Here is a 228,792-nt window from a genome sequence, read left to right on the forward strand (position 1 = left end):
CGCGCCCTGCTCGAGCGTGACCTTGATTCCCTCCGCCGGCCGGCCGAGCGAGATGTCGAGAACGTGGGTGCTGAGCGTGCTCACGCTGAGTCTCCTTGTTGTCCGAGCAGCTTCTCCAATCTCAATCGCGTGATCTTGCGCTGCTCGTCGGCCGCGACGGCAAGCTCCGTAGCCGGATCGTTGCGCAACCGCTCCGTCACCATCGCGAGCAGCTCCTCGGCGGTCTTGCCGGTGGCGCATACTACATAGATGTAACCGAACCGCTTCTCGTACTCCCGGTTCGCGTCCGCGAGCGAGCTCCGGATGTCGTCGCGCGCGTCGCCCACGCCGGACTGCTCTCCGGCCGCCCATGCGGCGCCGCGCTCGCTCTGCGTTTTGACGCTCCGCCGCTCCCCGATTCGCGGATGGTGCGAGAACGCCTCGCGCCAGTCGTCGGGTCCCAGCGATCGCCACGTCTCGTCGGCCGCCGCCAGCAGCCGCTCCATCGACCCGAACGGCCGGCGCGCGACCATCGCCGATATCCAGCGCGTGGATCCACAGCAATCGCCCAGGAGCTGCGACGCGCGCTCCGGCGGCAGGACGTCCAGCTCGGCGACCGTCGAGTTCACACCCACGCTCCCGCTATGTTGTCGCGCGGCCGAACAGCCGCAGACGCGCGACTCCGCCGTCCGGGTAGATGTTCAGCCGGGCGTGCGTCGCGGGCTTCGCCGGCAGGTCGTCCCAGCGGTGGCGCGCGTCGGCGTCGAGCGGCGTGTTCGGCAGGAGCTCCTCCCAACACGCCGTGTCCGCGTCGAACGAGTCGCCCGCGTCACAGCATTCCAGCATCGCGCCGGCGGGCGCGTTGCCCTTGAAGTGATCGGTGTCCAGCTCGATCCGCTCGATCACTCCGCGCCGCGCGAGGCGGATGATGGCCCAGTCGTGGCCCGTTCCGCGGCGCCGTCTCGTCTCCCAGCCGTCGCCCATGTGCGTGGAACTGCCCGGGATGATCAGGTTCTGCCGATTGCCGTAGTGCATGTCGCTGCAGGACACGACGAATCCGCCGTTGGCCATGGCGGAGAGATCCACCTCCGAGTCCTGCTCGAACAGCCGCTCGTCGGGCACGACTTCGCCGTGCACGCGAAGGCGCGCGACCCCGCCGTCGGGAAAGATGTTGAGCCTCACGTGCGTGACTCGCGCGTTGCCGTCGATCGGGAACGAGTCCACCGCGTCGCCCTTCAACGCGGACTTCGCGAGCAGCGGCCGCCAGGGAATGTCGTCCCGCGCGATCCGCTCGCCGGGCACCGGATCGTCCACGGCGCACGCGTCAATGCCGGCGTGCTCCGGATAGTTCCCGGTGAAATAACTCGTGTCGATCACGACGCCGCGCACGATTCCGGGGATGCCGAGCTGCACGATCGCCCAGTCGTGGCCGGGCTCGCGCCTGCGGCGCGTCTCCCACCCGTCCATCCATTTGCCGCGGTCGGTGTACTCGCCCTCGCGCCACTCCGGCTTGCCGGGCTTGATCAACGACTCCTTGGGGGCGAAGAAATCGTCGTTGGCGGCTACGACCTCGCCGCCAAGGCGCTCCGCCGCCAGATCGGGCAGATCGGTGAAGGAGGGCGCCGGAACGTGTCGCGCCGGTGAGTCTGCAGTCATCGGGCGTAATGTAACGGTACTTGTGGGCGGTGTTCGTCCCGAGGATCGATTGTGACTAGTGACTAGTGACTAGTGACTAGTGACTAGTGATTAGTGATTAGTGATTAGTGATTAGTGACGGCCATGCGATCGCCGAAGACCTGGCGGCCGCCGACGTAAGTGGCGTGCACCACGCCAAAAAGCTCGCGGCCCGCATAAGGTGTCACGGCGTGGCGATGGAAGAGTTCCGCTGGATCCACGACGAAGCTCGTGTGCGGGTCCCAGAGCACGATGTCGGCGTCGTACCCTGCGGCGATCGCTCCTTTTCTGTCGCCGAGCCCGGCGAGGCGCGCCGGTGCGGCGCTCATCCACTCCGCGATGCGCTCGGGAGGAACGTCACGAACTCTCGCTCCGGTCCAGACGGCGGGAAGCGACAGCTGCAGTGAGGCGATTCCGCCCCACGCCGAGAAGAAATCGCCGTGCGTGCGCTTCATGTTAGGCGGGCAGGGGGAATGATCGGATGCAACGAGATCGATGTCGCCGGCAATCAGCGCCTCCCAAAGCCCGTCCCGCTCGGCGCGGGACCGGATCGGCGGTGCGCACTTGTACTCGGTAGCTCCGTCGGGGATCTCCTCGGCCGCGAAGGTCAGGTAGTGCGGACACGTCTCCACCGTGAGCGGGAGCCCGCGCAGCTTCGCGGCGCGGATGATCTCCAGCGAAGTGGCCGAGGAGAGATGCACTATGTGCACGTGCGCGCGCGAGCGGTTCATGAGGCCGACGAGCAGCTCGATGGCCGAATGCTCCGCCTCCACGGGCCGGGAGGCGAGATAGTCCGCGTACGAGGAGGAGCTTCCGGCCGGGACGAGCCGCGCGGGATCTTCCGCGTGAACCATCAACGGCAATCCCAGTCGCGCGAGCACGGGGAAGGCCTTGGCGAGATCTCGCTCGGTGACGTGCGGGAACTCGTCCACGCCCGACGGCGAGAGAAAGCACTTGAACGCGCGCACGCCGGCGTCGCGCAGGCCCTCTAGCTCGCCGGTGTTTCCCGGCACGACGCCGCCGATGAGTTCCACGTTGACCGACATCTTGCCTTCGGCCGCCGCGCGCTTCACGGCGAGCGCCTGCACGGACGTCGTCGCGGGGATGGAGTTCAGCGGCATGTCGAGGATCGTCGTCACGCCACCCGCCGCCGCCGCGCGCGTCGCGGACTCGAAGCCTTCCCAGTTCGTTCTGCCGGGCTCGTTGACGTGCACGTGGGTGTCGACGAGCCCCGGCATTACGAGCAGCTCTCCGGCGTCTACGCACTGCTCCCCGCCGCCCACTTCATCCCACGCGGCGACACGCGCAATGCGCCCCGACTCGATGTGCACTGAAGCAGCGCGCACACCCTCGGGGGTCAGAACCCGCCGTCCGCGGATGACCGCGGGTACAGTCGTGTCGATCACTGTCTGCGTAGCCTCATCCTCCGAGACGCGGAAGTTGCAAAATAGAGGAGAATCGCCCTGCGAGGAGCCGCTGGCCCGCTGAGGCTTCGGTCGCTAAACTGGCTTCTCGCGCGTTTGCGCGCGTCGCCGATTCGGCCCACGCCGGGTAGTGTCATCCACATCGTGATTCGAGATGAGCCGTATTTTGTCTTTGCTTTCATGGTCGGCGGCCCTCGCCGGCTCGATTGTGTCGTGCGCCGACGGCCTCGTCGATCCCAAGCTTCCCCCCGGCGCGACGCAGTTTACGCCGCCGGCGGTGTACGCCACATGGTGGGAAATGACGAAGGCCTGTTCCGGCCGCTCGAGCTCGCTCGACGCCGTAACCTGGTACGAGGTTCCGGCCAACGTTCCGCTCGAATCCGATGGGAAGCCGGTGTCCGCGTACTGGTCGGCTGCCAGCAATCAGATCGTGGTGTCGGCGGCCGTGGCCAGGAATGGCCAGGTCATTCGTCACGAGATGCTGCACGCGCTGCTGCGCACGAAGGGGCATTCCCGCGCGGATTTTCTGGAGCGTTGCGCCGGCCGCGTGACCTGCAGCTCACGATGCATCGAGGACGCCGGACCTGCGCGCCGCGCCCGATTACTCCCTGTAGGTCAGATAGCCGCGGCTCGCTCCCGATTCTACGCGGTCTCCAGCCAGAATCGCCGCAGAAGGTTCTTCGCCACCTGAAGCCTGTACTCCGCGCTCGACCTGATATCATCGATCGGTTTGATCTCGTCGGCGAGCACCTTCACCCCCTGATCGATTCCCGCGCCGGACGCTAGTGCTCTCTCCGTCAGAGGAACTCGCACCACCGTCGGCGCGACGCTGCCGAACGCGATGCGCGGGGCGGAAGACCGCACGCCGGCCATGACGATCTTCGAGATCGCCTGCGCCGCGCGCGTCCCGACTTTACGGAACCACTGCTTTCCTTCTACCGGCGGTATCTCGATCGCGACGATCAGCTCGTCCGGACGCATCACCGTGGCGCGATAGCCCGTGTAATACTGCGCGAGCGGCACGCGCCGCTCGCCGTCGGCGCTCCGCAGCACCACCACCGCGTCAGCGGCGGCGAGCACCGGCAGCGAATCGCCGGCGGGTGAGCCGTTGGCGATGTTGCCACCCACCGTCCCGCGGTTCTGTATCTGCACGCCCCCGACCTGCCGCGCCGCTTCCACCAGCATCGGCAGCCGCTGCGTTACGAGCGGCGACCGGATCAACGAGGTATACGTCGCCAGCGCGCCGAGCACGAGCGTGTCGCCGCGCTCCGAGATCCCGCGCAGCTCGTCCACCGACCAGATATCGAGAAAGCGTGTCTGCTCCAGCGTCCCGAAATTCAGCGCCACGTACAGATCGGTCGCGCCGGCCACCGGAGTTCGCCGCTCGTCGCGCAGAATTCGCAGCGCGTCGTCGAGAGAAGCCGCGCTGCGCATGTCCAACCCCGAGACCGCCGCTCTCACGCCACCACCGCGTCGCCTGCGCCCTCATCGAGCGGCATCCCGCGCCACTTGAGCACGGCGCGATAGATGGCCGCGTAGCCGGTACAGCGGCAGAGATTCCCCGCGAGAGCGGTACGCACATCGTCGAGCGTCGGCGCCGGGCCGAGCGTGAGAGCCGCCATGATCATCCCCGGCGTGCAGATGCCGCACTGCGCGCCGACCTCGTCCATGAACAGCTTCTGCAACGGATGCTCGCCGTTCAGCCCCTCGATCGTGGTCACCTCGGCGCCCGCCACCTGCGAGACAGGAACGATGCAGGAGCACACGGGCTCTCCATTTATGAGCACGGTGCACGCGCCGCACTCGCCCTCGCCGCATCCTTCCTTGGTGCCGGTGAGCCCGCACTCCTCACGCAGCACGTCGATCAGACGCGTCGCGGGATTCACGCCGATTTCGCGTATCTCTCCGTTGAGCATGAGCTTCACGCGATGGGCCTGCAGCCGGCGATCAGCTCCGGAGTCGCCGGAATCTCCCGCACGTCGAGCCCCATGTGCCGCAGCGCGTTCACCACGGCGGGCGCCGGCCCGTCCATCGGCAGCTCGCCCAGTCCCTTGGCGCCGAACGGACCGCCGGGATACGGATTCTCCAGCATCACGACGTCGATCTCCGGCATGTCGAGCGTAGTGGGAATCGTGTAGTTGGTCAGCGTGGAGTTGGCCATCGCGCCGTTCCGCATCACGACCCGTTCGAGCAGCGCGTAGCCCAGCCCCTGCGCGGTGCCGCCCTCGATCTGTCCGCGCGCGAGCGCCGGATGAATCGGACGGCCGAACTCCTGCACCGCCGTCACCTTCACGGGGCGCGCTTCGTACGTGTCGGGGTCGACCTCCAGCTCCACGACGTCGCAACCCCAGCCGTAGGTGGCGTACGCGTCGCCCAAATACGTGCTGTCGTCCCACTGGATCCAGTCGGGCGGCTCGTACATCCGCTCGACCGTGAGCGGGCCGTTGCGCGCGTAGTACTCCGCCGGCGAGAGTCCGCTGAGCTTCTCCTTCAGCTCGTGCGCGCACTCCTCGAGGATCTTGCCCACCACCATGCAGGTGCGCGACGCGACCGTGGGCCCGCTGTCGGCGACCTTCGACGTGTCGGGCTGCGCGACCTCCACGTCCTCGTATGGAATGCCGAGCGCGTCGGTGACTATCTGCGCGTGTATCGTGCGCGTGCCCTGGCCGATCTCCGTGCTGCCGGTGGCGATGCGCACTCCGCTCGGCGTCAGCTCCAGCCGCGCCTTCGACTTGAGGTTGCGCTCCCCCGCTCCCGTAAATCCCGCGCCGTGGAAGAACAGCGACAGGCCTATGGCCCGATTCGTCCCCTTGTACTGCTCGCGCTTCCGCGCGAAATCCGTGCGCCTGACCGCTTCCTCCAGAACCATGTGCGCGCTGCAATCGTCGCGCAGCGTCTGTCCCGTCGCGGTCCTGTCGCCGGGTCGCAGCGCGTTGATCCACCGCAGCTCCACGGGATCGATGCCGAGCTGCTCGGCGATCCGGTCCATGTGCACCTCGACAGCGAACTCCGTCTGCGGCGCGCCGAAGCCGCGGAACGCGCCGTTGGGCGGAGTATTGGTGAACACCGCGCGCCCCTGGATGCGCGTGTCGTCGCAGCGGTACGGGCCGGAGGCATGAATGCAGCCGCGCGACAGCACGGTGGGACTCAGCGTGGCGTACGCGCCGCCGTCGAGCAGCACGTCGATGTCCATCGCGACCAGCCGTCCGTCGCGCATGAGACCCGTGCGGTGCCGCACGATCGCGGGATGCCGCTTGGTCGTCGCGATCATGTCTTCCACGCGATCGTAGATGATTTTCACCGGCCGCCCCGACTTGAGGGCCAGCAGCACCGCGTGCCCGGCGATCATCGACGGGTACTCCTCCTTCCCGCCGAACCCGCCGCCGGTCTCCGTCTGGATCACGCGCACATTCGGGTGGGCGGAGCCGAGCAGGCAGCGCAGCGCCTTGATCACGTAGAAGGGACACTGCATCGAGCCGTGAATCGTGACACCGCCGTCTTCCGGCACCGCGATCATACCGTTTGGCTCGATGTAGATGTGCTCCTGGTGCCCGGTGCGATACGTGCCCTCGACGATCACCTCGGCTCGCGCCAGCGCGGCAGCGACGTCGCCTTTCACGATGTCGATCGACTTGAAGACCCGGTCCGACTTCTCCGGATCGAACAGCGGCGTGGCTTCCTCGTATTCGATCTGCACGCGCGCGGCAGCGAGCTTCTCCCGGTCCTCGTGCGCCAGGAGCAGAATGGGCTCCGCCATGTGCCGTACTTCCCGCTCGACGAGAAAAGGCTGGTCCTGCGACATCAGGTCCACGGCGTTCATCGCGGGAACGTCGCGGTAATCGACGATGGTGAAGCCCGTCTGGTCGAAGTCGAGCTCGATCGAGCGGATCCTTCCGCGCGGGATCGTCGAGCGGATCGTGCGCCCGAACAACATTCCCGGAAAGGTGATGTCGTCGGCGTACTTCGCCCCGCCGGTGGCCTTGCCAATTCCGTCCTTCCTGGCGACGCTGCTTCCGACCGCTGCCATCCCGTTCGACCGCCTCGGTGACTGGTTGCTCGGGCGCGGTAGTGCCGCGAAACCCGAACGGGAAGATGCCCACCGTGCCCGTAGCCGACAAGCGCGCGGCGGCCGCTGGACGGATTCACGGCGCCCTCTCACATTGAGATCATGAGCAGTCACATCGCGATCGTGGAATCCCTCAGGCACGCCGCGGCCGCGGGAGAATCGGTCGTTCTAGCGACAGTGGTTCGCGTCGTCGGATCGAGCTACGGAGGCGTCGGCACGCGCATGGTGATCCGCGTGGACGGCTCCACCGTCGGTCTCGTGAGCGGGGGCTGCCTCGAGTCGGATCTGTGCGCGCACGCGGTCGAGGTCCACGCCACCGGACTCGCCCGGCTCGTCACCTACGACACGCGCGCCGACGACGATGCCGTGTGGGGACTCGGCCTCGGCTGCAACGGACTGATCGACGTGCTGCTCCAGCCGCTATCGCCGGAGCAGGCAATCGCGTCCGCGGATCTGCTCTCCGCCGCGTTGTCGGCGGACGAGCCGTCTGTGATAGCAACCGTGGTTCAGTCCGAGAAGATGAAGGGCTGGCCCACAGTCGGCGCGCAGGCGCTGTTAGGTGCCAGCGAGATGAGCAGCGGCGACTGGGGCGACGGGACCGCGCTATCGGCGGCGCGATCACAAGTGGCTCAGGCGCTGGCGGCCGGCAGGGGCGGCGTCGTCTGGCAGAGCGGCTCGGCGCAAATCACGCTCGAAGTCGTGACTCCCGCGGTTCGGCTCGTCATCTGCGGCAGCGGACCGGACGCCGGGCCGGTCTGCCGTCTCGCGCGCGGCCTCGGCTGGGACGTGTCGCTCATCGAGCATCGCGCGATCGCCGAAGCTCATGCGCGGCGCTTTCCCGGCGTCGACGTCATAGAGTGTCCCGACGCGGACGCACTCCCGGCCGTCGTCCCGCTGCGCGCCCGGACGGCGGCGGTCGTCATGTCGCACCACTTCGGCCGCGACACCGATTATGTCCGCGCACTGCTCGCGGCGAACATCGCGTACGTCGGCGTGCTCGGTCCCCGCGCGCGGACGGAGCGGATGCTGGCGGAGCTGGCGACGCGCGGTGACGTGCCGCCCGACAGCGGGGCGCTGTTCGGCCCGGTGGGACTCGATCTCGGCGGCGACGGACCCGAGGCCATCGCGCTCGCGATCATCGCCGAGGTTTCCGCGGTAATGCACAAGCGCGACGCGGCGCACCTGCGCGATCGCGCGGCCGGATTGCACGCCGCCGCGCCGGAGAGCTGACCACGACCAGTGCGCCCCGCGTCGCGGCCGTCGTGCTCGCGGCCGGCGGCTCCGCGAGGATGGGTCATCCGAAGCAGCTAATCCTGCATGACGGCAAGGCACTGGTCACTCACGCGGCGGAGACGGCGCTCGCCGCCGGCGCGGCCCCCGTCATAGTCGTGCTGGGCGCCCACGCCGAGGAGATCCGTCCCGCGTTGTCGCATCTCGCGGGCGTCACAGTGGTGATCAACGCCGACTGGGAGAGCGGGCTCGCATCATCGCTCACGACGGGTCTTCGCGCGGCCCTGCGGGACACGACGTGGGACGGCGTGCTCGCGATGCTGGCGGACCAGCCGCTCGTGGACGGGCCGATGCTCCGCCGAATCATCGCGGAGTTCGCGGCCGGGGCCCGGATCGTGGCCACCGGGTACGAGGGCGTGCCTGGAGTGCCCGCTCTGTTCGGCCGGGAACATGTGCCCGAGCTGCTGAGTCTAAGCGGGGATACCGGCGCGGGTCCGTGGCTGCGGAGCCGCGCGCGGGAAGTGGCGATAGTCCCGCTCGCCGGTGCCGTGCTCGACGTGGACACCCCGGCCGACGTCCAGCGACTGGCCGACCGACAAGGCTCCCGTTAGCGTGAATGATGTGACCAGGCTCGTCCTCGTTTCGATCGCGATCGCCGGCATCTCATCCCGGCTCGCGGCGCAGCAGCCGCCGGAAGCGGCTACCGTCGCGTGTTGTCAGCGTGTCGAGATAATCGCGAATCGGAGCGCGGGCTTCGACCGCGTGCCGGAGTACCTGAGCGTCTGGATCGAGCCCGCCTCCCGCCACTGGGCGTTCGAGCCCGCGTTCGTGGACGAGGCGCGGGCGGCGTTCGGCGAATGGTCCGATGCCGGCGTGCCGGTCATCTTCGACTTCACGGCCGACTCGACGCGCGCCATGATCCGCATCTACTGGCGAAACCGGTTCAGCGACCGCACAACCGGACGCTCCACCTGGTGGAAGGCGGACGGCCGGCTGGGCCGAGTCGACGTGGAAGTCGCGCTCGCGGCCCATCCGGGCGTGGACGCGCCGATCGTCCGCGCCGTGGTGATGCACGAGGTCGGACACCTGCTGGGCTTCAGCCACGTGAACGAGTCCGACAGCATCATGTCGTATTACATCAGTCGCCCCGTGCTCTCGGCGAGAGACATCGCCAGAATGAGAGCGAGGTTCGCGCTGAAGACGGAACGGCCCTGATCGAATCCTCGCGCGCCGCGACGACGGCGGGGGCAGCAACTTGCAGGGAGCCATCCCATGACGAACGCCACGACCCGTCCCGACGCCGATGGCAATTACGACGTCGCCATCGTCGGCGGCGGACCCGCCGGGCTCAGCGCGGCGGTCTGGCTGGCGCGGTTTGAGCGATCAGTCGTAGTCGTCGACTCCGGTGATCCGAGAAACTGGGAGACGCGCGGAATCAACGGGTTCCTGGGCCTGCCGAAGATCAAGCCGCCGACTCTGCGCGCATCCGGGCGGGACGAATGCCGCAGATACGGTGTGCAGCTCATCGACCAGGAAGTCTGCATCGTCAAGCGGAACGGCGACGGGATATTCGCGCTCGAGCTGTCCGATGGCCGCGCGCTCTCGAGCAGGCGTCTGCTGCTGGCGATCGGAATCAAGGACGTTTGGCCGGAGATTCCGGGGTTGGCGGCCTGCTACGGCGAGAGCATCCACGTCTGTCCCGACTGCGACGGCTACGAAGCCAAGGGGAAAAAGACGGTCGTCATCGGGACCGGCAACCGCGCTGTCGGCATGGCTTTCGCCCTCGCCAACTGGACCGACGAGATCATCATCTGCACCAACTGCGAGGCGCAGGACCTGAGCGAGGATATGCTGGCGCAGCTGCAGAAGCTGAACATCCCCGTGCTATGCGAGCGGGTGCGGAGCGTGTCCTCGATGGACAGCAACGTCAGCTGCATCCGGCTCGAGGGCGGCATGCAGCTGGACTGCGAGCGGATCTTCTTCTCGCTCGGGCAGCATCCCGCGGACGATCTCGGCAAGCAGCTCAGGTGCGAGCGCGACGAAGCGGGACTGATCGTGGTAGACAAGGCGCAGCAGACTTCGGTGGAGCACGTGTATGCCGCCGGCGACATCACGCCCGGGCCGCAGCTCGCGATCTCAGCCGCCGCCGAGGGCTCGGTGGCGGCGATCGCGATTCACAAGTCGTTGTTGCCGGAGGAGCTGAGGATGCCGGAGAATGGTGATTAGTGATTAGTGATTAGTGACTGCAACTGCCGGTTTTTCCGTGACTTTCCGCAGTTAACCAATCACTAATCACCAATCACCAACGCAAAGTCACGCGCTGTCCCTTCCCCTTCCGCACGACATCCAGCTGCAGCGTCTTCGCGGGGCCGGCTTGCATCATCGCCATGTACAGCCCTCTCGGATCGACGATCTCCGCGGTCGCGGCGCGCACCACCACATCGCCCGCGCGGAGGCCGGATCGCTCGGCCGCAGTCGCGGCGGGAACGTTTACGATCAGAACGCCTTTCCGAACGCCGAGCACGTCACCGAGCCCGGCATTCACCGGCACCATCTCCGCGCCGGTGAGCAGCAGGGCCCCTGACGGCGTGCTAAACGCGATCAATGGCGCGACGGACGGATTCATCACGACCTCGCGCTCGAGAGCGCGCACCGTTTGCCGGGCGAGATTCTCGGCGAAAATTCTCGTCTGCGGAGGGAGCTGCTCGCTGGCTTGCCGCAGCGCCTCCGCGGCAAGCTCCATCTCCGCGATGGGCGCTCTCGGCGCTGCCCGCACGGTCACCGTCGCGCCCGGCGGTAGCGGCCTCCGCAGGCTGAAGCCGAACGCTCCCGCCGGTCGCTCTCCGACCGTGACGCGCACTGTGCGGGTCCCGCCTCTCCTGAGACGAATCGACAGCCGCTCGCCCGGCCGCAGCAGGCTCGCCATCGGCACTCCGCGCCGAACGAAATCGTAACCGTTGAACGCGATCAGCGTATCGCCCACCTGAAGCCCCGAACGCTCCGCGGGCGAGCCGGGCTCGATCGCCTCGATCACCGGATACGAGTTGTAGGAGATCCGTAGCCCCTCGCCGGTCTGGTCGATCTTGGCTTCAGCGGAGTAGTGGATGCCGAGCCAGCCGGCCGGCTTGGACAGGACTGCTGAGCGGGTCCCTCCCGTCGCCTGCGCACCGGCGAGCGCGGGAATCGCGGCGCCCGCGAGAGCGCCAAGGACAAACAGTGAAGCGACGCCGAAGCGTCCGTGCGGCTTGATCATCAGAAGCTGTCGATCCTCGATCCCGGCGGGAGGGAGGTTTGGAGTTGGCGCAGAGTGGACTCGCGGGCGCCGGCGGCGGCGATGTAATACCGGTTGATCACCGGATCCGCCGGCGCGTCCTCGAGCGCGGTCATGGAGGCCTGCATGACGTTGTCCAGCGCGGCGAGGCGCGCGCGGTACACGTCGGGCTTGGTGTCGTCGCCGACCGGATTGTTGGTCATCAGAAACGTGGCCGCGCGCTCGTACTCCCGCTGCGCGCGGTACAGCGCGGCCAGCGCTTCGGCGTTGGACGTGTAGCTCACGGAGAAGTTGGACGCGAGCCCGACCGGAGCATCGGTAGCCGACGCCGGGGCCGACGCGGTGGAAGGTGCTTCGGCCATGCTCGTGACCGGGAATGCGGCCCCTCCGGTCGATCTGCCGATGACGATCCCGCCGGCGAGGAGAAAGACCGCGGCCGCGGCGCGCAAAGCCCACCCGCCCGCCTGGAATCGCCGGCGCGGCCGCGCCACGACGGGCGTGCCCGGGGGAGTCAGAATGAGAATCGGAGCGGCAGCGCGAGTGAGCAGTCCTTCGTCTCTCAGCGCCGCGCTCAGCGAGTCCCACGCCGTCAGCGGCGCGGTGGCACGGTCGCCTTCGGCGGCCGCGAGCGCGCGCAGCGCGCGGTACGCCTGGCGCTCGCGCTCGCACTCGGAGCACGCGCCCAGGTGCGCCAGCTCGGTATTGGTCGGCTCGGTTTCGCCGAGCTCTATCAGTCGATCAGCAGGCAGATGCAGCATGACTCCCATTCCTCGCCGGCCAGGTATCGTCGATCACGTGCGCGAGAAGCCGGCGAAGTTTCGCGCGCGCCTTGAACAGTTGCGACTTGGAGCCGCCGGACGTGATCCCGAGCCGGCTCGCTATCTCCTCGTGCGTGTATCCCTCCACGTCGTGCAGCACGAACACCGTGCGCGCACCCGGCGACAGCTGTTGCATCGCGTCGTCGATCGATTCCGCCAGGAATCCACGCTCCGAATCCATCTCGGTAGCGGCGGAGTCGTCGCTGATGTCGACCTCCCATTTCTCGATGCGCCGGACCTTGCGTAGCGCGTTCAGCGTGCGGTTGACCGCGATCCGATGCGCCCACGTCCCGAACTGGGCTTCGCCGCGGTAGCCCGGAAGCGCGCGGAAGATCTGGATCCAGACCTCCTGCGCGATGTCGGCAGCAAGCTCCGCGTCCCCGCACAGCCGGCGCACTACGGCGTCGATATGCGGGGAGTGCTGGCTCCAGAGGGTGCGCAAGGCTTCCTCGTCGCCAGCACGAGCCCGTTTCAAAATCAGCTGGTCAGCCGTCATTGAGTGCTGTACTATGTGTCACCCCGGACTCCGGGAGAGTTTCCCCGGAACCCCGAGGCGCGTCTAAAGGTAGGATATAGAGGCACTGCGGACTGGCGACCGTTCCACCCGGGTCAGCCGGCACGGAGTGCGCGGCTCTTTTTTCGGAGTTTCCTTGCTCAGGATCGTCGTAACCGTGCTCGGGCTGGCGTCAGCTAGTGACGGGTTGCCCGCGAAAAAGCCATCGGCCGTGGGAATGTCGGCCGGAAGGCTCGAATCCGTCGAGCGGATAGTCACGCGCGGAATCGACGCCGGCGGCTACCCGGGCGCGTCGGTCGTGGTCGGCCGGAGGGGCGCCGTGGTCCTTCAGCGCGGCTTCGGTCGCCTCAGCTGGGGCCAGGAGAGCAACTCTGTGAGCCCGGACACGAGCATCTACGACGTCGCCTCGCTCACCAAGGTCGTCGGCACGACCGCGGCCATCATGGCGCTGTACGACGACGGCAAGATCAACCTCGACGCCCCCGTTACGCGCTATCTGCCGCAGTTCACGGGCGGGCTCAACGACATGGTCACCGTAGGTGATTTGCTGACGCACCGCTCCGGGCTCCCCGCGGCTCGCGATCTGTGGCGCGTATCCAGCACGCCGGAACAGGCGCGCGCCATGGTGCTGTCCACGCGCGTGCGCGACATCCCCGGCAGGAAGTACCTGTACTCCGACCTGGGCGCGGACGTGCTCGGCTTCATCGCCGAGAAAGTCTCGCAGCAGCCGCTCGACGTGTTCCTACACAACCGCGTGTACGGGCCGCTCCGGATGCACAACACCTTCTTCCGTCCGGCTGATTCGCTCCGGTACCGCGTAGCGCCGACCGAGCTGATATCGCCGCGCGGCTATCCGATCCACGGGCAGGTGCACGACGAGAACGCGCACGCCCTGGGCGGCGTCGCGGGACACGCGGGCCTGTTCAGCACCGCCTCCGATCTCGCGGTCTTCGCGCAGATGATGCTGAACGGCGGCGCGTACGACGGAGTGCGCGTATTCGCGGACACGACGGTGGCGCTGTTCACGCGCCGCACCGCGGGGCACCGCGCGCTCGGCTGGGACACGGCCGACGGCGATGGGGGCGCAGGCAGATATCTCACGCCGCGCGCGTACGGCCATACCGGATTCACCGGCACGTCCATGTGGATCGATCCGGACCGGCAGATTTTCGTCATCCTGCTCACGAACCGGGTGCACGCCGCGAAGGCGCGCTATCCCGGCCGGGTCATCTCCGACGTGCGGGCCGACCTGTCGGACGCCGCGGTGCTTGCCGTGATCGACGGACCGCGCGGCGCGATGAAGATGCCGACAGCGTTCCGTGCGGATCGTCGCGACGGATGGAACGGCGACACCCAGCGAGTCAGAGCCGCCAAGGCCGCGGCTGCGCGAAAGCGCGCCGCTGCGCAGAGGCGCGCGCGAGCCCGCGCGACTTCGGCAGCGAAGCGTCGCGCGCCCGCGGCGAGCACGCGAACGAAGACGTCCAGGAGAACCGGGTGAGCGACGAGCCGGTGCTGGCCGAGGGCACGGAGCCCGAAGCGACCGGCGGCGGCGTGAGCGAGGAGCAGGTCAAGCTCGCGCTTCGCCGCGTGAAGGATCCCGACCTCCACCTCAACATCGTGGATCTGGGACTGTTGTACGGGATTCGCGTGGACGGCTCCACGGTGAACGTGGACATGACGCTCACCTCGCCAGCATGTCCTTCCGGCCCCGAGATCGTCGGCAGCGTGGAGCGCGAAGTGGGAGCGATCGAAGGCGTCGAGGACGTAAAGACCAACATCGTGTGGACGCCCTTCTGGACGCCCGACAGGATCGAGCCGCGGGTGCGCGCCTATCTAGGGTTGTAGCGCTCGCAGAAAGTCCGGGCCCAGCTCCCTCGCCTGCCACTTTCTCAGCTCCCGAACTTCGGCGAGCTCCTCCATGCTGGCGGGGTTCCGGCGGGCCACCGCCTCCAGCCGCTCACGCGAGCACAGCACGCCGGGATCCAGCTGCAGGCGCTTGGCGGCGGTGTCCCGCGCTCCCTTGATGAGCGTCGCGCGCCGGTCGAAGTCAGGGTCCTTCTGCCAGCGCGGGGCCTTGGGGTACCTGGGCAGCTTGTCCTCGGAGAGCGCCATTCCTCTCGATACCGCGGCGAGAATCTCGCGCGAGGCCCGCTGCGCCAGCGAACGCGGCATCCCCTTGATGCCCAGCAGCTGGTCCTCCCGCGTCGGCGCGGTTCTGGCCAGCTCCAGCAGCACTTCGTTGGCCATCACCCGGAATACCGCCCGGTCCAGCGCGGCTGCCGTCGCATTCCGCCAGTGCGCCAGCTCGCCCAGCACCGCCAGCTCGCGCCGCGTGAGGTCACGTGCTCCCTTTATGCGCATGAATGCGAGCGATTCATCCTCCGCGGCCCAGCGCGTTCCCTCCAGCAGCTCGAACTCCTCGCGCGCCCATTCCATTCTTCCCAGACGCTCGAGATCGGACCCGATCAGATCGCGGAGCTCCAGCAGATACCGCGTGTCCTCCTGCGCGTACTCGAGCATGTCCTGCGGCAGCGGCCGCATGGACCAATCGGCGCGCTGGTGCTTCTTCTCGAGCTTGATCCCTAGATACCTCTCGACCAGCGCGCCCAGGCCGAACGCGGGGATTCCCAGGAGCTGCGCGGCGATACGCGTGTCGAAGATGTTGGTTGGATGCCAGCCGTAGTCCTGGTGCAGCAGCCGGAGGTCGTAATCCGCGTCGTGCAGCACGACCTCGACGGACCGGTCCGCGAGGACGGTGCCGAACGCGGGAAGATCGCCGGCGGTGAGCGGATCCATCACCGCGGTGACGTCGCGCGTCGATATCTGGATCAGGTAGATCCGGTCGACGAACCGGTGAAAGCTGGCGCCCTCGGTGTCGATGGCGACCCGGTCGACGCGTCCGATCGACGTCATGAGCCGCTCGGCCGCGGCGGGAGTGTCGACGTACTGCGCGTCGTGGCGGACGCGTGCCGGAGCCGCGGGCGCGGTCTTGGGATCGTTGTGCACGGTCATTTGACTGTGAGAGGAATCTAGTGATGGCCCCGATTGGGCCGGACATTGCCCTCTATCGCAGATTCCCCGCGCTGCGAGCCGTTCCCCGCGTCCACCTCTGCGCGCTCCCGTCTCCCGTCATGAGCGCGGACGCGGTGCACCCGCGTCTGTGGCTCAAGCGCGACGATCTCAACGCCGACGTGTTCGGCGGGAACAAGGCGCGGTCACTCGAGTTTCTGCTGGGTGACGTGCGCGCGGGCGACACCGTGCTCACGATCGGTGGGAAGGGATCCACGCACGTGCTCGCCACCGCCACGCATGCCCGCGCAATCGGCGCGAGCACCATCGCGATGCGCTGGAAGCACGACATGAACCCGGGCGCGGAGCGAGTGGCGGAGCTGATCGCGCGCGGCGCGGCTGGCCCGGTCTCCGCCAACGCGGTGTTCGCGATCGTGCGCGCTACGGCGCACCGGCTGCGGCACCGCGTGCATTACGTGCCGCTCGGAGGCAGCACTCCGCTCGGGGTTCTGGCGCAGGTGAACGCCGGTCTGGAGCTGGCGGAGCAGATCGCGGCCGGCGCGCTGCCCGCGCCGGCGCGCGTGGTGCTCCCGCTCGGCAGCGGCGGCACCGCCGCCGGCCTCGCGCTCGGCTTCGCCATAGCCGGCCTCGACATCGAGGTGGTCGGCGCGCGGGTCGCGCCCCGGATCGCGGCGAACAAGCGGCGCGTGGCCGCGCTCGTGCGGGGCGCGCGAAAGCTGATCATGCGCGTCACCGGCGAGCAGGTAGCGCGCGTGCCGCGCGGACTGGTCCGCGTCGTGCACGACGTGTACGGTGGAGCGTACGGCCGGCCGCTTCCCGGCGCGGACGACACGGCCGGCTTGTTGCACGAATCGTACGGCATCCGGTTGGACTCGACGTACAGCGCGAAGGCATTCGTCGCCGCGCTCGCGTGCGCGCGCGGGCAGGACGGCCCCACCCTTTTCTGGTTGACATTCGATGGCCGATGTCTCGACTCTCCCTAACGGCCTCACCGTAGCGTACGACGAGGTCGGCGCGGGTCTCCCGTTCGTCCTGCTGCACGGCTTTCCGCACAACCGCTCGCTCTGGGCGCCGCAGACCAGCGCGCTCATCGAGCACGGGCGCTGCATCGCGCCGGATCTGCGCGGCTTCGGAGAGTCGGGTCGCGACGGACCGTACTCGATGGAGCAGTACGCGGAAGACGTCGTCGAGCTGCTGGAGAATCTCGGAATCGAGCGCGCGGTCGTGGGCGGGTTGTCGATGGGCGGCTACGTGACGTTCGCCATCTGGCGCGCGAAGCCGCAGCTGGTGCGCGCGCTCGTGCTCGCGGACACGCGTTCCGGCGCGGATTCGCCCGAGACGCGGCGCAAGCGGCTGGAGCTCATCGCTCTGGCGCGGGAAGGCGGGCCTGGCGCCGTGGCGAACGCGCAGATCAGCGGAATGGTGGGAGCGACCACGCGCGCGCAAAACCCGGCGCTCGTGGACGGACTGCATCAGATGCTGGCCAGCGCGCCGGTCGAAGGGATAATCGGCGCACTCCAGGCGATGATGGACCGCCCGGATTCAACCGATCTTCTACCGACGATCGACGTGCCGACGCTGATCATCGTCGGCGAAGAGGACGCGCTGACTCCGGTCAAGGAATCGCGCGCGATGCACGCCGCGATCGCGGGCAGCAGGCTGGAGGTGATCCCCGGCGCCGGCCACTGCAGCAATCTCGAGAAGCCCGCGGCGTTCAACCACGTGCTCGGGGAATTTCTCAGCGCGCTGAACTACGCCTGATCTGCACGTGGGTCTGCGCGTGACGGCAACTTCCTGATGCCGGCGGGAGCGTGCGCGGCGGGGTGTCCTCCACAGCGCCGTCTTAGCGAGCGCGGTTTGCGAGCGTAGGCGCAGTGGAGGACCACCCCGTCAGCACGCTCCCCGCGCGCCGCAGTCGCCAATACGGACTGACAGCGCGCTAGCGCTCCGGGCGGCCGGGCGGGGTGTCGCTCTTGAAGACGTCGCGATTGATCTGGATGTACTCCTTCATGTTCGCGGGCACGTCTTCTTCAGGGAAGATCGCGGTCACGGGGCACTCCGGCTCGCAGGCGCCGCAATCGATGCATTCGTCAGGATGGATGTACAGCTGCTCCGGACCTTCGTAAATGCAGTCGACGGGACAGACGTCGACGCACGCTCTGTCCTTGGTGTCCTTGCAGGCTTCGGTTATTACGTAGGGCATTCGTGGGTTGACGCGTGGAGACCGCCGTAGGACGAATAATAGGCCCCGCGCCGACGGGGCTCAACGCTCGACCGCGGCAACGGCGGAAGAATCACTCGTGCAGCTCCGGGTTGAACCTGTACAGCGTGAGCGTGCGGCCTATCACCTGCACGACTTCCGAGCGCGTCCGCTTGGAGAGCACCTCGGCGGCTTCCCTGGCCTTGAGGTCGGTGCCCTTGCCGATCTTCACCTTCACCAGCTCGCGGGTCCGCAAGACGTCCTGCAGCGATGCGATCAGCGCGTCGTTGACCCCCTGCCCTCCGATGTGAACCGCGGGATCCAGATGGTGTGCCTCCGCGCGGAGTGTCGCCCGATCCTTGCCTTTCATCGTGCTAGGCTCCCGGTGCGTCCGCCGAATGATACTCGCGCGCTCACAGTGCGCGCTCCCGGCCCGTGATCTGAAAATGGGAGCGGATGTCGACCGGCGATCCATTCCACCAGTCGCGTCGGCGCGGGTCGACGCGCAATGCCTGAAAGTGAAGATGCGGAAAGTCGCGCGGAGCGTTGCCGCTCGTTCCGACGAATCCGACGATCTGTCCCTGGCGGACCTCGACGCCCTGAAAGATCCGGTCGGCGTACCGGTCGAGGTGCGCGTAGTAGTACACGAATCTCCGATCCGCATCCACGAGGTACAGCGTCGTTCCGCCGAGCGTGTTCTGCCGCATGCCGAGGATGGTGCCGTCGACCGCGGCGAGGACCGGCGTCCCGCGGCGGGCCGGTATGTCGAGGGCCCGGTGCGTGCGTCCGCCCGATCGAGCCGAGTTGTGCGAGTCCCGCAGCGCCGACGGCGCGACGCCCGCCACGGGCACCATCAGCGGCTTCTCGTCGAAGTAGGCGGCGTCGGCCCGCGCGGCCGCCGCTGCCACCGCGGGCGTCATGGCCGACACTGGAGCCGTCTCGGGATCGCGGATGTCCACCGAGGCCGGTACGGGCCCGCGGGGCGTGAGCGGCTGGAGCGTCGGCCCGCACGCGGCGAGCGCGAGGATGCACGCCGCCGTGCGCGCGATCCGAAGCGAAAGCCTGGAGGCCAGGGCAAGCACAGCATGCCCTGACCGCGCAGCGATCCAGCCGATCACGCCTCTGCGGTCACCAACGCCTGCTCGCGCGCGAGCGCCGCGAGTCCCTCCTCGATGGTCTTGGAGTGATGCATCGAGCAGAACTTCGGCCCGCACATAGCGCAGAACTCCGCGCTCTTGAAGTACTCCGCGGGGAGCGCTTCGTCGTGGTACTCGCGCGCCCGCTCCGGATCGAGGCTCAGCCTGAACTGCTCGCTCCAGTCGAACTCGTACCGCGCGCGCGACAGCGCGTCGTCCCGGTCGCGCGCGCCCTTGCGCCCGCGCGCGATGTCCGCGGCGTGTGCCGCGATCTTGTATGCGATCACGCCGTTGCGCACGTCCTCCGCGTTCGGCAGCCCGAGATGCTCCTTCGGCGTGACGTAGCACAGCATGTCTGCGCCGTACCAGCCGATCATGGCCGCGCCGATGGCGCTGGTGATGTGGTCGTATCCCGGCGCGATGTCCGTGACCAGCGGGCCCAGCGTGTAGAACGGCGCCTCCTGACAGATCTCCTTCTGCTTGCGCACGTTCATCTCGATCTGGTGCATCGGGATGTGGCCGGGACCCTCAACCATCACCTGCACGTCGCGCTCCCACGCGCGCCGGGTCAGCTCGCCCAGCGTCTCGAGCTCGGCGAACTGCGCGCGATCGCTCGCGTCGGCGATCGATCCTGGCCGCAGCGAATCGCCGAGCGAGATCGTCACGTCGTACTGCCGAAGGATGTCGAGGATGTCGTCGTACCGCTCGTACAGCGGATTCTGCTTCCGGTGCGCCATCATCCAGACCGCGTGCAGCGACCCGCCGCGGCTCACGATCCCGGTGACGCGCCCGTGCACCAGCGCGAGATGCTCGAGCAGGATACCGGCGTGAATCGTCATGTAGTCCACGCCCTGCCGCGCCTGGTGCTCGATCATCTCCAGGAAATCATCTGCGGTAAGCTCTTCGAGCTCCTTCTCCTGCTGCACCGCCTGATAGATCGGCACCGTCCCGATCGGCACCGGCGACGCGGCGATGATCGCCTGCCTGATGGCGTCGATGTTGCCGCCGGTCGATAGGTCCATGACCGTGTCGGCGCCGTACTTGATCGCCGTGCGGAGCTTCTCCAGCTCACCGCCGACGTCGGAGCTGACCGCGGAGTTGCCGATGTTGGCGTTGATCTTCACGCCGGAGACCTTGCCGATGCACATCGGCTCCAGAGTACCGGCCAGGTGGTGGACGTTCGCCGGAATGATCAACCGCCCCCGCGCGACCTCCGCGCGAACCAGCTCGGCTTCCAGGTCTTCACGCTCCGCGACGAATCGCATCGCGTCGGTGGTCTCGCCCTGCCGCGCGTAATGCATCTGGGTCCGGGCGGCGCCGGTCCCGTTCGATCCTGCGATCATGTTGACTCCCTACGCCGGTACTAGCCGGATCAGGTTATAAGGGACTCTCTCAGCCAGTGAAGGCACCCCTGTCTCATTCGAATATACCGACTTTCGAAGAGAGATCAGGGAATTTCCACGCGGGATGCAAGCGATGAGTCTAGAGTTACGAGCGACGAGTCGGGAGTTTGAACCAGCTACTCCGGACTTACCCACTTCAGACTCACTACTTGCATCCCCCCGCAACATTCCGGGTACCGGCTCCACAAAAAAAACGCGGCCACGAGGGCCGCGTTTTCATTGCTGCTGTTCCGTCTATTGGAAATCGCCGTTCGCCGCGGTCCGCCCTTCGCGGACGTTGCTGCTGGTCCCCGATGTGCCGCCGCTGGGCATCGGCCTGATCCTGGATGAAGGCGACGAGGTCGGCCGGGTAGCCACGTCCCGCGGCCGCGAGGGTGCGCTGCGCATTACCGGGCGACCGCCCATGCGACCGCTTCCGCTGCCCATCGTCACCCGGCCCGTGCCGCGCGTTCTGGGCGGGAAGCGCTCGTTGATAGCGATCGGCGTCCGACCGCGGCCGGCGCCCGGCGGAATGCAGCGGTCCTCCCCGACGTCACCGCCGCGGAGCACGACGGTCCCCGCGATTCCGATGATCGTTCCCCAATCGGTGCCGCGGCTGCCGGTGCCGCCCACTGCGGGCTCGATCGCCCGCGGCCGGGTGGACGCCGCGATCTCCACGGGCGCTTCCACGACGGGCTCGGGATAAGGCATCGGCTCCTCGACCGCGGCCACCTCCGACTCTTCGACGAACTCGGTCTCCGGCTGCACGTCGGCTACGATCTGAGGCGCCGGCGAGCGGCGCGGCCGCGGAGCGCGAGTCGACTTCGCTACCGCCCTGGCCGGCAGCGTGGTCCGCTCGACCGGCCCGACGATGCGCGTCTGATCCGTCGCCCGCGACGCGAGCTGCAGATCCGCATCCGCGGAGGCGAGCGCGAGATCCTTCTGGAGCTCGGCGGTCATGCGCGAGCTGTCGCCGCAACCGGCCACGAGCACAGCTCCGCACGACACGATGACTTTCAATGCGCGATACATATTGTCTCCTGCGCGAACCGGTACGGCATGTACGGCACTCGCGCTGCAATGCGATCGCGCCAGGTGCAACTGGCACACCCCTGGTTCACCCTCTCACGGCAGCCATAACCGTCTATGTTGTCCAACAGCGGAGACAACCCGTGTCGCGAGGCAAGGACACCCGAATGACCAGAATCGCGTTCCTGCGGCAGATCGTCCTGCCCGGCATGGCGGCGGGGATGGTGCTCGCCTGCGACCCGGGCGCCGATACCGGCTTGACCGCCGAGGAGCGCCGGACGATCGCCACGACGATCGAGCAGCGCGTGAAGGGGGCCTACGACCTGGGAGCCAGCGACGTGCTCGCGGGGATGCTGAGCCTGTACCCGCGCGAGGGCCCGGTCTATTCGGCGTCCGGGGGCGCGGTCACCACCACGCGGGACTCACTGGAGGCCGCGATCCGGCAGTTCTGGAATTACGTCGGCCGCAACATGCGGAACCCGAAATGGGAGTGGACCACGATGCGCGTGGACGTGCTGTCGCCCACCTCGGCGGTAATGACTACGACCTACCGCGTGCCGCACCTGACTCCCGGGGGCCAGCCGCACGTGATCGGCGGAGCGTGGACGGCGGTCTTTGCCAAGAGAAACGGGGAGTGGGTGATAGTGCACGAGCACCTCTCCGACTCCCCGTCCCCTTAGGAGCGGTGACTAGTGACTAGTCACTGGTCACTTCCTAGAACTGCGGATTCGTCGCGTCGGCGCTGACGTTGAGATCCTCGTTCAGCGACGCGTCGCCACTGATGATGCTCCGCCAGCTCAGCTCCTGCCCCTTCCGAAATCCCTTCTGCGTGACTTTGACGCCCTCCGGGGAGATCGCGACCATGTAGGCCTTGCCGTCGAGCTCCAGCTCCCGCTTGATGGTCTTGTCGAGCTTGGTTGCCATGTAACACGCCTCCGAATCGGGTGATTTGCCGGGTCCAGTTTTCTTTGTCGAGCAAGAGCTGTCGACTCTGTAACATGCAGCTTATCGCCTCGCAGGCGCTGCACAAGGCGTTCCGGGCCCATTTTCAGCGCTTGGCGGCCCGGCCTCCGGCGAATGTACGCCGGTGACCACGCATCGCAATATGCGAACTGAGGCGATTCTTGCGGTCCGTGAAACGCACGTAACGGCCGGTCGTCATTCCAGCGGAGGTCCGACCGAACATGCCCGAGCGTTATCTGGTCCACCACTTCGAGCGGCGTGCTTATCCGCTGCGCAAGCCCATGTTCACGGTTGGGCGCGATGCGGAAAGCGACATAGTACTGCGGGAGCCGACTGTCTCACGCACCCACGCGCGAGTGATGCTCGAGGGCGACGACGCGATACTCGAGAGCCTCGGCCCGACCGGTACCCGCGTGAACGGCGAGGAGGTCGTCAACCCGCGGAAGCTCGAGCCCGGCGATCAGATCACGATCGGAACCGCGAAGCTCACGTTCACTTCGTCCCCTGTGCCCACCGGCTTCACCGTCGTGAGCAACGGCAGGCGTCCGGAAGCGGACCCCGACAGCAAACGGTCCACGATTCGGACTCCTCTGCTGAAGACCGGCGAGTACACGGCCGCCCGGCAGTCCTTTCCCATAACGTGGATTCTGGTGGCGGCGCTCGCTCTGGCGGTCGCGTTCGTCGTGTTCACGCGAGGCTGAACGCCGCCGCCGGTAGCGGCGGCCGGCGCTACTCGCTCGTGAGCTGCAGCTCCTCTCCGCGAACGCGCGCGAACACCGCGGCTTCCAGCGCGTCCCGGACCTGCTTCACCTGAATCGTCTCGAGCACGTCCGCCGCGAAAGCGTAGATCAGCAGCGTGCGCGCCTGCTCCGCGTCGAGCCCGCGGCTCTTCATGTAAAACAGGGCGACTTCGTCCAGCCGGCCCACCGTGGCGCCGTGCGTGCACTTCACGTCGTCGGCGAATATCTCGAGCTGGGGCTTGGTGTCGACGCGCGCGTGATCCGACAGCAGGAGGTTGTTGTTGCTCTGCTTGCCGTCCGTCTTCTGCGCTTCCGGCCGGACGTATACCTTGCCGTTGAACACGCCGTGCGAGCGGCCGTCGAGAATGCCCTTGTAGATCTCGCGGCTGGTGGTGTTCGGCTGCGCGTGCTCGATCCGCGTCTGGTGATCCACGTGCTGCACGCCCGACACCATGTACATCCCGTTCAGCGTGCAGGACGATCCAGGCCCATCGAGCACGGTGTACACGTTCGTGCGGGAGAGCTCCGCGCCCGCGGCGTACGAAAAGGAGTGCAGCTCGCTGTCGCGCTCCTGCACCGCCTGGATGGTGCCGACGTGAAAGGCGCCCGCGCTCTCGTTCTGCACCTTGACGTGCTCCAGCCGCGCGCCTTCACCGAGTGATATCTCCGTGACCGGAACGGTCAGGTAGCTCTCGTCCCGCAGACCGACGTAGCTCTCGATCACGCTCGCCCGCGCGCCGCGCTCGAGCACGACCAGATTTCTCGGGAACGACGCGGTCAACGGAACCGGTTGCGCGGACACGAACACGAGATGGATGGGCGTCTCCAGCTCCACGTTCGCGCCGATCCGGATCACCGCGCCATCCTGCATCAGCGCCGTGTTGAGGGCGGTGAAGCCGGCCCCTTCGTGATCCGCGATCGTGCCGAGCGGCGCCACGTCGTCCGCCCCGTCGCCGAGGGCCTGGCGAAGGCTCGAGACGTCCAGGCCGGCTCGCTCCGGAATGTTCGACAGCTCGCGGACGAGCCACCCGTCCACGAACACCAGCCTCGGCCACTCGGCGGAGTCGAACAGGAAGGGATCGAGGTCGGTGGCGGGGACGGCGCTGGGAAAGGACGTTCTGTCGAACGAGCGCGTCGCGATCGGGGCGACGCTGGTGTAGTGCCAGTCCTCGTTCTTCATCGTCGGAAAGCCGAGCGCGACGAACCGGTCCATGCCGGCCCGCCGCAGCTCGCGAATGCGGTCCGCTTCGCCGCCGTCGATGCCGTCGATGCCGTCGAAGGCTTCCAGGTAGTGCGCTACCGCGGTCTCCGGCTGGGTCACGCCCGGCTTCCCGCTCCCGCCGTCTCCGGCGCGTGCGACTGAATCCAGTCGTAGCCGTGCTCCTCCAGCTCCACCGCCAGCTCCTTGCCGCCCGACCGCACGATCCGCCCGCCCGCGAGCACGTGGACGTAGTCGGGGACGATGTAGTTCAGCAGCCGCTGATAGTGCGTCACCACGATGGCCGACTTCTCGGGGCCGCGCAGCTTGTTGACGCCGTCCGCGACGATCCGCAGCGCGTCGATGTCGAGACCGCTGTCCGTCTCGTCGAGGATCGCGAGCCGCGGATTCAGCACGGCAAGCTGCACGATCTCGTTCCGCTTCTTCTCGCCGCCGGAGAATCCGGCGTTGACCGAGCGGTTGAGCATCGCCGGGTCCATGTCGACGAGCTGCATCTTCTCTTCCATCACCTCGAGAAACTCGAGCGGATCCACTTCTTCCTCGCCGCGCGCCTTGCGGATCGCGTTGTACGCCGAGCGGAGGAAGTAGGCGTTGGTGACTCCGGGAATCTCCACCGGATACTGGAACGCGAGGAAGATGCCCGCCTGCGCGCGCTCCTCGGGCTCCATCTCCAGCAGGTCCTGCCCGTCGTACGTCACGGAGCCGGCGGTGACCTCGTACGCGGGGTGCCCCGCGATCACCTGCGCGAGCGTGCTCTTGCCCGACCCGTTGGGGCCCATAACCGCGTGCACCTCGCCTTTCTTCACGGTGAGGTTGATGCCCTTCAGAATCTCGTTCTCGCCGATGCTGGCGCGCAGTCCCTTTATCTCAAGCACGACTTCATTCCGTTGTTGGTTGTTCCGCTCGTGCGGAGCTCCGCGGAGAGCGGAGCCGGCCTGTTGCTATCCGACCGATCCCTCGAGCGAGATGCCGAGGAGCTGCTGCGCCTCCACGGCGAATTCCATCGGCAGATTCTGAAAGACTTCCTTGCAGAATCCGCTCACGATGATCGAGATCGCGTGCTCCGCGTTGAGCCCGCGCTGCTTGCAGTAGAAGATCTGGTCCTCGCCGATCTTCGACGTGGATGCCTCGTGCTCCACGATCGCCGAGTCGTTCTGCACCTCGATGTACGGAAAGGTGTGCGCGCCGCACTCGTTGCCGATGAGCATGGAGTCGCATTGCGTGTAGTTGCGCGCGCCGGTCGCGCGCGGCATCACCTTTACCTGCCCGCGGTAGCTGTTGTTCCCCCGGCCCGCCGAGATTCCCTTCGAGATGATCGTGCTCTTCGTGTTCTTTCCGATGTGAATCATCTTCGTGCCGGTGTCCGCCTGCTGCCGGTTGTTCACCACCGCTACCGAATAGAACTCGCCCGTCGAGTTGTCGCCCTGCAGGATCACGCTCGGATACTTCCACGTGATCGCCGAGCCGGTTTCCACCTGCGTCCACGAGATCTTCGAGTTCACACCCACGCACTTCCCGCGCTTGGTCACGAAGTTGTAGATCCCGCCCACGCCTTCCGCGTCGCCCGCGTACCAGTTCTGCACGGTGCTGTACTTGATGGACGCGTTGTCCAGCGCGACGAGCTCCACGACCGCGGCGTGCAGCTGATTGCCCGACCGCTTCGGCGCCGTGCAGCCCTCGAGGTAGCTGACCGACGCGCCCTCGTCGGCGATGATCAGGGTGCGCTCGAACTGGCCGGTGTCGGCGGCGTTGATGCGGAAGTACGTCGACAGCTCCATCGGACACTTCACGCCCTTGGGCACGTAGCAGAACGAGCCGTCGCTGAACACCGCGGCGTTGAGCGCCGCGAAGAAGTTGTCGCTGTGCGGCACCACCGTGCCGAGATACTTCCGCACGATGTCGGGGTGGTTCTGGATCGCTTCGCCGAACGAGCAGAAGATGATTCCCTGCTTGCCGAGCTCCTCCTTGAACGTCGTGCCGACGGAAACGCTGTCGAAGATCGCGTCCACGGCAACGCCGGCGAGCATCTTCTGCTCGGTGAGCGAGATGCCGAGCTTCTCGTACGTCCGCAGCAGCTCGGGATCGACTTCGTCGAGCGACGCCAGCGGCTTCACGCTCTTCGGCGCCGAGTAGTAGATCATGTCCTGGTAGTCGATCGGGCGGTACGTGACGGTGGACCAGTGCGGCTCCGTCATCGTCAGCCAGCGGCGGTACGCCTTGAGGCGCCACTCGACCATCCATTCGGGCTCGTCCTTCTTCGCCGCGATCGCGCGTACTATGTCTTCGTTGAGCCCGCGCGGAATTGTGTCAGCCTCGACTTCGGTGACGAAGCCGTACTGATATTCCCGGTTGACCAGCGATTCTATGGCGGTGCTCATAGCGGCAGCTCTTGGCTATTGGCTGTTGGCTATCGGTAATTGCGGTAGCCCAACAGCTGCGATTCACGTGGACCCGGCGCCGTCCAAGAGGGTTTCCGGCTTGGACTTAACTGCATCTGGAGGCTTTGCCGAGACTTGAATTATGAGTAAATTTGTCGGGATAGTCAAGCTCACGCATGACCCGTCCGAGGCGGCACAAAACGTTGTGACTCAAACATTTACGGCTCAGGGGTTCGAGCAGGTGGCCCGGCTCGACGACCTGCCGGAGAACGTTCCGGTGGCCGTGACGCGCTCCAACGGGCAGCAGATCTGCCTGATTCGCACCGAAAGCGGCGAGGTGGCCGCGGTCGGCAACCTGTGCACTCACCAGGAGTTCGAGATGGCGTTGGGCGATACGCCGGGCAACGGCACCATCGAGTGCGCCTGGCACGGTGCGCGGTTCGACATCACGACCGGCGCGGCGCTCCAGGGCCCCGCGACGGATCCGCTGCCCGTGTACGACGTGCTGCTGCGCGATGGCGCGGTGCTGGTCGGTCCGAGGAAGGCGCCGTGAACTCGCTCGCGCCGCGCTCCGATTTTCCCCTCCTCGCCGCCAACCCCGGGCTGCACTACCTGGACTCGGCGGCCACGAGCCAGAAGCCGCGATCCGTGATCGACGCGATCGTGCGCTTCTACGAGACGACCAACGCCAATCCTCACCGCGGCGCGTACACGCTCTCGGTTCAGGCCACCGAGGCTTACCACAACGCGCGCGTGCGGATTGCGCGTTTTTTCGGCGTGGCTGATCCGGCGACGCTCATTTTCACCCGCGGAACGACCGACTCGATCAACCTGGTGGCGGGGTCGTATGGGCGCTCCACTGTCCGCGCGGGCGACGAGATCGTAATCACCGCGATGGAGCATCACGCCAACTTCGTTCCATGGCAGCAGCTCGCGCTGGAAAAAAAAGCGCGGCTTCGGATCGTGGAGCTGGAAGCGGACGGCACGCTCGATCTCGACCGGTTCCGGGAAACATTGTCCGGCAGTACGCGGCTCGTGGCCTTCAACCACGTCTCCAACGCGCTCGGCACCGTCAACGCCGTCCGTGAGATAGCCGCGCTCGCGCGGGCGGCCGGGGCGGTGAGCGTGTGCGACGGCGCGCAGAGCGCACCCCACATGCGCGTGGATTTCCCGGCGCTGGGCGTGGACTTCTACGCCTTCAGCGGCCACAAGATGTGCGGGCCCATGGGGAGCGGCGGACTGATCGGCAGGCGCGATCTGCTGGAGGCGATGCCGCCGTACCAGACCGGCGGGGACATGATCGAGTTCGTGCGCGACAGCGACACGACGTGGAACGTGCTGCCGCACAAGTTCGAGGCAGGCACTCCCAGCGCGGCCGACGCCGTGGGACTCGCGGCCGCGTGCGATTACCTCGACGCGTTGGGAATGGACGCCGTGGCCGCGCACGAGAAAACGTTGCTGCGCCTGGCGTACGAGCGGCTCGCGGCCATGGATGATGTCACCATCTACGGTCCGGTTCCCGAAAAGAGGAGCGGGGCGTTGAGCTTCACGATGACCGACGTGCACCCGCACGATCTGGCGACGATTCTCGACGGTGAGGGCGTCTGCATTCGCGCGGGGCACCACTGCGCGCAGCCGCTCATGCGCCGGCTCGGCGTGCCCGCCACGGCGCGCGCGTCGTTCTATCTGTACAACGATGAGGCTGACATCGAAGCCATGGTCCGTGGAATGGAGAAGGCGCGTAAGCTGTTCGCCGGGGCGCCGGCGCCGAGCGTCGGCGAGATAGCCGGCGCGAGCGCTTCGTAGCCGTGGACCTCGATCTCTCGCCCAACATCCAGGCGATGTTCCAGGAGCTCATCCTGGACCACTATCGCCGGCCGCGCAACAAGGGCGAGCTCGAGGGCGAGCACAAAACGATCGCCATGAAGAACCCGCTCTGCGGCGACGAGGTGTACCTCCACCTCGCGCTCGAGGACGAGCGGGTGAGCGACATCAGCTTCACGGGGCGCGGCTGCTCGATCTCCCAGGCCGCGGCGTCAATGATCACGCAGGCTGTCAAGGGCAAAACCGCCGGCGAAGCCGAAACGCTGGGCGAGCGCTACCGCGAGATGATCATGGGCGACGCCGAGGCGGCGAAGGATAAATCGCTCGGCCAGCTCCGCGCGCTGTCGGGGGTGTCGAAGTTCCCGGCGCGCGTCAAATGCGCGCTGCTCGCGTGGAACGCGCTCGAGGAAGGACTGAAATAGTCTCTACTCCTTGCGCGCCGAAGAAAGTTGAAGGGTCCTTTTCTGGAGCTACGGCCTTCGGCCTAACACGCTCCTGAAAAGGACCCTTCAACTTTCCTCTGTCTATTTCGGCCCGGTGGACCAGACTTTCCCGAACGCGTACCACGCGAGGGTTCCGAGCAAGAGACCGAGGACATAACCGTACGGGGCGAGCACCGCGAGCAACGCCACGCCGATCGTAACCGCCAGCTCGCGGCGCACGGGAACAACGTCGCGCGCGAGCCACATGAGCGCCCACCCCTCGAACAGCAGCAGCACGCCGAGAACCGGCAGCGGGAAGACCTGCACCACCTGCGTGAACGCGCCCGCGAAGAACAGGCCCATTGCCAGGAAGAGCGAACCGTAGATCAGCAGCGATCCGCCGGTGCGCGCGCCGAAGGTGTAATGGCCCATCAGGCCGCCCGACCCATGGCACGTGGGAATTCCGCCGAGCCACGGATTCACGAGGTTCATCAGCGAGTACGTGTAGCCGAGCTGCCGGATGGTGACCTGCTTTTCGGGAAATAGGTCGTGCGCCGTCTGGCGGGTGGCGAGCAGCGAGTTGCCGAGCGAGAGCGGTATCTGCGGCAGCGCGAGGATCACCAGCCCCGTCCACACGTCGGCCGGGGCCGGTATCCGCGGCAGCGGCAGCGTGAAGCCGAGGCCGCCGGCGAGGTCGAGCGCGTCGAGATCGAAGACGAAGGCGTACACGATTCCGAGCGCGATGATCGGCAACGCCGGCGGAAGGCGGCGGTTGCCGTACAGCGCGATCGCCATGGCGAACGCGATCAGCGCGAGACCGTAGCCGGTGACGCCGGCCGATCGCACGTAGTCCCCAAGTGCGAGCAGCGCGAGCTGCAGGCCCAGCCCCAGCTGGAGTCCGCGCACCACGCTCTTCGGCACCACGCGCGCGAGCCAGGCAAGCGCTCCGCTCGCCGTCAGCAGCAGCATCACGACGCCGATGGCCAGGCCGGCGCCGAACAGCACCGGCCCCGCGATCTTCTGCGTGATGACGATGACGGCCATCGCCTTGAGCGGCTGCACGGCCATCGGGATGCCGTACCGGATCGCCGTCGCGTACTGCATCAGCCCGAACATCACCAACACGCTCGCCGCGTCGAGCCCGGCCGCCATGACCATACCAACGATGAGCGGCAGGTCCGTGCCGATGTCGCCGAACGCGCCCGCAAGCTCGTTGCGGTCGAAACGGAAGCGCGGGTTCACCACCTCAACGGCCGTACGTGTCACGCCTATATTCTACGCCGAGCGCGCACTTCAGGTTGTTCGCTCTTACTAGTCACTAGTCACTAGTCACCTCGCAGAGATGACCGAACCAGCGGTACACATCCAGAACGTTTTCAAGCGCTTCGCAGGCCACACGGCTGTACGCGATCTGTCGCTCGTGATTCCCCGTGGCACGGTGTACGGGCTGCTGGGGCCGAACGGCGCCGGCAAGACGACCACCATCCGGATGATTCTGAACGTGATCGCGCCCGACTCCGGCACGATCACCATTCTCGGCCAGGACTCCACCAGGGACTCGATCCTCGACCGCGTGGGATATCTGCCGGAAGAGCGCGGCCTCTATCGCAAGATGAAGGTCCGCTCGATTCTGCGGTTTCTCGCCGAGCTGAAAGGCATGTCGCGCAGGCAGGCGGATCCCTTGATCGACGAGTGGCTGGAGCGGCTGTCGCTCAAGACGCCGGACAAGGACTGGGGCGCGGCGAAGGTGGACGAGCTCTCCCGCGGCATGCAGCAGAAGGTGCAGTTCATCGCCGCGCTGCTGCACGATCCCGAGCTGGTGATCCTGGACGAGCCGTTCAGCGGGCTCGACCCGGTCAACTCCCAGGCGCTCAAGGACACGATCGTGGAGCTCCGGCGCCGCGGCAAGACCGTGATCTTCAGCACGCATCTGATGGACAACGCCGAGCGCATGTGCGACGCGGTCTGCATCATCGCCAACGGCGACAAGGTGCTCGACGGCACGCTCGCCGACGTCAAGGCCGAGAACGCCGGCCGGACCGTGGCCGTCGCGCTCGACGGCGCGCCGAGCGGCGAGATCGACCGAATCTTCGCCGACAGGTCGCTGGTCGAGCGCGTTGACGACTCCAACAGGTTCTTCGAGGTGGAGCTCCAGCCGGGCGCGGACGCGCAGCAGCTCCTGCGCGCGATCGTCGGCAGCGGGGCCCGCGTGAAGCGATTCGAGCTGGTCCAGCCCTCGCTGCATCAGATCTTTCTCGAGCGGGTCGGCGCCAAAGGCGTAGAGCCGGGGGTGTCGGGTCATGGCTAAGCTCTGGGCGGTCATCAAGCGCGAGTACATCGAGCGCGTTCGCACCAAGTGGTTCATCATCGCGACGGTCTTCGGCCCGCTGCTGTTCGCGGCGCTGATGATCGTCCCGGCGTGGCTCACCATCAAGACGAAGAGCGCCGCCGATCTGAGCTCGACGGTCATCCTCGACGCGACAAACACCGGGCTGGGGGCGAAGGTGTCGGAATCCCTGCGCGGCTTCGGGAGCGGGCCGGAGCGCGCGCCCGACGTGCGCGTGATCGCGCCTTCCGAGCTCACTGAGGCCGAGAGCCTCGCGACCGCCGAGGTGATGCGCGAGCAGCGGTCGGGATACCTCGTGCTCGATCAGCAGACGGTGGCCGGCGAGAGCGCGAGATACGCCGGACGCCATGCCAGCTCGCTGACCGCGATGGAAGCGGTGGAGGACGCGGTGGAGAAGACCGTGCTGGCGTACCGCTTCGAGGCGGAGGGAATCTCGGCGGAGAAAGCCCGTGAGCTCACCGCCGGCAGGCTGCGGTTCCGCACCGAGCGGATAACCGACGAGGGCCGCGGCGGATCCGGGGCGATCAGCGCGTTCTTCGGCCTTGGCATCGCCTTCCTGCTGTACATGTCCATCATCCTGTACGGCCAGAACATCCTGCGCGGAGTGATCGAGGAAAAAACCACCCGCGTCGCTGAAGTCGTCGTATCGAGCGTGCGGCCCGAGACTCTGCTCGCCGGCAAGGTGCTCGGCGTCGGCGCGGTCGGATTGACGCAGCAGCTGGTGTGGGTCGCCACGGTCGTGGCGTTCCTCACCTACAGGGTGCAGATCTTCAACGTCTTCGGGATTCCGGCGCCGCCGTTCGTCATGCCCGGGGTGTCGGCCGGCGACGGCCTGCTCCTCCTGCTGTTCTTCGTGCTCGGCTTCGTCTTCTACGCCGCGCTGTTCGCGGCGGTGGGAGCCATGGTGAACAGCGACCAGGAAGCGCAGCAGGCGGCGCAGCCCGTGATGCTGCTGCTCATCGCCGCCGCGATCTTCATCCAACCCGTCACGTTCAATCCGACGGGCGGGCTCGCGACGACGATGTCGTGGCTGCCCTTCTCCTCGCCGATCATCATGCCGCTGCGGCTCACGATCATCAACGTGCCGATCACCGAGCTGATCGGCTCGCTGATCGTGCTGCTGCTGTCGTGTCTGCTGGTAGTATGGCTGGCCGCGCGGATCTACCGGGTGGGGCTACTCATGTACGGCAAGCGCCCGACTCTGCGCGAGCTCGGGCACTGGATCCGCTACACCTAGCCCGTGCGAATCGACTGAGAGCGCAAGGGCCCGGGCACCGTCCTCGGCGTGTTCCGGAACCAGGTTGAGCGGCGTGAGGTGAGGGGTTCTCACAGGCCGCGTCTTAGCGCGCGCAGTTTGCGCGCGTAGCGGCCGACGAGGATCCCTCACCTCACGCCGCCCGGACAGCTCCGCAAAATCGATCAAATGCGCCCGTGAGGTCCTCTGCGATCTCCTCGACCGTGCGTCCCTCGATCTGATGCCGCTCGAGCATGTACACGAGCTTGCCGTCCTTGAGCAGCGCGATCTGCGGCGATGAGGGCGGGTAGCCGGCGAAATAAGAGCGCACCTGGCGCACGGCGTCCACGTCCTGGCCGGCGAATACCGTCGTCAGCGCATCGGGCTTCACCTCGTGCCGCAGCGCGCGGGCGACCGCCGGCCTGGCGTTTCGCGCGGCGCAGCCGCAGACGGAGTTGACCACCACGAGCGTCGTGCCGGCGGAGTCGCGCAGCTTCGCGTCCACCGCCTCCGCCGTCTTCAATTCCTCCACGCCCAGGCGCGTGAGGTCTTCGCGCATCGGCGCGACCAGTCTTTCGTCGTACATCGTCTAATCCTCCACGTGCGGCTCGCGCACGAGTGCGAGAATGGCTGTCTGCGGCACGACGAGGAAGCGGTCGCCGTCGAAGGTGATCTCCACCGCAGCTTTTCTGAAGAACAGCGCGTAGTCACCCGTCCTGGCCTGCATCGGGACGAACCGCGTCTCGCGCATGGCCACGCGCCACGGCTCCTCGTTGTTGTCCGCGAGGTCGGGCATCGGCAGGCCGGGGCCGGTCGCGATGATCGTCCCGCCCTGCACGGCCTGGCTGTCGATCGCCGTCGGAGGGAGGTACAGGCCGACTTTCGTCCGGCCTTCTCCGTCCTCGATTTTCACCAGCACGCGGTCACCGACGACGATCAGCCGCTTATTCTTGTCGCCCATCATCGAATTATAACGACCGGGCCCCGGGACTCGTGCCTGTAGCCTATAGGCGGTGAGCCTTCCTCAGAGCGTGCGTGCGCGTCCATTGCACGATCACCGCGAGCGCGAGCGCGTACGCGGAAATCGCCGCGAGCCGCAGGAGCAGCACGTCCGCCGCCATTCCCGGCCAGTCCGCGAAGGTCGCGCGCGCCGTGCCGAGCGGCTCCCTCCCGAGGGCCATCAGCGCGGCACTGACTACCATCTCCGTGGCGGCGACCAGAATCGCGAAGAGCGGTGCGCGCCATACCCAGTGCCGCAGCGGGAAGTTCCCGAGATGGAGCGTCACCATCGCGAACAGGAATACCGCGCCGATCAGAAATCCGATTCCGAGCAGAGCGGGCTGGTCGTTGCCCGCGTTGGTCAGCAGAAAGGCGCGGAACACCCGGATGAGCAGCCCGGTGACAACCGCCATCTCCAGCGTCGAGAAGGCCAGCTTCCGGAACGAGCTGGGACCGTGGCCTTCCCATTCCTCGTCCGAGATCCGCCGCTGATACGGCTCCGTTTGCTTGGGGAAATAGACCATGCTATGAGGACGATGTGGGCGCCTTGCCGGGCACGCGCGGCGCGGATTCCCTGCTCTCCGGCGCGCGTGCGGAGGCGCCCGCCTCCGACTGCCACCGCGCCGCCGGCAGCTCGACGACAAATTTGGTGTGGCCCGGCGATCCGTCCACCAGGCGAACCAGGCCGCCGTGCGCCGGCGATCCACCGGAACGGTCCCGCTGCTGCGCCGACAGCTCGCTGAAAGCCGCCAGGAACGCCCCGATGCCGGCCAGGAAGCAGAGCGACAGCAGCACGCCGCCAAGCACGACCCCCTCGTAGCCGTTCGCGCCGGCGACGACCAGAATCGCTATGGCGACGAGGCAGATCGACTGCGCCGCGCGCGGCATCTGATCGCTCCTGCGCATTCCCTGAATGGCCATCGGCGCGTCAGCCATGCTGCGCCCCCGCGGGTTCTACCGGATCCAGTGAACCAGCCTGCTCCACCGGATGTCGGTGATGAAAGGCAGCGGACGGTCACTGTCGTCCGCGTTGTACGAGTAGTACACGAACATGGGCCTGCCGCGCACGTTCTCCCGCGGCACGAAGCCCCAGTAGCGGCTGTCCTTGGAGTTGTAGCGATTGTCGCCCATCATGAACAGGTGTCCGGGCGGCACGACGAGCGGCCCCCACTCGTCGTGCGAGGGCTGCGCGGGCGCCGCGCCGAACCGCGACGCTTTCAGCCCCAGAGGCTTCTGCCAGTCGAACAGCTCACTCACGGAATCGAACGCGTCCGCGGAGACTCCGTAGCCCTGCCGCTGCGCGACGCCATTCACGTACAGCACGCCGCGCCGCATGTAGATCGTGTCGCCCCCTACGGCGATGGCCCGCTTGACCAGCGTCGGCGTAAGGTCCTGCGGCTGATCCACCTGCGGCGGGGAGACGAACACCACGACGTCTCCCCGGCGGGGCTCGGCGTATCCCGGCAGCCGGTTGTCGGTGAAGGGCACGTGCGGCCCGTACCGCAGCTTGTTGACGAACAGCCAGTCGCCGACGAGCAGGGATGGAATCATGCTCCCCGAGGGGATGCGGTACGCCTCGAGGAGAAAAGTCCGGATCAGCAGAAACAGCGCGAGCGGAAGCGCGATCGCGCGGACGTTGCGCCAAAGCGCTCCGCTTCTCCATCCAGGCTTAGTCGAGCCCGACTGTGACAAGGGGCGCGCCTTGGCGGCGCGCCCCTTCTTGAGTGCGGCTGGCAACGATCAGCTAGATCAGCTGAGATGCTTGTTCACGAGCTTCGTCATCTCGAACATCGAAACCTGACGCTTCCCGCCGAACACCGGGCGCAGTGAATCGTCGGCGTTGATCATCCGGCGATTCTTGCTGTCCTGCAGGCCCTTGCGCTTGATGTACGCCCAGAGACGCTTGGTGATCTCGGTGCGCGGCAGCGGGTTGCTGCCAACGACGGCGCTGAGCGAAGCGCTCGGCCGCATCGGCTTCATGAACGCGGCATTCGGCGTGCGCTTCGTCTTCGACCTCGTCTTGGCGCGCGACTTCCTCGCCGACTTCTTCCTGGCCGTTCCGCGCTTGGCGGTCGATCTCTTTTTCGACGAGGACGACTTTTTCCTAGCCGAGCGTTTCTTCTTTGTTGCCATCGCTTCTCCTGAGTGGGATGACAGTACGGACCTGCTAACGATCAACATCCTGCCGCGGAGCAAAGTAAATCGCAGGAGCGTGGGCGCAATAGGGAAACTCTATAGGGAAGACAGCAGTTTCATCATTCGCACGTCGTAGGGATCGGGTGAATCGTCGTCATCGGCCACGTCGTAGTTCTGCTGCGGCGTCTCCAGCACCAGCGGTATTCCAGCCGATCGGGCGTCCGCCAGGAGCCACTTGAACGGGTCCTTCCCGATCTCGCCTTCCCCTATGAGAACGTGCCTGTCGCGGTTCGATCCGAGCGCGCCCGCGCTGTCGTTGAGATGGAAGAAAGAAGGCGGCTCCCCCGTCGCTTCCTCGAACTCGTCGAGGATGGCGGTGAAGGCCGCCCGCGACCTGCGAATGTCGTATCCGGAGCAAAACAGGTGGCACGTATCCAGCCCGTATCCGGTGCGCGCGCGCAGCGATTTCGGGACGTGCGACAGGATTTCTCCCACCTCCGCGGCGGTGCGGCCCATGGTGCGTCCGGCGCCCGCGGTGTTCTCCACGAGCACTCGCGCGTCCGATTTCACGGCGCGCAGCGCGGCGGTGATGGCCGCCGCGATCCGCTTCGCCGCGTTCGCCGGCGTGTCGTCGCCGGCGGAGCCCGGATGGAAGCAGACCGAGCCGGCGCCGAGATCGCTGGAGCGTTCCAACTCCTTCGTGAGCCCCGCGCTCGCCCGCGCCCATTTCTCCGGGTCGGGTGTCGCCACGCTCAGAACGTACGGCGCGTGCACGAGAATCATCCTCGGATCGATCTTCGACGCCGCGACCTCCTTCCTGAACCGCTGCGCGCGCTCGGGGCGCACCGACATCTTGTCGTTGTAATACTTGGGCACGGCGGTGAAGACCTGCACCGCACTCATCCCGCCGCGCGCGGCGCGGCGGACGGCCATGTGCACGCCGCCGTTATTGATCGTGTGCGCCCCTATGAACCGCTTGCGGCGCGCCGCCGGGCTCAAGGCAGCTTCCCCGCGCGCGCGGCCACTCGCGGCGCGCCGCCGGGAGTCGTCTCCACCCAGTGGACGCGGACGGAGTCGCCCGTGAGCGACACCCGCGGCGACGACGCGGCCGACCCCGCCGGCGACACCGCGCCGTACGTGGAGAACACGTGCCCCGCGCCGGTAGAGAGCGCGAGGAGTATGCGCGGTTTCGCGCTGTTGGGATCCTCGAACGCGACGACCACCGTGTCGCCGCGGCCGGCGACGCTGCTGCGGACCGGGCGGTCGCCGTGTGTGACGGGGACAGCCATGTGCAGCACTCCCATCCCGGTCGTGCCCAGCGCGGACGCTTGCATCGAGTGCGTGAAGTACACGCCCGGGCTGCCGGCAGGCGAGATGTGATAGGTCAGATGCAGGTACCCGGAAGTCTCGTCGGCAAAGAGGGACGGCGGTGGACGCGAGCAGCGCAGACCGCCCGCGTCGCGACCATCCGCCACCAGCGGCGTTTCCCAGTGGGTGCCGCCATCCGGCGACCGCGCGAGCAGCAGCACGGAGCCGCCGTCGGGTCTGGCCTCCCACCACGCGGCGTACCTCTCGTCGCCGCGCGCCACCACGACGACATCCGCACATCCCGCGCCTCCGCGCGGCGGGAGCGCCGCGACCGCCGCGCTCACCGGCGAGGCGCTCCCGCCATAGGTGACCGGACCCCACGCGATACCCCCGTCCGCGCAAGCGCTCAGGGCGAAAAACCACGGCAGCGCGATTCTCATGGAAGCACGCGATAAGTATCTTGCGATCATGTCAGCTATAGGGTTCCCCAGAGACACGCGTGAGCCTGACGGCGACCCACAAGTTCGCCGCGAGCCTGCCGCGGGAGAAGCGGTGGACGGCGATTCGGCTTCTTACTCCTGGTCTTTCACCAGCAAATGGCGCGTCCCGCCGCAGGAGAACGAGCCCGTCCTCTCCTACGCGCCGGGCACCGCCGAACGCTCGGCGCTGAAGACGCGCCTACGCGAGATGGCGGACGAGCGCGTCGAGATACCGCTGGTCATCGGGGGCCGGAGGATGCTCTCAGGCGAAGTAGCGCACGCGGTGATGCCGCACGCGCACCGGCACGTCCTGGCCGACTGGTACAAGGCCACGCCGGACAACGTGCAACAGGCCGTGCGGGCCGCGCGCAACGCGCAGCGCGACTGGGCGGCGCGGTCGTGGGAAGACCGGGCCTCCGTCTTTCTCAAGGCGGCCGAGCTGCTCTCCACCACCTGGCGCGCCACGCTGAACGCCGCGACGATGCTCGGCCAGTCCAAGACGGCGTACCAGGCGGAGATCGATTCCGCCTGCGAGCTGATCGACTTCTGGAGGATGAACGCGGCCTTCGCGCAGGGGATATACGACACCCAGCCGATCAGCACCGACGACGCGTGGAACCAGCTCGACTACCGCCCGCTGGAAGGGTTCGTGTACGCGATCACTCCGTTCAACTTCACGGCGATCGCGGGGAACCTTCCGACGGCGCCCGCGCTCATGGGGAACACCGTCGTGTGGAAGCCCGCGTCGAGCGCCATGCTCAGCGCGCACTATATCATGGCGCTGCTCGAGGAGGCTGGACTCCCGCCGGGCGTGATCAATCTCGTCGCCGGCGACGCGCGGATGATCTCGGACATGCTGCTCGCCGACGAGAATCTCGCCGGCGTGCACTTCACCGGCAGCACCGAAGTGTTCAACGGGATGTGGAAGACCATCGGCGCCAGCATGGGCAGATACCGCTCCTACCCGCGGATCGTCGGCGAGACAGGCGGCAAGGATTTCATCGTCGCCCACCCGTCGGCCGATCCGGTCGCCGTCGCGGCGGCGATCGTGCGCGGCGGATTCGAGTACCAGGGGCAGAAGTGCTCCGCGGTGAGCCGCGTGTACATCCCGGAATCGCTGTGGCAGGAGGTTCGGGACAGAACCGTCGGCATGATCGAGGAGATCCGGATGGGCGACGTGACGGACTTCCGGAACTTCATGGGGGCCGTGATCGATCAGCGCGCGTTCGAGAAGATCAGCTCGTATCTGGAGCGCACGCCGGATCACGACGTGCTCGCCGGCGGGAACGCCCGCGGCGAGGAAGGCTGGTTCATCGAGCCCACTCTGATCCAGGCGCACAACCCCGACAGCCGCCTGTTGTGCGAGGAGATCTTCGGTCCCGTCGTCACGGCGTACGTCTATCCGGATTCAAAGTGGTCCGAGACGCTTGATCTGGTGGACGGCACCTCGCCGTACGCGCTCACGGGCGCAGTGTTCGCGCGCGACCGCGCGGCGGTGCACGAGGCGAGTATGCGGCTGCGAAACGCGGCCGGGAACTTCTACGTCAATGACAAGCCGACCGGCGCGGTAGTGGGACAGCAGCCTTTCGGCGGCGCGCGCGGATCCGGCACGAACGACAAGGCGGGCTCGATGCTCAACCTCGTGCGCTGGGTGAGCGCGCGCGCGGTGAAGGAGACATTTTCGCCTCCGCACGAGTTCGGGTATCCGTCTATGGAACAGAAGTGACTAGTGACTAGTGACTAGTGACTAGTAACCGCCATCGCAGTTCACTAATCACCAATCACCAATCACTAATCACTAATCACTACTAGAACCGCGCCTCGAGATACAGGTACCCTCGCACGCCGCGATCCGGGCGGATGCCTTTCGCAATGTCGAAGCGCACGAGGCCATCGAGGAAAGACGCTCCCACTCCCGTGCCGCTGATCGGCGTTCCCGGGGAGCTGAAGTCGGCGCGATCTCCCGCCCAGCCGAAATCGGCGAAGACCACAGGCCGCGCCAGCACGAACGACGATCCGAGCTCCGCGCGCGCGAGCCAGTAGGAGTTTCCCGCACGCGTAGCGGGTGACTGCCCGCGGACCGTGTGCGCCCCGCCGAGGAACCACCAGCGCTGCATCGGCGGCGCGCCGCCCGACGTGCCGCCCCCGAACGTGAGCGCTCCGTCAGCTCGCGAGCCCAGTCCGTGCGAGACCGTGAAGTCGGCCGCGACGCGCGAGTAGTCGAACGAGCCCGCGGCGCCCTCCACGCGAATGTCGGACAGCAGCCGCCAGCCGTGCGGATCGAGCCCGCGCGAGCCGACGCGCCGCAGCGACAGCCCTCCAATAGTGCCGTTGGTGGCGTCGATGTTGTCGCCGAACTTGCGCCCGTTGATCGCCCGCGCGAGCGATACCGACGTCTCGGTTACCGCGTCGGAATGGTGCTCGGCGAACAGTCGCGAAACGATGCCGCGGGATCCCTCGGCGGGACCGCGCGTCAGCTCCGCGCCCCAGGCGCGATAGTAGAATCCTTCGTCGCGGCCCTCCAGGAGCGCGGCCAACGAGCTCCCGAACCCGAGCGGGTCGCCCCAGTCATTCGCCGCGGCCAACCGCCGGTACGCACCGACGCCTACGTCCGTGCGGCCATTGCTGCGCAGCAGCGACAGCTCCGCGTTAGGCTCCAGATCCGCCAGGCCCAGCCGCACGGACGCGTGCGCGGTGTACCCGCCGCCCAGCGACTGCCTCGCTGCGAGTCCGGTCGACAGTCCCTCGATGCGGTTGTAGCGCGACATCCCGATCCCGTACCGCAGCTCAACCGGGCCGCGAACGTACCCGGCCTGCGCCGCCATGCCGAGCGCGCGGTTGGTCAGCTCGTCGAGCTCCGCCGAGGAAAAGATCTCCTCGCCGGGATCGTACGGCGACTCCGGCAGCTCGGGTGACCGCGCCAGCGCCACCGAGTCGCACGGCACGCTGACGGAGACCGCCAGAGTGTTCTCGAACCGTGAAACGACTCGCTCGCGGCTCTCACCGGGCGCGCACGGCGCGCGCCTCGCCGCCCGCCGCGCGGCCACAGCCGCTGTGTCGGTCCGCGAAGTGTCGGCCGGCGTGACGACGACCGGCGCGAAATCGCTGGTGCCATTCACCTCGTCGTACGTGAAGCTTTGCTCCAGCTTGAACGGCACGCGCATTATCCCGACGTGGGCCGAGCCCTCGAGGGTCTGCAGCCGCGGCAGCCAGAACCGACCCTCGTGCAGTCCATACTCGACCGCCACGACCGATACGTTAGCGGTCATTGGCTTGAGCGCCGAGCAGACGACTCGCGGCTCACAGCCTTCACCCTCCTCCTCCTGCTCGACCTTCCAGATGTCCATCGGCTCGGACATGCGGTACACGGCGCGCACCAGCCGCCCCGTCGCGTCGTCGAACCAGAGTGAGGCGACACTGACGCGCCAATCCGGCTTGCGCGGCCGGACGCGCAGCTCGCGCACGCTGATCCGGGTCTCGCCGCCGATGCGGAACGACAGCGAGTCGCCGGTCTCGTACGTGTAGTACGCCTCGGCGCCGCGCGCGAGCGGGTTCACGATGTCGCTGTCCACCACGTCCAATCGCGCGAGCGACGCTCCCCACAGCGGCTCGCGGCCCGGGAAGTACGGAATCACCGGGACGCTGCTCAGCTCGGCGTCGATCTCTCCGCTCTTCCCCAGCATCGGCGCGGTTGTGCGCTCGCCCAACACCTGCACGCGGGCGCCGCGATCGCGGCGCCATTGCACGCGGGTGACGCGCTCGTACCGCGCCAGCAGGCGCTCGCGACCGAATCGCGTGAGCGACATCCCGATGCTCGCCCGCTCCCGGGTCTTCGAATCGTAGCCGAGCAGCGCCGAATCGTCGGCCACACGCGCCGTCCGCGCCCGCTCGAGCGTGGCACGCGCGAGCGGATCGGAAAACGCGGTGCGGATGTGCTCCGCGGTCACCGGGATGATCCTCGCGCGCCGCCGCGTGTCACGGATCGAGTCCCGCGCGGCGCGGCCGGCCTCTCTCGCCGCGGCCGCGCTGTCGGCTTTCTGCCGCGCGCGCTCGGCGGCCGCTGAATCCTGCTTCGAGCGGCCGCCGATGCTGACGGTTACGCCCTGGCCCAGCGCCAGGACTGCCGCGAAGGCCACCGCCGAAACGATCATCTGCGCCGCGACGGAATGCCGACCGACACGCCGAGCTGCCAGATCACGAAATCGGTCTTGGTGCGCGCGGGAAACAACGTCACGGATCCATCGTCGTTGTCCTGGATCCCGCCTTCGGGCAGATACGTCGCCTCGCCGCCGTAGTAATACTTGCCGCCCAGCGTCAGCATCGCGGTGGACGCGCGGCCGCCGATCGGGACGTACACACCGCCGCCGAACACGACCGCCGACGAGAAGTCGCTCGCGTTCTCGGTAGTAGCGAACGTCTCGGAGGTCTGCCGGTCCTCGATCGCGGAAGTCGTGCGGAAGTTCGTGATCGCGAACGCGGCGTTGGCGTACGGACGGATTGGGCCGGCCGGGAACGTGAACTGCGGGCCGATGCCGAGCCAGCCGATCATGTTGGTGGTCACGACGTCGGCCGTCACGCGGCCGCTGAAGCTGAACGCGATCGGCATGCTCTCCCGTCCGTACTGCAGCCCACCGAGCTCGGCCCGGACGCCGAACATTCCCGCCGGGTCGAGTCTAAGCATGCCGCCCGCGTTGAAGCCGTAGCCTTGGTCCACGTAGTTGGCGAACTCGCCCTTGGGCTTGGAGACGACGACGTCGCCGAAGACGACGAACCGTGGAACGGCGGCGCCCCGTATCGGCCGGCCGGTTTGGGCTTCCGGCGCGGACGCGGCTACGGCCAGAAACGCGAATGGCGCGAACAAGAAAATCCGTTTCATGTGTCTCCTCCCTACGGCTGTGAGCGCTCCAGGATTCAACGCGGCCGCCGTGCGCCGCGCCTTCGACAGGCCACCAAGGCAGGGTCGATGCCGACGGTCGCGCCAGGCCCATCACCTTAGGCACCAATGAGATGGCAAAAGTTCCGGCTCCGGCGCCGTACGCGAAGTGACACCCTGTCGCTACAATTAGCGTCCCCTACTGGCGACAGGAACAGATGACGGGCGGTGTACCGCGACTCAAGCTTTTATCGGCGTTTGCCGCCGTGTATCTCATCTGGGGCTCGAGCTACCTCGCGATCATCTGGGGACTCGAGACGATGCCGCCATTTCTGCTCGGAGCCGCCCGGTTCATTGCGGCCGGCTCCATCCTCTACGCGATCGCGGCGGCCCGCGGCAGCGCCGGATTCTCCCGCCGGCAACTGCTCAACGCTTGCGTCGTCGGCGCTTTGCTGCCGTTCCTCGGAAACGGGTCGCTGATATGGGCCCAGCAAAAGATCCCGTCCGGGATCGCGGCGTTGATCGTCGCGACGGTGCCGCTGTGGATGGTCGTCATCCAGACGGTCGTCGAGCACGTGCGGCCGGGTCTTCAGATCTGGACGGGGGTCGGCCTCGGAATCGTCGGTCTGGCGATCCTGGTTGGGACGGGCGGCGAAGCCCCGGGCGCCATTCACGTTCCGTCCGCTCTGATTCTGTGCGGCGGATCCATCGCGTGGGCGGCCGGGTCCATCTACTCGCGCAACGCCGATCTCCCCGATTCGGGACTCGCTTCGGCCGCGCTGACGATGCTCGCGGCCGGCGTGTTCTTCTCCGTGGCATCGTTTGCCGCGGGAGACCATCGCACGGTCGATCTCGCAGCGGTCTCGCTGCGATCGATTGCCGGGTTGGCATACCTGGCGATCCTCGGATCGGTCATCGCCTACAGCGCGTACATCTGGCTGCTCCAGGTGAGCAGCCCCGCGCGCGTCGCGACGTATGCCTACGTGAATCCCGTGATCGCGGTGTTCCTGGGTTGGGCGTTCGCGGGTGAGCCGTTCACGGTCCGGACGATGATCGCCGCCGGGGTGATCCTGGCGGCCGTAATCCTGATAACGACGGCGCCGCAGCCCGCTCGACGCGCCTACTCGGACGGCACCTGAGGCTTTCAACCTTCGGCCGGTATCCCCTGTCAAAACTTTAGCGGCGAGGCTGCGTAGGTAGGCTGTACCCAACAACTCCGGAGACACCATGCATTCCACACTTCTGACCGCCACGCTCCTGCTTGGCGCGGCTCAGAGCGCGCTGGCCCAGAGCTCCGACCAGTGCCGCCACGAGGCTCACCGCACGGCCAACGTCGATGCGGCGGGAGCCCGCCTCCTGACGGTCAAGGCCGGCGCCGGCTCGCTCCGGATCGAAGGCAAGGCCGGCCTGGACCGCGTGGTCATCCGCGGGCGCGCCTGCGCCTCCGACGCCCGCCTGCTGGAGGAGATCGAGCTTCGCGCGAACCGGCGGGGCTCCGACGTAGTCGTCGAGGCCACGGCGCGCGTCGAGGGCTGGAGCTTCACCGGAATGCGGTATGCGAGTCTGGACCTCGTCATCGAAGTCCCCGCCCGGATGGCGGCCGAGATCGCGGACGGCAGCGGGAGCATCGACATCTCCAACCTCGGCGCGGTCGGCATCACGGACGGCTCCGGCGAGATCACCGGCAGCGATCTCCACGGGGACGTGCGAATCCAGGACGGTTCCGGCGGCATCAAGCTGACCAACCTTGCCGGTGCCGTGAACATTCACGACGGATCCGGCTCGATCGAGCTGCGCAACATCGGCGGGCTGATCGACATCACCGACGGCTCCGGTGAGATCGACGTGCGGACCGCGAGGAACAGCGTTCGAATCAGCGACGGGTCCGGCGGCATCGAAGTGGCCGACGTCGATGGCGACTTCACCGTCACCCGCGGCGGCTCGGGCGGGATCGGCTACAGCAACGTGAAGGGAAGAGTGGACATCCCCAGCCGGCGCGGCCGGCGCGGCCGGCGCAGCGAAGCGCTCTAGGCTTCGCTCCCGAGCCGCTCGATGATCGCTGCGGCTTCGGCGAGCAGCGCCAGATCCGACCGGTCGAGCGCCGCGAGATCCGCCGCCAGGGTCGCCACGCGGCGGCCGCGAGCGGCATGGAGGATCCGCGCGCCCTTCGCGGTCGCGCGGATCCAAGCCACTCGGCCGTCATCCCGGTCGGGTTCCCTTGCCACGAGACCGTCGCGCTCCATGGCGGCCACGAGCCGGGTCATCGTGGGCGCGGTGACCTGCTCCGCGAGCGCGAGCTGGCCCATGGTCACCGGTCCAGCGAACACGACCACCGACAGCGCCGACAGCCGGGCCGCGGTGATTCCGCTCCGGTCGTCCTGTTTTCGCAGCCGCCGGAGAAGATGGATCGCCGCGGAATGCAGCCGGTCGGCGACCGCGGCCTGATCTCTCGACGAAGGGGTCTTGCGGCCCAATAGTTAGCTCGGCTAAGATTATTGTTAGCTGAGCTAAGTATATCCCGAAGCCAATGGAGCCGCAATGCCGCACGCGAGCGATCTGGCCGATGCCACCGTGGGACAGCTGCTGATTCCGGTCGAGGACCTGGACCGCGCGATCCCGTACTACCGCGACACGCTGGGGCTGAAGTATCTGTTCTCCGCCCCGCCGCAGATGAGCTTCTTCCAGGCGGGGGGTGTCAGGCTGCTCGTCGGAGTGCCCGAGGCCGGGCAACCGCGCGGGCGGGGATCAGCGGTCTACTTCAAGGTCTCCGACATCCACGCCGTGTACGCCACGCTCAAGCAGCGCGGCGTCGAGTTCCCGTCCGAGCCGAAGCTCATCCATAAGACTCCGGCTTCAGAGCTGTGGCTGGTGGAATTCCGGGATCCGGATGGAAATCAGCTGGCCTTGATGAGCGAAATCGCGCCATGAGCCACTCGCGCCACTCGTCCAGGATCTCGTAGAAAGTCGGGATCACCAGCAGCGTCAGGAAAGTCGAGGTGATCACGCCGCCAATCACCGCGCGGCCCAGCGGCGCGCGGAACTGCGCGCCCTCACCGCTGCCGATCGCGATCGGCAGCATGCCGGCTACGAGCGCGAGCGTCGTCATGATGATTGGCCGCAGCCGGATCGCGCCGGCTTGGATCAGCGCGTCGCGCAGTGACAATCCTTCGCGCTCGCGCGCCCATTTCGCGAAATCGATCAGCAGGATCGCGTTCTTCGCCACCAGTCCGGCCAGCAGCATCACGCCGATCAGGCTCATGAGGTTGATCGTGCCGCCCGTCAACAGGAGCGCCAGCATCACGCCGATCAGGGACAGCGGCAGCGACACCATGATCGCGAGCGGGTCCACGAACGACCCGAACTGCATCACCAGGATCAGGTACATCAGCAGGATCGCCACGCCCAGCGCAGCGAAGATTCCGCCGAACACCTCCGCCTGGTCCTCGGTCTCTCCGCCCTGCGTGATGGTCACGCCGGGAGGGAGCGGGACATCGTCTATGCGCTGCTCTATGTCCTTCATGACTGCGTTCACCGGCTTGCCGCTAGTGTTCGCTTCGACCGTCACGACCACGTCGCCGTCGAGGTGATCGATCTGCGCGGGCCCGATGGATTGCTCCACCCGCGCGAGCTGGCCGAGCGGCACGATCGCGGGCGGCCCTCCGGTAGAGGCTCCCGACAGCACGATCGGGAGCTGCCGGAGATCGTCGACCCGCTGTCGCGCCTGCGGCACCAGCCGCACGGTCACCTCCCGCGTCTCACCGGAAGGATCGACCCAGTCCCCCGTCTTGATGCCGGCGAAGGCCGGGCGCAGCGACTGCGCAATCTCACCGACCGTCACGCCCATCGCTCCGGCCAGACTCCGGTCGATCTTGATGCTGACCTCCGGCTTCTGCCCCTTGGTCGAGAGCTCCACGTCCACGGCGCCCGCGGCTTTTCTCACCTGGGTTGCGATCGCCTCCGCTGTGGCGGTAAGCGTAGTCGCGTCGGCGCCGCGGACCTGCAGCTGAATCTGCTTCTCGCCTCCGCCCCAGTCCGTGGTCGTCACCGCTGATGTCATGCCCGCGATCTGCTTGACCTCCGTGCGCAGCGCGCGCGCCAGCTCCTCGGCGCTCGTCTCACGCTCGCCGCGAGGCGACAGCTTCCCGTAGACTATTGCCTCGTCCACCGCGCCGGTGGCCGCGCCGAGCGTCGTGTACGAGTACAGGACTTCCGGGTGCGCCCGCACGAGCCGCGCCGCCTCCTCCGCCTTCACGCGCGTGTAATCGAGGTTCGACCCGGGTGGTGTCTTTACCTCCACGAAGATCTCGGACGTGTCGTCCTCCGGCCAAAAGGCCCCGCCGATGATGCCGGTGGCCGGGAGAGCCAGAGCTACGACGAACGATCCAACGGCGATGCCGACCATTGCCGCGCGGTGATCCAGCGCCCAGCCGATGACCTTCTTGTAGCGAACCGCCAGCGAATTGAACCAGGTGTTGAATCGGTCCAGCACGCGCGAGATCGGGTTGCGCCGCTCGTGCGCCTCCAGCTGCGGATCGGCCCAGTACGCCGACAGCATCGGGTCGAGCGAGAAGGAGACGAACAGCGAGACGAGCACGGACGACGCTATGGTGAGCGCGAACGGCTTGAACCATTGTCCGGCGAGGCCGTAGATGAACCCGATCGGCACGAACACCGCGACGATGGAGAAGGTCGTCGCGGCTACGGCGAGCCCGATCTCGTCGGTGCCTTCCTTCGCCGCCCGCATGTGATCCTTTCCCATCTCGATATGCCGCACGATGTTCTCGCGCACCACGATCGCGTCGTCGATCAGGATTCCGATCGCGAGTGAGAGACCCAGCAGCGACATCGTATTGAGCGTGAAGCCAAACGCCCACACCGCGATGAACGCCGCCAGCACCGAGACCGGAAGCGCCAGACCCGTGATGATCGTGGAGCGCCACGAGTTGAGGAAGACGAATACGACGAGCACGGTCAGCATCGCGCCCTCGAGCAGCGCCATCTCTACGTCACCCACCGAGTTCTCCACGCGCACGCCTGCGTCGCGCACGACCGTAAAGTCAACCCCGGGGGGGAGCGTCTGCTGCAGCTGGGCCAGCTTCGCCTTGATCCGGTCGCTGACGTCGGTCGTGCTGTAGCCTTGCGCCTTCGTGAGCGCGAGACCGACGGCCTCACTCCCGTTGTACATCGCGAGCGACCGCGCCTCCTCGCTACCATCCCGCACGTTGGCCACTTCGCCGAGCCGGATCACGCGGCCGCCGCGCTCGGCGACGACGAGCTGAAGGAAATCCTCCGGGCGCTCGAGCCGCCCTTGCAGCCGGATCGTCCGCTCGTCCAGCGTTCCCGTCAGCCGCCCGACGGGGACGGCGAGGTTCTGGGACCGCAGCGCGCCGACCACCTGCGTCACGCTCACTCCCACGGCGCGAAGCGCTTCGGGCCTGAGCTCGACGGTCAGCTCGCGCTGCACGTCCCCGAACATCTGCACCCCGGCCACGCCGCTCACTCCGCGGAGCTGGCTCACGATGTCGGGGTCCACGATCCGCGTCAGCTGCGCGGGCGTGTACGCCGGTGACACGAGCGCCACCTGCACGATCGGAAACTCAGTGGGATCGAACCGCTGCAGAAGCGGCTCCTCCATCTCGAGCGGCAGATCGATCCGGATCGCCGAGATCGCGTCGCGGATGTCCTGCGTGCCCTCCTGCAGGTTCTTCTCGAAGACGTACTCAACGAGGACCTGCGCGAAGCCGTCGAACGCGCTCCCGTTGATCTCCTTCACCCCGGAGATCCCCTTGATCGCGTCCTCGACCGGGTTCAGGACTTCCCGCTCGACCGTAGTCGGCGATGCTCCCGGATACGGGATGCCGACGAACACGAACGGCGGATTGACCTCCGGGAACTCGTCGGTCTTGAGCTGGGCGAGCGCGAACAAGCCGAACACGACCAGCGCGACCGTCGTCACCACCGTTATGAGCGGGCGCTTGATCGCGAAGTCGGAGATCATCATGGCTGATTCGCTCCGCCGGCGGGCGCGGCAGGCGCCGGCGGCGCGGGCCGCAGCGCCGTGTCACCGATGGCCGCGACGATTCGCACGGGAGTGCCCGGCGTGATCCCCCGCGCCGCGCCGATGAGCAGCGTGTCGCCGGCGAGCAGTCCCGCCGTGATCTCCACCAGCTCGCCTGCCTCGTCCCTCGCCCCCAGCGCCACGCTCACGCGCTCCACTATTCCTCGCTTCACGCGCAGCGCGGCGGGCGCCGAGCCGCGCTCGTCTATTGCCGCGTCGGGCGCCACCAGCCCGTTGCGCGTGCTGGTCGACAGCCTGCCCGTCGCCTGCAGTCCGCCGACCAGCGCGCGGCCCGCGTTCGGGATCGACGCGACGATCTGCACCTGCCGTGTCACCGGATCCACGACCGGGCTCACGCGCGTGACGCGGCCGAGAAACTCGCGAGTGCCGTAGCCGCTGACGGTGAACTTCACCGGCAGCCCTACGCGCACGTCGGTCAGCTGCTCCACGGGAATCGCGGCCTCGAGGCGCATGCTCCCCGGATCCACCACCGTGTACAGCAGCGTCCCCGGCTGCACGACGTCGCCGGCGGAGACGCTCTTCTGGCCGATGACTCCCGCGAACGGCGCGCGTACGGTCGTGTTGCCGAGCTGCTTGGCCGCCGACGCCATGCGCGCCCGCGCATCGGCCAGCATCGCGCGCGAGTTGGTCACGGCAGCTCGCGCCATCTCCAGCTCGCGCTCCGCGATTGCGCCCGCCTCGTGCAGCCGCCGGGCTCTTTCCAGCTCGCGATTAGCTATTGAATACGAGTTCTCCGCCGCCGTCACGGCCGAGCGCGCCGACAGATAAGCATCGTCGCTACCGCCCGCCTCGATCCGCGCCAGCACGGTCCCGGCGGCCACGGACTGTCCCTGGTCGACGTACGTCTGCAGGACGCTGCCGGCCATCTGCGACCGGACGCTCGCCTCCCGCTCGTGCCGCAGCGTGCCCGAGAAGGCGGGGCCGGAAGTCAGCGGCTGCGCTCTCACGACGACGAGATTCTCCTGCCCTACGCTCACGGGCTGGGTGGCCGTCGCTGCCGCGGCGTCGTCCGCGTCACCCCCGCAGGCGGAAAGAGCTACCGCGGCCAGAGCGAGCAATACGACCCGGCGAAAGGTGTATGCGATCATGGAATCGTGGTTCCCGGTATCTGTTGTTGCGCCGCCTGCTGTGCCTGCGGCTGCGTGGTGTTGCTGCGCGGCGGCTCGGGCGGCGGCGCCTGCTGCACCGGCAGCTGGATTCCCGCCGACTGCAGCTGCAGCGGCAGATCCTGCAGCAACGCCACGCGCACGATCGCCAGCTGGAGATTGCGCGCGGCGGTAGCGCGATTCACCTGCGCCTGCTCGAGCAGCAGCCTGGAGTCGTCCAGCTCGAGCTGCGTCGAGATTCCCTCGCGGTACCGCACCTGCGCGATGCTGTATGCGCGCTCCGCCTGCTCGGCGGTGCCCGCGCTCGCTTCCCACGCCCCGCGCGCCTGGGCCAGCGCGGTCTCCTGCACGCGCAAGTCGAGCGCGGCGAGATCGCGCGTCTGTTCGAGCCTCGCGCGCGATTCTTCCAGCGACGCGCGCGCGGCCATCTCTTCACCGCGCTGCCGCCCGCCGGTGAACAGCGGAACCTGCGCGCCCACTCCCACGGTCCAGTTCTCCCGGAACTCGTTGTTGCCTGGGAAGCCGCTCGTGGGAAACGCCACGCGGCCGTAGTTGGACGTCAGCGACACGGACGGGAGCCGCTGCGCGCGGATCGCCCGCAGCGACGCCTGCCCCGCGTCCACTCCCGCCCGCGCCGCCCGCACCGGAGCGCGCGAATCGACGTCGTCGGCAGCCGTGGACAGCGTGATGGGCTCGATGGCGGCGTATACCGCCGTGGTGTCGTCCACCGGAGTCACCAGCTGCACCGGCGCGTCGAGCGGAAGGTCCAGCAGCTGCCGCAGGCGCAGGAGCGCGATCTCCCGCTCGCTCTGCCGCTGCACGAGCACCGGCCGCTGATTGTCGCGCGCCACTCGCGCTCGCAACAGCTCGAACTCGGAAGTCCTTCCGACGTCGCGCGCGAGCTGGACCTGCGATACGACGGCGTCCGACTGGCGGAGCGACAGCTCCGCGATGGCCGCGAGCCGGGCCGACAGCGCCGCGTCGAAGTACGCCTGCGCCACCGTCAATGCCGCCTGCGCGCGCTCGGAGGCGAGCGTGACTTCCGCGGCGCGGCGGCCCGCGCGCGCCGCCGCGATCTGCGAGCGGACGCGCCCCCCGCTGAAGATGTTCTGCGACAGCGACAGGCCGAGGTTGTACTGGTTGGCCGCGCCGAAGCCGAGGTCGCCGAGCCCGCCGAATGGGTTCGTCCCGAGCGCGCAGCGCTGCGCGTCCTCGAGCCCGGCGAGACGCTCGGCCGTAGTCGCGGCCGGATCTCGCAGGTACTGCTCGCACGGGCCCGGCGGCCCCGTGGAAGTCGACGTGTCCGGGCTGGAGAGAGCGGAGAACTGCGAGCGCAAAGTCCTGGTGTAGCCGGCCGAGCCGAACAGCTGCGGGAGCAGCTGGCTGGTGGCCTGCAGCTCCTGACCGCGGGCGCGGGTAACGCCCGCGCGCGCAATCCGCACGTCGTGGCTCTTCCGCTCGGCAAGTCGCACCGCTTCCGTGAGCGAGAGACTGATCGTTCCGGCGCTGTCGGTGCGTGCCGGACGGACGGGATCCTGCGCGGCCGCCGTGGAAGCTACCGTCGCCGCCAGCAGCACCGCGACGGCTTGTCGGAGAAGAGCCGAGTCGCGCGTCATCCTCTGGGCGCTCCGGTCGCGTCCGCGGACGCGGAGCGTGTGTTGTCGTCGGCTCCTATCGCGCGCAGAACCAGCTCCGCATACTGCCGCGCGGCAACCTCGGCCGACGGATAAATCTCAGGCATCATCTCTCGTCCCATCGCGTCGGAGAATAGCGCGCCCATCAATGTGATGGCCGCTACGCGCTCGTCGAAATCCGTGAACGACATCCCGGCTTCCCGCACGCGCCGCAGGTATTCGCACAGCTGGACGAACGCAGCCTGCGGTCCGGCCGCCGCGCACTCCGTCAGCTCGGGGCGCTCCTCGAGCTCGCCCATGCACGTGCGAATCATGGAGCGATTGTCGCGGAGGTGGGCCAGCTGGCGTTCGCTCCACTCGCTGAGCTCCGCCGCCGGATCGCACGGATCAGCTGGAAGCGGTGCAATCTGCTCAGCGGCGTGGAGGGTGCGCAGCGCTTCGCCGAGCAACGCCTCCTTGGAGCCGAAGTGACGGAAGATCGTCACCTCGTTGACGCCGGCGGCCTCGGCGATCCGGCGGGTCGTGGCGCCGCGGAATCCGTGCTTCGAGTACGCCGCCAACGCAGCGCTTAGAATCGCCTCACGCGTGGCCGATTGCGTTCCACCGAGAGGGATGTCGAGGTCTTGGTCAGGCACGGACGGGAAAATACACGCCCCTAACCAAAATGCAAGTAGTTACTTGCTTGCATCTATTTGCGCGAAGGTTATGACCATCAGGAGGCCATTAACTACTGCAAGTACTTGATCAGGAATGCCACGCTGCGAGTCCAGGCCCGTCCGCCGCGCCACGATCGTGGACCTCGGGCCTCGTGTCGTTGAAGAACGCGTGATCCGCGTCGTAGAAATGGGCACTGACGTCGGCAGCGGAGCCGGAGAGCTTCTCGATGAGCTCCTTCGCCGTTGCTTCCGGGACGGACGTGTCGCGCTTGCCGAAATGGAGCATTACCGGAACCTCGACCTTCGCCGGATCGATCGGGACGTTCGGATGCACTCCGTAAAAGTCGACCACAGCGCCGATCTCGCCCGGATATTCCTGACCGGCATATAGTGCCAGCTGTCCGCCCATGCAGAAGCCGACCACTCCCACCTTTTTCGGCGACACGTCGGGCCGCGCGATGAGATGGCGGGCGGCGCCGCGAATGTCCTTGGCCGCCTCTCCAATGCGCAGTGCCATGAACATCTTCGCTGCCTGATCGGGGCTCTTCGTCTGCTGGCCGTCGTACAGGTCGGGGGCCAGCACCACGAATCCCGCGGCCGCGAATCGATCGGCTACGTCCTTGATGTGATCGACCAGTCCCCACCATTCCTGCACCAGGATCAACCCGGGGCCGCCCTTCCCGGATTCGGGCGCGACTAGGTATCCCGGGGCCGTGCCGCCGTTCGCTTCGAACCTGATCATGTCACCACGCATCGCCTTCCTCCTGGTCCTGAAGAGGCTCATCACCGCCGTTGGTGAAAAAACCGACCTCTTCATCGCAACCAACGTGCGCGCGGCTCGCCAGATCCGTGGGTCTAACCCCTCGAAAACCGGGCGGCGCTACATCAACTGCTTCTGCAGCGCCTGCACGGCGTCGAGGTGGCGCTCGATCGCGGGTGCCGTGAGCTGAATGAACTGCTTGAGCTCGGTGTCCCGCGCCATGGCCATCGCGTCGGTGGCGACCTCCAGCATATCGAGGTGGGCCTCGATCTCGCGACCGACGTAGGCCTTGTCGAAGTCCCGCCCCTGTGGTGTCGCGGTCAGCCGCTGCAGCGACTGGCCGTACTCCGCGGTGAACGTCTCACCCTGGGGAAGGTCCGGCGTGACTCCCATTCGCTTCGCCAGCCGCTCGATGCTCACGCGCATCGCGTGGTGGTCGGCGGCCATTTTTTTTGCCAGATCACGCACCGCCGCGCTTCCTTTGGTCGCGGCCAACGCCGCCACGCTGCTGTCGGTGATGCTGGAGGCGTCGAACAGCGCGATGATGTTGGCATCGCTGAGCGAGGGTCCCCCGAGCGCGGTATCGGGCTCCTCGGAGTTGAGCATCGCCGAGACCGTGTCGCCTTCGCCGGCGGCGCCGTCGGCGCCGCGATCACACGCCAGTAGCACCGCGGCAACAAGGACGAGCGTGCAGCTGCGAAAGGAAGGACGCATGACTTTCTCCGCGCCTGGTGATGTTCCGGGGTAAGTGTACCGCCCACCGGAAAGGGAGCAAGTGACACTTCTAACCGGTCACATAGGCAAATCGCACACCCCCGTTGCAGACTTCCCGGTGTGAAGCTCACTCCTTTTCCTTTCTTTCTCGCCCTGCTTGCCTCCGGCGGATGCGACGGCGCCCTGCCGGGTCGCGTGGCCGTTCAGGCGGACACTGCGGCCGGCGAGGTTCCGCTGCGCGTCGCGGGGCGGGGCGGCGCGGTCCTGCTAGTCGCCGTCCACATCAACGGCTCGGGGCCGTACAACCTCGTGCTCGACACGGGCGCGACCCTCACGTGCATCGACGAGGGGCTGGCGAGGGAGCTTCGCCTCCCCCGAAAAACCGGCGCGGTCGGTCTGGGGGCCGGAGTCGGCGGATCCGGACGCGTCGCGCTGGTCCAGGTCGACTCCGTCCGGGCGGGCTCGTCGACCGTGCGCAATCTCACGGCGTGCGTTCTGGACCTCCGCCATCTCCGCGACCTCGGCGCCGGCGGCGTCAATGGACTGCTCGGCCTGAACTTCCTGTCCGGCTTCCACGTAACGCTCGACTTCGAGCAGCGGCTGATGACGCTGGCGCCGAAGTAGCGCCACCTCCCGGGCGCCAGCCAGCAGCTAGTCTAGCAGCTGCTAGCTGCTACTAGCTGTCTCGTCGATCCGGCAATATCGCGCCAAGATGCATGCGAATACTTGCCGGGCCGCGCGGAGGGAGTGAGAATACCGGGCCGTGAACATGCCTTTCCCCGCCGTTGCCGTCGCCGCCCTCGCAGCGTTCGCCACATCGTGCGCTCGCGGCACTGCCGTTCCGCCGACGGTTGGATCGTCGTTCACCATAGCCGCGCCGAACGACAATCGGGTGCCGGCCGGCAGCCTGCGCAATGGCGTCTTGCGCCTCGACCTCGATGCGGTCCGGGCGGGCTGGCGGCCCGACGCGAACGTGGACACCGCGGCGACGGTCCAGGCCTTCGCGGAGCGCGGCAAGCTGCCGACGATACCGGGGCCACTCGTGCGCATCCCCGATGGGACCGAGGTCAGGCTGACGGTCAGGAATCTCATTCCCGATTCCACGCTGATCGTTCACGGCCTGCGCGCCGGCGCCGTCGCTGATGACAGCTTCAGCGTCCCGCCGGGGGCGACGAGAGAGATCGTGTTCACCGCCGCGAACGCCGGCACGTTCCACTACTGGGGTACGACTTCGCATTCAGCCTTGAATCGACGAGTGGGGCGGGACGCGCTGCTCTCGGGTGCGATCGTCGTCGATCCCGTGGGAACGGTTCCCGACCCGCGAGAGAGAGTGTTCGTCATCACGTTGATCGACTACATGTCGGATACCGCCCTTCCGCCTCCGCGCGAAGAGATTTGGGAGATCGCCGTGAACGGCAGGTCGTGGCCGCACACGGAAAGGCTCTCATACGCGATGGGGGACACCGCGCGGTGGCGCTTCATCAACGCGACCGACCGCCCCCACCCCATGCACCTGCATGGATTCCACTTTCTCGTTACGTCGAAGGGCGACGGCAAAGCGGATACGACTTACTCTCCGGATACGCGTCGTCACGCAGTCACCGAGTTCATGGTGCCCGGGAGCACTTTCAGCCTCGAGTGGGTTCTTACGCGTCCCGGAAACTGGCTGGTGCATTGTCACATGATCCCGCACATCACGCCATACCCAATGAGACCGGACAGCACCCGGCAGCATGACGTACATGCGGTCGATCAGCATCCCACCGTGTCGATGGCGGGTCTCGTTCTGGGAGTCAGCGTTACCGATCCGCGGGGGAGATACGCGGCGCCCGTCGCGCCACCGGTCGCGACGCACCGGCTCTTCCTTCAGGAATCCCGACCTCAGCCGGGCATCGTCCCGAGGAAGGGATTCGTCCTCCAGCGTGAGGCAGAGCCGGCTCCGGATTCGGTCGAGGTGCCCGGCTCACCGTTAGTGGTTGTGCGAGGACAGCGGAACAGCATCACGATCGTGAACCGCCTGCGAACGCCAAGCAGCGTTCACTGGCACGGGATGGAGCTCGAGAGCGTATTCGACGGGGTGCCGGGGTTCAGCGGCGTCGGAGCCACGCGAGCTCCGTTGCTCGCGCCAGGCGACTCTTTCACGGCCTGGTTCACTCCGCCGCGCGCCGGCACGTACATCTACCACAGCCACATGGACGAGGAGGATCAGCTCTTCTCCGGCATGTACGCGCCGCTGCTGGTGCTGGAGCCCGGCGAGCGGCACGACCCGTCGACCGACCTAACGATGGTGGTAGGAATGGTGCCCGCGATCGGGGGCGGATTTGCCTACGCGCTCAACGGCACCGTTTCGCCGAACCCGATCAGAGTGCAGGCCGGGAAGACATATCGGCTGCGTCTGATCAACATCCTGTTCGCGCCGGCGATCACGGTCGAGCTCAGCGCGGCGGATTCCGCGGTCCAGCGGTGGCGGCTGATATCGAAGGATGGAGCGACGGTTCCGGAGGCGTTGACCGCTGTTCGCCCAGCTCGTATGCGGATCGGCGTCGGTGAGACATACGACCTGCGGTGGGTGGCACCGGCCGGCGAGTCCCTTCTCAAGATTCAGCCGGGCGCTCCGCCCGGAGTGGCTCCCCTTCCGCCGCTGCTGCAAAAGCTTATCAGCCGGCCGTAGGGAGCTGCGGCAATTGCCGCGGCCGGCGCGCGCGGCTGACCGGGGCAGGGATCGGCAAGTGTATAATCCCCATAGCCGCGACCGCGTGATGTTGCAGCGACTTCAGCCGCCGTCGCCAATAGCCAATAGCCAACAGCCAATAGCGTCTTTGAGTACTCCCGACCTCGCCGCGGCGATCAGCCGCCGGCGCACTTTCGCCATCATCAGCCATCCCGACGCGGGCAAGACGACGCTCACGGAGAAGCTGCTGCTGTACGGCGGCGCCATCCACCTCGCGGGCTCCGTGAAGGCGCGCCGCGCGCAACGGCACGCGACGTCCGACTGGATGAAGCTGGAGCAGGAGCGCGGCATCTCCGTCACGTCGAGCGTCATGAACTTCGAGTACGACGGGTATCAGGTGAACCTGCTCGACACCCCCGGACACGAGGACTTCTCCGAGGACACGTACCGCACCCTGGTCGCGGCCGACAGCGCGGTGATGCTGCTCGACAACCGCCGCGGCGTGGAGGAAAGAACACGGCAGCTCTTCGAGGTGTGCAAGCTCCGGCGCACTCCGATCTTCACGTTCGTGAACAAGTGCGACCGCGTCGGCGAGGACCCGCTCAAGCTCATCAGCGACGTCGAGGCCGACCTCGGCATCATGTGTCATCCCGTCACGTGGCCGATCAACCGCGACAACGCGTTCATCGGGATCTATGATCGCTGGTCTGAGACGATCCACCTGTTCGACCGGAGCGAGGATCATGGCGCGACGCGGGCCGCGGTGCGTGCCTCTACTCTCGACAGCCCGGAGCTGCGCGACCTGCTCGGCGCGGAGACGCACGAACGGCTGACGCACGACATCTCGCTCCTGGACGAAGCGGGGCATCCGTTCTCGCGCGATGCGCTGCTATCGGGCGAGCTGTCGCCCGTGTTCTTCGGCAGCGCTCTCACCAACTTCGGCGTCGAGGCCTTTCTGCATCACTTCCTCGAGTTCGCGTCGCCCCCGCTACCGCGCGAGTCGTCGGCGGGGCTGGTGCAGCCGACCGACGAGGACTTCACCGGCTTCGTGTTCAAGATCCAGGCGAACATGGACCCGCGGCACCGCGACCGCGTCGCGTTCGTTCGGATCTGCTCCGGAAAGTTCGAGGCCGGGATGGACGTCACGCACGTGCGCACGAAGAAGACGATGCGGCTCGCCGCGCCCCAGCAGTTTCTCGCGCGCGAGCGATCCGCCGTGGAGGAAGCGTGGCCCGGCGACGTGATCGGCGTGATGGACCGCGGAACGCTCCGCATCGGCGATACTCTGTCCACGCGCCCCGGCGTCGAGTTCACCGGCATCCCGCGGTTCGCGCCGGAGCATTTCGCGCGCGTCATCCTCACGGATCCGATGCGCCGCAAGCAACTCGATACCGGGCTGCGCCAACTCACCGAGGAGGGCGCGGCGCAGGCGTTCTACACCTCCGCCAGCGACATCGCGAGCCCCACGCCGATCATCGGCGCGGTCGGACTTCTCCAGTTCGACGTGATGCTCCACCGCCTCGATCACGAGTACGGCGTGCGCTGCCGCCTGGAGATGATCGGCGGCCGCTATCCGCGCTGGGTGACGGGAGCGAAGGACGACATCGAGCGGTTCGCCGGCGAGCGGGGCCGGATGCTGCTGTACGACTCGAAGGGTAATCCGCTGGTTCTCTTCGAGGATCAGTGGGGACTCAAGTGGGCGCTGGACCGCGAGACGAAGATCCAGTTTCACGAGGTCGCGCCGTAGCGCGACAGCTTACGGCGATCGCTGTAAGAGCCTCCGCTCGAAGAACTCCGCCACCGCCGCGTTCACCCGCAGGTTGTTCGAATAGCGCATCCAGTGGTGGGTGTCGTCCGGAATGACGATCTGCTCGTACTGCACTCCCACCGCGTCGAGCCTGCGCGCGAGATCCACGGTCTCGCTGAAGCGCACGTTGCGGTCGTCGTCGCCGTGGATGAACAGCACCGGCGACTTCCACGTGCTCACGTCGGCGACGGGCGATGAGCGCCACGCGATCGCCGCGGCGCTGTCGCGATCGGTGGGCTCGAACTGCCACTGCGCCATGCCGAGCCGGCGGCCGCCCTCGGAGGTGTAGTTGTGCACTCCGTGGATGTCTACGCCCGCGGCGAACAGGTCGGAGTCGCGCGCCAGCGCCAGCGCGGTGAGATACCCGCCGTACGATCCGCCGTAGATGCCGATGTGCCGGCCGTCCACCTGGGGCAGTGCGCGCAGGTACTCGCCCGCGGCGCGGATGTCCTGATACTCGCTGGCTCCGCGACTGCCGCCTCCGACGGGATTCTGAAAGTCGAAGCCGTAGCCGATGCCGAGCCGGTAGTTCACCGCGAGCACGACGAATCCGCGGCTCGCCAGGTACTGATTCACGGCGTACGCGTTCGAGTAGTAGTCGGAGTAGTGCCAGCCGAGCAGCATCTGACGGGAAGGCCCGCCGTGCACGTAAACGATGGCGGGTTTCTTCGCCGCGCCTCCGGCGGGCTCGAACAGCTGTCCGTGAACTTGCAATCCGTCGGGCGCACGGAACGTGACTTTCTTCGGCGTGACGAGTCGCGCCTCGGGAAAATCACCGGGCATCGGATTGCCGGACACCGCCCGGCTCTCCGTCCCCTGAGTCGACATTACCATCGGACGTGGCGGGCTCTGTGCGCTCGCGCCGACGAACGCTATGCTGCGGCCGTTATCCGTAACCACCGGCGCCCACTCGTTGCCGACTCCGGGCGTCAGCACCTCGATCGCGGCGCGCTCCACCGGCGTTCGAACTAGATGCCTCCGGTCGATGTCGTCCCGATCGGGCCCCGTGTTGGCCGAGAAATAGACGAACCGCTTGTCCGGACTCAGCCTGGGAAATTCGACCATGTAGTCGCCGGGCGTGAGCAACACCGGCTCGCCGCCGCGCGAATCGATGGAGTACATATGCGGCCAGCCGTCCATGTAGCTGAGGAAGACGATCCGGTCCCCCGCTACCCATTGCAGGTTCGACCCGCCGCTGGAGCCGGGCAGAGTCTCCGGTGCTCTCCAAAGCTGCCGTGCGCTACCCGACGCGGCGTCAGCCACCCACACCGCCCACGGGTTCGGACGGCGCTCGAGAATCGGCGCGGGCGCGCCTCCCGACGCGGCACGGCGAACGAACGCGATTCGGCTGCCGTCCGCGGACCAGCGCGGCGACCCGTCGCGCGCGAGCGCTGGGGCAATCCACAGGATGGGCGTGCTGTCGTTGGTGAAGACGCCGACGAACGAGTGGTCGCCGCGGCTGGAGACGAACGCGAGCCGCGAGCCGTCCGGCGACCATTGGATGCCACCGTTGTCGCCGCGCGCGGACAGCAATCGCTTCGCCGCAACCGATCCGTCGATCGGCACCGTCCATATCTGGCGATCTCGCTCGAACGCCACGGTTTGCGAATTCGGCGAGATCGCGGGGTAGTCACCGCCTTCCGTGAGAACACGCGGCTCCCCATCCGCGAAAGGCACCGCCAGCAGCTGCAGCTTTGCCGACGTCGGCAGCGACGACGGATTGACCGGAACGAGATCATCCCAGTTCGAGCCGTGCTCGCCACCGCGCACGAACACCACCCACTGGCCGTCGGCGGACAGCGTGACGCTCGTGAGCTCCTGTCCGTCGTCGCGGTCGTAGCTGGTGAGCTTCCGTGCGGCGTAGTCCGGACCTTCCGCAACGTAGACGTTGCGCCGGCCCTGCTCGTTGATCGTCCACGCGACGCGCGAACCGGTTGCGGCGGCGGTCAGGTTCTGCGGAAAAGCGTACGACCGAATGCTCTCGGTCGTCAGCGCGGCCTGGGCCTCGGCAACGAAGGGAGTTAGCGCAATGGCGAAGAGTATTCGTCTGTTCGTCATCAGTAGGATGATGGTTGGCCGGTCGGGTCTATCGAACCGTCACGGCAGTATCCAGGACGGCCTTCAGTGGCCATCCCGTATTCTCGTACCGGTAAAGCACTCGCACGCGATAGCTCCCTGCGACGAGATCGCGCATGACAGCGCGGTACGGAAACACCCCGATCACCTGGGCGCATGCCACGTCCTTACTCCTGGCGATCGCGGTGATGGTCAGCTCGCCGGCGACGTTGGTGAGCTCCCCTCGGAGATCCTGACAGGGATCAGGCGTGCTGATGTAACCTTCCACGACGACCGCTCCATCGACCGAAGAGGCGAGAGCGCGGTCGCCGGTCGCGCCGAATTCCGCCTTGCCGACGCTGAACTCCATGCCTCGTCCGGGAGCCGTAAGGTGTGCGCAGGCTGGCAGGCCGGCGGCAAGGACTGCGGTGACTGCGAGCGACAAATGAAGGCGCATGTAACCTCCGCGTGAGCGGCTGCTTCCAGAATCCGTGAAGAACGGCCTGCACGAAGACTGCCAGACTCGGCAGGTGATACCCCGGTTGTGCGGTCGGCTAGAGACTGTTCCAGTACTCGGAGAAGAATCGCGCGGACCGTAACGCTGGAGATCTTCGGAGGCGACCCACCAGCGACGAAGCCGAGGCCTTCAGCTCGTCGACGCTGCTCGTCGGCTCCTGTACCCAGTCGCCCGGCTGACGAACATCGTAAACCAGATTCCCGCTCACGGCGAATCGCGCGGGGACCTTGATGCGCGCAATCGGCCTTTGGGGGCAGTATGGCTCACCGGAGTCGTACCGCTGGGCCTGTGTCGTCCGCACGAAGACGTTGCGCGACAAGCGTCCCGGCGCGACCCCGGTATCGGGCGCGTTCCGCTCGATCATCGCGCCGCACGCTCCGGTGAGGTACACAATGTTCTCCTCGATCGTCGCGGCGGGTCCGCCCGTTTCGGCTCCCCAATACGCGAACCCCCAGGTCAGTACGTCTTCGACCACGTTGTGCCGAATGAGAGCGCGCGCGTCGCCGAACACGCCGATCCCTTTCCAGTACCGCGTTACCAGATTGCGCTCGACGATCGCGGCGGCGTCCCACGTGAGTCCGATGCCGACACCGCGCCCGCCGCCGACGCGACCGCCGGCTGCCTTGTCCACGCCGTCTATCACGTTGTCGCGGATCTCCGCGCGAGCGCCCCGGTACAGCGCGATTCCATCCCACGAGTTCCGGCGGATCGAGCAGTTACTGATGCGGATGTCGGACTGCTCGCGTCCCGCCACGCCGGCGATTCCCACGATGACCTTCGCGACCGTCGCCGAGTCGCCGATGTTATCGCGGATCGAGCAGCGATCGAGCGATACCTGCCCGCGCCGCACCACTACGGCAGCGCTGGTCGCGCGGCCATCGGCGTCACGCGTGCCGCCGGTAATCGTGACGCCCCGAAGCGAGCAGCTGTCGCAGCCGTCGAACAAGATCCCGTAGCCGGCATTCGTGTGAATGATCACGCTGTCGGCCGACGCTCCGACCAGCTCGACGTGGCGGCCGCTGAGCAGCAGGCCGTAGGTCGCCGGCACCGAAGTGCCCGCGCTCTCGCAGTTGCCGCAGGTCGAATCGGTGAACGCTGTGGGTGCGAGATAGTAGTGGCCCGCGGCCAAGACGAATCGCGTCGGACCGGACGAGGTTGCTACGGCTCGCTGAAGGTTGCCGCGCAGAGTCCGCGGTAGGACCTCGCTTCCGAACGGCGCGTCGGGGGAAATCCGCACCGGCGCACTCGTCAGATGCGGCACGGTCAGCGCGCAAGCTGTCACTCCGCAAAGGACAAAGCACCGCAAAACAGACTTCATTACATCTGTCATTTGAGCTCTCACACGAGCGTTTTGTCCGTGACTTGACTGTAGAAGTTACTTGCGGTAGGCTACCCTGGAGAGTACGCGGCGATGGAGTTCGCCTGAACCACCGATCATGCGATCGATAATCTGATCGCGCGACGGTTGATGACTCCTGCATGGCCCCAGTGCCGGGCAGGAGCTTTGTATTCCTAGCGAATGCAGTGCCTGGCAGCAGTACGATGTCACCTTTGCCGCCAGGAGGTCGCTTGGAGTCCAACATCTGGCTTTCCGCGAGTCTGTGGATGGCGCTCGCACTGGCCGCCAGTGTCATCTCCATCCGAGTTGGTATCTCGGTAGCCCTAATCGAGATCCTCGTCGGGGTCATCGCCGGGAATCTGTTTGGGACACAGACGGCGCCATGGATTGACTTTCTTGCCGCTTTCGGGGCCATGCTCCTGACCTTTCTCGCCGGCGCTGAGATCGACCCGGACTCGCTCAAGCGGCATCTCAAGCCTGCACTCGTCATCGGCGCTGTCGGGTTCATCGCGCCATTTCTTGCCGCTGGTGCCTTCGCCTACTGGGTGGCCGGCTGGGAGCCTCACGCCGCGTACATCGCCGGCATCGCGCTTTCCACCACCTCGGTGGCCGTCGTCTATGCCGTAATGGTCGAGACGGGACTGAACCGTACGGAGTTGGGAAAGCTCATACTCGCCGCCTGCTTCGTGAACGACCTTGGGACCGTGCTCGCGCTCGGGGTGATCTTCGCCGACTTCAATCGCTGGCTTGTCCTTTTCGTCGCCGTGACGGCCGTCGTGCTATGGTACCTGCCACGCGTCACCCGCTTCCTCATCCGGAGTCTGGGTCATCGCGTGAGCGAGCCAGAAATCAAGTTCCTCATTCTGGTGCTCTTCCTGCTTGGCGGTTTGGCCAAGGTTGCGCAGAGCGAGGCCGTTCTTCCGGCCTATCTTGCGGGTCTGGTCATCGCAGGTGTGTTCGTGCGCGACCGCGTGCTCATGGATCGGATGCGGTCGATCGCTTTCTCCATCCTCACGCCGTTTTACTTCATCAAGGCAGGCCTCTACGTTTCCCTCCCAGCCATCGCGACGGGAGCGCTCCTCATCACCGGCTTCCTGTTCGCCAAGATGTTCGCGAAAATCGCCGGCATCTGGCCTCTCACCCGAATCTTCCGGTTCGATCGGCGCGAGGGTGCCTACACGACCCTGCTGATGTCGACGGGTCTCACGTTCGGCACCATCTCGGCGCTGTTCGGACTGACTACCCACATCATCACGCAGCAGCAGTATACGATTTTGGTGACGACGGTTATCGGAAGCGCAGTAGTTCCAACATTGATCGCGCAACGTTTCTTCCAGGTCGCGGCGCCCGCCGTCGAGACGGAGGAAGACGTCGAGGAGATCCCGGAGCCGGCATGATCGACGCGCCGGACAAGGCGCGCTGCGACCTGCGCAGCTTAGATCGCCGGAGCGTCCGGGCCCGGCGCGCGACCGGACACACCGGCGGAGCTACCACGCGAATGCGGCTGGCGTATTTCCCATGTGCCGGTCACGTCGATAGACCAGTCGTCGGGCTCCTCTTCCTCGGGCTCGTGCGGCCGGTACATGATGACCCTGGCGCGCTCGAGAGTGATCAGCCCGCCGCCAATCATGCCGTCGAGCTCGGGAAGTATCGCCTTGATCCTCTCCTCGGTCTCGACACATTCGACCACGATCGGCATGTCTAGCGAAAGTACCTCGATCCAGGCCGAGTGCGGCTTACTGCTTGCCCCGAACCCCATGACCCCGCGGAACACCGTGGCACCGGCGTAATGCCGCTTACGCAAGAGCTCCACGATCTCCCTATGCAGCGACCGCCCATTGTACTGGTCGCGCTCGCCGATGTGGATGCGCATGAGTACGCGCTCACCCTTGAAACCGTGCATATAGACCTCCCTTATCGAGACTTTGCCTGGCCTGCATCAAGTCTGGAGGCAATTGAGATTAATAGCTCGCGCAACTCGTGCAGCATCGGTTCCACCTTCCGCACTACTCGGCGATCGACGGTTCCGTAGCGCCGAAGCGTGTCCGCGGTACTGTCGTCGAGACGCACTATTTCGGAAATGAGGAGGGCGCGTACCAATCGCTCCCTGGACAATCTGCGCGGCTGCAGCTGGAGATAGGAAGCGAGAAGTGTGACTCGCTCTCGTGCGACAGCCAATGCGGAGCTGATCTCTGCGGCAAAGCCGGGAGGCAGGTCGCGTTCATAGGACGTGAGATTCCCGAGGCCGCGGAAGGACGGCGCCGCCAACTGCTCGATCTTCGCCAAGGTGTCCTCGAGCATCGCGAGCTGTACCTCGAAATGCCGGCGCTGATGCTCGTTGAGGATGAAATGTCCCGGATCCGGTGCCAGAAGACCTCCTGCGAAGGATGATCCTGCGATCCGTGCTCAGCCCAGGTCGATTGTCTAAGCGCGCACCAGCTTCCGGTACGCGACGCGGTGCGGCTGATCCGCATCCACGCCCTTCCGCCGCTTGAAATCCTCGCGGTACGCCTGGTAGTTCCCCTCGAACCACACGGCCTCGCTGTTACCCTCGAATGCGAGAATGTGCGTCGCGATCCTGTCGAGAAACCAGCGGTCGTGCGAGATCACCACGGCGCAGCCGGCGAAGTCCACCAGCGCGTCCTCGAGCGCGCGCAGCGTATCCACGTCCAGATCGTTGGTCGGCTCGTCCAACAGCAGCAGGTTGCCACCGCTCTTCAGCAGCTTCGCCAGGTGCAGCCGGTTGCGCTCCCCGCCGGACAGCTTCTCGACTTTTTTCTGCTGGTCCGTCCCGCGGAAGCCGAACGACGCCAGATAGGCGCGGGCGTTGATCTCCCGCTTGCCGACGACGATGATGTCGTTGCCGTCGCTCACTTCGTCGTACACTGTTTTCTTCGCGCCGAGCTCGCGCGACTGATCGACGTACGCAGTGACGACCGTTTCGCCGATGGTGAGCGATCCGCCGTCGGGCTTCTCCTGCCCGACGATGATGCGGAACAGCGTCGTCTTGCCGGCGCCGTTCGGGCCGATCACGCCGACGATGCCGCCCCGCGGCAGCGAGAACGTCAGCCCGTCGAACAGCAGCTTGTCCCCGTACGCCTTTCTCAGATCGTCCGCGATCACGACGTCGTTGCCGAGCCGCGGCGGAGGCGGGATCACGATCTCGTGCTGGTACAGCTTCTCCCCCTGCGACTCCTTCTCCAGCTCCTCGTACTTCTGCACGCGCGCCTTGTTCTTGGCCTGGCGCGCGCGCGGCGCCATCCGCACCCACTCCAGCTCGCGCTCCAACGTTCGCTGCCGCGCCGACGCCTGCTTCTCTTCGGTCGCGAGACGCGTGCGCTTCTGGTCCAGCCAGCTGGTGTAGTTCCCCTCGTACGGAATGCCGGCTCCACGGTCGAGCTCCAGGATCCACTTCGCGACGTTGTCCAGGAAATACCGGTCGTGCGTCACCGCGACGATCGTACCGGGAAACTCGGCGAGATGCCGCTCGAGCCACGCGACGGATTCCGCGTCCAGGTGATTCGTCGGCTCGTCCAGCAGCAGTAAGTCGGGCTGCTCCAGCAGCACGCGGCACAGGGCCACGCGCCGCTTCTCGCCGCCCGACAGCTGCTTCACGTCCGCGTCGGCGGGTGGAAGTCGCAGCGCGTCCATCGCGATCTCGATCTTCCGGTCCATCTCCCACGCGCCCTTCGCCTCGATCGCGTCTTGCACGCGCGACTGCTCGTCCAGCAGCTTCTGCATCTGGTCGTCGTCCATCGGCTCGGCAAAGCGCGCTGAGATCTCCTCGAACCGCTTGAGCAGGTCGCGCACTTCCGCGACTCCGTCCTCTACGTTCTCCTTCACGTTCTTCGATTCGTCGAGCCGCGGCTCCTGAGAGAGGAACCCGACGCGCATGCCGTCGGCGATCCACGCCTCGCCCTGATAATCGTGGTCCTCGCCCGCCATGATCCGCAGCAGCGACGACTTGCCCGCGCCGTTGGCGCCGAGCACGCCGATCTTCGCGCCGTGATAGAACGAGAGCCAGATCCCGCGCAGGATCTCCCGCGACGGCGGGACGACCTTGCGCAGGTCCTTCATGACGTAGATGAATTGTGGAGGAGCCATGGAACTGAAGTTACTGGTGACTAGTGACTAGTGACTAGTAACTGCAACAAGCGCTGTGCTACGGCTGGATCGACAGCCTGATGAAGCCCGTCGACAAGCAGAGGTACCGGCAGCTGTTCACGCCGCGCAAGCCGAGGAGCAGGTGGTCGAAGCCGCCGCCGGCGTACGAACCATCCAGGCGTTCAGGGCACCCGTTCCAGCTCGCTCAGTCGCTTCGACAGCGCCTCGAGCTCCGCGACAGTCAGCGGGCCTGAGAGCGTGTAGGTCATTCCGCGCTCCGGGCTGGACCAGCGATAGGAATTGATCACCGTAGCGGCCATCTGGGCGGCCGCTCTCTGCTGCACTTGTGGCGCGGCGCTCCGCCGCGTGGCCGCCGACTCCTCCGCGAAGCTCGTTCGCAGTAGCTCTTCCGTGAGCGTGAGAACCGTTCCGTCCTTGGTGCGGTACCGCGATACGTTTGCGCCCAGCATCGGCGCGCTCGTGACGACGACTTCCTCGAACCTCATTGCGGGCCTCACCGGCGGAGGCGGAGCAGGAGGCGCGACCGGGAGTGCGGTAGGCTGCGCCACCGTTGGTGCTGCATCCTTTCTTGCAAGCGCAGCCGCCGGCGCTGCCGGCGGAGGCTTGGTTGCCATGCCACCGGCGACACCACGCTGCTCGACAAGCCCAGCCCGGGCAGACTCGGGTGGCGGAGCGCTGCGCTCCACCACGCGCGCGCGTCTTGCGCCGTCGGTTTCCCTTCCCGCGACGACACGCGGTGGCGCGACAGCATCCCGCGCGGCGTTGCCGGTTGTTCCACCGCCCGCTTCCGTCGACAGATCTGCCGCGGCGGCGGGAGCGCTCGCAGGCATTGCAGCCGTCGGGGATTCCGCTGTTGGCTCTGCAACGATTTCGCTCGCCGTCGCGGCGTCCGCCATCAATGATTCAGCTTGCGAGCTTCTTCCCCGCGCGAACGTCCCCGTGCGATCGAGCACGACCGCCGTGCCGCCCACGAGCAACAGCAGCGCGGCCGCGCGCGCATACGGCAGGCGGAAGATCAGTGGCCGCACCACCCGGCGGGCCGGAGCGGATGGCTGCACGATCACCGGCGCCGCGGGCGCTACCGCCGACGATGGCGCGGCATCGAGCGTGGTTATCACGCGTGACGCGGCCGCGACGAATCCGCGCGCTTCCGCGAGCGCTGCCGCGCACCGGGCGCATTGCCCGACGTGCAGCTCGAGCGTCGCGGCCTCACCCGGAGACAGCTCGCCATCTATGTACGCGTGCAGCGTGCCTTCTTCAGGATGCTGCGTCATTTCTCTCTCCTTTTCCTTCGATCTCTTCATATGCTTCCACGAGTCGCCGCCGCGCGCGCGCCAGCGTGGTTCCCACCGAGCCGGGCGAGAGATCGAGCGCTTCCGCGATCTCCGGGTAGCTCAGCCCTTCCTCTTTCATCAGCAGCGCCGACCTGTCCCTGTCACCCAGCGCGCCGAGCGCTCGCCGCGCGGCCGCGCTCTGCCGCAACCGCTCGACCGACAGCTCGGCCTCCGCATCCGTATCCTCCGAGCTCACCCGTGTCTCCGCGGCGAGCAGCGTCAGATGCTTCCGCTCCCGCTCCTGCCGCCGGGCCGCGTCCCGCAGAAGATTCGTGGCCACCGCGAACAGCCACGCGCGCTCGTTCGTGATCTCGTCCTGCCGCATCGCCCGCACGAACGTCTCCTGCGCCACCTCCTCCGCGAGGTCGCTGTCGCCCAGCCGGCGGGTCAGGTAGCGCACGAGCTGCGCGTTGTACGTTCGAAACAGGCGATCTACGTCAGTCATGCATTACCAGTCGCGTACGATTGCCTCGACCTCGGGTTCGGCGAGCCGCGTCGCGCCGTCGGGGTGCAGCTCGATCCGGACGCGCTTGCCGTGAACGAGAACCCTTTCTCCCAGGGCGAGTATCTCACGCAGCTCCGGGATCTCCTTCATGAGCGTGAAGTAAAGCTCGGAGAACGGCTGCACGCGAACCAGCCGCGAGCCCGTCCCCGCGTCGGCCACGTCTGTCCATACGCCGGCGCGCAGCACGAAGGTCCGTCCCGCCGCGTTCCGCACGTTCGCTGACGCGTCCGCGGCCGCCTCGAGCGTGCTCGCGGCGCGCTGTGACGCCGACCTGCGGGCGGACTCGAACGCCTGCGCTCCAGTCGTAGCCGGCGCCCTCGCCGGTGGCGGCGGCGAAACCGCCTTGCCGGCCAGATCTCTTTCCGGTCTCGCGGCCATGCCTCCGGCAGCGCCCGTCACCGTCACTTCTTGCAGACGCATAGTCCGGTCCCTGAATCGCTCCATCCCGGGCTCGAGCACCAGGTACGACGTCAGCTCGGTCGGAATGCCGAAGCGCTGACCGAGAGAGCGGATCTCGTCGTCCACTTCCGCTGACGCGCCCGACCGCCTCCGCTCGGCCGTCAGATAACCGATCCGGCGGATCGCCCACAGCCGCGCGACGAACGCGTTGTCCCGCTCACGCGCCGGAAAGCTCGCCGAGACCGGAATCCGCACCGATCCCTGCGGAGACGTTCCCGTAAGCTCGATCGTCCCGCGCCCTTCGCCCTCGTAGCGCGCGAGGATCACGAGGTCCTGGCCGGCGAACACGTCGGCGGGCAGCCGGGGATAGACCTGCCGCAGCCGCACTCCGTTGGCTTCGAGCCTGAGGTCGGTGATCACGGGAGCGCCGAGCCGCTGGGCAACGAGTGAAACGATGCGCTCGATGGACTCCGACGGCCTGACGAACTGCGCCGTGCCGCGTCCTTCGATGGACAGCTCCTCGAGCAGCGCCACGTTCACGTCCGCGCCGAGCCCGAAGGTGAACACCCGCGCGCGGCCGCGACGGTCCGCCGCGATCTGCGCCAGCCGGGCATGCCCACGCTCGCCGACAGTCGGCAATCCGTCCGTGAGAAAGAGCACGATCGGGATGCCCCGTGCCTCGTGATCCAGCGCTTCCTCCAGCGCGGCCTGAATGTTGGTGGATCCCTCCGCGCGCAGCGCGCGCAGGTAGCGCACGGCTTCCGCCACGTTCGCAGCGGTCGCCGGCACGGACCGCGACCGGAAGCTCTCGACCTCCGTGCTGAACGGAATGATCCTGAAGTAGTCGCCCGGTCTCAGCGTGCGCAGCAGTGCTTCGCCCGCCCGTACGGCCTGGCGCATCTTCTCGCCGCGCATCGAGCCGGAAACGTCGAGCACGAACGCGACGTCGCGAATCGCGGGCACCGTGCGTGTAGCTCCGGGCGACAGCGAGATCATCACGTACCGGTCGTCCGACCCGGTCGCATGTGTGAGCAGAGTGACCGCCGGACGGGTGCCGCTCGCGCGCGGGACCAGCACAGTGATCGCCGCGCCGCCGCCTGACGACTCGAACGTTCTCCACGACCCTTCGCGGCTCTCGTGCAGCGAGTGCGTCGGAGAATACGCGCGCCCCAGCGCCGCCCCGACGGGATACCGCAGCCGGAAAGTCGAAACGGTGCGCTGGCTCGAGACCGTTCCATCGTCGCCGTTGCCGCGAGCCGGTATCGGCCTGCCTTGCTGCTGCCGCGGCTCGGTCCCGCGGAAGTAATCGATGCGCAGAGCGTCGCCCTGCCGCTCCGCGACGACGTCGAAGCGCACGACTACCTGCTTTCGCTCTCCCGGCGCGATCGGAAAGATTCGCGCGCGGAGCAGCCCGTGATCGAACCATTCGACGAGCGCGGGATCGCGTTGGCTCCGGACGATCTCCTCGTAAATGGCCCGCGCGCGGTCGGCGGTCATCGTCTCGCCCGACACCAGCTCGCCGTTGATCATGAGCCGCAGGTCGCGGAAGGCGGCGTTGCGCGGAAGCGGAAAGATGTAGTCGGCCTCACCGAGCGCTCCGCCGTTGTTCACGAAAGTCTCGCTGACTTCGTAGCGAAGCACGCCGGAAGCCAGCTCGACCCGGACGTCGCTGCGGACCCGCGCGACGCCCCCCTGCGTCGTGCATGGCCGGCGGATCTCCGCGCACCTGGGCACCAGCAGCCCCTGGGCGAAGGCGGTTTGAATGGGTGCGGCGGCAAGGGAAAGAAGTGCGAAAACGAGGCGGCGCATCGGGACCTGTGGTGTGAGAGTCACCCGGGAGACGCTGTCCGCGCTGCGACTTGCACATCCGGCTTTGGGTTAAGCCCCGTCCGAAGCCCCCAACACATCCGGTTTCTCACATTTATGATCTTAGGAAGAGTTAACCTAACCCTAATGATAACAATAGGTTAACCCCATGGATAAGGGGCTCCCGACCCTTGAAATCGAGGCCTAAACAGATTATACTGAGACGTGCAAAACATTTGGATTCCAGGGGTGTAGTCACCTCTTGGGTCCAATTTCCCATGGACGTATTCCGCCCTTGGGCAGAGTCCGCGTGGCCTTCTGGTCACGCAGAGCAAAGGAGACTGGCATGAACCGATTTGAGTCTTTCATGAACAACAGAGCGGCTCGCGTTGGCGCGGCCGTCGGCACGGTCGTGGTCGCGGCCGTCGTCGCGGTGCAGCTCGGCTCCGGATCGGGGACGTCCAGTGGAACCGCGTTCATCGATCACGCCCTCGCCACGGTGGCCGAGCGGCCGGTCCGGAGCGAGTCGGGCTGGGACATCGCCAACCTCGACAACCAGCGCGTGGACATGTGGATCGAGATCTTCACGACTCGTCCGAAGCTGCGCGACCGGTTCGCCGTGTGGCTCGAGCGCAAGCCGAAGTTCGAGCCGATGATCTCGGCGAAGCTCGCCGACCGCGACATGCCGCAAGACCTGATCTACCTGGCGATGATCGAGTCGGGCTTCAATCCGAAGGCATATTCCCACGCCCACGCGGGCGGACTCTGGCAGTTCATCGCGGAGACGGGGCAGCGTTACGGCCTGACGGTGAACAAGCGCGTGGACGAGCGCAACCATCCGGACAAGGCGACCGATGCTGCGCTGGCGTACCTGACGGACCTGCACGACCGCTTCGGTTCGTGGTATCTCGCGGCCGCGGCATACAACACGGGCGAGAATCGCGTCGGACGGCTCATGCGCGAGGTCACGGGCAAGGAGCGTGGTACGGATGCGGATTACTACCGTATTTCGAGCCGGCTGCCGCGGGAAACGCGGGACTACGTGCCGATGATGATCGCTGCGGCGCGTATCTCCAAGGACCCGGCGAAGTACGGCTTCGGTCCGGAGACCGAGTACCGCCGGACGGCGGCAGCGGAAGTCGCGCAGGAGCCGAGGGTAGCGGAGTAGGACAGCGTGACGGGGTGCATGCAGATCGCCGCCTTCTTCCTGGCGAGGTGACGACGCATCTGCCACGGCCGGCTGGGCGTGGGGACCGCATCATGTGAGATTCCAGCTGTACGCGGGCTCGGCACTCTGCGAGCCCGCCGGGAATCTCCCGGGGACCATGCATCCGACAGTCGAACGTCCGCAGTCGCGAGGCGAGGAAATCGCCAACAGTGTGAGTCACGGAATCGGGTTGCTGGCCGCGCTGGCCGGCACGCCGGTCCTCCTCGTGGCCTCGGCTCGACATGGTACAGCCGGAAATGTCGTAGCCGCTGCCATCTTCGCAGCCACCACCGTGCTGCTGTACCTCGCCTCCACGATCTATCACGCCGTCCCGCACAACCGGGCCAAGCATGTGCTCCGCATGATTGATCATGGTGCCATCTTCCTCCTCATAGCCGGCACCTACACGCCGTTCACGCTCGGCGTCCTCCGCGGAGCCTGGGGATGGTCGCTGTTCGGCGTGGTCTGGGGCCTCGCCATCATTGGTGTAGCGCTCAAGGCGCTCGACACCTTGTGGCACCCGGTGCTGTCGACCGCCCTATATGTCACGATGGGATGGCTTGCCGTCGTGGCGGTCCGGCCTTTCTGGCTTCGCCTACCTGTAGAGGGATCGATGTTGCTGCTGGCCGGCGGAATCGCGTACACGGGTGGCGTCGCTTTTTATGCGTCGAAGCGCATTCGCTACGGCCACTTTCTGTGGCACCTCTGCGTTCTCGCCGGAACGGTGTGCCACTACCTCGCCGTGCTATGGTACGCCTCGTAGGTCAGACGGGAATCGATCCCTCGGGACGGATCTGCGCCGGTTAGAACCAACGGTAGAGCCAGTTTTTCTCGAACAAGACTTTCGCCGCATGCCAATGCCACGCCGGGGGGTGAAGCTTTATCGTCGGCACCGGCTCGCCATAGAAATTTCCCTTGCCGAATCCGGCTTTCCCATCCCCAGCCTCCAGGAAGCACTCGCCGGCTCCGGCGAACGTTGCGGCGCTTCCTTGTCCCGTCACGGCGCGGGCGATGTTGTGCGCGACCACTTCCGCCTCGCCGTGCGCGAAGACACCCGCCTTCGGTAGCGGCTTGCCCATGGTCAGCGGGATGGATACGACGTCACCGATCGCGTACACGCCCGGGTGTTTCGTTTCCAACGTGTGCCGGTCCACCTGAATCCACCCCGTGTCGCCCACCAGGTCCGTCTCGCGCACTACTCGCGGTGGCGCGTGCGGCGGAACGAAAGCGAGCAAGTCGAAGTTCGCCTCGAATCCGTTGGTGAACTTGAGCAGTCGGTCCGCGACGTCCACTTCCTTGATCTGGTGCTCCGGGTGATAGGTGACGCCCTTGCTTTCCACCATTTGCCGGACCGCCGCGGATACCTCTGGCCCCGCGACTCCCATGGGCCCTGGCTCCGCCGCGTACAGGTCGATCTGCGTGCGGTCCCGAAGCTTCCGCTTTCGAACGGCGTACTCGAGCAGCATCGCGGCTTCATACGGTGCGGCCGGACACTTGTAGGCCGGTGCCGCGGTGAGGATGGCGATCTTCCCGCCCGAAAAATCAGCCAGGGCTTCGCGCAGAGATTCGGCCCCGCCGAGCGTGTAGAAGTTGTGGCCCGCGTCGGCGAGGCTGGGAATGGCCTCCGGCACGAGCTCCGCTCCGAGCGCGATCACGAGATGATCGGCGTCGATGGTACGTCCGTCGACGACCGCCGATCGCTTGCCGGGATCTATCCGCTCGACTTCGCCACGCACCACCTCGATGCCGCGCTTCCGCAGCCTGGCCAGCGGGCGGGAGATCTGATCCGGCGTCCTCCCGCCCGTCATCAGCCAGAGAAACGATGGCGCGAATACGAAGGAGCTTCCGCGCTCGACCAGAACCACACGGTGCTCTTTCGGGAGCAGCTTGCGGAGGGCGTTCGCCGCTACCAACCCGCCAACCCCTCCGCCGAGCACGAGTACAGTCTGTGATTTTGCCATGGCGTGTTAAAAGATGAGGACCTTGTCGGCTTCGATAGTCCAGGACGTCCACTCGCCCAGTGTGCTCCGGCGCGCGCCTTCCACCAGCTCGGCCTCGGTAATCCCGCGCGCATCCATGCAGGTTCCGCAGACCCCTATCCCGCCGCCATGCCGGGTTACCGCTGCGAGCATGGCTTGGACGTTGTAGTAGCCCTGCGGGACCTTCTGTCCGCTCTTGGCGCATGCGGCAGCGTCGCCGGCGAGAAAGACCTTCACTACGACATTGTCGCGCTGCGCCAGTGAGCCCGCCAGGCGTAGCCCGTTGTAGCATCGCTCCGTGCCATAGGGAGGATCGTTCAGAACCAGCAGGACGTTCATGCCGCCCCCTCGTGCGCGGCAGTTTCGACGGGCAGCCCCGCGGCGCGCCATTCCGGGAACCCATCCATCAGGCGCCTGGCCCGATGTCCGCGGAGTCGAAGGATCTCGACTGCGCGAAAAACGAGAACGCAGTACGGCCCCCGGCAGTACGCGACGACGTCCTTGTCCGCGGGAATTTCGCTGACGCGGCGCTCCAGCTCCGCGAGCGGGATGGAGACCGCTCCGGGAATGTGACCGGCGAGGTATTCCTCCTCGGGCCGGACGTCGACGACCAGCACCGTTCCCGCTCGAGCCCGGTCGAGCAGCCCTTCCCGTGTCACCGGCTCGAGCTCGTCCCGCGCGGTGAGGTAGCTGGCCACCAGATCATTGAGCTCCGAAAGACGCCGCTCGCCAATCTCGCGCATGAGTCGGAGCAACTCGTACACACCCGGGTCCGCGAGCCGGTAGTGGACGTACAGCCCTTCCTTGCGCGCGTCCACCAGCCCCGCGTCCCGCAGCGACTGCAGATGGTGGGATGTGTTCGCGACCGAGAGCGTCGTCTCCTTCGCGAGCTTCTCCACCGTCCGCTCACCCTGGGCGAGAATCTCGAGCAGTTCCATGCGCCGGCCGCTCGCTACGGCTTTACCGATTCGCGCGAGCTGCTCGTATATCCGCTCCTTTCCTCGCCGACGTCCCATCCGCCCGCCTCACCTTGAGTATTCAAATACTTACTTGAATAGAGTTTCCGGGTCAAGGGGGTGCTACGAAGCTCTGCGAACTCCGGGCTCGAGCTCGGCACGGCACGGCGCTGTAGCGGTCCCTTTTGGGTCGGCGCCCGGACCGTAGCACTGGCCCGAACGGGCGCCGTGCCGCGAGCTTTGGCGGCATGTGGTTGCTGCCGTTGTTTTCCCGGGTCGCCGCGTTCGCTACCAGAACGTTTTACCGGACCACGATCACCGGCGGAGAGATCCCGCGTGACGGTCCGCTGCTGCTCGCAGGGAACCACCCGAACTCGCTGCTCGATCCGCTGTTCCTTGCGGCCGCCGCGCGCAGGCCCGTGCGGTTCCTGGCGAAGGCGCCGCTCTTCTCCAACCCGTGGACGGCGTGGGCGGTCGCGGCGGTCGGCGCGATCCCCGTGTATCGACCGCGCGACAACCCGGCGCTCGTGGGCCGGAACGAGAGCATGTTCCGCGCGGCGCACGATGCGCTGCTCGGCGGCGCGGCCGTCGGGATCTTTCCCGAAGGAATGAGTCACGACGCGCCTTCCATCGCGCCGCTCCGCACTGGAGCCGCCCGCATCGCCCTGGGAGCGAGACCCCGCCTCGGACACCCGCTCCCGATCATTCCGGTAGGACTGGTTCTTCGCAAGAAAGAGGAATTCCGCTCGGACGCGCACGTTCTCATCGGCGAGCCTGTCCGGTGGGACGACATCGATGGCGCGGAAAACAGTTCCGACGCCGTCAAGGAATTGACCGCGCGCATCGACCACTCCTTGCGCCGCGTGACGCTCAACCTCGAGCAGTGGGAGGACGCCCCGCTCATCGCCGCCGCCGAGGCGATCTACGTCGCCGAGCTCGGCACGGCGCCCGAGTCGGGCACGCTCGTCGACCGATGGCGCGAAGCGGCGCGAATCCTCTCCGCCACGCGCCGCGACGGCGACGCCGAAGCAACCGCGCTCGCCCGCGAGATCCGGCGGCACGCTCGCGGCCTCGATCTGTTCGGGCTCGAGCCCGCGGACCTCAAAGCCGCCACGGATCTGCGTGGCGCCGCGCGCTGGTCCGCGCGCAGGGCGGCGCTGCCGGCGCAGATCGCGGTCGCGTGGATTGGTGCGGTGCTGTTCTGGGTGCCGTATCGCCTCACGGCGGTCCTCGTCGATCGATCCTCCGCCGACGGCGCGAGCCGCGCGTCGATCAAGCTCGTGGGCGGCGCCGCGCTCTTCATCCTGTGGACCGCGTTGCTCGCCGCGGTCGCCTGGATCGCCGCCGGATGGACGGCTGCGGTGGCGGCGCTCGCGCTGCTGCCGCTGCTGGCTCTCACTACACTGCTGCTGCTCGAGGAGGCGAACGACGCGTGGAGCGACGCTCGCCGCTTCTTCCTCCTGCGTTCGCGGGTGCGGCCGCTCGAGGAGTTACGATCCCGTCAGCCCGAGCTGGCTCAAAGGCTCCGCGAGTTGCGCGACCGGGCGACCGGCGAGCGCGGCTGAGCCCAAACTCGTTCTAGCTCGCGGGCCCTGACAAGGTCAGCTCCAGCAGCTTGCGCGCGGGCTGAGGATCCCGCGTGTGATAGCACTGCAGCGTATCGATCAAACAGCTTCCTTCGATCTGGACCGACAGCAGCTCGCGCACGGCGTCGGCGGCAAGCTGCGGGTACAGGCTCAAAGTCACGTGCGGAGTGAAGGAGAACCGTGCGCGCGCGAACGGCAGGCCGCTCGTGGCGATTCGATCGTGCAGCTCCCGAAGCTTACCGTGCGGGTTCAGCGGCAGAACCACGATGTCGGTCTGCATGAATCGCACGGGATGGCCGAAGCCCAGATCCAGCGGCGCCGTCGCTTCCGCCACCGGCCGCAGCTTTCGCTCCAGCTCTTCCACGGTAACCGACGGCCGCATCGGCCCGACCCCGGAGGAGCCTGCGATCGTTACATGCGGCGGCTTGGCCGCAGCGAGCTTCCTGTCGAAGCGCGCATTTATCGCGGCGATCTGCTCCGCGGCTTCGCCGTGCAGCTCGGCGAGAATGAAGATCCCGTTCAGCACAGGCCGGAATTTACGGCGGAGTCCGGCCAGTTCGCTCCCGCTCGCGCTCTTGCAGTTGTACGGTCTTCGTAGTTGACTAGTCACCAGCCACTAGTCACTAGTCACTGGTTTTCAATGCTCTCCATCGACCTCACCGACCGTCGCGCGCTAGTCGCCGGAGTCGCCGACGACGCAGGCTACGGCTTTGCCATTGCGAAAGCCCTGGCCGAAGCGGGCGCCAGCGTGTGCGTCGCGACCTGGCCTCCCGCGCTCAGCATCTTCACCGCGCTGCTCGATCGCGGGAGGCTGGACGAGTCCCGCGCGCTGGCGCGCGGAGGAATGCTCGAGTTCGAGAAGATCTATCCGCTCGACGCCGCGTACGATACGCTCGCCGACGCGCCCGAGGACATCCTCGCCAGCAAGCGCTACAAGGATGCGGGAGATTTTTCGATCGACGGGCTCGCGACGCAGCTGCGCGCCGATTTCGGAGACCGGCCGCTGGACATCGTGATTCATTCGCTCGCCAACGGTCCGGAGGTGAAGAAGCCGCTGCTCGAGACCAGCCGCGCGGGCTACCTCGCGGCGGTCAGCGTGAGCGCTTACTCGCTCGCGGCGATGGTCGCGAGACTCGGCCCGATGATGCGTCCCGACGGATCGTTTCTCTCGCTCACCTATCTGGCGAGCGAGCGGGTCGTTCCCGGGTACGGCGGCGGAATGTCGTCGGCCAAAGCGGCGCTCGAGAGCGACACGCGCACGCTCGCCTTCGAAGCCGGCCGCAAGTTCGGGCTGCGGGTGAACACGATCTCGGCCGGACCGCTCGCGTCGAGAGCCGCCAGCGCGATCGGCATAATCGAAAGGATGGTCGACTACTGCGCCAAGAATTCGCCGCTGGTCGAGCCAGTCACCGCGGCCGAGGTGGCGGCCGCGGCGGCGTTCCTCTCAAGTCCGCTCGCCAGCGGAATCACCGGCACCACGGTCTACGTCGACAAGGGCTACCACGCGATGGGGATGGCGGTCACCAAGCTCTGACGACGAGTTGTTAGCTGCTAGCTGCTAGCTGCTAGCTGTAGTTACAATGCCGCCTTCCGCCGCTCGGCCCGCTTTCGATCCAGCACCTTCACCGAGATCAGCCGCTGGTCCGCGCGATCGACCGTGTCGGCCAGGCGCTCGCCGTCCTGCCTCGAGCACCAACCCATCGAGAACGGTACCACGTCGGCCGACGCGGCCGACGCCTGCAGCCGCTGCACGACTTGCAGCACGTGCTGCTCGAGGGCGCCGTGCAGGATCGCCACGAACTCGTCGCCCCCCACGCGGACCACCACGTCGTTTCCGCGCAGCTGCCGGAGCAGAAACCGGCTCAGATCAACGAGCGCCGCATCGCCGGCGGCGTGGCCGTGCTTGTCGTTGTACCCCTTGAAGTCGTCTATGTCGAGGTAGATGCACCCCCATGGCACAGACGGGTCCGACTCCAGCTTGTCCTCGAGCACGGTGAAATACCGCCTGTTGTAGCACCCCGTGAGCGGATCGCGCACGCTCAATTCGATCAATTGATCTTCCAGCGCCTTCTGCGCGCTGATGTCCACCAGAATGCCGTGATAAAAGAGCTCGCCGGTCTCCTCGTCGCGCACTACGTAGCTGGTGTCGCGCACGTACCGGGTTCCCCCGTCGGGACGCTTCAGCTCGAACTCGAAGCTCTGGACGGCGCCCCGGCTCTCGTACAGCGCCGCTTCCTCCGACCGGCGCGCCGGGTCCATCAGGTCGTGCGTCTTGACCGCCTTCAGCTCTTCGAGAGAGCCCACGCCGACGATGTCGATGAACGCGCGATTCGCGTCGAGGATGTCGCCGCTCGGCGTCGATATGTAGATGCCCTCGCCGAGCTGCGACGCGAACTGCCTCAGCGTCGCGGGATCGGATAAGCTGCGGTTCCTGCCGGACTCCTTGCCCTGCTCTCTCGACATAGCGCTCGGCATGTGTGTTGCCACCAGTCAGGGCAACACTAATTGAGGGCCTAACATGGCGCCTGATAAGCGAAGTGAACAGGCTCCGTCCAAAACGGACGAAGAGCGGACAGAGGACCAGGGCCAGCGCTCGGGCCGTCCCAACCAGGGGAACCCGGCGGAAGACCGCGAGCGGGAGCACAAGCCGAGTTACGGCGGCGAGGGCGGAGAGCCGCGCACCAGCTCCGACGAGAGGGAACCGGCGAAGCCGGAATGACGTTCGCGACCGTCGGAATTCACCACGTAACGGCGATCACGGGCGATCAGCAGCGCAACCTCGATTTCTACGCGGGCGTGCTGGGGCTGCGTCTCGTCAAGCGTACCGTCAACTTCGACGATCCCACCACGTACCATTTCTATTTCGGCGACGAGTCGGGAAGCCCCGGCTCGCTCATCACCTTCTTCGCCTGGCCGGACGCGAAGCGCGGGCGACCCGGAGCGGGGCAGGTCGCCGTGACCTCCTTCGCGATTCACCCGCGCTCGCTGGGATACTGGATCGAGCGCCTCATCCGGTATCACGTGCAGTACGAGCAGCCGAAGACGCGCTTCGACGACGAGCGCGTCATCGCCCTCAAGGACCCCGACGGTCTGCTGCTCGAGCTCGTTGCCCACCCCTCGGCCGAGGGCCGCAATCCGTGGAGCGGCGGGCAGGTCGAGCCCGAGCACTCGATTCGCGGGATCCACGCAGTAACCCTGTGGGAGGAAGGGCACGAGCTGACTAGCCGCCTCCTCATCGACTCCCTGGGCTTCCGCCTGACGCGCGAGCAGGGGAGCATCTACCGCTTCGTGGCGCGGGGCGATGGCCCGGCGACGATAGTGGATGTGCGCGTGGTGCCCGGTCTCTGGAGCGGAGTGATGGGCGCCGGCGCGGTGCACCACGTGGCGTTCCGCGCGCGCGACGACGCCGAGCAGATCGCCCTTCGCGGGACACTCGCCGCGCTCGGCTCGAACGTCACGCCGCAGCTCGACCGGCAGTACTTCCGCTCGGTGTATTTTCGCGAGCCCGGGGGGGTGCTGTTCGAGATCGCCACCGACGGCCCGGGCTTCACGCTCGATGAGCCGCTGGAGACTTTGGGTCTCGCGCTCAAACTGCCGCCGTGGCTCGAGGATCGCCGCTTCGAGATCGAGGCGCTGCTCCCGGACGTGCGGCTGCCGCTCAAGCTCCCGGGGCCCGCGGGGTGAGCGAGCGCTGCGGATTCACCCACCGGTTCGTCCCGTCCCCGTCCGGGTCGCGCGATACCGTGCTGCTGTTGCTCCACGGCACCGGCGGCAACGAAGACGACCTGCTAGACCTGGGATACGAGCTGTCGCCCGACTCCGCCCTGCTGAGCCCGCGCGGCAAGGTTCTCGAGAACGGCGCGCCCCGGTTTTTCCGCCGCCTCGCGGAGGGCGTCTTCGATCTGGATGACGTCCGGCTTCGCGCGGGCGAGCTCGCGACTTTCATCGAGTGCGCCCGCGCGGAATACGGCTTCGAGGACGCCAGGATCGTCGCCGTCGGCTACTCCAACGGCGCCAACATCGCGGCCGTCACGATGCTCCTCCATCCGGGGCGGATCCACGCCGCCGCCCTGCTCCGTGCCATGGTGGTTCTGGAGCCCGCGCCGCCGCCGGACCTCTCGGGCACCGCGGTGCTCGTGTCCGCTGGGGTCATGGATCCAATCGTGCCGGCCGCGCATGCGGCGCGGCTGGCCGGGATCTTCCGCGACGCGGGCGCGGCGGTGGAGCTGAAGCGGCAACAGGCATCGCACGGGCTCGTCCGATCAGACATCTTTGACTGCAGAGATTGGCTCGCTCGAATCGTCCAGCGTTAGCCGCTTCATTCGAAGTCCATTCCCACGATGACAGATATCGCTCCGGCACACCCATCCACGTCCGCCGAGCTCGAGCAGCTGGCGATCAACGCCGTTCGCGTGCTCTCCATGGACGCGGTGCAGAAGGCCGACTCGGGACATCCCGGAACACCGATGGCGCTGGCGCCGCTGGCGTACACGTTGTGGACCCGGCACATGCGCTACGATCCCCGCGACCCGCTCTGGCCCGATCGCGACCGGTTCGTGTTGTCGGCCGGGCACGCATCGATGCTGCTGTACAGCGTCCTGTACCTCACCGGCTACGACGTCTCGCTCGACGACATCAAGCAGTTCCGCCAATGGGAGAGCGCGACACCCGGCCATCCCGAGCTGGGCTACACGCCGGGCGTGGAGACGACTACCGGTCCGCTGGGACAGGGGTTCGGCAACGCCGTCGGGATGGCCATCGCCGAAGCGCATCTGGCGGCGACGTTCAATCGGGACGAGCACGGCATCATCGATCACTACACCTGGTTCATCGCGAGCGACGGCGATCTCATGGAGGGCATCTCCCATGAGGCTGCGTCGTACTCCGGCCATCTGCGGCTCGGCAAGCTGATCGGCTTCTACGACGACAATCACATCACGATCGAAGGCGCTACCGATCTCACTTACAGCGACGACGCGTTTCAGCGCTTCGATGCGTACGGCTGGCACGTGCAGCGCGTCGCGGATGTCAACGATCTGGACGAGCTGGACAACGCGATCGAGGAAGCGAAGGCGGAGACGCAACGACCGTCGCTCATCATCTGCCGCACGCACATCGGGTACGGCAGCCCGAACAAGCACGATACCGCGGAGGCGCACGGGGCGCCGCTGGGGGAGAAGGAGATCGAGCTCACCAAGCGCAATCTCGGCTACCCGTCGCTCGAGCCGTTCCACGTGGATCCGGATGCCCTCGCGCACTGGCGCAGAGCGGGCGAGCGCGCCACCGCGATGCGCAGGGGATGGGATCACCGGCGGATGGGCTTCGCCAGGGCGCATCCGGCAGAATCAGCGGAGCTCGACCGCCGGCTCGCGGGTGAGCTGCCGGACGGCTGGGAAGAAGCGATTCCCGTATTCACCGCCAAGGACGGCAACGTCGCGAGCCGCGCGGCGTCGGGCGTCGTGCTCAACGCCATCGCGGCAAGGATTCCGGAGCTGATCGGCGGCTCCGCCGATCTCGCCAGCTCCACCAACACGATCATCAAGCAGGAGAGCAGCATCTCCGCGACGAACCCGGGCGGACGCAACTTCCACTTCGGGATTCGCGAGCACGGCATGGGCGCGGTGATGAACGGGATGGCGCTGCATGGCGGAGTGCGCCCGTACGGGGCGACGTTCCTGATTTTCTCCGATTACATGCGGCCCGCGCTGCGGCTCGCGGCGATGATGCGGCAGCCGACGATCTACGTCTTCACGCACGATTCCATCGGGCTCGGCGAGGACGGCCCGACGCATCAACCGGTCGAGCAGCTCTCGACCCTGCGCGCGATTCCGTATTTCACCCTGATCCGTCCCGCGGACGCGAGCGAGACCGCGGAAGCCTGGCGCGCGGCGATCAAGCACACGGCCGGCCCCGTCGCGCTGGTTCTCACCAGGCAGAAGCTCGGGTTCATCGACCGCGACAAGTACGCCGACGCGCGGCTGCTCTCTCACGGAGCGTACGTCCTGAGGGACGCGCCCGGCGGCGAGCCGCAAGTCGTGCTGGTGGCCAGCGGATCCGAGGTCGCGCTGGTGATCGAAGCGCAAGCGCGGCTGGAGTCGGAGGGAGTTCGGGCGCGGGCGGTCAGCATGCCGAGCCACGAGCTGTTCGCGGCGGAGGACGCGGGCTATCGCGCCCGCGTCTTTCCCGAGGGCGTGCCGCGGATCGCCGTCGAGGCGGCGCATCCGATGTCGTGGTACCGCTGGGTGGGCGACACCGGGGTGATACTCGGCCTCGAGCGCTTCGGCGCGTCGGCGCCGTACGCGAAGCTGTACGAGGAGCTCGGCTTCACGGTGGACAAGATCGTGGCCGCCGCCAGGGATCTCGCCGCAACCGGCGCGTGACACGGGAGCCGCGCCTTTACGACATAAGCGTCACCGTAAATCGCGACACGCCGGAATGGCCCGGCGACAGCGCTTTCGCGTCCGAGTGGAGCACGACGATCTCCGGCGGCGACAGCGTCAACGTGTCGGTGATGCGGTCGAGCCCCCACGTGGGCACCCACGCGGACGCCCCGCTGCACGTGCGCGACGGCTGGCCGGGCTCGCACGAGCTGCCGCTCGACGCTTTTTGCGGCCGCGCGATCGTGGTCGACGTCACCCGGTCCGACGGCCCGATCACGCTCGCTCTGCTCGCCGCGAGCATGCCGGGAGACCTCGCCGAGCGGATCGGCCGCTCGCCGCGCGTGCTGCTCAAGACCGAACGCACGATCGCGACCGGGCATTTCCCGGAGGAGTGGCCGACGCTGTCGGAAGAATGCGCTCGCGCGCTGCTCGGCCACGGCGCGCGCCTCGTAGGAGTGGATTGCCCTTCAGTCGACGAGAGAGAGAGCAAATCGCTTCCCGTCCATCACATGCTCTTCTCCGGGAACGCCTGTCTCCTCGAGAACCTCGACCTTCGACGGGTGCGTGCCGGCGATTACGAGCTCCTCGCTTTTCCGCTCAAGGTCATGGGAATGGACGCCGCGCCCGTCCGGGCGGTGCTGCGCGAGATCTAGCCACCGCGTCTGGCACGTCCAATGCCATTAGGGGCGGTGATTAGTGCTTAGTGATTGGTGGTTAGTCACCAGTCACCAGTCACCAGTCACCAGTCACCAGTCACTAGTCACCAATCACTTATGAAGTCCTCCGGCTCCACCGTCTCCGTCTGGATGGATACCGCGGACGTGCCGCAGTTTCCGCCGCTCGCTTCCGACGCGCGCGCGTCGGTTTGCGTGGTCGGCGCGGGAATGGCCGGCATGATGACCGCGTACATGCTCACGCGCGCGGGCAGAAGCGTCATCGTCATTGACGACGGGCCGATCGGCGGCGGCGAGACCGGACGCACCACGGCGCACATAACCGCCGCGCTGGACGATCACTATCACGTGATCGAGAAGGTGCACGGAGCTGATGGCGCGCGATACGCGGCGGAAAGCCACACCGCCGCCATCAACCGCATCGAAGCGATCGTCGGCATGGAGGACATCGACTGCGATTTCGAGCGGCTCGACGGCTACCTGTTCCTCGGAGAGGGACACACCAGGGACCTGCTCGAGGACGAGCGGCGCGCGGCGCACGCCGCCAGGCTGATAGACGTCGAGCTGGTGGAGCGCGCGCCCATCGATTTCTGGGACACCGGGCCGGCGCTGCGCTTCCCGCGCCAGGCGCAGTTTCACTCGCTGAAGTTTCTCGCGGGCCTGGCGCGCGCGATCGTGCGCGACGGCGGGCAGATCTACTGCGGCACGCACGCCGAGCGCATCGAGGACGGCGAGCCGGCGACGGTGAAGACGAGCGATGGGCACGTCATCTCCGCCGACAGCATCGTGGTCGCCACCAACACCCCGGTCAACGATTGGGTCATCATCCATACCAAGCAGGCCGCGTATAGAACGTACGTCATCGGCATGGAGGTCCCGCGCGATTCGGTCCCCGCCGTGCTGCTCTGGGACACGCCGCGGCCGTACCATTACATCCGGATCCACCGGGCCGACCGCGCGGCCGACCCGGACGCGAGCGACATCCTTATCGTCGGCGGAGAAGACCACAAGACGGGGCAGAAGGACGACGCGGTTGAGCGGTTCCGCCACCTCGAGCAGTGGGTGAGCGAGCGCTTCCCCATGGCGGCCCACGTCGCGTACCGCTGGTCCGGTCAGATAATCGAGCCGGTGGACCACCTGGCGTTCATCGGCAGGAATCCGGGGACCGATCGCAACATCTACGTGGCGACCGGCGATTCCGGCAACGGCATAACGCACGGCGCGATCGCCGGGATCCTGCTCACCGATCTCGTGCTGAAGCGCAAGAATCCGTGGAAGAAGCTGTACGACCCGTCGCGCATCACTCTCAGAACCGCGCCCAGATTCACCAGGGAAAACGTGAACGTGATGGTGCAGTACGCGGACTGGTTAACCGGCGGGGATGTGGAGAAGGTCGAATCGGTGCCGGCCGGCTCGGGCGCGGTGCTGCGCGCGGGCGGAAAGAAGATCGCGGTGTATCGCGACGACGGCGGCGCGGTGCACATGTGCTCCGCGGTCTGCACGCACCTCTACTGCATCGTGGACTGGAACTCGGGCGAGAAGACGTGGGACTGCCCCTGCCACGGGTCGAGGTTCGACCCGTACGGCAAGGTTCTCAACGGTCCGGCTATAGCGCCGCTGGAGCCAGTGTCGAAGGACTCGGCGAAAGAGTGACGCGGACGCTGTGGCTCGTGCCGTCGTCGCGCAGCTGAATCACGCCGTCTTCCGCGGGGACGCCATCGACTGAGACCCCGGCGTCGTTCCCGTCGCCGTTCCTCGCCACGTCGATCTCGTACGTGCTCGCGCCGAACCGGTATGTGATGGAGAACCGCCCCCAGCTCGCCGGAATGCGCGGGTCGATGCGGAGCGTATCTCCCCGCTTGGTGAAGCCGAGGATCGCTTCCAGCGCGACGCGGTACATCCAGCCGGCGGATCCCGTGTACCAGGTCCAACCGCCGCGCCCGCTGTGCGCCTTCGCGCTGTACACGTCCGCGGCGACCACGTACGGCTCGACCTTGTAACGATCGATCCCGTCCGCGTCCCTCGCGTGCGTGATCGGATTGATCATCTGGTACAGCTCGTACGCCCGATCCCCGTCCCCCTGCAGCGCGGTCGCCAGAACGGCCCACAGCGCCGCGTGCGTGTACTGCGCTCCGTTCTCCCGGACGCCCGGCACGTAGCCGCGAATGTACCCCGGGTTGTGCGTCGTCTGATCGAACGGCGGCGTGAGCAGCAGCACCAGTCGCGCCTCCCTGTCCACGAGCCGCTCGTACAGCGACTGCATCGCCTGCTTCGCGCGCTCCGGCTTCGCCGCGCCCGAGATCACGCTCCAGCTCTGCGCGATCGAATCGATCTTGGCTTCGTCGCTTTCCTTCGATCCCAGCGGCGACCCGTCGTCGAAGTACGCGCGCCGGTACCACTCCCCGTCCCACGCGTGCCGCTCCACCGCCTGCACGTACGCGTCGGCCGTCGCGCGCAGCCCGGCCGCCGCCTTGGCGTCACCGCGGCGCTCGCAGATTTCCGCGAACGGCCGCAGCGTCGCGACCAGGAACCACGCGAGCCAGACGCTCTCGCCGCGGCCCTCGATTCCGACGCGGTTCATGCCGTCGTTCCAGTCCCCGCTGCCGATGAGCGGCAGGCCGTGCTCGCCCTTGGTGCACGCCCGCTTCAGCGCGCGCAGGCAGTGTTCGTACACGGACGCGTGCTCGTCGGTCGTCTCCGGCAGCTCGTAGACTTCGTCCTCGTCGGGATTGAGCTCCCGCATCGACAGGAACGGCACTTCGTCATCGAGGACGCTCTCGTCACCGGTGACCGTGATGTACCGGTCCACCACGTACGGCAGCCACACCAAGTCGTCCGAGAACCGCGTTCGCACCCCGCGTCCGGTCTGCGGATGCCACCAATGCTGCACGTCTCCCTCCAGGAACTGCCGCCCCGCCGCGCGCACGATCTGCTCGCGCGCCATCTCCGGCTCCGCGTACAGCAGTGCCGTAGCGTCCTGCAGCTGGTCGCGGAAGCCGTACGCTCCGCTCGACTGGTACACGGCCGAGCGGCCCAGCATGCGGCACGACACGGCCTGATACAGCAGCCAGCCGTTGAACAGCAGGTCGAACTCCTCGTCCGGAGTCGCGACCGTGATGACCGAGAGCCTTTCCTTCCACTCGGCGTTCGTGCGCTCGATGGCCGACGCCGCGTCCTCCGGCCGGCGGTGGCGCTTGACCGCCTCACGCGCGCCCGCCTCTCCGGCCGCCGCGCCGAGGAGGAAAACCACCTCGCGCGACTCTCCCGGCTCGAGGGTCAGCTCCGTCTGCAGCGCGGCGCACGGATCCACGGACGGTCCGGTCCTCCGCGTGAGCCCGCCGCGCTCGAGCGCGCGCGGGTTGCTGGTGCTCCCGTTTCTGCCCAGAAATTCCCGGCGGTCCGAAGTGAACGCCGTGAGCGGCTCGCTCATCGCCGCGAAGGCGACGTAGCGGGAGAAGTACGAATCGTACGAGTTGTGCGCGAGCACGGCGGACACCGAGTCGTCGAACTTCGTGATCACGTGATGCTGCGCCTGATCGCGCGTGACCCCGAGCACCCACTCCGAGTATTGCGTCAGGGTCAGGCGTCGCGCGATGTCGCGGTTGTTGCGCAGGACGAGCGTGCTGATCCGCACGGCTTCCGCCGGCGCCAGCCCAAGTCGCAGGAAAGTGTGGACTCCGTTGTGCTCGTGCTCGAACGTGGACCAGCCGGCCCCGTGCCGCACGGTGTACGGGGAGGCATCGCGTATCGGCGACGGTGTCGGGCACCACACTTCGCCCGTTTCCTCGTCGCGCAGGTAGATGCAGTCCGTCGACGGATCGCGAACGGGATCGTTGTGCCAGGGCGTGAGGCGGTAGAAGTAGCTGTTCTCCGCCCAGGTGAATCCCGAGCCCGCTTCGCTCACGCAGAATCCGCCCACCTCGTTGGCGACGATGTTCGCCCATGGCGCGGGCGGGAGATGGTCTCCGGTGAGCCGGATCTCGTATTCCCCGCCCGCTCCGAACCCGCCGAGTCCATTGAACAGCGTCAGGCCTTTGCCCTCGGAGATCGCCGTCTCCGACTTCCGCGGCGGGGCGACGGCCAGCGCCCGGCGCGGGGCGGGTAACGCCAGCGGGGCCGGATACTCCGGCTCCACGTCGGTGAACTCGAGAAAGTTCCCGAGACCGAGTCCGTCGCATTCCACGTGGATGCGCGCGAGGCTGCGGAGCAGCGTCATCTCGTCCGGCTTCAACAGGTCGCCGCGCCGGATGTAGACACCGCCGGGCCGGTCGAGGAGCGCGGCCTCGCTCGACGCCATCACCGTCGTCATGAGCTCTTCCTGCAGATGCTGCAGATAGCTCGCCGGCAAGTTGTTGATGATGACCAGGTCGGACGTGACGCCCTTCAGCCGCCAGTAATGGTGCGCGTTCAGCAGCTGCCGCACGCTCGGCATTCCTCCAACGGTGTCGATGGTCGCGAGCAGGATCGGCCAGTCGCCGGAAATCCCCTGCGGCCACAGCGTCTCCTGCGGATACGACACGGCGCGCGGCTTCTGCTCGGTCACGCGCAGGGCCGGGTGCGGGAACAGCAGGTGTCCCGCGAGCTGCTGGTACAGCGCCGCGTCCGCCGGACCGATCCCGAGATCGCGCAGCTCCGCCTGCGCCTGGGCCCACGACAGGTCCAGCGCCCGGCGCGCGCTGTACGAATCGTGATACAGGTCCGCGAGCTGCAACGCGCGCTGGCGGTCCTCGGCGGCAAGCGTGGTGAACGACACCCGCGCCGACCTCCCCGCCGGAATCCGCACGCGCACCCGCAGCGCGAATATCGGGTCCAGCACCGCGCCCACCGTTCCGGTCAGCTCGCCCTCCGGCTCCATGGCGGCCGGGAAGCGGCGGGACCTTCCGCGGCCGATGAAGCGGGCGCGGTCGGTCTCGTACGTGACTTCGCCCACCGTATCGGGCCCTACCGCCACGACGTGCGCGCACCAGATCGGCTGGTCCTCGTTGGAGCGCGGCCGGCGGCTCGCGAGGATGGCGCTGTTCTTCTCCAGCCACTCGGTCTCGACGAACAGGTTGCCGAACGCCGGATGCGCGCGGTCGTTGGCCTGCGGCGCCAGCACGATCTCGCCGTAGCTCGTCAGCTCGATCTCCTTCGCCGCCGACGACCTGTTGATGACGGTGACGCGCCGCACTTCCGCCGCGTCCTCCGAGACGACCGCGATTTCCGTGTACGTCTCGACGTCGTCGTCGCGGCGCGAGAACGACACGCGATCCGCCGAGAACACCACGCTGTAGCTCGACGGCGCGACGCAGGTCGGCTGGTACGACGTGGACCACACGCGCCCGGTGCCCAGGTCCTTCAGGTAGCACCAATGGCCATACGAGTCGCGCGTGCCGTCGGCGCGCCAGCGCGTGACGGCCGCATTGCCATACCGGCTGTATCCCCCACCGGCGTTGGTGACGAGAATCGTGTACGGCGGGTTGCCGAGGATTGCGATGCGCGGCTGCGATGTGTTGGGCGTGTCGATCTCGCGCGCGGCCGGCTTCTCGGTCTCGCGCGGCGCGCGCAGGCTGACCGTCTCGTCGCTCGGCGGATTCTGCGCGGTGAGCCGGCGCGGAATCCGCTCGTGCAGCATCAGCTCCGCGGAGCGCACCAGCGGGTCCGAATGGAAGCGGCGCTGCCACAGCTGCCGCTTGAGCGCGTTGGTCAGCGCGACCACGCTCATGCCCACGTGGTGCGTGAAGTAAGCGCCCACGACGGCGCGCTTGGTCCCGACCAGCGGACGCGTGTAGTCGATGGCCTCGCGGAATCCGTAGGGGCCGAGCGCGCCGTCGGCTTCGAGCGACGACAGGTTGCGGATCGCCTGGTGCGGCTCGACCAGCATCGCCAGCATCGTGGCGTACGGCGCAACCACGAGGTCGTTGCGCAGCCCGCGCTTGAGCGCGAGTTCCGGGACTCCGAAGCCGCGGTACTGGTACGTCTGGTTGCGGTCCCGCGCGTTGTAGCCGGACTCCGACATCCCCCACGGCACGCCGCGCTCGGCGCCGTACGCGATGTGCCGCCGCACCGCCCCGCGGTACGTCTGGTCCAGCAGCGTGAACGGGAACGACTGCATGACGAGGACCGGCATCAGGTATTCGAACATGCTCCCGCTCCACGACAGCAGCGTCTGCGTCCCCGCCCCCGTTGAGAGCGACCGCCCGAGCCGGAACCAGTGCTCGGGATCCACATCGTCCTTCGCGATCGCCATGAACGAAGCGAGCCGCGCCTCCGAGGCGAGCAGGTCGTAGAAGGAGTTGTCGAGCGTGTCGCTGCTCTGCCGGTAGCCGATGGAGAAGAGCTTCCGTCTCTCGTCGAAGAGGAACGTGAAGTCCATCTCCAGCGCGTAGTCGTTCGCGCGATTGGCGATGGCGAGCAGCCGCCTCTCCTGGTCCGGGAACGGCTTGCCCTTCTCGACGATGCCGAGGCAAGCCTGCTTCAGGGCGATCAGGTGGCCCGCGAAGTTGCCGCTGTCGACCGTCGAGATGTACGCGGGCTCCAGTACCCGCAGCTCCGACAGCTCGTACCAGTTGAAGAAATGGCCGCGGAAGCGGCGCATGCGCTCCAGCGCGCGGAACACGCGCTCGATCTGGTCGAGCATCTCGTCCCGGCCAATGAATCCCAGGTCCGCCGCGGAGACGGTGCTCAGCAGCTGCAGGCCGATGTTCGTCGGCGACGTGCGCATCGCGACCACGGGCGTCGGGTCTTCCTGAAAGTTGTCCGGCGCCAGTCCGTGCGTCTCCTCCGAGACGAAGCGCTCGAAGAAGTGCCAGTGCAGCCGCGCGTATCTGAATGCGGCCTGGCGCTCCCCTTCCGTCAGATGAACTTCGCGCGGAATCGCCGGCGCGCTCAGCGCGCTGGCGATGGCCGGGGATATCGTCCAGAGTCCGAGCGTCGTCAGGGCCACGATGAATGTCGGTATGTCGATCATCGAGCCGATCGCGTGCGCTCCGCCCGCGTCGGCAAGGAACAGCCATGGCCCGATCACCAGCGCCGCCGCGAGGGTCAGGCCCAGTGCGGGAACCGGCCACATCTTCCGCCACACTTCCCGCTGGCCGCCGCCCATCGTCCGCTCCACCTGCGACGCGGTCTGCCACTCGAGGAGATTCCTCTTCGTGACGGCGAGCCGGATCAGCGTGCGAATGATCGCGTCGGCGGATATCACGGCCTGGTGGGGAAGGAAGACCACCGCGAGCACGATCTGCTGCACGCTCACGATCCAGTCGCGCCAGATCGCCGCGTAGTACGCCGTCCACGACTGATCGGCCGGCGGCCGCAACGCCGCGAGCAGAACCGAGATGACCCACGGCATCGCGATGGTCGCGACGGTGATCACCGTCCAGAGAACCGCGTTGATGTCGAGCCAGAGCCACCCGCCCACGAGCATCAGCAGCTGCGCCAGCTCCACCACGCTGCGCCGCAGGTTGTCGAAGATCTTCCAGCGCGAGATCGTGGAGAGACGGTTGCGCATCGGCCCGTTCGGGCCGGGCACGGTGTCCCGCAGCCAGCCGGAGATTTGCCAGTCGCCCCGGATCCACCGGTGCTTCCGCCGCGTGAACGCCAGGTACCGCGTCGGATAGTCGTCGTACAGCTGAATGTCCGTGACGAGCGCCGCGCGACTGTAGGTCCCTTCGATGAGATCGTGGCTCAGCAGCCGGTTCTCGGGGAACCGACCCTCCGTCGCGTGCTCGAACGCCTCGATGTCGTAGATACCCTTCCCCGCGAAGCTGCCCTCGGCGTACAGGTCCTGATACACGTCCGAGACGGCGGTGGTGTAGGGATCCACGCCCGGATGCCCGGAGTGAATCGCGGCGAACCGGGAGCGATGCGCGCTCGTCAGCGAGACGCCGATGCGCGGCTGCATGATCCCGTACCCGCTCAGCACGCGGCCGTAGCGCCGGTCGTACACCGCCCGGTTCAGCGGATGCGCCATCGTTCCCACCAGCATCTGCGCCGCGTCCCGCGGCAGCACGGTATCGCTATCGAGCGTGATCACGTAGCGCGCGTCCTGCAGCGGCGCCGTATCGCCGACCATGACGGAAAACGCGTCCAGCGCTCCCCCGCGGAGGAATTTGTTGAGCTGCGAGAGCTTGCCGCGCTTGCGCTCCCAGCCCATCCACACGCCCTGCTTCGGGTTCCACAGACGCTGCCGATGGAAGAGATAGAACGCGTCGCCGATGCGGCCCGCCGCAGCGTACTTCGAGTTCAGCTCCCGAATGCCAGTGGCCGCGGTCTCGACTATCTCGTCGTCGCCCTCCCGATGCTCCGTCGGCGCGTCCGTGAAATCGCTGAGTATGGCGAAGTGGAGGAGCGGATCGCGGTTCGCGAGAAACTGCACCTCCACGTGCTCCAGCGCCTCCCGCACGGCCCCGACGTTTCCGAAAAGCGTCGGGACCACGACCACGGTCCGGCATTCTTCCGGAATGCCCGTCTCCCTGTACTCCATGCGCGGAATCGTTCGCGGCGGAAGCAGGTAGGTCACCAGCTGGTTCACGAGGTTGATCGCCACTTCGTTCAGCGGTATCGCCGAGAGCAGAAGCAGCACCGCCTGCTGCGCCGTACTCAGTGGATCGATGAGCTTCCACAGCAGGGCAAGGAAGCCGAGCGTCGCGATCGTTATCCCGCCGAAGTACGTCGCGTTCGGATGCCGCAGCACGAGCCGGTGCAGTCGCTCCCGCCACGACGGCATGTAACCCGTCCGCGCTTCCAGCCGGAGCCGTCCCTCGTCGACCAGGTAGAAGCCGACGTGCCGCTCGCGTCCTTCGCCCGTGCTCGCCATCTCGACAGCCAATCGGGCCACGTCTTCCTCAAACTGGCTCGATCGCTTGGCGATCCCTTCGATGATGTGCCGGTACTGGTCCCGGGAGCCGAACGCCATCCACGCGTAGTCGCCGCCCGGATCCCGCCGCAGCACGCGCTCCATGGCGCTCTGCGATTCCACGAACGACTTCCAATCGAGCCGGCTGATCGCCCGCAGGCTCATGATGCAGTTCACGACCGTGATCTGCGTCAGCGCCACGCGGCGGTTCGATCGCGTCACCGCTTCTTCCGTAGTCGGTCCGTCTTCCGCGATCCACTGCTCGAGCCACACGAGCGGCGTGAAGTTCGACTGGTATCCGCGCAGCTGCTGGAGGAACCGGGCGACGAACGTCGGTGTCAGCTTGGGATGGTGATCGACGAACTCCTTCAGCGCGGTGGACAGCGCCTGGTCCGACTGCTGGTTGGCGGTGTGCAGCCGGATCGCCCACAGATCCGCCACGGCGACCTCCCGCAGCCGCGCCTCCAGCCGCAGCGCCATTCGCCTGATATTCTCGACGAGCCCGAGGCGCAGCATCGCCGGAATCGCCCACAGCTCGCCGAGCTTCAGCGGCGCGACACGCTGGTACTCGCGCACGAACAGCGTGATGTTCTCGAGGTCGAGGTGGCCCTCGGTGTGGGCGATCAGCTCCGTCGCTACCTCGTACACCCGCGGATGATCCGCCAGCGGTCCGCCGGCGAGCTTCGGCAGCTCCTGGTAGTAACCGCGGGGGAGACTGGTTCTTACTTCGCGAATGTGCTCCTGGATGATGTAGAAGTTGTCCAGGAACCATTCGCCCGCCGGACTGATGTCCACCTCGCGCTCGGCGCCGTCATTGAGCGCGGAGTAGACGCGCGCCAGGATCTCGCGCGTGCCGTCGAGCCGCTGGAGCAGCGGCTCCGGCCCCCGGCGCTTCTGCGGCGGAGCCAGCCGGTGGGAGCGCGCGACATGACGCGCCCGCTCGGCCAGCCTGTCCGCGCCAAGCACTTCTCCCCGAATGGGCCCCACCAGCTCCTCGGCGCGACGTCCGCGGAAACGATCGATCAGCTCCGCGAGGAGATGTCGTCGGATTTTTGGAGGAAGTACGGTGGGCAGGAGAGAGCCTCGTGAAGCGCTTTGTGGCTGTTGGCTATTAGTTGTCGGCTAGTAGCTCCAGGTGTTGGCGATTGGCGTGCCGCGACGGCGAGGGCCGAATCCTGGCAACCAGCAATTAACCACGAACGACCACGGACTAACAGCCAAGACCCGTTATCTCCCGTAGTACGCCCTGATGCACAGCGTTATCAGTCGCTGCTTCACCAGCGTCTGCGCCTCCCGGTCGATCACGTGACGGGCCTCCGGCAGTGAATCCCAGACGTGCTTCAAGCTCACGACCAGTTGCTCCGCCCGTATCTGGCGGTGCCGGGCTTCGGTCACGACTTGGCGAAGAACCAGAGCTAGCTCAGGGTCGGCTTCATCGGGATGCTCGATGTGCTTGCCGAGGACCGAGCGCAGCCTGGCGACAGTCGCGCCGGAAAGTCCCCCTGCGGCCAATCCGCCCTTGCCTGCCGCTTCATCGGAAAAATCGGCGAGAAAACTCAAGGAAAAACGGAGAAATGGTGGGAGTGGCCATCTGTTTGCAGCGCGAGAGTAGGCAACATACAGAGGGGAACATATTGCGCAAGCTTCCCCTCCACGGGTTCGCGGCCTGCGTATTGCGGTCCTGCAAGGACTTTCGCCGTTCCGTCCTTCAATAGGTGTAGATGTCGGACCCGGTCTGCGTTCTCATCTTCGCCCGCGAGGAGCTGATCTCGGCTCTGCTTGCGCTGCTCGTCGAGACGACGGGCCATTCGGTCGTCTTCGCCGGGCCGGACGAGAGATCTGAAGAGGCCATGCGGCGGCTTCTTCCGCGGGTCGTCATCGTGGACTGCGATCACCGCGACTGCACCGGCGATCTCGTGAATACGGCGAACACGCTCGGCGCCCGGCTCATCCTGTTCAGCGCCTCCCGCGAGCCGGACTACGTCAGGAGAGCCGCGGCTCCATCCAACTCGCAGTCGTTCACCTTTCCCATCGGGCCCCCCGCGCTCGATTCGATGATCCGGCAGCGGCTGGCCTGACCTCGCGCTCAGCGCGAATCGATCACTACGGGCACCGCCAACGTCACCGTCTTCGGCGACAGGCAGATGGTGTCGTTACAAGCCTGATACAGCGCGCTTACCCGGATCTCCTGGCGCCCGGAGCTCCCCTCCGGAGGCACGCGAACCGGCAACGTGAACGAGGCTCTGCCGGGATACTTCTCGAGATCGATCCCGAAGACGCTGTCGAAAGATCGCGACGGCTCGGAGCTGCCGAGGGGCCCTGCCTGACGGAAGATCGTGCTGTCCGCGAGCCAGATCCTCGCGGGGATCGGTCCGCCCGCGGGTTGAGTCGCCGAATAGAAATACCAGCCTCGGCCTGATCGCGCTTCGACTGTGACGCGCACTACCGAACCTGGCGCGACCGTGTCCGGACCGTCGATCGACGCGGCCCACTTCACCGGCTCTTCGGTTTCTCCGCAGCCGGCCGCGAGTAGCGCGGCGCACAGCAGCGCGCGCGCGACCGAGCTCCGGTGCGTGGCGACGCGCGCCCGCACGTCAAAAATCCACGATGGTCTTGGTAGAAGCCGGTCTTCGCGAGCGTAGCTGGCTCGCCACGTTCTCCGCCGCGGCCATCGCGCGCAGCACGTTCTCGCCGGCGAGCTTCCGCAGATCGCCGTCGCTCCACCCGCGGCGGGCCAGCTCGGCGAACAGCGCCGGGTACGTGGACACGTCTTCCAGCCCCACCACGACCTCGCTGATCCCGTCGAAGTCGCCGCCGATGCCGACGTGATCGATCCCGGCCACGCGGCGGATGTGCTCGATGTGATCGGCCACCTGCGCGAGCGTCGCCTTCGGCCGCGGAGTCGAGCGCCACGCCCGGAACTCGGCGCTCGTCGTGTCGCGGCCAAGCCTCCGCCCCGCCGCCGCATGGTCGATCAACTCCTGCGAGATGAATCCGGGAACGAACGTCACCATCACCACTCCGCCGTTCGCCGGCAGCCGGCGAAGTATCGAGTCGGGCACGTTTCGCGGAACGTTCGCGAGGGCGCGCGCGGAGGAATGCGAGAAGATGACGGGCGCCTCGGAGACGTTCAACGCGTCGCTCATCGTCGCCGGTGAAGCGTGCGACAGATCAACGAGCATGCCGAGCCTGTTCATCTCGCGCACCACTTCCTCGCCGAAGCCCGTCAGGCCTCCGTGCCGCGCGGTGTCCGTCGCGGCGTCGGCCCAATCCAGCGTCACGTTGTGCGTGAGCGTCAGGTAACGCGCGCCGAGATCGTAGTACGCTCGCAGCGCGCCGAGCGAATTCTCCAGCACGTGCCCGCCTTCCATGCCGATAATCGATCCGATCCGCCCGCGCCTGAACTGGCGGCGAACGTCGTCGGCGGTCAGCGCGAGAGCGAACCGGTCGGGATATTTCGCGATCACGCGCCGCGCGATGTCGATCTGCTCCAGCTGCAGCCGGGCATAACCCGAGTCGCGCGCCTCTCCAGGAACGTACACCGACCAGAACTGTCCGCCGACCATCCCCCGCCGCAGGCGGTCGAGATCGGTGTGGCCGGAAGTGCGCAGCCGGAGGTCGTACGCCTCCACGTCCCGCGGGCGCATCTCGTGCTCCCGGATCGCCCAGGGCAGGTCGTTGTGGCCGTCCACCAGCGGCGTGCTCCGCAGCACGCGCATTGCGCGCTCCAGATTTCTGTCGCGCTGCTGCGCTTCGGCGCGGTCGGCCGCGACCAGGCAGAGCGCCAATGCGCAGGAAGTGACGATTCTCATAATCCCTTTGCCGTTTGTTCGAGAAGCTCCATCGCGCGGAGCACGTGTCGCTCGGTCGTACGGAGATTGCCAATGGCCAGGCGGAGAACCTGCGTGCCGTTGACCTTCGTTCCTGAAAGAAACACCTCGCCGCTCTCATTTACGAGCTTGAGCAGCTTCGCGTTGGCCGCATCCGCGGCGGCCGGCGCGAGCCCCGGCGGGTTGTACCGGAACACGACCGTGGACAGCTCCACCGGAGCGCACAGCTCGAACGTATCGGACTCTTCCGCCCAGCGCGCCACGATCTGCGCCAGCCGCATGTGCTCGCGCAGGCGCGCGATGATGCCGTCGGCGCCGAAGTACCGGAGCACGAACCACAGCTTGAGCGACCGGAACCGGCGCCCGAGCGACATTCCGTAATCCATGAGATTGGTCACGCCCGGCTCGGGCGTGTACAGGATCTCGAGCGGCAGCGCGAACGCCGCCTTGAGCGCGGCCGGCTCGCGCGTGTACAGCACGGAGCAGTCGATCGGGACGAACAGCCATTTGTGCGGGTTCACCACCAGCGAATGCGCCCGCTCGACACCGGCGAGCACATACCGCTTCTCGGGGACGATCGCGGCGACGCCGGCGTACGACGCGTCCACGTGCAGCCACATTCCTTCGCGCTCGCACACGTCGGAGATCTCGGGAACAGGATCGATCGAGGTCGTGCCGGTCGTGCCGGCGGTCGCGACCACCGCGAGCGGACGAATCCCGGCCGCTTTGTCTTCCGCGATCGCGGCCTCCAGCAGGTCCGCCCGCATCCGGAACCGCTCGTCCACCGCGATGTGCCGCAGTCCCTCGCTGCCCAGTCCGAGCGTGATCACCGCCTTGTCCACGCTCGAGTGCGCTTCCGTCGAGCAGTACACGCGCAGCCGCTGGCCGCCGATTCCGCGCTGGTGAATGTCGATGTCGGCGAACTCGCGCGCGGCGGCGAGCGCGTACAGCGTGCTCGACGACGCCGTGTCGGTGATCTCGCCGAACAGCGGCTCCGGCAAGCCCAGCAATTGCCGCAGCCAGTCGAGCGTCACCTCCTCGAGCTCCGTCACCGCGGGACTGCTCCGCCACAACATGCCGTTCGCGTTCAGTGCGGCGGTCAGCAGCTCGCCGAGAATCCCCGGACCCGATCCGGTGATGGCGAAGTACGCCATGAAGCCCGGGTGATTCCAGTGGGTTATTCCCGGCAGGATCTTGTCGTCGAAGTCGGCGAGGATCGTCGCCATGTCTTCGCCGGTACGCGGCGCCGAGCGCGGCAGCGCGGCGCGGATATCTCCCGGCCGCGCGCGGCTGAGCACGGGCGAGCGCTCCACGTCTTCGAGATAACGGGCGATTCGCTCCACGAGCATGTGTCCGTACCGGCGGAACTCCTCGGCGGGCATGTCGCCCGTATCGGGAGCCGGCCCTGCGTCGTCACCCATCGGCTTGCCCCGCTTCATTCCCGGCTATCACAACGGTGGCCATCACTATAAAATGGCACCCATGAACGGCCTGGGCACGACGCGCGACAAGACCGCGCTGCGGATAGTCGTCGGGTTGGGTGCGTTATACGTCGTCCTGCACCTGTTCTGGCGGACGCGCAACATCGTCCTCGTCGTCTTCCTCGGCGTCCTCTTCGCGATCGCCGTGAGCGCCGGCACCGATCGTCTGCAAAAGCTGCGGATCCCACGCGCCATCGGCGCCCCGCTGATAGTGCTCGCGTTCATCGGCTTGCTCGGAGCGTTCGGCACGTGGATAGGGCCGACCGTCCGGGAGCAGACCACCGAGCTCAGGCAGAAGCTGCCGGAGGCGCTCGACAAGCTCGAGAGGTGGGTGGAGGGACAGGGCGGCGGCGTCCTGGCAACCCTCCTGGGCGTGCCCAACGCCGATTCGCTCGCGCGGGCCACCGCGAATGGCCAGTCCCCGACGGCGCCGGTCCAGGTGGTGACGGAGGATCCGCAAGGGCTGCGCGACCGGATCATGTCGCAGCTGAGCGGCGCCGGACGCTATTTCCTTCCCGTGCTCGGCTCGACCCTCGCGGTGGTCGCTGCGATCCTTCTTGTGCTTTTCGTGACGATCTACGTCGCCGTCGACCCGGGATTGTATCAGCGCGGGGCGCTGCGCCTGCTGCCCCCAAGGAACCGCGAGCGCGCGGCGGTCGTGTTCGGCGCGATCGGCGCTACGCTGCGCAAATGGCTCGTGACCCAGCTGATCGCGATGGTCGTGATCGGCGTGGTGACCACGGGAGTCCTGCTCGCGCTCGACGTGCGCGCCGCCGTACCGCTCGGAATTCTCGCCGGACTCCTCGAGTTCGTGCCGACGCTCGGCCCGATCATCAGCGCGATCCCGGCGATCGCGATGGGCTTCGTGGATTCACCGGAAAAGGCGCTGTTTGTCACGATCGCCTACATCCTGATCCAGTTCCTGGAGAACCACATCCTGATTCCCGTCCTCATGAAGGAGGGAATCGATCTCGCGCCCGCGCTGACGATCGTGGTTCAGGCGTTGATGGCGATCGTGTTCGGCTTTTTGGGGCTCCTGGTCGCGGTTCCGCTGCTGGCGATGATCGTCGTCTGTGTCCGCGTGGGCCTGCTGCACGAGGAGCCGGACGTCATGAGTAAAGATCACTCGGATCAACCCGGGCCAACTCCTGCAGTAGTTCCGCAAGTTTCGACGTGACCGCGCTCGCGTAGCGCTCGCCCTTGTCGGCGGTCGCCGCTTTCGGATTCCCGATGCCCGTGTCGTCGGTGACCCGGGTCCATTTCCGCGGCGACCAGGCCCAACCCTCCCGCATCGCCGTGATCTTGGGCCGCCGCGCTTTGCCCTCGCCGGCTTCCGCGAGCGGACGCACCAGCTCCGGATGGCAGTGCAGCATCACGCTGGTCTCGAGCTCGCCGCCGTGATCGCCGAGGTCCTCGAAGTACTCCCGGCCGTCCACTATCTGCCACCAGTTGACCGCGCACAGAAATACACGCGTCGCGGGCTGCAGCTCGCGGATCATCTGCTTGAAGTCGTTGCCGCCGTGCCCGTTCAGGATCAGCAGCTTGTGGATTCCCTGCTGGTCGAGCGAGCTCACGACGTCGCGCAGCACCAGCGCCTGTGTGCTCGGATTCATGTTGATGCACAGCGGAATGTCGAGCTGGCCGGTGTTCACTCCGAACGGGATCGTCGGCAGCGCGACCACGCGCACGCCATCCGCCGATGCGAGCTTCGCCGACTCGGCCGCGAAGTAGTCGCACTCGTACACGTCGGTGCCGTACGGCAGGTGGTAGTTGTGCGCTTCCGTGGCTCCCCACGGCAGGATCGCCAAGTCGAATTTCGTGGCTGATACGGTCTTCCACGTCGCCTCGGCAAGAACGTAAGGTCTGGGCATCGTGCAAATATGCGAGCTTCTACAGCGCGACGCGCATTCCGATGCTCAGAACTGCTCGCGCATCTCCAGGTGCGCCAGAACATCCGCGCGCGCGCGCCATACCGGCTTGAGCTGCTTCGCCGAGAAGAGCGCGAGCTGATCGGTGCGATGCGGTGAGCCGGCACGCGAGGCGTTGCCGACGGCGATGATCGAGCGCGCGCGAACGGGATTGGAAAATTCGATCGCGGCTACGTAGCTGTCGCCGCCGACGGCGCGATACCTGGTTGGGCCCGCAGCTTCGTATCCGACGTTGCGGAACACCCCGTACGTTCCCGCCGCGCCGTTCGACGGCAGATCCAGCGTGCCGCGACGGATCCTGTACACGTCGCCCCACCGCGCGTCGATCGCGCCGAATCTCCGCGCTACCGTGGCCGCCGCCGTCTCGAGAGCGGCGACCGCGGCCGCGGGATCCGCCAGTCCGTCAGGCGTCGCGCGCGGCGCGTCCGCGCTCCACCGGCGGGCCCACACGCTCGAGCCGGCGGCGGTCCGTTGCCCGAGCGCGCGCCACCATTCGACGAACAGCAGCGCTCCCCTGCTGTCCACATCCGCACTCCGGTCCCATCGCTCGAGCACGGACGCGGCCTCCCGCACGGCGGCGCTGCCACTCGCCGCGGCCAGCGGCAGCAGGTCATCGAGCGCTCTGTCGGCTAGCTCCATTCTCGTGGAGTGCTTGTATCCCACCAGCTCGTCGTAGGTGATGCTCGGATCCGCTTCGAGCATCGCGACGGATCGCTGCGCGCGCAGCGACATGGCTCTCGTCGCCAGGTACGCGGGAAATCTCGCGGGGTCGAGCGCGACCGGGAACGTGGACCACCACGGCGGATCGTTCGCGTTCTGCACGTATCCGCTCGGCGGATCCACGACTTTCGGCATGTCGTCGAAGCCGTGCACGGTCGTCCAGAGATTGGCGGAGGTCACGCCGGGGACGATTCCCTCCCAGTGCGCGCGTGTGCCCGCGGTCCGCACCGGGGTGTTTCCCCCGTAGAAGTACATGATGTGGCCGTCGCGATCGGCGTAGGTGATGTTCTGCCCCGTGATCAGGTTCGGCCTTATCGCCGCCTGGAACTCGGCGAGATTTCTCGCGCTCCCCATGTTCCACCACTGCTCCAGCACCCGCGGCATGTCGAGGCCGACGACGCGCAGCGCCACGGCCTTGCCGGGCTTGTCCGCGACGACGGGCCCGTGAATCGATCGGCGGATCAGCAGAGTATCGGTGCGCGGTGTCGGGCCCCGAATCGGTATCAGCTGCCTCTCGGTCTCGAACGCGCGGACGCCACCGTCCCACCTGTAGCCGCCCGACTCCAGGGTCAGCTCGTACAGGTCGTTACCGTCCTGCGTGTTCACGGTGTGCGTCCAGCCCAGTTGGTCGTTGAAGGCGATCTGCAGAACCGGACTGCCGACCAGCGCCGCGCCATACAGGTCGAGTCCCGGCATGACGATCTGCGCTTCCATCCAAGTGAAGAAATCGGTCCAGGGCAGGTGAGGGTTGGCCAGCAGCATCGCGTTGCCGCTCGCCGAGCGTGATGGCGCGATGGCCCACGCGTTGGACCCGCGCTCTTTCCAGGCCCGCGTGTCTTCGTCGGCCTGATCCCGGGAGGCGATGAATGCCGCCAACGAGGTCCGCTGCACGTGGCCGATCACGTCTGTCTCGACGATCGGCAGCGCGGCTCGCACCGAGTCACCCACCATGTCCGGATGTGCCCGGGCAAAGGAATTGATCCCGTCGACGAACGCGGATATGTGTGCGCGCATCTCCGGTAACTGCGCCGCGAGCCATTCGGTCGACCGTCCGGGGATGCCCATCGTCCACGTCCACCGGTCGGCTTCCAGATAATCCGCGCCGAGCAGCTCCGCTCCGCGCCCGCGCGCTTGCGCGTACAGCCGGAGCAGCAGATCGCCGTGATTCCGCATCTGCGCCCAGCCGAGCGCGCGCGCCAGAGCGTTGCGGTCGCTCGCGAAGATGTGGGGCACGCCGTAGCTGTCCCACAGGATCTCCGCGCCGCCCGTGCGGCTCGCAATCACGCCGGAGTTGACGGGCGTCGAGCACGCGGCGAGCAGCGCGGCCGCCGCCGCTCCGCGAATCACGAGTAGGACACGGGCCGTGTTTTTCATTGGATGAAGTCAAGTTTACCGCGCGCCCTGGCTCATGAAGCGGGCGAGCAGCCTGTGAAAATGATGAGTTCCAGTTTCGCGCTTCGGCGAGTACCGGCCGCGATCGTACAGCCGCGAGCGCACGCCGGCCTGCACGGACTCGACGACCTCCTCGTCTTCCATCTCCACGAGGTGGAGCCCGGCGCCTACTCCCTTGTCCCGCAGATCCTCCCGCCACACGTACGAGATGAACGAGACTTTCGTGCGCGCGGGGCCGAGTGGCTGCACGACGTTCACGGACAGCCCCCACGGATAGAAGTTGAGCATCAGGTTGGGGAACAGCCAGAAGTACAGCGCCGCCAGCGATTGCCCGTGCTCCGGCTGGCCGGCGGGCAGCTCGAACACCGTCTCGCCGGGCTTCGCGAAGCCGAGCTGCAGGCTGCCGTACTCGAACAGCTCCGTGCGGTACGCGCCGTAGTCGAGCTGGTCGGACAGGCCCGCGTGCACGTACGGGATGTGAAATTCTTCGGAGTAGTTGTCGACGTACAGCGCCCAGTTCGCGTCGATGACGTAATCCCGCGACGTCGGCGCGTGCAGCGTGAACGTATCGAGCGGCATCCAGTCGGTCCGCTCGCGCACCGGCTTGATCCAGTCGTCGAAGCTCATCCCCGGCTCGAGCGCGGTGAACGCGAGCGGCCCCCATTCCCCGAGCGGCAGCCTCGGCAGGTTGTCGGCCGCCGAGGGAAATCCCTCCGCCCCCTCGAACTCCGGCATCGCGGTGAAGGTGCCGTCGAGCGCGAACCTGCGCCCGTGATACCTGCACCGCAGCGTCTTCATGTGGCCTTCGCCTTCCACCACCAACGCGCCGCGATGCGTGCACACGTTCGACAGGCAGTGCGCGGTGCCGCTCTCGTCGCGCGTGAACACCAGCGGCTCGTCCAGGCATCCTTCGAGCAGCTTGAACGGGAGCACGTGCCCGGGCGCGCGCGCGCCGGCTACGTCCGGCACCGCCTGCCAGGTCCGCGCGAACACGCTGTCCTTCTGCAGATCGTAATACTCGCGTGCGTGATACACGTCGGCCGGCAAAGTCGACGCTTTGGCGATGTCCGCGTGGATCTCGATCGGGAGCGGAGTCATGCCCTAAACTATCCCGCGGCTCGCGGAGATTCGACGTGCGCGCTCGCTCCGCGCGTAAATGGCGGCGCCGGAGACGAGCAGCAATGCGGTAAGCCCGACGATCTTTCCGACCGCCAGCGGCTTGTTGGCCTCGTCCGCGGCCGGGATGAACGCCAGCACGAGGGCGACGAGCGTGGTGGCGAATCCGAGGACGGCGACGGGAATCGTGCCCCGCGCTCCACCCGGGATGGTGAACGCGGCTTCCGGTGCCGGCTCGCGGCTCAGCCGGATCATGGCGGCAAACATGAGCAGGAACGGAATGAAGTAGGCGATTATCGACATGCTGATCATGACGTTGTACGCGCCGCGGATGTCGGTGCCGGCCTGCCCCACGACGATCAACACCACGGTGATCGCTGCCTGCGCCAGCATCGCGACGTAAGGCGTGCCGTACCGCGGGTGCAACTTCCCGAACGACGCCGGCAGCCGGCCCTCGAGCCCGGCGACGAACGGCAGCCGCGCGACGGCGGTGAGCCAGGCGCCCACCGCTCCGACCGCGCCCACAGTGATGAACACGGCAGCTACCGGAGCGATACCCGCGGCGTCGACCCGCCCGGCTACACGGGTGATGGCCTGCATGATTCCCGGGATCCCTCCGACTTCCGCCGCGGGGATCGCCACGAGAATGGCGATGGTGCCCAGCACGTACAGCGTGACGATAGTGACTCCGGCGATCGCGATCGCTCGCGGAATCGTGCGCCGCGGATCCTTGACCGACCTCGCCATCATCGAAGCGGTCTCCACGCCGCCGAAAGCGAACGCGATCGTCGACCAGAACCATACGTCCTTCAACGCCAGCGGCGGCATGGACGTGGGGAGCGAGAAGCTCGTAGCGCTGCCGAACCGCGCGGCGCCGATCATTCCCAGCGCTATCAACACGAGCGCCGGAATCCAGACTCCGACAGCGCCGGCGTTTTGTACCCACTTCCCGACGCGCATGCCGGCGACGTTCGGGAGCACGGCGATAGCGAGTCCGATGACGGCCGCGATGATGAAATACGCGGGACTCGCGGCGAGCCCGGTATCTTGCGCGCCGACCACGAACAGCGCGTTCCCCGCCGCGAAGTAGAGCACGCCCGGGAAATACGGGATGTTGGACATCCAGTACGTCCAACCGGTCATGAATCCGGCGAAGTCGCCGAACGCGCGGCGGCTCCAGACGTACATCCCGCCCTCCTCCGGGTACCGCGACGACAGCTCGACCACGCACAGCGCCAGCGGCAGGAACAGCGTCAGGCAGGCGACGATCCAGATTACGATCGCGCCCGGGCCCGCCGCGGCCGCGACCGGCAGCCAGCGGAGATTGAAGACGGCAACTATGTAGAAGAGGACGAGGTCGCGCAGCGTGAGCGTACGCGGCAAGTCCGACAGGCTACCCGGCGGCTGCTCCGTGCTTCCTGCGTCGGAGGAGCGCGTCGAGACTCCAGGTCCCGGGCCCGTGCGCGGCGAAGAAGAGGAAGATGAAGCAGTAAAGCGCCGCAAGCTCTCCCCGGTTGAGAATAGGCCAGAAGCCGCCCGGCAGGTGCCGCCAAAAATACGCCACCGCCATCTCGCCGGAGAGAATGAAGGCCACAGGCCGGGTCAACAATCCGAGCGCGATCAGCGCACCGCCAAAGAACTCCAGAATGCCGGCCACTCCCGTTATCGACGCGATGTCGGTGACCTGTCTGCCCTCCAGCCAGCCGAACAGCTTCTGCGCGCCGTGCTGCATGAACAGCAAGCCCGCCATTATTCGCAGCAGATTGTGGCTGATCTCGCGGAACGGCCCGCCGGTCATCTCACGGTCTCCGGATTCAATACGCCTATGTAGTAGTCCATGAGCGTGCGCTGGAAGAGCAGATTGTACCGCGCGCTCACGATCGCGCTCGCGGCCTGCACACCCACCGCCCGTGCCTGAGTCAGCTCGACCAGCGTCGCCGCTCCGACCTCGTACCGCTCCTGCACGGTCTGCAGCGCGAGCTCGGCCGCGCGCTGCTGCGCCTCCGCCGCGCGCAGCTGCTCCTGCGCCGACTGGAAATCGAGCTGAGCCCGCCGCACCTGGAGCGCTACTTCCTGCCGCCGGTCCTCGACCGAGATGCGCGCATTGTCGGCGGCGATGCGCGCCCGCTGTGTGGCAATTGACGTTCCCGACCGATCCAGGATCGGCAGCGACAGTCCCAGACCTACCGACCCGCCGCGGCGCTGATCGAGCTGATCGACGAAGTTCAGCTCGGTGGCGCTGCTGTACGCCGTGTTGTAGCCGGCCGTGAGCGAGAGCGCCGGCCTTCTCCCCGCGCGCGCCGCGCGCAGTCCCTGCTCCGCCGCCTCCAGCCTGATCTCTTCCGCTCCAAGGTCCACGCGCTGCGCCAGCGCGCGGACGAGCAGGCTGTCGAACTGATACTGCTGCGCCGAGGCGGCCTCGTCGAACTCCGGCGCGACGAACTCGTACTCGCCCCTCGGATCCAGCTGCAGCGTCTGCATCAGATCCACCTCGGCGAGCTGTGCCGCGCGATCGGCGTCCACCACCGCCAGCCGCGAGCTCGCCACCACCGCCTGCTGCTGGTATAGATCGGCGATCGGCCGCGAGCCGGCTTCCACGTACTCATTGATTTGCGCTTCGAGTGCTTCCTCCGCGGCCAGGCTCTGCCGTCGAACCCGCAGCTGCTCGCGATTCTGGATCAGGCCGAGAAAGTTCGTCGCCACGGTGAACACCACCGTCTGCCGCGTTCGCTCCACGTCCAGATCGCCGGCCTCGGCGCCCAGCCTCGCGGCCCTGATCGACGGCGAGACCGACGCGTCGTACAGCAGGAAGCTCGATTGCACGCCCGTGTTCACCGTCTGTGTGCTGCGGTTCTCGACGCGTCCTTCGCTCTGGTTGAACGTGCGGCCGTAGGTCTGCGCGGTCGAAGCGTTGTACCTGAAATCGGGCACGCGCTGCGCTCGCTCCTGCCGCAGCGCCACTTCATCGAGCTCCGACGCGTTACGCGCGAGCTTGAGCGCGGTGTTCCGATCCAGCGCTATCCTGATCGCGTCGCGGAAAGTGATCACCTGAGCCGTTTGCGCCTGAAGCCCGGGCGCCCCCAAAAACATCACCGCGCCAAGTGCCGTCCAGCACGCAGCACGCAGCACGCAGCACGCAGCCTTGTTTTTCATTCGTACCTGAGAGCCTCGATTGGATTCAGCGACGCGGCTTTGCGCGCTGGATAAAAGCCGAAGAAGATTCCGACGGCCGCGGAGAACACGACCGCGATTGCGACCGCTTCGGGCGGAGTGGCCGTGCTCCACCCGGTCATCTTCCCGAGGATCGCCGCGCCCGCGAAGCCGACGAGCAGGCCGATGATTCCGCCGAGCAGGCTCATCACCACGCTCTCGATGAGGAACTGCGTCAGCACGTCGGAGCCGCGCGCGCCGATCGCCATCCGGATTCCGATCTCCCGTGTCCGCTCGGTGACGGATACGAGCATGATGTTCATGATGCCGATTCCGCCGACGAGGAGCGAGATCGAGGCGATTGCGGCCAGCAGATACGACATCACTTGCGTCGTGCCGGAGGCGGCGTCCGCCAGCTCGGTCTGATTCCGGATCGTGAAGTCGTCGTCGTCGTCCGCGCCGAGCCGATGCGATTCCCGCAGCAAGATCCGGATCTCCTGCTGCGCTGCCGGTATGTCGGTCGGCGAGTAGGTCGCCGCGAGAATCTGCCATACGCGTGCCCAGCCGCTGAGCCGGGTCTGCGCCGTGGTATAAGGGACGACGATCACGTCGTCCTGGTCCGTTCCGCTGGCGGTCTGTCCCTTCGTCTCCAGCACGCCGATCACGGTGAAGGGAACTCCGCGAAGCTGCACCTGCTGCCCGACCGGATCGGCGCCGAGAAAGAGATTGGTCGCCACCGTGCTGCCGAGGACCGCGACCTTGCGCATGGAGCGCACGTCCGTCTCGGAGAAGAACGTTCCCGACTTCAGCGGCCAGTCGCGGATCGTCTGCCAATCCGTGGCGACGCCGTTGATGATCGTCCGCCAGTTTCCCTGTCCGCCGATCGCCTGCGCGCGCGTAAAGATCACCGGCGTCACGCCCGAGAGCTGGCCGCCCTCGCGCTTCAGCTTTTCCGCGTCGGCCAGCGAGAGGCGGTTGAACGTGCCCGCGCCCTGGCTGACGCCGCCCTGCTGGCTGGAGCCGGGCGTGATCACGATCATGTTCGTGCCGAGATTCTGGATCTGCTGCTCGATGCGCGACTGCGCCCCCTGCCCTACCGCGACCATTACGATCACGGCGCCGACGCCGATCACGATGCCGAGCATGGTGAGCAGGCTCCGCATCTTGTTCTTCAGGATGCTCTGCACGGCGACTTTCACCAGCACCGATTTTCTCATGGGGCCGCCACCAGCTCCTGGTCGGGGAGCTCGCTGAGGTCCGAGCGCGCGACGTGCCGATCCCGAACGGGCTCGTCCCGGATGATCCTGCCGTCGCGCACCTCGACCTCTCGCTTGGCGTACCGCGAGATGTCGTGCTCGTGCGTCACCAGCAGGATCGTTATCCCCTGATCGTTCAGCTCCTGGAAGAGAGCCATCACCTCGACCGACGTACGGCTGTCCAGATTTCCGGTCGGTTCGTCCGCGAGGAGGAGCGCCGGCTCGGTGACGAGGGCGCGCGCAACCGCCACGCGCTGCTGTTCCCCGCCGGACAGCTCGCTCGGATGGTGGTCCATCCGGTCGCCGAGACCGACCCGATCGAGCGCTTCAGCGGCGAGCGCCTTCGTGTCCCGCTTGCGGCCGGAGTGATCGTACAGCAGCGGCAGCTCGACGTTGTCGAGCGCGCTCGTGCGCGACAGAAGATTGAAGCCCTGGAAGACGAACCCGAGCTTCTCGTTCCGCAGCTGCGCCAGCTCGTTGCGCGTGAGACCGTCCACGCGAATCCCGTCCAGGTGGTAGCTGCCCGACGTCGGAGTGTCGAGGCAGCCGAGGATGTTCATGAGGGTGGACTTGCCCGAGCCGGAAGCTCCCATGACCGCGATCAGCTCGCCGCGCTGAACCTCCAGGTCCACGCCCCGCAGCGCGCGGACCTTGTTCTTTCCCATCTCGTACACCTTCGTCACCGACTCGACGTGAATGACGGGAGGGATGCTCTCGTTGGCCATCATCAGAACCCGCCCGGGCCGCGACGCGTTTGTCCGGCTGCCTGGAAAGGGCTGGCTGCGCCGGCCGGCTGATCGCTCTGCGTCACCGCGACGATCACCTGCATGCCCTCGGTGATCCCCTGGCCGCGAACTTCGGTCTTCTGTCCGTCGCTCAATCCCGTGCGTACCCTGGCCGCGCCGAGCTTCCCGTCCTTGTCCACGTACCAGAGCATGACCATGTCGTTCGGTCGCGGAGTGCCCGCGCCCGGACGTGCCTGCCCTCCGGGTCCGCCCGGCGCGCCGCCACCTCCGCCAGCCTGCCGGCGCGCGGCGATGAACTGCGCGCGGCGCGCGCTGTCGGTCGCGGCGCCGGAATCGCGCCGGCGCGTCGTGTCACCCGCGCCATTGCGCGCAACCTCCATCTGTCCCCGCACCTGCTCCAGCATCGCCGTCGTCGGACGCACGCGGAGCGCGGCGTTCGGGACGAGCAGCACGTTCTTCGCCGCGCCGGTGAGGAAATCGACCGTCGCGGTCATGCCGGGGAGCAGTTTGGCGCTCGAGTTGTCCACCTCCACGACAGCTGTGTAGTTCACCACGTTCTCCTGCGTGACCGACTGCAGCCGTACCTGCCGCACGGTCCCGCGGAAAGTCTCGTCGGGATAGGCCTGCACGCTGAAGCGGACTTCCTGCCCGTCCTTGATCAGACCGATGTCGCTCTCGTCCACCGACGCGAGGATCTGCATCTGGGAGAGGTTGTTCGCGATCAGGAACAGCTGCGGCGCGGAGAGGCTCGCGGCCACCGTCTGGCCGACGTCCACGTTGCGTTCGACCACGATCCCGTCGATCGGCGCGTAGATCGACGTGTACGACAGATTCTGCCGCGCGCGATCCAGCGTGACCTGCGCCGACTTCACCGACGCGTTGGCGATCGCGAGCGTGTATTGCGCGTTGTTGAACTCGGCTTCAGTGAGGACCTTGCGATCGAACAGCTGCTTGTTGCGATTGTACTCGCGCTGCGCCTGGGCCCGCTCGGCCTGCGCGCGCTCGAGACCGGCGAGCGCGTCGCGCACCGCCTGCTGCTGCAGCGTCGGATCGATCCGCGCGATCAGCTGTCCCTTGCGCACGCGGTCGTTGAAGTCAACATGGATCGCGGAGACCTGCCCGGAGACCTGTGTGCCGACCTGCACCGTCGTCACGGCTCCGAGCTTACCCGTGGCGGACACGGAAGCTTCGAGATCGCCACGCTCGACGGTCGCGAACCGGTAGGGAGACTCCTTCTCGGAGTTGGCCCGGCTCACCATCCAACCGGCGACGACGATAACGAGCAGCGCGGCACCCGCCGCGATCATGCGCTTTCTTTGCATTAAGTCCTCAAGATTTGTCTGGCGGGCGCTCGAGCGCGACGTGCTCGGCGCCGTCTCCCGAACTACGGGCGAGGGGGGTGATTCGTTGGTTGGACGACCGCAATAACCGTGCGTTAACCCCTTATGCGGCCTTGAGCTAACCGCGAAGGCCCTACCGGTTGAACCGGTGCATGAGGTCCAGAAGCTCGTCGTACATGGCTTCCGCCTCGCTCTCCCCCGCCCGGATCGCGGATGTCGCGCAATGCTTCAAATGATTCCGCATCAGCTCGCGGCCGACCCCGCGCAACGCCTCGTTGACCGAGGAGATCTGCGCCATGATGTCGGCGCAGTAGCGATCCTCCTCGATCATCTTGTGCAGCCCGCGCACCTGGCCCTCGATTCTGCGGAGCCGCTTCAGGTTTCTGATCTTGGCGTCGGGATCGACGGCCGCGGCCTTCCGGCCCGGCTCGTTCCGGTCTTCCACTCCGCAGCCACACGCCACCGCTGCTTCTCCCGCTCGTGCCTTTCCTTGGGGAGCCATCGCGTCATCCCGCCGCGCGGAAGCCGCGCAGCCGCAGGCTGTTGGTCACTACGCTGACCGAGCTGAACGCCATCGCCAGGCTGGCGAGAATCGGACTGAGCAGCAGTCCGAGCACCGGATACAGCGCGCCCGCCGCGATCGGGATTCCGATGACGTTGTATATGAACGCCCAGAACAGGTTCTGCTTCATCGTCCGCATCGTCCGCCGCGACAGGCGGACAGCCTGCACCACGCTTCCCAGGTCGCCGCGCATCAGCACCACGTCGGCGGCCTCGGCCGCGATGTCGGTCCCGGTGCCGATGGCCATTCCGATGTCTGCCTGTGCGAGCGCGGGCGCGTCGTTGATCCCGTCACCCACCATGGCGACGACCTGGCCTTCGCTCTGCAGGCGCTTGATCTCCTCCACCTTTCCCTTGGGGAGCACGCCGGCGACCACGCGACTGATGCCTGCCTCCCGCGCGATTGCGCTCGCGGTTTTCTCGTTGTCGCCGGTGAGAAGAACAACGTCGAGTCCCAGTCGTTGCAGTCGCGCGATCGCGTCACGCGACGTGCTTCGGATCGGATCCGCGATCGCGAGCAGTCCCGCGAGCTTCCCGTCCGCGGCCACGTACACCGCCGTCTTCGCTTCCGCGGACAGCCGATCCGCGTCGGAACGCAGCGACGATGCGTCCGCGCCGGCGTCGGACACCATGGCCTCGTTCCCAGCCGCGACTCTCACGCCATCGACGACGCCGGACAGACCCTTGCCCGTAACGGTGGAGAACGATTCCACGCCGGCACGCGCGATACCGCGGCTCTCCGCGTAGCGCACGACCGCGTCCGCGAGCGGATGCTCGCTGGATCCTTCGAGCGACGCGACCAGATGGAGCAGACGGGTCTCGTCCTGCACGGGACCGCCCGGAGCCAGAACCATGTCCGTCACCGTCGGCTTCCCTTCCGTCACGGTGCCAGTCTTGTCCATCGCGATCACCGTGAGATCCCCGGCGCGCTGCAGCGCCTCCCCGCCCTTGATCAGCACGCCCATCTCCGCGCCCTTGCCGGTCGAGACCATTACCGCCGTCGGCACCGCCAGTCCCATCGCGCACGGGCAGGCGATGATGAGCACCGCGACGGCCGCAGCGAACGCGCGCACCGCCGGCGCCGTGTCCGCCGTGACGAACCATGCGACGAATGTCACGATGGCGATCGAGATCACCACCGGCACGAAGATCCCGCTGATCCTGTCCGCCAAGCGCTGGATCGGCGCGCGCGATCCCTGCGCGTCGCGCATGAGCTTCACTATCTGCGCCAGCACGCTGTCGGCGCCGAGCGTCGTCGCGCGGTATCGCACCGATCCCGTGAGGTTGACCGTGCCGCCGATCATCCGGTCGCCGGTCTTCTTCGCAACCGCGAGCGATTCTCCGGTGAGCATCGACTCGTCCACCGCGCTCTCCCCCGACAGCACCTCGCCGTCGACGGGCACCCGCTCACCGGGCCGGAGCACGATAGTCTCGTCGTGCTGCACGCTCTCGACCGGAACGTCGACCTCCGCGCCGTCGCGCAGCACTCGCGCCGTCTTCGGCCGCAGGCTCGCGAGCCCGCGCAGCGCGGCGGCGGTCTGCTTCTTGGCGCGCGATTCGAGCGCGTTGCCCGCGAGGATGAGCGCGATGATGATTATCACCGCCTCGTAGTAGACGTCGGGCGGGATCCCGCGACTCACGAAGAAGCCGGGCCTCAGCGTCGCCAGGAGCGAGTACAGAAACGCCGCGCCCGTGCCGACGGCGATCAGTGTGTTCATGTCCGCGGCGTGGTGGCGGAAAGCCGTCCATGCGCGGGTGTAGAAGTGGCGCCCCGCCCACAACATCACGGCCGCGGTCAGCAGGAGCAGGCCGTAGGACAGCGCTTGCGCCGGAATCCCGTACAGCCACGGCGCGACCGACTGCAGCCACGGCGTGAGCGACGTCATGGTCCAGCGCATGAACGGATCGGCCGTGGGTCCGTGCGCCTGGTTCGCTGCGTCCGCCATGAGCGGCATCGACAGCGCCATCGCGATCACGCCCGCGATCCCGCTCACGATCGCCTTGCGCCGGAGATCGAGAAACTCTTCCGTCTGCGCCCGGTCTCGCGCTTCCTGCTCGTCGAACGCGGACAGATCCGGCGCCGCCAGCTCGGCGCCGTATCCGGTCTCCCGCACCGCCTCGACCAACCGCTCGGGGCTGGTCTCGGCGGGATCGTACGTGATGGTGGCGTTCCCCATCATGAGATTGACCGCGGCGTCCTCGACGCCGGGCTGCTTCTGCAGGGTGGACTGCACGCGCGACTGGCACGCGGCGCAGGTCATTCCCGTTACCGGGATCCGGACCTTGGTGTGCGTCATTCTTCCGCTATCAGCGTCCCGCGTAGCATCGCCATGCCGCACATGAACTCGTACCGGCCCGGCTTCGGCGGCGTGATTTCGATCGTCGTTTTTTCGCCCGTCGGGAGAAACTTCCGGACGCCGAAATCCGGGAATACGACCTCTTCCGAGCAGCTCGAATCGTCCTTGCGATCGAACACGATCCTGAGCGGAACGCCGGCCCGTGCGCGGATCGTCGCGGGTGAGTAGCCGTTGTCCACCGTTATCACGACCTCGGATCCCCGGACGGTCGCCGCGGCTCGGCCCGCCACAAAGAAGTACCAGTTGACCCACACGATTCCGGCGAGCCCCGCCGCCATCACGAGCAATTCGGTCGTCGACATGCCGCGGCAATCTATATACCCCGTCCCCCTATATCAACCCGCCCGCCGCCCGCCGAGCCCTCAGGGGTTGCCCTACGCATGATGCGCGAAGACCTGCTTGCGCGGCTTCCGGAAAGGGTCCACCGTCAATGTGGCGACTTTCACCTTCTTTTCCGGAGGTATCCATGAGGCTCGATCCTCGCGCCCTCGGGTTGGCCGGCAGCACGGTCGCCGGCCTGGTCATTCTCCTCTGCGCGCTCGTCGTAGCCGTCACGCCCGCGGGGAGCACCTTCGGCGGCGTGGCAATGCACCGCGGAGTGAGCGGGATGAGCGGGATGGGCGGCGCGGCTGGAATGGGGTACTCGATGGCCTGGGGCGGCTTCCTCGTTTGGCTCGTCGTCTGGGTCGTCGGCACCGGCCTGGCACTCGCCGCCCTGGCCGCGCTGTACAACCGGTTCCTGGGCAGCGGTGCGGCAGGAGGGCGCGCCTAACCGCTCGACTCCAGATTCAGCTGTGGGCCACCCCACGCTGAGCCACTAGGAGAGAACGCCGGCCTTGGGAGAGAACGGCCGGCCTTTCGCGGATTTGATCTCCAGCGGGCCGGACTTTTCTTGCCAACCTTTCGCCAAATTTGAGGCGACGTCGAGAAAGTCCACCGTTTTTTTGGAGGTCAATGGTATCACGCGCGACTGTCATACCTCTGGTAGCCGCTTTGCTGACGCTGCCCGCCCTCGCCGGCGCGCAGACGGCCACGCCGAATCCGCCCTCATTCGAGGACCCGCGCATCCACGCCATCGTGGCCGCGGCGTCGTCGGAGCGCATCGAGCGGGACATCCGCGCGCTCGTCGGCTTCGGCACCAGGCACACCATGTCCGACACGCTGTCCCCGACGCGCGGAATCGGTGCCGCGCGCCGGTGGATCTTCGACGAGTTCCGTCGGATCTCCGACGCGTGCGGCGGATGTCTCGAGGTGCGCTACATCTCCGACGTCGTGAAGGGCGACTCCATGCCCCGCATCCCGCGGGACGTGAACGTGGTCAACGTCGTCGCCATCCAGCGGGGGCGCTCGGACCCGAACCGGTACGTCCTGCTGAGCGGAGACATCGATTCGCGCGTCACCAATGCGCTGAACGACACTTCCGACTCGCCCGGCGCTAACGACAACGCCAGCGGCATCGCCGCCATCCTCGAAGCGGCGCGGCTGCTCACTCGCTACCAGCCCGACGCGTCCATCGTCTACGCCGGCCTGTCCGGTGAGGAGCAGGGGTTGTTCGGCGGGGGCATCGTCGCGCGCGCGGCGAAGGCCGAAGGCTGGAATCTCGACGCTGTCATCAACAACGACATGGTCGGGAACATCAGCGGGATCGACGGCGTCATCGAGAATACCGCGGCGCGGGTGTTCGCGCCCGGCCTTCCGCCGACCACCACGGCCGCGGAACTGCGACGGATCCTGACGACCGGAGGCGAGCTCGACACGCCGTCGCGCCAGCTCGCGCGCTACATCGACAGGGTCGCCGACACGTACTTCCCCAATCTCGACGTCGAGATCATCTACCGGCTCGACCGGTACGGCCGCGGGGGGCACCACACCCCCTTCTATAATGAAGGCTACCCGGCGGTCCGGCTCATGGAAACGCACGAGGACTACACGCGCCAGCACCAGGACCTCCGTACCGAGAACGGCGTCGCCTACGGCGACGTGATCGAAAACGTGAACTTCGAGTACGCCGCCGCGATGACCGCGCTCGATGCGGCGACGCTCATCTCGCTGGCCTGGGCTCCCCCGGCTCCGGACTCGGTTTCGATTCGCGGCGCTGTGCAGCCTTCGCCCACGCTCCGCTGGAAGGCCGTCGATGCGCCGGACCTGCTCGGCTACAGGATCTATTGGAGAAAGCCGAGCGAAGTGAACTGGACGCGGTCGCGGTTCGTGGGCAACGTCACGGAGTACACGCTCGAGAACGTCATCATCGACAACTATTTCTTCGGGGTCGCGGCAGTCGACCGCGAGGGCCACGAGAGCATGGTGGCGTTCCCGCGATGACATCGCGCGCCGCCGCCGTAATGAGTGGTCAGGGACCTTTCGTTACGCCTGTTTACTTTCGCCTTCGGGTACCGTAAGGTTGAAGCTCCCCGGTTGGATTGAAAGCAACTCCATGCAAATGAAAATGACCCTCCGTGCGCTCGCGCTCACGGCGCTGTCGTGCGCTTTGTTCGCTGGCGGCAGAGCGTCCGCGCAGGCCGGCATCGACAAAGACAAGATTCCCGCGCCCGCGACCGAGGCCAAGGCCGAGCCCGGCAAGGCGTCGGCGCCTGGCGTCCGCATTCTGTTCGTCGAGACCAGGAAGACCACGCGAGGCGAGACCGCCGAGATCTGCGTCGCCGCCGAGGACCGCGGCGGCGGGATCGGCAAGGTCGAGCTGGCGGTGGATGGAGCCAAGCTTCCGGCCCGCGCGCGCGCCGTAGTGGAAGAGACCGGCGCGGAGTGCCCGGCCAACTCCTGGGTCTTCGAGACCGATCTCATCCCTGGAGCCAACAATTTCGAAGCGGTCGCCTACACTGCGGCCGGAGCCGCGTCGGAGCCCGCGCGCGAGACCGTCCACGGAACGAGTCCACTGGCGGGCAGCACGCTGCACATCCTCACCATCGGCATCGATACCTACCGCGACGACGCGCCCGCACTTTCCTTCGCGCGCAATGACGCGCGGGCGTTCGCCGATTCCCTGCGGCGGCAGGCCTCGCCGCTCTTTGACAGCGTTCGGGTCGACTCGCTGTTCGACGCCGCCGCGACCAAGGACGCGATCGAAGCCAAGTTCCTGATGCTGGCGGACAGCGTCGGATCGAACGACACGTTCGTCTTCTTCTACGCGGGACACGGCGCGCTGGCGAAGCGCGGCCAATCCCAGACCGAGAGCTTCTTCCTCACGTCCGTCGAGGTCACCGACCTGCGCGACTGGAAGCTGCTCGCGAGCAAGGGCATTCACGCCGGCGAGCTGCTGATCTGGCTCAGCGGAATCGCGTCGTCCTCGAAGCTCCTCGTGTTCGACGCATGCAACTCCGGATCGATGGGCAACTTCCTCGTTGGGAAAGAGGCGGTGGGGCAGAGCCTGTTCAGAACGCTGAGCATGGAAGCGGAGGCCGGAATCCTGGCGGCGACGCAACCTTCGGGCGCCGCGAAGGAGTCGGCGCTCCTCGGTCGTGGCCTCTTCACCGCCGCGCTGTTGCAGCACGAGCCGGAGCCCGGCGATCGCCCGGCCGTACGGAAGATCGATGATCTCGCGAGCGCCGCGCGGCGGGTTCTTCCCGTCTTGTCGAAGCAGTACGGCGTCGTCGATCAGGAGCCGTGGATGCGGATACCGCCGCAGGATTTCCCGCTCATCGTCAGGTAGCCGCGCCTCCCATGCCCGCCATCCGCTCGCTCGCGCTCGCGTTCTCTCTGGCCGCGCCGCTGCTTCCCGCCGTCTCCGCGGCGCAGGACTCGGGCACGTCCAGCGGCCCGAGTTACGGAACGCACGCCCGGCGCGCGCCGGCGCGCGCCATCACGGTCGGAGCCACACACGAAGCGGCGCTGACCGCGAGCGATCCCATCTTCCCGGACGATTCGTATTTCCAGGTGTGGCGTTTCTCGGCGCGCGCGGGACAGGACCTCGCCGTCGCGCTCGAGTCGCGGGACTTCGACGCGGTCGCGATGCTCGTGGACGCGCGCGGTGAATCGCAGCAGCCGTTGCAGATGGAGCTGGCCGACAGCGCCAGGACCGCGCGCTTCGCGATACGGATCCCGGCGGACGGCGACTACCTCATCGTCGCGAACACGCTGCTGGCGAGACGAACCGGAGGCTACCGGATCTCGCTCTCGACGCTTGCGGAAGCGTGCGTTGCCGGCGGGCCCTGCGCCGTGGAAGGCGCCGCCCCCGGCGACCTGACGCCGATCAGCCGCATCGACGTGGCCGCCGCGCGGTCCATCGCCGTGGGCGATTCCATTCCGGCCGAGCTCACGCGCGCGGATTCGCGCCTGCGTGACAGCAGCTTCTTCGACGCCTGGCGCTTCGAGGGCGGCGAAGGCGAGCGGATCGTGATCGACCACGGCTCGCCGGACTTCGACACGTATCTGATCCTCGCCCGCCAAACCGGGAGCGGACCGGAGTCCATTCGCGAGAACGACGACGCGCCGTACACGCGCGACTCGCAGCTCGCGGTCGAGCTGCCCGCGACGGGAACGTACGTGATCGTCGCGACGAGCCTGCGCCCCGACACGGTCGGTCGCTACACGCTGCGCCTGCGGTCGCTGGCCGCCGCGTGCGCCGCGGGCGGACCGTGCGAGCCTACCGCAGGTCCGGGTCAAAGGCGCGCTCTCTTCGCTTCCGTTCCGTCGGCGCGCAGGGCTCCCCTCGCGCTCGGCGACACGGTGTCGGCGCGGCTCGGTCGCGGCGACGCGATGCTCGGCGACGGCACCTTCTTTGACGCGTACAGTTTCACGGGCGCGGCCGGCGACGAAGTCGCGATCCTGCTCTCGTCGACGGCGCCCGACATCGGCCGCATGGACCCGTTCCTTCATCTCCTGCGGCTGGACAGCGACACGATCGTCGTGGTGAAGTCGGACGACGACGGCGGCGCCGGCAACAACTCGATGGTCACCGCGCGGCTGCCCGATACCGGTGAGTACATCGTCCTGGCGAATGGTCTCACCGTGGCGGACACTGGGAGCTACGCGCTGTCATTCATGCGGCTCTCGGACGCGTGCGCTTCGCTCCGGGTTTGCGAGGTCGGCGCGGAAATCCCGCAGGCGTCGGCCGAGGCCACCGTCCTCGCCGCGCCCGCGACGCGGATCGCGTTGGGCGATACGGTCGCCGGCAAGCTCGAGAGCGAGAGCTTGACGCTGCCGGATGGAAAGCCGTTCCAAGCATGGCGCTACACGGCCAGGGCCGGTGAGCGCGTCGTGATCACCAACCGCTCCGGCGACTTCGACGCGTATCTGCAGCTGTACCATTTCGGCGATGGTACACTGCGCGAGATCGAGCGCGATGACGACGGCGGCGGAAGCCTCGACGCACAGCTCTCCGTCGAGCTCGCCGAAGCCGGCGACTATCTGATCGTCGCGGGAAGCTTTTCGACCAGCGCCACCGGCGACTATCGTCTTTCCCTCGAAGACATGCGCGCCGCCTGCGCCGCGGGTGGGCCATGCGCCGTGGGCGAGACTTCGGCGGGGCGCGACAGGCTGCTCCCCGCTCTCGCCGCCACGTTCGCGCCTTTCCCCGCCGGCGACACCGTCAGCGCCGAGCTGCCGTTGTCTGCCCCGCAGATGCCGGGCAGAGGCCGCTTCCAGTCGTACCGCTTCGAGGGCCGCGCTGGCGAGCGCATCGTCATCAACATGAATGCGGAGCAATTCGATCCGTATCTCGATCTGGCGCTGGTCCGCGGCAGCTCGCTCAGCGTCATCGGCAGCGACGATGACGGCGGAGAAGGAGTCAACGCCAGGCTCGTGGCCACGCTGCCCGAGAACGGCACGTATCTGCTGGTGGCGTCGGCGCTGAGTGCCGACAGCGCGCGCGGCGCCGGCGCGTACACGCTGAGCCGCGGCCCGTGCGACGACGCCTGCGCCGCGGACGACGGCACGCCCGTGGTCCGGTCGCCCCGCCTGCCGGGACTCGTGTTGCGCGCGGAGCGGCGCGCGATGCCGCGGAGCGGAGTCGTGGCGGACTCGCTCACCACCGCCGACGCGCGCCGGAACGGCGCCGCGTTCCATGCGTTCTCATTCGAGGGTGCCGCCGGGCAGACGTTGCGCGCATCGCTCCAGTCCGTGGAATTCGATCCGTATCTGGTCGTGCTGCGAGTCGAGGGAGACTCGCTCCGCCAGGTCCAGACCGACGACGACGGCGGCGAGGGCACCAATTCGCTCGTCGAATGGCAGGTCGACCGCGCTGGTACGTACGTCGTGGTAGCCACCTCGTATTCGGGGTCGTCGAGGGGGTCGTACATCCTCCATGTCGCGCAGGGCCCCGAGTCCGAGAGCGCCGCATTCGCGAGCACCGTCGCCGCCGCCGGCGTGCGCGCGCAGCTTGGCCTCGCGCTGGTCGCGCCGCATCGATCCCTGCCGCCGGGTACGGCCGTCGCCGGGGAATTCGTCGAGCGGACGCCGCGGCTCCCCGGCAAGGGCCGCTTCCAATCGTATCGCTTCACCGGCCGCGCGAGCGAGCGCGTGGTGATCACGATGGTGTCGCGCGACACGGACCCGTACGTGTACCTCGCGTCGCTGGACGGAAACGCGGTGAGGATCGTCGACACCGATGACGATGGCGGGGACGGAGTCAATGCCCGCCTGGTGGCCACGCTGCCGGCCGCGGGCGAGTATCTGGTGGTCGCCACGGCATACGCCCCGAGCGACACCGCGAGCGTCGCCAGGTACACGATCATGCTCGCTCCCTGCGACGACGCATGCGCCGCGGAGACCGGTGAAGAAAGCTCCGGCACGTCCAACCAAGCGACGTCGCGGCTGATACTTGCCGCTCCGCGGCGAGCGATCCAGTCCGGCGTCCCGGTCCGGAGCGCGCTCGCGGACGGCGATTCGACGTTGTCCGACGGCTCCTATTTCCATGCCTACCAGCTCGATGCGGCGGCGGGCTCGGTGCTGCGCGCCTCGATGGAGTCATCGGCCTTCGATACGTTCCTGTACCTGTATCGCGTCGAGGGAGACTCGCTCATGCGTGTCACCTACGACGACGACAGCGGCGAGGACACGAACTCGCTCATCGAATGGACAGTGGATACGACCGGGAGCTACATCCTGGTCGCCAACGCTCTCGCTCGCGATTCGCGCGGCGAGTACACGCTCACCGTGTCGCAGCCGCCCGCGCGCGAGCGAACGCATTGACGCGGCACAGACATTCATCGCGCAATATCTCAACCACCCCGAACCAACAAGGCCCCCACATGTCCGTCTCAATTCTGCGGTCTCCAGCCCTCACCCTGCTCACCGGCCTCGTGCTCGCCTGCGGCACCAGTGACGCGAAGGATCCGGTCTCGAAGCAAGCGTTGCTCGCGGGTGTCAGCACCGCGGCCAAGTCCTCGCCCACGTCGCTGACTCTGGGGCAGGCGGTCACCGGATCGCTCGACGCGACCGACCCGAAGCTCCCGGACAGCAGCCACTTCGACCAGTGGACGTACGATGGGAGGCAGGGTGAGCGGATTCAGATCACGCTCGAATCGTCCGCATTCGACGCGTATCTGATTCTGGCGCAGCAGGCCGGCGCGAGCATGGAATCGGTAGCCGAAGACGACGACGGCGCCGGCGACAGGAATGCGCGTATCACCGCCGAGCTACCGGCCGACGGCACGTACCTGATACTGGCGAACAGCTACGGCGAAGGCGCCACCGGCGCCTACACGCTGCGCGTGGATCGCGGCAGCGCGGCGAACACCGCCGCGCAGCGCCCGGCCGCCATCGATTACGCCGCGCGCTATCCCGGCGGCGGCGATCCGAACGGCCGGTACGCCATGATGGTAGGCATCGACGACTACCAGGGCATCGCCAACAATCTGGACGGGCCGGTCGCCGACGCGCGACTCATGGGCCGGATCCTCGTGGAGCGCTACGGCTTCGCGCCGGCGAACGTGATCTACCTCACCGATCGCGAGGCGACGCGGGAGCACTTGGCGGAAGCGTTCCTGCGGCACCTCGGGCAGGCGGGACCGGAAGGCGTGGCCGTCTTCTATTACTCCGGTCACGGAATGCAGATGGAGGAGAATCTCGCTCTCACCGGGACTCTCGACCCCGAGCCTGACGATGTGGATGAAGCGCTCGTCATGTGGGGCGCCGATGGCCGCGGCGGCATACTGCTCGACGACGAGCTGGGCTTTCTCGCCAACCGGCTCCGCACCGACAGAGTGCTCGTGATCATGGACGCGTGCTTCTCCGGAACGGGCACGAGGGGCGCCGCGGGCGGCCAGGCCAAGGAAGTGAAGTTCAGCGACGTGCAGGGCAACCTTACGATCCCGACGTCGTTCCTGACGGACAACGCGCCGGCGGGCTCGACCGTGAGCAAGTCCGGCAACGTGTCCGACCTGCTGGGTGAGCCGGAGCGGCATCTGCTGCTCGCCGCGTCGTCGGACGATCAGCTGTCGTGGACCGCGTCCGGCTGGCCGAAGTACGGCGGCACGATCAGCGTGTTCACGTACTACCTCGCGGAAGCGATGGAGGCGTCGCCGGACAACGCGACTTTCTCGTCGCTGATGCAGGGCGTTCGCGGAAAGACCCTGGCATACACGCAGTCGAACTACAACGCACGGCAGACGCCGCAGCCCGAAGGACGGCAGAGCGGCATGTCCATCCGGGAGTTCCTGCGGCAGAGGTAAGAACACCGTTGAAGAAAAGGATCTTCGCGCTCGCCGGTGTCGCCCTCGCGGCGACGCTCACCGGCTTCGCCGGCACCGGCGAGCGCGCGCCGCAGCGGGCGCCGCGGCATCTGTCGCTGCTGATCGGCGCCGGCAACTACAAGTACGCCAGCGAATGGAAGGACCTCAAGAACCTGAAGGGCCCCCGCACCGACGTGCGGCGGATGCAGCACACGCTGCGCCGCTGGGGCTTCCGTGATGACGCGGCCAGCCAGCGCGTGCTCGTGGATCAGCAGGCGTCCAAGGCGGGCATAACGGCGGCGTTTCGCTGGCTCGCGTCGCGGGCGACCGACAGCAGCGACGTCGTCGTGATCTACTACTCGGGACACGGGTCGTGGGCCCCCGACCAGGACATCGACGCGATTCGAACGAAAGACGAGTCGCGCAGAGTTCCCGGCGACAACTACGACGAGGCGCTCGTGCCGTGGGACGCGCGGGACCCGCACAACCCGCGGCACCTCCTGCTCGACGACGAGATCAACGCGTTTCTCCGCGCGCTCGGCACGGGCAACGTGACGGTGATCGTGGACGCCTGTTTTTCCGGTACCGTTACCCGCGGCTCGCCCGACACCAGCTCGACCGCGCCGGTCGCGCGCGGACCGCGGCCGCCGCCCTTCGAGCGGATCGCCGCCGGCGACCTGCTCGGCGACGGGCGCAACCCGAAACACACCCTGCTCACCGCGGCGTCGTCGTCGGAGCTGGCGTACGAGAAGACGTTCCACCCCGGCGCGGTGGTGTCCGGCGTATTCACTCGGCATCTCGCGCAGGCACTCGACGGCGCGAGCCCCAACACGCGCTTCGACGACTTGCTGCAACAGGTGCGCACGAAAGTTGGACAGGGCCAGACGCCGCAGCTCGAGGGCGACCGCGGGGCGCGGATCTTCAAGGTAGGCGAGACCGCCGTCGTGCCCGCGCGCGGATATTCCATCGTCGTCGGCGCCGGCGCCGGTCGCGTCGGATTGGACGCGGGCGCGCTGCACGGTGTGCGCAAGGGCACGCTGTACGACGTGTACGGGCCGGGCGAGACCGACTTTCGCGACGGGCGTCTGGCGCAGGTGCGCGTGGACTCGATCTTCGAGGCGTCTTCCTTCGCGAGCATCCTGCCGGGAGCGCGGCCGATACCGCGCGGCGCGCGCGCGACGCTGAGCCGGGTGCCCGCCGGCGCGATGGCGCTCGATCGCCTGCGCCTTTTCGTCAACCCGAATGCCCGGGCGTTGCGCGATTCGCTCGCCCGAGTGCCATGGCTCGAGCTGACGACGCAGCCGGCGCGCGCCATGGCGGAGCTGCGCCGCCGCGGCGACGCGTACCAGGTGATCGTCGAAGGGCACGAGCTTCCGCCGCTGGTCGCCGACATCTCGTCCGGCAGGGCCGCGCCGGTCGGCGCCGATTCGGTCCGCGGCTACATGGGAAATGTTCGTTCGCTGTGCACGCCGCTGCGGCGGGCTTATTCGATCGCCGCGATGAATCTCGTGCGCAACGACCAGCCGCCGTCGAATCTCAAGGTCGAAGTCCGCGTGTTGCCGGCGAGCGCGCGAGCGCCGGCCAGCCGTCCGCGAAGCATGGTCGACACGGTGCACGTCGGGCAGCGATACGGTGTCTGGGTCTGGGTCGAGGTGCCTGACGAAGCAGTCCAACGCTCCGCGCTCTATCTCACGGCGGGAGTCGCCGGCTATGCCGGCGTGCCGGCGGTCGTCTGGCCTCGAGGCCCCGAGCAGACGCGGCTTACCCCGGAGCAGATGAGCCAACCGGTGCTGCTGCGCGAAATCACGCCGTCCCTTCCGGAAGGGATCGAGAACATCAAGGTGGTCGTCAGCTCCGACCCCTACAGCCTCCGTCCGCTCGTGACCGAGCTGCCGCGCTGTCCTGTCGACATCATCCGTGACGCTTCGAGAGGAGGTCCGGACGGCGACGCGGGCGCCGTGACCGGCTGGACGGCCGTCACGCGCAGGATCGAGATCTACTCCCGCTGAGCTGCGTTACGGCGCGAGCCGGCGCAGCGTGACTCCGACCGCGCCGGGCGGCAGCGGTCGAGTTTGATCCTGCGCCGCCACGGGTCGGATCGTGATTGAAGATCGCTCGAGGCCGGCATCCATGAGCCCTTCCACAACACGCTCCGCCAGCCGCGCGGCCCGGAGTGATTCATCGGTGCCCGTGACGTAACGCAGCTCCGCTGTGATCCCCGGCCCGCTGATATCCCACGACACCGAATCGATCGAAGTCGTGCCCGATTCGGTCACGATCGTCTCGTTCGCCAGGGTGTCGAGCGGCGTCGCTCCCTTGGCGCCGGATGGCGGTTGTTCCTCCGGGGGCGGCTCCCGCCACGCTCGCGGAACGAACAGAGCCAGAGCCGCGGCCGCGGCCAGTCCCACCGGCAACAGGAAAGCCCGACGCCGCGTTCGCCGCGCACGCAAGGAAATCACCGGAGCTCCCTGAGCAGCCTCAGCCCGCCGCACGCGAATCTTCTCCGTCAACGAAGCGGACGGCTTGCTCCCGAGGCTCAGTGCCGCCGTCACGCGGCGGATGGCCGCTATCTCCTCCCGGCACTCGGCGCACGATGCGACGTGGGCGGTCACGCGCTCGTCCATCGCTTCTCCGTCGGCATGCGCTTGCAGCTCGGCGGCATCGGGATGCGTCCCGTTCATATCCTCAGCCATTCGGCGCTCTCAACGGAGACACGAGGTACTTGCGAATTGCGACCAGCCAATTCCGCGCGGTTGCTTCGGTCAGGTTCAATTTCTTTCCGATCTCCTCGTAGCCGTAGCCATCGCGGTACAGATCGATGAACTCGGCCCAGCGTTGATGCTTCGGCTCGGCGCTCGAGCGCAGCTCCGCGATCCGCCGCTCGAGCTCGAGCAGCTCGTCCCGATCCACCGAGTCCAGCTCCGCTGCGATCGCGTTCGCCTCATCCTCGAATGAGACGTTGCGCCGCTTCGCCCCCGAGCCCTGCCGTCCCTTCCAGTCTCCGGTCAGCTTCTCGCGCGCGCGGAGCGCGGCGCGAACGGCGACCTGCGCGAGCCACTTTTCCGGCTTCCCTTCTTCCCTGTACTGCCCGGCCGCTTCCATCAACCCTACTAATACATCGCTCGTGACGTCTTCCGTCGCCTCCCGCGGCTCTCGCAGCCAGGAGATCGTTCGCAGCACGTAAAAGACCCGCGTCCACACCAAGTCGCGATAACCCTGATAACATGCCGCCCATGCCGCTTTCCTGACCTCTTCAGATTCGGAGCGCATCTGGAGCAACAGCTGCCCGAGATCGGCGCTCATCTATAGAGATGGATGACGGCGGGGGCGGCGATTGCCATCCGGATCAGCATTCGGGCACTCGATGACAAATCGTGGTCACGCCGTATTCATTGAGTTGCGGGCCGTCGTCCAGCCGTGTTGCGGAATCTGCAGTGCGTTCCCAGTTTACGGCGATGTGCCCCGCCTGCAAGGCGCACCTCCATTTTGCGGATATTTGAATGGCGACGGAAGGGCGGCCCAGGACGCCGGTAAAGACCGCTGCGCTCACTTACGTTCCCACCGTAGGCGCCTTCGTCGCGCTCGCGAACAACATCTTCTCGCTGCTTGGAGCCACGCCCACCTGGCAGCGCCGAATCGTGCTCGGGGTGCTCGCATCGGTCCCGGTCGTTCTCGCGATTACGTGGATTTTCGGCACGCCGAGGACGGGCGACAGCTGGTTCGCGCGCGCGACCCGGACTCGCTCCGGGCGGCTGGCCTTCGCCGCGGTTCCCACAGTGCTTGTCGCGGCGACCCTCATGTGGACCATTGGGCCGCTTGCCGCGGGCGAAACGAAGGTCGAGCCGCGCGTCTCGGTTGCCCAGTTCCGCGACGACAGCCCGCAGAGTGACCACGCATATCTTGCCAGCGGGCTGTCCGAAGAGCTGGCACTGGCTCTGGAGCGCGTGCCGGGGATGGAGGTGCTCGACTCACCCGACTCCGCCGTCGTCCTCATCGAAGGCGCCGTGAGCCGGTGGAAGGACAGCCTGCGCGTCACCGCCAAGCTCCTGCGCAACTCCGACAAGCGGCGCCTCCGAACGGTACGGTACGAGCGCCCGTTCGGCGACGTGTTCGCGCTGCAGGATTCCCTCTCGCGGGACATCGTGCGGGAGCTCCTGCCGCACATTCCGGGCGGTCTGACGAAGGGCGGGATCCGCATGCGGGATCCGCTGCCCGAGGCGTACGACCTGTATCTTCGTGCTCGCTTCGCGCGTGACAGCGAAGGAAATGTGGCCAGGGCAGATTCGCTTTTCCGGGCCGCGCTCGCGGTCGATCCGTCGTTCGCGCGCGCGCGGCAGGATCTCGCGGCACTGGGATCCGGCGCGCGCTGACCTGCTGTTCCGACACAAACTGATACAATCAACGGAGGGTTCGATGCGTTCGATGCTCGATCGGAAGAGCTTGCTGTGTGGGGTGGTGATCGCTGCCGTAGCCGCAGCGTGCGTTCCGCCCGGAGTCAGCACGGTCGTGGGCGGCACGTGCGCGATGTGCGCGGTGTTCGATAAGAAGGCCGAGGTCCCCGCGGCGGCCAAGGCGGTTTCTCCCGGCACCCGCGCGGCGGACGTCGTCGCGCTCGCCGCGAACCTGGCGGATCACGGTTACAGCACCAACTCCCCGCTGTCGCTTTTGACCGCCGCCGAGCTGCTCATGCAGGCTTCCCCGACGGCGCTGAGCGGAAAGCGGGGCATCACGATGCCCGCGGTCACGGCCAAGTCCGGCGCGGCGGTGACGTTCGAGCCGGGGGCGATGATCGCCGCCGCGCGCTCCATGGCGGGTGGCAACACCGGCGTCGCTGCCCTCGCGACGCAGCTCCAGAACCGGCTGGCCAGCGGGCCGAAGGGAGCGGTCGGCGGTCCTCGCTCGACGGTTGATCGCGTTCTCTCCAACTCGACCGACATCTGGGAGATCCGCTTCCGCGGCGGCGAGCGCGGCTCCATCCGCGTGGGCGGCGATGGCGATACGGACCTCGACTGCTACGTCTACAATTCGGCGGGTACGCTCGTCGCCTACGACAACGATCTCACGGATTACTGCATCCTCGACTGGTACCAGGCATCCACGGGCAACATCCGGCTCGAGATCAGGAACCTCGGCGACGTGTACAACGAGTACATCCTCAGCACCAACTGATCGACATTCGCGTCAGGGGCCCGCGCTTCGGGGGTCGAAGCGCGGGCCCTGTTTCACTGCGCGACGCTACTGCACGCGGATGTTGACACCGCCGGGCCCGGGCGGTGCCGCTGCGGGCGCGTCGGTGAAGCGCACCGGATTTCCGAACTGCCACCGGGTGTTCTCGCGATCTTTCATGGGAGTCTCCAGCATCCGCTGAAACATCGGGATGAGCTCGCGCTGCGCCGGCGACACGGCCTCGGCCGCGATCTCCGGCTGCTCCCAGAAAATCTTCCAGTACGCCTTCTGCGCGACGAGCACGCTGTCGAGCTCGGTCTTGCCGGCGCTGCCCTGTCCCGCGGCCAGCAGCTCTCCAATAGCGCGATAAACGGCGCGCACTCTCTCAGAGTACACGGAATCGGCCTGCCGCAGCATCGCGATCTGCGTCGCGCTCAGGAACAGCGAATCGCTCTCGGACAGCAACAGCTTGTGGACACTGGACGTGTTCGACAGGTAGAACGCGGCAATCGAATCGGCGGTCCTCCGCTGCCAGCGGCCGTCCATCCGCACGGGTTCCACCGCGCGGCGAAGCTCCTGCACGTCGAAGTCCACCGAGAGGTTCACGGAGAAATCGATCACGACGCGGAACGGATCGCGCCCGATCGAGCGGCCCGCGCGGTTGCTGCCGAAGCGCGGATTCACGTCGTACCGGAAGCGGTTGGCGGCCGGATCGAAGCCGCGCGGCAGCAGCAATACCGGATCCGCGTAGGACGACCGCGCGAGCACGTTCTGCAGATACACGTTCGGGGATACGCGCCGCCGCCACTTCGGCGGAATCGGCGGCACCCACTGAATGCTCAGCGACTGCGTGCCTGGGCCTCTGCACGAGTTGCGGCCGGGAACCGAGCCTGCATTCTCGCGGAGGCAGTCGCGCGCGCCGGCGGGGCCGTTGGCGGCGAGCGCCGCGATCTGGCTCGCGAGCGCGGCGTCGGGCTCCGTCGCGGGTCTTGGAATGTAGGCTCTGTCACCGCCGCGGCCGTCGCCGTTCACGTCCCCCTGCACGACCGGCGTGAACGGCAAACCCGATTGCGCTCGGCCGAACAGCGTGATCGTCCCCACTTTCGGATTGGAAAAGCCGCCCGTGAGCACGAGCACGTTGCGCGCGTCGCTCGAGTTGGGGGCCCACTCGCGCTCTCGCGGATCACCGAAGCTCGCGCCGTCGAATCCGCGGTACTGCCGCCGCATCCACTGCAGCGTGTAGTTGGCGGACACGTGGAAATTGAACCTGCCCCGCATCTTGAACACGTCGGGCGAGAGACCGAACGTCAGTTGCCCGCCGTATCCGCGCAGGTCGCTCACGCGAGTTGTCACGGAGCCGAACTGATCCGACCTGCGCGATTCGGCTGCCGACACCGACCCGCTGGTCGTGTCTATCGCCGACTGGGTCACGTACACGGGGCGACCGGCTTCGCTCGCCAGCGCGAAGCGCTGCACGCCGGAAAAGTTCGCATCCACCAGTCCCGGCTGCGACAGATCGTACGACGCCAGGCCGCCGACCTTGACCAGCCACTTCTGAAAGATGTTCGTGGACCAGTCGAGCGACGCGCGCCAGCTCCGCGGCACGTCGTACGACGGGTCTATCAGCGTCACGCGCGGCGCGCGCTCTCCCAGCGGACCATTGCCGTCGAGACACTGCGTGGGAATCGATGCGGGGTTCGACTCGAACATCGCCCAATCCGCCAATGGCGTCGCTGCGCCCACGCACGAGAGGTTCGACGTTCCTCCCGGCAGACCCGTCGCGGCCGATGCTTCGGCGAGAATGTCCGGCCGCAGCAGGTCGCGGAACTCTCCGATGCCACCGCGGATCACTCCTGTGTTGTACCTGTAGAACCTGCCGATCTGCGACTGATTGATCCCCGACCCGTTGTCCTTGTCGCGGTTATAGCGGAAAATGAAACCGACGCGGGGGCTGATGTGCACGCGCGCTGGCGCTGCACCCGTCTCGACGCCGAGCGCCTGCTCGAGCGCGGGGTTCTTCGCGGGCGAATCGAAGAAGCCGTCGGCCTCGACGCGCGCGCCGTACAGCACGCTGAGGAACTGCGACTTGGTGTACGAGTGCGCCAGCGCCGCCGCTCCGTTCCACACCTTGCCGGCGCGTGTCGGCTGCGCCAGCGTGCGCGAGAAGCTGCTGGGATCGCCGGCGGCGAAGTCCTCCAGCGAGTTGAAAGTGAAGGTGCCCAACCGGTTGGGAGCACCCGCCTGTTCGAGTCCGTCGGCGCGTCCCCAGAGCAGCGCCTTGAACCGGTGGCGGCGTCCGCCCGCGTTCCAGATCGTCTCGTTCGCGCCTTCGATCGTCCACCGGCTGTCGTCGGCGGAGAAGAACGGCCCCCCGCCGACGCTCAACGCCGCGACGTCGTTGCTGCCGTCCGCGCCGGGCGAGCGCACCATGACGTTCGCTCCCGGGAGTACGCGATACGGCGTAGTCTCGGTGGAGACCTTCCCCGCCGCGATGCGCGTCTCGCTTAGAATGCGACGTCCCGGGCCAACGTATTCGCCCAGTGTGATCTGTCCGCCGATCGTGCGCTCGCGCCTCTCGCCCGCCGCGGACGGAGCGCTGAGCGGGCCGAATCCGAGTGCGCCTTCCCTGACCGATCCTATGTACGTGGTGAGCGCGCGGACTTTGAGCGTGTCGCGTGTATCGTCCAGCCGGCCGAGCCAGGTGAGCGCGTCGCGCTTCCGGCTGCCGGGGATGCCGCTTCCGCTGAGCGAGAGACCGGCGGGATTCGCCAGCGCGATCAGTCGCGCGACGGAATCCGGTGACACTCCCGCGCGCGTCAGCGCTTCGACGTCGGCGTCCAGCAGCGTCGCGGGATCGCTGGAGTTCTGCGCGACTTCGACTGCGACGTTGTACGTGAGCGCGCGGCGGATCAGCTCGCCGTCGGCGCCGAAGCTCGCCTTGAAGCCGCCGCTCTTCGCTCCCAACGCCAACGCCGTCGCATCCGCGAACTGCAGCGCCTGCGGGTCGAGCGTGACGAAGCCGTTGCGGCGCTGGTAGGTCCTGCTTCCCGGTCCGAGCCGAACGTCTATGTTCGCGCCGGCGAAGCCGCCGCGGGTCGGGTCGAACGTCGCGCCGGTGACTCGCGTTTCGGTGCGCGCCGCGCGCGGCACTGACGCCGCGGCCATTCCCATCCCGTTCAGCGTGTTGAGATTGGACTCCGCGCCCGCGCCGAGTATGGATATCCCGCCCGGCGTCTGCGTGACGTTCGACATCGTGCCGGCCAGCGCGTTGAGATCTCCGGCGACCGTCGGCGCGACCTGCCCGGCGACGCCGTCGGCCCAGCGCTCGGACGATCCGGGCTCGAGCTGCGTGGGATTGACGTTGTTGCTCGCACGGACCGGCCGCGTCGCATTGATGCGCACCGCTTCCAGCTCGGCGAGGTTGGACGAGAGCGTGAAATCGGCGACGAGCTCCCGCTCGGTTCCCTGACGCTGCACTCTGCGGCGCGCGGACCGGAGCCCTTCAGCGCTGACCGCGACGAGGTAATCCCCCGTTCCGGTGTCGAACCGGACGCGATAATCGCCCGCGCTGTCCGTTTTCGTTTCCTGCGTGGCGCGATCGGGTCCACGAGTGACCGTGATGGAGGCTCCCACTATCGCCCGGCTAGAGTCGTCGGTCACGCGCCCGCGAATGATGTCCGCTTGAGGATCCTGAGCCGCCGAGGACAAAGGTGTCAGACAAAGCGTGAGCGCCGCTACGACAGTGGCGGGCGTTGCTCTGCGAAATAGAGAGCGAACGTCGGGAAATCGATCGAAATCCATGGCGGTAGCTGCTGAAGAGTGATCGGACTGACCGATTAGACATTCATCGGCCAAAAACGGTTCGCTAACCGTTGCCTACCCGTACGACCCCGTGACAAGGGTGTTTCCTCATCATGGCGTCTGCACCAGTCAGCATAGGTACGTTTCACGCCATGCGGCCCGCACGCACCTCGAGATTGATTTCCGTCGTGCCTAAGTGTCCGCTCTGCCACGCGGCCCGGCCGAGGTCCGTCGAAAGCGGAGACGGCAAGGGTTACTTCGCCTGCCGGGTGTGCAATCTCATCTACCTGACTCCGTCGCAGCGTCTTTCCGCGGCCGGTGAGCGCGCTCGCTACGAGCTCCACAACAACGATCGCGACGACCCGAACTATGTGCTGTTTCTCCGCCGCCTCGCGGATCCACTGGTGGAGCGCTTGCGGCCCGGCGCGCGCGGGCTCGACTTCGGCTGCGGTCCCACGCCTGTGCTGTCGGAGATTCTGACGGCGGCCGGCTTTCCCTGCGCCGCGTATGATCCGTTCTTCGCGCCGGACGAGACCCTGCTCGACAAGCGCTACGATTTCATCACCTGCTCGGAAGTCGTCGAGCACGCGCATGACCCGGCCCGCATGTTCGCGACGCTGCGGCGCATGCTGGCGCCCGACGGCATTCTCGGCGTGATGACGATGTTCCATCCGGGCGAGGACGCATTCGCCGACTGGTGGTATCGGCGCGATCCCACGCATGTCTGCTTCTATGGCGAAGCGACGATGCGCTGGATCGGCGAGCGGCACGGCTGGCAGACGGAATTTCCGCGGCCGAACGTCACGCTCTTCAGCGCCCCGGCCCGGCCATGAACGACAACGGCCCCGCGAAGGGGCCGTTGTCGGATGATTTCATACAGGTGGCCAGGGACGGAATCGAACCGCCGACACGCGGATTTTCAGTCCGCTGCTCTACCAACTGAGCTACCTGGCCCGACGTAAGACAGCCTCGCAAACTACCCGGCGCGAGCGTCTCTTTCAACCGGCTCTATGGGCCGGGCCGGTACCGCCTCGCCATCTCGTCCAGTCCCTGCTGCAGCTCCGCGGCCGGGAGCCAGCGTCCGCGGACCATCACCCCGGATCGCCGCGCCAGGTTCCGCACGTTGGCCAGCGGGTCGGAGTCGAGCAGCACCAGATCGGCGCGGTTCCCCGGCACGACCGACCCGAACTTGCCGTCGAGCCTGAGCTCACGCTCGGCGTAGCGCGCGACGTTGCGCGTGCCGCTCTCCAGAATCTGGAACGGCGTCAGTCCCACCTCCTGCATCACCACAACTTCACGGTGCAGCGCGAACCCCGGCACGTTGAACATCTGCGGCGAGTCCGTCCCCATCAGCAGCAGCGCGCCCGAATCGCCCAGCGCGCGCAACGCCAGCCGCCGCAGCTCGAGGAATCGGTCGATGTCCTCGGTGCGTATGCCCTGCGCCTGCTGCGACTGCGTCATGTTGCGCTTCTGCCGCATCCAACCGCTCACCATCTGCGGCGACGCGTACCGCATCTCGGGCCGCTGCGCCGCTTCTTCCGGCGATTCCGCCGAGTAGAAGCTCTCCCACAGGAACGCAGTCGGCACGTTCCACGTTCCGGCGTCTCGCGTGCGACCCGCCCAGTACCGCACCCGCGCCGGATCAACCGCCGGTACCCACTCGCCGAACGGAACCGGCCCGGCCATCATGCGCGAGCGCAACGGCTCGGGCAGCGACGCCTCCAGGTATCCGTCGAGGTGGTCGATCGTGGACTGCCGCGCCTCCAGCGTGCGCTCCAACCCTACCGCCGCCGATATGTGGCCGGCGAAGGTGATCCCGATCTCGCGCGCGGTCGCGACGAGCACGTCGTACACGGAGCGCAGCAGCCCCGGATGGAGCTTGAGGAAATCGTAACCGGCCGCCTGGTGCTCGCGCACCAACCGCGCGGCCGCTTCCGGCGTGGGCGCGCTCTGCCCGTTGAGCGACGGCGCGCCGACGTACAGCGTAGGCCCGACGATCTCGCCCCGCGCCAGCTGCTCCCGCAGCTCCAATTGCATCGGCGCGCCGAGCATTCCGCGGATCGTCGTGACGCCGTTGGCGACGTATAGGAACATGATGTCCCGCACGAGCTGCTCCGGCGCGTTGCCGCCGGGGACGTGCGCGTGCATTTCTGCGAGTCCCGGGATCAGAAACTTTCCGCGGCCGTCGATGACCGTGTCGCCCGCTCGCGCGCGCACGCGTGACGCGGGCCCGATGGCGGCTATCATTCCGTCGCTGACGAGCACCGTCTGCCCTGGCAGAGCGCCGACGCGGTCCATCGGAATCACCGTCACGTCGACGAAGGCGAAGTCGCCAGGCGTCGCTGGCGTCGTGGGTCCACCCACGCCAACAAACGCAGTCCCGGAGACAGCGACTACTAGTAATAGTAGTCTTGCCACCCACCGATATCGTGCTCGCACGGTCAACCTCCGGTTCTGGCCATACATGGTGGAAACCCCCTACGTAATGAATCGTCGGCCTCATACGCTAATACGCGTATGTGGACGATACCACCCCGCTCCTAGGCTGAAGACGTCGAAAGTCACTCTCTCTTCATCAGGAGCTCAAAATGAGTCGCTCGATCCGTTGGATCCCCTGCGCCATGGCCGTCGCCTTCACGGCGGCGTGTGGCGATTTCGACCCGCCGCCGATCACACCGCCCGTGATGTTCCGCACGTATGTGTCGCTCGGGACCAGCCTGAGCATGGGCTGGATGAATGACGGCGTGTTCGGCGCGACCCAGCAGATGGCATGGCCCAGCCGGCTCGCGGGCGCGGCCACCGCTAATTTCGAATTGCCATTGATCGCCGAGCCCGGCTGCCAGCCGCCCTACGCGTCTCCGCTCGGGAGCTTCAAGCGCGTAGACGGCACATCCATAGCGGCATCGAGCGTGTGCGCGCCGCTCGAAGCAGGCGTCTCGCTCGCAACCACCAATAACTTCGCGATCGAGGGTGCCTACGCGTCGGACGCGCTCACCGCTACTCCCAATGCGCCACGCGCCGGCAAGGGACCGATCACGAGCCGGGTCCTCGAGCCGACCATGTCCCAGGTCACCACCATGCTCGCCCGGAAGCCTACGTTCGTGTCCGTCGAGTTCGGCGGGAACGAGCTGCTCCAGGCGCAGGGCGGCGTGCTGGTAGAAAACGTCACGTACATCCCGTTCGCGGCATTCCAGGAGGCGTACGGCAAGATCATCGACAGCGTGAAGACGACCCGCGCCCGTGCCGTACTGGTAGGCCTCGCGCTGGACATGCGTCAGTTCCCGGCCATCAGAACAGGCCCGGAGATCTGGTCGCAGCGCGCGGCCTTCGCGGGGTTCAACGTGGCGGTAGCCGGCAACTGCGAGACGAGTCCCAACTTCATGTTCATTCGCGGCATCGTCCCGACGGCGATCATTACCGGCGCCGGCCGCGCGGCAGCGGGTCTCGGCCCTGCTACTCTCAGCTGCGCGGATGTCCCCGGCCAGGTGGATTACGTGCTGACGCCCGCCGACATCCAGTTCCTCAATGCATTGGCGGCGCAGATGGATGCGGAGATCCAGTCGCTCGCGCAGCAAAACCGCTACGCCTTCTTCCGTCTGGACGTGCTCTACGCGCAGTCGAAGGATGGGGTTCCGTTCAGCCTGGCGGCGTATCTCGGAAGCGCCACGCCTTACGGCCCTGCGATCAGTCTCGACGGAGTTCATCCGAATTCCGTCGGCCAGACGATCCTCGCGAACGCGGCAATATCCGCGATCAATGCGGCATACAACGTGAGAATGAACCCCGTCAACTGACTTCACGCATGCGGGATATAAAAAAACAGCCGCCCGTTTGGGCGGCTGTTTTTCTTCCGCTGTTGGCTCGGCTAGTCCGTGTTCAGCCCCTTCTCGATCGCGAACAGGATGTGCCGCGTGTGCGCCATCGTCTCCGCGTTCGCGCTCTTCCCGGCGAGCATCCGTTGAATGGAGCGCAGGTTGGCGAGGGCCGCCGACCGCGACGGATAATCGAACGGCGCGTTCGTCGGCGCCGTGATCATCGCGATCAGCCGGTTCACGTACTCCAGCTGCAGGTTCTGCCGGAAGGTGTTCACGTTCCTCCGCGCGTCCGCCGCGAAAACGGCAGCGGTCAGGTCCGACATCACCTCGGCCAGCGGATACTCGTTGCCGTACAAGCGCGAGTCCGTGATGCGGGTGAGCGTGAGCGGGTGCAGCAGGTGGCTCAGCAGCTGGCGCTGGATCGCCAGCGCGCGCGCGTGAATCTTGGGATCCTCCGGCGCGCTGAAGAAGTCGAAGCCCCGCCGCTGCATCGCTAGGTAGTTGTACAGGCCTGACGCGGCGTCGAACGCCGACGGCGCGAATATCTTGCTCGACAGCACCTGCATCGCGCGCTTCTGATCGGCGCGGCTCACCGGCGTGAACGGCCTGGTCGCGCCCGGCTGGCCCACCATCGCGCGGTCCACGTACACGCCCCCGATGTAGCGCGTGACGACGTCGGCCGCGCCCGCCTGCTGCCCGCTCAGGACCAGGTACGCCGACCGCAGCTCGTGATACGACTTGCCTTCCGTCGAGTATCTCGCCGGCAGCCGCCGCATGAGATCGTTAGCCAGATCGCCCGCCTACAGTGGGGAGCCGATTCCGGTTCGTCAAGAACGCCGGCGGACCGACGGATGTCGGCCTTACGGTTGCGGGCGATTGGAGGTTCCATGATGTTGCGCCGATGACTCAGACGCCCAGGCCGACTCGGCAGACCCCGGAACCCCGGGCTGCCCGAACCCCTCTCCCGCGGCTGTGGGACAGGGCGCTGCGCTGGCTCGAGAGGCGGGACTGGGATGAGAGCGCCACCCTGATGGTATTCGGTGCCCTCGTGGGGGTCGTCACGGGCCTCGGCGTGGTCGCCTTCTACGGCCTGATCGATCTCAGTCACCTCGTCCTGATAAGCTGGCCACGGGAGAAGCTTCCCCTGGTAGGCCGGGCATTGTATCAGCCACTGCTAACCGCCTTCGGGCTCTGGGCGGCCTGGTTCGTCATCCGCCGCACCCGGACTCCCGAAGGACAGAACGTCCCCGACGTGCAGCTCGCCGTCGCGAAGCGCGACGGCGTGATTCACACGAACCCCGTGCTCGCGCGGGCTCTTGCGGCGGCGATGACGCTCGGCTCCGGCGGCTCGGTAGGAGCCGAAGGACCCGTAGCCGTGCACGGGTCGTGGCTGGGATCGCTTCTCGGGCGACGGCTTCGCTTCCAGACGCGGCACGTCAAGATTCTGGTTGGCTGCGGCGCCGCCGCCGGGATCGCCGGTGCTTTCAACGCGCCGTTCGCGGGCGCGTTCTTCGCGCTGGAAGAAGTACTCGGCACGTTCTCCGCGGGCGCGTTCAGTCCGGTCGTCGTCGCGAGCGTCGTGGGCGCGCTCACAGTGCGCCCGTTCCTCGGCAACAATCTCGTGTTCAACGTCGTGCTGCCGAACGACCCGCATCCGTTCGCGAGCGCGCTGGTGTATCCGTTGCTCGGCATCGCCTGCGGTCTCGTCGCGGTTGGGTACACGCGCCTCGTCCTCGCCGCTCCGGCCGCGAGCAAGCGGGTCCCGGGACCGGATTGGGTCAAGCCCGTGGTGGGCGGCCTCCTTACGGGCGCGATAGTCGCCGCTTCAGGCGGGCTGCTCGCGGGGAACGGACACTTAGCTATCCCCGCGGTGATCTTCGGCGGGCTTGCGTGGTACGTGCTGCTCGCGATCGCGGCCGCGAAGATAGCGGCCACCGCGCTCACGCTCGGCTTCGGCGGATCAGGCGGCGTTTTCACGCCGACGTTGTTCATCGGCGCGGCGTTGGGCGGCGGGCTCGGCGTGCTGGGATCGCAGATAGTGCCGGGAGGACTGGTGAATCCCCAGGCCTGGGCGCTCGTCGGAATGGCCGGCATGGTGGCGGCGGCTACGCGCGCGCCGCTGACGGCCATCTTCATGGTGTACGAGATGACTGACGACTACCGCTACGTCGTCCCGCTGATGCTGGTCACGGCGATCGCGCACGTCACGTCGAGACGATTCGCCAAACACGGCTTGTACGACGGATGGCTCGCGGCGCGCGGCGAGCAGATCGCTCATGGAGTGGACCGCTCGGTCATGGACAGCGTGCACGTGCATGAGGCGTACGACAGGAAAGCGCGGGGCGTGCCCCCCGGCATGGACCTGGACGGGCTGGCCGTCGCCGCGGGTCGCACCAAGCACGGAGTAATACCGGTGCTTGATCCGGAGGGGCGCCTCCTCGGACTGGTCGGACATCACGCCATTCGCGACGCGTTGCTCGCGCGGCTGGAGCATTCCACGGTGCTGATCGCGGAGGATATCGCCGAGCCCGCGGAGACGATCGACTCGCACGCGTCGTTGCGGGAAGCATTGTCCGTCATGAACGCCCGCGGACAGGATGCGCTCGCCGTCGTGGAGCGCTCCCCGCGCGGTGAGCGCTTTTCCGGACTGCTTACCCGGGACGGATTGCTGCAGGCGTACGAGCGCGCGCTGAAGCGCGCGGTGTGATCTCGTACGCCGTCCGGTCAGACCCTCGTTGTAGCGCGCCGGATGAGCCGAAGGAGAAACAGCAGAACCACCGCGCCGATGAACGCCACGAAGATCACGCCCGCCAGTCCGCCGAACGGCGTGGTGACTCCGAGCGTCTGGAACAGCCATCCGCCGATGAATGCGCCGGCGATACCGATGAAGATGTCGCCGATGAGCCCGTAACCGGTGCCGCCCATCACTAGAGACGCGAGCACGCCCGCGATAAGTCCGACGATGAGCCAGGTGAGCAAGTCCATAGCATTCTCCGGAAAGCGTGGGTGACCGTTACGCGGCCCGATCGCTCGATCAGGAAGCCACGTGCATCGGAGAAGGTTCGGCCCGGCGGCAGCCGGGCGCAAGAAGCGTAGCGCTTATCGCTTCCCGTGGGTGGCCGTAACGACCGACTTGATCCCGCCCCGGACGTTGAAATCGCCCACGACCTCCATCCATTTGGGCTTGACCCGCTCCACCAGGTCGTCGAGGATCCGGTTGACAGCCCGCTCGTAGAAGATGCCGTCGTTCCGGAAGCTCCAGAGGTAAAGCTTGAGGCTCTTGAGCTCGACGCAGACCGCGTCCGGGACGTACCGGATCCTTATTGTCCCGAAATCTGGCGCCCCTCCACGCAGCAGCTCCAGCTCGGCGGCGTCCGTCTCGATCCCCCCGACCGGGCAGAGCGACGTGAACTCCGCCGTTTCCATGTAGATCTCGTAATCCCGCTTGGGGTGCGGGTTCTCGAACGTTTCCAGCAGCTCTGGGCGCGGCATGAGAGCGGAGTCTCGCGGGTCCGCGAGCGTTACGCAACTGCCGAGGAGGTGGCGTCATCGTCCGCCGGAGGCGCCGTCTTAGCTTTTCAAGGGGTAGCGATGTCTTCGGATACTCGACGATTCCGCCCCCCTTGAAAAGCGTAGGCGCCGAGGCGGATGATGGCGCCACCGACCGCGCAACGGGGCTAGCCCCCGCGGAGCTCGCGGGAAAAGCGCTCGAGTATCCTGCGTTCGTCCGGGCTGAGGCTCTGTACGCCGGAGCTCGAGATCTTGTCGAGCACGCGGTTGAGCTCTTCCGCACGCCGCTTCCGGGTGTCCAGCGGCGACGGGAGCAGCTTCGGCGTGACGGCCATGCTCCTGGCAACGACCGCGTCCGTGCGATTGACCGAGCTCTCGCGCGTGCGCGGCTGCGGCTTGGGCACCGGCCGGGGCATCTCGTCGGATTCGTCCGGGACGGCGGCGACCCTCCGGCGGAACCGCTCGATACCACCCGAGCCTGGCCCCTTGATGTACACCCAGCCGAAGACGAGCCCGCCGAGGTGTGCGATCGCGGCAATGCTGGAGCCCGCGGAGCCCCGCTGCGAGAGCATTGCAAGCAGCAGGTTGATCACGACCATCCACGCCATGAACCATTTCGTCTTCATGGGGATGATGCCGAAGACGAACACCTCTTCGTCCGGCCAACGCAGCGCGAACGCGAGCATCACTCCATAGACGGCCGCCGACGCGCCGACCAGCACGCCGCTCCGAACCAGAATGAGATGGGTGAGCGCGCCGCCGAGCCCGCACCAGAGGTAGAACGCGGTGAATCCGCGTGTGCTCCATTCGGCTTCCATCCGCGGGCCGAACGACCACAGCATGAACATGTTGAAGGCGAGGTGAGCGAGCCCGGCGTGGACGAACATGTACGTCGCCATCGTCCACCACCCCGCAGGCATGGCGACGCTGTCGAAGCCGAGCGCGGCGAAGACGTTCCGCTCGCCGAAAACCGCCAGCTGCAGGAAGTACACACCGATGTTGATCGCCAGCAGCCAGGCAACCGCTGGTGTGATTCTGAACCGCTCTTCTTCCCGATACTCAGTCGCCGTCGCCACCACCCTATCCCCGCTGAATTCTATCTATACAAAGGAGCCAGTGGCCAGGTTCCTCATTGTCAGCTGCCGCGATTCCTGCTAGCACGCAGCACGCAGCGCAGCTCACCGGTCCGTCGCGAGCAATGCGATCCTCTCGCAAAAATCGGGAAAGGAGATTCCGACCGCCGCGGCCGCCTGCGGAATCAGACTCAGCTCGGTCATCCCCGGCAACGTGTTGACCTCCAGGCAGTACAGCGAGCCGTCGGCGGCCATGCGGAAGTCGACGCGCGGGCAGCCGCCGAGCTTCAGGGCCCGAAACGCCAGCTTCGCCTGCCGCTGCGCGTCCGCCGCCACGGCGGCCGGGATGTCCGCGGGAAACACCTCCTCGGCCATGCCCGCGGTGTACTTGCACTCGTAATCATAGATCTCGTGCTTGGGGATGATCTCCCCCACGGGCAGGGCCTCTTCGCCGAGCATGCCGACGGTCAGCTCGCGGCCGGGGATGAACTTCTCGATCATGACTTCGTCGTCGTGCCGGAAGGCCTCGTTGATCGCGGGCGCGAGATCTTCGATCTTCCTGACCACGGTGAGCCCGACGCTCGATCCCTCCTTGGACGGCTTCACGATCACCGGCAGGCCGAGCTCGGCCAGCACCTCGTCCTTCGTCGCCGGCGCCATCAACCAGTCCGGGGTCCCGACCCCCGCCGCGCGCAGGATGATCTTGGACAGCTCCTTGTCCATGGCCAGCGCGCTGGCCAAGTGGCCGCTACCAGTGTAGCGTATTTTCGCCATGTCCAGGAGTGCCTGGATGGTGCCGTCCTCACCCTGCCCCCCGTGCAGCCCCAAAAACACCACGTCGGCGCCGGTCACTTCCGGCAGCTGGGTCAGCGTCGGGAGGATCGCGAGTGCCTGGAGCTCCTCGCGCGACGGCGGAGTCGTCTTGACCCCGCGCTCCCGCAACGCGCGCTCGGCCGCGGCGTCTATGGGACCTTTCGCCGGATCCACCAGCACTACTTCGTGTCGCTTCGTGCGCAGCGCGTCGGCAATCCGGAGACCCGACGCCATCGACACGTCGCGCTCCGACGACGCGCCGCCCAGCAGTACGGTGATCTTCATCCGGTGAAGCTCAGCTCGACATCATGAAGTGCAGCATGTCCGAGCGGGTCACGATGCCGAGCCGGCCGTCGTCGCGCACCAGCACCGCCGGAGTGGACTTGGACAGCAGCTTGACGATCCCCTCGACGGGCTGATTCGCGTCCACGACCGGGAACGGGGAGTCCATCACGTCGGCGACCGACGCGTCCAGCAGCTTCGGATCCGCGAGCGTCTTCTGCGACAGCGCCCAGTCGCTCACCGAGCCGACACAATCGTCGCCGTCCATCACCGGCAGCTGCGACACGTCGTGCAGCGTCATGAGCCCCACGGCCTGTCGCACGCTCGCGCCGGGCGTCGTGCTGACGATGCCGGGTGATTTCGACGTCTTTCGCAGGAGCACGTCCTCGAGCGAGACGCGCGGCGCGTCGAGCAGCTGATTCTCCCGCATCCATTCGTCGCTGTACAGCTTCGAGAGATACCGCTCGCCCGTATCGGCCAGCACCGTCACGACCAGTGCGTCCGGGTCGTCGAGCTGCTTCGCGACTTGCAGCGCCAGGTGCGTGTTAAGCCCGGAGGAGCCACCGGCAAACAGCCCCTCCTCCCGCGTGAGCCGGCGCGCCATGGCAAACGCATCCTTGTCGCTCACCGTGTGGAACTCATCGACGAGCGACATGTCGAGCGTGCCCGGAACCTTGTCCTGACCGATGCCTTCGACCTTGTACGGCGCTCCCTCGGCGGTGCTCGCACCCTTCGTGCGCCACTTCTCGGCGAGGATCGACCCCGCGGGATCGCCCATGATCAGACGCACCTTCGGATTTTTTTCCTTGAGATAGCGCCCCGCACCGGTGGCGGTGCCGCCCGTCCCGGCGGTGAGCACGAGATGCGTGATCCGCCCCTCGGTCTGTTCCCAAATCTCGGGGCCGGTCGTGGCATAGTGCGCGTCGGGATTCGCTTCGTTGTAGAACTGGTCGGCGAAGACAGCATTGGGCGTCTCGGCGGCGATCCGACGCGCCATCACCAGATAGTGCTCCGGATGGTCGGGTGGAACCGCGGTCGGCGTGATGATCACCTCGGCGCCGTACGCCTTCAGCAGGCGGACCTTCTCCTGCGACATCTTGTCCGGCATTGTGAAGATACACTTGTATCCTTTTAGCACGGCCGCGAGCGCGAGGCCCACGCCGGTGTTGCCGCTGGTGGCCTCGACGATGGTCCCGCCGCGCTTGAGCCGCCCGTCGCGCTCCGCCTGCTCGATGATGGGAAGCCCGATCCGGTCCTTGATGGATCCACCGGGGTTGTACGACTCCGCCTTCACGTAAACCGGCGTCCGGATCCCTCGCGTAACGCGGTTGAGGCGGATCAGCGGGGTCCACCCGATCGTGTCAAGGACCGAGTCATACCGCTTGAGCTTCTCCGAGCTCGCGAGCTGCCCTTGGTGGCCCGGCCCGTCCCGCTTCACTGGGTCCGCGGGCTCTGGCGCAGTATCGTGTCGCCCGGGAGGGCGGGCGCGTCGGGGTGCCTGAAATACACCGGGAACAGAATCGACACCGGAATCGCGTCGCCGCGGCGTCGGGCGGGCACGAATCTCAGCTCGCGCGAGCCTTTGACCGCCGCCGAGTCGAGCGCGGCGTAGCTGGACGTCTCGACCACCCGTGTGGAGTCGGCCGCTACCTTCCCCTGCGCGTCGATGAAGATCCGGAGGGTCACGTTGCCCTGCACTTTCCTGGAGTACAGTGCCGGCGGGTATCGGAACGGCAGCTCCCTGTTGATCATCTGGGGCAGAACTTCGGGCTTGGGACCCGTGTGTCCGGTGACCACCGGATTGGGCTCCGCCTCTTTCCCGCAGGCCGACAGGAAAACGGCGGCGGCGAGCGCCAGCCCCATGAGTGGACGCGAGTTCATGAGCATCAAGTTATCCGTGCTTCGCCTTGTCTACGAGGCGCGCGACCAGGTCGAGCGCCTGTAGCGGGGTGAGATTGTTGGGGTCGGTCCCGCGAAGCTCCTCGATCACGGGATGCGACTCCTCTGCAAAAAGCGGGAGCTGCGGCGGAGGCGTCGGACTCTTGCGCCGGTTGCTGCTCACTATGTGCCCGCTCTCCAACGACTTGAGCACTTCGCGCGCGCGGCCGAGCACGGCGTCGGGGAGCCCGGCCAACCGCCCGACCTCGATGCCGTATGACCGGTCGGCGCCTCCCGGCTCGAGCCGGTGCAGAAACAACACGCGGTCCGCGGTCTCCCTGACGGCGACGTTGTAATTGCGAACCGCCGGCATCTGCTCGTCCAATTGCGTCAGCTCGTGATAATGCGTCGCGAAGATGGTCTTGCATTGCAGCCTGTCGTGCAGGTGCTCGGTTACCGCCCAGGCGATCGAGACTCCGTCGTACGTGGAAGTGCCGCGACCGATCTCGTCCAGCAGCACCAGACTGCGCGCGCTGGCGGAGTGGAGGATCGCGCTGGTCTCCGCCATCTCCACCATGAACGTGGACTGGCCGCGAACGAGGTTGTCGCTCGCGCCGACCCGCGTGAATAGACGATCCACCAGCCCGATGGATGCTGATCGCGCGGGGACGTAGCTCCCGATCTGCGCCAGGAGCACGATCAGCCCCACCTGGCGGAGGATCGTGGATTTTCCCGCCATGTTCGGCCCGGTCATGATGATCACCCGCGCGTGCTCGTCGAGCGTGACGTCGTTGGGGATGAACTTCTCCCGCGGCATCATTCGCTCTACGACCGGATGCCGGCCGCCTTCGATGTTCAAAGCGTAATCGTCGGTTATCGCGGGCCGGACGTAGCTCTCGCGCTCGGCGACTTCCGCGAGCGCCGAGAAGACGTCCAGCTCCGCCACGGCGCGCGCGATCTGCTGCAGCCGCCGCACGTCCGCGGCCGCGCGCGCGCGGAGCTGCTCGAAGATCTCGCGCTCGCGCGCCTCGATTCGCTCGCTCGCCGACAGTACGCGCTCCTCGAATTCCTTGAGCGCGGGCGTCACGAACCGCTCGGCGCCGGTGAGAGTCTGCCGCCGCTGGTAGTCGGCGGGGACGAGATGCGCGTTGCTGTTGGTGACTTCGATGTAATAGCCGAACACGCGATTGAAGCCGACCTTGAGCGAGGAAATCCCCGTGCGCGAGCGCTCCTCGGCCTGGATCCGCGCGATGCCGTCCTTGCCGCCGTCGCGCAGCGCGCGCAGCTCGTCCAGCTCCGCGTCCACTCCGGCCGCGATCGTCGGATCGTCTCCCACGGAGACGGGCGGACGCTGCACGAGGACGCGCTTGATCTCCCCCGAGAGGTCCTCGCACGAATCCCAGTCGGCCCCGAGTCGTCGGAGAATCTCGGACGGCGCTGCGTGGCTGCGTGCTGCGCCCAGGGGAAAGGCCTGGAGAATCTCCGGCAGCACGACCAACGAATCTCCCAACGCCCGAAGCTCGCGCGGGGTGGCGCGGGACGCGGCGGTCTTCGCGGCCAGCCGCTCGATGTCGCGCACGGCGTCGAGGTGGCCGCGCAGCCGGGTGCGCTCCAACGGGCTGTCGGCGAACGCGCTCACGGCGTCGAGCCTCGCTTCGATCGCAGCGCGGACGACGAGGGGCGCGAGCAGCCATTCGCGCAGCAGGCGGGATCCCATCGGCGTCAGCGTGCGGTCGAGCACGCTGCACAGCGTCCCGCTCTGGTCGGCGCCGCCGCGGAGCGACTCTACCAGCTCCAGGTTGCGCCGCGTCATCTCGTCGAGCGGCATCGTTACGCCGGGCCGCTCCACACGCGGCGGTTTGAGGTGCGGCACTCCGCCCGGTTGCAGCTCGCGCATGTACCGGAGCAGCGCGCCCGCCGCGCCGACAGCGAGCCCGTCGTCCGCGGATATTCCGAACCCGTCCAGCGATGCGACCCCGAACTGGCGCTGCAGCTCATCGCGCGCCATCTCGGCGTCGAATTCCCACGACTCTCGCTCGCTAACCAGCGCGTCCTGTGACCGGGGATGATCCTCGGCCGCGCCGGCGCCAGGCTTCCGGACGATCAGCTCTCGCGGCGCGAAGCGGGAGATGAACGCGTCGACGTCGGCCGCGCTGGTGGTCGCTATGTGCATCTCGCCCGTGGAGATGTCCGCGGCGGCCAGCCCCGCGCCGCCATCGGTTATCTGCACCGCGCAGAGAAAATTGCCGAGCGCGCTGTCGAGGAGATCGTCCGCGAACGCGGCGCCGGGAGTGATCGTCTCGACCACCGCCCGCTTCACGACACCCTTGGCGGACTTTGGATCTTCGATCTGCTCGCAGATCGCCACACGGAATCCACCCTGCACGAGCCGGCGGAGATACTCGTTCGCCGCCTTGACCGGCACGCCCGCCAGCGGCACTTCCGCGGCGCCGCCGCTGTTGCGCGATGTGAGCGTGAGGCCGAGGGCTTTGGACGCGACTTCCGCGTCGTCGTAGAACATCTCGTAGAAATCGCCCATCCTGAAAAACAGGATGGCGTCCTGATGCCCCGCCTTGATCTCCCGGTACTGCTGCATCAGCGGCGTCGCCGCCGGCGCGGGTCCCGGAGCTGCGCGTGTCACGGTGGAGTGCGGCGCCGGATCAGCGACCTTCGATGATCGCGATGAAGCCGTCGATACCTTTCGCCTTCATTTCGTTGAGCACGCGCGTCGCCGCCGCCCGCGTGTCGTACCGTCCGACTCGCACGCGAAACGGCGCCGCGGTACCGTCGATGCGCGCCTGGTAGCCGCGCCCGCTCATCCGGTTGACGATCGTTTGCGCCGCCGCGCGCGTGCTCGTGGCCGCGACCTGCACCGAGTAGGTGCGCGCGGCCGCCGATGGCGCCGCCGGCCGGATCACGGGCGCATCGACGGGGATCGAAGGAGTCGCGTCGCGCGGCGTCGAAGGTGGCGCCACCGGTGTCGTCGCCGCGGTCACCGCGCCGCCGCAGCGCTGCTGCTGGTACTCGATCTGGTTCCGGAGCTCGACGTCGGTCGCGGCGGCACGGGCGAGCGCCTCGGCATTCGCGGCGCAGGCAGCGGGGATGTCGCTCTTCTCGAACAGTACCCGCGCCGTCCAATAGCTCGTGCGCGCGTTCTGCCTGCTGCCCGGAAACTCCGTCGCGAGCCGCTGGAGATGACGCAGCGCGCCGTCGCGATCCCCGCGCGCGAGCTCCAGCTGCGCCAGCCGCAGCAGCGCATCTTCCACTCGCGGCGACGTCGCGTGATCCACCACGATCGCGCGATAGTCCCGCTCCGCGTCCGCCGCCGTGGGCGCGAGAGTCGCGCGCCAGAACAGGGCTTCCGCCCGCTCGCCCGAGCCGGGCGCGGTCGAGCGGTACATGGAATCGACCAGCGCGCGCCCCGCCGCGCCCTGCCCTTCGCTCACGAGCCCCTGCGCCCGCGCGTAAACCGGATCGGTCACCGTCTGCGCATTGGCGTCGGCGATCCCGACCAACAACGATGCTGCTGCAATTGCGAAAACTCTCATCTAATCACCCGTTAAACGCTGTTAGCTGTTGGCTATTGGCTATTGGCTGTTGGCTGTTGGCTGGAAGCTGCCGTCGCAGTTAGCACGCAGCACGCAGCACGCAGCGTTGTTCTGCAGCACGCAGCGCATTTCACGCCGCCAACCGGCTGCTGCCAGACGCACATATGCTCAGTACCAGCCCCGCCAGAATCTGTTCATCCGACGCCACTCCCGTCTCCTTCAACGCCATGTCCGCCGCGAGGAGCGCGGCTATCGACCGGTCGAGCGCTTCGGCCGACCAGTCTTCCGTCGCCCGCGCCCAGACCTTCGCCGCCGCGCCGAACGACTTGGGCAGCATGAGCCAGCCCGCGCTCTGCAGCAGTCCTATGTACTCGCGCTCGAGGCTGGTGACCGACATGCCCTTGTCCAGCTTCGCCCTGCCCCATGACATCGCCAGCGTCTGGTTCGCCAGCGCCATCACAATCGACACGCCGGTAGTCTTCGGTTGCGCGAGCAGCCGCGAGAGCATGCCGAGGGCGCGCGCGGAATCCCGGTCGAGGAGCGCGTCCATGAAGTCGCCCAGCGTCTCGCCGTGGCGCACGCCGATCACTTCGCTGACGATCGTCTCGTCGATCTCGCCACCGGATGCGTAGCTCGCGAGCTTGTCCAGCTCGGTCGATAGCTCGTGCAGGTCGGAGCCTACCACGCTATGCAGCAGCTCGGCCGCGGCCGGAGTGATGGACGCTCCGTGCGTCTCGCGCGCGTGGTGCGCGATGAACTTGAGCACGCGCGCGGGGGTCAGGGGGTCGAACTTGAGCTCGGTCGCCCTGGCCGTCAGCGCGCGGTCGGTCTTGCCGGCGGCGGCGACCATGATGAGGCTCGTGCCGGGCGCGGGCGACTCGAGATACCGGTCCAGCACTGAGCGGGTCTGCTTCTTTAGCGCGGCCGGATCCTGCAGGACCACCACGCGCCGCTCCGAGAACATCGGCATCGTGCTGAGCAGTACGTCGAGCGACTCCGCGTTCAACTCGGTCGCGCGCCGGACCTCGAAGTTGAACTGCCTCCCGGCGGGGTCGATGGCGGCGGCGGCTATCTGCCTGACGGCCGCTTCCTTTTGGTATTCGTCCTCGCCGTGGATGTAGTAGGCGGGGTCGAACTGACGGGACTTGACGATTGCCTGGAGCGATCGGGACGCGGCTTGCGACATCGCTCCCAATATACCGCCGACTGCTACCGGGTGAGGTTCGTCAGGCGGAACGCCGAGTTGGCAAACTGGATCTGCGCCTGCTCCGCCATCAGCGCCGCGGGCCAGATCGGAATTCCCATGGACACCGAGGCGAGCATCGCCTGCGACGCCATCAGCGACTCCTCGACCGGCGGCTCATCCTGCGCGGGCACCGTCGCCACTACCGGAGCGTGTGACAGGGGAGCGTCGCTCCCCGACAGGAGGTTCGCGCCCGCGAAGATCAGAAGTCCGGCGGCGCAGACCGCAACCACGGCGCCTCCGGGCGTGAGAAACGACGCGGGCCGCGACAGCGGGGCGTCGTTCAGCTCGCGGATCCTGTCATTCACGCGCTCGGTGAACCCGGCAGAGCACTCGATCCCCGGCATGTTCCGGAACAGCAGCAGCGAGCGGCGGATCAGCGCGTCGTGGCGCGCGCACGGCGCGCATTCGGCGAGGTGCCGCTGCATCTCTACGATTTCAATTCCGGGGAGAACGTCGTCGACGAAGCCGACGTGGCGGGCGTGGAAGGTGCGACAGTCCATGGATACTCGCTACAAGGAGCCTACAGGGTCGGGTTAGGGTACCCGACAAGGGTACCCCGGTTCCCGAACTTGCAGCTATTCCAGTTCCGGCGCTACGATCTCGGCGAAACTGTTTCTGGCCCTGTTGAGCCGCGATTTCACGGTGCCAAGGTTGCAGCCCGTGATCTCCGCGATCTCCTCGTAGGACTTCCCTTCCAGCTCCCGCAGGATGAACACATCCCGGTGGTGCTCGGGAAGCTTGGCGACCGACTCTTCCACGACCCGGCGAAGGTGGCGCTTCCGGTACATGTCGTCCGGCCGGGTCGATGAATCCTCGAACTCGAGCGGTCGGTCCTCGTCCTGCCAGTTCTTCTTGACCGTCTGGAACAGCACCAGCGGGTTGCGCGACCTGTTCCGCAGCTCGTTCTTGGCGAGGTTCGAGGCGATCGTGTACACCCAGGTCGAAAACTTCTTGGAGCGGTCGAACCTATGGAGGTGCCGGTACACGCGGATGAACACTTCCTGCACCAGATCCTCGGCGCGCTCCCTGTCGCCTACCGTCCGGTAGATGAAGTTGAGCAGCCTGGTCTGATACCTGACGACCAGCTCCTCGAAGGCCCGCTCTTCCCCGCCGAGGAAGGCCGTGACCACGCCGGAATCGTCCGCGAGCTTGAGCTGCTCTCGAACGGAGATGGCCGGGGTGGTGATCAACTGCTTGCGGACAACGCTAGTGGCCATGTGGTCTCCTCTCTCTGCAGGTTTCCGGGCTCGAATCGGTTGAGGAACGACCTCAGTCGACGGACCGGTGGTTCACCGTACCAGGTTGCATCGGTCGTGCCGCGCCGTGCCGACAAGTTAAGTCGTTATTTAGCAATGTCTTACGTCGATCGGACTCGCCTTGCGGCCCCCGTTGTGTCCCTTACTCAGGACACTCATAGAACATTTTTAGACGCTGCGCAAAACAGATTGTTAATCCGTTCGGTCATCATGACCGAGAAAACGGCGGCACTACTATATATGTGACTCACTCACGGAGCCTGCGAGGACGCAGCACGCAGCACGCAGCGCAGTTACCGTCCCGCCCGGAATCCGGCGGCAAACAAAATCCCGATGATCGACTTCGCGTCGACGATCTCCCCCTTCTCTATCATCGCCAACGCCCGCGACAGCTTCACCACCTCGACCTCGGCGAACTCGTCCGCCTCATGCGCGGTCTCACCCCGCGTGAGGCCGGTGGCCAGGAAGATGTGAATCTTCTCGTCCGCGAAACCCGGCGTCATGAATGGAGCGCACATCTCTTGGACACTCTCGGCGGTGCATCCGGTTTCCTCGCGCAGCTCGCGATGGGCGCATTCGAGCGGCTTCTCGCCGGCGTCGAGCCGGCCGGCCGGGATCTCGTACAGATAGCCGCCCGCGGCGTAGCGATATTGCCGGAGCAGGAGCAGATCGGGATCTTCTCCGGCGGGGTCGCTCAGGAACGGGACGATCGCGCTCGCGCCCGGGTGGCGAACGATCGCCATCTCTCCCTCACTCCCATCCGGAAACCGGACCCGGTCCAGGTCGAGCTTGAAGATCTTTCCTTCGTACAAGCGCGTGGACGATATCCGTGCGTCATTTTTCATCGTGTCATCCCGGAAGTTTTCTTGAACCGACGATTCAAATGAACCGTTTTCCTCGCCTGCTCGTTCTCGCGCTGAGCTTCGCGCTTGCCTCGCCGCTCCTGGTCGAGGCCCAGACTCGCCCTGCGACACCGGCCGTCACTATCCGCTCCGGACCGATGCTCGGCTACTCCGAGATGCGCGAAGTGATGCTCTGGGCGCAGACGACGGGCACCGCCGACGTGCACTTCGTTTACTGGGATTCGGCCGCGCCCGGCGTACGTCATCGCACGGCAGGTGCCAGGACCGCGGCCGCCGACGCGTTCACGACCAGACAGATCGCGGATCGCGTCGAGCCCGGCAAGGTGTACGGCTATGAAGTCGTGGTGAACGACCGAAGGATCAGCCGGCCGTATCCGCTCCGCTTCCAGACGCAGAGGCTGTGGCAGTGGCGGGAGGAGCCGCCGGCTTTCCGCATCGCCATCGGAAGCTGCGCGTACGTGAACGAGCCCGAGTACGACCGCCCGGGAAATCCATACGGCGGCGGGCTCGAGATATTCACGAGCATCGCGCGCACAAAGCCCGACGCGATGCTCTGGCTCGGCGACAACGTGTATCTGCGCGAGGCGGACTGGTACACTCGCACCGGAATCCTGGCGCGCTACACGCACTCGCGCTCGATCCCGGAGCTGCAGCCGCTGCTCGCGAGCACGCATCACTACGCCACGTGGGACGACCACGACTTCGGGCCCAACAACAGCGATCGTTCGTGGGTCCACAAGGACAAGTCGCTCGAGGCGTTCAAGCTGTTCTGGGGCAATCCCTCGTACGGGGTGGACGGCAAGCCGGGCGTCACGACGATGTTCCAGTGGGCGGACGTCGAGTTCTTCCTGCTCGACGACCGATTCTACCGAACGCCGAACGATCGCGACTCCACCGGCAAGCGCACGTACCTCGGCGAGCACCAGCTCCAGTGGATCATCGACGCGCTGACGTCGAGCCGCGCGCCGTTCAAGATCGTCGCGGTCGGCGGGCAGATGATGAGTCCGATGGCCGACTTCGAGAACTTCGCAACGTACGCCGAGGAGCGGCAGGCGCTGATCGAGGCGATCACGGCGGAGAAGATCCCCGGAGTGGTGTTCCTCTCGGGCAATCGGCATCTCACCGAGCTGACCCGCCTCGAGCGGGCCGGCACCTATCCGCTGTACGACATCACAGTCTCGCCGCTGTCAGCCGGCGCGTACGCCGACGGCAGGGCAAACGCGGCGAGCGTACCGGGAACGCTCGTCCGGCAGCGCAACTTCGCGCTACTCGATTTCAGCGGGCCGCGCACGGATAGATCGATGAAGATCTCCGTGTACGACACCGCTGGCGCGCTATTGTGGACGCGAACGATCACGGCAAGGGAGCTGCGCTAGACGACACGTCTTCGAGCGAGAGGCACATGATCGACCGCGTCATCAAGGCTCTCCTGCGCAGCAAGCCCTTCGCCGCATCGATCTTCCTGACCTACGTCCTGTCCAGCTCCGTTGGCATCTTCATGGCGCATGCGGGAAACACGCTCGCATTGGAGCGGCGCGACAAGACAGTTCAGAAAGCCCTTACCTCCGACAAGGCATCCATCGCCTATCAGTCCGGCGACCCCGCCACGGCGCTGGTTCATGATTTCGCCGGCAACGTGTTCTACGCGGCAATTCCCCAGACCGTAGCCGGGCTCGGCGTCATTCTGCCCTACTTCTCCGTCGCGTACCAGGGCTGGGTCGGCGGGGTTGTGTCCGTCGACAGCACACACCGCAGCCGTTTCCGAAGTATCAAAGCGACGAGCTATTACTTCCTCGTTCTGCTCCTGCAGTTCATTCCGTTCTCGCTTTCCATCGGTGCCGGCGTCCGGTTCGGCGTTGACCTCTATCGGCACAACGCCGATGTCAGTTGGCGCTTCTGGCGATACCGCCTCCCTCGCCAGAGCCTTGTCGATCTCGCCTGCGTGTTTGCAGTCACGATCCCTCTCTTTTTCGTAGCTTCAGCGTTCGAGTTTCTCTCGCCGTGGAATGTGTAGGGTCCGGCTCACGGGCCGACGCGAGTTGCGGTAACGCTAGGAGGCAAGAATGAAGTACGTCTGGGTGCCGGTCTTGTTGGTGTCGGTCGTCGGCTGCGCGTCCTCGCCGACCTCCGCTGCTCCTGCAGGAGTACGATCGTCGGTCTCACCCGCGCCAATCGCCAATGTTCACGCGCGCGTTCCCGCGCAGGTCGGTGAGTTCAAGCTCACGGAACGGGCCGCGGTGGGGGGCGCTCCCGCCGATTCGTTGTACCGGTTCCGCGACAGCTCGCGGACGAACCTGACGGTTTTCATATACGAGATCGCCGCCGATGTGAGGGTGGAGGCGGATTCGCAGCAGTGGACGGCGCGCGAAGGCGGGAAATTCAAGGAGATACAGGATATCCGCGTCGCCCGCGGGCAAATCGCCGAGTATGTCCTCGCATTCTCCGACACGACCAGAATCGCCGTCGGGGAGCACAACATCCTCGAGCACAGGATGGCGACGCCGGTCCGCTTTCCGAGCGGCGCCGTCGCCGTTGACATGCAGTTTCTTTACCTGGTCGGCGGAAAGTTCATCAAGGTGCGCGCTACCATCCCGGAACAGGGATGGGAGCAGACGAGGGTGCCGTCCTTCGCTCGTGAGCTGGCGCTTCGTTTGGCTCGCGGTACCTAAAAGGGCGCCGCCGGCATCTCGGTCCGCACGTCTATAGGCCCGAAGCTCATGCTTCCCAGCTTCTCATTCAACGAGGCGTCGCCGACCACGACCATCCGCAGAGCCTCCGGCCTGATGTGCTCGCGCGCGGCACGTAGCGCGTCAGCGGTCGTTACCGCCCCCACGCGATCGCGATACGTGTCGTAGTAATCGTCGGGTAGATCGTATGTCACGAGGTTCGCCAGCGCGGCCGCGATCGCCGCGGTGCTCTCGTACCTGATGGGGAAAACTCCCTGCAGGTAGCTGGTCACCAGCGACAGCTCGTCCGCGGTCAACTCCTCCTCACGAATTCTCTCCAGCTCGGCGATCGTCTCGCGCGCCGCGTCGGCCGTCACCTCCGTCTGCACCGCTGTCGACACGACGAACGGCCCCGCGTCTCTGCGCCAGTCGATGATCGAATGCGCGCCGTAGGTGTAGCCGTGCTGCTCGCGCAGGTTGAGGTTGATGCGCGACGAGAACACGCCGCCTAGCGCGGCGTTCATGATGCTGAAAGGGAAGTAGTCCGGGTGGGAGCGGGGAAGCCCCACGTGTCCGATGCGCAGCTCCGATTGCGCGGCGCCTTCCTTCACGACGAGCAGCGCGCGTCTCCCGCTCTCAGCCGCGGCCACGCCCCGCTCCACGATCCGGCCCGGCGTTCCCGACCAGCTCGACAACGCCCGCTCGAGCGCGGTCCGCGCGTTGGCGAGCGACACGTCGCCCGCAACGACGATCGACGCGTTCCCGGGCGAGTACATGTCGGCATGAAATCGTACGACGTCGTCGCGCGTGATGTCCGCAACCGACTCACGCGTGCCGCCGGGCGGCATCGAGTACCGCGCGTCCGGCGCGTACACCAGCTCCATGAACGCTTCCTCGGCCAGCCCGCGCGGCTCCGACCGGATCTGCTCGATCTCCGCGAACCGCTCGTCCCGCAGCCGGTCCAGCTCCTCCTGCGGAAAGCTCGCGCCGGTGAGCATCTCTCCCAGGACGTCGAGCGATTCGGCGAGATGCCGTGAGAGGCACGTGAGATTTATCCGCGCCGTGTCCCACCCCGCGTCGGAATCGATGACGCCGCCGAGCTTTTCGATGCGCCCCGCCAGCGCCAGTGCCGACGACGAGCGCGTTCCTTCCACCAGACAGCGCGCGGTGAGCTGCGCGAGTCCCTCCTTGCCGCGCGGATCCGTCTCCGACCCGGCGTTCACCACTACCGTCACGGTGACGACCGGCAGCTTGGCTATCTCGGCGACCAGCAGCCCCGCTCCGTTGTCGAGCGACGCGCGCTCGAACCGCGGAAAGCTGTACGGCCGCGGCGGGCCCGGCTGCGGGCGCGTCGCAACCGTCACGCTGCCGCCTGTGCCGCGGTCTCCGCCTGGACGTACAGCAGCGTCGCGCGGTTGTCGGGGCCGAGCCGCTCGCGGGCGAACCGCGAGACGCTGTCGCTCGTGACCTCGCGGTATCTGTCCGACTGCTCGTTGACGAGCGAAGGATCGTCGAAGTACGTGGCGAACATCGACAGCTTGTCCGCGCGGCCGGTGGCCGATTCCATGGACAGCGTCCAACCGGTCTCGATCAATGCGATAGCGCGCACGACTTCTTCCTCCGTGACGCCGTCGCGATGGATGCGCTCCACTTCCTCGAGCACCGCCGCCTCCAGCGTATCGGCGGACACGCCGGGAAGCGCGAGAACGTCGAGCACCAGCAGGTCGGCGCCCTTGGCGAGATCGAACGTGAACGCGCTCGCCTCGGCCGCGACGCGCTGCTCGCGAATAAGCGACCGCTGCAGCCGGCTCGTCTTGCGCGTGCCGAGGATCGTCGCGCATACGCTCGCGGCGTAATGACCGGGCGAGCCGAACGGGGGAGACCGGAACGCGAGATACAAGCGCGGCAGCGACACGTTGTCGGGCACTACTTCGCGCAGCGGCGCGCCGAAGACCGGCGGCAGAGCGGTGTCCGCGAGCGGAGGCTTGCCGGCGCCGCGCGGAATCGAGCCGAAGAACCGTTCGATCAGCACGACCGCCTCGCTGCGCTCGAAATCGCCCGCGAGCGAAAGGACCGCGTTGTCCGGCGTGTAGTACGTCGCGAAGAACTCCGACACGTCGGGAAGGGAGGCGGCGTCCAGATCCTCGAACGATCCGATGAGCGAATGGTGGAAGGGATGATTCGCGGGATAGGCGAGCGCGGGAAGTTTCTCCCACCAGCTGCCGTACGGCTGGTTGTCCACCGTCCAGCGCCGCTCGTTCTTCACTACGTCGCGCTGGGTGTCGAGCTTCTCCTGCGTCATCCCCGGGAGCAGCGCGCCCATCCGGTCGGCCTCCAGCCAGAGCGCGAGCGCGAGCTGGTTGGACGGCACGGTCTCGTAGTAGTTCGTCCGGTCGAGCCAGGTGGATCCGTTCAGCGTGCCGCCGGCGCGCGCGATCAGCTCGAAGTGCTCGTTCGCGGCCACATGCTCGGAGCCCTGAAACAGCATGTGCTCGAACAGGTGCGCGAACCCCGTGCGGCCGCTCCGCTCGTTCCCCGAGCCCACGTGGTACCAGAGGTTTACCGCCACGATCGGAGCGGTGTGATCCTCGGACAGCACCACGCGCAGGCCGTTGTCGAGCGTCAGCGTTTCTATCGCAATTCGCATGAGCGTAAATTAATCCGCATGGCTGAAACGCTGATGTGGGTAAATGGAAAGCAGGTCGATCCCGCCGCTCCGCACATCTCCGGACTCGACCGCGGCTTCAATCGCGCGGACGGACTGTTCGAGACGATGCGCTCGTACGGCGGACACGTGGCATTTCTCGCCCGCCACATGCGGCGTCTCGCCGGCGGCGCGAAGGCTCTTGGTCTCGCACTGCCGGATCTGAGCGAGCAGGTCCTCACCGGCGCGCGCGTCGCGACGGAGAACGGCTGGGGCGACTCCGCGATCAGGCTCACGGTGAGCCGCGGCGTCGGCGACCTGGGCCTCCCGCCGACCCCCGGCGTGAAGCCGACCGCCGTGGTGATCGCGGCGCCGCTGCCTCCGACGCCTCCCGGCATGTACGACAAGGGCATCTCTGTGCAGATCGCGAAGGGTCGCCGCAACGAATACTCCGTCACCTCCGGCCTCAAGACTCTGGCATATGCCGAGGCCGTGATCGCGCTGACCACGGCGCGCGAAGCCGGCTTCGACGACGCGCTGTTTCTCGACATCGAGGGACACGTCGCCGAGGGTCCGATCAGCAACGTCATGCTCGTCAAAGGGCGGAAGCTGATCACTCCGCCGCTGACGTGCGGGATCCTTCCCGGCATCACGCGCGCCGTGACCATGGAGCTCGCCGGGGAGCAGGGACTTACCGTGGAGGAGCGGCCCGTGCAGCGCGCGGAGATAGACACCGCGGACGAGATGTTCTACACGAGCTCGCTGCGCGAGCTGTATCCGATCGTGAAGGTGGACGAGACCACGATCGGTGCCGGGCGGCCGGGCCCGATTTACCAACAGCTCCACGCGGCCTACGCAGCCGGCGTCAGAGCGCGCAGCTAGGGCGCGGGGCAACGGCGCGAGCTTCCGCGAGCGGGCTGCGCGAATGGTGCTGATCGCGGTGGTGATAGCTGCCGGCGTCGCCCTGCTGCTCCTCGCGCTCATCTGGTGGGGGCAGGAGAAGCTCGTCTACTTTCCGCAGCCCGGGCCGTTCGAGCATCCGGCGGAAGTGCATCGGATCGACTACTCCGCCGCGGATGGACAGCCGCTGCTGGCGTACGTGGTCGGCGATCCCGCCACCTCCCGCGGCGTGTTGCTCTGCTTTCATGGGAACGCCGACCTCGCGATCTACCAGGTGGACTGGGCTCGGGAGATCCACCGCCGCACCGGCTACGCCGTGGTGCTGGCCGAGTATCGCGGCTACATGGGGCTCGGCGGGAAGGCAACGTACCCGGGCATCCAGCTCGACGCCGATGCGGCATACGATGCCGTCCGTTCGCGGTTCGGCGTCGATTCCTCACGCATCGCATTTTTCGGCTACTCGCTCGGCAGCGCGGTGGCGGCCGAGCTCGCGCTGGAGCACGAGCCGCGGGCGCTGCTGCTCAAGGCCCCGTTCACTTCAGCGCGCGAGATGGCGCCGCGCGTGATCAGTCCGCCGCTGGCGCTCGCCTTCAGATTCATCTCGCGCGTGCACTATGACACGCGCGCGGCCGTCGCGGCCATCGACGCGCCCGTGTGGGTCGTCCACGGCACGCGCGACGGCGTGATCGCGGTGGCGATGGGGCGCGCGGTGTTCGAGACGGCCAGGAACAAGGGCGAGCTGCTCATCGTGGACGACGCGCAGCACAACGATCTAGCTGGACTCGGCGGCGGGGCGTACTGGGAGTGGTTCGAGCGGGCACTGAAACAGTAGCTCTTGGCTCTTGGCTGTTGGCTATTAGCTGAGCCAAGAGCCGACAGCTAACAGCCAACAGCTCTAGGGCGATATCTCGTCCGGAATGATCTTCCTCACCGGCGGCAGCAGCTTCGTCGCCACCGCCTCCTCGAGGAACAGCGCCGCCGGGGCCTTGAGCGATTCCTGGAACATGTACCGCAGGCGGGCCCGGCGGTTGAGGGCCGGGCTCGTCTGCGTCGGCGACGTGTATGGCGTGACACCGAACCGGTGCGCCAGGATCCACAGCCGGAACATGTGCGCGGGATCGCTCACGAGCACCGCGCTGTTCAGATCGCGCGACTCCAGGATCGAAGCCACGGCCCGGATCGATTCTTCCGTCGTGCGGCCGCTCGATTCCAGCAAGATCGCGCTGTCGGGCACCCCGCGGCGCAGCGCATAGTTCCGCGCCACGGCTGCTTCGCTGGTCGTGTCGCCCTCCCCGCGCCCGCCGGTGACGATCAGCCGCGGCGCGAGCTTGCGGTTGAACAGGCTCAGCGCGTGATCGATGCGCGCCTTGAGCACGGGCGACGGCCTGCCGTCGTACTGCGCGGCGCCGAGCACGACGATCGCATCCGCGCGGCGGGCGTTGTCGCGTGCCGCAAAGATGAACACCGCCAGCGCGGACACTACCCACAGCCCCGCGAACGTGAGGATGATCGCGACGGCCAGCCTGAAAAAGATTAGAAGCTTCGATGCCACGAGCGAAAGTTATTCGCTGTTCAGAGCATGATCGTCGTCCCGGGCGACGGGCTGCTGACGGAGAATCCCTTCGCCGTGAGCGATGTCGCGAGCTCGTCCTGCGCGGGCGGCTCGCCGTGCACGAGATAAATGTCCCGCAGCGCGGGAGAGCTCTCCCGCACGGCCTGGAGCCACGACGTCAGCTCCCTGCGGTCGGCGTGCGCGCTGTAGCCGTTGATCACCTCGACGTTCGCCTTGAGCGGCATCTCGTCGCCGAACACCTTGATCATCGGCCGCCGCTCGACGATCCGCCGCCCAAGCGTATGCTCGGCCTGGAAGCCAACGATCAGGATCGTGTTTCGCGGATCCCCGGCTCCCTGCGCCAGGTGGTGCAGGATCCTGCCGGCCTCGACCATGCCGGACGCCGCGATGATCACCATCGGCCCGTGCATGGCGGAGAGCTCTTTCGAATCCTCTACGCTACGAGTGTAGCGTACCAGGTCGAACTGGAACAGCTCCGGGACCTTCCGGACGAAGTCCTCATTGCGATCGAAAGTGTCCGGGTGCATCTCGAACACGCTGGTCGTGTCGATCGCGAGTGGGGAGTCCACGTAAATCGGGACGGCCGGGATGGCGCCCTCCCGGTGCAGCTCGTGCAGGCTGTAGATGAGCTCCTGCGTCCTGCCTACGGCGAACGCCGGGATTAGCACCCGGCCGCCGCGAGCCGCGGTCTCGCGCACGACTCGGGCGAGGTGCGAGCGCGCGTCCGCCACGGACTCGTGGTCCCGGTTGCCGTACGTCGATTCCATGATCACCGCGTCCGCGCCGGTCGGGATCTGCGGGTCGCGGATGATGGCGAGTCCGCGCCGGCCGATGTCGCCGGAGAACACGAGCCGCATGCTGACTCCGTTCTCCGTGCAATCCAGGATCACCGACGCAGAGCCTAGTATGTGTCCCGCGTCGATGAACGTCGCGCGCACGCCGGGGACGACGTCGAAGGTGGTGCCGTACGGCTGGCCCACCATCAGCTCGATCGTTCGCACCGCGTCGCGCGTTGTGTACAGCGGCTCGATGAACTCCTTGCGGCGCTTGGCGAGGAACTCCGCGTCCTTCTCCTGGATGTGCGCCGAGTCGCCCAGCATGATCGCGCACAGATCCCGGGTGGCGGGCGTGGCGAAGATCTGCTTCGCGTAGCCCTCGCGGATCAAAAGCGGCAGCCGGCCGGCGTGATCGATGTGCGCGTGCGACAGCACGACGGCGTCGATCTCGCCGATTGGCAGTGGAAGCCTCTTGTTCTTGGCGGCGGACTCCTGCCGCGCCCCCTGGAACAACCCGCAGTCGAGCAGCACCGTTCGGCCGTCCACTTTGAGAACGTGACACGAGCCGGTCACTTCTCGAGCCGCGCCTACGAAGGTCACTTCCATGAGCTATTGGCTGTTGGCTATTGGCTTTTGGCCACGGCGGGACGGCAGGAACACCGGGGCTGTTCGCTAATAGCCAACAGCCAATAGCTCATAGCTAATAGCTAATAGCTGCCTTTACGGTACTCCTTCCACCGTTGCTTGCCGCTGAAAGATCACCGTCAGCCTGTGCTCATCCTGTGCCATGAGGGCCGGCTCCCAGCCGCTCCGGCTCCTCTCGTTGAAGAGGTCAGTCAGGGAGTCCTCGTCTTCCTGCGTTCGGCGCGTCAACTTGACCACGACCGCCTGATATTCTCTCATTGGGCTGCTACGTTAGAGCGGGCGTTCCGCGCGGAACCAGAATGGGCCAGACATGACCATCGAGCGAGTCGCAGAGTTTCCATCGCTGTCAATTATCCGGCATCCGCTGATTCAGCACAAGCTGACAATGCTGCGCGACAGGGACACGCCGACGAAGATCTTCAAGGAGCTCGTAGACGAGATCGCGATGCTGATGGCGTACGAGGCCACGCTCGAGCTCGGGCTGGCTTCGATCGACGTAGAGACCCCCCTCGAGCGAACGGTCGGCGCGCGGATCACCGGGAAGAAGCTGACCCTCGTGCCGATACTCAGGGCCGGACTCGGCATGGTCGAAGGAATTCTGCGTCTGATCCCCGCCGCGCGCGTCGGCCACATCGGGCTATACCGCGACCACGACACGCTCGAGCCCGTGGATTACTACTTCAAGGTTCCGGGCGACGCGCCGGAGCGCGAGTTCTTCGTGCTCGATCCGATGCTGGCGACTGGAGGCAGTGCCGTATCGGCGGTCTCCGCGCTCAAGCGTGCCGGCGCGGGGCGAATCCGCTTTCTCTGCCTCGTCGCGGCTCCGGAAGGAGTCAGACGCCTGTCGAAAGCGCACCCCGATGTGACGATCTACGCCGCGGCGTTGGATAGGGAGCTGAATTCCGTAGGGTATATCCTGCCGGGGCTTGGGGACGCGGGCGATCGGCTGTTTGGAACGAGATAGCTGTTGGCTATTAGCTATTGGCTGTTGGCTTGAGGCGGACGGACAAAACCGGAATCACGGGGCTTTTGGCTAAGAGCCAACAGCCAACAGCCAACAGCTCTAGCTAAACCACTCCTTCGGCTCCCGCCGCTGCTGGTCCGCCACGAGTATCACCCACTGCTGCGTGTCCGGATCCGTGACTTCGGCTGCCACCCTCTCGAACCAGCGGGCCGCAAGCCGCCGGAAGTAACGCTCGGCTTCGACGTCGAACTCGTCCACGCAACACCACGCCGCGCGCAGCCAGAGATCGGCGACGTGGCGAATGTCCGCCATCTGCCACTCCGCGACCTTCGCCGCGGCTTCGTATTTCTCCGACCCGGTCATTGCGGCAGACGATGCGATCGGGGACAGCTCTTTCCACACTTGCTCTTTCAGGCCGACGCTGACTTCCGCTTCGTCCGCAAAATCGCGCTCTAACCCGGAGTACCCACACGTTCTGCACATGTGAACGAGATACGCCAGCGGCTGTTTACCGCTCGCTAGCTCGTGAAAGTCTGTCCGCTTTCCACCGAACGCGTTGGTCGAGACCACGGAGTCGGACCGAAAGCGGTTGTCGCAGATCGGGCAGCGCAGCTCGATCCGTCGCAGCGTTGTCAAGGCCCTGCCTCCTTACCCGACAAAAAAGAGAGGGAATTTTTGTGCCATGCGAAAAAGTTTTTACGAATTAAAAGTTTTCCCCTTGTTCGAAATTTTTTCGCGGCGTATCTTCCCGCGTCTTTTACAGTGCCTGTGTTGACGCTCGCCACCTCGCGCCTGGGACAGGATGCTGATCAATCTGTTGCCCGATTTCTTCGCAGTTCACAACAGCTCTGATCGCGTCGCCGCCTATCTCCGCTACTTCGAAAATCATCGTCCCCTCCTCGAGGCATACTGGCACAATTACGTGCTGGACCCGCGGGGCCCGCACTTCCAGGAAGTAGTTCGCGCCACCGTCAACGCGAACCGCGTGGATCTCCGCACGATGCTCGAGCGGCGCGACGTCGTGGCCCTCGCGCGTGAGGCCGAGGAGAAGTGCCGCGCCGTTCTGAAGATCGACAGCGACATAGACATCGTCCTCATGGTAGGCGTCGGCGCGGCGAACGCCGGCGAGCTCGTGGTGAACGGTAGGGGAATCGCCTTCGTGTGCCTGGAGCACTTCACTAGCATCGCGAACCCCGACACGCAGGGACTCGGCCTCGATCCGGAGCTCATTCCGCTCTGGCTCGCGCACGAGCTGGCCCACGCTGTCCGGTACACGTCGCCCGAGAGCCGCAGCGTCATGAAGCAGGCGATCGCCGAGGCCGATGGCAACTACTCCTATTGGGAGACGGGACGCACCGTCCCGCTGCGCGAGCTGGTCGTGAACGAAGGGCTCGCGGTGCAAGCCGCGAGAGCGGTGAGCCCCGGCCACGCCATCTGGGAGTACTACGGCTACGGCAGGCGCGAATACGCGCGCATCCGGGAGCTGGAGCCGGTGATAACGCCCGCGCTCACCGCCGAGCTGGACCGTGCCGCGCTCGGCCTGCGCCTGCGATTCTTATCCGGCGGCATGAGCGACGAAGCGCGCACGACGCAGCGGAGCGTGCTCCCCGAGCGGTGCGGCTACTACATCGGGGCGAAGATGGTCGAGCCGGCCATCGCGGCCCACGGGCTCGACTGGGCGGTCCGCGCGAGCGCGCAGGAGATTCTCGCCGTCAATAAGGAGTCACAAGCAACGGCTTAAGCACCAGTTGCGACAGTATTCGTTGTCATCTGTTGCGTAGGGGCATACGCTGAAACACCCGAACATAGAAGTCTTATGCCCCGCTGCCGCGCGAAGTATCCGTTCCTACCTGTCGTTCCATTATTAGTCGCTTCTTGCGCGATAATTTGTGCCTTCACTCCGGCGCGAGTCGATGCTCAGGACGCCCCACAGGCTGACGTTACTCATGCGCTAGTTCGCGCTCCAATAGTCGGGTTTCATGTCACTACTCCCGAGATAACAGCCGCGGAGACGTCGCCGTTTGCGTGGGACAATGCTTCGCCTTCCGCGAAACGTCACGTCTTGCTCGGCGCTGGAGTTGGAGCGGCAGCCGGGGCGACACTCGGCCTGATTGTCATGACTCAAGACAAGTCAGGCTATTTCGATACATGGCACGTCGTCGCTGGCGCGACGCTCGTGGGTGGCGGTGCCGGCGCGTTGGCAGGTTATCTCGTCTACCTCGCCCGGCGCTAGCAGCCACAGTGGTCAGCGGCGACGCACTGGTGCTACAGGCGGGCATCGATCGCATAAAGCAAGGCCGTACGCTTTCTGGGCGGCGCCTCTCGCTCGCGGCGGCAGGGTGTGCGGCAGTTGCCGTGCTCAGCGTCCTGACGCTCTCCTTCTACCAGCCCCGTTGCTTGATCGGCGCGGCATCCGCCGCATTGCCGGATATTCTGTTCGCGGTGAAAACGGAGCGCCCTCTCGTGGCGCTGACGTTCGACGACGGACCTGATTCGACGGTTACGCCGCGCGTCCTGGAGATATTGCAGCGCGAGCATGTCCTCGCTACGTGGTTCGTCAACGGGTCGGCGGTAGCGCAGCATCCGGATCAGCTGCGAGCGATCGTTGCCGGCGGTCACCAGCTGGCGAATCACATGTGGGACCGGACGCCGGCCTGGACGCTCACGCCGGAACGGCTTGCCGCAAGTGTGGAGGCCACTGCCGCCGCGGTGCCGGGCAGCGACATGCGAACCATGCTCAGGCCCGCTTCAGGCTGGATACGACCTTCGTCCGCTGATTGGACGCGCCGCAAGGGATACCGGATCATCCTGGGTTCCGTCTACGCCAATGATCCGCTGAAGCCGCCTCCGCAGTACCTGACCTGGGCCATCGTCAGGATGGCGCAGCGTGGAGACATAGTGGTGCTTCATGTCGGTGCAGGCAGGGAACGGACAGCGGAAGCACTTCCCGGAATGATCAAAGGCTTGCGGGCGAAAGGGCTGCGATTCGTGCGTCTCTCGGAGCTGCTCGACTCCGCGACAGCTACTTCCCAACACAGAACGAACTGAACACGCGGTCGAGAACATCTTCGACGTCCACGGATCCGATCAGCTCCTCCAGCGAGTGAACCGCCGACCGTAGGTGCACCGCCGCGACGGTCGCGGGCAGCTCGTCGGAGAGCCACCCCTTCCGGAACGCGGTCAACTCGTCGCGCGCGGCTCTCAAGATCGCCCGGTGCCGCGCGCGCGTGACGACGGGCGTGTCGACGCCGCCGCTGTCGTACCGCCGCGAGAGCTCGTGATCGATGCGCGCGAGCAGCTCCTTCAACCCCGCGCCGGTTGTCGCGCTGACGTGGACGGCTTCTACCGGGCTTCCCGCGTCCAGTTCATCAGCGACCAGGTCGCTCTTGGTTCTAGTGGGAATCACCGCCGGACTTCTGGCGATCGCTCCGACGCGCTGGAGCACGTGCTCGAGCGAGGCGGCGGAATCGCCGCACGCCAGCACGACGTGCCCTCCCTGGATGTGCCGCTGGCTCAGCTCCACCCCGAGCCGCTCGACGATGTCGGTCGTGTCGCGGATGCCGGCCGTGTCGATCAGCCGCAACGGCCACCGATCGCCGTCTATCAGCGCTTCGATCGCGTCCCGTGTGGTTCCCGGCACGTCGGTCACGATCGCGCGGGAGCGGCCGATCAGCGCGTTGAAGAGCGACGACTTCCCCACGTTCGGCTCCCCGGCGATGACGACAACGGCGCCCGACCTGATCAGCTCGCCGCGCGGGACCGTCGCCAGCAGATCATCGAGCGACGCGGCGGCGGCGTCCACCGCGCGGAGGATGCGCTCCCGCGGCACCGGCCCCTCGTCCTCCTCCGGAAAGTCGATGTCGTACGCGAGCAGCGATTCGATCTCGAGCATCCTGTCGCGCAGCTCCAGGACCCGGCGGGAGAGACCGCCGTCCAGTTGCCGCACCGCCGCGTCGCGCAGCGGCCGCGAGGATGCGTCGATCAGATCGGCGACCGCTTCGGCCTGCAGCAGATCCATCTTGCCGTTCAGGACCGCGCGCCGGGTGAACTCGCCGGGTTCCGCCGGCCGCGCACCGGAAGCCACCAACTGCTCGACTACCAACGCCGGTGTGAGATCACCGCCGTGCGTGGCAAGCTCGATCACCGTTTCGCCGGTGTAAGAGTGCGGGGCGCTGAACAGCGTTACGATCGCGCGATCCAGCGGCCGGCCCTCGCCGTCCCGCAGCTCGCACAACGTGGCCGTGCGCGGCTCGATCGGCCACGGAGCCACGTGCCGAGCGGCAATGTCGGCCGCGTTCACGCCGCTCAGCCGGATCACCGCGATCGCACCGCGCCCCGGAGGCGTCGCGACCGCGACGATCGTGTCACCGGTGAGGAGAGATCCAGTCATCAGCTAATAGCTAATAGCCAAGAGCCAACAGCTCTTTTTTCAGTCCAGCTCAAAGGTCTCCGCCGGCTCCAGGATTCTCACGTCGCCTTCCCGCGGGTGCTGTGGCAGAAGGAGACGGAGCCTGTCTATCGCGTCGTAGGCCTTCGAGGTGACGTGGTCGAACGTGCCCCAGTGATACGGGATCAGGTAGCGCGCGTCCATGCGGCCGAACAGGTCGAGCGCATCGGCGCTGGTGAGGTGCCCCTTCCGGAAGCCCGTCTTCCACCAGGGTGCGTGGCCGATCGGCAGGAGCGCGACGTCCAGCCTGCGCCCACGCGCGTGCAAGTGTGTCCGAACCAGCATCGCGGTGTCTTCGGTCAGGGCCGTGTCGCCCGCGAAGAAGCACGATTTCGAGCCGGTGTCCACGAGATACATGTTCGTGTCCTTGCGCCATCGGTCCACGCCGTACCGGCTCCCCTGGTGCGTAGCCAGCTCCGCGTGGATCGAGAGCCCGTGCACTTCCGCGGTCTCTCCGGGCGCGATCGGCACCGCGTGCTTGTATCCCAGCCGCGCGAGCCATTTCGCCACGGCGGGCGGGGCGTACAGCGGGATGTCCCGCGGCAGCTGATCCAGCGATCTGAACGAGAGGTGGTCCGCGTGCGCGTGCGTGACCAGGATGGCGTCGAGCTTCGGCAGCGCGTTCAGCGCGATCCCCGGCTCGCTCACGCGCGCGAGGAACCGGCCGAGCGCGGGGTCGAAGTTGGGGTCGGTTAGGATTCTGCGGCCCTGCACCTCGATCAGCAGCGTCGCGTGCCCGATGTAAGTGATTCGCACGGCGCTATTGGCTCTTGGCTGTTGGCTCTTGGCTCACAGCCCGGGACGTCATTTCCTTGGGCTCTTCGCCACCGTCATCTTCTGCCGCTCGCGCGCGATCAGCCACTGCTGCGGCAGTGCCGCCACGTTCTGCACCGCGTAGTACAGGTTCAGCCCCGCCGCGAGATTCATCAGGAAGAACGTCATCATGAACGGGAAGATGTAGCTCATCATCTTCGCCTGTGGATTCGGCGGCGCGTTGCGCAGCCCGATCCACGACAGCAGGTACATGGACGCTCCCATCAGCACCGGCAGGATGTAGTACGGATCCTTGATGGAGATGTCCGTCAGCCAGAGGAACGGCACGCCGCGGAACTCGATCGTGTTCTGAAACACGAAGAAGAGCGCGATCAGCACGGGCATCGGCAGCAGCATCGGCAGGCAGCCCGTCACCGCGCTGAACGGACTGACGCCTTCTTCCTTGTACACCTTCATCATCTCGGCTTGCTGCTTCTCGCGGTTGCCCGCGTACTTCTTCTGCACCTCCTGCATCCGCGGCTGGATGTGCTGCATGCGCAGGCTCGACTTCATCGCCTTCTGGTTGAGCGGCCAGAGGATCAGGCGTACGACGACGCCGAAGATCACGAGCACCCAGCCGTAGCTCAGCTGCAGGACGTTGTGCATCCAGAGCAGAATGCGCATGACGATCCGCGCGAACGGCTGCACGAACCCCTGCATGAACTTCCAGCCGTACGGATTCACGCTGTCGAACTCGCGTCCGACCTTGAGCATCCGGTCCCACTCCTGCGGCCCGGCGTACAGCTCGAAGTGAAACCCCTCGTCCGTCACGCGCTCCACCACCGTCGCCATCGCGTTCGTCGCGTCGCGCGACGTGCGCGGCCCGCCGGCGAAGGTCGCTTCGCTGAAGGGTTCGTCGCCCTCGGGAGTGAGCACGCCCACGACGAAATACTTGCTCTTGGCCGCCACCCACGTGAGCGGCGTCGCCTCGAGCCGGTACTCGCCCGGATCCAGACTGCTGAAACTCACGCTCTTGGACGATTCCCGCTCGGACTTGAAGGCATAAGCCAGCGAGCGCCTGTCGCCGACAGAGTCGGCCTCGGTGACCGGGAAGCTCGTCGGCAGGTCCACCAGCAGAAAACGCGGTCCCGTCGCGCCGCCCGGCGAGTCGACGCGGCCCGTGACGTCGAGCAGGTAGCTGTCGGGTGCAAACGAATAGGCGATCGTGACGACGTGCCCGTTCACGGTGGCCGAGTACTGCAGGGGACTGCCCGGGCCGGGGACGCCGGTCGAGGTACGACCGAACTTCACCCGCGAGAGATCCACGGTGTCTCCGGGCACCACCAGCCGGTACCGGAGCAGCGGGGAGCCCGTCGCGCCGAGATCCACCGGGCTGCCGCGCCGCGCGATGTTGTCGTAACGGCTGATGACGAGCGACACGGGCGCGGCGCCGACGTCGACGAACCGGTACGTCGCCAGGTCGGTCGCGACGACGGTCGAGTCAGCGCTGAGCGCGACCGGCGCCGCGGTCACCGAGTCGATACCGGGAACCGCGGCTGCGGGGGCTGGCTGAACCGCGGCCGGTTGCTGCACCGGTTGAGCCGCGCGCGTGTCCGGGGCAGCCGGAGCGACGGCTGTGCTGTCCGCGCGCCGCGCGGGCACCGGCGCCGACGGAAAAAGTACGGGCGTGAGACCCACGATGGCAGCCGTGAGCACCAACGCCAGGATCATGCGCTTTTCCATTCAGTTGCTCGTTACAGTTGTAGCGTAGTCATGGCACCGGATCGAATCCGCCGGCATGGAAGGGATGGCACCGGGCGATCCGGCGCAGGGCCAGCCAGCTTCCCCGCGCCGCGCCGTGCCGCTCGATCGCCTCGACGGCGTACGCGGAGCAGGTGGGATAATAGCGGCAGGAAGCCGGAAGCAGCGGCGAGATTCCGACCTGATATCCGCGAACCAGCAGGATCAGCAGCTTTCCCACGATCACTCGCTGGCCGAGAGTCGCCGCGCGATCCCCGCCACCTGCTGCTCGAGCTCGGCGAACGATGCCGCGTACGCTGACGGGAGCGCGCGGATCACCAGATCGACCCCGCGAATTCCGGAAGGTGCGAGGATCCTGGTTCGAACCAGCTCGCGCAATCTGCGCTTCAACTTGTTTCTCTCCGCCGATGTCTTGCCATGTTTCGGAACGACCAGCCCCGACCTGGCAAAGCTCAACGGGGAGGCAGTGGCGCGGACATCGAGATGCTCCGTCCGCCATCGCCTCCCCGTTTGTCTTACGCGCTGAAGCTCGGCTCCGGTGGTGATCCGCTTCCGTCGCGGATATCCGGACCTCTTAGGCTCCAGCGTACTTCGAAGGCAGTCTGACTGTCAGAATCTTCCGCCCCTTCTTCCGGCGGCGGCTCAAAACTGCGCGTCCCCACTTCGTCGCCATCCGCGTACGGAATCCGTGCTTGCGGATGCGCCGTTTATTTCTGGGACGGTATGTCGGCTTTCCCATGATCTCCTCAAACGATAATCCTGCTGCGAACCGTAAAACTAAACGGGGCCTGAGGTTGCGGCAAGAAAACCACCCTGCGCGATTTGGGGTGGTTTGACTTTTCCACAGGGGACAGATAGGTTCGCTCTCCCTGCCGTAGTACCCCCAAGAAAGAAATGGAATTAACCGCCGCCGAAATCTGGAATCGTCTGCTCAATCAGGCGAAAAACGACCTCCCTGAGCAGACGGTCAGAGTGTGGCTCGACTCGGCGCAGCCGCTGCGAGTCGAAGGCGACAAGCTGGTGATGGGAACGCCCGACCAGCTCGCCGCGGACTGGAACGAGATGAAGCACGCGACCATCCTCGCCGAGTACGGCCCGGTAGCGCTCGGCCATCCGATCCGCGTCGAGTTCGAGGTCATGCCCGAGCGCCTCTCGCGCGCGCAAATGGACCTCTTCGTGGCTCCGCCCAAAGGCAGCGCCGAAGCCGCCAACGCGACCACTCCGAGCTCGGCGCCGCTCAGCGACCGCTACACTTTCCGGCACTTCGTCATCGGAAAGTCGAACGAGCTGGCCGCGGCCGCGGCCCACGCGGTGTCCCAGGCGCCAGGCAAGGTGTACAACCCGCTCTTCATCTACGGCGCCACGGGACTCGGCAAGACACACCTCATGCAGGCGATCGCGCACGAGATCCTGAGCCGGCAGACGGGAGTGCGGATCACCTTCGTCGGCACCGAGCAGTTCACCAACGATTTCATCTCGTCAGTGCAGAACCGGACGACGCAGGACTTCAGGCGCCGGTATCGGGAGACCGACCTGCTCCTGGTGGACGACGTCCATTTCCTGAAAGGGAAGGAGTCCACCCAGGAAGAGTTCTTCAACACGTTCAACGCCCTGTACGAGGCCGGCCGGCAGATCATTCTCACCAGCGACCGGCCGCCGCCGGAGATCCCGAGCCTGGAAGCCAGGCTGGTGAGCCGGTTCCAGTGGGGAATGGTCGCGGACATCGATCTCCCCGATCTCGAGCACCGGATCGCCATTCTCCAGCAGAAGGCGCGGCTCGACCATCTGGAGATGACGATCCCGGACGACGTCATCCGGTTCATCGCCGAGAACATCAGGTCGAGCGTGCGGGAGCTCGAGGGATCGATCATCAAGCTCCTGGCGTACTCGTCGCTCAAGCACCGGGACGTGACGATCGAGCTCGCCAGGGAGGCGCTCCGCGACAAGCTGCAACGGATGGCTGCCGGTCAAAACGGCCCGGTGTCGGACCTCACCATCGCGACCATACAGGGTATGGTGGCCAGAGAGTGGGGGGTGACTCCGGAAGGGCTGCGCTCCGCGGGCCGGACCAAGACGTTGACCGTTCCGCGGCAGATCGCAATGCTGCTCGCGCGCGATCTACTCGGCACTCAGCTCGTGGAGATCGGGCAGGCGTTCGGCGGCCGGGACCACTCCACCGTTATCCACAGTTTGGAGAAAGCGGCGGAGCGAATTCGCACAGATGATACAGTGAGAACCCGCACCGATCGCATCCGCGGACAGCTATCAACATTGACCGGCTGACTCTCACCAGAACCATCACATCATACTCATTGCTTCAACTTCTCCTGGAGCCGTACTTTACACCGTATATCAACACTGAAGTTTTCCCTACTACTACTACTGTTCATTTAATAAAGAAGAGTACTAATAACTGCTGTTAGCTGTTGGCTGTTGGCTTTTAGCCAAACGGAACAGCAGGAACGGCAAGGATCTGGTTGTTAGCCAACAGCCAATAGCCAATAGCTAACAGCTGCCTTCGAGGCTCAATGCGCTTCACGATCACACGAGAAAAACTGCAGGAGGCTTTGAACGCCGTCGCCGCCAGCGTCCCCAGCAAGACGACGCTTCCGGTGCTGGCGAACATCCTGATCGAGACTACCGATCGCGGGATCCGCTTGTCCGGGACCGATCTCGATATCGCGGTGAGCACGGAAGTGCCGGCGGACGTCGAAGCTTCGGGCGCGACGACGATTCCCGCGAAGAAGCTGGCGGAGATCGCGCGCGAGCTACCGCCGTCGCCCGTCAGAATCACGACATCCGGCGAACAGCGCGCGACACTCGAGTGCGGCCGCTCGAAGTTCAAGCTCCTCGGACTTCCGCGCGACGAGTTTCCCACTTTTCCCAGTGTAAAATTCTCGGACAGCTGGAGAGTAAAGTCGGGAGATCTCCACAAGCTGATCGGACACACGATCTTCGCGGTGTCCACCGAGGAGAGCCGGCCGATCCTGAACGGGGTGCTGTGGGAGCTCCGGCCCGGGTACATGCGCATGGTGGCGACGAACGGCCACCGGCTGGCGCGGATGGAGGTGCCGAGCAGCGCGACCGCGGACGCCGGCGCCACCGATCTCATCGTTCCGCCTAAGGCGCTGGATCAGATCCGCCGTCTTTTCCCGGCGGAAGAGGAGCTGGAGATCGGCCGTGGCGAGAACCACATCGGCTTCCGGTCGCCGTTCACCGCGGTGTACACGCGCCTTATCGAGGGCCCGTATCCCAGCTACGATCAGGTCATCCCGAAGGACAACGACAAGTACGCGATCTGCGACAAGCAGTCGCTGGTGAGCGCGCTCAAGCGCATGTCCGTCGTGGCGTCGGACCAGACGCACCGGATCAAGATGGCGTTCAACGCCGGCATGGTGAAGTTCAGCGTGCAGACCCCCGACCTGGGCGAAGCGCAGGACGAGCTGCCGGTGCGCTACACCGGCGATCCGCTCGACATCGGATTCAACGCCAGCTACCTGCTCGAGATCCTGCGGTACATGCCGTCGGACGAGGTCAAGATGACCTTCCGCGCTCCCGAGCGCGCGGCGACGATCGAGCCGGAGGGGTGGGACGATCCGTCCAAGTATCTCTGCTTGGTCATGCCGCTGCGGCTGGTCGACTAGCAAACGGGAACATCTCACCGGGATCCAAGGTCTGAGTGGGAAGCGGGTCAGCCGTGAGTTGGAAGTGAACGACGGCTGGGCCCGGGCTGGTAGGCGAATTGCGGAGGTCTCGGCATGATGCGACGCGTCGGTGTGATCCCACTTTTGCTTGTCGCGGCCGGACTCGGCTGCAGCACAGCGCCCACAGAGCCGCCGGCACTGCCGGAAGCCGGAGGGCTGAGGCTCGACGGATCCATTTCGTTGCCGACCATTCGTCTTGGCCAGCAAGCTGTGCTGACTTTTCGCCTGCGGAATCTCACCGAGGAAGCGATAAGGCTCAACTTCGGCAGCGGCTGTCAGATCACACCCTTCATCGAGACAGCCAGCGGAAGAAGCGTCTATCCCTCCGGTGGAGGATATGGCTGCACAACAGCTCTCACGAGCCTCACGCTCGCGCCCCGTGGAGATCACTCGATCACGATGGAGGTAGTTGGGGACGGCATCCGGCTTGCCATTTACACAGGCTACCCGCTCCCCGAGGGCCGGTACCGCGCGTACGCGATTCTCGAAGGGAACTCGACCGGAATCCAGCTCCGCTCCGATTACGTCAGGTTCGAGGTTCGGTAGAGGCGGAGCTTTACCTCAAGGGCTCCACGGTCCGAGCGATTCGCTGGGAGAATCGGCGTGTTCTCCCTGAGGCGGTCACGTCGATTTCGGATACGCTCTCTTCCACAGCGCTCACCAGCCGCCCCTTGGACGTATCGAGCACAATCGTCGCCTGCCCCGAGCCCGAGCCCGTGACGCGCACGTTGTGTTGGCCGTCCACGCCTGAGCCCGCATAAGCGAAGCTGCTGCTGCGTGTCAACGTGACTCCGGTTCCCGCGACCTTGGGTGCGCGACCGGTCACGGTGTAGCTGTCCGTCCGCTCCACGCGGATTGGGATCGGACCCTGGCAAATGGCATACACCTGGCGGCGCTGCCAGCGCACTCCCTCACGCAGCTCGAGAGGCACGGGCGGTAACAAGGTGACCAGGTGCATTGGCGGTACCGTGTCGCGGCCGCAGATGGGCAGCGTGGGCTCCGCAACGCTGTCCGTGCTCACCACGCGGAGAGTGTCCACGAACGGGCGAATGATACCGGCCGAAGTGGTCCCTTCGATCGAGCCGGTCGTCGTGACGAGAGTTGCGCCGTCAGCCGGCGCGATTGCGACATCGACTTGCGCTACCTCACGAAACGCACGCGGCTCGCTCGCGACCGAATCGATCTCGGCGATCGTCGCTTCGGTCGTGACGATGTACGACGCGATTCCCGCTGCGTACTCGAAGCTCGCCCCGACCGGGGTCGTTGCCGGTGTCCGTGGCTGCTCGCGCACCACGGGTGGCGTGGTGCGGTCTGGCTCGACTCCGGTCCCGGGTTCCGGCGTCCTTCCCGCGCAACCCAGCGAGGCGAACAAAGCCAGACCGCCACCCGCGATGTAGAGACAGCGTTGCATTGGCATCGAAGCTAGCGTGGCGATACGACGAAGGACTCCATGCAGGCGCGTCTTAGCGAGCGTCGTTTGCTCGCGTAGCGCCGAAATGGAGTCCTTCGTCGTATCGCCACAGCACAGAGATCAATCAAAAATGAGGTCGAGCTGTTGACCTATAAGCCGGGTTCTGTCCAGCAGCGAGCTGCCTGGACGGTCATTCCTCTCGGAGTACGGTCACCCGCACCCTCTAGCGGCCTACCCGCGGCTTTGTCGGGGTGGACACCCTCGCCGCCTATTTGGCCTTGCTCCAGTCGGGGTTTACCCGGCCATCCGTGTCACCACGAATGCGGTGGGCTCTTACCCCACCTTTTCACCCTTACCTCCGGTTTCCCGAAGGCGGTTGTTTTCTGTGGCACTGTCCGTCGGACCTTGCGATCCGCCCAGGAGTTACCTGGCGACTTGTCCACCGGAGCCCGGACTTTCCTCGATCTGGTTTGAATCAGGGACCAGATCGCGACCGTCCAGTCAACAGCACGACCTCACCCTGAAATATAACCCGAAAGGGCGAAAAAGTGACGCCGCTGAACGCCCGCGCGCGCGTATGGCGCTCCTGCCGCACGCAACTTTGACGGAGGTCTGACCGGGCGTTTCTACCATTGGCGCAACCTCGATCCGGAGAGCGCCATGCAGAAGCTCGTCAGTCAGCCGGCGGCGGGTCTCGCCGTCTCCACGATGCTCAATCCCGCCGAGCGCGCGCGCGTAGATGCCGCCAGCCGCGGACTCTACCAGCTCGTTCACCGCGATTCGCTCGACGACGTGCTCAAGGACGTGCGCGAGCGCCGCGCCGGCGCGGTCGTGTTCTCGGTGGCGCGGTACGGGATCCTTCCCACGGCCCGGATCGCCACGATCGTGCGCGAATTTCCGCAGGTGCCGGCAATCGCACTGCTCACCTCCACCGACGAGCAGACTCCGCTCGCGACCCTCTCGCTCGGCCACCTCGGAGTGCGCACGCTCGTGGACGCGCGCGCGCCGCGCGGCTGGAGCGAGCTGCGCGACATCCTCATGGCCGAGCGCTCGAGCGACCTGGAGCGCGACGTCCTGGCGCAGCTCGCGCTCGACCTTGCCGGCGCGTCGCGGGACTGTTGGCGCTTCTTCGAGCTGCTGTTCTCCGCTTCGCCGAGAGTGCTTGTCGTGCGTCAGCTGGCGACCGAGCTGGGCGTGCTGCCGAGCACGCTGCTCAGCAGGTTCTTCCGCGCCCACCTGCCGGCTCCCAAGCGGTATCTCTCGCTGGCGCGGCTGATTCGCGCGGCGAAGCTGTTCGAGAACGCGGGCTTCTCGGTCGCGAACGTGGCCAACCATCTCGAGTACTCCTCGCCGCAGAGCTTCGGCCGGCACGTGCGCACGGTGATGAACATGTCGCCCGTGCAGTTCCGGAAGTCGTTCGACGCCGAAAAGATGACCATCTTCTTCCGCGAGGAGCTGGTCCTCCCGTACCGCGAGGTGCTGCGGACGTTCTCGCCCGTGGCGGTCCGCCCGCCCTGGATCCGCGACCCGCGGAACTTCAGGCCGCGGTACCAGGCAACGAGCTGAAGCGCCGGCTATTGAATTCTGAACTCCCGGGTTCCCACCGGCTGCCCGTTCAGCTTCACGTCCACCGTGTAAGATCCGGCGGGCCAGGGGGTTTCCTTCGAGATATGAAACTCACTGACGTTGACGCCGCCGGACGACGTCAGCATCTCGTCGGCTTCACTGACTCCCTGGTCGCCGTACATCCACGTTGCCGTGTCGGCGGGCTCGGCGTCTTTCTTTCCGCACGCGGTGATCCCGAGCGCAACGAACAGAGTTGCGACGAGAGCGGCGTGGTGTCTGGTCGCGCGCGGTATCAGGGCCGCAGAAACCATGCCCTGTCCGGGGGAGCCGCCGTCAGCGCCTGCGGGCTGCGCGCAACACGTCGGATGCGCGGGTCAAAGTGATAACCCGAACGCCGCGGGCCTCGATCTGCTCCGCGCCGCCTTCCTCCCTGTCCAGCAGCGCGAGCACACCGCCGACGGTGCCACCTTCCTGTTCCACCGCGTCTATCGCCGACAGCGCCGAGCTTCCGCTGGTGATCACGTCCTCGATCACCGCGACGACGTCGCCTTCGCGGAAGGGGCCTTCGACGCGCTTGCCGGTGCCGTGTAGCTTGGCCTCCTTGCGCACGGCAAACGCGCGCAACGGCTTCGCCGACTCCGCGCTGGCGTAAGCGATCGCGTACGCGATCGGGTCCGCACCCATCGTGAGCCCGCCGACCGAGTCCACGTTCCAGCCCGAGCGCTCGAGCGCGCCGCGTCCCGTCTCGCCGATGAGACGCAGTCCTTCGGGGCTCATCGTCGACAGCCGCGCGTCGATGTAGAAGTCCGAGCGCCGACCGGATGCAAGTGTAAATTCTCCGAGCAGCACCGATTTCTCCGCGAGCAGGGCGACGAGTCGCTCGTGAGTGGGCATGGACGTGAGCATACCGGAGGGCCGTCGGTCAGTCAATGAACCTCCCAGCCGAACTCTTCCCCCACTCGCTCGACTGGTTCCTGCACATCGCGCTGCCGGTGCTCGGCGCGATCGCGGTGCTGTTTATGGCGGTCGCCATCCGCCGCGAGCGGCGCCAGGCCGCCAGCAACGCCGAGCGGTCGCGCGAGCTGGAGCGACTGTCGTCCGACCTGATCCGCTCGAACAGGATGAAGAGCGAGTTCCTCGCCAACGTGTCGCACGAGCTTCGGACTCCGCTCAACGCGATCGTGGGATTCATCGATCTCCTGCGCGAAGGGGTGTATGGCGAGCTGACGCCCCGGCAGAGCGTGCCGGTCGAGCGGATCGAGGCGTCGGCGAACCACCTCCGGATCCTGGTCGATCAGGTGCTGGATCTCGCGAAGATCGCGGCCGGGAAACTGGACGTGCAGCCGGAGACGATCATGCTGCGGCTGTTTCTCCTCGACGTGACGACCGAGATGGAATCGCTCGCCAGCGAGAAGGGACTGGCGATATCGCTGACGCTCGGCGCCGCGCTGCCGACAGTGCGCGCGGATCCGACGCATCTCCGCCAGATCCTCATCAACCTCATCGGCAACGCGTGCAAGTACACGGACTCGGGCGTCATCGCGATTCGCGCGGCCGTGAGCGACGAGTCCGATTCCCCCAGACTACGCCTAAGCACCGTGAAGCACTGGCTCAGCATCACGGTAACCGATACCGGTCCGGGAATTCCGCTCGTGGATCAGCAGCGCATCTTCGAGGAGTTCGAGCAGATCGACGCGGGGTCGCGGACGCACTCCGAGCGGCGCGGCACGGGACTAGGCCTCCCCATCTCCCGCCGCCTGGCGGAAGCCATGGGCGGCGACGTGACTCTGGAGAGCGAGACGGGGAAGGGAGCCACTTTCACATTGTGGCTGCCACTGGAAAGTGGTGACTAGTGACTAGTTGCTAGTAAGGGCGGAAGGAGCTGGAACGACGGGGCGGTTACTAGTCACTAGTCACTAGCCACTAGTCACTAGTCACTTAAAGATTCCCTTCACCTTCGCCAGCAGCCCTTCCTTCGGTGCGGGCAGGAGCAGCGCTTCGGCCAGAGCATCCGCGAACGCGGTCACGCTCGGGTACCGGGCGTGCGGCTGGCGGGCCAAACCGCGCATGACCACCTCTTCGACGAGCGGGTGGTACAGGCAACCTTCGCGCGCTTGGTTGAGCGGCTTCGGCGGCTGCGTCAGCAGCTGCGTGAACATCTCGCGCGGACCCCGTGCGGTGTACGGCAGGCTGCCCGTGAGCAGCAGATACGCGATCGTCGCCAGGCTGTACTGATCCGCCGCGGGCCCGACCAGCTCCCCGGAGAGCGCCTCCGGCGCCACGTACATGAGAGTCCCGACGAAAAACCCCGCGCGCGTCAGACGCTCGTCCTGCGACATGTCCGTGTCGGTAGCGATCCCGAAGTCCAACAGCTTGACCTTGCGCTCGGCGACGTCGTACATGACGTTCTCCGGCTTGAGGTCTCTGTGCACGACGCCGGCTTCGTGGGCCGCCTGAACTGCCGCGGCGATCTGGCGTATGACGTTGGAGGCTTCGTCCGGATTGAGCGGGGCGGCCCGCCGCGCGAAGCGGTCCAGGATCTCACCCGCTGCCCACTCGATGGCCATGAAATGCTCGCCCGTATCAGCCTGGCCTATCTCGATCGTGCGCACCACGTTCGGATGCTGTACGCGCGCGCCGTACTTCGCCTCGCGCAGAAAGCGCGCGATCGCAGTCTTGTCCTGCCGCAGCTTTTCCCGGAGAACCTTCAGTGCAACGTGACCGTGAGCGGGGTGCTGGGCGCGGTAAACCGCGGACGTTCCACCTTCCCCCACTTCCTGCTCGAGGGTGTAACCGGCTAATGCCGTTCCGACCAAAGAGGGGCGGGCCACGGCGCGAAGCTAATCCGGCCCCCAAAACGTGGCAAGCAATTAGCGTGTCCCGCGTTAGACTCAAGCGAGCCGCATAGTGAGCTTCGCCCGAGGATTTCATCGATGACGACCATTACAGGACTCTTCCGGCCCCTGCTCCTGGCCGCCCTTGCAGCCGCCTTCTCCGGGTGCGCCGGGTCGAAACCCGGCCTCACGACGAGCCGCACTCTCGAGGTCCTGCCGACGGACGGGGCGCTGACCGATGCGACCCGGTTCTACCGGGCCATGGGACTGGCTTCGGCCCATATGCCCGTGTCCTTCGTCGGAAAGGTCTCGTTCTTTGCCTCGCCGAGCCCCGACACGACGATCGCTCTCGTGTCGGTCTCCATTCCGACGCGGTCGCTGACGTTCGCTCGCGAGGGCGACGTCTACCGCGCGCAGTACGCGGTGCAGCTGCGGCTCAACCAGGCTGGCGGCGAAGTGCAGCGGATCGACGCGTCCGAGATGGTGCGCGTCGGAAACTTCCGCGAGACGACGCGGACCGACGAGAGCGTGATCTTCCAGCGGTACCTCCGCGTTCCGCCGGGCGCCTACACCTTCGGATTCATCGTGCGCGACGTGGGCAGCACGCGCACGTCGGCCGACACTCTCGGAGTTACCGTCCCGCGGCTCGGCTCCGGATCGGTGTCGTCCCCGCTCGCGGTCTATCAGGTGCAGGCGAGACAACGGCTGGATTCGCTGCCGAGCGCGCTCCCGAGCCCGCGGTCGACGGCCGTCTTCGGCCGCGACTCGAGTGTGGTCGTCTATCTCGAGGCTTACGGCGACGCTACCGTGATTCCTATTCGCATCAGCGTGCGCAACGAATCCGGCACGATGCTGTGGGCGGACACTTCCAACCTCGGGCGCCGCGGCGGGCTGCTTAGCGGGGTCGTAGCGATCCCGGTCGCGCGACTCGGCGTCGGTGTCGGCTACGTCTTGTTCACGCGGTTGGACACGAGGGACAGCAGCGCGACACCGATCTTCGTGAGCTTCGGCGACGAGTTGCCGGTAGCGCCGTTCGAGGACATGCTGATGTACCTGCGCTTCTTCGCCCCGCCGTCGCGGCTGGCCGCTCTCCGAAACGCGCCGCCCGAGCAGCGCGCGCAGCTGTGGATCGATTTTCTCCGCGCGACCGATCCGGATCCGGTCAGTCCGATCCACGAGGGATTGCGCGATTACTTCGGCAGAATCCAGGTGGCGAACGACCGCTTTCGTGCGGAAGGCATCGCTGGATGGTTGTCCGACAGGGGGATGGTCTACGTCTCACTGGGCGAGCCCGATGAAGTCGCGGAGCAGCTGGTGACGGTGCGCGACCGGCGACTGGGCACGGCGTCGCGCGTCCCTGTGCAGATATGGGTGTACCGCCGCCACCGGACACAGTTGATCTTCACGGATGAGAGACAGTCCGGCCGGTGGGAGCTGACTCCCGAGAGCGAGAGCCAGTTCCGGACTCTCACCTCGAGGCTTCTGGCGGAGCGGTAAGACCGGTCATCGGGGCGGCTATATTGGAAGCGATGCAGCTTCCGGAGCCGCCCCGGCTTTTCCTCGTTGACGGCTACGCCCTGATCTACCGCGCGTTCTACGCGCTCATGGCCAGACCGCTCACCACCAGCAAGGGCGAGAACACCTCCGCCGTCTGGGGAATCAGCAACTTCCTGCAGCGGCTCGTCACCGCGCAGAAGCCCGAGTACCTCGGCTGGGTTCACGACTCCGGCCTGTCGTTCAGGCACGAGCGCTATCCCGCGTACAAGGCGACGCGCGAGAAGCTCGCCGAGGACCTCCAGGCGGACTTCGACCGCGGGATGATGCGGATCTGCCAGCTGCTCGACGCGTACCGGATTCCGATACTCGCGCTGGACGGGTACGAGGCGGACGACGTCATCGGCACGTTGGCACGCCGCGGAACGGAGAGCGGTGTCAGCGTCGTGGTCGTCTCCGGTGACAAGGATTTCCAGCAGCTCGTGCGCCCGGGCGTGTGGATCCTCAATCCGGGTCGCGGCGGCTCCGCCGCGGTCGAGGAGCAGTGGGTCGGAGTCGAGAACGCGAGCGAGCGGCTCGGCGTGCCGCCCGGGCGCGTGACCGATTATCTCGCGCTCGTCGGCGACTCGTCGGACAACGTTCCGGGCGTGCGCGGCATCGGTGACAAGACGGCGCGCGAGCTGGTCAACACTTATGGCGGGCTGGAAGACATCCTGGCGCGGGCGGGCGAGATCACCAAAAAGCGGCCGCGCGAGGCGCTGCAGGAGCACGCGGCGAACGCGCGGCTGTCGAAGGAGCTGGTGACGATCCGCGAGGATCTCGAGATCCCGCTCGACCTCGAGGCGCTCAAGCTGCGCGAGCCGGACCGCGACCAGCTACGGGACCTGTTCGTCGAGCTGGAGTTCCATTCGCTCGCCAGGGACGCGGCACCGGCGAAGCGCGCTCCCGAGCCGGGACTCGAGCGGCGATACACCACCGTCGAGACGGTCGCGCACGTGAAGGACGTCGTCGCCAGAGCCCGGAAGGCCGGCTCGTTCGCGCTCGACACGGAAACCGTGATCGCGGCGGGTGACCCGCCCAAGATCGATCCGCTGCGGTCGAAGCTCATCGGGATCTCGCTCGCGGTCGCGCCGGGTGAGGCGTACTACTTCCCCCTGCGGCACCGGCAGCACGCGGCCGAGCAGACGGATTTTCTGATGGATGTCTCCGGCGACCGCTCGGCAACCGACGCCCCGGAGGACCGCGGTGCCGTACAGGGGGGAGACGAAGCGACGCGCGTGCGCCCGAAGAAGCGGGCAGTGAAGAAAATCGAGAGCATCGCGTCGCGGCTGCTCGGCGGAGGGGCGACGCAGCCGGTGAACAATCTTCCGCCGCTCGATTCTCCGGAGATGGCGCCGCTGCGGGAGCTGCTGGAGGACGCGTCGATCAGCAAGAGCGCGCAGAACGCCAAGTTCGATCTGCTGGCGCTGAGGAAAGCAGGAGTGAATCTCCGTGGTCTCGAGTTCGACACGATGCTCGCGAGCTACGTGCTCGACCCGGGGCGCCGCTCGCACGGGCTCGACGTGCTCGCGTTGGAGTTCCTGCAGCACACCATGACGTCGTACGAGGACCTGTGCGGGAAGGGAAAGGAAGCGCTGCGCTTCGACGAATGCCCGGTCGAGGCGGCGCGCGATTACTCGTGCGAGGACGCGGATATCACGCTCCGGCTGCGCGGGGTCTTCGAGCCGCAGCTCGAGAAGTTCGCGCTGAAGGAACTGCTGCGCGACGTCGAGATGCCGCTGGTGAACGTGCTCGCCGAGATGGAGTGGACCGGCGTCGCGATCGACGACGACTGGTTCAAGTCGCTCAAGGTCCGCTTCGAGCGCGAGCGCAAAGCGGTCGAGCAGAAGATCTACGAAGCCGCCGGCACCGAGTTCAACATCGCGTCGAACCTGCAGCTGCGCGAGATTTTGTTCGTGAAGCTGGGCCTGCCCGTGTTGAAGAAGACGTCGACCGGGCCGTCCACCGACGCGAGCGTGTTGCAGGAGCTGGCGGAAGCGGGACATGCGCTTCCCGTGCTGCTGATGGAATACCGCGAGCTGGCGAAGCTCGAGAACACCTATCTGGACACCCTGCCCGAGCTGGTGAATCCTCAGACGGGGCGGCTGCACACGTCGTTCAATCAGACGGTGGCCGCGACCGGGAGACTGTCGTCCAGCGATCCGAACCTGCAGAACATCCCCATCCGGCGGGAGCTGGGCCGGGAGATCAGGCGCGGGTTTGTCCCGGAGAAGGGCTGGACTCTGATCGCCGCGGATTACTCGCAGATCGAGCTGCGTTTACTCGCGCACCTGTCGAACGATCCCGCGTTCGTGGATGCGTTCCACGCCGGCGGCGACATCCACCGGCAGACCGCGTCCATCATCTTCGAGGTGCCCGTCGCGGAGGTGACCCCCGAGATGCGCGCGCGGGCGAAGACGATCAACTTCGCGACGATCTACGGGCAGGGGCCGCAGGCGCTGTCGCGGCAGCTGCACATCGAGCACGCCGAGGCGAAGGAATTCATCGCGAAGTACTTCGAGCGCTTCCAGGGGATCCGCGCTTACCTCGACTCGATGGTCGAGTTCGCGCGGGAGTACGGCTACGTGCAGACCCTCTTCGGCCGGCGGCGCTACATCCCCGAGCTGCGCGACAGGAACTTCAACATCCGCGCGTTCGGCGAGCGCACCGCGGCCAACTCACCGATCCAGGGCTCCGCCGCCGATCTGATCAAGCTCGCGATGATTCACATTCACCGGCTGCTCGGCGAGCGGGGGCTGCGGACGCGGATGCTGCTGCAGGTGCACGACGAGCTGGTGTTCGAGGTTCCGGATGACGAGCTCGATGTGGCGCAGACGTTGGTCAAGCACGAGATGGAGCACGCGGCCGAGCTGTCGGTGCCGCTGGTGGTGGATATCGGCGTCGGGAAGAACTGGATGGAGACGAAGGAGTAAGATCGCCCCCAACGGTCCGCCGAGCGCGGGATCCGGCTAGGGCTTCTTGCGGTAGATCCCGCGGAAAACCTCGCGCCAGCTCTTGCCGCTGTCGGCTGAAACCATCCAGAGCTGCTCGACGGATCCGTCGGCCGCGGGTGTCCACCGCAGCCGGTCCAGCACCGCGCCATTGGGCGTCTGGCGAGCTGATTTTCCGCTCAGCTCCATCGCGCCGTCGTGGTAATCGCCCTCGAGCCGCAGAATCGCGCCGCCGCCGCCGACCCACAGCTGATTCCAGCGGCGCGCTGCCGGCTCCCAGAAGTTGAGGCTCGTGCCGCTGCCGCCGCTCCGATCCCGCCACTCCTCGAGTACCGCGCATCCAGATCTTTGTCATACGCCTCCTGCGGCTTGGTACGCTTGGTCCGAGTACGCCCGGCGATCCGGGACCCGCCGCATCACCCAGAGCGCGAGCACCATCCCCAGCCCTACCGTGACGATGCCAGCGCGGTAAGCGAAGCCCTTACCCATCGACGGCATCAGCCCGTCGACAGTGACCGCCCAGACCATCGGGCCGACGATAGCGGCCGCGCGGGCCGACAACACCATCAACCCGAAAAACCGGCCCGCGTCGCGCTCAGGAATCAGCGTCAGCATGAGCGGCCGCTCGGTCGCGGCGACCCCGCCGTACACCAGGCCGATGCCGACACCGACGATCCAGAACGAAGTCTGGGTGGGCGCGAAGATCATCGCGGTCAACAGGAATATCCACGACGTGATCACTGTGACGAGTGTGCGCTTGGGCCCGATTCGGTCCGCGAGATACCCCCACGCATAGCTCCCGAGCACGGCCGGAACCGTGAGCACCACGAACAGGATCGCTTCGCTGCCCTCGGAGAATCCCATCGCTTCCACGGCGTACAGCGCCATCACTCCTATGATCGTCCCCATTGCGTCCTGGTAGAGGAACGAGGTGACGAGAAAGCGCGTGGCACCCGGATATTTGCGCGACTCGCGGAACGTGGCGATCACGTCCAGGAATGCTTTCTTCCACTCGACGGCTCGCTTCTCCACCGCCGGCCGATGGTCGCGGCAGAAGAAGAAAAGCGGCAGCGAGAACAGCAGAATGAGGATCGCGGTCGGGACGAAAGTCGAAACACGCCCGCCGTGTTCCGTGAAGGGCACGATCGCGCGGAGGTCGGTCATCAGCGCCGCGGGCACATCGCCGAGCAGCGGTATCGAGCCCGTGTAGAACGCAGTGCCGATGAGCACGCCGGTGATCGATCCGACGTATCCGATCGCCGTGCCCATGCCCGACAGCCTTCCCCACTCGCTGGCCGGCGCGAGTTCCGGCAGCATCGCGTTGTAGAACGGGAGCGCGCCCTGGTACGCGTAGTTGGCCACGATGAACGCGATGATGATCACCGCCAGCGCCGAACCGGAAATGCTGGCGGCCGCGGACCCGGGCGGCAGACCACCTATGACGCTTTCGCCCGAGAGGGGGACAATCGTCTGGCTCAGAATTCCGATGGTAGCGGTCGCGGCCACGGCTGCCAGCGTGAACCAGACTACCCACGGCTTGCGGCGCTGCCTCGCGTCGGAGATGGCGCCGAACACCGGAATCGAGACCGCGACCAGGACCGACGCGATCACCGAGCCGATCATCGCGACGGTGTTGGAAGCGCCCAGATCCTTCACCAGCCACACGACGAAGAACAGGGACACGACGTTCATCGAGAAGATCGTGTTCGCGAAATCGTAGAGGATCCAGCTCCAGCGTTCGCGCGCGGGCGCGCGAACGGCGATTATGTCACCAGCGCTGGTCTCTACCGGAAGCGGATGTGGCTTGTGCATGTGGTTGGGAGATCGCTCTCACTCGACACGGGGTTGGCCGCGCACAAATTATCGGGAGTGGCGCATACACGCTCGCTGTTTCTGACCGCCGGAGTCGCCGTGGCGCTCCTGACCGGTTGCGGGGAGCGCGAGCCGGAGCCGCGCCCGCCCGAGCCGCAGCCGCCGGCGGTCGTTCCGTCCCCGCCGGTAGCCCAGCTGACCGGCTGGCCCGCTGGACTTGGACGTGCTTTCGTACTGCGTCTCAGCTCGTCGGAGGAGTCTTATCGGCTGATCGTTCCGGAGCTCGGCGACACGCGCTTCGCGGACAGCTCCATTTCCGTGAAGGTGGGCGATTCGCTGCCGGTTATCCTGGTTGGCCGGCGCGGCAACGCCGGAGAGGCCGTGCTCAGCGTGGTAGACGCGGAAGCCGGCACGGGGGCGTGTGTTACATGGCCCGCAGTGGAGATCGCCGGTAGGAGCGTCGGGCAGCGAGCCGGGTCCGGCGCGTGGCGCGTGGCGATGGAGCGTGACTCGGTCACGCCGGTGGTCATCGACACTCTCCTTGGAATGCGATCCGAGGACTCGGCAAGTCTCACCCGCGCCATCTACTCCCTGGCGGCCGACGTTACCGAGCTCACGGATTCTACCCTGCGCGGAATTCCGTTTGCGATACGCCGCGCGTACGCTCTTCCGGCCGGCGGTATCTCGATCGTCGCCGCCGAGCTCGTTCGCACCTCGCGCTCGGAGGCCGATCCACGGGAGCAGCGGCTGTTCCTCGTCGGCGAACGGACGGGTGATCAACAGGCGCATCAGCTGGCCTTCTCCAGCGACATGACCGGCCGCGCGGACAACACCCCGGTGACGGAGCTTCTTGTCGCGGTGGTGTCACGGCAACCGCGCAGGCCCATCCTCGTGCTCGGCGTCGAGGGCACCGAGGGCATGCGGGTTCACCTGCTGCAGCGCGTCGGCCGGCGGCAGTGGCGCAGATCGTGGACGAGCGTCGTGAGGTTCTGCTGATCCGCTTGTAGTCGACCAATTCCGATGACGGTCACCTGTGATTGCAGATTGAGGCCGCAAAGTCCTCAGTCCGAAGTCGTAAACAACATCACCATTCTGACCCACGACAGCTGCCGCTCGTTCAGAGTCCCGTAGGGTGTTGCAGGAAAGTCCAGGGGAGCGAGAACTTTTCGCTCACGTGCTCCGCGAGCGCGCGCACACCGAGCGTCTCGGTCGCGTAGTGACCGGCGTATAGAATCGCGAGCCCGCTGTCGGCGGCGCTCACCGCCGTCCAGTGCGCGCCCTCTCCCACTATCAGCGTATCGATCTCCTGCTCGGCGGCCTCGCGTAACGTTTCACTCGACGCGCCCGCGCCTGTGCAGATCGCCCACCTGCGGGTTCGATGTCCGCTCGCAATCGGCGTTGTGCGCAGAGTGCCGCCGTGCTTCTCGGAAAAAGACGCGGCGCGCAGCGCGAGCTCCGCGGTGTCGATGTCGGCTTCGCCGCGCACGCCGATGTCGATCGTCTGAAAGCGGGCGAACCCGCCCGAAGGCTCAAGCCCGAGCTCGCCGGCCAGCAGGACGTTGTTCCCGAGCTTGTCGTGCCGGTCCAGTGGGAGGTGCGACGAGTACACGGCCAGGTCGCCCGCGATGAGCTGCTTCATCCGCTCGTAGGCCGTTCCTCTGACCGGTTCGAGCCCGCTCCAGAACATCCCGTGATGCACCAGCAGGAGTGTCGCCCCCTCGCGCACGGCACCGGCGACGGTCCGCGACGAAAAATCCACCGCTACGGCGATCTTCGACACGGCGCCGCTGTTGGCGAGCTGGAGGCCGTTGACCGCGTTCGGGTAGTCGGGAGTGCTGTCTGTTTCGAGCAGGTCATCAAGGTGGCGAACCAGCTCGGAAAGCTTCGTGCCGGTCATTTCGCTTCGCCGGGCATATCACAAATATGCGGGAAAGTACTATGTGTTTGCGACCGATTCGCGATCCCACATCGCTGTGGAGAAGCTGTGGGCCAACACGAAGTAGGAAAGACTAAATCATTATGAGGCATTCAGTTGCGAAACTTGTGGAAATGCCCGGCTACAACAGCTCTTCGGTGCGAACGCCCACAGCTTCCAGGATTCGCTCGAAATCCTCATGGGAGTAAAAGTGGATCGTCAGCTCCCCGCGGCCCTTGTCGTCGGCTGAGATTTTCACGTCGGTCTGCAGCTGTTTCCGGAGCTTGTCCTCGACGCTTTTCGTGAACGCCGAGCCGGCGTTCCGGGGTTCCTTTTTTTGTCTTTTTGGACGCTTCGTCGCCGTCCGGACGGTGGACTCGACGTCGCGTACGTTGAGCTGCCTGTCGACGATGTTGCGCGCCGCGGCGAGGATCTCCGCGTCGTCCTTGAGCGCGAGCAGCGCGCGCACATGTCCTGCCGTCAACTGCCCCGATTGGACCATCTCGCGGACTGCCTGGGGGAGGTCCAGCAGGCGCAGCAGGTTGGCGACGGTCGGACGACTCTTGCCGACGAGCTCCGCTACCTGTGCCTGGGTCATCCCGAAATCCACCGTCAGGCGCTTGTACCCTTCCGCCTCCTCGATCGGATTGAGATCTGCGCGCTGCAGATTCTCGATGAGCGCGAGCGCGAGGAGCGTCGAGTCGTCCACGTCCTTGACGAGCGCCGGGATGTCCTTCCAGCCGAGTGCGATGGCCGCGCGGAACCGTCGCTCGCCCGCGATCAGCTCGTAACCGCGGCCTGCCTGCGACGTTCGCACCGTCACCGGCTGCAACATCCCGTGGGCGCTGAGACTCTGCTGGAGCTCGGCCAGCTCCTGGGGCGCGAACTCCTTGCGTGGCTGCAGAGGGTTCGGCTGAATGTCGGAGATCGCGATCCTGCGTAGTCCATCGGCTGCGGACTGCTCCCGGGAGGCGGATCCGAGGAGGGCGTCGAGTCCCCTGCCGAGTCTGCGTCCGGGCTTTTCAGTCGCCACGCTTCGCACCCTCCAGCTGGCGTCCGACCTTCGCTTCCTGCTTGTCGGTCTGCTCGGTCCGCTTGACCAGCTCTTCGGCGGCGGCGAGATACGCCTGCGCGCCGGCTGACGCGATGTCGTACAGGATGATCGGCTTTCCGAAGCTCGGGGCTTCGGCGAGGCGGACATTGCGCGGAATGACGGTCTGGAAGACCTTAGCGCCGAAATACTCGCGCGCCTCCGTCGCGACCTGGCGGGAGAGATTCAGCCGTGCGTCGTACATGGTGAGGATCACGCCGTCGATCGCGAGGTTTTCGTTGATGCCGTGCTGCACCCGGTGCACGGTGTTCAGCAGCTGCGAGATCCCCTCGAGCGCGTAGTACTCGCACTGCAGAGGAATCAGCAGGCCGTCGGCCGCGGCGAGCATGTTGACGGTGAGAAGTCCCAGCGCCGGCGGACAGTCGATGAGGATGAAGTCGTACTCGTCGCGCACTTCCTCGACCGCGGTCCGCAGACATTGCTCGCGTCGCGGGCGGTCGATGAGTTCGACCTCCGCGCCGGCGAGATCGGGAGTTGCCGGCACGACGTCGAGGTGTTTGAGCGCAACGCTTCGATGCCGGACGTTGGCAATAGATGTCGCACCCAGGAGGACTTCGTACAGGGTGCTTTCGATGTCCGCGCGCTCGACGCCGATCCCGCTCGTGGCGTTCGCCTGTGGATCACCGTCGATGAGCAGCGTGCGATGCTCGGCAGCGGCCAGACTGGCTGCGAGGTTTACGGCCGATGTGGTCTTTCCAACCCCACCTTTCTGGTTCGCGACTGCGATAATTCTGCCCACGGCGTCCTGATAGGAGTTAGCGGGCCAATATAGAGGCGGGGCGCCCCGATTGTAGCCGTGTTGTGGGGCTGTTTCACGTGGAACGCCGATATAGACGTTCCACGTGAAACATTGTTGTTACCTGCCAGGCAGGAAGTACCACCTCGTGCTGACCTGGACCGTTAGAAGCTCGCTCCCAGGCTCGACCGGTGTGGGGGGAGGTGCCGCCATCTCCGCGGTTGCCCGCATCCTGACAACCCCGCCCATCGGGACCATGTAGGCGCCCACGCTCGCCTGGGCAAGGCTCCCCAGCGTCCCCCCAGCCGCGCGCGCGATGATCTCCGCGTCCAGTCGCGCCTTCGCCACAGCTGCAGCGAGAGCCACACGCCGAGCTTCCTCGGTGTTGGAGGCGTAGAAATTCAGGGAGTTGATCATGTTCGCGCCGGCGCCGAGCGAGGCGTCGATGACCCGGCCAACCTGCTCTATCTGACGCACGTCCACAACGACGGTGTTGTGGACCATGTAGCCGATGACTTCCGGCCGGCGATTCTCGATGTGGCGGTACTCCGGATTCACCGAGTAATTCACGGTTGAGATCTGCTCTGCCCCGATCCCCAAGGCCTTGACGGCCGCGATGACCCTCTGCGCGACGCGCGCGTTCTCGGCGCTCGCCGCCGCGGCCGTGGGCCCCTGAGTCTGGACGCCGATCTGGACGGTGGCCCTGTCCGGCGTAATTCGAGTGCTTCCTTGCGCAGAAACGCTAATAGATGGTTTTTCTGGCGCTCTACTGGCGTCCTGTTGGCCTTGTAATGGCGCAGCAATCGCGCTCAAACCCGCCAAAACGAGGGCTGACGAGGTGAGAAATCTGGCTAGCATGAAGAAACGCTCCTTTCTGGAAGTGTGGGACGGGATCAGCGCTGCGTACTGCGTGAAGCAGCGGGAGCAAATGCGCTGGCTGATGCCGTTCCTGTTATGACGCTGTCTTCTCAAAAACATGCACACCGCGCCTCCCGTTCGAGTAAAGCTGCACAAAGGACGCCGAAGTCCGCCGTTTAGCTTGTCGCGATGCAAACGCCGCACGTGCCCCACATCCCCGCTTCGACGGCCAGAGCCACGCTGCTCGTGCTGCTGTCCGCGGTCAGCTTCGGATCGATCTCGATTCTGACCATCTTCGCCGTTCGCGAAGAGATGACCATTCTGAACCTCGTCTTCTGGCGCTTTCTCTTCGCCGCGCTCGCGCTGTTCGTGATTGCGCACGCCCCCGTGCGCGCGCACTGGCGCGCCGGGATCGGACTGCTCGCCATCGGGGGTCTCATACAAGCAGCGTGTACGTACATAAGCCTGTCAGCGCTGCGCTTCGTTCCGGCGAGCGTGGTAGCGTTTCTGTTCTTCACGTATCCCGCATGGCTCGCGCTCACCGGTGCCGCGCGCGGCACCGATCCGCTGACACCCAGGCGCGGCGGAATCCTGCTGCTGGCGATGACTGGAGTCGCTCTCATGATCGGCATACCAGGCGTGGGCGCCGGCACGCACCTCAACCCTGTGGGAATCGTGCTCGGCCTCACCGCGGCGCTGCTGTATTCCACCTATCTGCCGATCGTCAATCATCTGCAGCGCGCGATACCGCCGATCGCCGCTTCGTTCTACATCATCCTCGGTGCGCTGCTCACGTTCTTTGTCGCCGGCGTCGCGGCCTCGCGTCCGTGGCTGCCAGACGCGGCCATGCTGGGCGCGCTCGCCGCACCACCAACGACCTTCGCCTGGATCTATGTGCTCCTGCTCGCGTTCGTGTCCACGGTGATCGCGTTCCTGGCGCTGCTGGCCGGCCTCAAGATTCTCGGCGCCGCGCGCACGAGCATCATCGCCACCGCCGAGCCGTTCTTCACGACTCTGCTCGCGATCGCGCTTCTCGGCGAGCGGCTGCGCTGGACGACACTGGTCGGTGGAGCCTGCATCGCCGCGGCGGTCCTCGCGATAGCTGTAGAGCGGCAGAGCGTGACAGCCAAGCAGTCACTAGTCACTAGCCACTAGTCACTAGTCACCAGTTACCACGCCCCTCCGCCACCGCTCGACCTCGATCACGAGGTTCTGCAGATCGCTCGGATTCACTCCCGGTATCCGCGATGCCTGCGCCAGCGTGCGCGGCCGGACGTGCGCCAGCTTTTGCCGCGCCTCGAACGAGAGCATCGTCATCTCGTCGTAGGGAAGATCGGCTTCAAGCTTCATCTCCCCCATGCGTGACATGCGGTCCGCGTGCGCCCGCTCGCGCTCGAAGTAGCCGGCGTACTTGATCTCCAGCTCCGCGCTCAGCACCGAGTCGGCCCCGAGCTCCGTTCCCGCTCCGACGGCGGCGAACAGCGCCGACAGCGCGACACCGTTCCTCTTCGCCACTTCGCTGATCTTCATTGCGTGCTTGAGCGGCGTCCCGCCCGCGCGGAGCAGCACCGGGTCGGCTTGCTCGGGGCGGATGCTGCCGCTCTCGGCCGCGGCTATCGCGCCGCGAACCTCTCCCACGCGCCGCTCGGCTATCGCGCGCTCGTCGTCGGTGTACAGGGCGAGCCGGATCGCGATCGGCGAGAGGCGCTGCAGCGCGTTGTCCTGCCGCACCGTCAGGCGAAACTCCGAGCGCGAAGTGAACAGGCGATACGGCTCGTCCACGCCCCGCGTGACAAGGTCGTCTACCAGCACGCCGATGTACGAGGTCTCCCGACCCAGCACCAGCGGCTCGCGATCCAACACGCGCAGCGCCGCGTTCGCGCCGGCGACGAGCCCCTGTCCCGCCGCTTCCTCGTATCCGGTCGTGCCGTTGATCTGTCCCGCGAAGAACAACCCCGGCATGGCCTTTACCTGGAGCGTCTGGTCGAGCTGCGTCGGTGGATAGTAGTCGTACTCGATCGCGTAGCCCGCGCGGTTCATCCGGACCCGCTCGAGCCCGGGAATCGACCGCAGGATCTCGAGCTGTACCGGCGCAGGCAGCGACGTCGACAGCCCGTTCACGTATAGCTCCGCCGTCTCGTGTCCCTCGGGCTCGAGGAAAAGCTGGTGACTCTCGGCCGCGGGAAACTTCACGATCTTGTCCTCGACGGACGGGCAGTACCGTGGCCCGCGCGACGCGATCGCGCCGCCATACATCGCCGACTGCTCGATGTTGCGGGTGATGATCTCCTTGCCGGCGGCGCCGAGGTGCGTGATCCAGCAGGGAAGCTGCGGCGGATGACGCGTGGCCCCGTTCGACACGCGCGGCTCGGTCCAGAAATGCGACCATGAGTAGTCGAACTGATCGATCTCGCTCTCCTGGATCGCGAGCGAGCTGAAATCCACGGTGCGTCCGTCGATGCGCGGCGGAGTTCCCGTCTTGAAGCGCGCGACCTGAAGGCCCGCGCTCTCCAACTGCTCGGCGAGATGCGTGGTCGCTGCGTCGCCCGCGCGGCCGCCGGAGATCTGCGTGGTCGTTCCGATGTGCATGCGCCCGCGCAGGAACGTACCGGTGGTGATCACGACCGTCTTCGCGCCGAAGCGGCGGCCTTCGAGCGTCTCGACTCCGCGGACCGAGTCGCCGTCCATGAGCAACCGCGCGACGGTGCCCTGGATGGTTTGCAGGCCGGCGTGCCGCTCGAGCAGCGAGCGCGCCGCGCGGCGGTACAGGCCGCGGTCGCATTGCGCGCGCGGAGACCATACGGCCGGTCCTTTGCCGCGATTCAACATCCGGAACTGGAGCGTGGAGAGATCCGTCGCGCGTCCCATGATCCCGCCGAGCGCGTCCACTTCGCGCACCACCGTGCCTTTGGCCACGCCGCCGATCGCGGGGTTGCACGACATCTGGCCGATCGTCTCGAGCGCGCTGGTGACTAGTCCGACAGTTGCGCCGAGGCGAGCCGCCGCGACCGCCGCCTCGGTGCCGGCGTGGCCCGCGCCCACGACGAGGACGTCGAAGTTCTGTTCCGTCATGGGATTGGTGCGCGCTGCCGCCATGCGACGGAATCTAGGCGGTTTCGTATTTCGGTTTAGTGTCGTGAACTATCGCGCGTCTCAGTACCGCCAGCTGGCGAGGTCCGCCCCGGCAGGAGCCGTCGCTAACATCCGCTCTACCGCCCACGGCAGCACCATCTGCGGATAGCGCAGCCGCGAGTACGCGTTGGCCCGCGTGTGGTCGCCGTTCCAGCAGTGCTCGGCGCGGTTGCCATAGTCCACCACCGCGTCGGCGGGAGGATCCGCGGAGCGCAGAAAATCTTCCACGAGATAGACCGCGTTGTTCAGGTAGTAGTTGTCCATGTCGCCCACGTAGATGCGCAGCTTCCCGCGCAGCTTGGGGCCGAGCGTCTGCCAGTCGCGCCGCAGGATGTGCGAAAGGTCGTAGTTCTCGCGCCAGAACTCTGCCACCGAGTGGTCGATCTCGCCGGTGAGCTTGTTCCAGATCGGCTTCGGATAGCCGTCGTCGCCGACCGGTGAATAGACCGATTCCCACACGTCCCACTGGTCGCCCGAGCGGCTGCGTGTGCCGAGTGCCAGCTCCCTGTGATTCGACTGCTCGAGCGTCGTCAGGAGATGGCCGAGATAATTGCGCTGACCGGGGCGCGGCACGCGCTTGAAGGGACCGTCGCGGTAGTAGGCGTTGGAGTCCGCGTAGATGTTGACGACGGTGTACGCGCGAAAGTCGATCGGGTCCGGGCACGCGACCCACGCGCCGTTGTACTCGTCCGGATAGAACATCTGCACGGCCATCGCTTCCCAGCCGCCCGTCGAGCCGCCGAAGGTGAATCGCGCCCAGCCCTGGCCAATTCCGCGGAAGCGCCGCTCGATCTCGGGGATCAGCTCGTACTGAATTGCGTCACCGTACGGTCCGTTGTTCACCGAGTTCACGGCATAGGAGTCGTCGTAGAACGGAGTGGCGTGCTGAATCTCGATCAGCAGCGCGCGCGGGAACCCGGGCCCGGTCCAGTCCCGGTAGAACCGCCAGGCATGCTCCTGTTGGATGCGGTTGTAACCCCGCAGGTTGAAGCGAGTGCTGAAGTCGGGAGCGAGCGTGCTGTCGGGCGGTGTCTCGCGCCATCCGCCCAGGCTGGCCGGAAAGTGGCCGTGAAAGACCATGAGCGGATAACGCGCGTTGGGATGCTCGTTGAATCCCCATGGCAGCAGCACCCACGCGGCGAGGTGCATGTCGCGTCCCCAGAACCGCGACAGCCGTTCGCTGCGAATCCGCACGTACTTCACGTAATCGGTTTCCTGTCTCGCGAAGTCCGCGACGGGCGGAATCTCGTTGTCCAGCGTCAGTCGCACGAGGTTGCTTGCTGCGGGATCGAGGGTGACGGCGCGGGGCGTGGAATACAGGTTGCCCGGCTTGCGACTCCATTGTTGTCCCTCGCCCATGTCGGGCGGGAGCTTCACCACGTGCCCGTCGCTGCGACGGAACGTCTCGTACCGGTTGATGAGCGCCTGCACGCGGTACGTGCCGCGCGGCATGCCGGCGAGCGAGCGAAGCGGATAGCCGAACGCGCTCGCATCCACTGTGCGCGTCTCTCCCGGCTTCCAGCCATCGACGTCGACGCCGAAGACCTGCTGCGTGCCCGGCGCGTCGCTGATCTGGAAACGGGGCTCGCCCGCGGTGTCCGTCGAGATGAGCAGCAGAAGGCGGCCGTCCAGTGGCGCGCGACTTCGCTCGGCCGGGAAGGTGATCTCGAATCGCAGGCTCGACTGGCGGCCCGTGGTCTGGGCGCGGGTGGTACCGGTCACTCCTGCGAGCAGGAGCATGGACAGTGGTGCTATGCGAGCGAGGCCACGCATGAGAGCTCCGCGAAGATGGGATTGTACCGACAATCCTGCGGGTGAGCGGCTACGGCTTCAAGATGTGGGCGGGCGAACCGATCACGAAGATCGTGTTACCGAACGGATCCGTCACGCCGAAGGTTGGCGGCGATCGCGTTCACGCCGCACGAGTCCGCCTTGCCTGATGGTTGGACAGCGAGCCAGCCTGATCGTTGACGGATGCTGCGGGAAAGGGCAAACAAGTCGTACGTCGCACGCGATGCAGCCCGTGCCAGTCGCACTCGTAGCACCAGCTCGAGCGGAACCACGGCATCGCCTTCAACGCACCGCGCGACTCCACACGCAGCGTCTCGGCGTCGCAGCACGGGCAGCGATCACCGTCGGGAAGAATCCAAAGAAATACCACGGTCGCCGCGATCAGCCGGATGACGAACAGCCCGCCGAACAGTGCGATGAAGAGCGCGGCATCCGACATCGCTCAGAGACGCGGCTCCACCGACGCCCAGGGCTCGACGTACGCGACGTGGTCTTTCTGTTGATCTATGACGACTTCGGTTCCCGCCGCTATCGGCTTGCCGTCGAGGCTCCGCGCCTCCACCGAATGATGATGCCCATTGAGCGCGTACTCGATTCTGCCGGGCTGCGTGGGAGTGATGTCCTGAACTACGACGGCAATGTGTCCCTGGATCAGCTCCTGCAGCTCGTGCGGATCCTCCAGCGGCGCGCGCAGCGCCCACTTGGCGAGTAGCAGCGTCATCCCGGCGTACGCGGCCCCGCCCGAGAGCGCGGCGATCAGCAGGCGCGCGGGGAATCCCATTCCGCTGTAGCGCGAGAGCAAATAGCCTACGGCCCCGAATGCGATCAGCGCCATCCCGAATACGGGAAGGTTGAGTCCCGCGAGCGGGCGCTTGATCTCGTCGTCCGTGCGCTTCTCGACTCCGCGCAACATCGCGAACACGGCGAGCACGAGGCCCGCGATGAAGGCCGCCGTAAAGAACCAGACAGCCGGCGTCACGGTCATCTGCCCAGGTGCGTCCGGAACCAGGAGATGGTCTCCGGCCAGGCTGCCGTCGCCGCGGCGAGGTTCTTTCCTTCGCGCCCGTCCTGCTGCCGGAGGAAGCCGTGTCCGGCGCCCTCATAGAAGATCGGCCGATAGGTCTTGCCCAGCGCTTTCATGGCGGAGTCCGCTGGCGGAACCGTGGCATTGACGCGTGCGTCGTCGCTCCCGTACAGCCCGAGCACGGGCGCACGGACCGATGTCAGCCGCGCGGGTGCCGGGGATGTTCCATAATAGACGACCGACGCTCCCAGACCAGGCGAGCGAACCGCGTGCTCGAAGGACACCGCGCCGCCCCAGCAGAATCCCATGATTCCGTAGCGCGGCGCCGCCGCGGGCAGAGCCATCGCATGCCGCGCGACCGCTGAGATCTGGCGATGCACGTCGTTCATGTCGAGTGTCTGGATGGCCGCTCTCGCTGCCTGACCGTCGGGATTCTCCGGCGAGCCGGGGATGTTCTTCATGGTGAGCAGGTCGGGCGCGACTGCCAGAAAGCCGTCCGCCGCGAGCTGATCCGCCACGCTGCGGATCCACGGCGAGAGCCCGAAGATCTCGTGCACCACGATCACGACCGGCGCCTTGGTCCTCCGCTCCGGGTACACGACCCACGCGCGCACGCTGTCGCCCGGGCCGGTGGAGACGGTGACCCATTCGGCATGCCTCGGAGACGTGGTCAGCCGCGTCGAGGCGTCCGTCGCGCCAGGCGCGTGTTCGAAGGGCTCGTCCGCCGCGGGCGTCGATGCCCTCATGCATGCTGTGAGAGCAAGCAACGGCAGAGCGAGCTTTGTGATCACTGGTCTCATGCGATTCTCTCCTGTATTTGCGGACGCAGGTGTGATGCAAGAAAGTCGCACACGCGCCGCTCCGCGAAGTATTTCAATCGCCGGCCATCGCCGGCTATGAACCCGGCGTGGCCGCCGCGCGCGGGAAAATCGAGCGTCAACCAGCTGTTTCGGGCCGCGATCTCCCGGACCCGGTCGAACACCTCGGATGGAAGGAAGGGATCGTCCGTCGCGCTCAGCAGCAGCGTGGGCCGCCTGATCCCGTGTAGCCAGCCGATCGAGCTGGACCTCCGGTAATAATCGTCGGCGTCCGCGAAGCCGTGAAGGGGCGCGGTGATGACGTTGTCGAAGTCGTACATCGTTCTGAGCCGCGGCAGCGCGTCTGCCGGCGCGATGTCTGGAAACTGCTCCAGCTTGGCCGCGGCTTTTCGGCGCAGCGAGCGCATGAAGTGCCACTGATACAATCTCGCGAATCCCCGCTGGATCTGGATGGAGGAGCGCGCGAGGTCGAACGGAACCGATACGGCGGCGGCCGCCTTGAGCTGCGGGGGCACGGCCTCTCCGCGCTCGCCGAGGTATTTCAGCAGCACGTTTCCGCCGAGGGAGACGCCGGCCGCGACTATCGTGCGGCCGGGCTCGGCGGCGACGAGCCGGTCGATGACCAGCGCGATGTCGGTCGTCTCGCCGGAGTGGTAGAACCGGCGCGCGCGGTTCATCTCGCCTCCGCACGAGCGGAAGATCAACAGATCGGCCCCCCATCCGCGGCGAGCCGCCTCGTGCAGCAGCGCTTGCGCGTAGTGCGACCGGATCGTCCCCTCGAGGCCGTGCAGGATCACCAGCCGCGGCGAGCCGGGCTCGCCGGCGATGCGGTGCAGCTCGATGAAATCGCCGTCCGGCGTGTCCCACCGTTCCAGCCGCGTCGGCGCCGGCGGCAGCTTCCGCGCGAGCTTGCCCCAGAGCGTCTGCACGTGGCGGTTGCGAAGAAGCCAGGCGGGGGAAAAGTCCATAACGATATAATGGCTCATTCACGGACGCCGTTGTATCGGAACGTCAAATACCTTTACGATCCAATAGCCAATAGCGCCCTTGAAATTCAAAGTCCTCCTCACCGACGGCATAGATCCCGAGGGCGTCGCGTTGCTCGCCGCCGACCCGCAACTCGAGGTCGACGAGGTGTCGACGCTGCCCGCCGCCGAGCTGATCCAGCGCATCGGCGAATACGACGCGCTCGTGGGACGGAGCGCGACGCGCGTGACGCCGGAGCTGCTGCGCGCGGCGAAGAAGATTCGCGTGATCGGACGCGCCGGTGTGGGGGTGGACAACATCGCGATGGACACCGCGACCGAGCTCGGGATCGCGATCATCAACGCGCCGGCCGGCAACACGGTCGCCGTCGCAGAGCTGGTCTTCGGCTCGCTGCTCAGTCTGCTGCGCGGTCTCCCGATGGCCGACCGCACGATGCACGCGGGCGAATGGCGCCGCTCCGAGCTGCTTGGCGGCGAGCTCAAGGGGAGAACGCTCGGCATCGTCGGGCTCGGACGCATCGGATCTGAAGTCGCACGCCGCGCGGCCGCGTTCGAGATGGCGGTCGTCGCGTACGATCCGTACGTGCCCGAAACGCGATTCCAGGGACTGCGCGTAGAGCGCGCCGACTCGCTTGACTCGCTGCTCGCGCTGAGCGACGTCGTCACCATTCACACACCGCTCACGGACGAGACGCGGGGAATGGTCGGCAAGCGCGAGCTCGGCAAGCTCAAGGCGGGTGCGATCGTTGTGAACCTCGCACGCGGCGGGATCGTCGAGGAAGACGCGCTCGCGGCGGCGCTGAAAAGCGGCAGACTCGCGGGCGCGGCGCTGGACGTGTTCTCCAGGGAGCCGCTGCCGGCCGACGACCCGCTGCGCTCGGCGCCGAATCTCTTTTTGACACCGCACATCGGCGCGTCCACGATTGAAGCGCAGCGCAACGTCGCGCGTGACGTGTGCGCCGCGGTGCGCGAGACTCTGCTGGGCGGCGAGCTGTCGCGCTCGATCAACATCGCGTCCGTCGAGGGCGTGCGCTGGGACGAGCTCAAGCCCGCGCTCCGGCTGAGCGAGCGCGCCGCCGCGGTGGGCCGCGCGATCCTCGCCACGCAGGGAAATCGCGCGGTGCAGCGCGTGTCCGTCCGCGCGGGCTCCGCGCACGTGGGGGCGAGCGAAGCGCTCCTGGCCGCCGCCGCGGTCGGCGTGCTGGAAGGCATCGTCGAGGGCGACCGGCTGAACGTGATCAACGCGCGCACGCTAGCCGCGCAGCGCGGCATCGAGCTGTCGTCGCTGGAATCCGCGTCCGGGTCGGCGGACGATGAGGTCGAGATCCGCATCTCGGCGGGGATGCAGGAGATCGCGGTGGCCGGCACGGCATCGCCGACGGCGCCCGTCCGGCTTACGCGGATCGGGGCGTTCCATGTGGACGTGCAGCCGCGCGGCACGCTGCTGATTCTCACCAACGAAGACGTCCCGGGCGTGATCGGGCGCGTGGGAACCGTGCTCGGCGAGGCGCGCATCAACATCGCCGAGTACCACCAGGCGCGGCTTGCCCAGGGCGGCGACGCGCTCGCCGCGGTGTCGGTGGATGGAGCCGTCGGCGAGGAGGTTCGGGCGCAGCTGCTCGGAATTCCGGGCGTGCGCACGGCGACCGTTGTGACCTTTGCGCGGTAGCCAGTAACATTACTGGCTCGATACTGGCGGCCTAGTGCCCAGATTTTCTTCCATCATTCTCGACGTCGATTCCACCCTCTCCGGAATTGAAGGGATCGACTGGCTCGCGGCGCGGCGCGGGCCGGAGGTTGGGCGGAAGGTGGCGCGTCTGACCGCGGAGGCAATGGCCGGCGAGCGCTCGATCGAGGAGGTGTACGGCGCGCGGCTCGAAGTGGTGAAGCCGGCAGCGGCCGAGCTCGTGGAGCTGGCGGAAGCCTACTGGAAGAACGTCGCGCCGGGAGCAGCCGGCGCGATCGAGCGACTGGGCTCGGCCGGTGTGCGGCTCGACGTGGTGACGAGCGGCCTTCGCGACGCCGTCGCTCCCTTCGCCGCGCGACTGGGGCTGCCCGCGGAGCGCGTGCACGCCGTGGCGTGCGGCTTCGACGCGCGCGGAGACTTCTCTTCGTTCGATGCGACCGAGCCGCTCGTACTCCAGGGTGGAAAGCGAACGGTCGCGGAAGGGCTGCAGCTCGCGCCGCCGGTACTCGCGGTGGGTGATGGGATGACGGACGCGGAGATCCGCCCCATTGCCGACGCGTTCGCGGCGTTCACCGGATTCGTGCGGCGCGAGCCGGTCGTCGCGATCGCGGATTTCACCGTCGGCTCCTTCGCCGCGCTGGAGCGGCTGGTGCTCGGCACCGAGGGTTCAGAGTGACCTATTCGTTCGGAAGGTTTTTCGTGCCGGGGCCCACCGACGTGCGCCCCGACGTATTGGCCGCCATGACGCAGCCGATGATCGCGCACCGCGGGCCGGAGTTCGAGGCGCTGTTCGCGCGGATCCAGACGGGGCTGCGGGCGGTCTTCCGCACGCAGCGTCCCGTATATGTGAGCACTTCCTCCGCGACTGGCTTGATGGAGGCAGCCATCCGGTGCGCGCCCGCCGGAAGAATCCTCGCGCTCGTGAATGGTGGTTTCTCGGAGCGATTCGCGAAGATCGCGGACATGTGCGGCCGCGAGTGCGACCGGTACGAGGTGCCGGCGGGAAGCGCGCACGACGTCGCGGAAGTAGAAAGAAGGCTGAGTTCTGCGCGGTACGCGGCGGTGACGGTTGTGCACTCGGAGACTTCCACCGGCGTGCTCAACGACGCGCGCGCGATCAGCGACGCCGCGCACGAGCACGGCGCGCTCTGCCTGATCGACAGCGTGTCCGGCCTGGGGGGCGCTCCGCTCGAGTTCGACGAATGGCAGTGCGACTACGTGCTCACCGGTTCCCAGAAGGCGTTGGCGCTTCCTCCCGGACTCGCTTTCGCGGCCGCGTCGCTGGATTTCGTCGAGGGCGCGCGGCGCGTCGCCGGGCGCGGCGTGTACTTCGACATCGGCGAGTTCGACGAGCTCGCGGCGAAGAACCAGACGCCGAACACGCCGGCGGTCTCGCTCCTCTTCGCGGCGGACGCGCAGCTGCGGTCGATCGTTGCGGAGGGGATGGAAGCGCGCTGGGCGCGGCATGCCGCGATGCAGCAGGAAGTCGTGGATTGGGCGGGGCGCCTCGAGGATCGCGGGATCGCCATCGTCGCGAAGCCGGGCGAGCGATCGCCGACGGTGTCGGCCATCAGGCTGCCCGAGGGCTTCACGCCGCAGTGGTTCATCACCGAAGTGCGCGCCGGCGGCTACACGGTGGGCGCGGGGTACGGCGCGCTGAAGGAGACGACCTTCCGAATTGGGCACATGGGCGATCACACCGTCGCGACGGTGCGCGGGTGTCTGGCAGCGTGCGAGAGCGTGCTCCGGGGGAAGCGGGGTTGATCCGGAGTTGACTTTATAACGCCAAGTACTTTATCGTCCTTGGTAACCTCACCGGATTACCATGGGCAAGCGCCTCTTCGCCATCGCTTTCATCTTCGCCGTCACGACCGCCGCCTGGTTGCTGCTCGGCGCCACGATCTTCCAACGGACGCAGTCCTCCGACCGGCACCTGCGCGGGCGCGTCGGATCCACCTGGGGAACCGCGCAGGCGCAGCAGGCCCCGTCCGCCTACACCGAGCGGATCGAGGTGCGCGTGCTCGAGGCGCCGCGCCGCCCGCCGCCCGACGCTCGCCGCGACATCACCACTGCTCCGGCCGGCACGACGGATACGCGGTCCGAAACAGTTCGCGTGCGTGTGCCGCTGGCGCTCGACCAGACGAGAGCGAACGTCGCGTTCGATCTCGACCACCGGCAGAAGGGACTGCTCTGGTACAGCACGTACGGCGTCTCCTTCGCCGGGACGTTCCGCTTCAGGAACACGACGGCCTCCGACTCGGTGGCGCTCGAGTTCCGGCTGCCGGCGTCCCAGGCGATCTACGACGGACTGCAGGTCACCATTAACGGACAGCCGGCGGCGTACGAGACCCGCGACCAGGCGATCATGGCCCTCGCCCGCGTGCCCGTGGGCGATGCCGTCACCCTCGGCGTGTCCTACCGCTCGCAGGGACTCGACCAGTGGCGGTACGTGCTCGGCAACGACGTGGCGGAAGTGCGCGACTTCGAGCTCGGAATGAAGACCGACTTCGAGGACATCGATTTTCCCGAGAGCACACTCTCTCCGACCGAAAAAACCGAGGGCGGCGAAGGCTGGGATTTGAAGTGGCGCTACAGCAATCTCCTGTCGGGTTTCCAAATCGGCATGGACATGCCCGAGAAGCTCCAGCCCGGGCCGCTCGCCGGCGAGATCTCGCTCTTCGCGCCGGTGTCGCTGCTCTTTTTCTTCGCCGTGATCTTCCTCATCACCACGATTCGCGGGATTGACATCCATCCGATGAACTACGCCTTCCTGGCCGCGGCGTTCTTTTCCTTCCACCTGCTGCTGGCATACCTGGTGGACCACATCTCCATCCACCTGGCGTTTCTCGTCGCGTCGGCGGTGTCGATCTTCCTGGTTGTGAGCTATCTCCGACTCGCTATCGGGCGGCAGTTCGCCTTCCGCGAAGCCGCGCTCGCGCAGTTCATCTATCTGGTGCTCTTCTCCTACGCGTTCTTCTTCAGGGGCTTCACCGGGCTGGCGATCACCATCGGCTCGATCGTGACGCTGTTCGTCGCGATGCAGCTGACCGGGCGGATCCGCTGGAGCGAGGTGTTCGCGAGCAGGCCCGGGGTGACAAGGCCGTAGCGCTCCGCGCGCCGGGCGGTTGCGCAACCCCGCCCGGCGCGGCACCTTCGCCCGGTGTTCAGCTGCAATCGGCGGTCGCGCGTATGATCCCGCTCGCATTCGATCGCATTCCGCTCGATGTGACGCTCACCCGCGGCCGCGCTTTTTACGCTGAGATGAGCAAGCGCCGCACGACGCGCCATTTCTCGCGCGACCCGGTACCGCGCGAGGCCATCGAATGGGCGATACGTGCCGCGGCTACCGCGCCGAGCGGCGCGCACCAGCAGCCATGGACCTTCGTCGCGGTATCCGATGCGGAGCTGAAGACCCGGATACGCGCAGCCGCCGAGCGCGAGGAGCACGCGTTCTATCATGGCAAAGCGCCGGACGCCTGGCTCGAGGCGCTCGCGCTGCTCGGGACCGACGAGCACAAGGCGCATCTCACCGACGCACCGTGGGTGGTGGTTCTCTTCCGTCAATCGTACGGCCTGCGCGCGGACGGCACGCGACGCACTCACTATTATTCGCAGGAGTCGTGCGGCATCGCCGCGGGCTTTTTCATAGCGGCGGTGCACAGGATGGGTCTCGTGACGCTGACGCACACGCCAAGTCCCATGGGATTCCTCGGCGAGCTTCTGCAACGACCCGCGAACGAGAAGGCGATGCTGGTGATGCCCGTCGGATATCCGGCAGACGACGCGAAGGTGCCCGACCTCGCGCGCAAGCCGCTGGAAGACGTCGTGGTGTGGCGATGACGCTTCCCGCGCCGCTCGAGCCCATCGACATCCGTCTGACCACGTGGATGGCTCGCCATGGGATCACGCTCACGCGAGTCGCGCTGGGCGTGGTCTTTCTCTGGTTCGGCGCGATCAAGTTCGTGCCGGGCTGGAGTCCCGCGGCGGATCTTGCCGCGCGGACCATCGAGCGAATTACCTTCGGATTCGTCACGCCGGAGATCGGACTGCCGCTGCTCGCCGCCTGGGAATCGCTGATCGGGATCGGGCTGCTGCTCGGACGATTCCTGCGACTGACTCTGCTGCTGCTGTTCGTACAGATGCCGGGCACCATGTTGCCGCTCGTTCTGTTCCCGGGAGAGACTTTTACCGCGTTTCCGCATTCGCCGACGATGGAAGGACAGTACATCATCAAGAATCTCGTGTTGATCGCGGCGGCGATCGTCGTCGGCGCGACGGTGCGCGGCGGGGAGCTGCGGGCGGAGCCACTCGCAACGGAGAAGTGATGACTCGACGAACCGTCAGTGTTCTACTCGGCGCGCTGGTTCTTTGCTCCGCCGATCCCGCCGCCCAGACGACGGCGGCGAGCGGAGCGGTTCCGGATCTCTCCGCGCTCGTCGCGCGCGCGGGCAGCGAGCTTGCGCCGGTCGTGGACCGGTTCAGCACCGACCTCGGGTCCATCAGGCGACGATACGACGCGACCGCGTCGCCCGACCAGCGCCGCAGGATGCGCGAATTTTATTCCGGCTGGGGCAGCGAGCTCCGGCGGGTCGAGTTCGACCGCCTGAGTCAGGAAGGCAAGGTGGACTACGTTCTCCTCACCAATTACCTCAGGCATCAGCTCGATCTGCTCGGGCGGCAGGGCACACAGCGCAGCGAAACGGCCGCATTGCTCCCCTTCGCCGACCGGGTGCTCGCGCTGCAGGACGCGAGGCGGAATCTCACCACTCCGGATGCGCGGGCTGCCGCGAGCACGCTCGCCGAGGTAACGCGCCAGATCGACAGCCTGCGCGCGCGCTTCGAGACACCGACTTCGCGCGGTGATACATCGGCGGCGGCGCCGACGAGGGCGCGGGTACCTGCTCCCGCGGTATCCAGGACCGTCGCGAACCGTGCGGCGGAGAACATCGACCAGATCAGCCGCGTGATGCAGAACTGGTACGAGTACTACGACGGGTACGATCCGCTCTTCAGTTGGTGGGTGAAGGATCCCTACAAGCGCCTGGACGAATCACTCAAGCGGTACGCGCGCACGCTGCGGGAGCGCGTCGTGGGATTCAAGCCGCAGCCTCCGGCCGGCGCGCAAGGCGGGCGCGGCTCGGACACGGCGAGCGCCAACGACGGACCGATCATCGGCGACCCGATCGGCGCGCAAGGTCTGCGGGAGGACCTGGAGCACGAGATGATTCCGTACACCCCCCAGGAGCTGATCGCGATCGCCGAGCGGGAGTACGCGTTCAGCCTGAGCGAGATGAAGAAAGCCGCGCGCGAGATGGGCTTCGGCGACGACTGGAAGAGCGCGGTCGAGAAGGTGAAGAACAGCTACGTGGAGCCCGGCCGCCAGCCGGATCTGATCCGCGATCTCGCGCGGGAAGCCGAGGCGTTCTTCGACCGGCACGACTGGGTGACCATTCCGCCGCTGGCGCGGGAAGACTGGCGGATGGAGATGATGAGTCCCGAGCGGCAGCGGGTTGCGCCGTTCTTCCTCGGCGGCGAGTCCATCATCGTCTCGTATCCGACCGCGGACATGACGGCGGAAGAGAAGATGATGAGCTTGCGCGGCAACAATCCGCACTTCTCCCGCGCGGTCGTATTTCACGAGCTGAATCCCGGCCATCATCTGCAGGGCTTCATGTCGGCGCGGTACAATCCGCACCGTCGTCTCTTCAGTACGCCGTTCTGGGGCGAGGGCCAGGCGCTGTACTGGGAGATGTTTCTCTGGGACCACGGCTTCCAGGAGAAGCCAGAGGACCGGGTTGGCGCCTTGTTCTGGCGGATGCACCGGAGCGCGCGGATCATGTTCTCGCTGCGCTTTCACCTCGGGCAGCTCACGCCGGAGCAGGCGATTCAGTTCCTGGTGGACACGGTAGCGTTCGAGCGGGCCAACGCGGAGGGCGAGGTGCGGCGCTCGTTCAGCGGCCAGTATTCACCGCTGTATCAGATCGCGTACATGATCGGCGGGCTCCAGCTCCGCGCGCTGCATGCCGAGCTGGTTGATTCCGGAAAGATGACAGAGCGGCAGTTCCACGATGCCGTCTTGCAGGGCGGACCGATGCCGATCGCGATGGTCCGCGCGCGACTCGCCGGCGTTCCGCTGACGCGCGACGGCCCGCAACCATGGCGGTTCGCCGAGAGTTTGCCGGCGCCGCATCCTTTCGGAGGTCGATGACATGCCGCAACCACGAATAGTCGTCACGGCGGTAGCGGTGCTCGCTCTCTGCGCATGCAGCGGAGCCCGCACCCACCCGGAACCGCTTATTCCGCCGGAGGTTCAATTCGTGTCGCGGGCCGAGTGGGGCGCGCGGCCGCCGGTGCTGCCGATGCAGGCGCACACGCTGAGCCGCCTCACGATCCATCACACGGGAACGAATCAGAACTTCAACCGGACGGTGGCGGACAAGCTGCGCGGGCTGCAGCTGTTCTCGCAGCGGGACGACTCGCTCGCGAGCGGCCGGTTGAAACCGGCGTGGCCCGACGTGCCGTACCATTTCTATGTAGGCGTGGACGGGGTCGTCGGCGAGGGGCGCGACTGGCGCTACGCCGGGGACACGAACACCGAGTACGATCCGGCATCGCATCTGCTCGTCGTCGTCGAAGGAAATTTCCAGAAGGACACGCTGACGACCGCGCAGCGCCGGACGCTCGACGTCATCGTGCCCGCGCTCGCGCGTAGCTTCGGGATTCCCGCGGACCGGCTCGCTTCACACCGCGACTACGCGCGGACGGAATGTCCCGGCGCGAACCTGTACGCCGAGCTGCTCCGGTTCCGCGAGCTCATCCGCGCGCGGCGGTGATGGAAGTACAGATCTTCGGCGTAAAGAAAAGCTCCGCCACGCGCAAAGCTCTGCGCTTTTTCGCGGAGCGGCGGATCAAGACTCACTTCGTGGATCTGAACGAGCGCGCCGCGTCGCCCGGCGAGCTCAAGCGTTTCGCGCAGAAGTTCGGCGTGACGCGCCTCATCGACCTCAACTCGAAGCGGTACGCGGAGCTCGGGCTCGGCGCCGCCAGGCTCACGGACGAGCGGTGGCTGGACAAGCTCGCTTTGGAGCCGTTGCTGTTGACGATTCCGCTGGTTCGCTGGCAGCATCGCCTGACGATGGGGCTCGCCGAGCGCGAGTGGCAGGGGTGGATCGAGACCGAGAAGGGCGGTCACTAGTCACTAGTCACCAGTTTCAAAAGTCCCCGATAAACCCGATCTCGGGCTCGAGCCGATGCCCGAACTTCTCCTCGACGGCCTTCTGGGCAATGGCGATCAGCTCGCGCACGTCCTTCGCCGTCGCGTGACCCAGGTTCACCATGATGTTGGCGTGGATGTGCGAGATCTGCGCGTCACCGTGGCGGTATCCTTTCAATCCGCACTGATCCACGAGCCGCCCCGCGCCCACCCCCTCGATCTTCTTGAAGATCGAGCCGGCGCTCGGATGAAATTCCAGCCACGGATGCCGTGAGCCCCGCCAGCTCAGGTTCTCCTGGAGGATCCGGTGCATCACCGCGGTGTCGCCCTTCGCGAGCTGGAACTCGGCCCACGTCACGATGTCCTTCGTGAAGTGCAGGATGCAGCTGTCGTAGCCGAACTGCATGTAGTCGCGATCCACGACCTTCCGCTCGTCGGCCTCGGTGAGCAGCTCGCACCGCTCGAACACTTCCGCGATGAACATCGTCCGCTCCCGCTCGGGAGCCGGCGAGAGGAAATGCAGGTTCTGCCAGACCGCCCCGCCCACCGTGCTCGGGATGCCCACGTAGTGCTCCAGTCCCGACCAGCCCCGCTCCACGGCCTGCGGAATGATGTCCGCCATGACGGCGCCGCTCTCCACCCATAGCTTTCCGTCGTCGGAGAACTTGAAGTGCTTCGCTGCGTTCCGGATGACGAGCCCGCGGAATCCCTTGTCGCCGATCAGGATGTTGGCGCCCAGTCCGAGCACGAAGTATGGGATCCCGACATGGCGGGCCGCGATGATCGAGGATGCGAGGTCGTCCGCGGAGTCCGCTTCGTAAAAGAGGTCCGCCGGACCTCCTATTTTGAACGTGGTGTATGGAGCAAGCAGCTCGTCGCGCCGAAGCCGCGCGCTGTCGAGCGTGCGCGCGAGCTCCGCGTAGGAATCTTCCGCAACCCTGGTATCCGGTAAGGACATGGCATTAAGAAAAGGATTGACGAGGTGGCGCGCCACTGTGGGCATCGCTCTCGCCCTCGTGGCGCTGCCTCCCGCGGCCGCCGCGCAGCGCTCCGACCTCGAGAAGATCATACACCGCCGCGTGCTCGCGAACGGGCTCGAGGTGATAGTGGTCGAGAACCACGGCGTCCCGCTCGTGACCGCCGAGATCGACGTCAAGAACGGCTCCTTCACGCAGACCCCGGAGACGGCGGGGCTCGCGCACATGTACGAGCACATGTTCTTCCGCGCCAGCCGGCGGTATCCCGGCTCGGACGAGTTCGTCGAGCGCGCGGCCGACATGGGAGCTGTGTTCAACGGCTCGACCCGCGAGGAGAACGTCAATTACTACATCACGGTCACCTCGGACCGGCTGAACGACGCGGTCCGGCTGCTCGCGGCGTCGTTTCGCGAGCCGCTCTTCCGGCAGGACGAGCTCGAGCGCGAGCGGCAGGTCGTGCTCGGCGAGTACGACCGGAACGAGTCGAACCCGTTCTTCGCGCTGACGCAGGCGCTCGACGAGAAGCTCTATCCCGGGAACGCGGTCAGGAAGAACACGATCGGCGATCGCGACGTGATCGCCAACGCAACCCCGGCCCAGATGCGCGCCATCCAGCGCAAGTATTACGTGCCGAACAACTCGGTGCTGATACTCACCGGTGACGTGGATCCGGCCACGGCGTTCGCCGCGGCTGAGCGCAAGCTCGGCGACATGCCACGGGGCGAAGATCCGTTCGTCAAGGACCCCATCCCGGCGATTCCGCCACTCGCCGGCAACGACGCGATAATCCACGAAGCAGGCGTCGGCGCAGTTACGGTGTTTCTCCAGTGGCAGGGGCCGAGCGTCGGCGCGGATCCGGACGCGACGTACGCGGCCGACGTCTTCTCCGACGTGCTGAACGATCCCAACTCGCGGCTGCAGCAGCGGCTGGTGGACAGCGGGCTCTGGGACGGGATCGTGGTGAACTACTACACGCTCGACAACGTCGGGCCGATCACCATCAGCGGGCAGACTTCGCCGCAGCGGCTGCGGCAGGCGCTCGCGGCGCTGAACGCGGAGATCCCGAAGTTCGCCACCGCGTCCTACTTCGACCCCGAGGAGATTGCCGCCACCAAGGCGCAGCGCGCGGTCTCGTCGGCCTTCGATCGCGAGCGCTCCTCCGGCTTCGCGCACACACTCGGCTTCTGGTGGAGCGTCGCCAGCCTGGAGTATTACATGGGTTACGTGGACAACATGGCCGCGCAGACGCTGGCGGATCTCACCGGCTACGCGAGCAAGTACATAGTAGGAAAGCCGAGGATTACGGGCGTGCTGATCCACCCCGAGGCGCGCCGCTCGCTCAACCTGACGACAGCCGAGCTGATCGGAGGCGGCCGATGATCGCCCGCGCGCGCGTACTCGCAATCATGGCGCTCGGCGCGGTCACGCTCGCCGCGCGGCCGGCGCCGTCGCCCGACGACAACACGATCGCGTTCGACGTGGAAGGAATCCGCGTCATACTGCGTGAGACCGACAACAACATCGTCGCCGCCAACCTCTATCTCCTCGGGGGCGCGCGGCAGCTCACGCCGCAGAACGCGGGCGTCGAGCTGATGCTGCTGCAGGCGTCCGAGCACGGCACGAGGAGCTACCCCAGGGACGTTCTACGCCGCAAGATGTCGCGGCTGGGCACGGAGATCGTGATCGACGCGGAAAAGGACTGGACCATGTTCGGCATCCGCTCGACGACCGACGTGTTCGATTCGACGTGGGCGATATTCGCCGACCGGCTGATGCACCCGCTGCTACAGCCCGCCGAGGTGGATCTCGTGCGCGGCCAGTTCCTGTCGGGGATCAGTCAGCGGCGGGACGATCCCGACGCGCTCGCGCGCTATCTCGCGGACAGCATCGCCTTCGCGGGACATCCGTACGCGATCCCGATAGGCGGAACTCGTGGCTCCGTCTCGCAGCTGACGAGCAACGTCCTCCGGGAATATCAGCGCGGCCAGATCGTGAAGTCCCGCATGCTGCTGGTGGTGGTCGGTGACGTGGACCGCGCCAGGCTGGAGTCGCTGATCCGGGGATCGCTAGCACAGCTCCCGGCTGGCGGCTACCGGTGGACATTGCCGCCGCCGGCGCCGCGGGGCGAGGCGACCGTGATATTCGAGCAGCGCCCGCTCCCGACGAATTACGTGATCGGCTACTACGCGGGTCCGGTATCGAACGAGCGCGACCTGCAGACCCTGCGCATCGCCACCTCGGTGCTGACGGGCCGCATGTTCGCGGACATCCGGACGCGGCGCAACCTCACGTACGACGTCCACGCGCCGTTCGTCGAGAACGCGGCAGTGCTCGGCGGGCTGTACGTCACGACGACGTCGCCGGACGTCACGCTCGGACTGATGCGGCAGCACGTAACCGAGCTGCAGCGCGAGCTGATCGACCCGCAGGGTCTCAAGCGCCTGTCGGCGCAATTCGTGACCGAGTATCTGCTCGACAACGAGACCAACGCGGCCCAGGCGGATTTTCTGGCGCGCGCCGAGCTGTTCCGCGGCGACTACAAGGCGGCGGAGCGGTTCGTGGACGAGCTGCGGGACGTAACGCCGCAGGACGTGCGCGCGGCCGCGCAGAAGTACATGAAGAACATGCGGTTCGCCTATGTCGGCGACAGCACGAAGGTGGACCGGAGGTTGCTGCTCGGGTTTTGAGTCCCGGCAATGACTCCAAGCCGGCTTCGGACGGGACACGTCAGCGGTTCGCTGCTTTCGGAGCCCAAGGTGTTATCCTTGACTTGCAGCGTGTGGCTGTCTGAATGTCGTACGTGTTCCCCACCTCAGGCGCATCGAAAAATGAGACGTAACATCTTTCTCGCCGTGGTCGCCGCCGGCATCGCAGGCTGTGTCCCTTCTCCGGCTCCCACTGTCGCACCGGAGCCGGTCGTGCGTGAATCCACCGGGTTGCCGTCGGTCGCCGAGCGCCTGGCGAAATACACGCCGGTAACGCTCGCCGCCGACATGTCCGGCCTGAGCGCCGGCGAGCGGCGCATGCTGCCGCTCCTGATAGATGCAGCGCACGTCATGCACGACGTCTTCTGGATGCAGTCGTACGGCAACCGTGACTCGCTGCTCAGCTCGACAACGGATCCGCTCGCGCGCCGGTTCGCGGAGCTCAACGTCGGCCCGTGGGATCGGCTCGACGACAACGCGCCGTTCATAGCGGGTATCGGACCGAAGCCGGAGGGCGCGAACCTGTATCCGCGCGACATGACCAAGGCGGAGTTCGAGGCCGCGGTCGCGGCGGGCGGCACGCGGGCGGATTCGCTCAAGAGCCTGTACACCATCGTACGACGGGACGCGCAGGGCCGCCTCGTCGCGATTCCGTATCATCACGCCTTCGCCGCGCAACACCGGATCGCCGCGCGCAAGCTGCGTGAGGCCGCCGCTCTCGCCGAGGACGCGGGGCTGCGGCGCTACCTGACCACGCGCGCCGACGCGTTGCTGAACGACGAGTATCAGGCGAGCGACATCGCCTGGCTGGACATGAAGTCGAATACGCTCGACATCGTGATTGGCCCGATCGAGACGTACGAGGACGCGCTGTTCGGCTACAAGGCCGCGCATGAGGGCTACGTGCTGGTGAAGGACAAGGCGTGGAGCAGCCGCCTGTCGAAGTACGCGGCCATGCTGCCGGCGCTGCAGCGCGGGATCCCCGTGCCCGACGCCTACAAGCAGGAAACTCCCGGCTCCGACTCGGATCTGAACGCGTACGACGTGGTGTACGTCGCGGGAGATGCGAACGCCGGCTCGAAGACGATCGCGATCAACCTGCCGAACGACGAGGAGGTGCAGCTCCAGAAAGGCACGCGCCGGCTCCAGCTCAAGAACGCGATGCGGGCCAAGTTCGACAAGATTCTGCTGCCGATCGCGCGGGAGCTCGTCGTGGCGGATCAGCTCGGCAACGTCACCTTCGACGCGTTCTTCTCGAACGTGATGTTCCACGAGGTCGCGCACGGGCTCGGCATCAAGAACACCATCAATGGAAGCGGCCCGGTCCGCACGGCGCTGAAGGAACGCGCGTCTGCGCTGGAGGAAGGAAAGGCCGACATCCTCGGGCTGTACATGATTCGCGAGCTGCACTCGCAGGGCGAGTTGGGCACGGCGCCGCTCGACGACAACTACGTCACGTTCCTCGCGAGCCTGTTCCGCTCGATCCGGTTCGGCGCGGCCTCGGCGCACGGCCGCGCGAACGTCGCCGCGTTCAATTTTCTCCAGGAGATGGGCGCGTTCTCGCGCGGCGCCGACGGGAAGTACCGCGTCGATCCGGTGAAGATGCGCCAGGGCGCCAATTCACTCTCGCGGCTCATCCTCACGTTGCAGGGCGACGGGGACTACGAGGGAGTCGGCCGGTTCAACGAGCGGTACGGGACCATCGGTCCCACGCTGCGCGCGGATCTCGACCGGCTGCGGACGCGCTCGATCCCCGTGGACATCATCTACGAGCAGGCGCGGTAGCCGGGATGGGCGCGAAGCCGGACATGGCCGGATCATCGGACTATCGCGCGCCCGACGGGACCGGCATCGGTCACGTGCATCTCAAGGTATCCGACCTCGAGCGGTCGCTCGCGTTCTACGTGGGAGTGCTCGGCTTTCAGCTCACGCAGCGGTACGGCAAGCAGGCCGCGTTCGTGTCCGCGGGCGGATATCACCACCATATCGGGCTGAACACCTGGCACAGCGAGGGAGGCAGCCCTCCGTCGCCCCGGACCACCGGCCTGTACCACCTGGCGATCCGGTATCCGACTCGGGCGGACCTGGCCGGAGCGCTCAAGCGGCTGATCGAAGCCGGGATTAAGTTGCGGGGAGCGTCGGATCACGGGGTGAGCGAGGCCATCTACCTGGACGACCCCGATTCAAACGGTGTCGAGCTCTACTGGGACCGGCCCGAAGCCGAGTGGCCGCGGACCAGCGACGGCTCGCTCGCGATGAAGACGGAGCATCTGGATCTGGATGGATTGCTGCCGTCCGCTTCCATCGCGGCGCCCTTGTGAATAAATTCACAATCTCGGCGGCGTACGGGTTGCCTCATTGAAATATCACATACTTTGTTGGACCATCGAGCACGGGCGGAGGCCTTTTCAGCAATGAAGATTTCCAGGATTTTTTTGGGCGCGGCGGGAATGATCGCGCTCGCGTGCGGCGGCGCGGACACCAGCAACACGGCGACGACCGGTGACACTGCCGCGGCAGCGGCTGCCACGACGCCGGCCGCGACTCCGGCGGCGGCCGGCACGACGGCGCCCATCACGGGCACCACGCACGAAGTGCGCATGGTGTTCGAGAACAACGAGTACAAGTTCGTCCCCGCGAACATCACCGTTAAGGCCGGCGACGGCATCCGGTGGATCATGATAAGCGGCGCGCCGCACAACGTCGCGTTCGATCCCGCCACGATCCCGGCGAACGTGAAGTCGCAGCTCTCGGCCAACATGCCGAACCAGATCAGCGAGCTATCGAGCCCGATGATGATCAACCTGAACGAGACGTACACCATCTCCTTCGCGAACATCCCGGCGGGCGCCTACAACTACCACTGCACGCCGCACCTTGCGATGAACATGCGGGGCGTCATCACGGTCGAGTAACCGGCCCGGCAGCGGACTTGCTTAGTGAAACGGGAGCGCGGCATACGCGCTTCCGTTTTTCACTTATGGCAGCTCACATTTCAAACCGATGAAGCGTTGGGCCGGTGGGGCGCTTGGGATGTCGGCGCGCGCGAAGAACGCGCTGCGCAGGCGTGCCCGCATCGCGGTGGTGAGCGGAGTCGCTTTCGTGGCCGCGCTGGTGACCTTCGTGCTGATTCCGCGCCGCGCGACCCGCGTGGCGACGGCCGTCGAGGCGCGGATCCCCGACCGCCCCGACTCGCAGCCCACGCTCAACGCGCGGATCGCCGCCCTCGCCACCATCTCGCAGAGTGATTCCCTGCTGGCTCTCGCGCGCCGGGAAGCCGCCCAGGCACTCGCGCAATCCATCGACACACTTCCGTTCTATCTCATTCCGCGGCGGGACTCGCTGACGGCGCGAGTGGCCGTGCTCACTCGGCTGATCGAGCGCGCGCAGAGCACGCCGCTGCCTTCCGCGTACAGAGCGCTCGGCTCCTCACCTGAGATCAGGAGCGCGCCGATCGTCCAGTCACTGCTCGACTCGCTGGCGATCATCGAGCGTGAGCGGGAGACGTTCGGCGCGCTCGGCGGCGCGGACCCGCTGGCGATCGCGTTGTCGGCGCGGGCGAACTCGATCGGCCGCTCGCTGGTCGCGATCGCGGTCTCGCGCCGCAACGAGCTGCGCGCGGCGCTGCAGCCGCTGCTTCCCCCGCGGGCGCCGTCCGTCGCGGCCACGCCCACCGCCGACACCATGGCGGTGCACGTGCAGCGGAACGAGGCGATCGGCATCCTCAACGCGGCCAACGCGCGGCTCGTCGAGATCCGTCGGCGCAACCAGGAGATAGACCGGATGACGGCGCAGGCGCGGCAGATCGCCAACGTCGACGCGCCGCCGTGGGCGATGCTCGCGTCGGCGCTGGTGATCGCGCTCGCGCTGGGCTTCGCGGTCTCGCTGCTGGTCGAGGTGCGCAACCCGCACATAGCCGACGTGCGCGAGGCGGAGCAGACCGCGGGGACGCGCGTGCTCACGGTGGTGGACCCGCGCGAGCAGATAGTGGAGCGCGCGCGGCGGCAGTCGGACGTGGAGGCGCCGCCGCTCATCGACGTCGTCTCCGACACGTACCGGACGCTGTACTTGCGCCTGTCGTCGCTGGACGCGCCGGTGAATACGGTGACCATCACCGGCGACGACATGGACATCGCGTCCACGGTCGCGGTGAACGTCGCGGCGATCGCGGCCTACGAAGCGCGGAGCACGCTGGTGATCGACGGCGATCCCGTGACCTGCGGCGTCGCGGGCGCGCTCCGGATCCCGCCGGACCCCGGCCTCACGGCGGTGCTCGCCGAAAAAGTGGTGCTTGCTGATGCCGTGGTGTTCACGACGATCGGCCGCGACCAGATGCTGGCCGTGATCCCCGCCGGCAAGCGCCTGGGCCAGCCGACCGCGAGCGCCGTCAAGAAGGCGAAGGAAGACCTGGAGCGGATGTCGTCGCGCTACGACATGATCGTCTTCACCGCGCCGCTGGCGCAGACGAAGCAGGACGCAACGACGATCGTTTCCTCGACCGACGTGATTCTATGCGCGCGCATGGCGAGAACTCCGCTGAAGGAGCTGTCGAGCGCGGTCGAGACGCTACGCGGAGCGGGGATGCGTGTGCACGGTCTGGTGCTGTGGAATACCGAGTCGCCGCGGCTGCGGACGCGGGACGAGCTGCTCTCCGCAGCGAAAAGGCCTCCACGAGAGGCGACACTCGAACCGGCTGGCTGATTCCGAGAGTGGGCAGGCGGATGCAAGAAGATATGAAAGGGCTGGCCCTCCAGCCTTGGCGTGGGTTAGCGTCTCCCATGTCAATGCAGGAGTTGCCAGAGCCACATACAGAGCGGCGTGATTGCGCCGGTGGTGCAGAATAACGGAGGAGGACCAGCCCTATGTCCCATACAATTTATCTCGGTCTCGACGCGCACAAGGATTCTGTTATGATCGCCGTCTTCCAAAGGGGCGGGAGAGACCGAGGGAGGTCACGAAGTTGCCGCACGACCTGTCGCGGCTCGAGCGGTATTTCCGGAGCTTGGCCCGCGAGGGTGCGACGCTTCGGGCCTGCTACGAGACGGTCAACATCCAGGGCAACAGCTACCGCATGCGGCACCACGCCGACCTTCACGCCGAACTCCGCTCCCCCTCCACCACCGGGAGGGTGTCCGGAGCGTTCATCCTTCAAACGGCGGAACAGCCGCCAGGAGGCCCAGGCGAGCTAAAAGATCGCCCCCTGAAAGTGTGCAATTCCAACCCGCAAAAAGTGTGCAATTTCACCCGCCATTGACACCGGCGCCGTGACGGAACAAGAATTCCTCCACACTCACGCGATCAGGAAAAAACCGGAGGCCGCGGTGCCGGTCTTTTCCGCTCCTGAACCAACCGCCGCGGAATCCTAATGGAGGCGGAACGATGCGAAACCCGGCACCGACGTTCGCACTCACCTTCGCTGGCACGGCCCGACCCACATGGTGGTCGGCTCTTGTGCTGCTCGTGGTAGCCACATTCGGAGTCGCGGGCTGCGCCGATCAAGAACCGATTACACCGCCCTCGTTACAAAAAGCATTAGCACCCTCTGGCCCGGACGCGCTCGGCCACGAAAGAGTCGAGCAGAGTGAACGGCGGGTGACGGAGCTTCCCGATGGGCGTGTCCTTGAGGAGCTTCATGGAGAACCTGCGTACCGGCACCTCCAGCAACTCATGTCACGGCGACCGGAAGCTTTTGCGAACCTCTCGCTGCCGGCTAAGGGTTACCGCCCGTCCGGGGAGGTGCTGATCCAAAGAGTTACGCGCCCTCGGCATGCCGCTTTGCGTGGGGACGGTTTTTTATGCTTGCACAATCATACCAAGAGTCGAACTCGGAGGGGGAAATTATCTTCTGGTCCTGGGACGACGGAGCCCCCGACACTTGGGAAGGCGTGATCTGGTTCGAGGACTACACTAGAGGCATCGCTGGCACCAATGAAGCGCAGGTCGACATCTCGTCCACCGAATCGCACGAGCTCGTGTTCTTGGAAAACACATGGGAGTCGGGTGGGGGCGGTGGTGGTCCTGGCGATATCGAGCCTATGTGGAATCCGGCACCTTGCGCTACGATCGCCCCAGGGGTGAGGTTCGCAAGCCTTGATGTCGGTTCGACGTGGGTTGCTAGCGGTTACACGTTGGCTTCCTCTGCCGGCTGGAGTTGGAGGAGGTGGGGCGGATGCACGGTCGCTGGGGGTGTTGGCGGGTGCGCCGGCGCCGCTACCGGATGCATTTTGACCGGTGCGGGCTGGCCCAAGTGCACTGCCGCTTTTTGTGCCGGAGCATTCGTTGGCGCCGCAGTCGGTTGTGGTTTAGCTGAACTAATGTGAGGACCTCATGCATGCGAACGAAGAACGGACCAACTGCGGACCTGGGCTGACGCGCTGGGAAATGAGCGCTTTTTGGATCACGAGCACTCTAACGGGAGCTTTGTTGATGCTCCTCGTTGGGTTCGTGACCCCCAGACTTCTGGCGCCTGTGCTCGTTCTACCGCTGGGTGTTTGGGCCGGCCTGGGATTCCTGGTGTTGGGGCTGGCTCTGTATCCAGTAATGCGAACCGAGGCCCGGCTCGCCCAGCCAACTCGGGGGTTATCGTTCAAGCGATTTCTGATAGCCATGCTACTCGGTTCCGTAGTGGGCGCTCTGGTTTTCCTCGCGTGGCGCGCGATACTGGGCGCATTCTAATCGAAATCGCTCCCAGGTTGCCGAGGTTCCAGACCTCGAAAAGATGGAGCCATGAACCCGACGAGGTGGAGCTGCCCCGTTTCGTGGACACCTTCAGACTGGAGAGAAAGGAGGAGTTCACGATGCCGAGATCGAGACCGCCACCCCCGAGGGATTTGGCTGACAGATGGGCCCGGACTTCACCCGGGCCCATTCTCTTTGTGTGCCCAGCATGAACATCGACCAGGAGGGGGAAGTCCTCTGGGGAGTTGGTCGCAACGACCTGAGCGAACCGCAAGGCGGTAATCGTGAGAGAGCCGCTGAAAGAAGCGGGTAGCGAGACCTGTGGGGCGACGAACGGGAATCGGATGTTAGGCGGGGTGGATCAGACAGCAGGGCGAGCGGGCAGAGAACCGCGAAGCTCTTGCGACCAAGCATTCGCCTCGTAAATCCGGCGCTCGTTGCAGGGAGGGCGCTCTATATTTTCGGCCGAGAGGCAAGTTCGGCGTGAGCGCCCTCCGCCACTTACCCCACAGCGGTATGAGACGGTGCAGGGTCTCTCATCACTCGCACCCTGAACTCGTACTCATAGCTCGCATCGCGCCTGCTCCCTTCCCGATCTACATGAGATCCAAAGAGTACTGGATCGGCACCGAAGCTGTGGTAACGGGGCTACTCACACGTCTCGAGGCTCCGACATTGTTCGGATGCCCGGCGAGATGCTCGGCGTCGAGTTCCATGGCCCGCAGGTGCGCCGCGAACACCGGCGACCCGTGCACCGTGTAGATCTTCGTCGCGCCACTCTCCACCGCCGTCCGCACCAGATCGTCGAAGTCCGCGTGATCCGATATCGGCAGCACCAGATCACAGTGGCCGTACATGTATCGCGCGCGCGGATTGCACGCCCACCCGGTCAGCTGGACTGTGCGCGCCCGCGGTATGTCGGCCGCGGGATGCTTATTCCACCCAGGCGTCGCCAGGACCACTCGCCCCGGCAGTAGCTCCGGAGAGAACCGCTCCCACGTGCCCGGACCGGGAAAGGGGTAGCCGAGCTCGACGTGCAGATCGCACAAAGCCGCCGTCGGCTCCTTCACCAGCACGTCGCACTTCGGGACGAGAGCGAGCGGCGAGAACGGATTGTCACGCAGCTTGTAGTCGCCAGTGTAGACCAGCGTGCCCTTCTCCGACCTGATCATCGCCATGGCCGAGCCCAGCGTGTGCCCGGCGGGCAGCAGCTCGATCGTCGCGTCGCCGCAGGTGAAAGGCTGATGGAAATCGAGGGTCACCGCTTCTTTCTTGCGCTTCCGTCTCGCATGCAGCGCGGCGGTCTCCCGCGTGCAGATGATTCGCGGCGCCGACGAGCAGTGATCGGAATGCGCGTGCGACACGAACACGGTGCCGGGCGCGGAGCGGGCGTCGAGATGGATATTCGCCGGCGGCGCGTGGAGGCCGTGTCGGGAGCGTGTCACGAGGGCGGAAGCGGGCACCTCGAAACATAATGCGCGCTCCATTCGTTCTCAGCCCGGTACATTGTGTGCAGAGGGTACCGCGCATCGCGTCTAGAAATCCTCAGTCACGGAGTAGTTCATGAGCAAGCTGTTGCGAGGGCTGGCGGCGGGATACGGCGCCAAGAAGCTGGGCGGCGGCTGCTTCAGCACGGTCCTCATCTTCCTGATTCTGTGGTGGCTGCTCAGCAAATTCCAAATCTTTCAGTAGGCCATGGCTGAGATGACGCTCGATCTAGCGGGCGTCGCGAAGCCGGAGGCGTACGCCGGGCTGGCGCGGCAGATCGACGTCGTCCTCGAAGGAATCGACGACGAGATCGCCGCGATGGCTACGATCAGCTCCGCGGTCCACAACGCGATGCATCACCTGTGGACGGGCTTCTACCGGGTCGTCGTACCGGGAAAGCTCCTGCGCGTCGGGCCGTACCAGGGCACGATTGGCTGCCTCGAGATCGAGTACGGCCGTGGCGTGTGCGGGACGGCAGCCGCGACGGGCAAGACGGTGATCGTGGACGACGTCACCGCGTTTCCCGGCCACATCACCTGCGACGCGCGTGCGCGCTCCGAGATCGTGGTTCCCGTGTTCGACGCAAATCGCGTGTTGCTCGGCGTCTTCGACATCGACTCCGACCAGCGGGGGAAGTTCGACGCGCAGGATCGCGACGGATTGGAGTCGATCGTGGCCCGGTTCGCCCGGCCGCGTACGGCGGCGTGAGATGAAATCGTCCCGTCGCTACATTGATCGAATGACCGATTTCGTCGGATGAACGGCTACTCGGACAGGGTCAATCACGCCTTCGCCTTCGCGGCGAAGCACCACGACCGGCAGGTGAGAAAGGGCACGGCTCTGCCCTACCTGACGCATCCCGCCAACGTCGCCGTGATTCTCACGCGCTACGGCCAGGACGAGGACACGGTGATCGCCGGCATTCTGCACGACGTGATCGAGGACTGCGTGCGCGACGGGTACACCAGCCACTCTCTGTGCGACCGCATCGGTGACAAGTTCGGACAAACCGTCCTCGACACGGTGCTCGCGGTGACCCACAGGGAGACCGACGACAACGGAGATCCGCTGGACGGCGAGCAGAAGAAGCAGGACTATCTCGACCGGCTGGCGCAGGCTCCCGAGCGCGCCCGTTGGGTGTGCGCTGCCGACAAGATCCACAACGGCAGCTCGATACTCGCCGACCTTCGGCGCACGCAGGACCCGGACACGATCTGGAGCCGGTTCAAGGCCGGGCGCGAAGCGACGATCCGCTGGTACCGCAGCGTGCACACGCGCTTGCGCGAGCTCGGGTTCGACGGGCCGATCATGTCCGAGCTCGACGAAGTCGCGGCAGGTCTCGAGAAGTACGCATAGGGCAGTAACAACGCCCTCGCTTCGCTCGGGGGCGGGCGGTGTGGCGGGATGCCGCTCGGCCCCTACGCTCGCAAACTGCGCTCGCTAACACGGGGCCGGTGCGGCACCCCGCCACACCGCCCGCCAGCAACGGCACCCGTTCCTCCCGCACTTCGTCGCGGCGCAGCGCGAGCTGCGGACGCACCGTACAGGAGGCTCGGGTCTAGCCCGTTCGAGCCACCGTGTTAGCGAGCGTAGTTTGCGAGCGTAGGTGGCGAGGACGAGCTAGACCCGAGCCTCCGCGGCAACATCAGGCGTTCGTGCGTACCGGCGTGTGACATAGCTCTCGAGCAGCCGCAAGAACTCGGGAACGATGTCGTCGCCGCGGAGGGTGACGGCGAGCTTGCCGTCGACGTACACGGGCGCGACGGGGTCCTCGAACGTGCCGGGCAGGGAGATGCCGATGTCGGCGTGCTTGGACTCGCCCGGCCCGTTGACGACGCAGCCCATGACGGCGACGCGCATGTCCTCGACTCCGGGATACAGCGCGCGCCACGCGGGCATCTGCTCGCGCAGGTACGCCTGGATGTCCTCGGCCATCTGCTGAAAGAACGTGGACGTCGTGCGGCCGCAGCCGGGACACGCGCTTACCTGAGGCGCGAAGCTTCTGAGCCCGAGCGATTGGAGGATCTGCTGTGCCACCTGCACTTCCTCGGTGCGGTCGCCACCCGGACGCGGCGTGAGCGAAACGCGAATGGTGTCGCCGATCCCCTCGGCGAGCAGGATCGCGAGCGCGGCGGTGCTCGCGATGATTCCCTTGCTGCCGAGTCCGGCTTCGGTGAGCCCGAGGTGCAGCGGAAAATCACACCGCGCGGCGAGCCGGCGGTACACGTCGAGCAGATCCTGCACCGCCGAGACTTTCGCGGAGATGATGATCCGGTCGTGGCCGAGTCCCGTGGCTTCCGCGAGCTCGGCGGAGCGGAGCGCGCTCGCGAGCATCGCCTCGATGTACACGTCGCGCGCGTCGGCGGGCTCGGCGTCGCGCGCGTTGGCGTCCATCATCTGGGTGAGCAGGTCCTGGTCGAGCGAGCCCCAGTTCACGCCGATACGCACGGGCTTGCCGTTGTCGGCGGCGATGCGCACGATCGTCTGGAAGTTCTCGTCGCGCCGCCTGGTGCCGACGTTGCCGGGATTGATGCGGTACTTCGCCAGAATCCGGGCGCAGTCGGTGAAGCGCGCGAGCAGCAGGTGCCCGTTGTAGTGAAAGTCGCCGATCAGCGGGACGGAACAGCCCAGGTCGGCGAGCCGCGCGGCGATCTCGGGGACCGCGGCCGCCGCGTCCTCGTTGTTGACGGTGATCCGGACCAGCTGGGATCCCGCCGCGGCGAGCGCCGCCACCTGTTGGGCGGTAGCTTCGGCGTTCGCCGTGTCGGTATTGGTCATCGACTGGACCACTATCGGATGACCGGAGCCGACCGGAACTCCGCCGACGGAGACCGTCACGGTCTGCCGGCGCGACTGGATGGCGCTCGGATTTGCTGTGCGAAGCGACATATGATTAGTACCGAAAGCTAAAGCGCTGGCCCCGGCGATGCAGTTCAACGGAGACAGCCGTCGAGAACCAATGTTGGCCGCACTCAACCGGAAGCTGAGATGATAGAGCCCAGATCTCCCAACGATCCCGACGATCCCGGCATTCCCGATCCCGCCGACGCGCCGCCGCCCAAGCCGCCGCTGCCCACGGAAGACGTGGAGCGCGAGCGAGCTCCGGACTCGGCTGTTCCCCCGCCGGTCGCCAAGCCGGTCGTCGTGGAGAAGCCGTGGCACAAGCGCTGGTCCACGCGCGTGCTCGCGGCGCTGATCATCGTACCGCTGCTGATCTTCGCGGTGTGGGCCGCGGTCACGCTGAACGTCGTGTACGAGAGGGGCGAGCGGTACGGCTACGTGCAGGCCTTCGCCAAGCAGGGCGTCGTCTGCGCGACCTGGGAGGGAGAGCTGGCGGAGACCAACGTGCCGGGCCTGGCTCCGGAGATCTTCCGTTTCAGCGTGCGCGACAACGCTGTGGTTGCGGACGTCCAGGCGAGCATCGGCAAGCGGGTCGCGCTCCGGTATGAGGAGCACAGGAACGTCCCGACGTCGTGCTTCGGCAAGAGCGACCACTTCGTGACCGGGGTCCGGGTAGAGGAGCCCTGAACGGTACCGTTTAGAGTCGGAACGATTAGAGCCGGATGGCCACGGTATTGTCCAAGCCACCCGGCCCGCTTACTTTTTGCGCTGTGCGGCGGGGGTGCGCAGCAACCTCGAGGCATGGATCCAGGGCGGGGGGTCGATTCGGTCCCGCCACAAGCCGATGGCAGGAGTAGTCAAAGCTCGCTCCGCGGCGTCACGCTACCAATTGCAGGAGTAGGAATGCGCACGACCGGAAAGGTGAAGTGGTTCAATGACGCGAAAGGGTTTGGCTTCATCACCCCTGATGATGGCACGAAGGATTGCTTCGTCCATTACAGCGCGATCAGTGGCAGTGGCTTCAAGTCGCTGGCAGAAGGCGACGCTGTCGAGTTCGACGTGGTGCAGGGGCAGAAGGGTCCCGCGGCAGAGAACGTGACCCGGGCCGGCGCGAGCTGACCAGTCAGAAATGAAGAAGCGCCCTCCGAGAGGAGGGCGCTTTTTTTTGGCCGCAGCCGCTAACTGCTGGCTATTTCGACTCTGGCTTCTCATTTCTTGGATTCCCCATCCAAGTCCGGGGGGCCACGGCGGGTTGGCTGGATGCTCGCCCCATTTTTGGCGGCCGCCCGCGTTTCGGTCGCGGCGCCATCTCCAGGGCTTCGGCCACAGCCTCCGCGACACGGGCCCGCAACGCGGCCCGGCCAAGGTACAGCTCGAGCTCACCGGTCCGAACCGTGGCGGTATCGGCTGCGTCGGTATTTTGCGGGGAGCGCCAGAGCTCGTGCGCCAGTCGGAGGGCGGCTCCCACAGGAATTTGGAGCTCCCCGTTCAGCCGGTGCACCGTGGCGATCACGTGCAGCGCGCCCGGCCCGAGTCTTCGCGATACTCCCTGCCTCGCCTGGATGACTTCGTCCACCCGGTCATGCGACAGCAAGTTGTCGAGCCACTTGGGTTCTACGCCGAGTGCAAGTGCAGCGATACCAACGGAATAGCCTCTCATTGATAAATAACCTAGAAAACTAAGAAGATTATTGCAATAGCCGTGGAAACTCGCTAATAACCGTACAATAGAAACTGTTGAAATGGTCGAACTTTGGCGCGAGGCGGGGTACCAATGCTACCTGTCGCGCGAGGCAAATAGGCAAGAATGCGCGCGACTTGAACCAGATAAAGAGGATCTCGAAAATGCGTAGAGTTTTGTCTGCATTCGTAGTCGGCGCGGCCCTGGTGGTCGGCGCCTCGAGCGCGGAAGCGCAGCGCCCCTTTACGATCGGCCTGTCGGCCGGCGCGTCCCTCCCGCTCTCGGATTTGAGCGACAGCCACAAGGTCGGCTACAACGCCGCGGCCCACCTCGGCATCAACATGCCGATGTCGCCCGTCGGCTTCCGGCTCGAAGGCTTCTACAACAAGTTCGCCGGGCAGGACCTAACGGGCGGCTCCATACCGGACCTTCGCGTCGCGGGCGGTAACGTCAACATCACATACGCGTTCGGCGGCGTGGGCATGCGGCCGTACGTGATCGGTGGCGTGGGCTCGTACAACGTAAAAGCTGATGGTGGTGAGTCGCGCACCGACTTCGGCATCAACGCCGGCGTCGGCGCGAAGTTCCAGCTCTCGGGCCTCGGCACGTTCGTCGAAGCCAGGCTGCACACGATCAGCGGCGACCCGCAGCTGCAGTTCGTTCCGATCACGTTCGGAATCGAGTTCTAAGAAGGCTGCAATTCTGTAAAAAGAAGTCCCCGCGAAGACGCGGGGGCTTTTTTGTGGAGCGGGCCACGAGTGGGGCTCACGGCCTGGATTCCGCTTGGTATGAGTTCGTGGCCTCCGTGAGCGCGGTCCTCGCTGCCTCGATTTGTTCCCGCACCGCATTCGGCCCGGTTCCCCCCGCGACATCCCTCCGCGCGATCGACGCCCGTGCATCCAGCCACCCCCGCGCATCGGCGCCGAACTTCGCGTGCGCGCTCGCGAATCGCTCCGGCGGCAGCTCACTCAGCTCGCACTCCGCTTCTTCCGCCGCTAGCACGAGACTCCCGACGGCGCTGTGCGCGTCCCGGAAGCTCACGCCCTTGCCCACGAGATAGTCCGCAAGGTCAGTCGCCATCATCCCGCTCGACACCGAGCGTTCCATCGCGTCAGTCTGGAACGTGCATTCCGCCAGCGCGCCGGTCACCGCCGGCAGCACGAGCAGCACGCTGTCCACGGCGTCGAACAGAATTCTTTTGTCGTCCTGCAAATCCTTGTTGTAGCCGCTCGGCAATCCTTTCATCGTCGCCAGAATCGAAGTAATTCCGCCGAGCGAACGGGCGGCGAAGCCACGGGCGATTTCCATTGCGTCGGGATTCCGCTTCTGCGGCATCATGCTCGAGCCCGTCGTGAAAGTGTCGCCGAAGCGGATGAAGGCGAACTCCGACGAGCCGAACAGGATCATGTCCTCCGCCAGCCGCGACAGGTGCACGCCGAGCAGCGAGATGGCGTACAGCAGATCGGCGACGAAGTCGCGATCGCCGACGGCGTCGATGCTGTTCTCGGACAGCCGCATGAACCTGAGCTGCTTCCTCAGCTCCTCGCGTGGAACACGGTACGCGGCCCCCGCGATCGCGCCGGAGCCGAGCGGCAGGGAGGAGGCCGCTATCGAAGCCATGGCGATCCGGTTGCAGTCGCGCTCGAGCGGCCAGAAGTGCGACAGCATCCAGTGCGTGGCCGAGACGGGCTGCGCCCGTTGCAAGTGAGTGTATGCCGGCATCACCGCGTCCACGAGCGATTCGGCGTGCTGCAGCATCACGGCCTGGAGCGCGCGCACTTCGGTCTCGATGGAATCGGTCGCGACCATGGCCCACAGCCGTGTGGCGGTCGACACCTGATCGTTGCGGCTCCGGCCCGTATGCAGCTTGGACGCGACGTCGCCGATCTCGTCGTGCAGCAGCCGGTCGATCATCGTGTGCACGTCTTCGTCCGAATCCACCGGCAGCTCGCCGCTCTCGAATCGCTTCCCGACCTGCGCGAGGCCATTCTGAATCGTCGAGCTCTCGTCGGCGGTGAGCACGCCCACGCTCGCGAGCGCGCCGGCCCACGCCTGGGACGCCCAGACGTCGTAGGGCCACAGGCGGAAGTCGACTTCAATGGAACGGTTGACCGCGGTGAGCGCCGCCGCCGGGCCGGCCTTGAACCGGCCGCCCCAGAGCTTGTGGGTCTTGCCGGAGCCGTCGCCCCGGGCAGAGTCCCCGGGTGGCGACGACTGCGTCACGCTATGGCCCGCTTTCCCGACTGGGCCGCGTCGATGCGCGCCTGGTCGCGGAGCGCCTGCACCTTCGTGGACAGCCCGTACAGCCGGATGAATCCGGCCGCGTCCGCCTGGTTGTAGACGTCGTCGGCGCCGAAGGTGACGAAGTTCTCGTCGTACAGCGCGAACTCACTCGAGCGGCCGGCGACGATGATTGAGCCCTTGAACAACCGCAGCGTCACTTCGCCGGAGACGCGCTCCTGCGTGACGTTCACGAACGCGTCATACGCGTCGCGCTCGGTGCTCCACCAGCGGCCGTCGTACACCAGCTCGCCGTAGCTGTGTGCGATCAGGTCCTTGGCGGCGAGCGTGCGCCGGTCGAGCACGAGCTGCTCGAGCTCGCTGTGCGCGGCGTACAGCAGCGATCCGCCCGGCGTCTCGTACACGCCGCGCGACTTCATTCCCACGAGCCTGTCCTCCACGAGGTCGATCCGCCCGACGCCGTGCCGCCCGCCGATTGCGTTCAGCGTGGACAGCAGCGCGACCGCGCCGAGCGCGCGCCCGTTCACCGTGACCGGCGTGCCGTTGTCGAAACCGATCGTGACCTCCTCGGCCTCGTCGGGAGCTTCTTCCGGCGACGTGCTGAGCATGAAGAGATCCGACGGCGGGGACGCCGCGGGATCCTCCAGCACGCCGCCCTCGTGCGAGATGTGCCAGATGTTGCGGTCGCGGGAGTAGATCTTCTCCTTCGTCGCCGTGATCGGCACGCCGTGCGCCTCAGCGTACGCGATGGCGTCCTCGCGGCTGCGGATGTCCCAGCAGCGCCAGGGCGCGATGACCGGAAGGTCGGGCGCGAACGCCGCGTACGTCAGCTCGAAGCGCACCTGGTCGTTGCCCTTGCCGGTGCAGCCGTGCGCGAGCGCGGTCGCGCCGACCTGGCGGGCGATCTCGACCTGCTTCTTGGCGATCAGCGGCCGCGCCATCGAAGTGCCGAGCAGGTACTTCCGGCCGTACGTCGCGCCGGCGCGAAGCGTGGGCCAGATGTAGTCGGTGACGAACTCCTCGCGCAGGTCTTCGACGAAGCACTCGTCCGCGCCGGACGCGATGGCCTTGGCGCGCACGCCTTCCAGCTCGTCGCCCTGCCCGACGTCGGCGGCGACGCAGATGACCCGGGCGTCGTAGTGCTCCTTGAGCCACGGCACGATGATCGAGGTGTCGAGGCCGCCGGAGTAGGCGAGGACTATTGTAGACATGGCGGGAAGCTCTTGGCTGTTGGCTATTGGCTTTTGGCTAACTACTTAGCCGTGTAATTATGCATGAATAGTGAATAAATACACTGTAGGGGCCCCAGTCAAGTATATTTTCAGCCACGTACGTAGTGGTCCACCTGCTGGCAGTAGCCAACAGCCAATAGCCAACAGCCAATAGCCAACAGCCAAGAGCCCTCTTAGTGATGGCCAATAAGTCTGACCGGCAGTCCGCCATTCTCGACATCGTCGGCTCCCGCCGCGTCTCCAGCCAGGAGGAGCTGCGGCGGTTGCTGCGGAGCCGGGGCTGGGACGTGACGCAGGCGACCCTGTCCCGGGACCTGCGCGATCTCAGGGTCGCGCGCGTGCCGAGCCCGGACGGGCCGCGGTATTCCGCTCCCGACCAGGGAGCGGCGCCGGCGCTGGCGCTCGAGTCGATCCTGCCGCAGCTGTTCCTGCGGGCGGACGGGGTGGGCGAGCTGATAGTCGTGCGGACGATTCCCGGCGGGGCTCAGTCGGCCGCCGTCGCGCTCGATTCGCAGGGGTGGCCGGAGGTGCTCGGCACCGTCGGCGGGGACGACACGGTGCTCGTCATCTGCCGGTCAGCCAGCGGAAGGCAGAAGCTGCTGCAGCGGATCCGGGAGATCGGCGAGAGGGGCTGACTCCCGGGATGTTGACAGGGAATCCAAGTTCGGAGTGTGGCAGTGGGGAGTGGCGCAGTATGGAGTAAGAGTCCGGTGACAGACTCCCGACTGCCACACTCCCCACTGCCACACCCCAAACTTGGATTCCAGTGACCGATCCAGGAGCCAGTAAAACATTGACATAGCCTTCCTGCAAGATTATGCATGATAGATGCATAAGGTTGCGGTCGGAATCCTGGGCGCGAGCGGCTACGCCGGCAGGGAGCTGTGCGGGCTGGTCGCGCGCCATCCGGGGATGGAGCTGGCGTTCGCCGCGGCCAACGGCCAGCGGGGGCAGCGCGCGCGCTTCGGCGCGAGCGAGATCACCTTTCTCGCGCCCGACGACGTCAAGCTCGACGACGCCCGAATGGTGTTCAGCGCGCTGCCGCACGGCGCGTCCGCCGAGTGGGTGGACGCCGCGCGACAAACCGGCGCGCGCGTGATCGATCTCTCGTCGGACTTCCGCCCCGGGAACAGCGCGAACGCCGCGCCGTACGGGCTGACCGAGATCATGCGCGACACGATCGCCGGTGCCGAGCTGGTCGCGAATCCCGGCTGCTATCCCACCGCGGTGCTGATCGGACTCGCGCCGCTGCTCGCGCGCGGGCTCGTGCGCGCGGGCGCGACGATCAACGTCAACGCCGCGAGCGGAGTGACCGGCGCGGGCTTCGCGCCCAGGCAGGAGTTGATGTTCGCCGAGGTCGCCGAGGACTTCCGGGCGTACGCGCCCGGCAACGTGCACCGCCACCTCGCCGAGATGAACGCGCTGGTGCGCGAGCTGGGCGGCGACGCCGACATTCTGTTCACGCCGCACCTGCTGCCCGTCGCGCGCGGCATTCTCGCGACGATCACCGTTCCCCTCGCCGCCGAGCTCGCGCATCCCGCCGCGCTCTGGCGCGGGTTCTACGCCGGCGAGCCGTTCGTCGAGATCGCCGACGCGCCGCCCTCGCTGCGCGACGTCGTGCACCGCAACGTCGTGCGGCTGAGCGTGCACGCCGCCGCGAACGTGCGGCAGCCGACGCTCGTGATCGTAGCGGCGATCGACAACCTGCTCAAGGGCGCCGCGGGCCAGGCGGTACAGAACGCCAATCTCCTGCTCGGCCTGGACGAACGTCTCGGGCTGCCCGCGTGAAGACGGTCGTGAAGATCGGCGGGCGCGCGCAGTCGTCGCCCGCGCTGGCTGCCGTGCTCGCCGCGGCGTGGAATGCCGCGCCGGGCGCGATGTGCGTCGTGCACGGCGGCGGCGAGGAGATCTCCGAGATGCAGCGGAAGCTGGGCCGATCGCCTGGGTTCAGCGGCGGCCGCCGGGTCACGTCCGAGGAGGACATCGCCATCGTGCGCATGGTGCTGTCGGGCCTGGTCAACAAGCGGCTCGTGGCGCTGCTCGCCGGCGCCGGAATTCCCGCAGTCGGGATCTCCGGCGAGGACGGCGGATTCATCGAAGCGCAGCCGCTGGGCATCGAGGAATTCGGCCACGTGGGCATGCCCGGACGCGTCAACGGCGCGGTCGTCGCGACGCTGCTCGGCGCGGGCTATCTGCCCGTGATCTCGCCATTGGCGAAGAACGCGCACGGCCATGGCGCGCTCAACGTGAACGGTGACGACGCAGCGGCGGCGATCGCGGTCGCTACCGGCGCAGCCGAGCTGCTTCTCATCGCGGACATGGACGGCGTCCTCGGCGCGGAAGGAACAGTGCTCGAGGACCTCGACGTGGAGACGGCGCGCAATCTGATCGCGAACGGCACCGCGTCCAACGGAATGGCCGCCAAGCTCGAGGCCGCGCACGCCGCGCTGGCCGGAGGAGTTTTGTCGGTGCGGATCGCGTCGCTCGCCGGAGTGCTCGATGACGCGCTGGGCACGACCATGACACTCGCGCCGGGTCGCGCCGCGTGACGACGCTCTCTCTGCCGGTGCTCGACGAGGAGGCGAGCGCCGCGAAGCAATCGGCGATCCTCGGGACGTACAAGCGCGCGCCGCTCGAGATCGTCGGCGGGCGCGGCGTCGACCTGCTCGGCGCCGACGGCCGAAGCTATCTCGATTTCGCCAGTGGAATCGGTGTGAACGCGCTGGGCTACGCCGACGCGGGCATCCGGGACGCGATCGCGGCCGCGGCCGGCACAGGCGTGCTGCATACATCCAACCTGTACGCGACCGGGGCCGGCGAGATGCTGGCGCAGCGCCTCGTAGACCGGTCGTTCGCTGCGTCGGTGTTCTTCTGCAACTCCGGCGCGGAGGCGAACGAAGGTGCGTTCAAGTTCGCGCGGCGGTGGGCGCGGACCATCGGCGGCTCGCGGAAGCACGAGATCGTCGCGCTCCGTGGAGGCTTTCATGGCCGGCTGTTCGCCTCGCTCGCGGCAACCGACCGGCCGTCGTACCGCGCGCCGTTCAGACCGCTTGCGCCCGGCATATCCATCTGCGAGCGCGACCTGGACGACTTGGCGCGCATGCTCGATGGCGACACTGTCGCGGCAGTGATAGTGGAGCCGGTGCAGGGCGAGGGCGGGGTGCGGGTACTCGAGCCCGCGTTGCTGCAGGGGCTGCGGCGGCTGACGAGCGAGCGCGAGATCGCGCTGATCTTCGACGAGGTGCAGTGCGGGCTCGGCCGGACGGGGACGCTGTTCGCCTACGAGTACAGCGGCGTCGTGCCCGACATGCTCACGCTCGCGAAGCCGCTGGCCGGCGGCCTTCCGATGGGCGCGGTGCTGCTCTCGCCGGAAATCGCGAAGACGATTCAGCCGGGCGATCACGCGACGACGTTCGGCGGGGGACCGTTCGTGGCCTCCGTCGCGCTGCACGTGTTCGACCGGCTGTCGGACGAAGCGCTGCTCGAGAGCGTCGCTGACAACGGGCTCTTCATCGAAGGAATACTGACCGAGCTGGCGGCGAGCACGCCGCGCGTGCGCGCGGTGCGCGGCGTCGGCTACATGTGGGGGATCGACGTCGTCGAGCCCGCGGCCGGCGTCGTGGCGCGGGCGCTCGACGCGGGCCTGCTGATTCTGTCCGCGGGCGATTACACGCTCCGGCTGCTCCCGCCGCTGGTTGCCGACCGGGACGACCTGGCGAGGGGTCTCGCGATCCTGGAAGGAGTCGTCGCGTGATTCAGCCGAGCCTTCGCTCCATCGCCCCACGGCAGGAAGAGGTCACGCTTCGTCCCGCGCGCCGGGCCGACGCGGACGCGATCGTGCGGCTGGTGAACGGATACGCGGCCGAGGGGATCATGCTGCCGCGGTCGCTCGACTCCGTCGTGCACGCGCTCGACGACTTCGTCGTCGCCGTGGACCGGCGCGGCAAGCTGCTCGGCTGCGGCGCGCTGAAGGAGTATTCGCCGTCGCTGGCCGAGGTGTCGTCGCTCGCGATTGTGCGCGAGGCGCACGGGATCGGACTGGGGAAGCGCATCGTGCGAGCAGTCGAAGCGCTCGCTCGCAAGCGGGCCATCGACGAGTTGTTTGCGCTAACGCTTTCGCCGGCGTTCTTCGAGTCCGCGGGATATGCACTCGCGGATCGCGCCGCGTACCCGGAGAAGATCCGGCGCGACTGCCTGCGCTGCCCGCGCCGGATTCGCTGTGACGAGATATGCGTGAGCCGCTTGCTGGCGGCATCGCCCGCGCTCGAGGCCGCCGCGTAGCCGGACCAGCGCGCGCGCTGTATTCTGAGGCAGATGGTGACGGGGGTCGGTTCTCTCTCTCCCCGTCGGGACCTACGCGAATCGGGCCGTGCCCATGCGAGTGCGTCTTCGCGAGGCATGACTCCGTTGAGGGCACGGCCCGATTCGCTAAGACGGTCCCTTTGGGGAGAGAGACAAACCGCCCCCCCCCCCCGGAACTCCGATGCCTATGACACGCACAGCTCTGGTCCTGATCGCATCAGCGGTGACCGCGTGCGCGACTGCGACCGTCGCCACGCCCGTGCCGCAAACGTCGTCAATCGCGGCCGACAGCGCCGAGGCGCTGGCGCTGTTCCGCGAGAACATCGACGCGATCCACAAGCGTGATCGTCCGCGGTACATCGCCACGTACCTGCAAAGCCCGCGGCTCGCACGGAACGGGCCCGACGGGCTCGAGCTCGGCTTCGAGAGCTGGCCCGCACGCACCAGCACGAGCTGGCCCGACACGCTGATGGCGCGGGACCTCACCGTGGTGCCGCTGGCGTCCGGAGTCGTGTATGGCACCTATCGCTACGACGTGCGGTATGGAGATTCCGTCAGCACCGGCGTGTCCGAGCGCGTATTCGTGAAGACTCCCGCCGGATGGCGGATCGCGGTCACGACCGCGTTCGGCAGTCCTCTAGTCTTTTCACCCAGGCCCTGATCATGCGCTTTCGTTTTGCTGTCGCCGCAGTCTGCATCTCCATCGTTGGCTGCGCGGCCACTCTGCCACAGCCCGCGCCGGCCGCAAAGCCGGCTCTCGTCGTATTCATCACCGTGGACCAGCTGCTGCCGGAGTACTACGACCGGTGGAAGCACCAGCTCGACGGCGGGCTCGCGCTGCTGTATCGCGAGGGCGCGGTATTTCAGAACGGGTATCAGGACCATGCCGTCACGGAGACCGCGCCGGGCCACGCCAGCACGATGTCGGGGCGGTTTCCCGTGAACACCGGCATAGCGTCGAACAGCGTGGGCGTGGCGGATCCGACCACGACGCTCACCGGCACGATCGGTCAGGGCGCGTCACCGCACCGGTTCGAGGGAACGACACTCACCGATTGGCTGCTGGCGCGCGATCCGTCGACGCGCGTCCTGTCCGTTTCCCGCAAGGACAGGGGCGCGATCCTTCCCATAGGCAAGAGCAAGGCGCAGGTGTTCTGGTTCTCGCCGGCTTGGTCGGGTGAAGGCAACGGCGCGTTCGTGACGAGCAGCTACTACGCCAGCGAGCTGCCGCGGTGGGTGCGCGACTTCAACGCGCGGCGCATCCCGCACTCGTACGCGGGGAAGGCGTGGGACCTGCTGCTCCCCGCGGCCGCGTACACGGAGCCGGACAGCGTCCCCGTCGAGAACCTCGGGCGCGACTTCTTGTTTCCGCACTTTGCGCCGGAGGATTCCGCGGCGATCGGCTACCTGCTCCCGAATTATCCCTGGATCGATGAAGTCACGTTGGAGCTCGCGCTCGAGGGAGTGAACCGAATGCAGCTCGGCGCCGGCGGGCGAACGGACCTGCTGGCGGTCTCGCTCTCGGGGATGGACGGCACCGGCCACGCGTTCGGACCCGACTCGCGCGAGGTGCACGACCACATACTCCGGCTCGACCGCATGCTCGGCCGGTTCCTCGACTCCCTGTTCACACTGCGCGGCCGCGGCAACGTCATCGTGGCGCTCACGGCGGACCACGGCGTCGCTCCCTTCATAGACGTCAGCGGAAAGACGAAGAATCCCGAGGCGACGCGGGTATTCATCGGCCCGGTGGTGGCGCAGGCGCGGCAGATGATTAGCGACGCCGGCGGAGACACGACGGCCATCGGATTCGGGAGCGGCGCACTGAGTCTCGACCGGGCCCGGCTCGGGAACGTGAACGTCGACGCGCTGGTCGCGACGTTCGCCGACAGCGCCGCGCGCATTCCCGGCGTGCTGCGCGTGGACCGGCTCAGCGAGCTCGCGCGCAGAGACACCGTGCAGGACCATATCGCGCGGCGCTGGCTGCACATGTTCCGGCCCGGCGACGACGAAGCCGCCCTGGTGATCACGCTGACGCCGTACAGCTACTGGGGGGCGGGCACCTACGCCACGCACGGGACTCCGCACGACTATGACGCCCGCGTGCCGATCATTTTCTTCGGTGCGCCCTTCAACGCCGGCATGCACCAGCAGGCCGTACGCGTCGTGGACATGGCGCCGACGCTCGCACGGGCGCTCGGCGTTACGCCGCTCGAGCGGCTCGACGGCGTGGCGCTGACGGCCGCGCTGCGGTAGCGGAGCATCCGCGTGTCGCGGCGGAGCCGGTCTCCGGCGGGACGCCGGGTGCCCGGCGTATTGCGGGCGCTGGACGAGGCTTCATTTGGGGCCGGCCGCACCCTGAACCTGCGCGCTGCGCTCCCGTCGGCCGCGGAGGCGACCACGCGGGCCGAGTCCTGGCTCCGCGAACGGCAGATGTCGCGAGCGGGGGACGTGCTGGTAATCACCGGCCGCGGCAAGTCGAGCGAAGGCGGCGTGGCCGTCGTGAAGCCCGCGGTGGAGAAGCTGCTCTTCTCACTCCGGCGCCGCGGGGTAGTGGCGGACTGGCACGAGCACACCGAGGGGTCGTTCGTCGTATCGCTCGCTCCGATGAGCGCCCTGTTTGCCGCGCCGCGGCGGAAGCGGGACGCGGCGCCAAGAGCGCCGGCTCCCGACAGCCTGGCCGCACTGTCGCCGGCCACACTCGAGCTGTTGCGCGAAGTGGCGGTCAGATCGCTGGCCGGACTCGGGATGGCGGCCCCCAACCGCCGATTCGTGGAGGACGAGATGCTCAGCACATTCTCGAAGATCTCGGGCGCGCTGCCGCCGTCGGCGGATCGGGAGGATGCGCTCCGCGCTGCGCTGAGGCACGCGCTGGCTGAGC

Annotated in this window: 214 protein-coding genes, 1 tRNA gene, 1 other RNA gene and 2 riboswitches (2 of these 218 running past the window's edge); of the genes, 95 read left to right on the forward strand and 121 right to left on the reverse strand. The window is 66.7% G+C overall.

Annotated elements, in window-relative coordinates; translation table 11 throughout:
* The 4 genes from uraH to allB form a co-directional block, all read right to left on the reverse strand.
* On the reverse strand, positions 1 to 84 hold the beginning of the coding sequence (gene uraH / locus WEA80_05845; GenBank protein MEX1186091.1) for a hydroxyisourate hydrolase. The gene continues 240 nt to the left of window position 1, outside the view; 84 of the gene's 324 nt are visible here — the first part of the coding sequence; it begins with the start codon at positions 82 to 84; its stop codon lies beyond the left edge, outside the window.
* Positions 81 to 608, reverse strand: a complete 528-nt coding sequence (gene uraD / locus WEA80_05850) for a 2-oxo-4-hydroxy-4-carboxy-5-ureidoimidazoline decarboxylase (protein ID MEX1186092.1) — start codon at positions 606 to 608, stop codon at positions 81 to 83. Before uraD ends, uraH begins: the two co-directional genes overlap by 4 nt.
* Positions 609 to 621: 13 nt before the next feature.
* Positions 622 to 1,635 carry an allantoicase gene (gene alc, locus WEA80_05855; protein MEX1186093.1) on the reverse strand — a complete coding sequence of 338 codons (1,014 nt, stop codon included), beginning with the start codon at positions 1,633 to 1,635 and terminating at the stop codon, positions 622 to 624.
* A gap of 104 nt (positions 1,636 to 1,739) precedes the next feature.
* On the reverse strand, positions 1,740 to 3,059 hold the full coding sequence (gene allB, locus WEA80_05860; GenBank protein MEX1186094.1) for an allantoinase AllB: 1,320 nt from the start codon (positions 3,057 to 3,059) through the stop codon (positions 1,740 to 1,742).
* Positions 3,060 to 3,243: 184 nt separating this feature from the next.
* On the opposite strand from allB, the gene WEA80_05865 reads away from it, so the two are divergent.
* Positions 3,244 to 3,768, forward strand: coding sequence for a hypothetical protein (locus WEA80_05865; protein ID MEX1186095.1), 525 nt, complete (start codon positions 3,244 to 3,246; stop codon positions 3,766 to 3,768).
* Here WEA80_05865 and WEA80_05870 read toward each other — a convergent pair.
* From WEA80_05870 to WEA80_05880, 3 genes are read right to left on the reverse strand one after another with little or no spacing between them, the layout of a single operon-like run.
* Complete coding sequence (locus tag WEA80_05870; protein ID MEX1186096.1) at positions 3,720 to 4,538, reverse strand: FAD binding domain-containing protein; 819 nt, start codon at positions 4,536 to 4,538, stop codon at positions 3,720 to 3,722. The genes WEA80_05865 and WEA80_05870 overlap by 49 nt on opposite strands.
* Complete coding sequence (locus WEA80_05875; protein MEX1186097.1) at positions 4,535 to 4,993, reverse strand: (2Fe-2S)-binding protein; 459 nt, start codon at positions 4,991 to 4,993, stop codon at positions 4,535 to 4,537. The genes WEA80_05870 and WEA80_05875 overlap by 4 nt, the downstream gene beginning before the upstream one ends.
* A gap of 5 nt (positions 4,994 to 4,998) precedes the next feature.
* Positions 4,999 to 7,104 carry a xanthine dehydrogenase family protein molybdopterin-binding subunit gene (locus WEA80_05880; GenBank protein ID MEX1186098.1) on the reverse strand — a complete coding sequence of 702 codons (2,106 nt, stop codon included), beginning with the start codon at positions 7,102 to 7,104 and terminating at the stop codon, positions 4,999 to 5,001.
* A 141-nt stretch (positions 7,105 to 7,245) separates the two neighbouring features.
* On the opposite strand from WEA80_05880, the gene WEA80_05885 reads away from it, so the two are divergent.
* The 4 genes from WEA80_05885 to WEA80_05900 are packed head-to-tail and all read left to right on the forward strand — an operon-like array spanning position 7,246 to position 10,599.
* Positions 7,246 to 8,373: an XdhC family protein gene (locus tag WEA80_05885; GenBank protein MEX1186099.1), complete on the forward strand. Its 1,128-nt coding sequence runs from the start codon at positions 7,246 to 7,248 to the stop codon at positions 8,371 to 8,373.
* A gap of 32 nt (positions 8,374 to 8,405) precedes the next feature.
* Positions 8,406 to 8,984, forward strand: coding sequence for a nucleotidyltransferase family protein (locus WEA80_05890; protein ID MEX1186100.1), 579 nt, complete (start codon positions 8,406 to 8,408; stop codon positions 8,982 to 8,984).
* 1 nt (position 8,985) lies between these two features.
* On the forward strand, positions 8,986 to 9,588 hold the full coding sequence (locus WEA80_05895) for a matrixin family metalloprotease (protein MEX1186101.1): 603 nt from the start codon (positions 8,986 to 8,988) through the stop codon (positions 9,586 to 9,588).
* A gap of 57 nt (positions 9,589 to 9,645) precedes the next feature.
* Positions 9,646 to 10,599 carry an NAD(P)/FAD-dependent oxidoreductase gene (locus tag WEA80_05900; GenBank protein ID MEX1186102.1) on the forward strand — a complete coding sequence of 318 codons (954 nt, stop codon included), beginning with the start codon at positions 9,646 to 9,648 and terminating at the stop codon, positions 10,597 to 10,599.
* 73 nt (positions 10,600 to 10,672) lie between these two features.
* Here the strand turns inward: WEA80_05900 and WEA80_05905 are convergent, their stop codons facing one another.
* Genes WEA80_05905 through WEA80_05915 form a run of 3 tightly spaced genes read right to left on the reverse strand, consistent with a single transcriptional unit; the run spans position 10,673 to position 12,904 of the window.
* Positions 10,673 to 11,626 (reverse strand): PDZ domain-containing protein, encoded by a 954-nt coding sequence (locus WEA80_05905; protein MEX1186103.1) that lies wholly within the window; start codon positions 11,624 to 11,626, stop codon positions 10,673 to 10,675.
* Complete coding sequence (locus WEA80_05910) at positions 11,626 to 12,402, reverse strand: hypothetical protein (GenBank protein MEX1186104.1); 777 nt, start codon at positions 12,400 to 12,402, stop codon at positions 11,626 to 11,628. The genes WEA80_05905 and WEA80_05910 overlap by 1 nt, the downstream gene beginning before the upstream one ends.
* The gene (locus tag WEA80_05915; protein MEX1186105.1) at positions 12,383 to 12,904 is read right to left on the reverse strand and encodes an RNA polymerase sigma factor; all 522 of its coding nucleotides are present in this window, start codon (positions 12,902 to 12,904) and stop codon (positions 12,383 to 12,385) included. The genes WEA80_05910 and WEA80_05915 overlap by 20 nt, the downstream gene beginning before the upstream one ends.
* Before the next feature lie 208 nt (positions 12,905 to 13,112).
* On the opposite strand from WEA80_05915, the gene WEA80_05920 reads away from it, so the two are divergent.
* On the forward strand, positions 13,113 to 14,474 hold the full coding sequence (locus WEA80_05920) for a serine hydrolase (protein MEX1186106.1): 1,362 nt from the start codon (positions 13,113 to 13,115) through the stop codon (positions 14,472 to 14,474).
* Positions 14,471 to 14,821, forward strand: coding sequence for a metal-sulfur cluster assembly factor (locus WEA80_05925; protein MEX1186107.1), 351 nt, complete (start codon positions 14,471 to 14,473; stop codon positions 14,819 to 14,821). The genes WEA80_05920 and WEA80_05925 overlap by 4 nt, the downstream gene beginning before the upstream one ends.
* Here the strand turns inward: WEA80_05925 and WEA80_05930 are convergent.
* Complete coding sequence (locus tag WEA80_05930; GenBank protein MEX1186108.1) at positions 14,810 to 15,988, reverse strand: HRDC domain-containing protein; 1,179 nt, start codon at positions 15,986 to 15,988, stop codon at positions 14,810 to 14,812. The two genes, WEA80_05925 and WEA80_05930, sit on opposite strands and share 12 nt — an antisense overlap.
* Before the next feature lie 23 nt (positions 15,989 to 16,011).
* Between WEA80_05930 and WEA80_05935 the strand changes: the two genes are divergently transcribed.
* On the forward strand, positions 16,012 to 16,989 hold the full coding sequence (locus WEA80_05935; GenBank protein ID MEX1186109.1) for a pyridoxal-phosphate dependent enzyme: 978 nt from the start codon (positions 16,012 to 16,014) through the stop codon (positions 16,987 to 16,989).
* Positions 16,964 to 17,767 carry an alpha/beta fold hydrolase gene (locus WEA80_05940; protein ID MEX1186110.1) on the forward strand — a complete coding sequence of 268 codons (804 nt, stop codon included), beginning with the start codon at positions 16,964 to 16,966 and terminating at the stop codon, positions 17,765 to 17,767. Before WEA80_05935 ends, WEA80_05940 begins: the two co-directional genes overlap by 26 nt.
* A 178-nt stretch (positions 17,768 to 17,945) precedes the next feature.
* On the opposite strand, the gene WEA80_05945 is transcribed toward WEA80_05940, so the two are convergent.
* From WEA80_05945 to WEA80_05965, 5 genes are all read right to left on the reverse strand, one after another.
* The gene (locus WEA80_05945; GenBank protein ID MEX1186111.1) at positions 17,946 to 18,209 is read right to left on the reverse strand and encodes a ferredoxin family protein; all 264 of its coding nucleotides are present in this window, start codon (positions 18,207 to 18,209) and stop codon (positions 17,946 to 17,948) included.
* 91 nt (positions 18,210 to 18,300) lie between these two features.
* Positions 18,301 to 18,576, reverse strand: coding sequence for a ribosome assembly RNA-binding protein YhbY (yhbY, locus tag WEA80_05950; GenBank protein ID MEX1186112.1), 276 nt, complete (start codon positions 18,574 to 18,576; stop codon positions 18,301 to 18,303).
* A 43-nt stretch (positions 18,577 to 18,619) separates the two neighbouring features.
* Positions 18,620 to 19,288, reverse strand: coding sequence for a M23 family metallopeptidase (locus WEA80_05955; GenBank protein MEX1186113.1), 669 nt, complete (start codon positions 19,286 to 19,288; stop codon positions 18,620 to 18,622).
* A 32-nt stretch (positions 19,289 to 19,320) separates the two neighbouring features.
* Complete coding sequence (thiC, locus tag WEA80_05960; GenBank protein ID MEX1186114.1) at positions 19,321 to 20,685, reverse strand: phosphomethylpyrimidine synthase ThiC; 1,365 nt, start codon at positions 20,683 to 20,685, stop codon at positions 19,321 to 19,323.
* Positions 20,675 to 20,765: riboswitch (TPP riboswitch) on the reverse strand. (Overlaps the previous gene by 11 nt.)
* Before the next feature lie 214 nt (positions 20,766 to 20,979).
* Entirely contained in the window at positions 20,980 to 21,756 is a 777-nt protein-coding gene (locus WEA80_05965; protein MEX1186115.1) for a hypothetical protein, read from the reverse strand.
* A gap of 164 nt (positions 21,757 to 21,920) precedes the next feature.
* Here WEA80_05965 and WEA80_05970 point away from each other — a divergent pair, with 164 nt between their 5' ends.
* On the forward strand, positions 21,921 to 22,433 hold the full coding sequence (locus WEA80_05970) for a DUF4440 domain-containing protein (GenBank protein ID MEX1186116.1): 513 nt from the start codon (positions 21,921 to 21,923) through the stop codon (positions 22,431 to 22,433).
* A 34-nt stretch (positions 22,434 to 22,467) separates the two neighbouring features.
* Here the strand turns inward: WEA80_05970 and WEA80_05975 are convergent, their stop codons facing one another.
* Positions 22,468 to 22,677, reverse strand: a complete 210-nt coding sequence (locus tag WEA80_05975) for a hypothetical protein (GenBank protein MEX1186117.1) — start codon at positions 22,675 to 22,677, stop codon at positions 22,468 to 22,470.
* 260 nt (positions 22,678 to 22,937) lie between these two features.
* Here WEA80_05975 and WEA80_05980 point away from each other — a divergent pair, with 260 nt between their 5' ends.
* The gene (locus tag WEA80_05980) at positions 22,938 to 23,417 is read left to right on the forward strand and encodes an FHA domain-containing protein (protein MEX1186118.1); all 480 of its coding nucleotides are present in this window, start codon (positions 22,938 to 22,940) and stop codon (positions 23,415 to 23,417) included.
* 28 nt (positions 23,418 to 23,445) lie between these two features.
* Here the strand turns inward: WEA80_05980 and sufD are convergent, their stop codons facing one another.
* The 3 genes from sufD to sufB all read right to left on the reverse strand — a co-directional run bounded on the left by sufD (position 23,446) and on the right by sufB (position 27,053).
* A complete protein-coding gene (gene sufD / locus WEA80_05985) occupies positions 23,446 to 24,777 on the reverse strand; it encodes a Fe-S cluster assembly protein SufD (GenBank protein MEX1186119.1) in 1,332 nt (443 codons plus the stop codon).
* Positions 24,774 to 25,550: a Fe-S cluster assembly ATPase SufC gene (gene sufC / locus WEA80_05990; GenBank protein ID MEX1186120.1), complete on the reverse strand. Its 777-nt coding sequence runs from the start codon at positions 25,548 to 25,550 to the stop codon at positions 24,774 to 24,776. Before sufC ends, sufD begins: the two co-directional genes overlap by 4 nt.
* A gap of 66 nt (positions 25,551 to 25,616) precedes the next feature.
* Positions 25,617 to 27,053 (reverse strand): Fe-S cluster assembly protein SufB, encoded by a 1,437-nt coding sequence (sufB, locus tag WEA80_05995; GenBank protein ID MEX1186121.1) that lies wholly within the window; start codon positions 27,051 to 27,053, stop codon positions 25,617 to 25,619.
* Positions 27,054 to 27,195: 142 nt separating this feature from the next.
* On the opposite strand from sufB, the gene WEA80_06000 reads away from it, so the two are divergent.
* The 3 genes from WEA80_06000 to WEA80_06010 are packed head-to-tail and all read left to right on the forward strand — an operon-like array spanning position 27,196 to position 29,299.
* A complete protein-coding gene (locus WEA80_06000; protein ID MEX1186122.1) occupies positions 27,196 to 27,606 on the forward strand; it encodes a Rieske 2Fe-2S domain-containing protein in 411 nt (136 codons plus the stop codon).
* Complete coding sequence (locus WEA80_06005) at positions 27,603 to 28,859, forward strand: SufS family cysteine desulfurase (GenBank protein MEX1186123.1); 1,257 nt, start codon at positions 27,603 to 27,605, stop codon at positions 28,857 to 28,859. The genes WEA80_06000 and WEA80_06005 overlap by 4 nt, the downstream gene beginning before the upstream one ends.
* A gap of 2 nt (positions 28,860 to 28,861) precedes the next feature.
* A complete protein-coding gene (locus WEA80_06010; GenBank protein MEX1186124.1) occupies positions 28,862 to 29,299 on the forward strand; it encodes an SUF system NifU family Fe-S cluster assembly protein in 438 nt (145 codons plus the stop codon).
* A 102-nt stretch (positions 29,300 to 29,401) separates the two neighbouring features.
* Here the strand turns inward: WEA80_06010 and WEA80_06015 are convergent, their stop codons facing one another.
* Positions 29,402 to 30,565, reverse strand: coding sequence for a putative sulfate/molybdate transporter (locus WEA80_06015; GenBank protein ID MEX1186125.1), 1,164 nt, complete (start codon positions 30,563 to 30,565; stop codon positions 29,402 to 29,404).
* A gap of 76 nt (positions 30,566 to 30,641) precedes the next feature.
* Between WEA80_06015 and WEA80_06020 the strand changes: the two genes are divergently transcribed.
* Both WEA80_06020 and WEA80_06025 read left to right on the forward strand, forming a co-directional pair.
* On the forward strand, positions 30,642 to 31,607 hold the full coding sequence (locus tag WEA80_06020; GenBank protein MEX1186126.1) for an ATP-binding cassette domain-containing protein: 966 nt from the start codon (positions 30,642 to 30,644) through the stop codon (positions 31,605 to 31,607).
* Positions 31,600 to 32,883 (forward strand): ABC transporter permease, encoded by a 1,284-nt coding sequence (locus tag WEA80_06025; GenBank protein MEX1186127.1) that lies wholly within the window; start codon positions 31,600 to 31,602, stop codon positions 32,881 to 32,883. The genes WEA80_06020 and WEA80_06025 overlap by 8 nt, the downstream gene beginning before the upstream one ends.
* 151 nt (positions 32,884 to 33,034) lie before the next feature.
* On the opposite strand, the gene WEA80_06030 is transcribed toward WEA80_06025, so the two are convergent.
* From WEA80_06030 to WEA80_06055, 6 genes are read right to left on the reverse strand one after another with little or no spacing between them, the layout of a single operon-like run.
* Complete coding sequence (locus tag WEA80_06030) at positions 33,035 to 33,466, reverse strand: BrxA/BrxB family bacilliredoxin (GenBank protein ID MEX1186128.1); 432 nt, start codon at positions 33,464 to 33,466, stop codon at positions 33,035 to 33,037.
* Positions 33,467 to 33,469: 3 nt separating this feature from the next.
* On the reverse strand, positions 33,470 to 33,841 hold the full coding sequence (locus tag WEA80_06035) for a co-chaperone GroES family protein (GenBank protein ID MEX1186129.1): 372 nt from the start codon (positions 33,839 to 33,841) through the stop codon (positions 33,470 to 33,472).
* 43 nt (positions 33,842 to 33,884) lie between these two features.
* A complete protein-coding gene (locus tag WEA80_06040; GenBank protein ID MEX1186130.1) occupies positions 33,885 to 34,403 on the reverse strand; it encodes a hypothetical protein in 519 nt (172 codons plus the stop codon).
* Between the two features lies 1 nt (position 34,404).
* Complete coding sequence (locus tag WEA80_06045; GenBank protein MEX1186131.1) at positions 34,405 to 34,815, reverse strand: hypothetical protein; 411 nt, start codon at positions 34,813 to 34,815, stop codon at positions 34,405 to 34,407.
* An 18-nt stretch (positions 34,816 to 34,833) separates the two neighbouring features.
* Positions 34,834 to 35,616 (reverse strand): signal peptidase I, encoded by a 783-nt coding sequence (gene lepB, locus WEA80_06050; protein ID MEX1186132.1) that lies wholly within the window; start codon positions 35,614 to 35,616, stop codon positions 34,834 to 34,836.
* Between the two features lie 12 nt (positions 35,617 to 35,628).
* Positions 35,629 to 35,859, reverse strand: a complete 231-nt coding sequence (locus tag WEA80_06055) for an SWIB/MDM2 domain-containing protein (protein MEX1186133.1) — start codon at positions 35,857 to 35,859, stop codon at positions 35,629 to 35,631.
* Here WEA80_06055 and WEA80_06060 point away from each other — a divergent pair.
* Complete coding sequence (locus WEA80_06060; GenBank protein MEX1186134.1) at positions 35,858 to 36,151, forward strand: hypothetical protein; 294 nt, start codon at positions 35,858 to 35,860, stop codon at positions 36,149 to 36,151. The genes WEA80_06055 and WEA80_06060 overlap by 2 nt on opposite strands.
* Here WEA80_06060 and WEA80_06065 read toward each other — a convergent pair.
* Positions 36,112 to 37,014 (reverse strand): deoxyribonuclease IV, encoded by a 903-nt coding sequence (locus WEA80_06065; GenBank protein MEX1186135.1) that lies wholly within the window; start codon positions 37,012 to 37,014, stop codon positions 36,112 to 36,114. The two genes, WEA80_06060 and WEA80_06065, sit on opposite strands and share 40 nt — an antisense overlap.
* Positions 37,011 to 37,763 carry a sialidase family protein gene (locus WEA80_06070; protein ID MEX1186136.1) on the reverse strand — a complete coding sequence of 251 codons (753 nt, stop codon included), beginning with the start codon at positions 37,761 to 37,763 and terminating at the stop codon, positions 37,011 to 37,013. Before WEA80_06070 ends, WEA80_06065 begins: the two co-directional genes overlap by 4 nt.
* Positions 37,764 to 37,791: 28 nt before the next feature.
* Between WEA80_06070 and pruA the strand changes: the two genes are divergently transcribed.
* Positions 37,792 to 39,528, forward strand: a complete 1,737-nt coding sequence (gene pruA / locus WEA80_06075; protein ID MEX1186137.1) for an L-glutamate gamma-semialdehyde dehydrogenase — start codon at positions 37,792 to 37,794, stop codon at positions 39,526 to 39,528.
* An 82-nt stretch (positions 39,529 to 39,610) separates the two neighbouring features.
* Here the strand turns inward: pruA and WEA80_06080 are convergent, their stop codons facing one another.
* Both WEA80_06080 and WEA80_06085 read right to left on the reverse strand, forming a co-directional pair.
* Positions 39,611 to 41,953 (reverse strand): hypothetical protein, encoded by a 2,343-nt coding sequence (locus WEA80_06080; protein ID MEX1186138.1) that lies wholly within the window; start codon positions 41,951 to 41,953, stop codon positions 39,611 to 39,613.
* Positions 41,950 to 42,678 (reverse strand): hypothetical protein, encoded by a 729-nt coding sequence (locus WEA80_06085; GenBank protein MEX1186139.1) that lies wholly within the window; start codon positions 42,676 to 42,678, stop codon positions 41,950 to 41,952. Before WEA80_06085 ends, WEA80_06080 begins: the two co-directional genes overlap by 4 nt.
* Positions 42,679 to 42,893: 215 nt before the next feature.
* Between WEA80_06085 and WEA80_06090 the strand changes: the two genes are divergently transcribed.
* Positions 42,894 to 43,814: an EamA family transporter gene (locus WEA80_06090; GenBank protein ID MEX1186140.1), complete on the forward strand. Its 921-nt coding sequence runs from the start codon at positions 42,894 to 42,896 to the stop codon at positions 43,812 to 43,814.
* A gap of 88 nt (positions 43,815 to 43,902) precedes the next feature.
* Complete coding sequence (locus WEA80_06095; GenBank protein ID MEX1186141.1) at positions 43,903 to 44,706, forward strand: DUF4097 family beta strand repeat-containing protein; 804 nt, start codon at positions 43,903 to 43,905, stop codon at positions 44,704 to 44,706.
* Here the strand turns inward: WEA80_06095 and WEA80_06100 are convergent.
* The gene (locus WEA80_06100) at positions 44,703 to 45,149 is read right to left on the reverse strand and encodes a MarR family transcriptional regulator (protein ID MEX1186142.1); all 447 of its coding nucleotides are present in this window, start codon (positions 45,147 to 45,149) and stop codon (positions 44,703 to 44,705) included. The two genes, WEA80_06095 and WEA80_06100, sit on opposite strands and share 4 nt — an antisense overlap.
* Before the next feature lie 64 nt (positions 45,150 to 45,213).
* On the opposite strand from WEA80_06100, the gene WEA80_06105 reads away from it, so the two are divergent.
* Entirely contained in the window at positions 45,214 to 45,603 is a 390-nt protein-coding gene (locus WEA80_06105) for a VOC family protein (protein MEX1186143.1), read from the forward strand.
* Here the strand turns inward: WEA80_06105 and WEA80_06110 are convergent.
* The 6 genes from WEA80_06110 to WEA80_06135 form a co-directional block, all read right to left on the reverse strand.
* A complete protein-coding gene (locus tag WEA80_06110) occupies positions 45,509 to 48,676 on the reverse strand; it encodes an efflux RND transporter permease subunit (protein MEX1186144.1) in 3,168 nt (1,055 codons plus the stop codon). The two genes, WEA80_06105 and WEA80_06110, sit on opposite strands and share 95 nt — an antisense overlap.
* A complete protein-coding gene (locus WEA80_06115) occupies positions 48,673 to 49,842 on the reverse strand; it encodes an efflux RND transporter periplasmic adaptor subunit (protein ID MEX1186145.1) in 1,170 nt (389 codons plus the stop codon). Before WEA80_06115 ends, WEA80_06110 begins: the two co-directional genes overlap by 4 nt.
* Positions 49,839 to 51,476, reverse strand: coding sequence for a TolC family protein (locus WEA80_06120; GenBank protein MEX1186146.1), 1,638 nt, complete (start codon positions 51,474 to 51,476; stop codon positions 49,839 to 49,841). Before WEA80_06120 ends, WEA80_06115 begins: the two co-directional genes overlap by 4 nt.
* Positions 51,473 to 52,129 carry a helix-turn-helix domain-containing protein gene (locus WEA80_06125; protein MEX1186147.1) on the reverse strand — a complete coding sequence of 219 codons (657 nt, stop codon included), beginning with the start codon at positions 52,127 to 52,129 and terminating at the stop codon, positions 51,473 to 51,475. The genes WEA80_06120 and WEA80_06125 overlap by 4 nt, the downstream gene beginning before the upstream one ends.
* A 109-nt stretch (positions 52,130 to 52,238) precedes the next feature.
* Complete coding sequence (locus WEA80_06130; protein MEX1186148.1) at positions 52,239 to 52,934, reverse strand: dienelactone hydrolase family protein; 696 nt, start codon at positions 52,932 to 52,934, stop codon at positions 52,239 to 52,241.
* A 96-nt stretch (positions 52,935 to 53,030) separates the two neighbouring features.
* On the reverse strand, positions 53,031 to 53,624 hold the full coding sequence (locus tag WEA80_06135; protein ID MEX1186149.1) for a DUF4142 domain-containing protein: 594 nt from the start codon (positions 53,622 to 53,624) through the stop codon (positions 53,031 to 53,033).
* A gap of 120 nt (positions 53,625 to 53,744) precedes the next feature.
* On the opposite strand from WEA80_06135, the gene WEA80_06140 reads away from it, so the two are divergent.
* The 3 genes from WEA80_06140 to WEA80_06150 all read left to right on the forward strand — a co-directional run bounded on the left by WEA80_06140 (position 53,745) and on the right by WEA80_06150 (position 58,042).
* A complete protein-coding gene (locus tag WEA80_06140; GenBank protein ID MEX1186150.1) occupies positions 53,745 to 54,248 on the forward strand; it encodes a retropepsin-like aspartic protease in 504 nt (167 codons plus the stop codon).
* Positions 54,249 to 54,393: 145 nt separating this feature from the next.
* On the forward strand, positions 54,394 to 56,295 hold the full coding sequence (locus WEA80_06145) for a multicopper oxidase domain-containing protein (protein ID MEX1186151.1): 1,902 nt from the start codon (positions 54,394 to 54,396) through the stop codon (positions 56,293 to 56,295).
* 148 nt (positions 56,296 to 56,443) lie between these two features.
* Positions 56,444 to 58,042, forward strand: coding sequence for a peptide chain release factor 3 (locus tag WEA80_06150; protein MEX1186152.1), 1,599 nt, complete (start codon positions 56,444 to 56,446; stop codon positions 58,040 to 58,042).
* Between the two features lie 9 nt (positions 58,043 to 58,051).
* Here WEA80_06150 and WEA80_06155 read toward each other — a convergent pair whose 3' ends face one another.
* The 3 genes from WEA80_06155 to WEA80_06165 form a co-directional block, all read right to left on the reverse strand.
* Positions 58,052 to 60,160: a prolyl oligopeptidase family serine peptidase gene (locus WEA80_06155; GenBank protein MEX1186153.1), complete on the reverse strand. Its 2,109-nt coding sequence runs from the start codon at positions 60,158 to 60,160 to the stop codon at positions 58,052 to 58,054.
* A gap of 28 nt (positions 60,161 to 60,188) precedes the next feature.
* A complete protein-coding gene (locus WEA80_06160; GenBank protein ID MEX1186154.1) occupies positions 60,189 to 60,527 on the reverse strand; it encodes a hypothetical protein in 339 nt (112 codons plus the stop codon).
* A gap of 184 nt (positions 60,528 to 60,711) precedes the next feature.
* Positions 60,712 to 61,803 (reverse strand): right-handed parallel beta-helix repeat-containing protein, encoded by a 1,092-nt coding sequence (locus WEA80_06165; GenBank protein ID MEX1186155.1) that lies wholly within the window; start codon positions 61,801 to 61,803, stop codon positions 60,712 to 60,714.
* Positions 61,804 to 62,072: 269 nt separating this feature from the next.
* Positions 62,073 to 62,159, forward strand: a riboswitch (Fluoride riboswitch).
* Between the two features lie 84 nt (positions 62,160 to 62,243).
* Between WEA80_06165 and WEA80_06170 the strand changes: the two genes are divergently transcribed.
* Positions 62,244 to 63,410 (forward strand): cation:proton antiporter, encoded by a 1,167-nt coding sequence (locus WEA80_06170; GenBank protein ID MEX1186156.1) that lies wholly within the window; start codon positions 62,244 to 62,246, stop codon positions 63,408 to 63,410.
* Between the two features lie 38 nt (positions 63,411 to 63,448).
* Here the strand turns inward: WEA80_06170 and WEA80_06175 are convergent, their stop codons facing one another.
* The 6 genes from WEA80_06175 to WEA80_06200 form a co-directional block, all read right to left on the reverse strand.
* Positions 63,449 to 63,916 carry a DUF190 domain-containing protein gene (locus tag WEA80_06175; GenBank protein MEX1186157.1) on the reverse strand — a complete coding sequence of 156 codons (468 nt, stop codon included), beginning with the start codon at positions 63,914 to 63,916 and terminating at the stop codon, positions 63,449 to 63,451.
* Between the two features lie 11 nt (positions 63,917 to 63,927).
* The gene (locus tag WEA80_06180) at positions 63,928 to 64,314 is read right to left on the reverse strand and encodes a hypothetical protein (protein ID MEX1186158.1); all 387 of its coding nucleotides are present in this window, start codon (positions 64,312 to 64,314) and stop codon (positions 63,928 to 63,930) included.
* Between the two features lie 123 nt (positions 64,315 to 64,437).
* A complete protein-coding gene (gene ettA / locus WEA80_06185; protein MEX1186159.1) occupies positions 64,438 to 66,117 on the reverse strand; it encodes an energy-dependent translational throttle protein EttA in 1,680 nt (559 codons plus the stop codon).
* A 182-nt stretch (positions 66,118 to 66,299) separates the two neighbouring features.
* Positions 66,300 to 67,412 carry a zf-HC2 domain-containing protein gene (locus WEA80_06190; protein ID MEX1186160.1) on the reverse strand — a complete coding sequence of 371 codons (1,113 nt, stop codon included), beginning with the start codon at positions 67,410 to 67,412 and terminating at the stop codon, positions 66,300 to 66,302.
* Positions 67,396 to 67,917, reverse strand: a complete 522-nt coding sequence (locus tag WEA80_06195) for a sigma-70 family RNA polymerase sigma factor (GenBank protein MEX1186161.1) — start codon at positions 67,915 to 67,917, stop codon at positions 67,396 to 67,398. Before WEA80_06195 ends, WEA80_06190 begins: the two co-directional genes overlap by 17 nt.
* 3 nt (positions 67,918 to 67,920) lie before the next feature.
* Complete coding sequence (locus WEA80_06200; protein MEX1186162.1) at positions 67,921 to 70,185, reverse strand: VIT and VWA domain-containing protein; 2,265 nt, start codon at positions 70,183 to 70,185, stop codon at positions 67,921 to 67,923.
* A 343-nt stretch (positions 70,186 to 70,528) separates the two neighbouring features.
* Here WEA80_06200 and WEA80_06205 point away from each other — a divergent pair, with 343 nt between their 5' ends.
* Positions 70,529 to 71,350: a lytic transglycosylase domain-containing protein gene (locus WEA80_06205; protein ID MEX1186163.1), complete on the forward strand. Its 822-nt coding sequence runs from the start codon at positions 70,529 to 70,531 to the stop codon at positions 71,348 to 71,350.
* Positions 71,351 to 71,444: 94 nt separating this feature from the next.
* A complete protein-coding gene (locus tag WEA80_06210) occupies positions 71,445 to 72,152 on the forward strand; it encodes a hemolysin III family protein (GenBank protein ID MEX1186164.1) in 708 nt (235 codons plus the stop codon).
* 40 nt (positions 72,153 to 72,192) lie between these two features.
* Here WEA80_06210 and WEA80_06215 read toward each other — a convergent pair whose 3' ends face one another.
* From WEA80_06215 to WEA80_06225, 3 genes are read right to left on the reverse strand one after another with little or no spacing between them, the layout of a single operon-like run.
* Positions 72,193 to 73,350: an FAD/NAD(P)-binding oxidoreductase gene (locus WEA80_06215; GenBank protein MEX1186165.1), complete on the reverse strand. Its 1,158-nt coding sequence runs from the start codon at positions 73,348 to 73,350 to the stop codon at positions 72,193 to 72,195.
* 6 nt (positions 73,351 to 73,356) lie between these two features.
* Positions 73,357 to 73,707: a DsrE family protein gene (locus tag WEA80_06220; GenBank protein MEX1186166.1), complete on the reverse strand. Its 351-nt coding sequence runs from the start codon at positions 73,705 to 73,707 to the stop codon at positions 73,357 to 73,359.
* Positions 73,704 to 74,384 carry a metalloregulator ArsR/SmtB family transcription factor gene (locus WEA80_06225; protein ID MEX1186167.1) on the reverse strand — a complete coding sequence of 227 codons (681 nt, stop codon included), beginning with the start codon at positions 74,382 to 74,384 and terminating at the stop codon, positions 73,704 to 73,706. Before WEA80_06225 ends, WEA80_06220 begins: the two co-directional genes overlap by 4 nt.
* Before the next feature lie 194 nt (positions 74,385 to 74,578).
* Between WEA80_06225 and WEA80_06230 the strand changes: the two genes are divergently transcribed.
* On the forward strand, positions 74,579 to 75,889 hold the full coding sequence (locus WEA80_06230) for a lysophospholipid acyltransferase family protein (GenBank protein ID MEX1186168.1): 1,311 nt from the start codon (positions 74,579 to 74,581) through the stop codon (positions 75,887 to 75,889).
* 13 nt (positions 75,890 to 75,902) lie between these two features.
* Here the strand turns inward: WEA80_06230 and WEA80_06235 are convergent, their stop codons facing one another.
* On the reverse strand, positions 75,903 to 76,436 hold the full coding sequence (locus tag WEA80_06235) for a 2'-5' RNA ligase family protein (GenBank protein MEX1186169.1): 534 nt from the start codon (positions 76,434 to 76,436) through the stop codon (positions 75,903 to 75,905).
* A 114-nt stretch (positions 76,437 to 76,550) separates the two neighbouring features.
* On the opposite strand from WEA80_06235, the gene WEA80_06240 reads away from it, so the two are divergent.
* Entirely contained in the window at positions 76,551 to 77,444 is an 894-nt protein-coding gene (locus WEA80_06240) for an enoyl-[acyl-carrier-protein] reductase (GenBank protein MEX1186170.1), read from the forward strand.
* 41 nt (positions 77,445 to 77,485) lie between these two features.
* On the opposite strand, the gene WEA80_06245 is transcribed toward WEA80_06240, so the two are convergent.
* On the reverse strand, positions 77,486 to 78,373 hold the full coding sequence (locus tag WEA80_06245; GenBank protein MEX1186171.1) for a sensor domain-containing diguanylate cyclase: 888 nt from the start codon (positions 78,371 to 78,373) through the stop codon (positions 77,486 to 77,488).
* A 55-nt stretch (positions 78,374 to 78,428) separates the two neighbouring features.
* Here WEA80_06245 and WEA80_06250 point away from each other — a divergent pair, with 55 nt between their 5' ends.
* From WEA80_06250 to WEA80_06275, 6 genes are all read left to right on the forward strand, one after another.
* The gene (locus WEA80_06250) at positions 78,429 to 78,629 is read left to right on the forward strand and encodes a hypothetical protein (protein MEX1186172.1); all 201 of its coding nucleotides are present in this window, start codon (positions 78,429 to 78,431) and stop codon (positions 78,627 to 78,629) included.
* Complete coding sequence (locus WEA80_06255) at positions 78,626 to 79,594, forward strand: ring-cleaving dioxygenase (protein ID MEX1186173.1); 969 nt, start codon at positions 78,626 to 78,628, stop codon at positions 79,592 to 79,594. The genes WEA80_06250 and WEA80_06255 overlap by 4 nt, the downstream gene beginning before the upstream one ends.
* Positions 79,591 to 80,223 carry an alpha/beta hydrolase gene (locus WEA80_06260; GenBank protein ID MEX1186174.1) on the forward strand — a complete coding sequence of 211 codons (633 nt, stop codon included), beginning with the start codon at positions 79,591 to 79,593 and terminating at the stop codon, positions 80,221 to 80,223. Before WEA80_06255 ends, WEA80_06260 begins: the two co-directional genes overlap by 4 nt.
* 27 nt (positions 80,224 to 80,250) lie before the next feature.
* Positions 80,251 to 82,290, forward strand: a complete 2,040-nt coding sequence (gene tkt / locus WEA80_06265) for a transketolase (protein ID MEX1186175.1) — start codon at positions 80,251 to 80,253, stop codon at positions 82,288 to 82,290.
* On the forward strand, positions 82,287 to 82,943 hold the full coding sequence (locus tag WEA80_06270) for a cyclase family protein (GenBank protein MEX1186176.1): 657 nt from the start codon (positions 82,287 to 82,289) through the stop codon (positions 82,941 to 82,943). The genes tkt and WEA80_06270 overlap by 4 nt, the downstream gene beginning before the upstream one ends.
* Positions 82,944 to 83,063: 120 nt before the next feature.
* Positions 83,064 to 84,617 carry an FAD-dependent oxidoreductase gene (locus tag WEA80_06275; protein ID MEX1186177.1) on the forward strand — a complete coding sequence of 518 codons (1,554 nt, stop codon included), beginning with the start codon at positions 83,064 to 83,066 and terminating at the stop codon, positions 84,615 to 84,617.
* Here WEA80_06275 and WEA80_06280 read toward each other — a convergent pair.
* Positions 84,571 to 92,787 carry a glucoamylase family protein gene (locus WEA80_06280; GenBank protein MEX1186178.1) on the reverse strand — a complete coding sequence of 2,739 codons (8,217 nt, stop codon included), beginning with the start codon at positions 92,785 to 92,787 and terminating at the stop codon, positions 84,571 to 84,573. The two genes, WEA80_06275 and WEA80_06280, sit on opposite strands and share 47 nt — an antisense overlap.
* 240 nt (positions 92,788 to 93,027) lie before the next feature.
* Positions 93,028 to 93,360 carry a hypothetical protein gene (locus WEA80_06285; GenBank protein ID MEX1186179.1) on the reverse strand — a complete coding sequence of 111 codons (333 nt, stop codon included), beginning with the start codon at positions 93,358 to 93,360 and terminating at the stop codon, positions 93,028 to 93,030.
* Positions 93,361 to 93,521: 161 nt separating this feature from the next.
* Between WEA80_06285 and WEA80_06290 the strand changes: the two genes are divergently transcribed.
* On the forward strand, positions 93,522 to 93,878 hold the full coding sequence (locus tag WEA80_06290) for a hypothetical protein (protein ID MEX1186180.1): 357 nt from the start codon (positions 93,522 to 93,524) through the stop codon (positions 93,876 to 93,878).
* Positions 93,879 to 93,886: 8 nt separating this feature from the next.
* Here WEA80_06290 and WEA80_06295 read toward each other — a convergent pair whose 3' ends face one another.
* Genes WEA80_06295 through WEA80_06305 form a run of 3 tightly spaced genes read right to left on the reverse strand, consistent with a single transcriptional unit; the run spans position 93,887 to position 97,051 of the window.
* On the reverse strand, positions 93,887 to 94,393 hold the full coding sequence (locus tag WEA80_06295; protein ID MEX1186181.1) for a protein-disulfide reductase DsbD domain-containing protein: 507 nt from the start codon (positions 94,391 to 94,393) through the stop codon (positions 93,887 to 93,889).
* Between the two features lies 1 nt (position 94,394).
* The gene (locus WEA80_06300) at positions 94,395 to 95,612 is read right to left on the reverse strand and encodes a dipeptidase (protein MEX1186182.1); all 1,218 of its coding nucleotides are present in this window, start codon (positions 95,610 to 95,612) and stop codon (positions 94,395 to 94,397) included.
* Positions 95,609 to 97,051, reverse strand: coding sequence for a pyridoxal-dependent decarboxylase (locus WEA80_06305; GenBank protein MEX1186183.1), 1,443 nt, complete (start codon positions 97,049 to 97,051; stop codon positions 95,609 to 95,611). The genes WEA80_06300 and WEA80_06305 overlap by 4 nt, the downstream gene beginning before the upstream one ends.
* A gap of 61 nt (positions 97,052 to 97,112) precedes the next feature.
* On the opposite strand from WEA80_06305, the gene WEA80_06310 reads away from it, so the two are divergent.
* On the forward strand, positions 97,113 to 98,288 hold the full coding sequence (locus WEA80_06310; GenBank protein ID MEX1186184.1) for an AI-2E family transporter: 1,176 nt from the start codon (positions 97,113 to 97,115) through the stop codon (positions 98,286 to 98,288).
* Here the strand turns inward: WEA80_06310 and WEA80_06315 are convergent.
* The 12 genes from WEA80_06315 to WEA80_06370 form a co-directional block, all read right to left on the reverse strand.
* Entirely contained in the window at positions 98,221 to 98,982 is a 762-nt protein-coding gene (locus WEA80_06315; GenBank protein ID MEX1186185.1) for a creatininase family protein, read from the reverse strand. The genes WEA80_06310 and WEA80_06315 overlap by 68 nt on opposite strands.
* Before the next feature lie 45 nt (positions 98,983 to 99,027).
* Positions 99,028 to 101,133, reverse strand: coding sequence for an acylase (locus WEA80_06320; protein ID MEX1186186.1), 2,106 nt, complete (start codon positions 101,131 to 101,133; stop codon positions 99,028 to 99,030).
* Between the two features lie 15 nt (positions 101,134 to 101,148).
* Positions 101,149 to 102,249 (reverse strand): aromatic ring-hydroxylating dioxygenase subunit alpha, encoded by a 1,101-nt coding sequence (locus WEA80_06325; GenBank protein ID MEX1186187.1) that lies wholly within the window; start codon positions 102,247 to 102,249, stop codon positions 101,149 to 101,151.
* A gap of 3 nt (positions 102,250 to 102,252) precedes the next feature.
* Positions 102,253 to 103,650, reverse strand: coding sequence for an APC family permease (locus WEA80_06330; protein MEX1186188.1), 1,398 nt, complete (start codon positions 103,648 to 103,650; stop codon positions 102,253 to 102,255).
* A 10-nt stretch (positions 103,651 to 103,660) separates the two neighbouring features.
* On the reverse strand, positions 103,661 to 104,065 hold the full coding sequence (locus tag WEA80_06335) for a DoxX family protein (GenBank protein ID MEX1186189.1): 405 nt from the start codon (positions 104,063 to 104,065) through the stop codon (positions 103,661 to 103,663).
* On the reverse strand, positions 104,062 to 105,420 hold the full coding sequence (locus WEA80_06340) for a TolC family protein (protein ID MEX1186190.1): 1,359 nt from the start codon (positions 105,418 to 105,420) through the stop codon (positions 104,062 to 104,064). Before WEA80_06340 ends, WEA80_06335 begins: the two co-directional genes overlap by 4 nt.
* Positions 105,417 to 106,634, reverse strand: a complete 1,218-nt coding sequence (locus WEA80_06345) for an ABC transporter permease (protein MEX1186191.1) — start codon at positions 106,632 to 106,634, stop codon at positions 105,417 to 105,419. Before WEA80_06345 ends, WEA80_06340 begins: the two co-directional genes overlap by 4 nt.
* The gene (locus tag WEA80_06350) at positions 106,631 to 107,398 is read right to left on the reverse strand and encodes an ABC transporter ATP-binding protein (GenBank protein ID MEX1186192.1); all 768 of its coding nucleotides are present in this window, start codon (positions 107,396 to 107,398) and stop codon (positions 106,631 to 106,633) included. The genes WEA80_06345 and WEA80_06350 overlap by 4 nt, the downstream gene beginning before the upstream one ends.
* 2 nt (positions 107,399 to 107,400) lie before the next feature.
* Positions 107,401 to 108,741 (reverse strand): efflux RND transporter periplasmic adaptor subunit, encoded by a 1,341-nt coding sequence (locus WEA80_06355; GenBank protein MEX1186193.1) that lies wholly within the window; start codon positions 108,739 to 108,741, stop codon positions 107,401 to 107,403.
* 151 nt (positions 108,742 to 108,892) lie between these two features.
* Complete coding sequence (locus WEA80_06360; GenBank protein ID MEX1186194.1) at positions 108,893 to 109,261, reverse strand: metal-sensitive transcriptional regulator; 369 nt, start codon at positions 109,259 to 109,261, stop codon at positions 108,893 to 108,895.
* Positions 109,262 to 109,265: 4 nt separating this feature from the next.
* A complete protein-coding gene (locus WEA80_06365) occupies positions 109,266 to 111,617 on the reverse strand; it encodes a heavy metal translocating P-type ATPase (protein MEX1186195.1) in 2,352 nt (783 codons plus the stop codon).
* Positions 111,614 to 111,979, reverse strand: coding sequence for a cupredoxin domain-containing protein (locus WEA80_06370; GenBank protein ID MEX1186196.1), 366 nt, complete (start codon positions 111,977 to 111,979; stop codon positions 111,614 to 111,616). The genes WEA80_06365 and WEA80_06370 overlap by 4 nt, the downstream gene beginning before the upstream one ends.
* A gap of 164 nt (positions 111,980 to 112,143) precedes the next feature.
* On the opposite strand from WEA80_06370, the gene WEA80_06375 reads away from it, so the two are divergent.
* The 6 genes from WEA80_06375 (at position 112,144) to WEA80_06400 (ending at position 122,313) form a co-directional block, all read left to right on the forward strand.
* On the forward strand, positions 112,144 to 112,449 hold the full coding sequence (locus tag WEA80_06375) for a hypothetical protein (GenBank protein MEX1186197.1): 306 nt from the start codon (positions 112,144 to 112,146) through the stop codon (positions 112,447 to 112,449).
* 221 nt (positions 112,450 to 112,670) lie between these two features.
* Positions 112,671 to 113,999, forward strand: coding sequence for a M28 family peptidase (locus tag WEA80_06380; protein ID MEX1186198.1), 1,329 nt, complete (start codon positions 112,671 to 112,673; stop codon positions 113,997 to 113,999).
* A gap of 118 nt (positions 114,000 to 114,117) precedes the next feature.
* Complete coding sequence (locus tag WEA80_06385; protein MEX1186199.1) at positions 114,118 to 115,344, forward strand: caspase family protein; 1,227 nt, start codon at positions 114,118 to 114,120, stop codon at positions 115,342 to 115,344.
* Between the two features lie 11 nt (positions 115,345 to 115,355).
* Positions 115,356 to 118,823 (forward strand): hypothetical protein, encoded by a 3,468-nt coding sequence (locus WEA80_06390; protein MEX1186200.1) that lies wholly within the window; start codon positions 115,356 to 115,358, stop codon positions 118,821 to 118,823.
* Positions 118,824 to 118,882: 59 nt separating this feature from the next.
* Positions 118,883 to 120,304, forward strand: coding sequence for a caspase family protein (locus tag WEA80_06395; protein MEX1186201.1), 1,422 nt, complete (start codon positions 118,883 to 118,885; stop codon positions 120,302 to 120,304).
* Between the two features lie 8 nt (positions 120,305 to 120,312).
* Positions 120,313 to 122,313, forward strand: a complete 2,001-nt coding sequence (locus WEA80_06400) for a caspase family protein (protein MEX1186202.1) — start codon at positions 120,313 to 120,315, stop codon at positions 122,311 to 122,313.
* Positions 122,314 to 122,319: 6 nt separating this feature from the next.
* On the opposite strand, the gene WEA80_06405 is transcribed toward WEA80_06400, so the two are convergent.
* Entirely contained in the window at positions 122,320 to 122,997 is a 678-nt protein-coding gene (locus WEA80_06405) for a hypothetical protein (protein MEX1186203.1), read from the reverse strand.
* Positions 122,990 to 123,607 carry a sigma-70 family RNA polymerase sigma factor gene (locus WEA80_06410; protein MEX1186204.1) on the reverse strand — a complete coding sequence of 206 codons (618 nt, stop codon included), beginning with the start codon at positions 123,605 to 123,607 and terminating at the stop codon, positions 122,990 to 122,992. The genes WEA80_06405 and WEA80_06410 overlap by 8 nt, the downstream gene beginning before the upstream one ends.
* Positions 123,608 to 123,804: 197 nt before the next feature.
* Between WEA80_06410 and WEA80_06415 the strand changes: the two genes are divergently transcribed.
* Together WEA80_06415 and WEA80_06420 are read left to right on the forward strand one after the other, a co-directional pair.
* A complete protein-coding gene (locus WEA80_06415) occupies positions 123,805 to 124,674 on the forward strand; it encodes a hypothetical protein (protein MEX1186205.1) in 870 nt (289 codons plus the stop codon).
* A 43-nt stretch (positions 124,675 to 124,717) separates the two neighbouring features.
* Positions 124,718 to 125,473 carry a hypothetical protein gene (locus WEA80_06420; GenBank protein ID MEX1186206.1) on the forward strand — a complete coding sequence of 252 codons (756 nt, stop codon included), beginning with the start codon at positions 124,718 to 124,720 and terminating at the stop codon, positions 125,471 to 125,473.
* A 66-nt stretch (positions 125,474 to 125,539) separates the two neighbouring features.
* On the opposite strand, the gene WEA80_06425 is transcribed toward WEA80_06420, so the two are convergent.
* Positions 125,540 to 129,130 (reverse strand): carboxypeptidase-like regulatory domain-containing protein, encoded by a 3,591-nt coding sequence (locus WEA80_06425; GenBank protein ID MEX1186207.1) that lies wholly within the window; start codon positions 129,128 to 129,130, stop codon positions 125,540 to 125,542.
* Between the two features lie 329 nt (positions 129,131 to 129,459).
* On the opposite strand from WEA80_06425, the gene WEA80_06430 reads away from it, so the two are divergent.
* Positions 129,460 to 130,104 (forward strand): class I SAM-dependent methyltransferase, encoded by a 645-nt coding sequence (locus tag WEA80_06430; GenBank protein MEX1186208.1) that lies wholly within the window; start codon positions 129,460 to 129,462, stop codon positions 130,102 to 130,104.
* Between the two features lie 48 nt (positions 130,105 to 130,152).
* Here the strand turns inward: WEA80_06430 and WEA80_06435 are convergent.
* Together WEA80_06435 and WEA80_06440 are read right to left on the reverse strand one after the other, a co-directional pair.
* Positions 130,153 to 130,225: transfer RNA gene (locus tag WEA80_06435), tRNA-Phe, on the reverse strand.
* Positions 130,226 to 130,279: 54 nt separating this feature from the next.
* The gene (locus tag WEA80_06440) at positions 130,280 to 131,635 is read right to left on the reverse strand and encodes an amidohydrolase family protein (GenBank protein ID MEX1186209.1); all 1,356 of its coding nucleotides are present in this window, start codon (positions 131,633 to 131,635) and stop codon (positions 130,280 to 130,282) included.
* A gap of 224 nt (positions 131,636 to 131,859) precedes the next feature.
* On the opposite strand from WEA80_06440, the gene WEA80_06445 reads away from it, so the two are divergent.
* Complete coding sequence (locus tag WEA80_06445) at positions 131,860 to 133,065, forward strand: hypothetical protein (GenBank protein ID MEX1186210.1); 1,206 nt, start codon at positions 131,860 to 131,862, stop codon at positions 133,063 to 133,065.
* 71 nt (positions 133,066 to 133,136) lie between these two features.
* On the opposite strand, the gene WEA80_06450 is transcribed toward WEA80_06445, so the two are convergent.
* Entirely contained in the window at positions 133,137 to 133,862 is a 726-nt protein-coding gene (locus WEA80_06450; protein MEX1186211.1) for a zinc-dependent metalloprotease, read from the reverse strand.
* Between the two features lie 254 nt (positions 133,863 to 134,116).
* Between WEA80_06450 and WEA80_06455 the strand changes: the two genes are divergently transcribed.
* Positions 134,117 to 135,793, forward strand: a complete 1,677-nt coding sequence (locus WEA80_06455) for a chloride channel protein (GenBank protein ID MEX1186212.1) — start codon at positions 134,117 to 134,119, stop codon at positions 135,791 to 135,793.
* A gap of 17 nt (positions 135,794 to 135,810) precedes the next feature.
* Here WEA80_06455 and WEA80_06460 read toward each other — a convergent pair whose 3' ends face one another.
* The 12 genes from WEA80_06460 to WEA80_06515 form a co-directional block, all read right to left on the reverse strand.
* Complete coding sequence (locus WEA80_06460) at positions 135,811 to 136,071, reverse strand: GlsB/YeaQ/YmgE family stress response membrane protein (GenBank protein MEX1186213.1); 261 nt, start codon at positions 136,069 to 136,071, stop codon at positions 135,811 to 135,813.
* 114 nt (positions 136,072 to 136,185) lie between these two features.
* Positions 136,186 to 136,578, reverse strand: a complete 393-nt coding sequence (gene queF / locus WEA80_06465) for a preQ(1) synthase (GenBank protein MEX1186214.1) — start codon at positions 136,576 to 136,578, stop codon at positions 136,186 to 136,188.
* A gap of 185 nt (positions 136,579 to 136,763) precedes the next feature.
* A complete protein-coding gene (locus WEA80_06470) occupies positions 136,764 to 137,672 on the reverse strand; it encodes a rhomboid family intramembrane serine protease (GenBank protein ID MEX1186215.1) in 909 nt (302 codons plus the stop codon).
* A gap of 102 nt (positions 137,673 to 137,774) precedes the next feature.
* Positions 137,775 to 138,767 carry a D-alanine--D-alanine ligase gene (locus tag WEA80_06475; GenBank protein MEX1186216.1) on the reverse strand — a complete coding sequence of 331 codons (993 nt, stop codon included), beginning with the start codon at positions 138,765 to 138,767 and terminating at the stop codon, positions 137,775 to 137,777.
* Positions 138,768 to 138,777: 10 nt separating this feature from the next.
* Positions 138,778 to 140,202: a pyridoxal-phosphate dependent enzyme gene (locus tag WEA80_06480; protein MEX1186217.1), complete on the reverse strand. Its 1,425-nt coding sequence runs from the start codon at positions 140,200 to 140,202 to the stop codon at positions 138,778 to 138,780.
* Positions 140,199 to 140,645, reverse strand: coding sequence for an energy transducer TonB (locus tag WEA80_06485; GenBank protein MEX1186218.1), 447 nt, complete (start codon positions 140,643 to 140,645; stop codon positions 140,199 to 140,201). The genes WEA80_06480 and WEA80_06485 overlap by 4 nt, the downstream gene beginning before the upstream one ends.
* Before the next feature lie 10 nt (positions 140,646 to 140,655).
* A complete protein-coding gene (mutS, locus tag WEA80_06490; GenBank protein ID MEX1186219.1) occupies positions 140,656 to 143,283 on the reverse strand; it encodes a DNA mismatch repair protein MutS in 2,628 nt (875 codons plus the stop codon).
* Positions 143,284 to 143,302: 19 nt separating this feature from the next.
* The gene (locus WEA80_06495) at positions 143,303 to 144,190 is read right to left on the reverse strand and encodes an SPOR domain-containing protein (protein MEX1186220.1); all 888 of its coding nucleotides are present in this window, start codon (positions 144,188 to 144,190) and stop codon (positions 143,303 to 143,305) included.
* A 130-nt stretch (positions 144,191 to 144,320) separates the two neighbouring features.
* The gene (holA, locus tag WEA80_06500; protein ID MEX1186221.1) at positions 144,321 to 145,376 is read right to left on the reverse strand and encodes a DNA polymerase III subunit delta; all 1,056 of its coding nucleotides are present in this window, start codon (positions 145,374 to 145,376) and stop codon (positions 144,321 to 144,323) included.
* A gap of 23 nt (positions 145,377 to 145,399) precedes the next feature.
* Complete coding sequence (locus tag WEA80_06505) at positions 145,400 to 145,936, reverse strand: zf-HC2 domain-containing protein (protein MEX1186222.1); 537 nt, start codon at positions 145,934 to 145,936, stop codon at positions 145,400 to 145,402.
* A gap of 75 nt (positions 145,937 to 146,011) precedes the next feature.
* The gene (locus tag WEA80_06510; protein MEX1186223.1) at positions 146,012 to 146,653 is read right to left on the reverse strand and encodes a sigma-70 family RNA polymerase sigma factor; all 642 of its coding nucleotides are present in this window, start codon (positions 146,651 to 146,653) and stop codon (positions 146,012 to 146,014) included.
* A gap of 332 nt (positions 146,654 to 146,985) precedes the next feature.
* On the reverse strand, positions 146,986 to 147,537 hold the full coding sequence (locus tag WEA80_06515; protein MEX1186224.1) for an NUDIX hydrolase: 552 nt from the start codon (positions 147,535 to 147,537) through the stop codon (positions 146,986 to 146,988).
* 38 nt (positions 147,538 to 147,575) lie between these two features.
* Between WEA80_06515 and WEA80_06520 the strand changes: the two genes are divergently transcribed.
* The 3 genes from WEA80_06520 to WEA80_06530 are packed head-to-tail and all read left to right on the forward strand — an operon-like array spanning position 147,576 to position 150,224.
* Positions 147,576 to 148,931, forward strand: coding sequence for an alkaline phosphatase D family protein (locus WEA80_06520; GenBank protein ID MEX1186225.1), 1,356 nt, complete (start codon positions 147,576 to 147,578; stop codon positions 148,929 to 148,931).
* 26 nt (positions 148,932 to 148,957) lie between these two features.
* The gene (locus WEA80_06525) at positions 148,958 to 149,569 is read left to right on the forward strand and encodes a hypothetical protein (GenBank protein ID MEX1186226.1); all 612 of its coding nucleotides are present in this window, start codon (positions 148,958 to 148,960) and stop codon (positions 149,567 to 149,569) included.
* A gap of 49 nt (positions 149,570 to 149,618) precedes the next feature.
* Positions 149,619 to 150,224 carry a hypothetical protein gene (locus tag WEA80_06530; GenBank protein MEX1186227.1) on the forward strand — a complete coding sequence of 202 codons (606 nt, stop codon included), beginning with the start codon at positions 149,619 to 149,621 and terminating at the stop codon, positions 150,222 to 150,224.
* Here WEA80_06530 and WEA80_06535 read toward each other — a convergent pair.
* Positions 150,221 to 151,585: a pitrilysin family protein gene (locus WEA80_06535; GenBank protein MEX1186228.1), complete on the reverse strand. Its 1,365-nt coding sequence runs from the start codon at positions 151,583 to 151,585 to the stop codon at positions 150,221 to 150,223. The genes WEA80_06530 and WEA80_06535 overlap by 4 nt on opposite strands.
* Positions 151,582 to 152,868, reverse strand: coding sequence for a pitrilysin family protein (locus WEA80_06540; protein ID MEX1186229.1), 1,287 nt, complete (start codon positions 152,866 to 152,868; stop codon positions 151,582 to 151,584). Before WEA80_06540 ends, WEA80_06535 begins: the two co-directional genes overlap by 4 nt.
* 18 nt (positions 152,869 to 152,886) lie before the next feature.
* Here WEA80_06540 and WEA80_06545 point away from each other — a divergent pair, with 18 nt between their 5' ends.
* Together WEA80_06545 and WEA80_06550 are read left to right on the forward strand one after the other, a co-directional pair.
* A complete protein-coding gene (locus tag WEA80_06545; protein ID MEX1186230.1) occupies positions 152,887 to 153,747 on the forward strand; it encodes an aminotransferase class IV in 861 nt (286 codons plus the stop codon).
* Between the two features lie 46 nt (positions 153,748 to 153,793).
* The gene (locus WEA80_06550; protein MEX1186231.1) at positions 153,794 to 154,597 is read left to right on the forward strand and encodes an alpha/beta hydrolase; all 804 of its coding nucleotides are present in this window, start codon (positions 153,794 to 153,796) and stop codon (positions 154,595 to 154,597) included.
* A gap of 63 nt (positions 154,598 to 154,660) precedes the next feature.
* On the opposite strand, the gene WEA80_06555 is transcribed toward WEA80_06550, so the two are convergent.
* The 3 genes from WEA80_06555 to WEA80_06565 form a co-directional block, all read right to left on the reverse strand.
* A complete protein-coding gene (locus tag WEA80_06555) occupies positions 154,661 to 155,317 on the reverse strand; it encodes a YdcF family protein (protein ID MEX1186232.1) in 657 nt (218 codons plus the stop codon).
* A 20-nt stretch (positions 155,318 to 155,337) separates the two neighbouring features.
* On the reverse strand, positions 155,338 to 156,714 hold the full coding sequence (locus tag WEA80_06560) for an MBL fold metallo-hydrolase (GenBank protein MEX1186233.1): 1,377 nt from the start codon (positions 156,712 to 156,714) through the stop codon (positions 155,338 to 155,340).
* Positions 156,715 to 156,834: 120 nt separating this feature from the next.
* Positions 156,835 to 157,017: a hypothetical protein gene (locus tag WEA80_06565; protein ID MEX1186234.1), complete on the reverse strand. Its 183-nt coding sequence runs from the start codon at positions 157,015 to 157,017 to the stop codon at positions 156,835 to 156,837.
* Positions 157,018 to 157,069: 52 nt separating this feature from the next.
* Between WEA80_06565 and upp the strand changes: the two genes are divergently transcribed.
* Positions 157,070 to 157,723 (forward strand): uracil phosphoribosyltransferase, encoded by a 654-nt coding sequence (upp, locus tag WEA80_06570; GenBank protein ID MEX1186235.1) that lies wholly within the window; start codon positions 157,070 to 157,072, stop codon positions 157,721 to 157,723.
* 99 nt (positions 157,724 to 157,822) lie between these two features.
* On the opposite strand, the gene WEA80_06575 is transcribed toward upp, so the two are convergent.
* Positions 157,823 to 158,359 carry a DUF2225 domain-containing protein gene (locus tag WEA80_06575; GenBank protein MEX1186236.1) on the reverse strand — a complete coding sequence of 179 codons (537 nt, stop codon included), beginning with the start codon at positions 158,357 to 158,359 and terminating at the stop codon, positions 157,823 to 157,825.
* 166 nt (positions 158,360 to 158,525) lie between these two features.
* Here WEA80_06575 and WEA80_06580 point away from each other — a divergent pair, with 166 nt between their 5' ends.
* Both WEA80_06580 and WEA80_06585 read left to right on the forward strand, forming a co-directional pair.
* The gene (locus tag WEA80_06580; protein MEX1186237.1) at positions 158,526 to 159,464 is read left to right on the forward strand and encodes a hypothetical protein; all 939 of its coding nucleotides are present in this window, start codon (positions 158,526 to 158,528) and stop codon (positions 159,462 to 159,464) included.
* Positions 159,465 to 159,964: 500 nt separating this feature from the next.
* A complete protein-coding gene (locus WEA80_06585; GenBank protein MEX1186238.1) occupies positions 159,965 to 160,771 on the forward strand; it encodes a polysaccharide deacetylase family protein in 807 nt (268 codons plus the stop codon).
* On the opposite strand, the gene mnmE is transcribed toward WEA80_06585, so the two are convergent.
* Genes mnmE through rpmH form a run of 6 tightly spaced genes read right to left on the reverse strand, consistent with a single transcriptional unit; the run spans position 160,746 to position 165,423 of the window.
* Entirely contained in the window at positions 160,746 to 162,113 is a 1,368-nt protein-coding gene (gene mnmE / locus WEA80_06590; GenBank protein MEX1186239.1) for a tRNA uridine-5-carboxymethylaminomethyl(34) synthesis GTPase MnmE, read from the reverse strand. The genes WEA80_06585 and mnmE overlap by 26 nt on opposite strands.
* Positions 162,114 to 162,152: 39 nt before the next feature.
* Positions 162,153 to 162,926: an MBL fold metallo-hydrolase gene (locus WEA80_06595; GenBank protein ID MEX1186240.1), complete on the reverse strand. Its 774-nt coding sequence runs from the start codon at positions 162,924 to 162,926 to the stop codon at positions 162,153 to 162,155.
* A 48-nt stretch (positions 162,927 to 162,974) separates the two neighbouring features.
* Complete coding sequence (gene yidC / locus WEA80_06600) at positions 162,975 to 164,666, reverse strand: membrane protein insertase YidC (GenBank protein MEX1186241.1); 1,692 nt, start codon at positions 164,664 to 164,666, stop codon at positions 162,975 to 162,977.
* 28 nt (positions 164,667 to 164,694) lie between these two features.
* A complete protein-coding gene (gene yidD / locus WEA80_06605; protein ID MEX1186242.1) occupies positions 164,695 to 164,907 on the reverse strand; it encodes a membrane protein insertion efficiency factor YidD in 213 nt (70 codons plus the stop codon).
* Positions 164,907 to 165,269, reverse strand: a complete 363-nt coding sequence (gene rnpA / locus WEA80_06610; protein ID MEX1186243.1) for a ribonuclease P protein component — start codon at positions 165,267 to 165,269, stop codon at positions 164,907 to 164,909. Before rnpA ends, yidD begins: the two co-directional genes overlap by 1 nt.
* Complete coding sequence (rpmH, locus tag WEA80_06615; GenBank protein MEX1186244.1) at positions 165,259 to 165,423, reverse strand: 50S ribosomal protein L34; 165 nt, start codon at positions 165,421 to 165,423, stop codon at positions 165,259 to 165,261. Before rpmH ends, rnpA begins: the two co-directional genes overlap by 11 nt.
* A gap of 155 nt (positions 165,424 to 165,578) precedes the next feature.
* Between rpmH and dnaA the strand changes: the two genes are divergently transcribed.
* The 3 genes from dnaA to WEA80_06630 all read left to right on the forward strand — a co-directional run bounded on the left by dnaA (position 165,579) and on the right by WEA80_06630 (position 168,934).
* Complete coding sequence (gene dnaA / locus WEA80_06620; GenBank protein ID MEX1186245.1) at positions 165,579 to 166,967, forward strand: chromosomal replication initiator protein DnaA; 1,389 nt, start codon at positions 165,579 to 165,581, stop codon at positions 166,965 to 166,967.
* 245 nt (positions 166,968 to 167,212) lie between these two features.
* On the forward strand, positions 167,213 to 168,328 hold the full coding sequence (gene dnaN / locus WEA80_06625) for a DNA polymerase III subunit beta (GenBank protein ID MEX1186246.1): 1,116 nt from the start codon (positions 167,213 to 167,215) through the stop codon (positions 168,326 to 168,328).
* Positions 168,329 to 168,445: 117 nt separating this feature from the next.
* The gene (locus WEA80_06630; GenBank protein ID MEX1186247.1) at positions 168,446 to 168,934 is read left to right on the forward strand and encodes a BsuPI-related putative proteinase inhibitor; all 489 of its coding nucleotides are present in this window, start codon (positions 168,446 to 168,448) and stop codon (positions 168,932 to 168,934) included.
* 10 nt (positions 168,935 to 168,944) lie between these two features.
* On the opposite strand, the gene WEA80_06635 is transcribed toward WEA80_06630, so the two are convergent.
* Entirely contained in the window at positions 168,945 to 169,799 is an 855-nt protein-coding gene (locus WEA80_06635; protein MEX1186248.1) for a hypothetical protein, read from the reverse strand.
* Between the two features lie 136 nt (positions 169,800 to 169,935).
* Positions 169,936 to 170,308: RNase P RNA component class A (gene rnpB / locus WEA80_06640), an RNA gene on the reverse strand.
* Positions 170,309 to 170,459: 151 nt separating this feature from the next.
* On the opposite strand from rnpB, the gene WEA80_06645 reads away from it, so the two are divergent.
* On the forward strand, positions 170,460 to 171,365 hold the full coding sequence (locus WEA80_06645; GenBank protein MEX1186249.1) for a helix-turn-helix domain-containing protein: 906 nt from the start codon (positions 170,460 to 170,462) through the stop codon (positions 171,363 to 171,365).
* A gap of 8 nt (positions 171,366 to 171,373) precedes the next feature.
* Here WEA80_06645 and WEA80_06650 read toward each other — a convergent pair whose 3' ends face one another.
* Both WEA80_06650 and pyrE read right to left on the reverse strand, forming a co-directional pair.
* Positions 171,374 to 171,676: a hypothetical protein gene (locus WEA80_06650; protein MEX1186250.1), complete on the reverse strand. Its 303-nt coding sequence runs from the start codon at positions 171,674 to 171,676 to the stop codon at positions 171,374 to 171,376.
* Positions 171,677 to 171,698: 22 nt separating this feature from the next.
* Positions 171,699 to 172,259, reverse strand: a complete 561-nt coding sequence (gene pyrE / locus WEA80_06655) for an orotate phosphoribosyltransferase (protein MEX1186251.1) — start codon at positions 172,257 to 172,259, stop codon at positions 171,699 to 171,701.
* A 35-nt stretch (positions 172,260 to 172,294) separates the two neighbouring features.
* On the opposite strand from pyrE, the gene WEA80_06660 reads away from it, so the two are divergent.
* Positions 172,295 to 173,218 carry an ATP-binding protein gene (locus WEA80_06660; GenBank protein ID MEX1186252.1) on the forward strand — a complete coding sequence of 308 codons (924 nt, stop codon included), beginning with the start codon at positions 172,295 to 172,297 and terminating at the stop codon, positions 173,216 to 173,218.
* An 81-nt stretch (positions 173,219 to 173,299) separates the two neighbouring features.
* Here the strand turns inward: WEA80_06660 and WEA80_06665 are convergent, their stop codons facing one another.
* On the reverse strand, positions 173,300 to 174,196 hold the full coding sequence (locus WEA80_06665) for a serine/threonine-protein kinase (protein MEX1186253.1): 897 nt from the start codon (positions 174,194 to 174,196) through the stop codon (positions 173,300 to 173,302).
* 102 nt (positions 174,197 to 174,298) lie between these two features.
* Between WEA80_06665 and WEA80_06670 the strand changes: the two genes are divergently transcribed.
* Both WEA80_06670 and polA read left to right on the forward strand, forming a co-directional pair.
* Positions 174,299 to 175,696 (forward strand): GWxTD domain-containing protein, encoded by a 1,398-nt coding sequence (locus WEA80_06670; protein MEX1186254.1) that lies wholly within the window; start codon positions 174,299 to 174,301, stop codon positions 175,694 to 175,696.
* A gap of 32 nt (positions 175,697 to 175,728) precedes the next feature.
* Positions 175,729 to 178,665, forward strand: coding sequence for a DNA polymerase I (gene polA, locus WEA80_06675; protein ID MEX1186255.1), 2,937 nt, complete (start codon positions 175,729 to 175,731; stop codon positions 178,663 to 178,665).
* A 36-nt stretch (positions 178,666 to 178,701) separates the two neighbouring features.
* Here the strand turns inward: polA and WEA80_06680 are convergent, their stop codons facing one another.
* Positions 178,702 to 178,872, reverse strand: a complete 171-nt coding sequence (locus tag WEA80_06680; GenBank protein ID MEX1186256.1) for a hypothetical protein — start codon at positions 178,870 to 178,872, stop codon at positions 178,702 to 178,704.
* Positions 178,873 to 179,034: 162 nt separating this feature from the next.
* The gene (locus tag WEA80_06685; GenBank protein ID MEX1186257.1) at positions 179,035 to 180,495 is read right to left on the reverse strand and encodes an MFS transporter; all 1,461 of its coding nucleotides are present in this window, start codon (positions 180,493 to 180,495) and stop codon (positions 179,035 to 179,037) included.
* Positions 180,496 to 180,552: 57 nt separating this feature from the next.
* Between WEA80_06685 and WEA80_06690 the strand changes: the two genes are divergently transcribed.
* Complete coding sequence (locus WEA80_06690; GenBank protein MEX1186258.1) at positions 180,553 to 181,491, forward strand: hypothetical protein; 939 nt, start codon at positions 180,553 to 180,555, stop codon at positions 181,489 to 181,491.
* A 121-nt stretch (positions 181,492 to 181,612) separates the two neighbouring features.
* Here WEA80_06690 and WEA80_06695 read toward each other — a convergent pair whose 3' ends face one another.
* From WEA80_06695 to WEA80_06710, 4 genes are all read right to left on the reverse strand, one after another.
* Positions 181,613 to 182,392 carry a Nif3-like dinuclear metal center hexameric protein gene (locus WEA80_06695; protein ID MEX1186259.1) on the reverse strand — a complete coding sequence of 260 codons (780 nt, stop codon included), beginning with the start codon at positions 182,390 to 182,392 and terminating at the stop codon, positions 181,613 to 181,615.
* 160 nt (positions 182,393 to 182,552) lie between these two features.
* Positions 182,553 to 183,443, reverse strand: a complete 891-nt coding sequence (locus tag WEA80_06700; GenBank protein ID MEX1186260.1) for a ParB/RepB/Spo0J family partition protein — start codon at positions 183,441 to 183,443, stop codon at positions 182,553 to 182,555.
* Entirely contained in the window at positions 183,433 to 184,260 is an 828-nt protein-coding gene (locus WEA80_06705) for an AAA family ATPase (GenBank protein ID MEX1186261.1), read from the reverse strand. The genes WEA80_06700 and WEA80_06705 overlap by 11 nt, the downstream gene beginning before the upstream one ends.
* Positions 184,261 to 184,377: 117 nt before the next feature.
* The gene (locus WEA80_06710; GenBank protein ID MEX1186262.1) at positions 184,378 to 185,115 is read right to left on the reverse strand and encodes an SIMPL domain-containing protein; all 738 of its coding nucleotides are present in this window, start codon (positions 185,113 to 185,115) and stop codon (positions 184,378 to 184,380) included.
* A gap of 189 nt (positions 185,116 to 185,304) precedes the next feature.
* Between WEA80_06710 and WEA80_06715 the strand changes: the two genes are divergently transcribed.
* Positions 185,305 to 186,270: a DMT family transporter gene (locus tag WEA80_06715; GenBank protein ID MEX1186263.1), complete on the forward strand. Its 966-nt coding sequence runs from the start codon at positions 185,305 to 185,307 to the stop codon at positions 186,268 to 186,270.
* Between the two features lie 3 nt (positions 186,271 to 186,273).
* Here the strand turns inward: WEA80_06715 and mnmG are convergent, their stop codons facing one another.
* From mnmG to WEA80_06745, 6 genes are all read right to left on the reverse strand, one after another.
* Positions 186,274 to 188,211: a tRNA uridine-5-carboxymethylaminomethyl(34) synthesis enzyme MnmG gene (gene mnmG / locus WEA80_06720; GenBank protein MEX1186264.1), complete on the reverse strand. Its 1,938-nt coding sequence runs from the start codon at positions 188,209 to 188,211 to the stop codon at positions 186,274 to 186,276.
* A gap of 57 nt (positions 188,212 to 188,268) precedes the next feature.
* A complete protein-coding gene (locus tag WEA80_06725; GenBank protein ID MEX1186265.1) occupies positions 188,269 to 190,020 on the reverse strand; it encodes a hypothetical protein in 1,752 nt (583 codons plus the stop codon).
* A 139-nt stretch (positions 190,021 to 190,159) separates the two neighbouring features.
* The gene (locus WEA80_06730) at positions 190,160 to 190,477 is read right to left on the reverse strand and encodes a hypothetical protein (GenBank protein MEX1186266.1); all 318 of its coding nucleotides are present in this window, start codon (positions 190,475 to 190,477) and stop codon (positions 190,160 to 190,162) included.
* Between the two features lie 3 nt (positions 190,478 to 190,480).
* A complete protein-coding gene (locus WEA80_06735) occupies positions 190,481 to 191,017 on the reverse strand; it encodes a hypothetical protein (protein ID MEX1186267.1) in 537 nt (178 codons plus the stop codon).
* A gap of 2 nt (positions 191,018 to 191,019) precedes the next feature.
* Positions 191,020 to 191,808, reverse strand: a complete 789-nt coding sequence (locus tag WEA80_06740) for a dienelactone hydrolase family protein (GenBank protein ID MEX1186268.1) — start codon at positions 191,806 to 191,808, stop codon at positions 191,020 to 191,022.
* 50 nt (positions 191,809 to 191,858) lie between these two features.
* Positions 191,859 to 192,866: a hydrolase gene (locus WEA80_06745; protein MEX1186269.1), complete on the reverse strand. Its 1,008-nt coding sequence runs from the start codon at positions 192,864 to 192,866 to the stop codon at positions 191,859 to 191,861.
* Positions 192,867 to 192,927: 61 nt separating this feature from the next.
* Here WEA80_06745 and serA point away from each other — a divergent pair, with 61 nt between their 5' ends.
* From serA to WEA80_06790, 9 genes are all read left to right on the forward strand, one after another.
* Positions 192,928 to 194,535, forward strand: coding sequence for a phosphoglycerate dehydrogenase (serA, locus tag WEA80_06750; GenBank protein MEX1186270.1), 1,608 nt, complete (start codon positions 192,928 to 192,930; stop codon positions 194,533 to 194,535).
* Positions 194,536 to 194,569: 34 nt separating this feature from the next.
* The gene (locus WEA80_06755; protein ID MEX1186271.1) at positions 194,570 to 195,229 is read left to right on the forward strand and encodes a haloacid dehalogenase-like hydrolase; all 660 of its coding nucleotides are present in this window, start codon (positions 194,570 to 194,572) and stop codon (positions 195,227 to 195,229) included.
* A complete protein-coding gene (locus tag WEA80_06760) occupies positions 195,226 to 196,317 on the forward strand; it encodes an alanine--glyoxylate aminotransferase family protein (protein MEX1186272.1) in 1,092 nt (363 codons plus the stop codon). Before WEA80_06755 ends, WEA80_06760 begins: the two co-directional genes overlap by 4 nt.
* A 61-nt stretch (positions 196,318 to 196,378) precedes the next feature.
* Positions 196,379 to 197,659, forward strand: coding sequence for an inner membrane CreD family protein (locus WEA80_06765; GenBank protein MEX1186273.1), 1,281 nt, complete (start codon positions 196,379 to 196,381; stop codon positions 197,657 to 197,659).
* 83 nt (positions 197,660 to 197,742) lie between these two features.
* The gene (locus tag WEA80_06770; GenBank protein MEX1186274.1) at positions 197,743 to 198,393 is read left to right on the forward strand and encodes a nitroreductase family protein; all 651 of its coding nucleotides are present in this window, start codon (positions 197,743 to 197,745) and stop codon (positions 198,391 to 198,393) included.
* A complete protein-coding gene (locus tag WEA80_06775) occupies positions 198,390 to 198,878 on the forward strand; it encodes a DoxX family membrane protein (GenBank protein ID MEX1186275.1) in 489 nt (162 codons plus the stop codon). Before WEA80_06770 ends, WEA80_06775 begins: the two co-directional genes overlap by 4 nt.
* Positions 198,878 to 200,761, forward strand: a complete 1,884-nt coding sequence (locus WEA80_06780; protein MEX1186276.1) for a DUF885 family protein — start codon at positions 198,878 to 198,880, stop codon at positions 200,759 to 200,761. The genes WEA80_06775 and WEA80_06780 overlap by 1 nt, the downstream gene beginning before the upstream one ends.
* Before the next feature lies 1 nt (position 200,762).
* Positions 200,763 to 201,386: an N-acetylmuramoyl-L-alanine amidase gene (locus WEA80_06785; GenBank protein ID MEX1186277.1), complete on the forward strand. Its 624-nt coding sequence runs from the start codon at positions 200,763 to 200,765 to the stop codon at positions 201,384 to 201,386.
* Positions 201,386 to 201,748, forward strand: a complete 363-nt coding sequence (locus WEA80_06790; GenBank protein MEX1186278.1) for an ArsC/Spx/MgsR family protein — start codon at positions 201,386 to 201,388, stop codon at positions 201,746 to 201,748. The genes WEA80_06785 and WEA80_06790 overlap by 1 nt, the downstream gene beginning before the upstream one ends.
* Positions 201,749 to 201,764: 16 nt before the next feature.
* On the opposite strand, the gene murB is transcribed toward WEA80_06790, so the two are convergent.
* A complete protein-coding gene (gene murB / locus WEA80_06795) occupies positions 201,765 to 202,724 on the reverse strand; it encodes a UDP-N-acetylmuramate dehydrogenase (GenBank protein MEX1186279.1) in 960 nt (319 codons plus the stop codon).
* Here murB and WEA80_06800 point away from each other — a divergent pair.
* The 7 genes from WEA80_06800 to WEA80_06830 all read left to right on the forward strand — a co-directional run bounded on the left by WEA80_06800 (position 202,723) and on the right by WEA80_06830 (position 210,702).
* Positions 202,723 to 204,123: a pitrilysin family protein gene (locus WEA80_06800; GenBank protein MEX1186280.1), complete on the forward strand. Its 1,401-nt coding sequence runs from the start codon at positions 202,723 to 202,725 to the stop codon at positions 204,121 to 204,123. The genes murB and WEA80_06800 overlap by 2 nt on opposite strands.
* Positions 204,120 to 205,430, forward strand: coding sequence for a pitrilysin family protein (locus WEA80_06805; protein ID MEX1186281.1), 1,311 nt, complete (start codon positions 204,120 to 204,122; stop codon positions 205,428 to 205,430). Before WEA80_06800 ends, WEA80_06805 begins: the two co-directional genes overlap by 4 nt.
* 141 nt (positions 205,431 to 205,571) lie before the next feature.
* Positions 205,572 to 207,233, forward strand: a complete 1,662-nt coding sequence (locus WEA80_06810) for a hypothetical protein (GenBank protein ID MEX1186282.1) — start codon at positions 205,572 to 205,574, stop codon at positions 207,231 to 207,233.
* 5 nt (positions 207,234 to 207,238) lie between these two features.
* Positions 207,239 to 207,769: a VOC family protein gene (locus WEA80_06815; GenBank protein MEX1186283.1), complete on the forward strand. Its 531-nt coding sequence runs from the start codon at positions 207,239 to 207,241 to the stop codon at positions 207,767 to 207,769.
* A 93-nt stretch (positions 207,770 to 207,862) separates the two neighbouring features.
* On the forward strand, positions 207,863 to 208,363 hold the full coding sequence (locus WEA80_06820) for a plastocyanin/azurin family copper-binding protein (GenBank protein ID MEX1186284.1): 501 nt from the start codon (positions 207,863 to 207,865) through the stop codon (positions 208,361 to 208,363).
* Between the two features lie 118 nt (positions 208,364 to 208,481).
* Positions 208,482 to 210,149: a hypothetical protein gene (locus WEA80_06825; protein ID MEX1186285.1), complete on the forward strand. Its 1,668-nt coding sequence runs from the start codon at positions 208,482 to 208,484 to the stop codon at positions 210,147 to 210,149.
* Between the two features lie 259 nt (positions 210,150 to 210,408).
* Positions 210,409 to 210,702 (forward strand): hypothetical protein, encoded by a 294-nt coding sequence (locus tag WEA80_06830; protein MEX1186286.1) that lies wholly within the window; start codon positions 210,409 to 210,411, stop codon positions 210,700 to 210,702.
* 2,020 nt (positions 210,703 to 212,722) lie between these two features.
* Here the strand turns inward: WEA80_06830 and WEA80_06835 are convergent.
* Positions 212,723 to 213,571 carry a hypothetical protein gene (locus WEA80_06835; protein ID MEX1186287.1) on the reverse strand — a complete coding sequence of 283 codons (849 nt, stop codon included), beginning with the start codon at positions 213,569 to 213,571 and terminating at the stop codon, positions 212,723 to 212,725.
* A gap of 118 nt (positions 213,572 to 213,689) precedes the next feature.
* Here WEA80_06835 and WEA80_06840 point away from each other — a divergent pair, with 118 nt between their 5' ends.
* The 3 genes from WEA80_06840 to WEA80_06850 are packed head-to-tail and all read left to right on the forward strand — an operon-like array spanning position 213,690 to position 214,970.
* Complete coding sequence (locus WEA80_06840; protein ID MEX1186288.1) at positions 213,690 to 213,818, forward strand: hypothetical protein; 129 nt, start codon at positions 213,690 to 213,692, stop codon at positions 213,816 to 213,818.
* Positions 213,819 to 213,821: 3 nt separating this feature from the next.
* Positions 213,822 to 214,322, forward strand: coding sequence for a GAF domain-containing protein (locus tag WEA80_06845; protein MEX1186289.1), 501 nt, complete (start codon positions 213,822 to 213,824; stop codon positions 214,320 to 214,322).
* A 48-nt stretch (positions 214,323 to 214,370) separates the two neighbouring features.
* On the forward strand, positions 214,371 to 214,970 hold the full coding sequence (locus tag WEA80_06850) for an HD domain-containing protein (protein ID MEX1186290.1): 600 nt from the start codon (positions 214,371 to 214,373) through the stop codon (positions 214,968 to 214,970).
* Positions 214,971 to 215,234: 264 nt separating this feature from the next.
* Here WEA80_06850 and ispG read toward each other — a convergent pair whose 3' ends face one another.
* A complete protein-coding gene (gene ispG, locus WEA80_06855; protein MEX1186291.1) occupies positions 215,235 to 216,503 on the reverse strand; it encodes a flavodoxin-dependent (E)-4-hydroxy-3-methylbut-2-enyl-diphosphate synthase in 1,269 nt (422 codons plus the stop codon).
* Positions 216,504 to 216,602: 99 nt separating this feature from the next.
* On the opposite strand from ispG, the gene WEA80_06860 reads away from it, so the two are divergent.
* The 3 genes from WEA80_06860 (at position 216,603) to WEA80_06870 (ending at position 218,825) form a co-directional block, all read left to right on the forward strand.
* Positions 216,603 to 217,142: a hypothetical protein gene (locus WEA80_06860; protein MEX1186292.1), complete on the forward strand. Its 540-nt coding sequence runs from the start codon at positions 216,603 to 216,605 to the stop codon at positions 217,140 to 217,142.
* A gap of 216 nt (positions 217,143 to 217,358) precedes the next feature.
* Positions 217,359 to 217,574, forward strand: a complete 216-nt coding sequence (locus WEA80_06865) for a cold-shock protein (GenBank protein MEX1186293.1) — start codon at positions 217,359 to 217,361, stop codon at positions 217,572 to 217,574.
* Between the two features lie 726 nt (positions 217,575 to 218,300).
* Positions 218,301 to 218,825, forward strand: coding sequence for an outer membrane beta-barrel protein (locus WEA80_06870; protein MEX1186294.1), 525 nt, complete (start codon positions 218,301 to 218,303; stop codon positions 218,823 to 218,825).
* Between the two features lie 76 nt (positions 218,826 to 218,901).
* Here the strand turns inward: WEA80_06870 and argH are convergent, their stop codons facing one another.
* Entirely contained in the window at positions 218,902 to 220,359 is a 1,458-nt protein-coding gene (gene argH / locus WEA80_06875; GenBank protein ID MEX1186295.1) for an argininosuccinate lyase, read from the reverse strand.
* The gene (locus tag WEA80_06880) at positions 220,356 to 221,588 is read right to left on the reverse strand and encodes an argininosuccinate synthase (GenBank protein MEX1186296.1); all 1,233 of its coding nucleotides are present in this window, start codon (positions 221,586 to 221,588) and stop codon (positions 220,356 to 220,358) included. The genes argH and WEA80_06880 overlap by 4 nt, the downstream gene beginning before the upstream one ends.
* Before the next feature lie 200 nt (positions 221,589 to 221,788).
* Here WEA80_06880 and WEA80_06885 point away from each other — a divergent pair, with 200 nt between their 5' ends.
* The 8 genes from WEA80_06885 to WEA80_06920 form a co-directional block, all read left to right on the forward strand.
* Positions 221,789 to 222,244, forward strand: a complete 456-nt coding sequence (locus tag WEA80_06885) for a hypothetical protein (protein MEX1186297.1) — start codon at positions 221,789 to 221,791, stop codon at positions 222,242 to 222,244.
* 193 nt (positions 222,245 to 222,437) lie between these two features.
* A complete protein-coding gene (argC, locus tag WEA80_06890) occupies positions 222,438 to 223,397 on the forward strand; it encodes an N-acetyl-gamma-glutamyl-phosphate reductase (GenBank protein ID MEX1186298.1) in 960 nt (319 codons plus the stop codon).
* Complete coding sequence (gene argB, locus WEA80_06895; protein ID MEX1186299.1) at positions 223,394 to 224,158, forward strand: acetylglutamate kinase; 765 nt, start codon at positions 223,394 to 223,396, stop codon at positions 224,156 to 224,158. Before argC ends, argB begins: the two co-directional genes overlap by 4 nt.
* Positions 224,155 to 225,363, forward strand: a complete 1,209-nt coding sequence (locus tag WEA80_06900; GenBank protein MEX1186300.1) for an acetylornithine transaminase — start codon at positions 224,155 to 224,157, stop codon at positions 225,361 to 225,363. The genes argB and WEA80_06900 overlap by 4 nt, the downstream gene beginning before the upstream one ends.
* Positions 225,360 to 225,890 (forward strand): GNAT family N-acetyltransferase, encoded by a 531-nt coding sequence (locus tag WEA80_06905; GenBank protein ID MEX1186301.1) that lies wholly within the window; start codon positions 225,360 to 225,362, stop codon positions 225,888 to 225,890. The genes WEA80_06900 and WEA80_06905 overlap by 4 nt, the downstream gene beginning before the upstream one ends.
* Before the next feature lie 208 nt (positions 225,891 to 226,098).
* Complete coding sequence (locus tag WEA80_06910) at positions 226,099 to 226,572, forward strand: nuclear transport factor 2 family protein (protein MEX1186302.1); 474 nt, start codon at positions 226,099 to 226,101, stop codon at positions 226,570 to 226,572.
* Positions 226,573 to 226,574: 2 nt separating this feature from the next.
* Positions 226,575 to 228,167: an alkaline phosphatase family protein gene (locus WEA80_06915; GenBank protein ID MEX1186303.1), complete on the forward strand. Its 1,593-nt coding sequence runs from the start codon at positions 226,575 to 226,577 to the stop codon at positions 228,165 to 228,167.
* 48 nt (positions 228,168 to 228,215) lie between these two features.
* A protein-coding gene (locus tag WEA80_06920; GenBank protein MEX1186304.1) for a hypothetical protein crosses the window boundary here: on the forward strand, positions 228,216 to 228,792 show its 5' portion. Its footprint extends 11 nt past the window's final position; 577 of the gene's 588 nt are visible here — the first part of the coding sequence; its start codon is at positions 228,216 to 228,218; its stop codon lies beyond the right edge, outside the window.

The sequence above is a fragment of the Gemmatimonadaceae bacterium genome (genome assembly GCA_040882285.1).
Classification (GTDB): domain Bacteria; phylum Gemmatimonadota; class Gemmatimonadetes; order Gemmatimonadales; family Gemmatimonadaceae; genus JACDCY01.

Coding starts and splice junctions, on each gene's coding strand:
- alc (MEX1186093.1), bottom strand. CDS start 1,635: ATGACTGCAGACTCACCGGCGCGACACGTTCCGGCGCCCTCCTTCACC.
- WEA80_05875 (MEX1186097.1), bottom strand. CDS start 4,993: ATGCTCAACGGAGAGATACGCGAAATCGGCGTGAATCCCGCGACGCGT.
- WEA80_05880 (MEX1186098.1), bottom strand. CDS start 7,104: ATGGCAGCGGTCGGAAGCAGCGTCGCCAGGAAGGACGGAATTGGCAAG.
- WEA80_05885 (MEX1186099.1), top strand. CDS start 7,246: ATGAGCAGTCACATCGCGATCGTGGAATCCCTCAGGCACGCCGCGGCC.
- WEA80_05900 (MEX1186102.1), top strand. CDS start 9,646: ATGACGAACGCCACGACCCGTCCCGACGCCGATGGCAATTACGACGTC.
- WEA80_05905 (MEX1186103.1), bottom strand. CDS start 11,626: ATGATCAAGCCGCACGGACGCTTCGGCGTCGCTTCACTGTTTGTCCTT.
- WEA80_05910 (MEX1186104.1), bottom strand. CDS start 12,402: ATGCTGCATCTGCCTGCTGATCGACTGATAGAGCTCGGCGAAACCGAG.
- WEA80_05930 (MEX1186108.1), bottom strand. CDS start 15,988: ATGACCGTGCACAACGATCCCAAGACCGCGCCCGCGGCTCCGGCACGC.
- WEA80_05935 (MEX1186109.1), top strand. CDS start 16,012: ATGGCCCCGATTGGGCCGGACATTGCCCTCTATCGCAGATTCCCCGCG.
- WEA80_05940 (MEX1186110.1), top strand. CDS start 16,964: ATGGCCGATGTCTCGACTCTCCCTAACGGCCTCACCGTAGCGTACGAC.
- WEA80_05945 (MEX1186111.1), bottom strand. CDS start 18,209: ATGCCCTACGTAATAACCGAAGCCTGCAAGGACACCAAGGACAGAGCG.
- yhbY (MEX1186112.1), bottom strand. CDS start 18,576: ATGAAAGGCAAGGATCGGGCGACACTCCGCGCGGAGGCACACCATCTG.
- thiC (MEX1186114.1), bottom strand. CDS start 20,685: ATGATCGCAGGATCGAACGGGACCGGCGCCGCCCGGACCCAGATGCAT.
- WEA80_05965 (MEX1186115.1), bottom strand. CDS start 21,756: ATGTATCGCGCATTGAAAGTCATCGTGTCGTGCGGAGCTGTGCTCGTG.
- WEA80_05970 (MEX1186116.1), top strand. CDS start 21,921: ATGACCAGAATCGCGTTCCTGCGGCAGATCGTCCTGCCCGGCATGGCG.
- WEA80_05975 (MEX1186117.1), bottom strand. CDS start 22,677: ATGGCAACCAAGCTCGACAAGACCATCAAGCGGGAGCTGGAGCTCGAC.
- WEA80_05980 (MEX1186118.1), top strand. CDS start 22,938: ATGCCCGAGCGTTATCTGGTCCACCACTTCGAGCGGCGTGCTTATCCG.
- sufB (MEX1186121.1), bottom strand. CDS start 27,053: ATGAGCACCGCCATAGAATCGCTGGTCAACCGGGAATATCAGTACGGC.
- WEA80_06000 (MEX1186122.1), top strand. CDS start 27,196: ATGAGTAAATTTGTCGGGATAGTCAAGCTCACGCATGACCCGTCCGAG.
- WEA80_06020 (MEX1186126.1), top strand. CDS start 30,642: ATGACCGAACCAGCGGTACACATCCAGAACGTTTTCAAGCGCTTCGCA.
- WEA80_06025 (MEX1186127.1), top strand. CDS start 31,600: ATGGCTAAGCTCTGGGCGGTCATCAAGCGCGAGTACATCGAGCGCGTT.
- WEA80_06030 (MEX1186128.1), bottom strand. CDS start 33,466: ATGTACGACGAAAGACTGGTCGCGCCGATGCGCGAAGACCTCACGCGC.
- WEA80_06035 (MEX1186129.1), bottom strand. CDS start 33,841: ATGGGCGACAAGAATAAGCGGCTGATCGTCGTCGGTGACCGCGTGCTG.
- WEA80_06040 (MEX1186130.1), bottom strand. CDS start 34,403: ATGGTCTATTTCCCCAAGCAAACGGAGCCGTATCAGCGGCGGATCTCG.
- WEA80_06045 (MEX1186131.1), bottom strand. CDS start 34,815: ATGGCTGACGCGCCGATGGCCATTCAGGGAATGCGCAGGAGCGATCAG.
- WEA80_06060 (MEX1186134.1), top strand. CDS start 35,858: ATGAACGCGGCATTCGGCGTGCGCTTCGTCTTCGACCTCGTCTTGGCG.
- WEA80_06055 (MEX1186133.1), bottom strand. CDS start 35,859: ATGAAGCCGATGCGGCCGAGCGCTTCGCTCAGCGCCGTCGTTGGCAGC.
- WEA80_06070 (MEX1186136.1), bottom strand. CDS start 37,763: ATGAGAATCGCGCTGCCGTGGTTTTTCGCCCTGAGCGCTTGCGCGGAC.
- pruA (MEX1186137.1), top strand. CDS start 37,792: ATGTCAGCTATAGGGTTCCCCAGAGACACGCGTGAGCCTGACGGCGAC.
- WEA80_06080 (MEX1186138.1), bottom strand. CDS start 41,953: ATGATCGTTTCGGCGGTGGCCTTCGCGGCAGTCCTGGCGCTGGGCCAG.
- WEA80_06085 (MEX1186139.1), bottom strand. CDS start 42,678: ATGAAACGGATTTTCTTGTTCGCGCCATTCGCGTTTCTGGCCGTAGCC.
- WEA80_06090 (MEX1186140.1), top strand. CDS start 42,894: ATGACGGGCGGTGTACCGCGACTCAAGCTTTTATCGGCGTTTGCCGCC.
- WEA80_06095 (MEX1186141.1), top strand. CDS start 43,903: ATGCATTCCACACTTCTGACCGCCACGCTCCTGCTTGGCGCGGCTCAG.
- WEA80_06105 (MEX1186143.1), top strand. CDS start 45,214: ATGCCGCACGCGAGCGATCTGGCCGATGCCACCGTGGGACAGCTGCTG.
- WEA80_06110 (MEX1186144.1), bottom strand. CDS start 48,676: ATGATGATCTCCGACTTCGCGATCAAGCGCCCGCTCATAACGGTGGTG.
- WEA80_06115 (MEX1186145.1), bottom strand. CDS start 49,842: ATGATCGCATACACCTTTCGCCGGGTCGTATTGCTCGCTCTGGCCGCG.
- WEA80_06120 (MEX1186146.1), bottom strand. CDS start 51,476: ATGACGCGCGACTCGGCTCTTCTCCGACAAGCCGTCGCGGTGCTGCTG.
- WEA80_06130 (MEX1186148.1), bottom strand. CDS start 52,934: ATGAGCCTCTTCAGGACCAGGAGGAAGGCGATGCGTGGTGACATGATC.
- WEA80_06135 (MEX1186149.1), bottom strand. CDS start 53,624: ATGCGTCCTTCCTTTCGCAGCTGCACGCTCGTCCTTGTTGCCGCGGTG.
- WEA80_06145 (MEX1186151.1), top strand. CDS start 54,394: ATGCCTTTCCCCGCCGTTGCCGTCGCCGCCCTCGCAGCGTTCGCCACA.
- WEA80_06155 (MEX1186153.1), bottom strand. CDS start 60,160: ATGACGAACAGACGAATACTCTTCGCCATTGCGCTAACTCCCTTCGTT.
- WEA80_06160 (MEX1186154.1), bottom strand. CDS start 60,527: ATGGAGTTCAGCGTCGGCAAGGCGGAATTCGGCGCGACCGGCGACCGC.
- WEA80_06175 (MEX1186157.1), bottom strand. CDS start 63,916: ATGCACGGTTTCAAGGGTGAGCGCGTACTCATGCGCATCCACATCGGC.
- WEA80_06180 (MEX1186158.1), bottom strand. CDS start 64,314: ATGCTCGAGGACACCTTGGCGAAGATCGAGCAGTTGGCGGCGCCGTCC.
- ettA (MEX1186159.1), bottom strand. CDS start 66,117: ATGGCTCCTCCACAATTCATCTACGTCATGAAGGACCTGCGCAAGGTC.
- WEA80_06190 (MEX1186160.1), bottom strand. CDS start 67,412: ATGACGCAGCATCCTGAAGAAGGCACGCTGCACGCGTACATAGATGGC.
- WEA80_06195 (MEX1186161.1), bottom strand. CDS start 67,917: ATGACTGACGTAGATCGCCTGTTTCGAACGTACAACGCGCAGCTCGTG.
- WEA80_06200 (MEX1186162.1), bottom strand. CDS start 70,185: ATGCGCCGCCTCGTTTTCGCACTTCTTTCCCTTGCCGCCGCACCCATT.
- WEA80_06205 (MEX1186163.1), top strand. CDS start 70,529: ATGAACCGATTTGAGTCTTTCATGAACAACAGAGCGGCTCGCGTTGGC.
- WEA80_06215 (MEX1186165.1), bottom strand. CDS start 73,350: ATGGCAAAATCACAGACTGTACTCGTGCTCGGCGGAGGGGTTGGCGGG.
- WEA80_06220 (MEX1186166.1), bottom strand. CDS start 73,707: ATGAACGTCCTGCTGGTTCTGAACGATCCTCCCTATGGCACGGAGCGA.
- WEA80_06225 (MEX1186167.1), bottom strand. CDS start 74,384: ATGGGACGTCGGCGAGGAAAGGAGCGGATATACGAGCAGCTCGCGCGA.
- WEA80_06240 (MEX1186170.1), top strand. CDS start 76,551: ATGCTCTCCATCGACCTCACCGACCGTCGCGCGCTAGTCGCCGGAGTC.
- WEA80_06245 (MEX1186171.1), bottom strand. CDS start 78,373: ATGTCGAGAGAGCAGGGCAAGGAGTCCGGCAGGAACCGCAGCTTATCC.
- WEA80_06250 (MEX1186172.1), top strand. CDS start 78,429: ATGGCGCCTGATAAGCGAAGTGAACAGGCTCCGTCCAAAACGGACGAA.
- WEA80_06255 (MEX1186173.1), top strand. CDS start 78,626: ATGACGTTCGCGACCGTCGGAATTCACCACGTAACGGCGATCACGGGC.
- tkt (MEX1186175.1), top strand. CDS start 80,251: ATGACAGATATCGCTCCGGCACACCCATCCACGTCCGCCGAGCTCGAG.
- WEA80_06275 (MEX1186177.1), top strand. CDS start 83,064: ATGAAGTCCTCCGGCTCCACCGTCTCCGTCTGGATGGATACCGCGGAC.
- WEA80_06290 (MEX1186180.1), top strand. CDS start 93,522: ATGTCGGACCCGGTCTGCGTTCTCATCTTCGCCCGCGAGGAGCTGATC.
- WEA80_06300 (MEX1186182.1), bottom strand. CDS start 95,612: ATGAGAATCGTCACTTCCTGCGCATTGGCGCTCTGCCTGGTCGCGGCC.
- WEA80_06305 (MEX1186183.1), bottom strand. CDS start 97,051: ATGGGTGACGACGCAGGGCCGGCTCCCGATACGGGCGACATGCCCGCC.
- WEA80_06310 (MEX1186184.1), top strand. CDS start 97,113: ATGAACGGCCTGGGCACGACGCGCGACAAGACCGCGCTGCGGATAGTC.
- WEA80_06315 (MEX1186185.1), bottom strand. CDS start 98,982: ATGCCCAGACCTTACGTTCTTGCCGAGGCGACGTGGAAGACCGTATCA.
- WEA80_06320 (MEX1186186.1), bottom strand. CDS start 101,133: ATGAAAAACACGGCCCGTGTCCTACTCGTGATTCGCGGAGCGGCGGCG.
- WEA80_06325 (MEX1186187.1), bottom strand. CDS start 102,249: ATGACTCCGCTCCCGATCGAGATCCACGCGGACATCGCCAAAGCGTCG.
- WEA80_06335 (MEX1186189.1), bottom strand. CDS start 104,065: ATGACCGGCGGGCCGTTCCGCGAGATCAGCCACAATCTGCTGCGAATA.
- WEA80_06340 (MEX1186190.1), bottom strand. CDS start 105,420: ATGAAAAACAAGGCTGCGTGCTGCGTGCTGCGTGCTGCGTGCTGGACG.
- WEA80_06345 (MEX1186191.1), bottom strand. CDS start 106,634: ATGAGAAAATCGGTGCTGGTGAAAGTCGCCGTGCAGAGCATCCTGAAG.
- WEA80_06350 (MEX1186192.1), bottom strand. CDS start 107,398: ATGGCCAACGAGAGCATCCCTCCCGTCATTCACGTCGAGTCGGTGACG.
- WEA80_06355 (MEX1186193.1), bottom strand. CDS start 108,741: ATGCAAAGAAAGCGCATGATCGCGGCGGGTGCCGCGCTGCTCGTTATC.
- WEA80_06360 (MEX1186194.1), bottom strand. CDS start 109,261: ATGGCTCCCCAAGGAAAGGCACGAGCGGGAGAAGCAGCGGTGGCGTGT.
- WEA80_06365 (MEX1186195.1), bottom strand. CDS start 111,617: ATGACGCACACCAAGGTCCGGATCCCGGTAACGGGAATGACCTGCGCC.
- WEA80_06370 (MEX1186196.1), bottom strand. CDS start 111,979: ATGTCGACGACCGAATTGCTCGTGATGGCGGCGGGGCTCGCCGGAATC.
- WEA80_06375 (MEX1186197.1), top strand. CDS start 112,144: ATGAGGCTCGATCCTCGCGCCCTCGGGTTGGCCGGCAGCACGGTCGCC.
- WEA80_06385 (MEX1186199.1), top strand. CDS start 114,118: ATGAAAATGACCCTCCGTGCGCTCGCGCTCACGGCGCTGTCGTGCGCT.
- WEA80_06390 (MEX1186200.1), top strand. CDS start 115,356: ATGCCCGCCATCCGCTCGCTCGCGCTCGCGTTCTCTCTGGCCGCGCCG.
- WEA80_06395 (MEX1186201.1), top strand. CDS start 118,883: ATGTCCGTCTCAATTCTGCGGTCTCCAGCCCTCACCCTGCTCACCGGC.
- WEA80_06405 (MEX1186203.1), bottom strand. CDS start 122,997: ATGGCTGAGGATATGAACGGGACGCATCCCGATGCCGCCGAGCTGCAA.
- WEA80_06410 (MEX1186204.1), bottom strand. CDS start 123,607: ATGAGCGCCGATCTCGGGCAGCTGTTGCTCCAGATGCGCTCCGAATCT.
- WEA80_06415 (MEX1186205.1), top strand. CDS start 123,805: ATGGCGACGGAAGGGCGGCCCAGGACGCCGGTAAAGACCGCTGCGCTC.
- WEA80_06420 (MEX1186206.1), top strand. CDS start 124,718: ATGCGTTCGATGCTCGATCGGAAGAGCTTGCTGTGTGGGGTGGTGATC.
- WEA80_06445 (MEX1186210.1), top strand. CDS start 131,860: ATGAGTCGCTCGATCCGTTGGATCCCCTGCGCCATGGCCGTCGCCTTC.
- WEA80_06450 (MEX1186211.1), bottom strand. CDS start 133,862: ATGCGGCGGCTGCCGGCGAGATACTCGACGGAAGGCAAGTCGTATCAC.
- WEA80_06455 (MEX1186212.1), top strand. CDS start 134,117: ATGGTATTCGGTGCCCTCGTGGGGGTCGTCACGGGCCTCGGCGTGGTC.
- WEA80_06460 (MEX1186213.1), bottom strand. CDS start 136,071: ATGGACTTGCTCACCTGGCTCATCGTCGGACTTATCGCGGGCGTGCTC.
- queF (MEX1186214.1), bottom strand. CDS start 136,578: ATGCCGCGCCCAGAGCTGCTGGAAACGTTCGAGAACCCGCACCCCAAG.
- WEA80_06475 (MEX1186216.1), bottom strand. CDS start 138,767: ATGAAGATCACCGTACTGCTGGGCGGCGCGTCGTCGGAGCGCGACGTG.
- WEA80_06485 (MEX1186218.1), bottom strand. CDS start 140,645: ATGAACTCGCGTCCACTCATGGGGCTGGCGCTCGCCGCCGCCGTTTTC.
- WEA80_06495 (MEX1186220.1), bottom strand. CDS start 144,190: ATGAGAGTTTTCGCAATTGCAGCAGCATCGTTGTTGGTCGGGATCGCC.
- holA (MEX1186221.1), bottom strand. CDS start 145,376: ATGTCGCAAGCCGCGTCCCGATCGCTCCAGGCAATCGTCAAGTCCCGT.
- WEA80_06505 (MEX1186222.1), bottom strand. CDS start 145,936: ATGGACTGTCGCACCTTCCACGCCCGCCACGTCGGCTTCGTCGACGAC.
- WEA80_06510 (MEX1186223.1), bottom strand. CDS start 146,653: ATGGCCACTAGCGTTGTCCGCAAGCAGTTGATCACCACCCCGGCCATC.
- WEA80_06515 (MEX1186224.1), bottom strand. CDS start 147,537: ATGAAAAATGACGCACGGATATCGTCCACGCGCTTGTACGAAGGAAAG.
- WEA80_06520 (MEX1186225.1), top strand. CDS start 147,576: ATGAACCGTTTTCCTCGCCTGCTCGTTCTCGCGCTGAGCTTCGCGCTT.
- WEA80_06525 (MEX1186226.1), top strand. CDS start 148,958: ATGATCGACCGCGTCATCAAGGCTCTCCTGCGCAGCAAGCCCTTCGCC.
- WEA80_06530 (MEX1186227.1), top strand. CDS start 149,619: ATGAAGTACGTCTGGGTGCCGGTCTTGTTGGTGTCGGTCGTCGGCTGC.
- WEA80_06540 (MEX1186229.1), bottom strand. CDS start 152,868: ATGCGAATTGCGATAGAAACGCTGACGCTCGACAACGGCCTGCGCGTG.
- WEA80_06545 (MEX1186230.1), top strand. CDS start 152,887: ATGGCTGAAACGCTGATGTGGGTAAATGGAAAGCAGGTCGATCCCGCC.
- WEA80_06565 (MEX1186234.1), bottom strand. CDS start 157,017: ATGAGAGAATATCAGGCGGTCGTGGTCAAGTTGACGCGCCGAACGCAG.
- upp (MEX1186235.1), top strand. CDS start 157,070: ATGACCATCGAGCGAGTCGCAGAGTTTCCATCGCTGTCAATTATCCGG.
- WEA80_06580 (MEX1186237.1), top strand. CDS start 158,526: ATGCTGATCAATCTGTTGCCCGATTTCTTCGCAGTTCACAACAGCTCT.
- mnmE (MEX1186239.1), bottom strand. CDS start 162,113: ATGACTGGATCTCTCCTCACCGGTGACACGATCGTCGCGGTCGCGACG.
- yidC (MEX1186241.1), bottom strand. CDS start 164,666: ATGGAAAAGCGCATGATCCTGGCGTTGGTGCTCACGGCTGCCATCGTG.
- rpmH (MEX1186244.1), bottom strand. CDS start 165,423: ATGGGAAAGCCGACATACCGTCCCAGAAATAAACGGCGCATCCGCAAG.
- dnaA (MEX1186245.1), top strand. CDS start 165,579: ATGGAATTAACCGCCGCCGAAATCTGGAATCGTCTGCTCAATCAGGCG.
- dnaN (MEX1186246.1), top strand. CDS start 167,213: ATGCGCTTCACGATCACACGAGAAAAACTGCAGGAGGCTTTGAACGCC.
- WEA80_06630 (MEX1186247.1), top strand. CDS start 168,446: ATGCGACGCGTCGGTGTGATCCCACTTTTGCTTGTCGCGGCCGGACTC.
- WEA80_06635 (MEX1186248.1), bottom strand. CDS start 169,799: ATGCAACGCTGTCTCTACATCGCGGGTGGCGGTCTGGCTTTGTTCGCC.
- WEA80_06645 (MEX1186249.1), top strand. CDS start 170,460: ATGCAGAAGCTCGTCAGTCAGCCGGCGGCGGGTCTCGCCGTCTCCACG.
- WEA80_06650 (MEX1186250.1), bottom strand. CDS start 171,676: ATGGTTTCTGCGGCCCTGATACCGCGCGCGACCAGACACCACGCCGCT.
- pyrE (MEX1186251.1), bottom strand. CDS start 172,259: ATGCCCACTCACGAGCGACTCGTCGCCCTGCTCGCGGAGAAATCGGTG.
- WEA80_06660 (MEX1186252.1), top strand. CDS start 172,295: ATGAACCTCCCAGCCGAACTCTTCCCCCACTCGCTCGACTGGTTCCTG.
- WEA80_06670 (MEX1186254.1), top strand. CDS start 174,299: ATGACGACCATTACAGGACTCTTCCGGCCCCTGCTCCTGGCCGCCCTT.
- polA (MEX1186255.1), top strand. CDS start 175,729: ATGCAGCTTCCGGAGCCGCCCCGGCTTTTCCTCGTTGACGGCTACGCC.
- WEA80_06680 (MEX1186256.1), bottom strand. CDS start 178,872: ATGGAGCTGAGCGGAAAATCAGCTCGCCAGACGCCCAATGGCGCGGTG.
- WEA80_06685 (MEX1186257.1), bottom strand. CDS start 180,495: ATGCACAAGCCACATCCGCTTCCGGTAGAGACCAGCGCTGGTGACATA.
- WEA80_06695 (MEX1186259.1), bottom strand. CDS start 182,392: ATGACCGGCACGAAGCTTTCCGAGCTGGTTCGCCACCTTGATGACCTG.
- WEA80_06710 (MEX1186262.1), bottom strand. CDS start 185,115: ATGCTAGCCAGATTTCTCACCTCGTCAGCCCTCGTTTTGGCGGGTTTG.
- WEA80_06715 (MEX1186263.1), top strand. CDS start 185,305: ATGCAAACGCCGCACGTGCCCCACATCCCCGCTTCGACGGCCAGAGCC.
- mnmG (MEX1186264.1), bottom strand. CDS start 188,211: ATGGCGGCAGCGCGCACCAATCCCATGACGGAACAGAACTTCGACGTC.
- WEA80_06725 (MEX1186265.1), bottom strand. CDS start 190,020: ATGCGTGGCCTCGCTCGCATAGCACCACTGTCCATGCTCCTGCTCGCA.
- WEA80_06730 (MEX1186266.1), bottom strand. CDS start 190,477: ATGTCGGATGCCGCGCTCTTCATCGCACTGTTCGGCGGGCTGTTCGTC.
- WEA80_06740 (MEX1186268.1), bottom strand. CDS start 191,808: ATGAGGGCATCGACGCCCGCGGCGGACGAGCCCTTCGAACACGCGCCT.
- WEA80_06745 (MEX1186269.1), bottom strand. CDS start 192,866: ATGAGCCATTATATCGTTATGGACTTTTCCCCCGCCTGGCTTCTTCGC.
- WEA80_06765 (MEX1186273.1), top strand. CDS start 196,379: ATGGGCAAGCGCCTCTTCGCCATCGCTTTCATCTTCGCCGTCACGACC.
- WEA80_06770 (MEX1186274.1), top strand. CDS start 197,743: ATGATCCCGCTCGCATTCGATCGCATTCCGCTCGATGTGACGCTCACC.
- WEA80_06775 (MEX1186275.1), top strand. CDS start 198,390: ATGACGCTTCCCGCGCCGCTCGAGCCCATCGACATCCGTCTGACCACG.
- WEA80_06780 (MEX1186276.1), top strand. CDS start 198,878: ATGACTCGACGAACCGTCAGTGTTCTACTCGGCGCGCTGGTTCTTTGC.
- WEA80_06785 (MEX1186277.1), top strand. CDS start 200,763: ATGCCGCAACCACGAATAGTCGTCACGGCGGTAGCGGTGCTCGCTCTC.
- WEA80_06790 (MEX1186278.1), top strand. CDS start 201,386: ATGGAAGTACAGATCTTCGGCGTAAAGAAAAGCTCCGCCACGCGCAAA.
- WEA80_06800 (MEX1186280.1), top strand. CDS start 202,723: ATGGCATTAAGAAAAGGATTGACGAGGTGGCGCGCCACTGTGGGCATC.
- murB (MEX1186279.1), bottom strand. CDS start 202,724: ATGTCCTTACCGGATACCAGGGTTGCGGAAGATTCCTACGCGGAGCTC.
- WEA80_06805 (MEX1186281.1), top strand. CDS start 204,120: ATGATCGCCCGCGCGCGCGTACTCGCAATCATGGCGCTCGGCGCGGTC.
- WEA80_06810 (MEX1186282.1), top strand. CDS start 205,572: ATGAGACGTAACATCTTTCTCGCCGTGGTCGCCGCCGGCATCGCAGGC.
- WEA80_06815 (MEX1186283.1), top strand. CDS start 207,239: ATGGGCGCGAAGCCGGACATGGCCGGATCATCGGACTATCGCGCGCCC.
- WEA80_06820 (MEX1186284.1), top strand. CDS start 207,863: ATGAAGATTTCCAGGATTTTTTTGGGCGCGGCGGGAATGATCGCGCTC.
- WEA80_06825 (MEX1186285.1), top strand. CDS start 208,482: ATGTCGGCGCGCGCGAAGAACGCGCTGCGCAGGCGTGCCCGCATCGCG.
- WEA80_06840 (MEX1186288.1), top strand. CDS start 213,690: ATGAGCAAGCTGTTGCGAGGGCTGGCGGCGGGATACGGCGCCAAGAAG.
- WEA80_06845 (MEX1186289.1), top strand. CDS start 213,822: ATGGCTGAGATGACGCTCGATCTAGCGGGCGTCGCGAAGCCGGAGGCG.
- WEA80_06850 (MEX1186290.1), top strand. CDS start 214,371: ATGAACGGCTACTCGGACAGGGTCAATCACGCCTTCGCCTTCGCGGCG.
- ispG (MEX1186291.1), bottom strand. CDS start 216,503: ATGTCGCTTCGCACAGCAAATCCGAGCGCCATCCAGTCGCGCCGGCAG.
- WEA80_06860 (MEX1186292.1), top strand. CDS start 216,603: ATGATAGAGCCCAGATCTCCCAACGATCCCGACGATCCCGGCATTCCC.
- WEA80_06865 (MEX1186293.1), top strand. CDS start 217,359: ATGCGCACGACCGGAAAGGTGAAGTGGTTCAATGACGCGAAAGGGTTT.
- WEA80_06870 (MEX1186294.1), top strand. CDS start 218,301: ATGCGTAGAGTTTTGTCTGCATTCGTAGTCGGCGCGGCCCTGGTGGTC.
- WEA80_06880 (MEX1186296.1), bottom strand. CDS start 221,588: ATGTCTACAATAGTCCTCGCCTACTCCGGCGGCCTCGACACCTCGATC.
- WEA80_06885 (MEX1186297.1), top strand. CDS start 221,789: ATGGCCAATAAGTCTGACCGGCAGTCCGCCATTCTCGACATCGTCGGC.
- argC (MEX1186298.1), top strand. CDS start 222,438: ATGCATAAGGTTGCGGTCGGAATCCTGGGCGCGAGCGGCTACGCCGGC.
- WEA80_06910 (MEX1186302.1), top strand. CDS start 226,099: ATGACACGCACAGCTCTGGTCCTGATCGCATCAGCGGTGACCGCGTGC.
- WEA80_06915 (MEX1186303.1), top strand. CDS start 226,575: ATGCGCTTTCGTTTTGCTGTCGCCGCAGTCTGCATCTCCATCGTTGGC.